At 67.2% G+C, this 230,686-nt stretch carries 146 protein-coding genes and 1 pseudogene (2 of these 147 running past the window's edge); 74 read left to right on the forward strand and 73 right to left on the reverse strand.

The window, feature by feature from the left end:
- The 12 genes from nuoL to ACIA75_RS16100 form a co-directional block, all read right to left on the reverse strand.
- On the reverse strand, positions 1-999 hold the 5' portion of the coding sequence (gene nuoL / locus ACIA75_RS16045) for an NADH-quinone oxidoreductase subunit L (protein ID WP_397104390.1). It extends 888 nt beyond the left edge of the window; only the first 999 of its 1,887 coding nucleotides appear in the window; it begins with the start codon at positions 997-999; its stop codon lies off the left edge, out of view.
- Position 1,000: 1 nt separating this feature from the next.
- The gene (nuoK, locus tag ACIA75_RS16050; protein ID WP_357427962.1) at positions 1,001-1,300 is read right to left on the reverse strand and encodes an NADH-quinone oxidoreductase subunit NuoK; all 300 of its coding nucleotides are present in this window, start codon (positions 1,298-1,300) and stop codon (positions 1,001-1,003) included.
- Positions 1,297-2,199: an NADH-quinone oxidoreductase subunit J gene (locus tag ACIA75_RS16055; protein ID WP_397104393.1), complete on the reverse strand. Its 903-nt coding sequence runs from the start codon at positions 2,197-2,199 to the stop codon at positions 1,297-1,299. The genes nuoK and ACIA75_RS16055 overlap by 4 nt, the downstream gene beginning before the upstream one ends.
- Positions 2,196-4,007: an NADH-quinone oxidoreductase subunit NuoH gene (gene nuoH, locus ACIA75_RS16060; protein WP_397104395.1), complete on the reverse strand. Its 1,812-nt coding sequence runs from the start codon at positions 4,005-4,007 to the stop codon at positions 2,196-2,198. The genes ACIA75_RS16055 and nuoH overlap by 4 nt, the downstream gene beginning before the upstream one ends.
- Positions 4,000-6,474 carry an NADH-quinone oxidoreductase subunit G gene (locus ACIA75_RS16065; RefSeq protein ID WP_397104397.1) on the reverse strand — a complete coding sequence of 825 codons (2,475 nt, stop codon included), beginning with the start codon at positions 6,472-6,474 and terminating at the stop codon, positions 4,000-4,002. Before ACIA75_RS16065 ends, nuoH begins: the two co-directional genes overlap by 8 nt.
- Positions 6,471-7,799, reverse strand: coding sequence for an NADH-quinone oxidoreductase subunit NuoF (gene nuoF, locus ACIA75_RS16070; RefSeq protein WP_397104399.1), 1,329 nt, complete (start codon positions 7,797-7,799; stop codon positions 6,471-6,473). The genes ACIA75_RS16065 and nuoF overlap by 4 nt, the downstream gene beginning before the upstream one ends.
- Positions 7,796-8,512: an NADH-quinone oxidoreductase subunit NuoE gene (gene nuoE / locus ACIA75_RS16075; protein ID WP_397104401.1), complete on the reverse strand. Its 717-nt coding sequence runs from the start codon at positions 8,510-8,512 to the stop codon at positions 7,796-7,798. The genes nuoF and nuoE overlap by 4 nt, the downstream gene beginning before the upstream one ends.
- Positions 8,509-9,888, reverse strand: a complete 1,380-nt coding sequence (gene nuoD, locus ACIA75_RS16080) for an NADH dehydrogenase (quinone) subunit D (protein WP_397104403.1) — start codon at positions 9,886-9,888, stop codon at positions 8,509-8,511. The genes nuoE and nuoD overlap by 4 nt, the downstream gene beginning before the upstream one ends.
- On the reverse strand, positions 9,888-10,613 hold the full coding sequence (locus ACIA75_RS16085; protein WP_397104405.1) for an NADH-quinone oxidoreductase subunit C: 726 nt from the start codon (positions 10,611-10,613) through the stop codon (positions 9,888-9,890). The genes nuoD and ACIA75_RS16085 overlap by 1 nt, the downstream gene beginning before the upstream one ends.
- Complete coding sequence (locus ACIA75_RS16090; protein WP_397104407.1) at positions 10,610-11,164, reverse strand: NuoB/complex I 20 kDa subunit family protein; 555 nt, start codon at positions 11,162-11,164, stop codon at positions 10,610-10,612. The genes ACIA75_RS16085 and ACIA75_RS16090 overlap by 4 nt, the downstream gene beginning before the upstream one ends.
- Before the next feature lie 69 nt (positions 11,165-11,233).
- A complete protein-coding gene (locus tag ACIA75_RS16095; RefSeq protein ID WP_397104409.1) occupies positions 11,234-11,614 on the reverse strand; it encodes an NADH-quinone oxidoreductase subunit A in 381 nt (126 codons plus the stop codon).
- Positions 11,615-12,048: 434 nt separating this feature from the next.
- Positions 12,049-12,384: a hypothetical protein gene (locus ACIA75_RS16100; protein ID WP_397105348.1), complete on the reverse strand. Its 336-nt coding sequence runs from the start codon at positions 12,382-12,384 to the stop codon at positions 12,049-12,051.
- Between the two features lie 195 nt (positions 12,385-12,579).
- Between ACIA75_RS16100 and ACIA75_RS16105 the strand changes: the two genes are divergently transcribed.
- Positions 12,580-12,984: an NUDIX domain-containing protein gene (locus ACIA75_RS16105; RefSeq protein WP_397104411.1), complete on the forward strand. Its 405-nt coding sequence runs from the start codon at positions 12,580-12,582 to the stop codon at positions 12,982-12,984.
- Between the two features lie 37 nt (positions 12,985-13,021).
- Here ACIA75_RS16105 and ACIA75_RS16110 read toward each other — a convergent pair whose 3' ends face one another.
- The 6 genes from ACIA75_RS16110 to ACIA75_RS16135 all read right to left on the reverse strand — a co-directional run bounded on the left by ACIA75_RS16110 (position 13,022) and on the right by ACIA75_RS16135 (position 18,049).
- The gene (locus ACIA75_RS16110) at positions 13,022-13,642 is read right to left on the reverse strand and encodes a GTP-binding protein (protein ID WP_397104413.1); all 621 of its coding nucleotides are present in this window, start codon (positions 13,640-13,642) and stop codon (positions 13,022-13,024) included.
- Positions 13,623-13,997, reverse strand: a complete 375-nt coding sequence (locus tag ACIA75_RS16115) for a DUF742 domain-containing protein (protein ID WP_397104415.1) — start codon at positions 13,995-13,997, stop codon at positions 13,623-13,625. Before ACIA75_RS16115 ends, ACIA75_RS16110 begins: the two co-directional genes overlap by 20 nt.
- Before the next feature lie 16 nt (positions 13,998-14,013).
- Positions 14,014-14,433: a roadblock/LC7 domain-containing protein gene (locus ACIA75_RS16120; protein ID WP_397104417.1), complete on the reverse strand. Its 420-nt coding sequence runs from the start codon at positions 14,431-14,433 to the stop codon at positions 14,014-14,016.
- 6 nt (positions 14,434-14,439) lie between these two features.
- Positions 14,440-16,806 carry a nitrate- and nitrite sensing domain-containing protein gene (locus ACIA75_RS16125; RefSeq protein ID WP_397104419.1) on the reverse strand — a complete coding sequence of 789 codons (2,367 nt, stop codon included), beginning with the start codon at positions 16,804-16,806 and terminating at the stop codon, positions 14,440-14,442.
- 228 nt (positions 16,807-17,034) lie between these two features.
- Positions 17,035-17,439, reverse strand: coding sequence for a DUF779 domain-containing protein (locus ACIA75_RS16130; RefSeq protein ID WP_397104421.1), 405 nt, complete (start codon positions 17,437-17,439; stop codon positions 17,035-17,037).
- 301 nt (positions 17,440-17,740) lie between these two features.
- Complete coding sequence (locus ACIA75_RS16135; RefSeq protein WP_397104423.1) at positions 17,741-18,049, reverse strand: hypothetical protein; 309 nt, start codon at positions 18,047-18,049, stop codon at positions 17,741-17,743.
- Positions 18,050-18,171: 122 nt separating this feature from the next.
- Between ACIA75_RS16135 and ACIA75_RS16140 the strand changes: the two genes are divergently transcribed.
- A complete protein-coding gene (locus tag ACIA75_RS16140) occupies positions 18,172-19,053 on the forward strand; it encodes a TIGR03621 family F420-dependent LLM class oxidoreductase (protein WP_397104425.1) in 882 nt (293 codons plus the stop codon).
- Positions 19,054-19,123: 70 nt separating this feature from the next.
- Here ACIA75_RS16140 and ACIA75_RS16145 read toward each other — a convergent pair whose 3' ends face one another.
- The gene (locus ACIA75_RS16145; protein WP_397104427.1) at positions 19,124-19,738 is read right to left on the reverse strand and encodes a TetR/AcrR family transcriptional regulator; all 615 of its coding nucleotides are present in this window, start codon (positions 19,736-19,738) and stop codon (positions 19,124-19,126) included.
- 122 nt (positions 19,739-19,860) lie between these two features.
- On the opposite strand from ACIA75_RS16145, the gene ACIA75_RS16150 reads away from it, so the two are divergent.
- The 11 genes from ACIA75_RS16150 (at position 19,861) to thpD (ending at position 31,362) form a co-directional block, all read left to right on the forward strand.
- Positions 19,861-20,934 (forward strand): SDR family oxidoreductase, encoded by a 1,074-nt coding sequence (locus ACIA75_RS16150; protein ID WP_397104429.1) that lies wholly within the window; start codon positions 19,861-19,863, stop codon positions 20,932-20,934.
- A gap of 330 nt (positions 20,935-21,264) precedes the next feature.
- Positions 21,265-22,806 (forward strand): flavin-containing monooxygenase, encoded by a 1,542-nt coding sequence (locus tag ACIA75_RS16155; protein WP_397104431.1) that lies wholly within the window; start codon positions 21,265-21,267, stop codon positions 22,804-22,806.
- A 165-nt stretch (positions 22,807-22,971) separates the two neighbouring features.
- On the forward strand, positions 22,972-24,345 hold the full coding sequence (locus tag ACIA75_RS16160) for an FAD-dependent oxidoreductase (RefSeq protein ID WP_397104433.1): 1,374 nt from the start codon (positions 22,972-22,974) through the stop codon (positions 24,343-24,345).
- A 187-nt stretch (positions 24,346-24,532) separates the two neighbouring features.
- Positions 24,533-25,588 carry a PP2C family protein-serine/threonine phosphatase gene (locus ACIA75_RS16165; RefSeq protein ID WP_397104435.1) on the forward strand — a complete coding sequence of 352 codons (1,056 nt, stop codon included), beginning with the start codon at positions 24,533-24,535 and terminating at the stop codon, positions 25,586-25,588.
- A 212-nt stretch (positions 25,589-25,800) separates the two neighbouring features.
- Positions 25,801-26,106, forward strand: a complete 306-nt coding sequence (locus ACIA75_RS16170) for a hypothetical protein (protein ID WP_397104437.1) — start codon at positions 25,801-25,803, stop codon at positions 26,104-26,106.
- 182 nt (positions 26,107-26,288) lie between these two features.
- The gene (locus ACIA75_RS16175; protein ID WP_397104439.1) at positions 26,289-26,999 is read left to right on the forward strand and encodes a response regulator transcription factor; all 711 of its coding nucleotides are present in this window, start codon (positions 26,289-26,291) and stop codon (positions 26,997-26,999) included.
- Between the two features lie 3 nt (positions 27,000-27,002).
- A complete protein-coding gene (locus ACIA75_RS16180) occupies positions 27,003-28,097 on the forward strand; it encodes a sensor histidine kinase (protein WP_397104441.1) in 1,095 nt (364 codons plus the stop codon).
- Between the two features lie 72 nt (positions 28,098-28,169).
- The gene (ectA, locus tag ACIA75_RS16185; RefSeq protein ID WP_397104443.1) at positions 28,170-28,808 is read left to right on the forward strand and encodes a diaminobutyrate acetyltransferase; all 639 of its coding nucleotides are present in this window, start codon (positions 28,170-28,172) and stop codon (positions 28,806-28,808) included.
- Positions 28,805-30,064: a diaminobutyrate--2-oxoglutarate transaminase gene (ectB, locus tag ACIA75_RS16190; RefSeq protein ID WP_397104445.1), complete on the forward strand. Its 1,260-nt coding sequence runs from the start codon at positions 28,805-28,807 to the stop codon at positions 30,062-30,064. The genes ectA and ectB overlap by 4 nt, the downstream gene beginning before the upstream one ends.
- 14 nt (positions 30,065-30,078) lie before the next feature.
- Complete coding sequence (locus ACIA75_RS16195; protein WP_397104447.1) at positions 30,079-30,474, forward strand: ectoine synthase; 396 nt, start codon at positions 30,079-30,081, stop codon at positions 30,472-30,474.
- A gap of 18 nt (positions 30,475-30,492) precedes the next feature.
- Positions 30,493-31,362, forward strand: coding sequence for an ectoine hydroxylase (gene thpD, locus ACIA75_RS16200; RefSeq protein ID WP_397104449.1), 870 nt, complete (start codon positions 30,493-30,495; stop codon positions 31,360-31,362).
- A 90-nt stretch (positions 31,363-31,452) separates the two neighbouring features.
- Here the strand turns inward: thpD and erm are convergent, their stop codons facing one another.
- From erm to ACIA75_RS16225, 5 genes are all read right to left on the reverse strand, one after another.
- Positions 31,453-32,274: a 23S ribosomal RNA methyltransferase Erm gene (erm, locus tag ACIA75_RS16205; RefSeq protein ID WP_397104451.1), complete on the reverse strand. Its 822-nt coding sequence runs from the start codon at positions 32,272-32,274 to the stop codon at positions 31,453-31,455.
- Positions 32,275-32,731: 457 nt separating this feature from the next.
- Positions 32,732-34,270 carry an MFS transporter gene (locus tag ACIA75_RS16210; RefSeq protein ID WP_397104453.1) on the reverse strand — a complete coding sequence of 513 codons (1,539 nt, stop codon included), beginning with the start codon at positions 34,268-34,270 and terminating at the stop codon, positions 32,732-32,734.
- Between the two features lie 334 nt (positions 34,271-34,604).
- On the reverse strand, positions 34,605-36,347 hold the full coding sequence (locus ACIA75_RS16215) for a hypothetical protein (RefSeq protein ID WP_397104455.1): 1,743 nt from the start codon (positions 36,345-36,347) through the stop codon (positions 34,605-34,607).
- 52 nt (positions 36,348-36,399) lie between these two features.
- Entirely contained in the window at positions 36,400-36,843 is a 444-nt protein-coding gene (locus ACIA75_RS16220) for a hypothetical protein (RefSeq protein ID WP_397104457.1), read from the reverse strand.
- Positions 36,844-36,961: 118 nt separating this feature from the next.
- Positions 36,962-37,210 carry a hypothetical protein gene (locus ACIA75_RS16225; RefSeq protein WP_397104459.1) on the reverse strand — a complete coding sequence of 83 codons (249 nt, stop codon included), beginning with the start codon at positions 37,208-37,210 and terminating at the stop codon, positions 36,962-36,964.
- 55 nt (positions 37,211-37,265) lie between these two features.
- Between ACIA75_RS16225 and ACIA75_RS16230 the strand changes: the two genes are divergently transcribed.
- Entirely contained in the window at positions 37,266-38,882 is a 1,617-nt protein-coding gene (locus tag ACIA75_RS16230; RefSeq protein WP_397105350.1) for an alkaline phosphatase D family protein, read from the forward strand.
- 115 nt (positions 38,883-38,997) lie between these two features.
- Here ACIA75_RS16230 and ACIA75_RS16235 read toward each other — a convergent pair whose 3' ends face one another.
- On the reverse strand, positions 38,998-40,302 hold the full coding sequence (locus ACIA75_RS16235) for a PucR family transcriptional regulator (RefSeq protein ID WP_397104461.1): 1,305 nt from the start codon (positions 40,300-40,302) through the stop codon (positions 38,998-39,000).
- Positions 40,303-40,532: 230 nt separating this feature from the next.
- Here ACIA75_RS16235 and ACIA75_RS16240 point away from each other — a divergent pair, with 230 nt between their 5' ends.
- From ACIA75_RS16240 to ACIA75_RS16265, 6 genes are all read left to right on the forward strand, one after another.
- Positions 40,533-41,291, forward strand: a complete 759-nt coding sequence (locus ACIA75_RS16240) for an ABC transporter ATP-binding protein (RefSeq protein WP_397104463.1) — start codon at positions 40,533-40,535, stop codon at positions 41,289-41,291.
- A 262-nt stretch (positions 41,292-41,553) separates the two neighbouring features.
- On the forward strand, positions 41,554-42,279 hold the full coding sequence (locus ACIA75_RS16245; RefSeq protein WP_397104467.1) for an ABC transporter ATP-binding protein: 726 nt from the start codon (positions 41,554-41,556) through the stop codon (positions 42,277-42,279).
- Positions 42,276-43,163 carry a branched-chain amino acid ABC transporter permease gene (locus tag ACIA75_RS16250; protein WP_397104469.1) on the forward strand — a complete coding sequence of 296 codons (888 nt, stop codon included), beginning with the start codon at positions 42,276-42,278 and terminating at the stop codon, positions 43,161-43,163. Before ACIA75_RS16245 ends, ACIA75_RS16250 begins: the two co-directional genes overlap by 4 nt.
- An 80-nt stretch (positions 43,164-43,243) precedes the next feature.
- Complete coding sequence (locus tag ACIA75_RS16255) at positions 43,244-44,293, forward strand: branched-chain amino acid ABC transporter permease (RefSeq protein WP_397104471.1); 1,050 nt, start codon at positions 43,244-43,246, stop codon at positions 44,291-44,293.
- Positions 44,283-45,536 carry an ABC transporter substrate-binding protein gene (locus ACIA75_RS16260; RefSeq protein WP_397104473.1) on the forward strand — a complete coding sequence of 418 codons (1,254 nt, stop codon included), beginning with the start codon at positions 44,283-44,285 and terminating at the stop codon, positions 45,534-45,536. The genes ACIA75_RS16255 and ACIA75_RS16260 overlap by 11 nt, the downstream gene beginning before the upstream one ends.
- A 75-nt stretch (positions 45,537-45,611) precedes the next feature.
- Positions 45,612-46,346 carry a hypothetical protein gene (locus ACIA75_RS16265; protein WP_397104475.1) on the forward strand — a complete coding sequence of 245 codons (735 nt, stop codon included), beginning with the start codon at positions 45,612-45,614 and terminating at the stop codon, positions 46,344-46,346.
- A gap of 129 nt (positions 46,347-46,475) precedes the next feature.
- On the opposite strand, the gene ACIA75_RS16270 is transcribed toward ACIA75_RS16265, so the two are convergent.
- Positions 46,476-47,540, reverse strand: a complete 1,065-nt coding sequence (locus ACIA75_RS16270; RefSeq protein WP_397104477.1) for a YeiH family protein — start codon at positions 47,538-47,540, stop codon at positions 46,476-46,478.
- Between the two features lie 58 nt (positions 47,541-47,598).
- On the opposite strand from ACIA75_RS16270, the gene ACIA75_RS16275 reads away from it, so the two are divergent.
- The 3 genes from ACIA75_RS16275 to ACIA75_RS16285 all read left to right on the forward strand — a co-directional run bounded on the left by ACIA75_RS16275 (position 47,599) and on the right by ACIA75_RS16285 (position 50,555).
- Complete coding sequence (locus tag ACIA75_RS16275) at positions 47,599-48,504, forward strand: LysR family transcriptional regulator (RefSeq protein WP_397104479.1); 906 nt, start codon at positions 47,599-47,601, stop codon at positions 48,502-48,504.
- Between the two features lie 25 nt (positions 48,505-48,529).
- Positions 48,530-49,381, forward strand: a complete 852-nt coding sequence (locus ACIA75_RS16280; protein WP_397104481.1) for a crotonase/enoyl-CoA hydratase family protein — start codon at positions 48,530-48,532, stop codon at positions 49,379-49,381.
- A gap of 124 nt (positions 49,382-49,505) precedes the next feature.
- Positions 49,506-50,555 (forward strand): homogentisate 1,2-dioxygenase, encoded by a 1,050-nt coding sequence (locus ACIA75_RS16285; protein ID WP_397104483.1) that lies wholly within the window; start codon positions 49,506-49,508, stop codon positions 50,553-50,555.
- An 80-nt stretch (positions 50,556-50,635) separates the two neighbouring features.
- On the opposite strand, the gene ACIA75_RS16290 is transcribed toward ACIA75_RS16285, so the two are convergent.
- Entirely contained in the window at positions 50,636-51,475 is an 840-nt protein-coding gene (locus tag ACIA75_RS16290; protein ID WP_397104485.1) for an alpha/beta hydrolase, read from the reverse strand.
- Between the two features lie 561 nt (positions 51,476-52,036).
- On the opposite strand from ACIA75_RS16290, the gene ACIA75_RS16295 reads away from it, so the two are divergent.
- From ACIA75_RS16295 to ACIA75_RS16310, 4 genes are all read left to right on the forward strand, one after another.
- Positions 52,037-53,170, forward strand: coding sequence for an MFS transporter (locus tag ACIA75_RS16295; protein WP_397105352.1), 1,134 nt, complete (start codon positions 52,037-52,039; stop codon positions 53,168-53,170).
- Between the two features lie 172 nt (positions 53,171-53,342).
- Positions 53,343-55,727, forward strand: coding sequence for a hypothetical protein (locus ACIA75_RS16300; RefSeq protein WP_397104487.1), 2,385 nt, complete (start codon positions 53,343-53,345; stop codon positions 55,725-55,727).
- 175 nt (positions 55,728-55,902) lie between these two features.
- Positions 55,903-57,342, forward strand: a complete 1,440-nt coding sequence (locus ACIA75_RS16305; protein WP_397104489.1) for a basic amino acid/polyamine antiporter — start codon at positions 55,903-55,905, stop codon at positions 57,340-57,342.
- A gap of 33 nt (positions 57,343-57,375) precedes the next feature.
- Positions 57,376-58,629, forward strand: a complete 1,254-nt coding sequence (locus ACIA75_RS16310; RefSeq protein WP_397104491.1) for an arginine deiminase — start codon at positions 57,376-57,378, stop codon at positions 58,627-58,629.
- A gap of 135 nt (positions 58,630-58,764) precedes the next feature.
- Here the strand turns inward: ACIA75_RS16310 and ACIA75_RS16315 are convergent, their stop codons facing one another.
- Positions 58,765-60,123 (reverse strand): FAD-dependent oxidoreductase, encoded by a 1,359-nt coding sequence (locus ACIA75_RS16315; protein WP_397104494.1) that lies wholly within the window; start codon positions 60,121-60,123, stop codon positions 58,765-58,767.
- 172 nt (positions 60,124-60,295) lie between these two features.
- Positions 60,296-62,257 (reverse strand): FAD-dependent oxidoreductase, encoded by a 1,962-nt coding sequence (locus tag ACIA75_RS16320; protein WP_397104496.1) that lies wholly within the window; start codon positions 62,255-62,257, stop codon positions 60,296-60,298.
- A gap of 121 nt (positions 62,258-62,378) precedes the next feature.
- Here ACIA75_RS16320 and ACIA75_RS16325 point away from each other — a divergent pair, with 121 nt between their 5' ends.
- Genes ACIA75_RS16325 through ACIA75_RS16345 form a run of 5 tightly spaced genes read left to right on the forward strand, consistent with a single transcriptional unit; the run spans position 62,379 to position 67,914 of the window.
- Positions 62,379-63,416, forward strand: coding sequence for an ABC transporter substrate-binding protein (locus ACIA75_RS16325; RefSeq protein WP_397105354.1), 1,038 nt, complete (start codon positions 62,379-62,381; stop codon positions 63,414-63,416).
- A 41-nt stretch (positions 63,417-63,457) separates the two neighbouring features.
- On the forward strand, positions 63,458-64,240 hold the full coding sequence (locus ACIA75_RS16330) for an SDR family oxidoreductase (protein ID WP_397104498.1): 783 nt from the start codon (positions 63,458-63,460) through the stop codon (positions 64,238-64,240).
- Position 64,241: 1 nt separating this feature from the next.
- On the forward strand, positions 64,242-65,405 hold the full coding sequence (locus ACIA75_RS16335; RefSeq protein WP_397104500.1) for an ABC transporter ATP-binding protein: 1,164 nt from the start codon (positions 64,242-64,244) through the stop codon (positions 65,403-65,405).
- Positions 65,405-67,102, forward strand: coding sequence for an ABC transporter permease (locus ACIA75_RS16340; protein ID WP_397104502.1), 1,698 nt, complete (start codon positions 65,405-65,407; stop codon positions 67,100-67,102). The genes ACIA75_RS16335 and ACIA75_RS16340 overlap by 1 nt, the downstream gene beginning before the upstream one ends.
- 47 nt (positions 67,103-67,149) lie before the next feature.
- Positions 67,150-67,914: an SDR family NAD(P)-dependent oxidoreductase gene (locus ACIA75_RS16345; protein WP_397104505.1), complete on the forward strand. Its 765-nt coding sequence runs from the start codon at positions 67,150-67,152 to the stop codon at positions 67,912-67,914.
- 76 nt (positions 67,915-67,990) lie between these two features.
- Here the strand turns inward: ACIA75_RS16345 and ACIA75_RS16350 are convergent, their stop codons facing one another.
- The 15 genes from ACIA75_RS16350 to ACIA75_RS16420 all read right to left on the reverse strand — a co-directional run bounded on the left by ACIA75_RS16350 (position 67,991) and on the right by ACIA75_RS16420 (position 81,813).
- Positions 67,991-68,425 carry a nuclear transport factor 2 family protein gene (locus ACIA75_RS16350; protein WP_397104507.1) on the reverse strand — a complete coding sequence of 145 codons (435 nt, stop codon included), beginning with the start codon at positions 68,423-68,425 and terminating at the stop codon, positions 67,991-67,993.
- 74 nt (positions 68,426-68,499) lie between these two features.
- Positions 68,500-69,519, reverse strand: a complete 1,020-nt coding sequence (locus ACIA75_RS16355; protein WP_397104509.1) for an MBL fold metallo-hydrolase — start codon at positions 69,517-69,519, stop codon at positions 68,500-68,502.
- The gene (locus tag ACIA75_RS16360; protein WP_357231829.1) at positions 69,516-69,851 is read right to left on the reverse strand and encodes an EthD family reductase; all 336 of its coding nucleotides are present in this window, start codon (positions 69,849-69,851) and stop codon (positions 69,516-69,518) included. Before ACIA75_RS16360 ends, ACIA75_RS16355 begins: the two co-directional genes overlap by 4 nt.
- Before the next feature lie 138 nt (positions 69,852-69,989).
- On the reverse strand, positions 69,990-70,613 hold the full coding sequence (locus ACIA75_RS16365; RefSeq protein ID WP_397104511.1) for a TetR/AcrR family transcriptional regulator: 624 nt from the start codon (positions 70,611-70,613) through the stop codon (positions 69,990-69,992).
- 46 nt (positions 70,614-70,659) lie between these two features.
- Entirely contained in the window at positions 70,660-72,174 is a 1,515-nt protein-coding gene (locus ACIA75_RS16370; protein ID WP_397104513.1) for a class I adenylate-forming enzyme family protein, read from the reverse strand.
- A 70-nt stretch (positions 72,175-72,244) separates the two neighbouring features.
- The gene (locus tag ACIA75_RS16375; RefSeq protein WP_397104515.1) at positions 72,245-73,285 is read right to left on the reverse strand and encodes an NAD(P)-dependent alcohol dehydrogenase; all 1,041 of its coding nucleotides are present in this window, start codon (positions 73,283-73,285) and stop codon (positions 72,245-72,247) included.
- The gene (locus ACIA75_RS16380) at positions 73,285-74,055 is read right to left on the reverse strand and encodes an SDR family NAD(P)-dependent oxidoreductase (RefSeq protein WP_397104517.1); all 771 of its coding nucleotides are present in this window, start codon (positions 74,053-74,055) and stop codon (positions 73,285-73,287) included. Before ACIA75_RS16380 ends, ACIA75_RS16375 begins: the two co-directional genes overlap by 1 nt.
- Positions 74,056-74,067: 12 nt before the next feature.
- Positions 74,068-74,823, reverse strand: a complete 756-nt coding sequence (locus ACIA75_RS16385) for an SDR family NAD(P)-dependent oxidoreductase (RefSeq protein ID WP_397104519.1) — start codon at positions 74,821-74,823, stop codon at positions 74,068-74,070.
- A complete protein-coding gene (locus ACIA75_RS16390) occupies positions 74,820-76,022 on the reverse strand; it encodes an acyl-CoA dehydrogenase family protein (RefSeq protein ID WP_397104521.1) in 1,203 nt (400 codons plus the stop codon). Before ACIA75_RS16390 ends, ACIA75_RS16385 begins: the two co-directional genes overlap by 4 nt.
- Positions 76,023-76,052: 30 nt before the next feature.
- The gene (locus tag ACIA75_RS16395) at positions 76,053-77,003 is read right to left on the reverse strand and encodes a phosphotransferase family protein (protein ID WP_397104523.1); all 951 of its coding nucleotides are present in this window, start codon (positions 77,001-77,003) and stop codon (positions 76,053-76,055) included.
- On the reverse strand, positions 77,000-78,208 hold the full coding sequence (locus tag ACIA75_RS16400; RefSeq protein ID WP_397104525.1) for an acyl-CoA dehydrogenase family protein: 1,209 nt from the start codon (positions 78,206-78,208) through the stop codon (positions 77,000-77,002). The genes ACIA75_RS16395 and ACIA75_RS16400 overlap by 4 nt, the downstream gene beginning before the upstream one ends.
- A 16-nt stretch (positions 78,209-78,224) precedes the next feature.
- Positions 78,225-79,376, reverse strand: coding sequence for a thiolase family protein (locus ACIA75_RS16405; RefSeq protein ID WP_397104527.1), 1,152 nt, complete (start codon positions 79,374-79,376; stop codon positions 78,225-78,227).
- On the reverse strand, positions 79,373-79,747 hold the full coding sequence (locus tag ACIA75_RS16410) for an OB-fold domain-containing protein (RefSeq protein WP_357231859.1): 375 nt from the start codon (positions 79,745-79,747) through the stop codon (positions 79,373-79,375). Before ACIA75_RS16410 ends, ACIA75_RS16405 begins: the two co-directional genes overlap by 4 nt.
- Before the next feature lie 36 nt (positions 79,748-79,783).
- Positions 79,784-80,572: an enoyl-CoA hydratase/isomerase family protein gene (locus tag ACIA75_RS16415; protein ID WP_397104530.1), complete on the reverse strand. Its 789-nt coding sequence runs from the start codon at positions 80,570-80,572 to the stop codon at positions 79,784-79,786.
- A 98-nt stretch (positions 80,573-80,670) separates the two neighbouring features.
- The gene (locus ACIA75_RS16420) at positions 80,671-81,813 is read right to left on the reverse strand and encodes an acyl-CoA dehydrogenase family protein (RefSeq protein ID WP_397104532.1); all 1,143 of its coding nucleotides are present in this window, start codon (positions 81,811-81,813) and stop codon (positions 80,671-80,673) included.
- A 92-nt stretch (positions 81,814-81,905) separates the two neighbouring features.
- Here ACIA75_RS16420 and ACIA75_RS16425 point away from each other — a divergent pair, with 92 nt between their 5' ends.
- From ACIA75_RS16425 to ACIA75_RS16435, 3 genes are read left to right on the forward strand one after another with little or no spacing between them, the layout of a single operon-like run.
- Positions 81,906-82,289, forward strand: a complete 384-nt coding sequence (locus ACIA75_RS16425; RefSeq protein WP_397104534.1) for a nuclear transport factor 2 family protein — start codon at positions 81,906-81,908, stop codon at positions 82,287-82,289.
- Entirely contained in the window at positions 82,286-82,654 is a 369-nt protein-coding gene (locus ACIA75_RS16430) for a hypothetical protein (protein WP_397104536.1), read from the forward strand. Before ACIA75_RS16425 ends, ACIA75_RS16430 begins: the two co-directional genes overlap by 4 nt.
- Positions 82,655-82,686: 32 nt before the next feature.
- Positions 82,687-83,712: an NADP-dependent oxidoreductase gene (locus ACIA75_RS16435; RefSeq protein WP_397105356.1), complete on the forward strand. Its 1,026-nt coding sequence runs from the start codon at positions 82,687-82,689 to the stop codon at positions 83,710-83,712.
- Positions 83,713-83,799: 87 nt separating this feature from the next.
- Here the strand turns inward: ACIA75_RS16435 and ACIA75_RS16440 are convergent, their stop codons facing one another.
- From ACIA75_RS16440 to ACIA75_RS16460, 5 genes are all read right to left on the reverse strand, one after another.
- On the reverse strand, positions 83,800-84,573 hold the full coding sequence (locus ACIA75_RS16440; RefSeq protein WP_397104538.1) for a MerR family transcriptional regulator: 774 nt from the start codon (positions 84,571-84,573) through the stop codon (positions 83,800-83,802).
- A 70-nt stretch (positions 84,574-84,643) separates the two neighbouring features.
- The gene (locus tag ACIA75_RS16445) at positions 84,644-86,152 is read right to left on the reverse strand and encodes a flavin-containing monooxygenase (RefSeq protein WP_397104540.1); all 1,509 of its coding nucleotides are present in this window, start codon (positions 86,150-86,152) and stop codon (positions 84,644-84,646) included.
- Positions 86,153-86,163: 11 nt separating this feature from the next.
- Positions 86,164-87,087 (reverse strand): ferritin-like domain-containing protein, encoded by a 924-nt coding sequence (locus ACIA75_RS16450; protein WP_397104542.1) that lies wholly within the window; start codon positions 87,085-87,087, stop codon positions 86,164-86,166.
- 1 nt (position 87,088) lies between these two features.
- Complete coding sequence (locus tag ACIA75_RS16455; protein WP_397104544.1) at positions 87,089-87,982, reverse strand: SDR family NAD(P)-dependent oxidoreductase; 894 nt, start codon at positions 87,980-87,982, stop codon at positions 87,089-87,091.
- Between the two features lie 611 nt (positions 87,983-88,593).
- The gene (locus ACIA75_RS16460; RefSeq protein ID WP_397104546.1) at positions 88,594-89,622 is read right to left on the reverse strand and encodes an NADP-dependent oxidoreductase; all 1,029 of its coding nucleotides are present in this window, start codon (positions 89,620-89,622) and stop codon (positions 88,594-88,596) included.
- A 286-nt stretch (positions 89,623-89,908) separates the two neighbouring features.
- Between ACIA75_RS16460 and ACIA75_RS16465 the strand changes: the two genes are divergently transcribed.
- The 3 genes from ACIA75_RS16465 to ACIA75_RS16475 all read left to right on the forward strand — a co-directional run bounded on the left by ACIA75_RS16465 (position 89,909) and on the right by ACIA75_RS16475 (position 92,538).
- Positions 89,909-90,391 carry a nuclear transport factor 2 family protein gene (locus tag ACIA75_RS16465; RefSeq protein ID WP_397104548.1) on the forward strand — a complete coding sequence of 161 codons (483 nt, stop codon included), beginning with the start codon at positions 89,909-89,911 and terminating at the stop codon, positions 90,389-90,391.
- On the forward strand, positions 90,388-90,849 hold the full coding sequence (locus tag ACIA75_RS16470) for a DUF3237 domain-containing protein (protein WP_397104550.1): 462 nt from the start codon (positions 90,388-90,390) through the stop codon (positions 90,847-90,849). Before ACIA75_RS16465 ends, ACIA75_RS16470 begins: the two co-directional genes overlap by 4 nt.
- 192 nt (positions 90,850-91,041) lie before the next feature.
- A complete protein-coding gene (locus tag ACIA75_RS16475) occupies positions 91,042-92,538 on the forward strand; it encodes a long-chain fatty acid--CoA ligase (protein WP_397104552.1) in 1,497 nt (498 codons plus the stop codon).
- A gap of 274 nt (positions 92,539-92,812) precedes the next feature.
- Here the strand turns inward: ACIA75_RS16475 and ACIA75_RS16480 are convergent, their stop codons facing one another.
- Positions 92,813-93,424 carry a TetR/AcrR family transcriptional regulator gene (locus ACIA75_RS16480; RefSeq protein WP_397104554.1) on the reverse strand — a complete coding sequence of 204 codons (612 nt, stop codon included), beginning with the start codon at positions 93,422-93,424 and terminating at the stop codon, positions 92,813-92,815.
- A gap of 94 nt (positions 93,425-93,518) precedes the next feature.
- Here ACIA75_RS16480 and ACIA75_RS16485 point away from each other — a divergent pair, with 94 nt between their 5' ends.
- From ACIA75_RS16485 to ACIA75_RS16565, 17 genes and pseudogenes are all read left to right on the forward strand, one after another.
- A complete protein-coding gene (locus ACIA75_RS16485) occupies positions 93,519-94,112 on the forward strand; it encodes a pyridoxamine 5'-phosphate oxidase family protein (protein ID WP_397104556.1) in 594 nt (197 codons plus the stop codon).
- Entirely contained in the window at positions 94,102-96,885 is a 2,784-nt protein-coding gene (locus ACIA75_RS16490) for an amino acid permease (RefSeq protein WP_397104558.1), read from the forward strand. Before ACIA75_RS16485 ends, ACIA75_RS16490 begins: the two co-directional genes overlap by 11 nt.
- A complete protein-coding gene (locus ACIA75_RS16495) occupies positions 96,882-97,325 on the forward strand; it encodes a nuclear transport factor 2 family protein (protein WP_397104560.1) in 444 nt (147 codons plus the stop codon). Before ACIA75_RS16490 ends, ACIA75_RS16495 begins: the two co-directional genes overlap by 4 nt.
- Complete coding sequence (locus ACIA75_RS16500) at positions 97,322-98,200, forward strand: NAD-dependent epimerase/dehydratase family protein (protein WP_397104562.1); 879 nt, start codon at positions 97,322-97,324, stop codon at positions 98,198-98,200. Before ACIA75_RS16495 ends, ACIA75_RS16500 begins: the two co-directional genes overlap by 4 nt.
- A gap of 3 nt (positions 98,201-98,203) precedes the next feature.
- Positions 98,204-100,006 carry an acyl-CoA dehydrogenase gene (locus ACIA75_RS16505; RefSeq protein ID WP_397104564.1) on the forward strand — a complete coding sequence of 601 codons (1,803 nt, stop codon included), beginning with the start codon at positions 98,204-98,206 and terminating at the stop codon, positions 100,004-100,006.
- A 64-nt stretch (positions 100,007-100,070) separates the two neighbouring features.
- Positions 100,071-101,609: a class I adenylate-forming enzyme family protein gene (locus ACIA75_RS16510; RefSeq protein WP_397104566.1), complete on the forward strand. Its 1,539-nt coding sequence runs from the start codon at positions 100,071-100,073 to the stop codon at positions 101,607-101,609.
- Positions 101,606-102,559 carry an NADP-dependent oxidoreductase gene (locus ACIA75_RS16515; protein WP_397104568.1) on the forward strand — a complete coding sequence of 318 codons (954 nt, stop codon included), beginning with the start codon at positions 101,606-101,608 and terminating at the stop codon, positions 102,557-102,559. Before ACIA75_RS16510 ends, ACIA75_RS16515 begins: the two co-directional genes overlap by 4 nt.
- A gap of 71 nt (positions 102,560-102,630) precedes the next feature.
- Entirely contained in the window at positions 102,631-103,392 is a 762-nt protein-coding gene (locus ACIA75_RS16520) for an SDR family NAD(P)-dependent oxidoreductase (RefSeq protein WP_397104570.1), read from the forward strand.
- A complete protein-coding gene (locus ACIA75_RS16525; protein ID WP_397104572.1) occupies positions 103,389-104,393 on the forward strand; it encodes a phosphotransferase in 1,005 nt (334 codons plus the stop codon). Before ACIA75_RS16520 ends, ACIA75_RS16525 begins: the two co-directional genes overlap by 4 nt.
- Positions 104,394-104,427: 34 nt before the next feature.
- The gene (locus ACIA75_RS16530; protein ID WP_397104574.1) at positions 104,428-105,801 is read left to right on the forward strand and encodes an aspartate aminotransferase family protein; all 1,374 of its coding nucleotides are present in this window, start codon (positions 104,428-104,430) and stop codon (positions 105,799-105,801) included.
- 3 nt (positions 105,802-105,804) lie between these two features.
- Complete coding sequence (locus ACIA75_RS16535) at positions 105,805-106,566, forward strand: LamB/YcsF family protein (RefSeq protein ID WP_397104576.1); 762 nt, start codon at positions 105,805-105,807, stop codon at positions 106,564-106,566.
- Between the two features lie 19 nt (positions 106,567-106,585).
- Positions 106,586-107,473 (forward strand): allophanate hydrolase subunit 1, encoded by an 888-nt coding sequence (locus tag ACIA75_RS16540; protein ID WP_397104578.1) that lies wholly within the window; start codon positions 106,586-106,588, stop codon positions 107,471-107,473.
- The gene (locus ACIA75_RS16545; protein WP_397104580.1) at positions 107,470-108,456 is read left to right on the forward strand and encodes a biotin-dependent carboxyltransferase family protein; all 987 of its coding nucleotides are present in this window, start codon (positions 107,470-107,472) and stop codon (positions 108,454-108,456) included. The genes ACIA75_RS16540 and ACIA75_RS16545 overlap by 4 nt, the downstream gene beginning before the upstream one ends.
- A gap of 30 nt (positions 108,457-108,486) precedes the next feature.
- The gene (locus ACIA75_RS16550) at positions 108,487-109,887 is read left to right on the forward strand and encodes an NAD-dependent succinate-semialdehyde dehydrogenase (RefSeq protein WP_397104582.1); all 1,401 of its coding nucleotides are present in this window, start codon (positions 108,487-108,489) and stop codon (positions 109,885-109,887) included.
- 55 nt (positions 109,888-109,942) lie between these two features.
- Entirely contained in the window at positions 109,943-110,692 is a 750-nt protein-coding gene (locus tag ACIA75_RS16555) for an SDR family NAD(P)-dependent oxidoreductase (RefSeq protein WP_397104584.1), read from the forward strand.
- A gap of 32 nt (positions 110,693-110,724) precedes the next feature.
- Positions 110,725-111,102, forward strand: a pseudogene (locus ACIA75_RS16560) (beta-ketoacyl synthase N-terminal-like domain-containing protein); the annotation flags it as partial.
- A 7-nt stretch (positions 111,103-111,109) separates the two neighbouring features.
- A complete protein-coding gene (locus ACIA75_RS16565; RefSeq protein WP_397104586.1) occupies positions 111,110-111,220 on the forward strand; it encodes a hypothetical protein in 111 nt (36 codons plus the stop codon).
- Positions 111,221-111,427: 207 nt separating this feature from the next.
- Here the strand turns inward: ACIA75_RS16565 and ACIA75_RS16570 are convergent, their stop codons facing one another.
- Complete coding sequence (locus ACIA75_RS16570) at positions 111,428-112,318, reverse strand: LysR substrate-binding domain-containing protein (RefSeq protein ID WP_397104588.1); 891 nt, start codon at positions 112,316-112,318, stop codon at positions 111,428-111,430.
- A 113-nt stretch (positions 112,319-112,431) separates the two neighbouring features.
- Between ACIA75_RS16570 and ACIA75_RS16575 the strand changes: the two genes are divergently transcribed.
- Together ACIA75_RS16575 and ACIA75_RS16580 are read left to right on the forward strand one after the other, a co-directional pair.
- A complete protein-coding gene (locus ACIA75_RS16575; protein ID WP_397104590.1) occupies positions 112,432-113,472 on the forward strand; it encodes a zinc-binding dehydrogenase in 1,041 nt (346 codons plus the stop codon).
- Positions 113,473-113,541: 69 nt separating this feature from the next.
- A complete protein-coding gene (locus ACIA75_RS16580) occupies positions 113,542-113,694 on the forward strand; it encodes a hypothetical protein (RefSeq protein ID WP_397104592.1) in 153 nt (50 codons plus the stop codon).
- Between the two features lie 118 nt (positions 113,695-113,812).
- Here the strand turns inward: ACIA75_RS16580 and ACIA75_RS16585 are convergent, their stop codons facing one another.
- Positions 113,813-114,724 (reverse strand): helix-turn-helix domain-containing protein, encoded by a 912-nt coding sequence (locus ACIA75_RS16585; RefSeq protein ID WP_397104594.1) that lies wholly within the window; start codon positions 114,722-114,724, stop codon positions 113,813-113,815.
- Between the two features lie 138 nt (positions 114,725-114,862).
- Here ACIA75_RS16585 and ACIA75_RS16590 point away from each other — a divergent pair, with 138 nt between their 5' ends.
- Together ACIA75_RS16590 and ACIA75_RS16595 are read left to right on the forward strand one after the other, a co-directional pair.
- The gene (locus ACIA75_RS16590) at positions 114,863-115,768 is read left to right on the forward strand and encodes an MBL fold metallo-hydrolase (protein WP_397104596.1); all 906 of its coding nucleotides are present in this window, start codon (positions 114,863-114,865) and stop codon (positions 115,766-115,768) included.
- Positions 115,769-115,820: 52 nt separating this feature from the next.
- The gene (locus ACIA75_RS16595) at positions 115,821-117,260 is read left to right on the forward strand and encodes a carboxylesterase/lipase family protein (RefSeq protein ID WP_397104598.1); all 1,440 of its coding nucleotides are present in this window, start codon (positions 115,821-115,823) and stop codon (positions 117,258-117,260) included.
- A 16-nt stretch (positions 117,261-117,276) separates the two neighbouring features.
- Here ACIA75_RS16595 and ACIA75_RS16600 read toward each other — a convergent pair whose 3' ends face one another.
- From ACIA75_RS16600 to ACIA75_RS16615, 4 genes are all read right to left on the reverse strand, one after another.
- Entirely contained in the window at positions 117,277-118,473 is a 1,197-nt protein-coding gene (locus tag ACIA75_RS16600) for an FAD-dependent monooxygenase (protein ID WP_397104600.1), read from the reverse strand.
- Between the two features lie 5 nt (positions 118,474-118,478).
- The gene (locus tag ACIA75_RS16605; RefSeq protein ID WP_397104602.1) at positions 118,479-119,696 is read right to left on the reverse strand and encodes an FAD-dependent monooxygenase; all 1,218 of its coding nucleotides are present in this window, start codon (positions 119,694-119,696) and stop codon (positions 118,479-118,481) included.
- A gap of 40 nt (positions 119,697-119,736) precedes the next feature.
- Positions 119,737-120,060, reverse strand: coding sequence for a hypothetical protein (locus ACIA75_RS16610; RefSeq protein ID WP_397104604.1), 324 nt, complete (start codon positions 120,058-120,060; stop codon positions 119,737-119,739).
- Positions 120,061-120,140: 80 nt separating this feature from the next.
- Positions 120,141-120,308 (reverse strand): hypothetical protein, encoded by a 168-nt coding sequence (locus ACIA75_RS16615; protein ID WP_397104606.1) that lies wholly within the window; start codon positions 120,306-120,308, stop codon positions 120,141-120,143.
- A 92-nt stretch (positions 120,309-120,400) separates the two neighbouring features.
- Here ACIA75_RS16615 and ACIA75_RS16620 point away from each other — a divergent pair, with 92 nt between their 5' ends.
- Together ACIA75_RS16620 and ACIA75_RS16625 are read left to right on the forward strand one after the other, a co-directional pair.
- A complete protein-coding gene (locus ACIA75_RS16620; protein ID WP_397104608.1) occupies positions 120,401-120,583 on the forward strand; it encodes a hypothetical protein in 183 nt (60 codons plus the stop codon).
- A 147-nt stretch (positions 120,584-120,730) separates the two neighbouring features.
- On the forward strand, positions 120,731-121,405 hold the full coding sequence (locus tag ACIA75_RS16625; RefSeq protein WP_397104610.1) for a TetR/AcrR family transcriptional regulator: 675 nt from the start codon (positions 120,731-120,733) through the stop codon (positions 121,403-121,405).
- A gap of 515 nt (positions 121,406-121,920) precedes the next feature.
- On the opposite strand, the gene ACIA75_RS16630 is transcribed toward ACIA75_RS16625, so the two are convergent.
- On the reverse strand, positions 121,921-122,559 hold the full coding sequence (locus tag ACIA75_RS16630) for a GntR family transcriptional regulator (RefSeq protein WP_397104612.1): 639 nt from the start codon (positions 122,557-122,559) through the stop codon (positions 121,921-121,923).
- 69 nt (positions 122,560-122,628) lie between these two features.
- Between ACIA75_RS16630 and ACIA75_RS16635 the strand changes: the two genes are divergently transcribed.
- The 4 genes from ACIA75_RS16635 to ACIA75_RS16650 all read left to right on the forward strand — a co-directional run bounded on the left by ACIA75_RS16635 (position 122,629) and on the right by ACIA75_RS16650 (position 127,583).
- Positions 122,629-124,008, forward strand: a complete 1,380-nt coding sequence (locus ACIA75_RS16635; RefSeq protein ID WP_397104614.1) for an FAD-dependent oxidoreductase — start codon at positions 122,629-122,631, stop codon at positions 124,006-124,008.
- Positions 124,005-125,669: a dihydroxy-acid dehydratase gene (locus tag ACIA75_RS16640; protein WP_397104616.1), complete on the forward strand. Its 1,665-nt coding sequence runs from the start codon at positions 124,005-124,007 to the stop codon at positions 125,667-125,669. Before ACIA75_RS16635 ends, ACIA75_RS16640 begins: the two co-directional genes overlap by 4 nt.
- Positions 125,670-125,701: 32 nt before the next feature.
- Complete coding sequence (locus tag ACIA75_RS16645) at positions 125,702-127,009, forward strand: MFS transporter (RefSeq protein ID WP_397104618.1); 1,308 nt, start codon at positions 125,702-125,704, stop codon at positions 127,007-127,009.
- Between the two features lie 316 nt (positions 127,010-127,325).
- Positions 127,326-127,583, forward strand: coding sequence for a hypothetical protein (locus tag ACIA75_RS16650; protein WP_397104620.1), 258 nt, complete (start codon positions 127,326-127,328; stop codon positions 127,581-127,583).
- 292 nt (positions 127,584-127,875) lie between these two features.
- On the opposite strand, the gene ACIA75_RS16655 is transcribed toward ACIA75_RS16650, so the two are convergent.
- From ACIA75_RS16655 to ACIA75_RS16690, 8 genes are all read right to left on the reverse strand, one after another.
- Positions 127,876-128,766: an NmrA/HSCARG family protein gene (locus ACIA75_RS16655; RefSeq protein ID WP_397104622.1), complete on the reverse strand. Its 891-nt coding sequence runs from the start codon at positions 128,764-128,766 to the stop codon at positions 127,876-127,878.
- Between the two features lie 119 nt (positions 128,767-128,885).
- The gene (locus ACIA75_RS16660; protein ID WP_397104624.1) at positions 128,886-129,311 is read right to left on the reverse strand and encodes a MarR family winged helix-turn-helix transcriptional regulator; all 426 of its coding nucleotides are present in this window, start codon (positions 129,309-129,311) and stop codon (positions 128,886-128,888) included.
- A 330-nt stretch (positions 129,312-129,641) separates the two neighbouring features.
- Positions 129,642-130,481, reverse strand: a complete 840-nt coding sequence (locus ACIA75_RS16665; RefSeq protein ID WP_397104625.1) for an alpha/beta hydrolase fold domain-containing protein — start codon at positions 130,479-130,481, stop codon at positions 129,642-129,644.
- A gap of 73 nt (positions 130,482-130,554) precedes the next feature.
- The gene (locus ACIA75_RS16670; RefSeq protein WP_397104627.1) at positions 130,555-131,481 is read right to left on the reverse strand and encodes a VOC family protein; all 927 of its coding nucleotides are present in this window, start codon (positions 131,479-131,481) and stop codon (positions 130,555-130,557) included.
- Between the two features lie 18 nt (positions 131,482-131,499).
- A complete protein-coding gene (locus ACIA75_RS16675) occupies positions 131,500-132,375 on the reverse strand; it encodes a fumarylacetoacetate hydrolase family protein (RefSeq protein ID WP_397104629.1) in 876 nt (291 codons plus the stop codon).
- A 103-nt stretch (positions 132,376-132,478) separates the two neighbouring features.
- Positions 132,479-133,066, reverse strand: a complete 588-nt coding sequence (locus ACIA75_RS16680; RefSeq protein WP_397104631.1) for a carboxymuconolactone decarboxylase family protein — start codon at positions 133,064-133,066, stop codon at positions 132,479-132,481.
- Positions 133,063-134,571, reverse strand: coding sequence for an FAD-dependent oxidoreductase (locus ACIA75_RS16685; RefSeq protein ID WP_397104633.1), 1,509 nt, complete (start codon positions 134,569-134,571; stop codon positions 133,063-133,065). Before ACIA75_RS16685 ends, ACIA75_RS16680 begins: the two co-directional genes overlap by 4 nt.
- Before the next feature lie 264 nt (positions 134,572-134,835).
- Positions 134,836-135,807, reverse strand: coding sequence for a LysR family transcriptional regulator (locus tag ACIA75_RS16690; protein WP_397104635.1), 972 nt, complete (start codon positions 135,805-135,807; stop codon positions 134,836-134,838).
- 151 nt (positions 135,808-135,958) lie between these two features.
- On the opposite strand from ACIA75_RS16690, the gene ACIA75_RS16695 reads away from it, so the two are divergent.
- The 4 genes from ACIA75_RS16695 to ACIA75_RS16710 all read left to right on the forward strand — a co-directional run bounded on the left by ACIA75_RS16695 (position 135,959) and on the right by ACIA75_RS16710 (position 142,785).
- Positions 135,959-137,350 (forward strand): amidohydrolase family protein, encoded by a 1,392-nt coding sequence (locus ACIA75_RS16695; RefSeq protein ID WP_397104637.1) that lies wholly within the window; start codon positions 135,959-135,961, stop codon positions 137,348-137,350.
- Positions 137,351-137,502: 152 nt separating this feature from the next.
- Positions 137,503-138,798, forward strand: a complete 1,296-nt coding sequence (locus ACIA75_RS16700; RefSeq protein ID WP_397104639.1) for a CynX/NimT family MFS transporter — start codon at positions 137,503-137,505, stop codon at positions 138,796-138,798.
- Positions 138,799-139,595: 797 nt separating this feature from the next.
- Positions 139,596-141,350 (forward strand): acyltransferase domain-containing protein, encoded by a 1,755-nt coding sequence (locus ACIA75_RS16705; RefSeq protein ID WP_397104641.1) that lies wholly within the window; start codon positions 139,596-139,598, stop codon positions 141,348-141,350.
- Positions 141,295-142,785, forward strand: a complete 1,491-nt coding sequence (locus ACIA75_RS16710) for a type I polyketide synthase (protein WP_397104643.1) — start codon at positions 141,295-141,297, stop codon at positions 142,783-142,785. Before ACIA75_RS16705 ends, ACIA75_RS16710 begins: the two co-directional genes overlap by 56 nt.
- 189 nt (positions 142,786-142,974) lie before the next feature.
- Here the strand turns inward: ACIA75_RS16710 and ACIA75_RS16715 are convergent, their stop codons facing one another.
- The 8 genes from ACIA75_RS16715 to ACIA75_RS16750 form a co-directional block, all read right to left on the reverse strand.
- Positions 142,975-143,307, reverse strand: coding sequence for a type VII secretion protein EsxR (locus tag ACIA75_RS16715; RefSeq protein WP_397104645.1), 333 nt, complete (start codon positions 143,305-143,307; stop codon positions 142,975-142,977).
- Between the two features lie 51 nt (positions 143,308-143,358).
- The gene (locus ACIA75_RS16720) at positions 143,359-143,667 is read right to left on the reverse strand and encodes a WXG100 family type VII secretion target (protein WP_397104647.1); all 309 of its coding nucleotides are present in this window, start codon (positions 143,665-143,667) and stop codon (positions 143,359-143,361) included.
- 66 nt (positions 143,668-143,733) lie between these two features.
- On the reverse strand, positions 143,734-144,522 hold the full coding sequence (locus ACIA75_RS16725) for an ESX secretion-associated protein EspG (protein WP_397104649.1): 789 nt from the start codon (positions 144,520-144,522) through the stop codon (positions 143,734-143,736).
- Between the two features lie 25 nt (positions 144,523-144,547).
- Positions 144,548-145,510, reverse strand: a complete 963-nt coding sequence (locus tag ACIA75_RS16730) for a PPE domain-containing protein (protein ID WP_397104651.1) — start codon at positions 145,508-145,510, stop codon at positions 144,548-144,550.
- Between the two features lie 15 nt (positions 145,511-145,525).
- Complete coding sequence (locus tag ACIA75_RS16735) at positions 145,526-145,822, reverse strand: PE family protein (RefSeq protein ID WP_397104653.1); 297 nt, start codon at positions 145,820-145,822, stop codon at positions 145,526-145,528.
- Between the two features lie 12 nt (positions 145,823-145,834).
- The gene (locus ACIA75_RS16740; RefSeq protein ID WP_397104655.1) at positions 145,835-147,094 is read right to left on the reverse strand and encodes a hypothetical protein; all 1,260 of its coding nucleotides are present in this window, start codon (positions 147,092-147,094) and stop codon (positions 145,835-145,837) included.
- Entirely contained in the window at positions 147,091-147,408 is a 318-nt protein-coding gene (locus tag ACIA75_RS16745) for a hypothetical protein (RefSeq protein ID WP_397104657.1), read from the reverse strand. Before ACIA75_RS16745 ends, ACIA75_RS16740 begins: the two co-directional genes overlap by 4 nt.
- Before the next feature lie 126 nt (positions 147,409-147,534).
- Positions 147,535-147,861 carry a YbaB/EbfC family nucleoid-associated protein gene (locus tag ACIA75_RS16750; protein WP_397104659.1) on the reverse strand — a complete coding sequence of 109 codons (327 nt, stop codon included), beginning with the start codon at positions 147,859-147,861 and terminating at the stop codon, positions 147,535-147,537.
- A gap of 272 nt (positions 147,862-148,133) precedes the next feature.
- On the opposite strand from ACIA75_RS16750, the gene ACIA75_RS16755 reads away from it, so the two are divergent.
- The 5 genes from ACIA75_RS16755 to ACIA75_RS16775 all read left to right on the forward strand — a co-directional run.
- Complete coding sequence (locus tag ACIA75_RS16755; RefSeq protein ID WP_397104661.1) at positions 148,134-149,663, forward strand: hypothetical protein; 1,530 nt, start codon at positions 148,134-148,136, stop codon at positions 149,661-149,663.
- 41 nt (positions 149,664-149,704) lie between these two features.
- Positions 149,705-150,031 carry a hypothetical protein gene (locus tag ACIA75_RS16760; RefSeq protein WP_397104663.1) on the forward strand — a complete coding sequence of 109 codons (327 nt, stop codon included), beginning with the start codon at positions 149,705-149,707 and terminating at the stop codon, positions 150,029-150,031.
- A 2-nt stretch (positions 150,032-150,033) separates the two neighbouring features.
- Positions 150,034-150,558, forward strand: coding sequence for a YbaB/EbfC family nucleoid-associated protein (locus ACIA75_RS16765; RefSeq protein ID WP_397105358.1), 525 nt, complete (start codon positions 150,034-150,036; stop codon positions 150,556-150,558).
- A 5-nt stretch (positions 150,559-150,563) separates the two neighbouring features.
- A complete protein-coding gene (locus ACIA75_RS16770) occupies positions 150,564-214,898 on the forward strand; it encodes an FHA domain-containing protein (RefSeq protein ID WP_397104665.1) in 64,335 nt (21,444 codons plus the stop codon).
- Between the two features lie 447 nt (positions 214,899-215,345).
- Positions 215,346-230,686, forward strand: partial view of a glycosyltransferase gene (locus ACIA75_RS16775; protein WP_397104668.1) — the 5' end (the start) only. 20,887 nt of this gene lie beyond the right edge of the window; 15,341 of the gene's 36,228 nt are visible here — the first part of the coding sequence; it begins with the start codon at positions 215,346-215,348; its stop codon lies off the right edge, out of view.

A 230,686-nucleotide genomic window follows, 5' to 3' on the forward strand; every position in this document is an offset into this window, starting at 1 on the left:
GGCCACCGCGTAACCAGCGGGTCCGAGGCCGACGGCCAGCACCATATAGCCGATCTGGCTCATGGTGGACGCGGCGAGCGCTTTCTTGATGTCGTCCTTGGCGCAGCCGATGATCGCGCCGAACAGCAGGGTCACCGCGCCGACCAGCACGACCGCGACCTGCGCGGTCGGTGCGAGGTTGTAGATCGGGTTCGACCGGGCGATCAGGTACACACCCGCCGTGACCATGGTGGCTGCGTGGATGAGCGCCGACACCGGCGTGGGGCCTTCCATCGCATCCCCGAGCCAGGATTGCAGCGGCACCTGGGCGGACTTACCGCATGCCGCCAGCAGCAGGAAAAGCCCTATCGCGGTGAGTGTCCCGTCGCTCGCGCCGGACGCCGCCCCGAAGACGGCGGTGAAGTCGAGGGAGCCGAAGGTGGCGAACATGACCATCATGGCCAGCGCCAGCCCCATATCGCCGACCCGGTTCACCACGAAGGCTTTCTTGGCCGCCGTCGCCGCGGTGGGTTTGTGGTACCAGAACCCGATCAGCAGATACGAGGCCAGGCCGACACCCTCCCAGCCCAGGTACAGCACGAGGTAGTTGTTCGCCAGCACCAGCAGCAACATGGCGGCCAGGAACAAATTCAGGTAGGCGAAGAAGCGGCGGCGACCGGGGTCCTCGCTCATATACCCGATCGAGTAGATGTGGATGAGGGATCCGACACCGGTGATGAGCAGGGCGAAGCAGATCGACAGCTGGTCCAGTGCCAGCCCGAAGTCCACCTGCAGGCCCGCCACCGGAACCCAGCTGAACAGATCGGCGGCGATCGCGCGGTCGGCGTCGGCGCGGCCCAGCATCCCGAGAAAAGCCACCACGGCGACGACGAACGAGGCCAGCGCGGTGAGGGTCGCGAGCAGATGACCCCAGGCGTCCGCCCGGCGCCCGGTGAGCAGCAGCACGCCGGCGCCGGCGAGGGGCAGGGCGGGCAGCAGCCACAGCGTTGCGGTTTCCACGTTAGAACCTCAGCAGGTTGGCGTCGTCGACCGAGGTCGAACGGCGGGCGCGGAAGATGGTGATGATGATGGCCAGACCGACCACGACCTCGGCCGCGGCAACCACCATCGTGAAAAACGCGAAGACCTGACCGTCGAGGTTCGCGTGCATCCGGGCGAAGGTCACGAACGCGAGGTTGACCGCGTTGAGCATGAGCTCGATGCACATGAACACGATGATCGCGTTACGCCGCAACAGGACTCCCGCGGCGCCGATGGTGAACAGCAGCGCGGACAGGAACAAATAGTTCTCGGGATTCACCGGGGACCTTCCTCATCGGCCGGGCGAATGGTGTGGCTGCCGCCGGTGCCACCCGTGCCGGGCGCGGTGGCGTGACTGCCGGGTGCCGGGGTGCCGTTGGCGGCGGACGCCGGGGTCGTGCCGACCGAGAGGACGGCGGCGTCGGTGAGCGCCTGCGTGCGGCGGTGCCGCAGGATGGTCGAGACCGACAGTTCCTCGAACGAGCCGTCCGGGAGCCGGGCCGGGATATCGACGGCATTGTGCCGGGCGTAGACGCCGGGTGTGGGCAGTGGAGTCGGCCGGTGTCCCGTATCGCGGAACCGGCGCCGGGACAGTTCCCGCTGGCCCAGTTTCGGTCCGAAATGTTCGCGGTGCGCCAGCAGCATGGCGCCGATGGTGGCGGCGATGAGCAGGGCCCCGGTCAGCTCGAATGCCCACACGTAACGTACGAAGATCAACTCCGCCAGCGCGCCGATCACGTCCTGGCCGGGGAACCCGGTGGCGGGGAAGGCGATATCGGAGCGCCGGATTCCGTGCGCGATCCCGGTGCACAGCAGGATCCCGAACCCGGTACCCACCACGACCGCGGCGATCCGCTGCCCGCGCAGGGTTTCCCGCAGCGATTCCGCCGAATCGACACCGACCAGCATGAGAACGAACAGGAACAGCATCATGACCGCGCCGGTGTACACGACGATCTGCACCACGCCGAGGAACAGTGCGTCCTGGGCGATATAGAACACCGCCAGCGTGATCATGGTGGCGGCCAGGCAGATCGCCGAATGTACGGCTTTGGCCGCGAAAACCATTCCCAGCGCGCCGATCACCGCCAGCGGGGCCAGGATCCAGAACTGTACGGCTTCACCTGTGCCGGTGTCGGTGAGGGGAGCGGCTGCCAGAACAGCGGTCACGGGGCTCATCGGGTACCTCCCGGGGCCGTTCCCGCGGTGGGCCGTTCGGTATCGCCGGTTACCCGTCCGAGGTAGTAGTCGGCCTCGGTCGTACCCGGTTGCATGGCGTGCGGTGGTGCCTGCATTTCGGGGGCCAGTGGGGCGAGCAGCCGATCCTTCTCGTAGATGAGGTCCGCGCGGTTGTCGTCGGTGAGTTCGTAGTCGTTGGTCATCGTCAGGGCCCGGGTGGGGCAGGCCTCGATACACAGGCCGCACCCGATACAGCGCAGATAGTTGATCTGGTAGACCCGGCCGTACCGTTCACCCGGGGAGAACCGTTCGTCCTCCGTGTTGTCGGCGCCCTCCACGTAGATGGCGTCGGCGGGGCAGGCCCAGGCACACAGTTCGCAGCCGATGCACTTCTCCAGCCCGTCGGGGTGCCGGTTGAGCTGGTGGCGGCCGTGGTACCGCGGTGCGGTGGGGACCTTTTCCTCGGGATAGAACTCGGTATTGGGCTTCTTGAACATGGTGGCCGCGGTGACCGCGAAACCTGCCAGCGGTTCGAACAGGCCGGGAGAAGAGGTGATCGTGGAGGTTCGCTCCGGAAGCGGCGGGGTGGGGAAACCGAGGAAGACCTCGGTGCCGCCCGACTGTCCCGAGGCCGGGACCGGAATATCGTCCTCCGGCGCGAATTCGGGAGCGAGGGCCGGGGCGCGGCCGGCCCGCAGAAACAATCCGATCAGCAGGCCGGTGAGCAGCAGACCACCGACCACCAGGATCGGGGTACCCACCGAATAGCCCTCGAGATCGAGCACCCGGGCGGTGGCCACCACCATCACCCAGGCCAGGGAGGTCGGGATGAGCAGTTTCCAGCCGAGGTTCATGAACTGGTCGTAGCGCAGCCGCGGCAGGGTGCCGCGCAACCAGATGAACACGAACAGGAACATCCACACCTTGGCGGTGAACCACAGCACCGGCCACCAGCCGGAGTTCGCGCCCTCCCAGAGGCTGATCGGGAACGGGGCGCGCCAGCCGCCCAGGAACATGGTGGTCGCCAGCGCGGAGACCGTCGCCATGTTCACGTACTCCGCGAGCATGAACATCGCGAACTTCAGCGACGAGTACTCGGTATGGAAACCGCCGACCAGTTCACCCTCGGCCTCGGGGAGGTCGAACGGTGCGCGATTGGTCTCGCCGACCATGGAGATGCAATAGATCAGGAACGACGGCAGCAGCAGGAACACGTACCAGGTGGGTTGCTGGGCGGCGATGATGCCCGAGGTCGCCATGGTGCCGCCGAGCAGGAAGACCGCCGCGAAACACAGCGCCATGGCGATCTCGTAGGAAATCACCTGCGCGGTGGAGCGCAGACCACCGAGCAGCGGATAGGTGGACCCCGAGGCCCAGCCCGCCAGGACGATGCCGTACACCCCGATCGAGGTGATCGCGAGAATGTAGAGCACGCCCACGGGCAGGTCGGTGAGCTGCAGGGCGGTGTTGTACCCGAGGATCGAGACCTGCGGCCCGAACGGGATGACCGCGAAGGCCATCACCGCGGCGACCACCGAGATGATCGGGGCGAGAACGAAAATGGGTTTGTCGACGATCGCGGGGACGATGTCCTCTTTGAACGCCATCTTCACGCCGTCGGCCGCGCTCTGCAGCAGGCCTTTGGGCCCGACCCGGTTGGGGCCCACCCGCATCTGCATCCAGGCGACCACTTTGCGTTCGATCAGCACACCGAACAAGACGGTCAGGAGCAGGAATACGAAGATGATGACGGCTTTGGCGGCGACCAGCCAGAGCGGGTCGTGACCGAAGAGGGACAGATCAGTCATGGTCGGATGCCTCCGTCCGTTCGGCGCGCCGCACGGTCACGACGCTGCCCGGGCCGGCGCCCAGATCACTGTGGATCGAGCAGCCGGGTGAATTCATCGGCAGCCACACGACCCGGTCGGGCATCTCGGTGACGGCCAGTGGGAGGGTGACGCTGCCCTGTGCGGTACCGATGGTGACCGGATCGCCTTCGGCCGCACCGGCTTCCGCGGCGGTCGCGGCGGAGAGCCGGGCCACCGCGGGCCGGGCGATACCGGCCAGGTTCGGTTCGCCGTCCTGCATCCGGCCGCGATCCAGCAGCATGCGCCAGCCGGCCAGGATCGCGGTCCCCGGCCCGGTCGCGGCGGGGGCGGCCGCCGGATACTCCGGCGGCGCAACGGTGGATCCGGTCCAGCCGGCGAAGCGATCGAGTTCGGCGCGTGCCGCGGCGGCATCCGGCAGGCCGAGCGATACGCCCAGCTCCGCGGCGAGGCTGTGCAGCACCCGGAGGTCGGACAGCGGTGCGGCGGTGCGGCGCACGGTGCTCTCGGTCAGCGCCGCCGCGAACGGCCGCGGCCGGCCCTCCCAGGTCCGGAAGGTGCCGGACTTCTCCATTGCCGTGGCCACCGGGAACACCACATCGGCGAGAGCGGTGACCGCACTGTGGCGTTGTTCGAGGGAGATGACGAAATCGGCGGCGTGCAGTGTCGCGCGGGCCGCGGCGGGGTCGGGAAGATCGGCGAGTTCGACACCGCCGACGATCAGGGCGCCGCCCGTGCCCGTTCCGTCGAGCACGGACCCGGTATCACGTCCGGGAGTGGCGGGTAGGTCGGTGATATTCCATATCCGGCAGGCCTCGTGCCGGGCCTCGGGATCGGTGAGCGGCCGGCCACCCGGCAGCAGTCCCGGTAGCGCGCCCGCTTCCACCGCCCCGCGTTCGCCGGCCCGGCGTGGTACCCAGGCGAGGGCGGCCCCGGTCTCGGCGGCCAGCCGCACTGTCGCCGACAACGCGCCCGGGATCGCGGCCAGCCGTTCACCCGCCAGGATCACCGCTCCGGGCTCGCGCAGCAGCCGCGCGACCGCCGCTGAATCGGACTCCGATACAGAGTGAACCGGCGTCTCGTACAACGCGCCGAGGACGTCCGGTTCGGTACCCGGAACTGTCTGGAGCAATGTGCCCGACATCCGCTCCAGACCGCGGGAGGCATAGGCGGCGACGGAGTAGATCGGCATACCACGGGTGCGCGCTGCCTTGCGCAGCCGCAAATAGACGATGGGCGACTCTTCCTCCGGTTCGAAACCCGCGAGCAGCACCACCGGCGCGGTCGTCAGTGTGTCGTAGGTGACGGAGTCGGCATGCCCGGCTACCCACGCGCCGAGGAACTCGGCCTCCTCCGCGGAATGGGCGCGGGCACGGAAGTCGATATCGTTGGTGCCCAGCACCACCCGGGCGAATTTGGCGTAGGCGTACGCTTCCTCTTCGGTGATCCGGCCGCCGGTCAGCACAGCCGCGTTCCCCACCCCGGCGCGGAGACCGCGTGCGGCGGCAGACAGTGCCTCGGACCATGAGCACGGTGCCAGTTCGCCGTCGGATCCGCGCAGCAGCGGGGTGGTGATCCGGTCCCGTTCGGTGGCGTAGGTGAACGCCCAGCGGCCCTTGTCGCAGTTCCATTCCTCATTGACCTGCGGGTCATCGCCGGCCAGCCGGCGCATCACCTTCCCGCGCCGGTGGTCGGTGCGCTGGGCGCACCCGGAGGCGCAGTGTTCGCAGACACTGGGGCTGGACACCAGATCGAAGGGGCGGGCGCGGAACCGATAACTGGTACCGGTGAGCGCGCCGACCGGGCAGATCTGCACGGTGTTCCCGGAGAAATACGAGTCCAGCGGTTCGTGTTCGGCGGTCCCGACCTGCTGCAGTGCGCCGCGGTCGAGCAGTTCGATGAACGGATCGCCGGCGATCTGCTGGGAGAAGCGGGTGCAGCGGGCACACAGCACGCAGCGTTCGCGGTCCAGCAGGACCGCGCTGGACAGCGGAATCGGCTTGGGGAATGTGCGTTTGACACCCTCGAAGCGGGTCTCCACGCGACCGGTGGACATGGCCTGGTTCTGTAGCGGGCATTCGCCGCCCTTATCGCATACCGGGCAGTCCAGCGGATGGTTGATCAGCAGCAGTTCCATCACGCCCCGCTGCGCTTTCTCCGCGCCCGGTGAACTCAGCTGGGTGCGGGCGACCATCCCTTCGGCGACCGCCATGGTGCAGGAGGCGACCGGTTTGCGCTGGCCCTCCACTTCCACCAGGCACTGCCGGCAGGCGCCGACCGGGGCCAGTAGCGGGTGATCGCAGAATCGCGGGATCTGGACGCCGATCAGTTCCGCCGCCCGGATGAGCAGGGTGCCGGCCGGAACGCTGACCGTGGTGCCGTCGATGGTGAGCGTGACCAGATCGGCGGGCTGCAGATCGGCGGAATCGGAGCGGACGGTGGCTGTCATCGGATTACCTCTCCGGCCGCGGTCGGAGCCCAGGCGGTGGCGCGCGCCGGGTCGAAGGGGCAGCCACCCTGTTCCAGATGGGCGATGTACTCGTCGCGGAAGAACTTGACCGACGACACGATCGGGCTGGCAGCGCCGTCACCGAGCGCGCAGAACGATTTACCGTTGATGGTGTCGGCGATATCCAGGAGTTTGTCCAGATCGGCGGGAGTGCCGAGGCCCGCTTCCAGCCGGGTGAGCAGCTGGACCAGCCAGTATGTTCCTTCCCGGCACGGCGTGCATTTGCCACAGGATTCGTGTGCGTAGAACTCGGTCCACCGCAGGACTGCCCGCACCACACAGGTGGTGTCGTCGAAGATCTGCAGCGCCTTGGTACCGAGCATGGACCCGTGCGCCATCACATTCTCGTAGTCCAGGGGTACGTCGAGATGTTCGGCGGTGAACAGCGGTGTGGAGGACCCGCCCGGTGTCCAGAACTTCAGGTCGTGCCCGGCGCGCACACCACCGGCGTAGCCCAGCAGCTCCCGCAGCGTCACCCCGAGCGGCGCCTCGTACTGGCCTGGGCGGGCAATATGCCCTGACAGCGAATACAGCGTGAAACCCGGCGATTTCTCACTGCCCATGGAACGGAACCAGGTGGGACCGTGCCGGAGAATCGGTGGGACGCTGGCGATCGACTCGACATTGTTGACCACGGTCGGGCACGCGTACAGGCCGGCGACCGCGGGAAACGGTGGCCGCAAACGGGGTTGACCGCGCCGTCCCTCCAGCGAATCCAGCAGCGCGGTCTCCTCACCGCAGATGTAGGCCCCGGCCCCGGCGTGCACGGTGAGTTCGAGATCGTATCCCGAACCCAGGATGTCGCGTCCGAGCAACCCGGCGGCATAGGCCTCCGCGACGGCGGCCTGCAGCCGCCGCAGTACCGGCACCACCTCACCACGCACATAGATGAACGCATGTGCGGCGCGGATGGCGTACGCGGCGATGATCACCCCCTCGATCAGGGAGTGCGGTGCGGCGAGCATGAGCGGGATGTCCTTACAGGTCCCCGGTTCGGACTCGTCGGCGTTGACCACCAGATAATGCGGTTTCACGCTGCCGTCGGGTTCTGGCCCCTGCGGGATGAAACCCCATTTCATCCCGGTCGGGAACCCGGCCCCGCCGCGGCCGCGCAACCCGGCGTCCTTGACGGTGGTGATGACTTCGTCCGGCGTCATGGCGAAGGCGATCGGGAGCGCGTCGTATCCCTGGTGGGCGCGGTACGTGTCCAGAGTCCAGGAATTCGGCAGATTCCAGTACCTGCTCAGGACCGGTGTCAGGGTCATTGCGCGCCGCCTTCGCTGTCCGTCGCCGCGGGTGCCCGCATCGCGTTCTCCCGCGCGATATCGAGGCCCGCGAGGGTCGGCCCGCCCGGATCGCCGTCGAGAACGCCGGGCCGCTGGTCCGGGAAGCCGGCCAGTACGCGCGCGGTCTCCCGGAAGGTGCACAGCGGGGCGCCGCGGGTGGGCGTGACGGGTTGCCCGGCGAGGAGGTCCGCCACCAGCGCCCGGACCGATTCCGGGGTCTGGTTGTCGAAGAACTCCCAGTTCACCATGACGACGGGCGCGTAATCACAGGCCGCGTTGCATTCGATGTGTTCGAGGGTGATCGTGCCGTCGGCGGTGGTCTCGCCGTGCGCGATGCCGAGCTGTTCGCGCAGCGTGGCAAGGATGGCGTCACCGCCGAGTACCGCGCAGAGGGTATTGGTGCACACGCCCACGTGGTAATCACCGGTCGGTGTGCGCCGGTACATCGAGTAGAACGTGGCGACCGCGGTCACCTCGGCGCCGGTGAGCCCCAGCATCTCGGCACAGAATTCGATCCCGGTACTGCTGACATAGCTCTCTTCCGACTGCACCAGATGCAACAACGGCAGCAGCGCCGACCGCGGCTGCGGATAGCGCCCGATGATCTCCTTGGCGTCCGGTTCCAGGCGCGCCCGGACATCCTCCGGAAACGGCTCCGGCCGGCTGCTGAGCCGCAACAGAATCTCGCTCAACGGTCCACACCACCCATCACGGGGTCGATACTGGCGACGGAAGCGATCACATCGGCGACCATGCCGCCCTCGCACATCGCGGCCACCGCCTGCAGATTGGTGAAGGAGGGGTCGCGGTAGTGCACGCGATACGGCCGGGTGCCACCGTCGCTGACCATATGCACCCCCAGTTCGCCGCGCGGTGATTCCACCGCTTCGTAGACCTGGCCCGGCGGCACCCGGATGCCCTCGGTGACGAGTTTGAAATGGTGGATCAGCCCCTCCATGGAGGTGCCCATGATCTTGCCGATATGCCGCGGCGAGTTCCCGAGCCCGTCCTCGCCCAGGGTCAGATCGGCAGGCCAGGCAATTTTCTTGTCCGCCACCATCACCGGACCCGGCCGCAGCCGGTCCAGGCACTGTTCCACGATCTTCAGCGACTCCTTCATCTCCTCGATCCGGATGAGGTAGCGGCCGTAACAATCACAGGTGTCGGTGGTCGGGACGTCGAATTCGTAGGTCTCGTAACCGCAGTACGGCTGGGCCTTGCGCAGATCGTGCGGCAGGCCGGTCGAGCGGAGCACCGGGCCGGTGATCCCGAGCGCGATACATCCGGTGAGATCGAGATAGCCGATGTTCTGGGTGCGGGCCTTGAAGATCGGGTTGTGGGTGAGCAGATGCTCCATATCGCGCAGGCGTTTCGGCATCAGTTCCAGCAGTTCCCGCACCAGGGTGACCCCGTTGTCCGGGAGATCCTGGGCGATTCCGCCGGGACGGATATACGCATGGTTCATCCGCAGCCCGGTGATGGCCTCGAACACGTCCAGGATCAGTTCGCGTTCCCGGAAACCGAAGAGCATCGGGGTGAGCGCGCCCAGTTCCATACCGCCGGTGGCCAGCGCCACCAGATGCGAGGAGATGCGGTTGAGTTCCATCAGCAGGACCCGGATCACGGTGGCGCGCTCCGGAATATCGTCGGTGATTCCGAGCAGGCGCTCCACGCCGAGGCAGAAGGCTGTCTCGTTGTAGAACGGGGACAGATAGTCCATCCGGGTGACGAAGGTGACCCCTTGGGCCCAGTTGCGGAATTCGAGGTTCTTCTCGATCCCGGTGTGCAGGTAGCCGATTCCGCAGCGCGCCTCCACCACGGTCTCGCCCTCGATTTCCAGGATGAGCCGCAGGACGCCGTGGGTGGATGGGTGCTGCGGGCCCATATTGACGACGATGCGTTCCTCGCCGGCACCGCGTAACGTGTCGGCGACCTCGTCCCAGTCCTGGCCCGCGACCGTGATCACCGGATCGCCGGTACTGCCCGTCCCGGGCGGGGGAGTGCCGGTTGCGGATTCGTCGTGGTCCGGACCGCCGGAAACGCCGGGCCGGATATCGATCTCGCTCATCAGCTGTACGCCCTCCGCTCATCGGGCGGCGGTATGCGCGCGCCCTTGTATTCGACCGGTATCCCGCCGAGCGGGTAGTCCTTGCGCTGCGGGTGACCGCGCCAGTCGTCGGGCATGGTGATGCGAGTCAGCGAGGGATGCCCGTCGAATCGGATGCCGAAGAAGTCGTAGGTTTCCCGTTCGTGCCAGTCGCAGGTCGGGTACACGCGGTACAGGGACGGAATATGGGGATCGGAATCGGGCGCGGCCACCTCGAGGCGTAGCCGGCGTCCGTGCGTGATCGAGTTCAGGTGGTAGACGGCGCGCAGCTCGCGCCCGGTCTCGTCGGGGTAGTGCACCCCGCTCACGCCGAGACACAGCTCGAAACGCAGTGCCGGGTCGTCGCGTAACGCCCGGGCGACCGGCACGAGATGGTCGCGGTGGATATGCAGGGTGAGTTCGCCGCGATCCACCACCACTTTCTCGATCGCCGCGTCGAAACCGGGGCCGCCGGCCAGCGCCGTGCGCAGGAGTTCGACGACGGTGTCGAAGTAGCCGCCGTAGGGCGGGGGACTGCCGCCGGGAAGGGCGACTTCGTGGACGAGACGCCCGTACCCGGAAGTGTCACCGCTCCCGGAGATCCCGAACATGCCCCGGCGGCTCGCGATCACCTCGTCGCGCGGGCCGATCGGCTGTTCCGGTTCGACGGCGCGGCTGTCGGTGGATTCGGGTCGGTCGGTGGTCATCGCAGCAACCCCTCCATCCGGATCGTCGGGGTCGCGGCCAGAGCCGCCTGCTCGGCCGCGCGAATCGCCTCGACGCGATTCACCCCCATCGGGGTCTCCTGGATCTTGGTGTGCAGGGCGATGATCGCGTTGAGCAGCATCTCCGGGCGCGGCGGGCAGCCCGGTAGATAGATATCGACGGGGACCACGTGGTCGACGCCCTGCACGATCGCGTAGTTGTTGAACATCCCGCCCGACGATGCGCAAACACCCATGGCCAGCACCCATTTCGGCTCGGTCATCTGGTCGTAGACCTGGCGCAGCACCGGTGCCATCTTCTGGCTGACCCGGCCGGCGACGATCATCAGATCGGCCTGGCGCGGGGAGGCGCGGAACACCTCCATTCCGAACCGCGCCGAATCGAAACGTCCGCCGCCGGTGGCCATCATCTCGATCGCGCAGCAGGCCAGGCCGAAGGTGGCCGGCCATACCGACCCTTTCCGCATATATCCCGCCATCGCTTCGACCGTGCTGAGGACGAAACCACTGGGCAGTTTCTCTTCCAAACCCATGTCCGACTACTCCCTGGGGCTCTGTGCCCGCGCCGGTGCGCGGGCTGCGGCTGTTCGGAGGTTCGCGGCTCAGTCCCAGCTGAGGCCGCCGCGCCGCCATTCGTAGGCGTAGGCGACCGAGACATTGACGATGAACAATGCCATCGCGACCAGGCCGAACACTCCGAGCGCATCGATATGGACCGCCCACGGGTAGAGGAACACGATCTCGATATCGAAAATGATGAACAGCATCGCGGTGAGGTAGTACTTCACCGGAAAGCGTTGTCCGGTAGTGCCTTCCACACCTCCGGCGACCGCGTGCGGTGTCGGCTCGATACCGCATTCGTAGGCCTGTAGTTTGGCGCGGTTGTAGCGTTTCGGGCCGATGAGGCCGGCGATCAGGACCGAGATGACCGCGAACGCGGCGGCGACCGCGCCGAGGACCAGTATCGGCAGTTCGGTGTTCACGACTGCGCTTCCCCTCCTTGCGAACTGGGACCCGGCGGTGGTGCCACCGGGTCCCGCGAACGGGGTCGGGCGGTCGATGGGTACGGCCCGCGCCGTCGGATCGGTCCCCGGATTCGAGAGGTGGGCTGGGGGAAGAATTCGGCGGCGCGGGTTATATGTCATCTCCCGCGCTCATGTGAGCTACAGCACAGCCTACAACTGTTACGCCAGCACGAACGCGGATTCACGGACCGGTTTGATCGAATTCGGGACTGAGATTTATGAGTAAAAGAACCTAATCGCGCGCAGGCTGTCTCTGATGTGGCGCGAGCGCGAGCCCGCGTGGTGACGCTTCACTACCGCCTTCGGGCCTGACGCGCTCAGGCTGTGTCCTTTGTGCCTGAGCGCGAGCCCTGCGTGGTGACGCTCCGCTACCGCCTCCGGGCCTGACGCGCTCAGGCGGCCGAGCGCCGGCGCAGCAGGTCGACCACGATCTCGGTGAGCCGCAGCGGATCGATCGGATGGGACGCGACCGCCTCGGCACGCGACCAGTTCGCCAGCCACGCATCATCGGCGCGGCCGGTGAGCACGATCAGCGGTGGGCAGTTGTCGATCTCGTCCTTGAGTTGCTTCGCCACACCCATCCCGCCCACCGGGGCGGACTCGCCGTCCAGGATCGCCAGATCGGCCGCGCCGGCATCCATCCGCTGCAGAACCACCGGGGCGGTGGCCACCTCGAGATAATCGAGGGGCGGTAGGTCGGGACGCGGACGGCGCCCGAGCGCCAGCATCACCTGACTCCGGGTGTCGGCGTCGTTGCTGTAGACCAGGACCCGCAGCACGGCGGGAGAATTCGCATCGGCCACGTCCGCATGGTACGTCCGCAGCTATGCAGTTCGGGGCACCTTGGCCGAGATGGGTCGGTGACGCCGCGGCGGGACGGTGGTTCCGGGGTGCGCCTCCGGAAGTACGCCTAAGCTGCCGGCGTGACGGAAGAACTGGTCGGCGAACTCATCGATACGGTCGCCTGGGTGCTGATCGTGGACGGGCGGATCCTGTGCGCCCGCCCACGTGGCAAGGAGATCTTCTACATCCCCGGCGGAAAGCGCGAGGCGGGCGAATCCGATGAGCAGACTCTGGTGCGCGAGATCGCCGAGGAACTCACGGTCGCGCTGGACACCGAAACCGTCGTACCGGTGGGGGTCTACGAGGCCGACGACGGCGGTGTGCGGGTCCGGATGAGCTGCTACCGCGCCGGCTATCGGGGGGAACTGACCGCGAGCAGTGAGATCGCCGAACTCGCCTGGTTCGGCTACCACGACCGGCCCCACGTTCCGCCGGTCGACCAGCTGCTGTTCGACGAACTGCACGCCGCGGGTTCGCTGCACTGACCGCGTGGCGGAGCCGGCGACCGGCTCCGCCACGCGGTCACCCCTGATTGGTCGTGAGATCGGGGCGGGTGGCCCGGTCGATGAGATGCTCGATCAAGCTGAGCAGCGTATTCTTCGCCGACACCCGGTCCCGGGCGTCGCAGAGCATCACCGGAATCGACCCGTCGAGGTCGAGAGCATCCCGGACCTCGTCGATGGTGTAGCGCGGAGCGCCGTCGAAACAGTTGACCGCGACCAGGAACGGCAGGCCGCGGCGTTCGAAATAGTCGATAGCGGCGAAGGAATTGCCGAGCCGCCTGGTATCGGCCAGCACCACCGCCCCGAGCGCGCCCCGGGCGAGTTCGTCCCACAGGAACCAGAATCGGTCCTGGCCGGGCGTACCGAACAGGTACAGGACCAGGTCCTTGTCGATGGTGATACGGCCGAAGTCCAGTGCCACCGTGGTGGTGGTCTTGGATTCCACACCGGACAGATCGTCGATCCCCGTACTGAGTTCGGTGATCATCTCCTCGGTCCGCAGCGGCGGTATCTCACTGATGGAGGCCACCATGGTGGTCTTGCCGACGCCGAAGCCGCCGGCGATGAGGACCTTGACCGAGGCGGCCAGAGCCGGCGCCGCGGGGTCGATCCGGGCAGGGTCAAATTTTTCGGATTCCATCCAGTACCGCTCGCAATATGTTGAAGTCGCCGGGACCGGACTCCATCTGCACTGGAGCCCGGAAGATCAGATGGCCGTCACCGATCAGATCTCCGACGAGAATCTTGGTCACCGCCAGCGGCAGTTTCAAGGCGGCTGCCACCTCCGCCACTGTCTGTGGTTCCGTGCACAACTGCACGATATCGAGGTATTCGGGTTCAGGTCTGCGCAGTGGCGGGGCTCCACGGGCTTTCACCACGACTGTGAGCATATCCAGATCGTGTCCGGCGCCGACGGTCCGGCCCCGGGTGATCGCATACGGCCGCACCAGCGGTCCGGCATCGTCGTCGAACCAGGAGTCCCGGGTACCGGTCATCGCCGAGTCACTGTTCTCACGGTTGCTGTGGTTCGACCCCGGTTCCGCTGCGGGAACTGGTCGAGAGATGGCTACCGACGCGCTGCACGGTCAGATTCATCTCATAGGCCACCATGCCGAGATTGGCATCGGCGGACGCCTGTACCGCGATGCAGGCGTTGGCGCCGGCCGAGGTCACGAACAGGACCGCGCGGTCCAGTTCGATCACCGCCTGCCGGACTCCGCCACCGTCGAAACGGGCGCCCGCGCTACGGGCCAGGCCGTGCAGGGTGGACGACATCGCCGCGAAATGCTCGGCTTCGGTGCGGTCCATTTTCGTGGAGTGACCGAGCAGCATGCCGTCGGTGGACAGGACGACCGCCAGCCGGACCCCCGCGAGTCGCTCGACGAGGTCGTCGAGCAGCCAGTTCAGATCACCTTGAGTGGAAGTGGACACTGACACTTAGCCTTCCTGTTCATCCGGGGATGCGCCGTCCGGCGCCGGGTTCGCGGCGCCGGAATCCGTGGCGGGCATAGGCTTGCGGCCCTGCCGGGTGCCGTTCTCGATCGCCGCCATCAGGTCTCGGGCCTGTTCGGCCGAGCGCGGCCGCGCCGTTGCGGCCTGCTGGGCGCCCGAATCTTCCGGCCGCGGTGCGACTTTAGCCTGCCTGCTGCGGCGCGGTAAAGCTGGACGGCCGTCGGGGAGGACCTCCGGCACGACGGGAGTCGTGAGGGCTTCCGACGTGGCGGCGTCCGGCGGGGCGGGCGCCGGGCGGGCCTCGGTGTGTGGCCGGTCCTCGAGCAGGGTCGCCGTACCGGACGGCGCCGGGGTGGTTTCGGCGCGCTCCTCGGTTGTCACGTCCGGTGCAAGTGATGCCTGCCGCGGCAGGGGGGTCAGCGGGGTGGTTTCCTCCGCGGGGTCGGTGAGCAGGGCCGATGGGATGATGACCACCGCGCGCACCCCGCCGTATTCGGACTCCCACAGGCGGACCGAGATACCGTGCCGCGCGGCCAGCTGCGCGACCACGAAGATCCCCAGCCGCGAATCGCGCTGCAGCGAGGCGACCTCGAAGTTCGGCGGTGTCTGCAGGATCTCGTTGAGCCGGTCGCGGCTGTCGGCGGTGATCCCCATGCCCTGATCGGTGATCTCCACGGCCACACCCTTGCCGATGATCGACCCGGTGACCTGCACCCGTGACTGCGGCGGCGAGAACGAGGTCGCGTTGTCGACGAGTTCGGCGAGCAGATGGATGAGATCACCGACGGCACCGCCGGAGACGCGCAGTTCCGGCAATCTGGCCAGCCGCACGCGGGGATAGTCCTGGGTTTCGCCGACCGCGCTGCGCACCAGATCCACCAGCGGGACCGGCGCACGCCATTGGCGGCCCGGTTTCCCGCCGCCGAGAACGATGAGGTTCTCGGCATTGCGGCGTTCCCGGGTGGCCAGGTGGTCGAGTTTGAACAGGACATCCAGCATCGCCGGGTCCTCTTCGCGCCGTTCGGCCTCGTCCAGGATCTCCAGCTGTTTGTGGACGACGATCTGGCTGCGGTGCGCAATGTTCAGGAAGATAGATTTCACGCCTTCCTGGGTGCGTGCCTCGGTGACCGCGGCGGTGACGGCCACCGCGTGGGCGTGTTCGAACGCGGTGGCCACGGCGCCGAGTTCGTCGTGTCCGAAGTCGAGGTCCGCCGCCGCCTCGGACTCGTCGATTTCCTCCCCGGCGCGTAGCCGGTCGAGCATATCCGGCAACCGTTCGTCGGCCAGGGCCAGCGTATGGTCGCGCAGCCGCACCAGCCGGTGGATGAAGCGGTTGGCCAGGACCAGGGAGATGCCGAACCCGGCCGCCGAGATCAGCAGCACGGCGAGGCCGATCAGCAGTGACTGCGTCGTGGTGCGTGCTGCCGCGTCCAGCGAGGTCTGCTGCATGACCAGGTTCTGCTCGTCCCATAGTTCGAGCATTTCGTGACCGACGTGATCGGCGGCCGCCTGCCAGGCGGCGAGCTGCGCCGGCGGCAGGCCACCGGATTCGTTGCCGGTGTCCGCGCCCGGGAGGCTCCGGGCGATGAGGCTGCTCTCGGTACGGGTGAGCAGCTGCCATTGCGGGCTGCTGAGCACAGTGTTCAGCCGCTCCCCGAGCTCCGGCTCGAGCTCGGCGGCCAGCAGCGCGGCTTCGGTGTGGTAGAAGCCGGTCTGCTGGATGTACTCCTCCGGCAGGGCGACCGGGCGGCCGGTACGCAGCGCGGCCCCGGCCATGGCGTGGCTGCGGGAGGTGGCTTCGAGCATGTGCATGATGCGCGTGGTGAGCGTGAGCTGGGTGGCCGACGGCGCGTCCGGTGCGAAGGATTGCGAGAGTTGCGCACCGGACGCGAGCGCGTCCAGCAGTCGTGCGTAGAAGGTGTAGGCGTCCCCGGCGGACACCGCGCGGTTGTCGACGGCGCCGCGGATGTTGGTCAGCTGCTGGACGAGCGTGGCGAACGACCCGATCTCGTCGCCGATCTCGTCGGGCTGCAGATCGCGCAGCCGTGCGGAGGCGGTGACGAGGTCGCGAAGCGCCTGCTCGCTGTTGGGTCGGACGGCGGCCAGGGCATCGGCCGCGGCCGGGTCGCCGGCCAGGTAGGTGAGGGTCAGCCGGCGTTCGTTCTGGACGATGTCGTAGACCGTGCGGGTGGGACCGGAGGCTGCACGCATCGCCTCGGTCACTTCGCGGTCGTGCTGACCCTGGTCGATCAGATAGCCGGTCGCGCCCACGCCGGCCACCAGCAGGGTGAGACTCGGGATGAGCGCGATGGCCAGGATCCGGGCGCGGACACCGAGCCTCGCTCTGAACATCGCCACAAAGTAACCTTTCGTCCCCCGTACAGCACATCGAATCCCATTGAACAGGACTCGCTTTGACACCGCTTCTGGTGTGTGGCGCGCCCTCGGCACAACGGCGGAGATGCTACCCGAATTCGGATCGGCCGCCACCCGTCGCGCGGGCGCCGGGGCGGCGGATGCCGATGACCAGCGTGCGGCCCGCGGCTCCGGCCCGGCCGGTGGACCGCGACAGGCCCGGTATCAGTCCCGGCTGCGTTTACGGGATTCGAGTGCGGCGGCCTCCGCCGCACTGAGGCGGCGGGCGCGGAGCAGGAATATCGCCGTGTCCGCGGGTGGTCCGTCGTCGCTCGGTTCGCCGCCGGGGGCGGGACCGGCGTCGGTGGGCACATCCACGGTGAGGTGGTCGCGTTCGAAATGCGTGTAGGCCTGCGCGCTCATCCACAACTCCGTGTGCCAGGCCAGCCGCCCGAAGAGGGTATCTCCCTCGGCCGCACGGAAATCGCGGATGGGGAGCCAGTCCGGCGCCGGTTCGTCGGTGATGTGGTCGGGCAGATAGAGCAGGATGGGACCGTGCTGTTCGATCAATTCGCGGAGGGCGTTGCGGGCCCGATCGGTCACCGCGACCCGGTCGCTGCGATACGCCATCAGGAACTCCGTGCCGCGCCGCGACACCGCGCCGCTACCGAATGGATCCGATGAAACATGTCGCTCCTCGCACAGGGTCTCCGGCACCGGCCGGGCACACCGATTTCGGTGTGCCGCAGCCCGGTAGCCGGATCGCGTCTTCGCCGGCACTATTGCGAACACATTCTTGCGTATCGCGATGCGGCGGGTGCGGGGGAGTCGGTTGCCCAGCGAAATATGTTGTGGTATAGGAATGTCCGGCGACGGCCGGATCGGAAGGCCGCCGGCCCGTCCGGCGGGCCTCGAAAGTGCAGGTGTTCGGCTATTTCCGGATAAAGATGCCCGCGATATCGGCCCGCTCGATTGGTGTGTCGGCATTGGCCTGAACGGTGCACAATCCGTCGACAGCGGCCATGGACACGTCCACATTCGTTCCGGTCGGTTCCTGTCCGAGCTGCTCCTCTAGGAACTTGGTGATGGTGACGCGTTTGGTTTTCTGGTCCTGTCCGACGTATTCGCGGCAGGGTGTATCGCCGCCCTTGTTGAGCGCCTGTTCGATCTCGGTACAACCCGACAGGACGATCGCGGCGGCCGCGATCATGAGGCCGAACCGGGCTTTCGTGGCGTACATCGACAAATCCTCCTGGTCGGCTCGGGCGGGCGCCGCGCCTGCCCGAGGCATACCCACCCTAATTCCGGTGACTCGCCGACGGTCATGCGGCGTACGCGACGGTGTCCGGGTATGCAGGAGGGATGAATTCACCGACGGAATTCCGTTTCGGCGTGAATATGGGGGTGCCGGAGTCGCGTGACGACTGGGTGCGCAAATGCCGCCGGGCCGAAGAACTCGGCTACGACGTCATCGGCGTGGCCGACCACCTCGGCCTGGCGCCGCCGTTCCCGGCCCTGGTCCTGGCGGCCGAGAACACCGAACGGGTGCGGTTGAACACGTTCGTACTCAACGCGCCCTTCTACAATCCCGTCCTGCTGGCCCGGGACGTCGCCGGAACCGACCGGTTCGTGCGGGGACGGCTGGAACTGGGACTGGGCGCCGGCTATGTGCGCGACGAATTCGACACCGCCGGTATCCCGTTCGGGTCGGGTGCGAGCCGGGTCGCGCAGCTGGAGCGGACCGTGCGCGCCCTGCGCGAGTTGTTCGCCGACCCCGGGTATCAGCCGCAACCGGCGCAACCGGGAGGGCCGCCGCTGCTCATCGGCGGCTGGGGCGACCGCATGCTGCGTCTCGCCGCCCGGTACGCCGGCGTCGTGGCGCTGACCGGTGCCTCGACCACCGCCGCCGGGCCGCTGCGGCTGGCCGGCCCCGCCGAAATCGACGAGCGAGTCGGGTTCGTCCGTGCCGCGCTGGGGGAGCGCGCCCCGGAGGTGGAATTGAACATCCTGGTCCAGGCTGTGGCGCCCGCCGCGCGGCGGGCCGAGGTGCTCGACAAATATCGGCCGGTTCTTGCTCCCGAGGTACTTGCCGCCGTGGACGAGCTGCCCACCATCCTGGTCGGTGGCCCGGCGGAGCTCGCGGAGCGGCTGCGGGTGAACCGTGAGCGATTCGGCTTCGGTTATGTCACCGTGCTGGAACCGGATCTGGAGGCTTTCGCCGAGGTGATCGCCGAACTGAGGTAATCGATGCCGGTGTGACGGACGGCGCCGCAGGGTCCGGCGGCCGGTCGGTGATTCGATGCCGGCGCGGGAGTCAGGGCTGTGTGGAGAGGAAGCCGTCGATCTCGGCCAGCACCGAGTCGACCAGGGCGGACGGCGACGCGCCGAGCAGGACACCGCGTTTGTCGAGCTGACCGTCGAGCCACAGCGAGGCCAGCCCGTGCCCCAGTGCCCAGAGCGTGAGGACCGTCGTCTCGGCGCGTTCCGGGGCGAGCTCACCCGCGGCGACGCAGTCGCCGACGGCCTCGACGAGCACACCGAATGCCGCCTCACCGGCCGCCCGGGTGTCCGGGTGTTTTTCCGGCTGGGACAGTTCGGGACGGAACATCAGGCGGAAGTAGGCGGTCTCTTCCCGGGCGAACCGGACATAACTCTGCTCCAGCGCGACGAGCGCGGCGGTCGGTGAATCCGCCGTCGTCCGCGCTTCGGCGAGTCGGTCGGCGAGCAGCCGGAATCCGCGGGTGGCCAGGTCGGCCAGGAGTGCGGCCCGGTCCGCGAAGTGGTGGTAAGGCGCTCCGGAGCTGACCCCGGCTTCCCGGGCGACCCGGCGCAGGCTGACCGCGCCGATGCCCTCGGTCTCGATGAGCCGGAGGCATGCGGTGAGCAGGGCATCGCGCAGCGCGCCGTGGTGGTAGGAGGTCCGGGGCACCTACCGAGGGTATGCGAGTTCGGACCGGGATCGAAACTGGGTGTGGACAGGTTATCTATGCAATGCTTAGATTATCTGAGCGGCGTTTAGATGGGCGCCGCACCGATACAGGGCAGGTGCAGATGAACACACGGGTACTGGTTACCGGCGCGACAGGATTCGTGGCCGGGCACGTCATAGTGGAGCTGCTCGAGCACGGTTACGCCGTGCGTGCGACTGTCCGCGATCTCGCCGATACGAAGAAGAGGGCGCATCTCGTCGACTACGCCGCCCGAACCGGCGCCGAACTGGATTTCGTCGCCGTCGATCTGACCGCCGACGACGGCTGGGCGCAGGCGGTCTCGGGTTGCGCCCAGGTGCTGCATATCGCCTCGCCTTTTCCCGCTACGCCGCCGGCGGACGAGGAAGGGCTGATCCGCACTGCGGTCGACGGAACTCTGCGGGTGTTGCGGGCCTGCGCGGAGGAGCCCGGTGTGGGACGGGTCGTGGTGACCTCCTCGATCGCCGCGATCACCCACGGCCACCGCGAGAGTGCGCTGCGCACCGAAGCGGACTGGACCGTCGTCGAACGCAGTCCCGCGTATCAGCGGAGCAAGACCTTGGCGGAGCGGGCCGCGTGGGAATTCGTCGGCGCGCTACCCGCCGAACGCGACCTCGAGCTCGTCGTCGTGAATCCCGGAATGGTGCTCGGGCCGCTGCTGTCGCCGGACCCGAGTACCTCGCACGAACCGGTCCGCCGGCTGCTGTCCGGTGCGGTGCCCGGGCTACCGCGGGTCGGCTGGTCGGTGGTGGATGTGCGGGATCTCGCCGCGGCGCACCGGTTGGCGCTGGAACGGCCACAGGCTGCCGGGAAGCGTTTCATCTGCGCGGGTGAGCATCTGTGGATGCGGGATATGGCCCGGACGCTGTCGGAGGATTTCGGTCCCCGTGGCTTCCGTGTCCCCACCAGGTCGCTGCCCGACCGGCTGATACGCGCCGCGGCGGTGTTCGACCGAGGACTGCGGCTGACGGTACCGACGCTGGGGCAAGTCGAGCGGGTGAGTGCCGATCGGGCGATCCACGAGCTGGGGTGGTCGATGCGCCCCGTCCGGGAAACCCTCCGGGACACCGCGGACAGCCTGGTGCGGCACGGTGTCGTACGCGCACCACGGCGCGCCGCTTCCGGGGTCGGTCGTGCTGTTCGCGCCGAGGTGTGAGGCCGGGGGTCGATGTGCTCGTTGCGACTGTTGTGATAGCCCTCGGCGCGCTGGGACGCCGGATCAGGGGCCGCGGGCGCCGTACCGGTTGCTCGGAACAGGAGATGCCGCCCAGTGGGTGCTCGGTGGATTACCGCGAGTGGGTCCGGCGTGGGGCACCTGCGGTGGCGGGTCTGGTGACGCTGGGGTCCGGTGCGGTGGTCTCCGTGGCCGCCTTCTGCTGATCGTGCCGGGGGTGGGGGCCGCCGAAGTATCGAGTACTCTGAGTTACATGTAAAAGGTGTCTGTCATGATCGATGGCGACCCCGGCACGAACAGACGAGGAACGCAATGACGCGGCATGTCGACGTACTGATCATCGGAGCCGGATTGTCCGGTATCGATGTGGCCTGTCACCTGGAGAAGGAGAACACCGGGCGTAACTACGCGATCCTGGAACGGCGGACGGCTATCGGCGGGACCTGGGACCTGTTCCGGTACCCCGGGATCCGGTCCGACTCCGATATGTACTCCTTCGGCTACGGATTCCGCCCCTGGCGAGGAACGAAAATGCTCGCCGACGGCGCCGGTATCCGCCGCTACATCGAGGAGACGGCCGACGAGTACGGCGTCACCCGGCATATCCGATTCGGTCGTAAGGTCGTCTCGGCGAGCTGGGCCGGTTCGGACAACCGGTGGACCGTCCGCGCGACCGATGAAGCGACCGGTGCCGAGGAACTCTGGACCAGCAACTTTCTCGTCGGGTGCACCGGTTACTACGACTACGACAACGGCCACCGGCCGTCCTTCCCGGGGGAGGAGACCTTCACCGGGCAGATCGTGCATCCTCAGCACTGGCCCGAGGATCTGGACTACCGCGGGAAGAAAGTCGTGGTGATCGGCAGCGGTGCCACCGCCATCACCCTGGTGCCCTCCATGGTCGACGACGCCGAGCATGTGACGATGTTGCAGCGTTCTCCCACGTATATCGCGTCGATCCCGGCCGAGGATCCGGTGGCGGTCGGGCTGACGAAGGTCAAATCCCCGGCCGAACTCACCTATCAGGTGGGCCGCGCACGCAATATCGCGGTCCAGCAGGCCAGCTATCAGCTGTCTCGGAAACAACCGGCACTGGCCCGGAAGCTGTTCCTGAACTGGGTTCGGATGGCGGTGGGCCCCGGGGTGGACATGCGGCATTTCAGCCCGGACTACGCGCCGTGGGACCAGCGGCTGTGCGTGGTGCCCAACGGTGACCTGTTCAAGGCACTGCGTCGTGGACAGGCATCGATCGTCACCGACACCATCGACACGTTCACCGAAACCGGTATCCGTGTCGGTTCCGGGGAGGAGATCGAGGCCGATATCGTCATCACCGCGACCGGGCTGACCATTCAGATCCTGGGTGGCGCCACGCTCGAGGTGGACGGTGAACCGGTGGTGACCCGCGACCGCGTCATGTACAAGGGCTCCCTGCTCGACGGGGTGCCGAACGCCCTGATGGTCCTCGGCTACACCAACGCCTCATGGACCCTCAAGGCCGATCTGGCCGCGGAGTACTTCAGCCGGGTGCTGAACCGGATGCGGGACCACGGCTACACCCGGTTCGTGGTCGAGGCGCAAGACAGCGATCGCTCCGAGGTCTCGGTGATGGGCGGTGCGCTCAGTTCGGGCTATATCCAGCGCGGTGACGCCGTCATGCCGCGACAGGGCACCGGGGGACCCTGGAAGGTGGTCAACAGCTACTTCCGGGACCGGGCCTATCTGCGGAAGAGCCCGATCGAGGACGGCATCCTGACATTCACCGACCGGAACGGCGCACCGACCACCGGTTCGCGGCGGCCGGTGCGGACCGCGATGAGCCGGCTGCCGCTGATCGGTTCCCGCTCGGCCTGAGCGAACCCGGGAATCGCGGCCGCGCCGGTCGTCCGGCGTGGAGTCCCGGCGCGGCATGCGGACCGCGTGCGATCGTGCACGCGCGATGCCGGGCCGAAGATGCGTGTGCGGCCCCGGGCGGGTCGTGCCGGCCGATCATCGGCGCCGGCTGGGTAGTTTGATCGTATGACCGAGCGATTGGTGATCGTCGGCGGCGACGCGACCGGTATGTCCGCGGCCGCGCAGGCGCGCCGGTACCGGAACGCGGACGACCTCGAGATCGTGGTGTTCGAACGAGGCCATTTCACGTCGTATTCGGCCTGCGGTATTCCCTACTGGGTCGGTGGTCATGTGCACGACAGAGATCAGCTGATCGCGCGCACGCCTGCGGAACACCGGGCCCGGCAGATCGACGTACGGTTGCGCAGCGAGGTGGTCGAACTCGATATCCGCGGCGCCCGGGTCCGGTCCCGGGATCTGGCGACCGGCACCGAAACCTGGACCGGTTACGACGAACTCGTACTCGCCACCGGAGCCCGCCCGGTCCGGCCCGCGATACCCGGTATCGATGCGCCCGGGGTGCACGGTGTGCAGACCTTGGACGACGGTGAATCGCTCATCGCGACCGTGGCCGCCACCACCGGGCGCCGCGCGGTGGTGGTCGGTGCGGGCTATATCGGGGTCGAGATGGCGGAGGCATTGATCCGCCGGGGTTTCGACGTCACCATCGTGTACCGGGGAACGGAGCCGATGTCGACACTGGACCCCGATATGGGTGGGCTGGTACGGGAGGCGCTGGGCGGCCTGGGCGTCACGGTGGCCGGCGACAGCGAGGTCACCGAGATCCGGACCGGCGACGACGGCCGGGCGTCCGCGGTGGTGGCCGGTGACCGCGAGTATCCGGCCGATGTGGTGGTGCTCGGCATCGGAGTCACTCCGGAGACCGGCCTGGCGCACGCGGCCGGTTTGCCGATCGGCGGACACGGTGGGCTCCTGACCGATTCGGCCATGCGCGTAGCCGGCCACGACAACATCTGGGCAGGGGGCGACTGTGTGGAGGTGCTCGACCTGGTCTCCGGTATGCGCCGCCATATCGCACTCGGCACCCACGCCAACAAGCACGGTCAGATCATCGGCGCCAATATCGGCGGCGGCTACGCCACCTTTCCCGGTGTGGTCGGCACCGCGGTCAGCAAGGTGTGCGATCTGGAGGTCGCCCGAACCGGATTGCGGGAGAAGGATGCCCGGATCGCCGGATTGCAATACGTCACTGCGACGATCGAATCCACCAGCCGCGCCGGGTATTACCCCGATGCGGCACCGATGACGGTCAAGATGCTGGCCGAACGGCTCACCGGGCGCCTGCTGGGTGTGCAGATCGTGGGCCGGGAGGGTGCGGGAAAGCGGGTCGATATCGCGGCGGTCGCGCTGACCGCGGGAATGACCGTGGACCGGATGACCACACTCGATCTCGGCTATGCACCGCCGTTCTCCCCGGTCTGGGATCCGGTGCTGGTGGCAGCGCGCAAAGCGGTGCGGGCAGTAGAGGAGCGCGGATGAACGCGCCCGCCCGGTCACCGCGTACTATCGTCGATCGTCAGTATGGAACGGGTCGAATGAAGGGGGGCGGTGTGCGGACTCGCGGTATCCGGGTCGGGGGGCGCCGGAATCTACTCGTGAATGTGGCGGCCGGATGAATCCAGATCCGAACACCGGAGGCACGGAGCCCGGTGACATTCTCGATGCGGTGACCGAACCCATGCCGGCGGTCCGGGACACCATCGATACCCGGCGCCGGGCGGCGGCCGCGGAGCGGACCGTTCCGCGGCAATCGGTGGCACCGGGTATCCATCGGGTGGCGCTACCGGACGAGGGTCTCGCCGAGGTCGTGTGCGTGCACTGCGGTACCCAGAGCCACGGTCCGCGCTGCCCGGTCTGCGATCACCCGCATCGTGTCCAGGATCGGTTCGAGGCCGATCTCGGACTGGTGAGTCTGGTCACCGATCGCGGAATCCTGCACGCGCGCAACGAGGACGCGGTGGCCGCCGCCGTGGTTCCCGACGACAGTGGACAACCGGAGACCATCATCCTGGTGGTCTGTGACGGTGTCTCGTCCTCGCCGGATCCCCAGGCCGCCTCCGGGACCGCTGTCCGGACCGGGGTGGATGCCTGCCTGGCGGCGCTGGCCGGTGACCGGACGCCCGAGGAAGCGACCGCCGCGGGGATGGCGGCCGCATCGGAGGCGGTGCGCAATCTGGTCGGGCCGGACGGGGATGCGCCCTCCTGCACCTATGTGTCGGCGATCGTGCGCACCGAATCCGGCGGCCGCATCTCGCTCACCGTGTCGAATATCGGCGACAGCCGCGCCTACTGGCTGGCAGCAGGCGAGACCGCCACCGGGCAGCCGGCCCGCCCCGGGCACCCCGGACCTTTGACCGGCCCGCAGAAACTCACCGTGGACGACTCCTGGGCGCAGACGCTCATCGAGGCGGGCGCCATGGACGAGCAGGCCGCCATGGCCGACCCACGCGCTCATACCCTGATGCGCTGGCTGGGTGCCGACGCCGGACAGCAGCCCTGGTCGGGTGACAGTATCCGGACCTATTTCGTGGAAGGTCCGGGTGCGCTGCTGCTGTGCACCGACGGATTGTGGAATTACCTGCCCAAGCCGGTCGACCTGACGGGCCGGGCGCTCGGGGTGCCGACCGCGGAGGGTGCTCGCGCGCTCGTCGACTACGCGGTCGTCTGTGGTGGCAGCGATAACATCACGGTGGCTCTGGTCCCGATTTCCGGCGGTCGATGACCCGTCGCCCGGTTTCGGCAAATTCCGGGCAAATGCGGAATCGGCCCGTCGATTGCCTCGGCATCGTCCGGTGGGCGGCCCGGACACTGTGGACATCTGCGTGTCCGCGGTGTTTGCAAAAGTGCGAAGGCGGGTACAAGTCCCGAAAGCCGGTGTGGCCACCGAGGGTCACGCGGGTGAGGACGCACGCACCTACCGCAAGGAGGTTCGTCATGAAGGGTGGCCTGTCCGCCGCTCCCGGAACAACCATGGTCACCACGAATCATGAGGTCATCCGCCAGTGGGCTCAGCGGCGGGGTGCGAACCCGGCGACCACGCCCGGCAGCCAGTACGACGGCGAGGTCGGGGTCCTGCGCCTGGACTTCCCGCACTACGGCGGTGCGGTACTCCAGCCGGTCAGCTGGGCCGACTGGTTCGCAACATTCGACGCGCGCAAATTGAGCTTCCGCTACCAGGAACTCCGCGCCGACGGTACCCCGAGCAACTTCTTCCGCTTGGAGCCTGCGCGCGATATGTGACGGTCATACGCACAATATTTGACAGTGAGGCATTTCACTCCGGGGGTTTACTTCGCGGGCGTTGCGGCTATCCGTATAACCGGAAGGTTGCTCGAGTAAACTGAGTAGCGGGCTGTCGCGTCGGTTTGGGGATGCGAAACCCGCGTCGCGGCACGCCACGTGCGTCTGCAAGGGATTGAATATTGAGCGCGAACCTGATGATCGTGGAAGACGACGACCGGGTCCGGGGCGCTTTGCGCCTGGCCATGGAGGACGAGGGCTACGACGTCGCCGAGGCCGAGGAAGCCGAGGCCGCGCTCACGCATCTGCGGACGATCGGCGTGCCCGATGTGATGATCGTCGACCTGATGCTCGGCGGTATGGACGGGTTCACCTGTATCCGGGAGATCCGTCGCGACCACGACGTCCCGATCATTGTGGTGAGCGCCCGCGACGATACCCATGACGTGGTGGCCGCCCTGGAGGCCGGCGCCGACGATTTCGTCACCAAACCCTTCGAGATCAAGGAGATCACCGCGCGGATGCGCGCCCTGCGCCGCCGCGCCCGGCTGTCGGTGGAACGCGAGGCGCCGATCGAGGTCGTCCTGGACGCCGACCCGGTCGAACCGCTGATCCTGTCCCCAGAAGGCGGAGCTGTCCGCCGAGGCGACGAGGAGATCAATTTGACCATCACCGAATTCCGGCTGCTGTGTGAGCTGGCCGATGCCCCGGGCCGGGTGCTGAGCCGCGATGTGCTGCTCGAGCGGGTCTGGGACCGGGGTTTCTTCGGGGACGAACGAATCGTCGATGTCCATATGCGCCGCCTGCGCACCAAAATCGAACGCGACCCCTCGGATCCGCAGATCGTGGTCACCGTCCGTGGCCTCGGTTACCGGCTGGACGTGCAGCGCTGACCGATGATCACTGTAGCGAGTACGGCCCGGGTCGAACGCGATCCGGGGCGCTGGAGCCTGCGTAGCCGGGTGACGACCGCGTTCGCGGCCTCATCCGGTCTGATGGCGCTGGTTCTAGTGCTGGCGGTATTCGCCGTGGTCAGTGACGAGAATCGGACATTCAGCGATCGGTTGAACCATCGCCCGGCGCTGCTGGTGGTGTGTGCGCTCGCGGCGGCACTGGTCGGCGCGGCGGTCGGGGTCTGGGTGAGCCGGCGGATGCTCAAACCGCTTCGTGATGTCGCCGAGGCCGCCGCCCTCATCGCCTCCGGTGAGCTGGGGACCCGTCTGCCGGACAGCAACGATCAGGACCTCGCCAGTACGGTGGCGTCGTTCAACCGGATGGTCGATTCGCTGCAGCGCCGGATCGACCGGGAACATCGGCTCTTCGGTGATGTGAGTCATGAACTACGCACCCCGCTGACCACGCTCACCACCGCGGTGGGTGTACTGGGCCGGTACCGTGACGATCTCCCGCCGCGTTCGCGCCAAGCGCTGGACCTGGTGATCGCCGAGGTGGAACATCTACGCCGCCTGCTCGACGATCTGCTCGCGCTGGCCCGGGTGGAGGCTGGTATGCACCATGGTGACGCCGATCCGGTTTCGGTGGGCGATCTGCTGGCACATACCCTGCACGACAGCCATCGCCCGGCCGAACTGCTCACTGTCGCCGACGAGGTGACCGTGCTGGGCCGTAAACTCGAACTCGAACGTGCCGTCGTGAACCTGCTGAAAAATGCGGACCGGCACGGCGGGGGAGCCGTCGCGGTGACTGTGCGGCGGGACGGCGTGGACGCGGTCATCGAGGTGGACGACGCCGGTCCCGGGGTCGCCGCGGCCGACCGCGACCGCATTTTCGAACGTTTCGCGACCTCACGTGCCGGTCGCCGTGCCACCACCGGTGGGACGGGTATCGGGCTCGCGCTGGTCGCCGAGACCGTGGCCACCCATCGCGGCCGGGTCGAATGTACGGAACGCCCCGGTGGGGGCGCCCGGTTCGTCATCCGGCTTCCACTCATCGATCGAGAGGGGCGTCATCAGCTCGTAACGCAATTGTAAAGAACTCGACCAGGCCACCTCAAAGTTCGTTCGTGAGCCTGGGAAAGTACTGCAAGCAGACATCGGAGTTGTATGTCTTTACACACTGAGTCACCGCAGGTTGCCGGTTCGACCGGCACGCAGACTGCCGGCCCGACCGGCACCGGATCGACCTCTTCGTCCGCCGCGACCGATGCGGAGCCCGCCAGTACCGGCGTGACGCTGCGCGCGCCGCGGATCACGGATGCCGCGCGATTGTGGCAGATCGCCGACGATTCGCAGGTCCTGGATGTCAATTCGAGTTACGCCTACCTTCTGTGGTGCCGTGATTTCGCCGCCACGTCGGTGGTCGCCGAGAGCGACGGCCGTGTCGTCGGCTTCATCACCGGCTATCTGAGACCCGAGGCGCCCGGCACCCTGTTCGTCTGGCAGGTCGCCGTGGACGCCGACCAGCGTGGCCGCGGTACCGGGGTCGCCATGCTGGATTGGCTGGTCGCCACCGTGACCGCCCCCGGCCATCCGGCCGGCGGTGCCGTGGACGCGCTGGAGACCACCGTGTCCCCCGATAATCCCGCCTCGATCGCCATGTTCGCCTCGCTGGCCCGCCGCCGCGGCGCCGACATGGTGCGCAGCGAACTGTTCGAACCGGATGTGTTCCCGGACAGTCACGCCGCCGAGGACCTCTACACCATCTCCCCGATCGCCCGTAAAAACGAAAGGGATCACTCATGATTACCCCTGAAACGACGATCTTCGACGACCTGGAATCGAACGTCCGGGGTTACTGCCGCTCCTGGCCGGCGGTGTTCGACACCGCCCAGGGGTCCTGGCTCCGCGACGAGAACGGCCGGGATTTCCTCGATTTCTTCGCCGGCGCGGGCGCATTGAACTACGGCCACAACAACCCGCTGCTGAAATCGGCGCTGGTGGATTACATCGCCGGTGACGGCATCACTCATGGTCTGGACATGTCCACTGTCGCCAAGCGCAAACTGCTGGAGACCGTGCGCGATACTCTGCTGGCGCCGCGCGGCCTGGATTACAAGGTGCAGTTCCCCGGCCCGACCGGCGCCAACGCGGTCGAGGCGGCGCTGAAGCTGGCCCGCAAGGTGACCGGTCGACAGACCATCCTGAGCTTCACCAACGCGTTCCACGGAATGACCCTCGGCGCGCTGTCGGTCACCGGTAACGCGATGAAGCGGGCCGGCGCCGGCGTCCCGCTCAACCATGCCACGCCGATGCCCTACGACGGCTACTTCGACGGCACCACCGCCGATTTCCAGTGGATGGAGCGGGTGCTCGACGACTCCTCGTCCGGCCTGGACCGGCCGGCCGCCGTGATCGTGGAAACGGTGCAGGGTGAAGGCGGAGTCAACCTCGCCCGTCCCGAATGGCTGCGGCACCTGGCCTCGCTGTGCTCGGCACGCGGGATCCTGCTCATCGTCGATGATGTCCAGATGGGTTGCGGGCGCACCGGCCCGTTCTTCTCCTTCGAAACGGCCGGGATCACCCCCGATATCGTCACCCTGTCCAAGTCGATCGGTGGTTACGGCCTGCCGATGGCGCTGGTGCTGTTCAAGCCCGAGCACGATGTGTGGTCACCGGGCGAGCACAACGGCACCTTCCGTGGTAACAATCCGTCTTTCGTGACGGCACAGGTGGCGCTCGAGCATTATTGGTCCGATGATGTTCTGGAGAAGTCCACCGTCGCCAAGGGTAAGCGGGTGGCCGCGGCGCTGAACGATATCGCCGTGGCCGTTCCGGGAACGTCCACTCGGGGCCGCGGCCTGGTGCACGGTCTGGTCTTCGACGACGCCTCACAGGCCAACAAGGTCTGCCAGGTCGCATTCGAACGCGGCCTGCTGGCCGAGACCTCGGGAGCGTCGGACGAAGTTGTCAAACTGCTGCCGCCGTTGACCGTGACCGACGAAGAACTCGACCACGGACTGCGCATCCTGACCGATGCCGTCGAAACTGTTTGCAGCTGAAAGGAAACATCAGAATGATCGTGCGCACCACCGAGGAGATCACCGGCACCGACCGCGATATCGTTGCCGATGGGTGGCGGAGCAAGCGAATCGTGCTGGGCGGTGATCTGGTCGGGTTCTCGTTCCACGAGACCACCATCGATGCCGGCACCACTCACGTCTTCCACTATCAGAACCATGTGGAAGCGGTCTGGTTGGTCGAGGGTGAAGGCACCCTCACCGATCTGGACAACGACCGCACCTACCCCCTCGGCCCGGGCAGTATGTACCTGCTGAACGGGCACGAGAAGCACCAAGTGCAGGCGCGGACACAGATGCGCATGTTGTGCGTCTTCAACCCTCCGGTCGTGGGACAGGAGGTTCACGACGAGAACGGCGTTTATCCGTTGATCGCCGTTCCGGCCACCTGAGAGGAAGGACGAACGACGTTGGTAGACAATCGGATCGATCGCTATCCGACCAGAACCGCCGAGCGCGCGCCGCAGCAGGAGCGGCATGACGCTACTGTGTGGGGCCGGATCGGCAACGCGGAGCTGGCTGCGTTCGATGCCGACGGTTACGCAATTCTGGAGCGCTTGCTCAGCCCCGAGGAGGTGGCCGAATTCGCCGCCGAGATCGATCGGCTGGCAAGCGATCCGGATTTGCGGGGAGACGACCGGCTCATCGTGGAGAAATCGTCGCAGCAGGTGCGCTCGGTATTCGAGGTGCACAAGCTGAGTCCGGCGGTCGCGGAGCTGGTGAGTGAATCGCGGGTGGTGGACCTGGCCCGTCAGGTTCTGGGTTCGGATGTGTACATCCACCAGAGCCGGGTCAACTATCTGCCCGGATTCGGCACCGGTTTCTATTGGCATTCCGATTTCGAGACCTGGCACGCCGAAGACGGTATGCCCGCGCCACGGGCGGTGAGTCTGTCGATCGCGTTGACGGACAATTACCCGTACAACGGCAGTCTGATGGTGATGCCGGGCTCGCACTGGTCGTTTGTGCCCTGCCAGGGCGAAACGCCGGCGGACAACTATCGGGAGTCACTGCGTGAGCAGGAAATCGGGGTACCGAGCGAAGCCGATATCACCGAAATGGCCCATAAGTACGGGATAACGCAGTTCACCGGCCCGGCCGGTTCGGCGCTGCTGTTCGACTCGAACATCATGCACGCGTCGGCGAACAACATCACTCCGTTCCCGCGGTCGAATATCTTCCTGGTGTTCAACAGTGTGGAGAACACCCTGGTAGAACCGTTCGCCGCACCTGCCCGGCGGCCGGAATATATCGCCGCCCGCGAGTACACACCGGTGTAGACGGAGCAGTCGCCCAGGGCGACGGGGACGAATCCAGTGCGGGTTCGTCCCCGTCGTCGTGTCCGGGTCAGCGGCGGCGACCCGGCCCTGTCACGCGCTGTCCCCGGGGTATCGGGACTGGTGTAGCCGGTGGAAGAGGGTGAGCCAGGCATCGGGCGGGACCAGCCCTACCGGGAGGTCGGTCGCGATACCGGCCGCCGCGCAGGCCGCGCCCACAGCACGCGCGGAGTGTGCCCGCCGCAGGGATGCGGCGAGTGATCCGCCGAGTCCCGAAAAGCCCAGTTCCACCATTCTGCGGTAGTCGGCGCGGGCACCGGCCGGGAGCAACGGGTCCGGGCGGCGGACGATCTGCAATACCGCGCCGTCGACGCGGGGCACCGGGAAGAATGCCCGGCGACCGACCCGTTCGCCCAGTATCGGTACCGAATCCGGCCAGTGGACGATCGTCAATTTGGTCCAGCGTCCGTAATCGCCGCTGTGCTTCCGGGCGAATTCGTACTGGGTGAGCAGGGTGGCCGTGGTGAGCCGTGGCGCGGTCAGGCACCAGCGCAGAATATCCGTGCTCGCGGCGAACGGAATGTTGGCGACGATCGCAAACGGTTCCGCCGGTGGGTCGACAGCGCGGAAGTCCTTGTGCACGACACGGAGCCGATCATCGCCGGAGTATCGAGTGGCGATCCGCCGGGCATAGTGCAGGTCCTTTTCGTACGCCACCACCCGGCCGCTGCGACGGACGAGATATCGGGTGAGCATTCCGTCACCCGGGCCGATCTCGAGGACGAGATCGCCGGGGCCGATACCGGACGCCGCGACGATTCGGCGGGCGGTTGCGGGTGCGGTCAGGAAATTCTGCGACAGTCTTTTTCGTGTCGCGGCGTTGCGGGCAGGCGAGTATCCGGTGGGGCGGGACATGGGGTCCTCCGAGGAAGCGGGCCGAATCGAGGTGTGCTGATTCGCCCGGACCCATGCCGGTGCTGTGCGCGGCGCCGAAGCGCCGAGTGATCGCGACGAAATACCGGCCGGATGGACCGGTATCGCTCACGACCGGGACGTCCCGTCGGTGGGACGACCCGGCCGGGTCAGCGGAGTGTGGGGTGCGCCGGCAGAGTCCGAGCTGCCGTGCGCAGGCGGAGGTAGTACGCAACGCCCGCGCACACTCCGCTGGTGCACAAAGTTCCCATGGCGGCCACCCTAGGGCGGCTCGCGATTTCCGTCCAAGGGTTTTCGGTCCCTGGCGACTCGGGGCACTCGCGGCAGCTCATCGCGGCGGGGATGCAGTGGGCGGGGCGGTGAAGCGCTCGAGCTATTCGACATCCGCCCCGGCACCACCGCCGTCTACCTGATCCTCGATTCGACGATCCCGACCGCGTCAGTGCGTCGTGGCGGGCTCGTGACCCGGTGCGCCGCACCGGTCGCCCGGTACCAGTTCGACGAGTGCGGTGTCGAGATCGGTGCCGGGTAGGTCTTCCCGCTGCTCACCGTTGCCGCCGCGCGCGGTGTCGCCGGCGCCGATGGTGCCGGGATTCGGCGTCGCCTGGTCGGTCGACCCGACGCGGTAGCTGCGGCTGAGGTTGCGGTAGTGCTTGCTGCCGAGAGCGTAGCCGGTGAAGAGCAGGCCGAGGATTCCGAGCAGTACGAAGACCAGTGCCATACCGCGCGCTTCGCCGGTGCCGAACCAGTCGCCGATCCACCGGGCACCCGACCCGTCGGTCATGAACGGGATGAAGAAGAACTGGGCCAGTGGACTGATCAGGAAGGCGGTGAGCGGTGACGCGGCCTGTTCGACACTCTGCGCGAATCCGAAGACCCGGCCCTGGCGCTGATATGGGACGACCTTCTGCAATACGGTCTGCTCGGCGGCTTCGGCGAACGGCATGAGGACCATGAACACGGCCATACCGCCCACCAGCAGCAGCACCGAATCCTGGAGCGGGAACACCAGCATCACGGCCCACAACGCCAGGTTGATCAGCAGGATCAGCCGCACCGGATTCGACGACGTACCGGCCCTGGCCACGAGGAGACCGCCGACGATCATCACTGCGCTGAGCCCGCCCCAGATGATGCCCCAGGCCTGCACCGACATCATCGACAAGGCGTACGGATCCATCAGCGCCATCAGTCCGCCGAACAGCAGGTTGTTCAACGCCGCGAACGCGATGAGCGGGATCATTCCCGGAATTCCGTGAATTATCCGGACGGTTCCGCGCAGGTCCACCCGTTTGGATTCACCCTCGGCGGCGGCATGGGCCAGCGTGTCCGGAAGGGTGAGGCGCTGCAGATGCAGGACCGTGCCGGTGAGGACGACAACGGCCATCACCAAGACGCCCAGCATCCCGTTCCAGCCCACGAGCAGGGCACTGGCGACCGAGGTCGCCAGCTGCGATATCCCGGTCGTCGTACCGACCAAGCCGTTGGCCCGGTCCCGGACCCGTGCGTCGAACATCGCGGTGACCACGGTCGGCAGGGCGATCGTGCGCAGACCGCCGGCGATCACGCCGCTCATCAGCAGCACGATGAGCACCCACAGGCGCACACTCGCCGGATCCCGCCATTCCTCGGCGGGTGTGATCAGGTAGAACGCCAGCGCCACCGTGTAGATCGCCAGAGAGGTGAGCGCGGAGGCCTGCATCACCGCTTTCTTGCGGTGATGGTCGACGATACTGCCGAACCACACCCCGGTGCCGGCCATGGCGACCAGGAAGATCCCGGCGATCATGCCGGTCGCGAAAACCGAACGGGTCTGCAGGTAGACGAAGAATGTGATGGCGAACCACACGGTGAAGTTGATGAACGATACGAGCAGGACGTTCACCAGCAGTTGCGCGAATGTCCGGACAGTGGGATCCGCGGGGTCGAGGCGGGTCGCGGCCTCGGAGGCAGAGCGGTTCGGGGCATCCATACTCATGAACTCAACAACCTCGACATTGGTTTAGGTCAAGGGCTGACCTGGCGGACACATCACCACCTTGGACTCCCGCCGTCCCCGAAACTCATCGGAACGAGCGCAGTCGCCGATGCCGGACGAACGGCGACCGGACCGTCACGCCGGATCGTCAGGTCGACGACCGGCACCGGACACGAGTTCGCCCGGCGCTGCCCACCGAACGAACGGACCGGTCACGCGGCAGTCGGCGGTAGCGGATCGACCCGGGGTAAGCGGTCGAATCCCTGGCGATGGGGAATATCCTCACTGGGCCCCATGTCGGTGTCCAGCGATTTTCCGGTCCCGAACCGCCCCGTCAGAGCAGCGACGCCGTGCGGGTTTCGCGGGGGGACGGGCGCGTGGCAGTGGCGATGACCTCTTCGGCGACGGCTTGGGTACGCCACATCCGTGCCTCCGCGACGGCGCCGCGCTCCTCCAGCAGCACCGCCAGATTCGCCATGGCGGGAATCAGCCGACGCGCGGCCGCGGCCCGCCACCAGCGTTCGGCGGCTGCGGGTTCGTCCCGGTGCAGATACAGCACGCCGAGATCGTAGGTGGCCCACAGGTGCCCGGCCCGGGCCGCCCGCATCCACAGCAGGCATGCCTGGTCATCGTCGCCCTGGGCGTGGGCCGCCGTGCCCAGGGTGTGCAGCCGATCGGGGTCGAGTTCGTCCGCCGGTGATGAATCGTTTCCGGGCAGAATCGGTGCGAGCGAATCGTCGGCGAGGGTGTCGATCAGCGAGCGATCGCCATCGTCCGGTACGGGCACCGGAATCGCCTCGCGACCGGAGAGCAGCGCGGCGGTGGCCGGATACGGCTCGGGGTCGGCGCCGGCGGACCGGGGTGGTTCCGGGCCGTAGTCCGTGAGCCCCGCGTCGCGGATCACCGGGACCAAGCCCGTCAGCTCCGGGCTTTCCACCCAGGCGTGCCGGCCCGCCGGTGGATACGCTTCCGGGGCCGGGTCGGCCGGGAAGACGAGCGCCACAGCCGGTCCGGCGAGCGGGTCGTCATAGCCGGCGATATCGGCGCCGATACCCGGCACCGACCGGTCCGCGTAACCCTCGTCCGGCCCCGTCGGCTCCGGGTAGGCGGTGTGCAGCGGCGACCACTCCGGGGAGCCGCCGTCGGAGTCCGCCGACTCCGGTGTCCCGGCATCGTCCGATCCGATACCGGCCTGCTGAGTCACGACGATATCGGCGAAACTGCAGGGATAGCCCTCTATTTCGATTTCGGCTATCTCGATTTCGTCGACCGCTGGTTCATAGTGCGCGGCCCACGGGTCGGGGTCACCATCGTCCGGAGTGACGGGGCCCTCCCGGCCGGACCGAAGGGTGTCGGTGTTCCGGGCCGGGCTCGCCGGGGTGGACACGGCCGGGATGGATCCGGGCATGAACAGTTGCGGATACGGGTCCAGCGGCGTGCTCCGGACCTCGATCACGAGATCGGCGAAATGGGGTGGTCCCTCGCCCATACTGCACCACAGCACGGTACGACCTGTTTCCGTGCGCTCGACGACGATGCCGTAATTGCCCGACCACGATTGGGGTTCTCCGGCCGTATTCGACCAGACCGGGGTCAGTGCGAACAGGGCATCCGCCGTATACGCGGACAGGTCGAAGGTGATTCCACGCTCCAAGGCGTCGCGCCAGATATCCACTCCGGCCACATGGCGGTGGTCGAGGTCGATCGAGCCGTCGACCACGGACAGTCCGATACCGACGCTGCCCAGCCCGGCGGGCGGGGTGGCCGAGAGCAGTGTCATGGTCAGTGCCGATGTGGGGGTCGGCAGCTGTTCGCTGTACATCGGGTAGACCAGCGCGCCGTCGAAGTCGATCGGATCGGCGCTGAGGTAGCGAGCGGCCAGTGTTTCCTGCTGCGGCGCGGTGTCCGGATCGCGCTCCGGTGCGGAATCCGCCCGGGTGCCGTCGGTCAGCAACGGCTTGGCATAATGCCGGCCGCCTCTCAGGTACCGGGGTAGCTGACCGGCCCCCGCCACCGGTCCGGGCCTATCGGCCTGCGACGGAATGAATCCGGTCACCGACGATACCGGATCGTGCATACCCTGCCCCGCCTTTCCCACCGCTCCGACTCACCCCGCAGCAATGCGGTGGCTATACCGTACTAGCCGGATCCGCCGCGCGGGGCGCGTTTCCGTGGGTGATCACACGTTCGAGGGTCGCCATATCGCGTTCCAGTGTCCGGAAGAGCAGGTACACCGCCGCGAAGGCCAGTGCGCTGCCGAGCAACAGCACACGTAACGGCGTGAGAAGCTGCGCGAATTCGGCGACCGGTAGGAAGGTGGCACCGGCCGCCCCGAGCAGTGGGATCGCCGCGGCGACGAGCAGGAAATAGGTGCTGCGCCGATCCAGTGCCCGGAGCCGGCCGATATCGGCGCCGACCGGACCACCCAGCGGCAGGAATGTCGGATACAGCGAGCGCACCGTGTAACAACTGACCAGGAAGTACGGGTAGGCCATGGCCATCGCGCGGCAGACGATCCGGGTGCCGAAAAAGTGTGCGGAGGCCGCCGGCCCGAGGGGGCTACCGGAGGCCATCGAGATTTATGTGCAACCGTTAGTTACACATAAATCTCGGGGGTCCGAAGAATGACGCCGATTGAGTCAGCGTTCGGCGTCAGCATACACCAGGTGATCTTGCCCCGCGCCGGCGCGCCTACATGATGATCGCGCAGCCTCCACCGGACGACAGTGAGCACATCACCTGGCTCAACGCCATGATCAGAGCTTGAACAGGGTTGGCCGGGACAACGGCAGGGACGACCATCGGGAGCCTCCGGAGTCGGGACGGGAAACCGGTATCCGGGTAATCGGCACCGCGGTGCCGGCTGTTAGCGGCGAGTGCGGGCCGTGCCGCGTCCGAGGCGGCCGGCGTCGCGACCGGCAACGCTCGTCCGATGGTCATCGGGGTGTCATCCAGGGGCCATGGGGTCGTCAGCCTGGTGCGGGATTCCTTGACGATGGACACCACCCGCAGGCGATTCCTCCGGCAGGGCGCCGCGGCAGCCGCCGTATTACTCGCAGGGACCGGCGCGGCGGGTGCCGCGCGGTTCCGGTCGCCGCGGTTTCTGGGCAACCCCTTCACGCTGGGGGTCGCATCCGGTGACCCCACCTCGGACGGGGTGGTGCTGTGGACCAGGTTGGCACCGGATCCGCTCGCGCCCGACGGTTCCGGCGGGATGGACCGCAACCCGGTGACGGTCGAGTACGAGGTGGCGCACGACGAGGGTTTCCGCAAGGTGGTGCATCGCGGCGAGGTAGTCGCGGATCGTGCGCTCGGGCATTCGGTCCATCCGGAAGTGCACGGCCTGGAACCGGGACACTGGTATTTCTACCGTTTCCGGGCGGGCGCGGCGATCTCGCCGACGGGCCGGACCCGCACGTCCCCCGCGGCCGGCCGCCCGGTCGACCGGTTGCGGTTCGCGTTTGCTTCCTGTCAGGAATGGAACGACGGGTGGTACACCGCCTACGACCATATGTCGGACGAGGAACTGGACCTGGTCGTTCACCTGGGTGACTACCTGTACGAATATCCGATCACCGGGGCGGTGCGCGGCCTGCGGGTGGAATCCGCGCTCCGGCACGAGCCACGCGACCTCAGCGGATACCGGGTGCACTACGGCTGGTACAAGTCCGATCCGGCATTACAGCGGGCGCACGCGTCGTTTCCGTGGCTGGTCACCATGGACGATCACGAACTGGCCGACGATTGGGCCGGGGACCGTCCGGGCGCCCGGGCCGACCTGGACAGCGTGGCGCCGGTTTTCCGGGCCCGGCGGGCGGCGGCCTTCCGGGCCCTGTACGAACATCAGCCGTTGCGCCTGGCGCAGCTCCCGTCGGGGCCGCAGATGCGGTTGCACCGGCGCTACCGGTTCGGTGATCTCGCGGATATCACCATGCTCGATACCCGGCAGTACCGTAGCGGTGGTTCGATTCTGGGTGCGCGGCAACGGGACTGGCTGGTGGACGGGTTCGCGGCCTCGCCGGCGCGCTGGCAGATCATCGGGAATCAGGTGGTGCTCGGGCGAACCGATCACGACGCCGGGCCCGGCGCGGTGCTGTCCGGTGATGCCTGGGACGGCTTCCCCGCCGAACGTGCCGCTGTGCTGTCTGCCGCTGCCGCGCGGTCGGTGCCCAACCTTGTGGTGATCACCGGTGACCGGCACGAAAATTACGCGGCCGACCTGCGTGCCGATCCGGCGGACCCACGCACTCCGGTGGTGGCGGCGGAATTCACCGGAACCTCCATCACCAGCGGCGGCGACGGCGTGGACACCTACGCCCGCGGCGCCGAACTACTCGCCGCCAACCCGGATCTGAAATTCTTCAACGCGCAGCGCGGCTATGTCCGGGTCGAGGTGGACGAACAGCTCTGGCGCACCGATTTCCGAGTACTGCCCTATGTGAGCCGCCCGGGTGCCCCGGTGTACACCCGCGCCTCGTATGTGATCGCCCACGGCATACCCGGCGTGGCTCCGGCCGGGGAGAATCGTGGGGAGAACACCGCGGCGCTTCAGCCGGCGGTAGCGGCAGGCCGGGGCTCCGGAGGTCAGGACGATCGGGATGATGCGCGTTGAACCCATCCGGCATGTTCGTGGTGGTCCACGCTGTGCCGGCAACGGTACTGTCCCGGATTTCGTCCGGGTCCTTCCGTGTGCGGCTCGAGCGTTCGGCCGGGGCGAACGGGGTCGGTCAGTGGTCGTGCCGGACAGCGCGCGGGGCGTGCCGGAGCTCGATGGCGACCAGCAGGTCCACCAGATCGGTCACCGTGCGGATATTGCGGCCGGTGAGCTGCTGGATGCGGCGCAGTCGATATTTGGCGGTGTTGTGGTGGATACGCAGTGCGTCGGCCGCCTCGCGCAGATTCATATCGGCGGCGACGAACGCCCGGATGGTGTCGGCGAGGACCGCGCCCTTGGCCTGGTCCTCGGCGAGGGTACGGGCGATTCGCGGGTCGACGAGGTTGCGCACGGTATCGTCCGAGCTCAGCATCAGGTAGCGGAACGGAGTCAGCTCGGGGAGGGCCATGACGCCGCCGCTGTCGGGGAGGAGGTCCAGCGCCGAGCGCGCTTCCTGCCAGCCGCGCGGAATCTGTTCGATACCGGTGATCACGGTGCTGACGCCGAGGGCCGCGGTGATCCCCTCCGCGACGAGAGTGTCGCGGGTGCGCCGTAGCCGCGCGCACAGCTCGTCGACGCCGGCGCGGCCCAGCCCGGCGATGGCGACGATATCGGTATCGCGGGCCACCGCCAGTGTGCGGTGGCCGTTGACCCCGGCGCGGGCCAGAGCGGCCGAAACAATATGGGGGGCTTCGGTATCGGAACGCGCGGCCGTGCCGCGTTCGTGGCAGGTCAGGACGGTCGCCGCGATCACGACCAGGTGTTCGTTGTGTGCGGTGCCGATCCCGTGCGCGGCCGCGGCGGCCGGGAGTGGGCCGCGTTCCGGCAGCGCACCACCCAGTAGGGATTCGACGAGGTCGCGGCCGTCCCGGCCGGCTTCGGCGGCCTGATGCTGCTGGAACTCCAGATAGGCGTGGGTGGCCTGGGTGCTGATCAGATCGCAGTAGCGGGTGAGCGGCAGCACCATCGACAGTGTCGCCTCGCGGGCGGCCGGTGAATCGCCGGCGTGGGCGACCAGGGTCTTCCAGAATGCCTGCTGGCCCAACCGGAATGCGGTGATGTAATCGGTGAGCGGGAGGCCGGATTGGGCTCGCCGCACCGCGGCCCGGCGGGTGTACGCCAGATCCGCCGCGGTGACCCGCCGGTGGTCCAGTAGCGCCCCGAGTCCGGTGCGGCACAGCCGGGCGACCTGGTCGTGGACATCGGCGCGGAATTCGGTGTCGCGGCCGGTGTAGCCCGGGACCTGGGCGAGGATCGCGCTGCTACCACGTTCGGCGATCTCGTCGGCGCAGTCGTAGATGGTGCCGACGATCCGGGTGCGCGCGAGCTGTACCGGTTCGGGAAGCGACGCGGCGACCGTATGTGATCCAGCTGACATAGTCGGATGGTCCCCGGCCCCGCCGAGAATGTCAACATTCCGCGGCGAATGTATCAAATTATGCCCAGCTCGTTTGTCCGCAGCGGACAAACGTCCTCTGAATAATTGGGACGCACAGGCTGATGTGTTTCATTCTGGCCGCTCTTACGCTGGCCTGACCCATAGCCGGTCCGGCGGACTGTGCGCTGCCCCACAGGATTTCGACCGCGACCACGCGACCCGGAGGACCCATGCTCGAGATATCCGGCCTGACCGTCCGATTCGGCGGAATCACGGCCCTCGACGATGTCGGATTCGCTGTGGCGACCGGCGAAATGGTCGGTCTCATCGGCCCCAACGGCGCGGGCAAGACCACCCTGTTCAATTGCCTCACCAGGCGTTGTGCGCCGACAGCCGGCACCCTGCGCTACCTCGGGACGGACCTGTCGAAAGTACGGCCGGACCTCATGGCCCGGCTGGGCATCGCCCGGACATTCCAGAACCTCGGCCTCTTCACCCGTATGTCCGTGCGGGACAACGTGCTGGTCGGTGCTCACCACCGGGCGCGGGCCGGCTTCCTCGGGGCGGGCTTGTTCCTGCCCCCGGTCCGCGCCGAGGAACGCCGGCTGCGCGCCCAGGTCGACGGCCTGCTCGATCGCCTCGACCTGGCCGATGTCGCCGACCACCCGGCCACCGGTCTCCCGTTCGGCACGCTCAAACGGATCGAACTGGCCCGGGCACTCGCCGCGGGACCCCGCCTGCTGCTGCTGGACGAGCCGGTCAACGGGCTCAGCCACGGGGAGGTCGACGAGTTCGCCGAACTTCTCGCGGGCCTGCGCCTGGATTTCGATCTGACGGTTGTCGTGGTCGAACACCACATGGGTTTCGTCATGGGCATCTGCGACCGAGTCGTATGCCTCGAGTTCGGCCGCGTCATCGCCGACGGGCCACCCGAAGACGTGCAACGCGACCCCGCCGTGATCGAGGCCTACCTGGGGACCGCGGCATGAGCGGGTCAGGCCCGGAGGCGGTAGCGCAGCGTCACCACGCAGGGCCCTCGCGCATGCCCCATCGGCACAGCATGAGCGAGTCAGGCCCGGAGGCGGTAGCGCAGCGTCACCACGCAGGGCCCTCGCGCATGCCCCATCGGCACAGCATGAGCGGGTCAGGCCCGGAGGCGGTAGCGCAGCGTCACCACGCAGGGCCCTCGCCGGTTCCGCATGAGTCCCGTATGAGGGTGGGCGTCCATCCTGCCGACCGAGAGGACAGTGAATGAGCAACGAGCCCTTTCTGACCGTTTCCGGCCTCACCGCCGGATACGGGGCCGGCGAGGTACTGCACGGTATCGAGTTCTCCGTCGCCGCCGGCGAGGTGTGCGCGGTGCTCGGTCCCAACGGTGCCGGTAAGACGACCCTGCTGCGTGCGCTCAGCGGAATGGTGCGGGTGCGCGGGTCGGTACGGCTGGACGGGGCCGAAATCGCGGGGCGCGCACCGGAGAAGGTCGCCCGGATGGGGGTGGCGCATGTCCCCGAGGGACGCGGGACCTTCGCGCCGCTGACCGTCGAGGAGAACCTGCGCCTGGGCGCGTTCTCCCGCCGTTCCCGCGGCAGTATCGAGGCCGATCTGCGCCGGGTGTACGACTACTTCCCGGTCCTGCGCGAGAAACTGCGCGAAACGGCCGGCCAATTGTCCGGCGGCCAGCAGCAGATGCTGGCACTCGGCCGCGCCCTCATATCGCGGCCCCGGCTCCTGCTCCTGGACGAACCGTCACTCGGGCTCGCGCCACTGGTGACCCAGGAACTCTTCCGCATTGTGCAGACCATCAACACAGAGGAACGCACCACCGTGATCGTCGTCGAGCAGAACGCTCATCTGGCGCTGCGCGCAGCGCATCAGGCTCATGTATTGGAAAGCGGGCAGATCGTGCTGTCCGGGACCGCGGCCGATATCGCCGCCGATGAGCAGGTCGCGCAGTCCTACCTCGGATACCGGGTGTGATCGTGACCGGATTCGCGCAGCAGATCATCGAGGGCCTGAGTGCCGGGGCCCTCTACGCCGGGATGGCCCTCGCCCTGGTTCTCATCTATCGGTTCACCGGGATCGTCAATTTCGCCCAGGGCGAGCTGGCTATGTTCTCGGCCTTCCTGGCCTGGCAGCTGGTCCAGAGCGGCACCCCGTTCTGGCTGGCCCTGCCGGTCACCATCGCCATTTCCTTCGCCGGCGGGATGCTGATCGAACGGATCATCATCCGGCCGGTCGAAGGCGCTCCGGAGCTCACCTTGGTGATCGTCACGGTGGGGTTGTTCTTCTTCGTCAACGCCGCGGCCGGCTGGATCTGGTCGTATCAGCTGAAATCCTTCCCCAACCCCTTCCCGGAGGGAGCGCTGCGGGCGGGCGGTGTCACGGCCGGCTACGGCAATCTCGGCATCCTCGCGGTGGTCGCGGTGGTGATGGTGCTGCTGTACCTGCTCTTCCGTTACACCAGAACGGGTTTGGCGATGCGCGCGGTGGCCGCGAACCCGCAGTCGGCGCGGCTGGTGGGTATCGGTGTCGGCACCGTCCTCGCGCTCGGCTGGGGGCTGGCCGCCGCCGTCGGGGCGGTATCCGGGGTGCTGTCGGCGCCGCTGCTCTTCCTGGAGCCCAACATGATGGGCGGCGTCCTCATCTACGCCTTCGCGGCCGCCACCCTCGGTGGCTTCGACAGCCCCGTCGGGGCGGTGGCCGGCGGACTCATCGTCGGAGTCGCGGAAACCCTGGCCGGCGCCTATCTCGACTTCATCGGCACCGAACTGAAAATCGGTGTGCCACTGGTGATCATCCTCGGCGTCCTGCTGGTCCGGCCGCAAGGCCTGTTCGGCACTCCCGCGGTGGAGCGGGTATGAGCGAGTCAGGCCCGGGGGCGGCAGCGGAGCGTAACCACGCAGGGCCCTCGTCCATGCCCCATAGATACAGCAGGAGCGATATGGGAATCCCGAACACCACGGTGGCACCGGAGCACGGACCGCCCCTACCCGAGCCGGTCCGCTCACGGACCCGGACCCGCCGGATCAACTGGTCGTGGCTGGTGGTGGCGGTGCTGCTGGTGCTGGCCTGCTGGGCGCCGTTCGAACTGGCGCCGTTCCGCACCTTCCAGCTGGCGCTGGCCATGATCTACGCGGTCGCGCTGCTCGGATTGAACCTGCTGGTGGGGCACACCGGGCAGATATCGCTCGGGCACGGCGCGTTCTTCGCGGTCGGGGCGTACACCACAGCGATCATGATGGACCGCTGGGACACACCGTATCCGCTGACACTGCCCGCGGCCGCGGCAGTTGCGTTCGTACTCGGAATCGGCCTCGGCATTCCCGCGCTGCGGCTGCGTGGACTGTATCTGGCGCTGGTCACCCTGGCCATCGCGATATTCCTGGTGCCCCTGCTCAAACGCTTCGAATCGGTCACCGGCGGCTCCATGGGCCTGACCCTGGACAAACCACAGCCACCGGCGTGGAGCGGGCTGGCCGAGGACCAGTGGCTGTATTTCCTGGCACTGGCGGTGACCGCGGTCAGCTATCTGCTGGTCGCCGGACTGCTGCGCTCGCGGGTGGGACGGGCGCTGCACGCGATCCGGGACAACGAGATCGCCGCCGAGGTGACCGGTGTGCGGCCCGCCTTCTACAAAACGCTGGCATTCGCCTGGGGCGCGATGCTCGCCGGCGCCGCCGGATGCGTCTACATCTGGGTGATCGGTTACGTCTCACCGGATTCCTTCACTCTCACCCTGTCCATCACGTTGCTGGCCGGCCTGGTCGTCGGGGGTCTGGGCGGGCAGTGGGGGCCACTCCTGGGTGGCCTGTTCGTCATGTATGTGCCGAGCTTCGCCCAGGACGTCAATCAAGCCGCGCCGGGAGTCATCTTCGGGCTCCTGATCATCGCGGTCATGTACCTCGCGCCGAATGGATTGGCCGGACTCGTCGGCCGGGCGGCGCATTGGCTCGGTCGCCGAGCCCGGAAAGGAAGAACCGATGCGCACTAGAGCGATACAGGCGGCGATCGCCGCCGCCGCTGTCGTACTCGCCGTCGGCGGCTGCGGGGGCCGCGACGACGCGGACGATGCCGTCGCCTCCGGCGACTGCCAAGGTCAGCAGACGACAGGACTCACCGATACCAGTATGAAACTGGGCGGCATATTCCCGCTGTCCGGGCCGGCCTCCGCCTACGCCGAACTCCCGAAGGGGATGCAGGCCTATTTCGAATACGTCAACAACGAGCAGGGTGGTATCGACGGCCGCAAGGTCGAGTATCTGTTGCGCGACGACGGTTACCAGCCCCCGAAGACCGTCGAGGAGACCCGCCGGCTGGTCGAGCAGGACCAGGTGTTCGCGGTGCTGTCCACGCTCGGTACGCCCACGTCGGCGGCGGTGTGGGACTACCTGAACCAGCGCGAGGTACCGCAGATCTTCGTCGCCGGCGGGGCCACCCAGTGGGGTCTCGGCGACGGGCATCCGTGGACCATCGGCTGGCAGCCCAGCTACCAGGCCGAGGGGCAGGTGTTCGCCGGCTACGTCAAGGAGCAGAAACCCGACGCCACCGTCGCCGTCCTCTACCAGAACGACGACTTCGGCAAGGATCTGCTGGCCAGTTTCACCGAGGCCACCGCGGGCAGCGGGGTGCGGGTGATCGCCGAACAGAGCTACGAGGTCACCGATCCCACGGTCGACCCCCAGCTGCGCAATCTGGCGAATTCGAAGGCCGATGTCATGCTGAACTTCGCGACCCCGAAGTTCGCGGCGCAGACCCTGGCCGCCGACGCGCGCAACCCCGAATGGAATCCGCTGCATATTCTTTCGCAGGTCTCGAGCACCATGAGCGTGCTGGCTCCGGTCGGATTCCCGAATGTGCAGAACGTCGTCACCTCGGTCTTCGTGAAGGATCCCGCTGATCCCCAGTGGACCGACGATCCCGGGATGAAGCTCTACCGCGACAAGCTCGCCCAGTACGTCCCCGGCGCCGACCCGACCGACGGCTACACCCTGGTCGGCTGGGCCATGGCGCAGAGCTTCCACAAGACCTTCGACGCGGCGGCGTGCAAGACCCGGGAAGGGCTGCGCGACGCGATGCGGTCGCTCGACAACGTCGAGATCGATCTGCTGCTGCCCGGGATCACCCTGCAGACCGGTGCCGGCGACGGCTATCCCATGGAGGCCATGCAGATTCAGCGGTTCGAAGGCGAGCGCTGGGTGCTCGCCGGCGATCTCGTCGACACATCCGGCCGCTGACCGGACCCCCCGAAAACGTCCGCGGCGCACACCGGCGCCGACGGCCGCCTCGATATCAACCGATGAGGAACAATGATGAAACTCAGAACCAGCGCAGTCACCGCCGCGATAGCGGTGGCGGCCCTCGGGGCGACTGTCGCCCCCGCCGCCGCGGAACCCGCCGCCGCGCCGAAGGAACTCACCTACGAGATCACTCGTGCGGGAGATACCGCGGTCGTGGAAACGAACGGTCAATGGCAGGTCGCGGGTGACCAGCTCATCCTGAAATCGATCGACAACACCCCGCTCAGCACGGTTCCGCTCACCTACCGCAAGGACAATATGGCCTTCCCGATCGCCGCGGCGATCGACGGAGGCACCGCGGTACTGACCCCGCAGCGCGAAGGCGGTGTCCCGGTGGCCCCGGTGAGCGCACCGGTGATCACCCCGGAACAGGCGGGTAAGGAGATCGCCGAACAGTTCACCCCGCGCGATATGCAGGCCCTGGGTGTCTTCACCCAGCGGGCGACGATGAGTGCGGCGATCGCGGGTGCGGTCGGTGCGGTGATCGGCGGCAGTGTCGGCTGTGTGCTCGGCGCCGCGACGGGTGCGCTGATCTCCAGCCCGATCGCCCTGCTGCTGGTTCCGTTCGTCGGTGCCACGATCGGCGGCTGTGTCGCGGGCGCCGCGACGCTGGGTGCCGCGGGCGGCATCATCGGCGCTTTCCTGATCGGCGGCCCGGTCGCGGTTTTCGCGGCCTTCCAGTACTTCTCGACCATCCTGTCGCCGTGCCCGCCGGAGCACCCGGCCTGCCGGCCGACGACCCCGTAGTCACCACTGTTCGTCACAGCCCGTCCTGGACGTCCGGGGCGGGCTGTGTTTTCGGCGCCGCCTCCGGCCGCATATCCGGGGCCGGGTCTCCCGGCTCCGGCCGTGGTCCGGTTGTGTGCTTCCGATCGGTCATCGCCAACCTGTGAGCAACTGCAGGCACAGCGCCGAGAATGCGAGGACCACCGCGAGTACCCCACCGAACAGCAGCGGTCGTGATCCGGCCGCGCGCAGCCGTCGCCAGGTGAGCTGGGTGCCGATCGCGGCGAGCACGGCGGCGACGAGCCATGAGCTGAGCGCGCTCAGGTGCGTGGTCCACGACGGAGACAGGACGCCGGTTCCGGCGACGACCGAGGCGGCGACGAAGAGGACGACGAACAGTGGGATCGTCTGCCACAGCGGAGTCTGCGCGAGCGGTTCGGTGGCCGTGCGCCGGCGGGTGAGGTGCAGGCCCACACAGAGCGGGACGATCATCAGGCTGCGAACCAGTTTCACGATCACCGCGAAACTCGCGGCTACCGGCCCGAACGCCACACCCGCCGCGAGGACCGACGAGGTGTCGTTGATGGCGGTACCGGCCCACAGCCCGAACGCCTCCTCGGACATCCCGAACGCCCGGCCCAGCGGGGGATAGGCGAGTACCGCGGCGACGTTGAAAACGAAAATGGTGCCGAGCGCGTAGGCGACCCGTTCGCGATCGGGCTTCATCACCGCGGTGGCGGCGGCGATGGCCGAGGCGCCGCAGATCGTGGTCCCGGCGGCGATCAGGATCATCGATTCGCGGTGCAACCCCAGCAGCCGGCCGACGAACACCGCGGTGACCGCCCCGACGCCCACCGTACCGAGCAGGACGACGGCGGTCTCCCGTCCGACCGTGAACACCGCGTGCATGGGCAGCCCGAGCCCGAGCAGGACGATCGCCGCGCCCAGCAGATGCTGCCGCGCCCAGGCCAATCCCGGCCCGAACCGGCCCGATTCCGCCATCTGTCCCTCGGCGCGCATACCGGCCGCGGCTCCGGCGACCAGAGCAAGGACCGGGGCGCCCGCGACCGGCGCGACCGTCGCGAGCAGCGACGCCGCCGTCGCGAGGGCGGCGGCGAGGCCGAGGCCCGGAATTCTGCGATACACCTCGTTCACCACTCCGACCTTGGCGAACACGGGCCGGTGCCGGTAGCCGGTGAATTCGCAGGAGGTCATAAGCGGAGCTGATGGGGTGGTGCGCGGCCGTTCAGCCGAACGCCCATAATCGACACTTGTGACCCTGCCACCCGGAACCCCCGACCTCGCGGTCCTGGACCTGCTGGTCTCGGTCGCGGATACGGGAAGTCTGGGTGCCGCCGCCCGCCGGCACGGGATGAGCCAGCCGGCGGCGAGTATGCGGATCAGCGCGCTCGAACGGCGGTTGCGATTGCGGCTGCTCGACCGCGGACCCACCGGCTCCACCCTCACCGACGCCGGCGGCGCCGTAGTCGCCGCGGCGCGAACCGTCCTCGACGCGGCGCTGTCGTTCAACACCACCGTGTCGGCGCTGCACAGCGCCGATGCTCCACGGCTGCGCATCGCGGCCTCGAAAACCATCGCCGACCACCGGATTCCGCAGTGGCTCGCGGCGCTGCGCGGCCTGCGGCCGGATATCGCGGTATCGCTGGAAGTGGACAATACCGCGCAGGTGGAGGCCATGGTCCGGGCCGGCGAGGCCGATCTCGGTTTCGTGGAGGGCCCGCATCCGCCCCCGGATCTCGGTGGCCGGGTCCTCGGTGCCGACGAACTCCTACTGGTGGTGGGAACCACCCATCCCTGGGCCACGAGAACCGATCCGGTGACCGTGCGGGAGCTCGCCGCGACACCGCTGCTGTGGCGCGAATCCGGTTCCGGCACCCGCGATACGGTCTGGGAGATCCTCGGCGCCCATGGCCCGCCGGCCCCACCGGCGGCCGAGCTCGGTTCCGCGGTCGCCATCGTCGCGGCCGCCCGGGCCGGTGTGGCCCCGGCCGTGCTCAGCAGCCTCGTCGCCGCGCCCGAGCTGGCCGCCGGGACGCTGCACCGGGTGGCCCTGTCGGATTCGGTGGTGCTGAACCGGCAGTTCCGGGTCATCTGGCGGCGCGGCACACCGCCCACGGGACCGGCGGAACTGCTCGTCCGATGCGCGACGCACAGCTGACAGCCACAGTGGCATGCTGTCCGCTATGGCCGATATTCGCCTGGACGTCTCCGACTCCATTGCCACCATCACCCTGAACCGTCCCGCTCAGCTCAATGCGTTCACCACCGCGATGGGCCAGGAGCTGATCGACGCGTTCGACACCTGCGACCGTGACGAATCGGTGCGCGCGATCGTCCTCACCGGCGCCGGACGTGCCTTCTGCGCCGGAGCCGATCTCTCCGCCGGCGCGGAAACATTCGTCGCGCCCGCGGACGGGGAGCCGGAATCGTTCCGGGACGGTGGTGGGGAAGTGGTGCTGCGGATGTTCGACTCGCGCAAACCCATTATCGCCGCCATCAACGGACCTGCCGTCGGGGTCGGGATCACCATGACCCTTGCCGCCGATTTCCGGCTGGCGGTCGAGGGTGCCCGGATCGGGTTCGTGTTCAATCGGCGCGGGATCGTCCCGGAGTCGTGTTCCAGCTGGTTCCTGCCGCGGCTGGTCTCCATGCAGAAGGCGCTGGACTGGGTGTATTCCGGCCGGCTCGTCGAGTCGGCCGAAGCGTACGAGGCGGGACTCTTCTACGGGCTGTACTCGCCGGAAACCCTGCTGGACGAGGCCGAGGCGCTGGCGCGCCGGATCACCGAGCATTCCGCTCCGGTCTCGGTCGCGCTGTCGCGGCAGATGCTCTGGCGCGGGCTGGGCGCCGATCATCCGATGATCGCGCATCGGGTGGAGTCGCGGGGCATCCGCAGCCGCGGTGCCAGCGCCGATGCGGCGGAAGGTGTTTCGTCGTTCCTCGAGAAACGGCCGGCGCGTTTCCCGGACACCGTAGTGCGGGATCTGCCGGAAATATTCGGAACGGATCTGCCGGTACCGCCGTTCCGGGACTGACCGGATCCGCCACGGGAGTGTACTTTCGGTGACACTTACCTGGGCAAAGATGAGTTCGCAAAAGTGCGCGCGACCGAGTTATCGTGTCTAGGATCTGTGGCACAACGATTTTCGGAGGTGCTGCATGCCGGACGAAGTCCTGGCGCCCAATATCGAGCTCTTCTCCCGTAATGGTTTCGCCGGCCCGAACACATCCATCGTCCGGGCCCAGTACCGGCCCCGGTTCCTACGGGCCCGCGGTGAATACGTGCCGCGGCGGTTCCACACCTGGGACCTACCGGCTGAGGTGTTCGCCGAGCCGAAAGCCCTCGCGGTGCCGATTCTCGAGGGCGACGGCATCAGTCTCGAACTGAACCGCCGCGCCGCCGCCATGGGCTTCGCGTACGTCAACGTCTGGGCCGACGAGCTGCACTACATCGTGTCCGGGCGGGGCGAACTCGATACCGAGGTCGGCACCCTCGAGGTCCGCACCGGCGATTTCGTCCTCATCCCGCGCGCGGTGTGCTACCGCTGGGGTGCGATCGCCGAGGAGATCAACGAGTTCATCGTGGCGACGGCGAGCGAGTTGCACCTCGATCCCGAGGGTGCGCCCGGAACCTTCAACCCCGACCTCCATCTCGACCGGCCGATCCCGCACGGCCGGCCCGGCCAACCGGTGGACGGCGAGTACGAGCTCGTCGTACGCACCGGCGACAGGTTCACCTCCTACTTCTACGATGTCGATCCGATCCCGTGCCTGGATGTGCTCGGGGCCCCGCTCGTCGTCCGGTTCAATATCGAGAACGTGCAAGGACTCGGTGTCGCCGAAGGCGGGCTGGCGCCCGCGCGATTGATGAGCAGTACCTCGGGCAACGATTTCGTCTTCGGCGTCGGAAGCCGGCACAGCACCCGGCCCCCGATCCATCACAATGCCGACTTCGACGAGGTCATCTGCTACGGCATGGGTCCTTCGCCGTGGGGTTCGGTCGATACCCCCGGCACCGTCACCTGGACCCCGAAAGGCCTCCTCCATCAGGGCCCGGAGGAGAACGTCCAGCCGGGGTACCGCGCCTGGCTGCTGGAAACCCGGTCCTCGCTGACGATGACCCCGGCGGGCCGGGATATCGCCCATCTGATGGAAACCGACCAATACGGTGTGCACCCGGCCGAAGGGCAACCGGCTACCGCGCGCTGATTCGGAGCCGGCCGTGATACCCGAGGTGCGCGACCGGCCGAGGCGGTGTCGTGGCGGCGGCAGCCCTCGCCCGGGCGGTGCTAGCGGTGGCGCGCCGTCCGGTCGAGCCAGCCGAGCAGTGCGTCGCTCCCCTCGCGGAAGCCCCGGGAGCCGGGACGGTTGAGGAACCCGTGGCGAGTGCGGGCGACAATACGATGGTCGGTGTCGACCCCGGCTTCGGTGAGTTCCCCGGCGAAAGCGGTGCTCGACGCGCTCAGTGTGTCGTGGGCGGCATCGAGCAGCAGGACCGGCGGCAGTCCGGCGAGTTTGCCGCCACCCGGGAACACCTCCGGATCCGCGAGGAGCCGCTGCGAGCCCACATAGTTGAGATTCATCCGGCGGATCACCTGCGGGGTGTAGGTGCCGATCCGGTGCCTGCCCCGCACCCGCGCCCGGACGGCGTCCGGCAGCGGCGGCAGTTGGGCGTGCAGGGTGGCGTAGGCGAGAACCAGTCCGACCGGCACGTTCGCGGACCGGTCGCGCAGTCGCAGCGCCGCCGAAGCGGTCAGGCAGGCGCCCGCACTGGCGCCACCGATGACGATCCGCGGGGCGTCCGCCATGAGGTCGGTGGCCGCGGACAGGACGTCGTCCAGCGGCGCCGGGTAACGGTTGTCCGACGGGCGCAGTTTCGGCGGCCCCCAGACCCGGAACCGCGGAACCAGGGCGTAGTCGACGGTGCGGACCCGGCGGCCGCTCGCGGCCACCCGGAGCGCTACCGCATGCGATTCGGGCTGGTCGAGACCGCCGGAGACGAACGCACCACCGTGGATCCACAGCAGCGGCGCCGCCGCCGGATCGGGAACGGCCGGCAGATACTCCCGGATCCGGACCGGGCCGCGGAGGCCGTCGATATCCCGGTCCCGGACCTGCGGGTCGTTCATCCGCCCTCCTCCCTGTGTCGTGACGCTCGACGATTCGGCCGGTTCGGGCCGCTGGAGATATGCGTAGTCGCCGGTGGCTGCCGATCTCTTCCGGAGGCTCCCCGCGATCGTATCTGCCGGTCCGTTCGTCCTCTGCCGCCGCACCGGTGCCCGCCCCGGATACCGGGCCGGCCGCACAGGCACCCGGAACCGGGCCGTACTCCTGCCGGACTCGGGCCGTACTCCGGGACGGGCAGAGTCGGGGCCCGACATCGGCTCACCGGCGGTCCGGGAGGCTCCGTGTGCCACCTCGGAAAAATGCCGGGCGCGGCCGGCGCCTGGCATTTTCGAGCACGTCGCGAGCGTGCGCCGGGTCGCACTCACGGATACCGCGCCGTGCCGGTTCGCGCGGTGATGGTCCGGCCGGACGCCTGCCGCTATCCGTCCGCGGTGGGCGAACTCACAGCCGGGGATGGAACCCCCTCCGGCCGTCGCCTGTTACACGGGAGCGTGACTTCTACCGCCACCGGCACGGCCACGACCCCCGCCGCCCCGGCCCGCACCAGCTGGCATATCCCGGCCATGCTGGCGCTGGCGCTCGGCGGGTTCGGGATCGGCACCACGGAATTCGTCACGATGGGGCTGCTCCCCGATATCGCGGACGCGTTCACCGTCTCCGAGCCGACCGCGGGGCATGCCGTCTCCGCGTATGCCCTCGGGGTGGTGGTCGGTGCGCCGGTGATCGCCGCGGCGTGTGCTTCGGTCGCGCGGAAACGCCTGCTGATCGTGCTCATGGTGGCGTTCACGGTCGGCAACCTGGCCTCGGCCTTCGCCCCCAACTTCGGCACGCTGGTGGCGGCGCGTTTCGTGGCGGGCCTACCGCACGGCGCCTATTTCGGCGTCGCGTCGCTGGCCGCCGCGACGCTGGCGCCGCCACGGCAGCGTGCCAAGGCGGTGGCGGCCGTGATGCTCGGGCTCAGTATCGCCAACGTGCTCGGTGTCCCGGTCGCGACCTGGCTCGGGCAGCACCTCGGCTGGCGCAGCGCCTTCGTCCTGGTCGGGGTGATCGGCGTCGCCACTGTCGCGGCACTGTGGCGTTTCGTGCCGCCGCTGACCGGCATAGCCATCACGAACCCGCTCACCGAACTGGGCGCGCTGCGCCGCCCGCAGGTATTGCTCACTCTGGCGGTGGGCGCGATCGGGTTCGGTGGCATGTTCGCGGTCTACACGTATGTGAGCACGACGCTCACCGATGTTTCCGGGTTGCGGGCCGGCCTGGTGCCGGTGGTCCTGATGCTCTTCGGCGTCGGCATGGTGCTGGGCAATATCGTCGGCGGCATACTCGCCGACCGCGGCGTGGACCGGTCGGTCTTCATCGCCATGGGCGCCATGATGGTGATTCTGCTGGTGTTCGTGGCGGCGGCTCAGCACCCGATCACCGCGGGCATCGGTGCCTTGCTGGTGGGTGCTGCAGGCGCCGCGCTCGCACCGGGCCTGCAGACCCGGCTGATGGATGTGGCCGCCGACGCGCAGACCCTGGCTGCTGCGCTCAACCACGCCGCTCTGAATATCGCGAACGCGGCGGGCGCCTGGCTCGGCGGACTGGTGATCGCCGCGGGCTACGGCTACACGGCCCCGGCGGTCGTCGGCGCCGGCCTCGCCCTGCTCGGTGTCCTGCTCTTCACCGTCACGGTGTGGGCGGCCCGGCGCGCGTAACCCTCACCGGGGAGTTTGTTCCCGTCCACGAGGAACGCACGGCGCGCTGATCCGGCTTAGTGTGGCCGCGAACAACCTGTCGGTGGAGCTTCGCCGGTTCGCGGAGCGGTCGCGGATATCCGTGCAGCACGATGCGCCGGCCGGTTCGGGGACGACTGCAGGAGACCGGCATATGCCCACGCCAGACGAGACAACCGCCCGTCGGCATTTCGCGCTCGAATTCTTCGACTACCTGATGGCCGCCGGCGTGAAGGACGGCCGCTACGACGCCGAACGATTCTGTATCCGATTCGACCACGGCCGGCGCATGCTGGACCTGGTGCCCATCCATCGCCTGCTCCGGGACCGCGCACCCGAGGAGCGAAGAAAATGGGCCGCCGACGAGTTACCGGCCATGGTTTCCGGTGGTCCTCGCCTCTCGGAATGGGACCGGATCCGTCCGCTGCTGCGGCCCGTATTGCGGCGGTGGACCGGCCGGCTCGCCGATCCGGAACCCCGGATCCGGCGCCCTCTGCAGCCGCCTCTGGACGAAGTCGTGGTCGCTGACCTCGGTGATGGCAGGATCGACTATCCCGCGCCGGACCGCCTGGAACAGTGGGGTGTCACCGAGGACGAAGTATTCGCGATCGCCCGGCAGAATCTGGCGGCAACGGTGGTACTCACCGAACCCGCCGTGGGCGCGGATTCGTCGATCGTGCTGACCGGTGACTACTTCCCGGTGTGTCCCGTCCTCACGGACTGGTTCGCCTACATGACACGCGATTTCGAGCACCGGCCGATGGTGTTCGTGCCCGACACGCGCACACTGATCCTGGTCGACAGCGCCGAGGACCAGCTCGCCGAACACTACCGGCGGGCCGGACAGATATACCGCGACAGTACGGATCCGTTGTCGCCGCAGGGTTACGCCCCCGACGCTCAGGGCCGGCTCGTCCAGCATGCCGAGCTCGCGCGCTCTTTCGCCCCGGCCCACCGGGCTCGCCGGACGATGATCTCCGCGGAATACCGGGTATTGGGCCGGTGGCTGGGGCAGCAGTCAGCCCCTGAGCTGGCGCGCCTCGGGACCGTCGAGCCCATCCTGCCGCTGTTCCACCGCCTGGGCCGGCACGGACTGTCGGTGGCCTGGCCCGAGGGCAGAGCCGCGGTACTCCCGGAGGCGGACTATGTGTCCTTCGAATACCCCGACGGCCGGACCATGGTGCTGCCGTTCACCCTCACCGCCGAGCTCACCGGCCTCACACCGGTCCCCGATATTCTGCCGCATGTGTACCCGACGGACGGGCGGCCCGGTCCCGAGGTCATGGCCACACTCGAGCGCATCCACGAGAACATGGAGCTCTTCGAGCGGATCGGCTCGCAGCGCGCGTATTCCGGTGCCGAATGGTCACAGCATATGCGGGAAATGGCGGGGGTGATTCGTGGCCTGCCGCCCGCGGAAGCCCGGTCGATGGTGCTGGCCGAACTGGACCGGGACCCGGCACCCCGGGCCGATCGTATCGACGAGGTCATCCGGGCCACCGCGGATCGGATCGGTCACGCCGATGCCGTGCGTCTGCAGGTCGGGCACACCACGCGGATCGGCGGTGTCTCCGCGGAGTTCACGATCACCTGGAACGGGTACGCCGCGGGCACGCTCACCGACCGCGACCGCCCCGGGAAGGCGGAGTTCGTGGCGGCGCCGGGTTTTTTCGCTGTTCTCGGGAACCAGCACTGGTGGGCCTGCCGTGCGTCGGCCGATCACGCCGCCCTGGCGGACCGGTGGATCCGGCTCGGAGCCGGCGCGGATTGGCCGTCCTCGGTGCAGGCGAGGGCGTTCGGCGTATCGATCGCCGAGGCATTCCAGCCGAGCGCCCTCGCCGACCTGATCCGGCTGGTGGGCGTCGACCCGGCGACGGGCCCTGCGGAGATCGGGGTGAATTCGGCCGGCGAGATGGAGGTGGGTGGGGCGAGCGACTGGGCATTGCGCCTGGACGGCCGGCCCCCGCACGACCTGACCATGGTCTTTGCCCCGGTCCGTGGCGGCCGTGTGCTCGATCCGCGAGATTCCGCCGCCGCGTTCGCCGAACCCGGGCGCTATCGGGAACCGCTGTGGGGAGGCGGGCGGTCGTTGTATGTGGCGATACGCATCGTTGCCACCTCCGTCGACGGATCGGAGCTGCCCCGGATGGTCGAGGGCATCCGTGCTCGGGCGGCGGTCGCCACGGTGGGTGCCATGCCGCTCCGCGCGCAGTTCGGCGTGACCGAGCCCACCCGCCGCAGCGGGCACGTTCTGCTGGATTCGATCCAGGCCCTCGACGACACCGCCGACGGGGCGCGCAACGCCCAGCGGGTGGGTGCCGCCATGGCCCGGATGCAGGAGATCGGTGCGATCGTCCATACACACCATGAGGACGGCCGGATCAATGTCGATCTGAGCGCACCGATGAATTCCGCGCTGTTCCTGATCAACGTTCTCACCCAGCAGGTCGCGGAGCTGACCGACCACACCGCGGATGAGGTGATCGACGACCTGCGGGCCGCACTGGACGAAACCACGACGCCGAGCGCGGTCGACTGACCGGCACGAGCGGCGGCCTGCCCGGAGGAAACCTACCCCGGACCCGTCGCGGCGCGCCCGGCCCGAACTGTTCGCTTGATCCGCGAGCCCGCACCGATGAGGCATCATCGGTGACGAGCGTCGACGAATGATCTGCGGTGGTACTCGGTAGCGGGCGAGCAGAGAGGTCGTAGGGATGGCCCAGCAGCAGGCGCCGGAGCGGGCGGCGAAGGTCACGGCTCTCACGCTCACGGCGATGGTTGTCGGGTCGATGGTGGGCGCGGGTGTTTTCTCGCTGCCGCGGCGATTCGCGCAGGAAACCGGTGTCGGCGGTGCGCTCATCGCCTGGGCGATCGCCGGTACCGGCATGCTGATGCTCGCACTGGTGTTCCAGCGGCTGGCCGTGCGCAAACCCGATCTGGACGCCGGTGTCTATGCCTATGCCAAAGCCGGATTCGGCGAATTCACCGGCTTCTTCTCTGCCGCCGGGTACTGGGCGAGCGCCTGTGTGGGCAACGTGACCTATTGGGTGCTCATCACGTCCACCCTCGGCGAGTGGATTCCGGCGCTCGGCTCGGGGGATACGCTGATCGCGGTGGCTCTTTCCTCGGTGGGCCTGTGGGCGTTCTTCCTGCTGATCCGGCGGGGCACCAAAGAAGCCGCGGCGATCAACAAGATCGTCACGGTCGCGAAGGTCGTGCCGATCATCGTGTTCGTGCTGCTCGCCGTCTTCCTGCTGGATCCGGCGGTCTTCGCGGACAATTTCCGCGGCGCGGACTATTCGGGTTCGCTGTTCCAGCAGGTGAGCGACACCATGCTGGTGACCGTTTTCGTCTTCCTCGGGGTCGAGGGTGCGAGCGTGTACTCCCGGCATGCCGAGCGCCGGGAGGATGTCGGGCGGGCCACCCTCCTCGGATTCGTCAGCGTGCTCGCGATCTTCGCCTCCGTGACGGTGGTGTCGTACGGGATCATGCCCATGAGCCAGATCGCCGAATTGCGCCAGCCGTCGATGGCCGGTGTGCTGGAAGCGGCCGTCGGTTCGTGGGGTACCGCCTTCGTCAGCGCGGGACTGATCATCTCGGTGCTGGGCGCCTATCTGGCCTGGGCGCTGATGGCCGCGGAGGTGTTGTTCGTCGCGGCGAAGGACGACGATATGCCGGCCTTCCTGGGACGCGCCACCGAGAGCGACGTCCCGATCAACGCCCTGCTGTTGAGTACCGCGCTCTCGCAGACGGTCCTGATCGTCACCATGTTCTCGCAGGACGCCTTCGATTTCGCTCTCGACCTGACCGCCGCCCTCACCCTGATCCCGTTCCTGCTCGCCGCGATCTATGCGCTGAAACTCTGCCTGACCCGCGAAACCTATGCCGGCGCCCGGCCCGCGACCTGGCGCGGCGACCTGACCGTCGCCGTTCTCGCCACCGTCTACACCGCGTTCCTGCTGTATGCGGCGGGCCTGAAGTTCGTGCTGGTCTCGCTGATCTTCTATGCGCCCGCGACCGCCCTGTTCGTCCTCGCCCGCCGCGAGCAGGGGCGCCGGGTTTTCTCGCCCCGTGAGGCCGCGGGGTTCGCTCTGGTGGTGGTGGGCGCGGTGATCGGTGTCATCGCTCTCGTGGCGGGCTGGGTCACCCTGTGACAGACCCCGGTTCCGACGACGAAAGGTAGCGCTATGACCGTGAACTCGACCGGCATCCGGCCCGGCGTCCACTCGGAGGTCGGCCGGTTGCGCAAGGTGCTCGTCTGCGCGCCCGGTCTGGCGCACGAACGGCTCACTCCCACCAATTCCGACGAGCTGCTGTTCGACGATGTGATGTGGGTGGAATCCGCCCAGCGCGACCACCTCGATTTCGTCAACAAATTGACCAATCGCGGGGTGGAGGTCGTCGAACTGCACGATCTGCTGACCGAAACCATGGCGATCCCCGAGGCCCGCGCCTGGCTGCTCGACCGCAAGATCGTCGCGAACCGGGTCGGACTGGGCCTGCTCGACGCCAGCCGGTCCTATCTCGATTCCCTGACCCCGCGTGAATTGTCCCGGTACCTCATCGGCGGATTGTCGACCGCGGACCTGCCCGCCGACTACCGCACCCCCTATATCGCGCTGGCCCGCGAATCCCTCGGCACACCCGAATATCTGCTACCGCCGCTGCCCAACACCCTCTACACCCGCGACACCACCTGCTGGATCTATGGCGGCCTGACCCTCAACCCCCTGTACTGGCCCGCCCGGCACGACGAAACCCTGTTGATGAAGGCGATCTACCGATTCCACGCCGACTACGCCGATTCGACCGTGTGGTGGGGAGACCCCGAAAACGATTGGGGGCAGGCCACTCTCGAAGGCGGCGATGTCATGCCGGTCGGTAACCGCACGGTCCTGGTAGGAATGAGCGAACGCACCTCCCGGCAGGCGATCACCCAGCTGGCGAAGGCCCTGTTCGACGCCCAGGCCGCGGATACCGTCATCGTGGCCGGAATGCCGAAACTCCGGGCCGCGATGCACCTGGACACCGTGTTGACCTTCGCCGACCGCGACCTCGTCACCGTGCACCCCCGGATCGTCGACGGAATCCACCCGTTCACCCTGCGCCCCTCCGATAAAGCACCGGGCGTGGACATCACCGACGAGCAGGGCACCCCGTTCGTGGACGTCGTGGCGCATGCGCTCGGCTTCCCTGCCCTCCGGATCGTCGAGACCGCCGGCGATCTGTACGCCTCCGAACGCCAGCAATGGGATTCCGGCAACAATGCGGTGGCCCTGGCCCCGGGTGTGGTGTTCACCTATGACCGCAACACCCAGACCAATGCGGCGCTGCGCCGGGCCGGGGTCGAGGTCATCACGATCGTCGGCGCCGAACTCGGCCGGGGCCGCGGCGGGGGCCACTGTATGACCTGCCCGATCGCCCGCGACCCGATCGACTGAGCGCCGGGCTGTCCCGGGTCGGTACTCGGCGATGAGAAGCCGTCGTGGACGGCGGCGCGTCCAGGACCATAGGCGCCGGCGAACCCGGCCACGTCAGCAGATCGCGGATCCGTTCGATACCGGCCGCACCATCGGCTATGTCGATGCGGCTGCCGGTGCGGTTCCGTCATGCGGCGAAGGCAGTGCCGCGGCGGCATCGGCGGCGGCCAGGCCGAATACGAGCGCGGGGGCGATCCCGCCGGCGTAGGCGTGGTGATAGAGACCGCCGGCGTCGGAACCTGCCGCGAAGAGGCCGGGAATCGTGCCGCCGCCGGCGGAGAGCACCCGTGCGGTGGCGTCGATACGGATGCCGTGGAACGGGAAGGTCAGGGCGGGGCAGGTTTCGATGATGTAGTACGGGCCGGTATCCAGCGGTGCGATGTCGTGGGCCCGAGCGGGGCGGACCGCGGTGCCGGCGGCGTTCACCTGCCGGATCTGCTCGGCGACGGCCGCCCCGTCGTACCCCCACTCGGGCGGCAGATAGGCGAAATCCTCCAGGGTTTCGGCGATACCGCAGCGCCCGCCGCGCCGCTGGGTGAGTTCGAACTTGTCCACGGCGACAGCGCCCTCGACATAGCTGCCGAGCACCCATTCCCGGTACACCCGTTCGTCGGCGACCAGCAGTCCGCGAGCCTCCGGCTGGTCCAGCAGTCGCATGGCGGTGAGGTGATCGCCCAGGGTTTCGTCCGTGAACCGCCGATTGCCGAGGTTGAACAGCAGCGCGTGCTCGCTGTAGTACAGCGACAGTGCCACGAAATCGGACGGATCGCGGAACGGGACCCGCGTCGGCACCAGATGCCCGTAGAAACCGGAACGCGACATCCCCGTGGCGGCACCCACGTTTTCGGCCAGGCGCAGACCGGCTCCCGCGCTCACCGGATTGGAGCGCACCTGCATCTCGCCGGCGCGGGGGTGGATGTGCTCGGCGACGAGCTCGCCGTCGGCTTGAAACCCACCGGTGGCGAGAACTACTGCGGTGCTGACTATCTCGATTTCTGTGCCGTCCGGCCGCCGTACCCGGGCCCCGGTCACGGCGCCGTCTTCGGTACGCAGGGCCAGGGTTTCGGTGCCGGTGAACAATTGTCCGCCGGTGCTCACCCGGCGCCGGCATTCGTCGATGTACTGGTTGGTGTCGAACCGGTGGCCGCGGCCGTAGCGCAGGACCGGCACCGAATCGGCGCAGTGGACACCGAGCGCCCGGATCCAGGCGATACCGTCGGCGAATCCGTCGACCAGCGCATTACGCAGTACCGGGTCTCCGTCCGGGTTCACCTCGTCCATCACCGCCCGGCCGGGCGCGGTCCAGGCGTATCCGGCAAACCGCGCCGACCCCCCGACGGTGTCCGACTTTTCGACCACAACGACCGAAGTGCCCAGGTCGAGCGCGCGGGCCGCGGCGGTGAGACCGGCCATACCCGCGCCGATCACCAAGACATCCGTTTCGATCCTCTGCATTCGTGCTCCCTTATTGCTCGATCCGGCGATTCGGACGGTGCACCGGCCGCCGTTGCTCCTCTGTCGTGGCGTAGCCGCGTGCCGCGCCTTCGGACATGGCCGCCCGCAGATGCGGCGGAGTGCGGGCACACTGGCCGGGTCGTTCGGCGATCACTTCGGTACCCGGCTCAGTTCAGTCGGGTGTCCCGGGTCCGATCTGCGCGGACGCTCGCCGCACACCGTGGACAATCGTTTCCGCCGCCGCGTACCCCTCGGCGACGGCGTGCGAGACGCGACGTGGGACGAGGGCATCGCCGATGACCTGCACTCTCGCCCGGGTGAGTCGCTCCGGGAAGGATCGCCATTCGGCAGCGATCCGCTCACCCGCGACGACCACCCGGTCGCAGGTCAGCTCGCTCACCGTGCCGGACAGGATATGTCGGTAGCGCACGACGGTGCCCGTCCCCTGGCGACCGATATCGACAGGCACGGCCTGGACGACGAAATCCACCGGGCAGCCCGCGAGGCGCCGCAGCAACTGCACCCGGCTCTCCGCCGGGATACCCGCCGCGATCGCCGCCCCCGGGGTCAGCACGGTGACCCGGCCGGCGCCGCCGGTCAGTGCCGCCTCCACGGCACCGAGCGCGGGCCAGTAACCGAACCCGTCGTCGACCACCACCACGCGGTTGCCGGGCCAGATCTGCCGCGGATCGGTCAGCACCGAGGTGGCCGTCATCGCGCCGGGAGTTTCGGTTTCGGTGGCGCCGGTCGCCACGATGATCTCGTCGAAATCGGCGAGGTCCGCGGGTACCACCCGGTGCCCGAGCTCGGTCCGGACGCCGCCGATATTGTCCTGATAGAAGCGCAGCAGCGCCGACCAGCCCGTCCTGTTCGGCGCCTGCGCGGCGGTGCGCAGCTGGCCGCCGATCCAGCGGTTGGCGTCGAAGAGGGTGACGTCATGGTTCGGGGTGAGCCGTAGGGCGGCTTCCAGGCCGCCGGGTCCGGCGCCGACGATCGCGACCCGTCCCGGCCGGCTCGGCGGTGGGCCGAAGCGCAGAGGTCGCGCCGGGCGGGCCGAGTGGCCGGGCGGGGCCAGGGCCGGATTCACCGAGCACAGCAGGACCGGGGTGAAGGAACGGCAGTCCTCGTTACAGGACACGCACGGCCGGATCCGGGTGTCCGCCCCGCGCAGTAGTTTCGCCGCGATATCCGGGTCGGCGATGAAGGGTCGCGCCATCCCGACGAGGTCCGCGCCGGCGGCGAGGGCGCCTTCGATCTCCGGCCGCGTCCGGAACGCCTGCGAGACCAGCAGCGGACGGGTGGTCGCGGCGCGTAGCCGGCTCAGCAGCGGTAGCAGCGGAGGCTCGGCGGTCGCCATATCGCGCACGTAGGTGGTGCGCACCCCTGCCGTGACGTTGATGTAGTCGAACATGTTCAGCAGCGGCAGCAGTTCACACAGGCCGTCGGCATCCAGCCCCGCTTCCTCCGCACCGTCGATCGACACACGCACGCCGACAGCGAGTCCCGGGCACGCAGCGGTGATCGCGACATGCAACCTGTGCAGGATCGCGACCCGGCCGGCCGGGGTCCCGGCGTCCCGCCGTGTGTTCGAGCCGGGGGAGAGGAACTGCGCCAGGAGGTATCCGTGGGCGGCATGCAGTTCCACGGCGGGGAAACCCGCCTCGGCGGCGTGGCGGGAACTGAGCACGAAATCGGCGATCACCCGATCGATATCGGCATCCGACATCACCCGGGCCCGTACCGGTTCACGGGGCGACCGGATGGCCGACGGGGCGATCGGATGCTCCCAGATCTCGGCGCCGAGGGTCTCTCGCCCCAGATGGACGAGCTGGCAGACCGGTACGGCACCACCGTCGGTGATCGCCCGGGCGCGTCGCCGCAGGCCGGGCACCGCGTCGGGTCGGGACGCGTCGGTGATGTTGCCTGTCCGGTTGCCGGAGTCCGATCCGACCACCGTGCCGCCCGCGACGACCATGGCTGCGCCCCCGGCCGCGCAGCGCCGCCAGTAGTCGTCGTCGCCGGGCTGGGCCGCGCCCGCGCTGACCACACCGGAACCGTGGGCGGTCGCGACCAGGCGATTGCGCAACTCCAGCGAGCCGATCCGCAGTGGAGACGACAGAAGCGGGGAGACCAACGTTCCTCCTTGAACTGGATTCACTTCATATTATTGCCACAAGGTGATTGACACCACAATGGGTATGGCATAGTTTCAAACTGACATCAGTTCAGTTCTGTGGGATGTGGGTATTCGCACCATGAAGATGCTGTTCCAGGCCACGGCGGCCGTCGCGGCCCTCGCTGTCACCTCTGTACTCACCGCCTGTGGGGCAAACCCGGGGACCACGGCCCCGGTGTCGGGTACCTGGGACGACGTGGTCGCCGCCGCCGAAAACGAGGGCAGCGTACTGCTCTATTCGAGCCAGAAGCCCGCCAACCTCGAAAGGCTGGAAACAGCATTCGAATCGGCACACCCGCGCATCGACCTGGAGTTCGTCCGGGGTACCGACGCCGATATCAATCCGCGGGTGGAAACCGAGAACCGGACCGGTCGCGGCACCGCGGATGTCCATATGCTCACCGACCCGACCTGGGTTACGAATGCGGCCCAATCCGGCAGCTATTCGACCGAACTGGTCGGCCCGAATCTGCGGGCACCGGAATACCGGCCGGAGGCCAGTGTGCTGGAAAATCGTTTCGCACTCAGCAGTGCGGCGGTTTTCGCGCTCGGCTGGAATACCGACGCGGTGCCCGGCGGACTGACTTCACCCCGTGACATTCTCGACCCGAAATTCACCGGCAAGATCGGCATCGTCAATCCCACCGGTATCGCCTCGTATGTCGATCTCTACCGCTATTACGCCGATACCTACGGCGCGGACTATTGGGAGCGGCTGGCCGAGCTGAAACCGCGGATATATCCGAGCGCGCTCGGGATCGCCCAGGCGCTCACCTCGGGCGAGATCGCTGTCACCCCCTCGGTGCAACCGCTGGTGACCGAGGTGGCCGCGGGGGCACCGGTCGACTGGTCGCTCCCGCCGCACCCGTGGGGAACACCCTGGTACAGCCACGTCGTAAGTGTCGCGCCGCATCCTAACGCCGCCCAGGTACTGGCCGACTTCATGGCCACCCGGGAAGGGCAGACCGCGCTCAACGACGGCTACGCCGCGGCGCTGCCCGATATTCCGGGCGCCGTCGTCCAAGCGCAGGACATCGCCGCGCCGGACACCCGCGACCTCACGCCGGACAAGGTCGCGCAGTACTCCCAGGAATGGGCCCGGCGTTTCCAGAGCTGATCACGCTCCACAGTTCCCGAAGAGATCGACGAAGGACAGGCATGGACGATATGGCCGAGCCCTGGCACGGCACCCACGTACTGGTGACCGGGGCATCCGGGGGGATAGGCGGGGCAGCCGCCGAACTGTTCGTTGCGAAGGGCGCAACGGTCTATCTCACCGATATCGACGATATCGCCGGGCGGAAACGGGCGTTGGAGCTGGGATCGCGCGCCCACTACCGCCGCCTCGACGTGACCGACGAGGCCGGCTGGCAGGCGGTGACCGCCGAGATGGAACAGGCCGGCCACCCGATGAATGTACTGGTCAACAGTGCCGGTACCGCGGTGAAAGCACCGCTGGCAGACACCACGCTCGATCAGTTCCGTCGCATGATCGACCAGCATCTGGTCGGGACCTTCCTCGGCCTGCGGGCGGCCGCCGCCGCGATGACCTCCGGCGGTTCCGTCGTGAACATCTCGTCGTTGCGCGGGGTGCTCGCCACCGCCGAACTCGGCGCCTACGGGGCGGCGAAGTTCGGGGTGCGCGCGCTGACCAGAGTCGCCGCACTGGAATTGGCCGAACAGGGCATCCGGGTGAATTCGGTATGTCCCGGCAGTATCACCACCGAGATCACCGCGGCACCCGGTTTCGCGGCCGACGATGTGCAGGCCTACGTCCGGAGTATTCCGATGCAGCGCCGCGGTGCCCCGGCGGAAGTGGCGTCGGTGATCGCATTTCTGGCGGGCGCCGACAGCAGTTATGTCACCGGAACCGATCTTCTCGTCGACGGCGGCACCGCCGCCGGCGTGCGCACTCCGAAACTCCCGACCCAGAAGGCATGAGATGACGTCGCAATTCACCGTTTCCGGCCTCACCAAAACCTATGGCAGCAACGTCGTCGTCGACCAACTCGACCTCACCATCGAGGAGGGGGAGTTCCTGGTTCTCCTCGGACCGAGCGGTTGCGGGAAAACGACGACTCTGCGCTGTCTCGCGGGGCTGGAAACACCACAGGGCGGGGCGATCACATTCAAGGACCGGTCCGTATTCGATGCGAACGCACGCCTGGATGTTCCCGCGCACAAACGCAATATCGGGATGGTTTTCCAGTCGTACGCGCTGTGGCCGCATATGACCGTTCGCAACAATATCCGCTATCCGCTGAAGGTGCGGAAGATGAAAGAAGCCGTCGCCGAGGGGGCGGTGGAGGCCGCGGCCGAGATGGTCGATTGCGGACAGTTGCTCGACCGGTATCCCTCGCAGCTCAGCGGCGGGCAGCAGCAGCGGGTGGCCGTCGCCCGCGGTCTGGTCGCCCGGCCGGATCTGGTGCTGTTCGACGAACCGCTGAGCAATCTCGACGCCCGCCTGCGCGATCAGGTGCGCACCCAGATCCACCAGCTGCACCAGCAGCTCGGATTCACGGCCGTATTCGTCACCCACGACCAGTCCGAGGCCTTCGCCCTGGGCGACCGGCTCGCCATCATGAAGGCGGGCAAGATCGAACAGTACGACGCGCCCGAGCGGGTCTTCGAGAACCCGGTATCGGATTATGTCGCCGCCTTCATCGGGATGAGCAACCGGTTGTCGCTGCGCCGTGGGCACGACGGCTGGTCGACCGCCGCAGGTGACTCGATCGACCTCACTCATGCGGTGGTGCAGGACTCCGCCGATCGGCACAACACCGCGGTGGCCCGGCTGCGCCCCGACGATGTGCTGTTGCACGCCACCGCCGACGATGTGCCGCTGGGCAATGTCGCCCTGCCCGCCGAACTGGTGACCTACGAATACGGCGGACGGTACTTCGATGTCACCGTCGAAACCGGCGGTGAACAGCTGATCCTGCGGGCGCCGGCCGCCCAGCACAGTGCGGCGCTGCGCGGCAGTCGTCCCGGGGCGCCGCTGGTCGTCAGTTTCTCACCGGCGAGCCTGCGGGTCTTCGCGGCTCCGGGTACGGAGCGCGCCGAAACCCCGGAACCGGTCGCCGTGAGCGCGGGAGGGCACGCCTGATGGCCACCGCGACCACCGCCGTGAGTCGTCCCTTCGCGCTGCCCGCGCACTGGCGGGCCCGGGCCGGCTATCTGGCGCTGCTGGCCGTTCTCGCGTATCTCGTGGTGCTACCGATGATCCGGTTGCAGTCGCTGGCATTCGAAGACGGTGCCCGCGGCTACCGGGCGCAGTACACCCGCTTCGATATCGCCGAAACCATCGGGACCACCGTCGCGCTCGCGCTGGGTTCGCTGGTGATCGCCATGGTGCTCGGTACCCTGCTGGCCTTCGCGGCGAGCCGGCTGCCGGACCGTCTGGGGTTCCTGCGGATCATCCCGATCCTGCCGATCGTGATGCCCGCGGTCGCCAATATCGTGGGCTGGGCGTTCCTGCTCTCACCGGGGCCGGGCTACCTGAATGTCCTGCTGCGGAAGCTGCCCTGGTGGAGCGGTTCGGATTCCGGGCCGATCGATGTGTACACGGTGCCCTGGATCATCATCCTCACCGGCTTCGGGCTGACATCGTTCGTGTACCTGTTCGTCAGCGCCGGAATGCAGAACATCGGCGCCGAACATCTGGAGGCTGCGCAGATCAGCGGCTCCTCCACCGTCGGGGTGTTCTTCCGGGTGGTGCTGCCGCTGCTGCGGCCGTCGCTCATCTACGGCGGCGGTATCGCACTGCTGCTGGGGCTCGGCCAGTTCACCGGCCCGCTGCTGCTCGGACAGAACTACGGCGTGAAGGTACTGACGACCGAGATGTATCGCCGAGTGTCGGAATCGCCGTCGGATTTCGCCGCGGCGGCCGCCGCCGGATCGCCGCTGGTGATCTTCGGCCTGGTGCTGGTGCTGATCCAGAAAGGTCTGCTGGGCAATCAGTCCCGCTTCGTCACCCACGGCGGCAAGGCCTTCGCGCCGGCGGCGGGGCGTTCACTGTGGGCCACGGTGACGATTGTCGTCTACGCCCTGTTCGCGCTGATCATCCCCATGCTCGGGCTGATCATCGTCTCGCTGACCCCGTACTGGTCCGGCTCGCTGTCCTGGGATCTGCTCACCTTGGACAGCTTCCGTGCCCTGGCCGCCGACAGCGCCATCGTGGATTCGGTGCTCACCAGTGTGTCGACCTCGCTGGCCGCCGTGGTGATCTGTGTTCCGCTGGGCTATCTGATGGCCACGCTGCTGGTGCGCGGCCGGCAGTTCAAGATCATGGCGTTGCTCGCCGATCTGATCACCGCACTGCCCCTGGGCATTCCGGCGGTCATCTTCGGTGTCGGCTTCCTGCTCACCTATACGGAGCCACCGCTGATCCTGTACGGGACCAAGACCGTGATCATCCTGGTCTACATCGTGTTGATGCTGCCGTACGCGACCCGCATGCAGATGACCGCCATGCTCTCGCTCGGCAACACCTACAGCGAGGCGTCGGCAACCAGCGGCGCGTCCCCGCTGGTGACGAATCTGCGGGTGATGTTGCCGCTGATGCGGCCCACCATTCTCAGCGCCGTCGCCCTGATGTTCATCCTGCTCACCCACGAATTCGCCGCATCACTACTCGTGCGTGCCTCGACGACCCAGGTGATGGGCACCCTGCTGTTCGATCTGTGGCAGAACGGTTCCTACCCGCTGGTCGCGGCGATGGCGCTGCTGATGACCGCCGTGACGACCGCCGGAGTGGGGGTCGCGATGCTGATCGGTGGCCGGAATGTGCTGAACAAGCTGTGAGCCGCGATCTGCTCACGGTATCTCCGTCGAAACACGAAAGGTCTGCCATGCCAACGGGTCCCTCGAGGCTGAACGACAAGGTTGTCCTGGTGACCGGCTCGACCGGCGGTATCGGCGTGGAGATCGTGCGCCGGCTCGCCGCGGAAGGCGCCACGCTCGTGGTGACCGACCTCGGCGAGGCGGCCTGTACCGAACTCGTGGGCACTCTCGACGGGCCGGACCGGCATCTGGCCCGGCCCCTCGATATCGCGGGCGAGGACGACTGGCGTGCGGTGGTGTCCGCAGTGGACGACCGGCACGGGCGTTTGGACGCACTGGTCAACAATGCCGCGATCGGCAGCCTGGCCTCGGTGGTCGACGAAGACCTGGACCGCTACAACCGGGTGGTCGAGGTGAGCCAGACCGGAACTTGGCTGGGTATGAAGCACGCGGGCACGCTGATCGAGCGGAGTGGCGGCGGCGCGATCGTCAACCTCTGCTCGATTCTGGGCACCGTGGGCGGCTTGGGGAACAGCCTCGCCTACGCGGCCGCCAAGGGTGCGGTGCGGACGATGACGAAGAACGCCGCCCTGCACTGGGCCACGAAAGGTGTGCGGGTGAACTCGATCCACCCCGGGTTCATCGAAACCGAGCAGCTGCTCGCGCGCTACGAAGGCAGCGAACGGCATCGCGCCATGCTCGCGCACACCCCGATGGGGCGCCTCGGCCGGGCCGACGAGGTGGCCGCCGCGGTCGCGTTCCTGGCCGGTGACGATTCGACCTTCGTCACCGGTACCGAGCTCTATGTGGACGGTGGCTGGACCTGCGCCTGAGTACCGGTGCGATCCGGCGTGGATGTCTCCACCGGATGAGGGTCGAGACATCCACGCCGGTGCATCTCGCCGGCTGTCACGCGTCGAACGCCCGGGCGACCGCGAGGCTGTCCTCGTATACATGATGGCGGGTGATCAGGCCGTCGGCGACTGTGAGGTGCAGCGCGAAGCGGGAGCGATAGGGTCGCCCGGTGGAGCGCGCGGTCTGCCGGATTTCGCCCAGTATCACCGCCTCCGGGCCGTCGACCAGAATGCGTTCTATGACCGTGCCGGCTTCGTCGGGTACGTGGTGGCGGGCGAGTTCGCGATAGTGTGCGGCGGCGTCGGCACGAGTCGCGCGATGCCGTATCCACGGTGTCGCGATACGGCCGTGCTCGTCATCGGGCCAGTCCAGTTTCCAATCGATATCCGGTGCGTAGAGGGCGGCGATCGAGTCGGGATCGCCCACACCGATGCGGCGGAGCAGCTCTTCGGCGACCGTGCGGGTGGCGCTCGTGGCAATATCGTTCACGACCCCGATCTTGGCGGGGCCGGTACGATTCGTCGATTACCTCGAAGGTAATGCTCTGGGCTACCCGGCCCGGTTCACCGGCAGAGCGTGAAGAAATCGACTCCGTCGTGGTCCTCGGCAGCCAGACAGCTCCGCGCAACCAGCACATCGAGGTGCGCGAGGGTCTCGCATGTCGCCACCATCTGGTTGAAGGTGTCCAGGGACGAGAACGCCCGCTCGCGGCGGGTCCAGGTCAATGCCCGGGCAACGTCGAATCCCGTACAGGGCGCGAGATCGATGACCGCGGAGCGGATCTGGTCGAATCGGCGCTCGTGGTGGGCCAATAATTCACGCGCTCGTCCGCCGGCGCTACCACCGTCGGGGCCGTGCGCGGGCAGCATGGTCTGCTCGTCGGCATCGCCGAGCAGAGTGAGTGACCGCAGGAAATTGTCCAGCGGTAGTTCCCAGGTGCCGAGTTCGAAGCCGATGGACGGGGTGATGGTGGGGAGCAGATGGTCTCCGGTGAACAGCAAGCGGCGTGCCGGATCGCGGAATACCAAGTGTCCCTTGGTGTGGCCGGGGGTGGGCAGGATTTCCAGAGTGTGGCCGCCGAGTGTCAGTGCTCCCGGGCGCAGCCAGCGGTCCGGAGCTTCCCAGTCGGTGGGATCGAACGGCTCGTCGATGCTGTCGGCGTGGACCCGGTCGGCGAGCCCGGCGGCCCCTGCACGGCGGAGTTCGCGTAGCGAACTGTCCGGCACATTGTTGCCCAGTTCCCGGATCGCGTGCAGGCCCGCGGATTCACCGGCGCCGAGGTGCACCCGGCTGCCGTGGCGCCGCCGCAGTTCCACCGCGAAGGTGTAGTGGTCGCGGTGGATATGGGTGACCAGCACATCGTGGATATCGGCGGGGGAGTGGCCGATCAGCGCGAGCCCGGCGGCGAGTTCTCGATAGGTGTCCGGGCGGTGCCAGCCGCCGTCGATCAGGACGAGCCCGGTGCTGGTTTCCAGGGCGTAGACGTTCACCGCGCGCAATCCGTCCTGCGGTAACTGCAGCGGGATGCGGTGGATACCGTCGGCGACCGGATAGCAGCCGGGCTCGGCCCAGTGCGTGCTCATTCGCCGCTGCCGGCCAGGGGCACCATGGTCTGCTCTTCGCCGAACCAGATCATCCGGCGGCCGCGCATGGCGCCGACATGCTGTACGGCGGCCTTCCATTCGGGGCTGGCCAGCGCGGCATCGAGCGCCTCGCGCGATTCGAAGCTGAGAATCGACAGGCCGTCCCAGCCGGCCGATTTCTCGTCGGCGGTGTCGAGGAGTTCGGTGTGCTGCCAGCGCAGCAGCCCGGGCAGTGGATAGGTCACCTCGGCGTGTTCGCCACGCCACCATTCGATGAATCGGTCGTGCGACCAATCGCTGGGCCGGGAGGCCAGCACGATGAGGTTGTACATCGGTTCTCCTAACTGAATTCTGTTCTGGTTGAGTGGACAGGCGGCACCGCTGTTCAGCTGTCGGTGTCCGGCGTCGGGTTACCCACGTCGCCGCTCCGGGTGTATCACCGGTGGCGAGACGCCGCTAGGCCGCACCTGTCAGGCGTGGACCATTCGTACCGCCGTATCGGTGACGGTCTCGGTGATCTCGGCCAGGGTCAGCGTGCCGTCGGGGCGATACCACCGCCAGACACTGATCACCACGGCCAGGACCATCCGGCCCAGAATCTTGGGATCGCCGCCGGTGAATACGCCCGCCTCGATCCCACGGGCGATCAGTTCGGTCCAGTTCTGCTCGATCTCCTGGACCAGTTCACGCGACCGCAGCCGTTCGGCTTCCTCTTTCGCGGATTGGCGCGGCTGGGCCAGCAGGTCCATATGGTTCTGCAGAATGCGGCGCTGCAACGCATCGATCGGCTCGGCCCGCAGGGCGGCGGCCACCGCGGCCCGCAGGGCCTTTTCGGGATCGGCTTCGTTCTCGGTCGCCGAGACGAAACGGTCGACCGAATCGGCCAGTTCCAGGCGCATGATCGTGAGCAGGCAGTGCGCCTTCGACTCGAAGTAGTGGTACAGGGCGGTCTGGCCGATCCCGACCTCGTCGGCGATGGAGGCCCACTTCGTATGCTCGTAGCCGATACGCCCGAACTGCTCGATAGCGGCCGTCAGGATATTGCTGCGTTTGGACCGCGGGCTTTCCCGGCGGGCCCCGGTGTCAACGGTCATGAGTGGAGTGTCCCCCAATTATCGACTGTGCGCGGATTCGTCAACTCTACCCCACCTGATATGAATTCGAATCGGCTGCCGCGAGTCGCGTGGCGAGCTGGATCGCATCGGGCCGGGACAGTTTCCCCACCCGGTTCTGTGGCAGGTCCGCGACACTGAACAGGTATTCCGGCCATTTGAATTTGGGAAAGTCCGCCGCCGCGAGCTGGTCGGTGATCGTGGCCAGCGTCGGCTGTGCACCGTCGGCGACAACCAGTGCCGCGGCGCGTTCGCCCAGTAGTTCGTCGGGCACCGGGACCACGCAGACCTGCACGATTCCGGGCAGTGCCGCGATCGCCGACTCCATTTCGTTGATATCGATATTGCGCCCACCCCGGATGATGATCTGTTTCTGCCGGCCCATCACCCGGATGGAACCGTCCGCGGCCACCTCCACCAGATCGCCGGTGGGCAGGAATCCGTCCGCGGTCAGGTCGGGCGGGACCGGGACGCCACCGCGGGCATAGCCCACGAACAGCGAGGGCCCCTTCACTTGGGCGTCACCGATCGCACCGGCGGGCAGCGGCGTTGCCGATTCGCCGACCGCGCGGACGACGGTGCCCGAGAAGGGGCGCCCGTCGCGGCCCAGCCGGATTTCGGGGGGATCGTCCAGTCGTGGGGTCGTGTGGCCCAGGCATTCCGACATCCCGAACACCCGGAGAAAGGTGGTGCCCAGCTTCGTTTCGGCCTCGGCCAGGGCCCGCTGGTTCATCGGACCGCCGCCCACGGTCATTGCGCGCAGACCCGCCAGCCGTCCGGCACTGTTATCGGTGACCGAGAGCTGCAGGGCCATGGTCGGTACCAGCATTGTCCACGCGACCCGGTGCTCGGCCATGGTCTCGAGCGCCGCCTCCGGAGACCACCTGCCGAGGGTGACCATGGTGCCGCCCAGGAAGGCCGGGAGATACATACCGAAGCAGAACGCCGCCACCGACGACAAGGGCACGAACGCGCCCACCGATTCGCCCGGGCGCAGGCCGACGGTGTCGATGGTGCTGCGGCAGGCGTAACGGATGGCGTCCTCGGATTGGACGACGCATTTGGGCCGGCCGGTGGATCCGGAGGTCATCGCGATAGCGCTGCCGCCGCGCCACCGCTGCACCGGGCCGAACGGCGCGGCGCGCGCCCGCAGCAGATGATCGCCGAAGGCGGTGACCGCGGACGGGAACTCTGTTTCGGGCACGTCCCAGTGCCGCAGGGCCGCGGCGTCGCCGACCACCAGATCGGGGTCGATATCCGCGAGCGCGAGCCGGAATTCCGATTCGGTGGCGTGCGGGCTGAACACGGCCACGACCCCGCCCCGCAGGCCCACGGCCAGGGCCGCGGCGAGCGTGCGCCAGGTGTTGTCGGCCTGGATGATCACCGTCGGCCCGCGGTGGTCGACGGCTGCGATGCGGTCGGCGAGCGCGGTCGCCGTCGCCATGATCTCGCCCACGGTGTGCTGTCCGAACTCGTCGATCACGGCGATCTCCGCCGGAGCCCGCCGGGCTTGCTCGACCATCTCCTGCGCCAGTGCTTTCATGTACCGTTCCTCGTGCCGCTGTGCTCTCTGTTTACTCGCTGCGGGGTCGCCGTGGGGCGGTTCGGCCCGCTCACGGCGGCGGGACCAGCACGGCGCGGCCGGTGATCGCTCCGGACCGCAGCTGCCGGTAGACCTCGACCGCCGCGGTGAGCGGATAGGTCTGCGCGGTGACGTGCAGCGCCCCCCGTCGCGCCATATCGACCACGGCCGCCAGATCCTCGCGTGGTCCCCAGAACGGCGCGGTGATTCCCCAGCCTGCCGCCAGCCCCACGTCTTTACCGGCCTCGAGACGTCCGCCCGCACTGCCGACCACCGATAATCGCCCGCCGGGCGCCAGCGCGGCGGCGGCCGGGGCGACCGTGTCCGGTGCGCCGGCGAAATCCAGAATCAGATCCGCGCCCTCGCCCAGTGCGCCGGCCGCGGAACCGAGATCGCCGAACACTGCGTCCGCTCCCAGCCGGTGAGCCATATCCCGCGCGTCCGGGCGGGTGTCCACCGCGACGATGCGGCCGGCACCGAAATCGCGCAGTACCTGAAGGGCGAGATGACCGAGGCCGCCGACACCGATCACCACGCATACACTCTGCGAGTCGACGAGATCGCGGTGTTCGCGGACCGCGTGATAGGCGGTGAGACCGGCGTCCGCGAGCGGTGCGCAGAGCACCGGATCGACACCGGCCGAGCGCACCAGGAAGCGGGATGCGGGAACGAGCACCGCTTCGGCCAGGCCGCCCGGATAGCCGAGCCCGTTGCCGATCGGTGCCCCGCGACCTTCCCGCGGGCGCAGGCGCAGACAGTAGTTCTCCCGGCCCCGCAGACAGTTGCGGCAGCCGCCGCAACCCCAGATACCGTGCACGACAACCTGTTCCCCGAGCCAGCCTGCCTCGGCCGACGGTCCGGCATCCACGACGGTCCCCGCCACCTCATGACCGAGCGTGAGCGGCAGCGGATAGTCGAAACTACCCGCGGCGGCATCCATGACGTGCAGATCGGAGCGGCACAGCCCGGCCGCCGTCACCCGGACGAGCAGTTCTTCGCCCCGGGGCCGCGGCGTGGGGATTTCCCGGAGTTCCGGTTCGGCGCCCCACGCGGTGAGTTGAACGGCCAGCATCAGCGCGCGGTCCAGCCGCCGTCGACGACGAGCGCCTGCCCGGTCATATACGAGGAGGCGTCCGAGGCGAGGAACACCACGGCCCCGTCCACCTCACCGGTGCGGCCGCCCCGCCCGAGCATGGTGTTGCGGCGGACCCAGCCCGCCGATTTGTCATTGCTGAACAGCCCGTCGGTCATCTCGGTATCGAACCAGCCGGGCACCACCGCGTTCACCCGGATACCCCGGCGGCCCCACTGACCTGCCAGCTCACGGGTGAGCCCCAGTACTCCGGCTTTCGACGCGGCATAGCTCGCGCCACCGATCGGTGCGGTCGAGACCAGGCCGATCACCGAGGAGATGTTGATATACGACGCGCGTTCCCCCTCGGGGAGCCGGCCCGCCGCGTAGGTGGCCAGGTGGAATCCGGCGAGCAGGTTCAGCTCGAGGATGGCGCGGAATTCCGCGTCGGTCTCCTGCTCCGCATTCGGCGGCCCGGGCCGGCCCGCGTTGTTGACCAGGATGTCCAGGCGGCCGGATAGCTCGTAACAGCGGTCGACCAGTGCGGCGCGGTCGGTGGGGTCCGTGACATCGCAGCGCACCGGGACAATCCGCGGGTCGGCTGCGGCGAGTTCCTGTATCCGGTCCATCCGGCGGGCGGCCGCGTAGACGGTGGCTCCCGCCCCGGCGAGCGCCCGCGCGAAACCGGCGCCGAGGCCGGAGGACGCTCCGGTGACGACGGCGACCCGGCCGTCCAGTCCGAACAGGTCGTGCAATGCCGGTGTATTCATCTGTGCCGCCTCTCAGTACACCGCGGTACGGCCGCCGTCGACCGGGATCAGCGCACCGGTTGTATATCCGGCGGCATCGCTCGCGAGATGGGTCACCAGCCCGGCGATCTCGGCCGGATCGCCGAGCCGTCCGGCGGGCAGCCGGTCGACGATCTTGCCGATGAACTCGTCGTCCCAGTGCTCGGACATATCGGTGGCGAATCCGCCCGGCATCACACAGTTCACTCGCACCGCCGGTGCGTACTCCTGGGCGAAGGCCATGGTGAGCGCGTTGAGTCCGTTCTTGGCCGCGGCGTACATCGCTTCCGGCGGGCTCGGCCGCACCGCGCCGATACTCGAGATATTGATGATCGAACCCCCGCCGGCGGCGGCCATCCGGGCCCCGGCGACCGCCATGAGGCGGAACGGGCCCTTCAGATTCACTTCGATGGTCTTGTCCCACAGGCCTTCGGTGACCGACGCCAGATTTTCGGCGAGCGGGGCGATTCCGGCGTTGTTGACCAGGATGTCGAGGCTGCCGAAGCGCTCGATGATCCCGTCGACGGCGGTTTCCAGGGTGTCCCACCGGCCCACGTGCAATTCCAGTGGGTACGCGCTGCCCGGCCCGTCGCCGAGCGCGGCGACCGCGGTTTCACAGGCCGCGAGTTTGCGGCTGGAGACGATCACGGTGGCGCCTGCATCGCGTAGTCCGCGGGCAATGGCCAGGCCCAGTCCGCGGCTGGCGCCGGTCACCAGCGCCACCTTCCCGCTCAGATCGGTTGTGCTCATCGGTACTTCTTCACCTCGAGACGCGCGATGGTGCGCAGATGGACTTCGTTGGGGCCATCGGCGATCTGCAGGGCGCGGGTGATGGCGTGCATCCGCGCGAGGACGGTGTCGTTGCTGACCCCCGCCGCACCGTATGTCTGCACCGCCCGATCGACGACGGTATGCGCGACCTCCATGGCCGCGACCTTGATCGCCGCGACCTCCGAGCGCGCCGCGGCGTTCCCCTGCGTGTCCATCAGCCAGGATGCCTGCAGGGTGAGCAGCCGGATCTGGTCGATCTCCATCCGGCTGCGCGCGATCCACTCCCGCACGACCCCGCGGTCGGACAGTGGCCCGCCGAAAGCGGTTCGTTCCAGTGCCCGCCGGCACATGAGATCCAGGGCGCGTTCCGCCATTCCGATGGCCCGCATGGCGTAATGCATCCGTCCGGGACCGAGCCGGCCCTGGGCGATCGCGAAACCGTCGCCCTCGGCGCCGAGCATGTTCTCCGCCGGGACCCGCACATCGGTGAACTGCACCTCGCCGTGGCCGAGTCGGTCGTGGAACCCGAACATCGGCAGATCCCGCAGCACCTCGATACCCGGTGCGTCGGCCGGTACCAGGATCATGCTCTGCCGACGGTAGGCGGGGGCGTCCGGATCGGATTTACCCATGAAGATGATCAGTTTGCAGTCCGGATCCAGGATTCCGGAGATGTACCATTTGCGGCCGTTGAGCACGTAGTGGTCACCGTCGCGTTGGATGGTCGAGGTGATATTGGTGGCGTCGGAACTGGCGACGGCCGGTTCGGTCATGGCGAAGGCCGAGCGGATCTCGCAGTCCAGCAGCGGTTTCAACCACTGCGCTTTCTGCTGTTCGGTCCCGAACATGGCCAGAATCTCCATATTGCCGGTATCCGGGGCCGAACAGTTGATCGTCTCGTTTCCGATGATGGACCGGCCCACCATTTCGGCCAGCGGGGCGTATTCGAGATTGGTGAGCCCGGCGCCGAGGCCGTCGTGGGTCATGAACAGATTCCACAGGCCCTGCCGCCGGGCCTCGGCCTGTAGTTCCCGCATGATCGGCGGCTGGTCGTGCGGGTTGTCCGCGGCGGCGACCTGTTCGTCGTAGACCCGTTCGGCGGGGTAGACGTACTGCTCCATGAAGTGTTCGAGCCGGTCGAGCAGCTCTCGAGTGCGGGCGGAGTAGGAGAAATCCACGGTGCGGCTCCTGAATCGGGGGAGTGGACCTCAACCGGCGAGGAGCGCGGTGCCGGTCTCGATGAGGCGGGTGATGGTGGCGGGCAGCTTTTCCTGATCCGGGTCGTGGTGCCGGCCTTCCCGGTGCCGCCGCAGATTGTGTCCCATGATGGCGGCCATCTTGAGCCGCCCGAGCGCGTCGAACCAGGGCAGATCGGTCAGTTCCGGGCCGCCCGCGCGGTAGCGGTCCACCAGTTCGGCGGAGTCGGGCAGGCCCGGGACCGTGCGGCCCACTTCCGGGAAATTCGTGCCGTCGGCGAAGACCAGGAACCAGCCGAGTTCCACCCGTGGATCGCCCGCGCTCCAGATCTCCCAGTCGATCAGGGCGATCGGTTCGGTGCCGGCGGCGATGATATTGCCGAGCCGGTAATCGCCGTGCACGAGCGTGGGAGGTACCGGGTCGGGGATCCGGCGGCCCAGCAGGTCCAGCAGCCGATCGGCGCCCGCGACCAGTTCGGGCGGCACCGCACGGAGGGTGCGCGCCCAGCGGGCGAGTTCGTCGGCCGGTGTCAGCGCGGCTTCGACGCCGGGGATCGAGTTCGGATCGATCGCATGCAGCCGGGGTAGCACCTCGGCCGCCCGCCGCATCCGTGCCGCCGCGAGGGCGGGTTCGACGGCCGGATCGTCCAGGACCGGCTCGAGCGATTCCCCGGCCACGAATTCCATGGCGAACCAGGCGGGTTCGCTCTCGTCGACGGCCACGATCCGGGGCACCGGTACATCGGTCCCGGCGAGCGCGCCCATCACCCGGGCCTGCCGCAACATATCGTGGCGGCCTATCGGCTTGCGGCCCTCCGGTACCGCCTTCACCACGAATGTGGGGCCGGTCGTGGTGATCCGATAGGTGAGACCCGAGTGGCCGCCGGGCAGCGTCTCGAAACCGGTGACCTCGATATCCAGGTCGGTGCGCAGCCGGTCGCGCACCCGCTGTTCCAGCGTCATGGCCGCGGCTCCTTGGGTAGGCCGAGTACCCGCTCGGCGATGATGTTGTGCTGGATCTCGTCGGTGCCGCCGGCGATCCGGTAGCCGGGTGCGCCCAGCACATGTTCGGTCCACGCGTAGGTGCCCCAGCGCCCGGAATCCGCGGCCAGCTCCCGGCCGAGCAGCAGCCGCGCCACCTCGGAGGTCCTGGCCATGGTGTCGGTGGCGAGCAGTTTGCCCACCGACGCCTCCGGTCCGGGATCGGAACCCGCGACCACCGCCGCGGCGACCCGCATCCCCGCGATCCGCTGCACATAGCTGCGCGTCACCAGATCCGCGACCCTGTCGCGTTCCAGTTCCGTCAGCTCACGGCCCAGATTGCGCGCCAGCGCCACTGCCCGGTCCGCGTTCGCGAGGCCGAGACCGGCGCCGTCGAGCCGTTCGGCGGCGAGCACGGTGAGTGCCACCGGCCAGCCTTTGCCGGCCGGTCCGAGCCGCATCCCGTCGTCGAGTACCACGCCGTCGAGGTAGACCTCGTTGAACGAGCTACCGCCGGTCATCTGCCGGATCGGCCGGACGGTGACCCCTGGGGCGTCCATCGGGACGAGGAAAACGGTGAGTCCCGCGTGTTTGGCCGCCGCGGGATCGGTGCGGCATACCGCGACCCCGAGGTCGGCGACCCGCGCCCCGGAGGTCCACACTTTGTGCCCGTCGAGGGTCCAGGTGCCGTCGGCATTGCGGGCGGCACGGGTCCGCACCGCTGCCAGATCCGATCCGGCCTCGGTTTCGGAGAAGAGCTGGCAGGCGATGACGTCGGTGCGCAGCATCGCCCGCACATAGCGGGCCCGCTGCTCCTCGGTACCCCACTGCTCGATTGCCGGCGCCACCAATTGCTGGGTGACCGAGAACATTTCGGTTCTGCGCGGCACATCGAATTCTTCCTCCGCGCGCCGGAACGCCAGCGCATAGGACATCGGCAGCCCCCGGCCGCCGTATTCCGCGGGCCAGGTCAGCGCGCCCCATCCGGCATCGAACTTGGCTTGCTCATAGGCGCGGATGGTGTCGGTGTGCCGTCGTTCCTCCGCTGCGGTCCAGTTCTCGAAGACCGCCACCGAATCGTCACCGGCACCCCAGGCGGATTCGATACGCGGCGCGGCCGTCTCGCGGAGCCAGGCGCGGGCCTGCTCGGTGAATTCGGCGAGGTCGGGAGGTTGCTGTGTGCTCACTGTGCTCACTTCGCTCTCAGACCGACAGAACGGTGCAGGCGCTGATACCCGGAGCGCCGTAGACATGGGTGAATCCGGTTTTCGGCGCGCCGGGCACCTGCCGATCACCCGCTTCGCCGCGCAACTGGGTGACGATCTCGTGCACCTGCCGCAGCCCCGAGGCGCCGATGGGTTCGCCGTTGGCGATACACCCGCCGTCGGTATTGATCGGCAGCCGGCCGTCGATCTCGGTGGCGCCCGCCGCGATCATCTCCTCCTGCGCCCCGGGAGCGCAGAAACCGCATTCGGCCATATGCATGATCTCCGCGCCGCTCTCGGTGTCCTGGAGTTGCGCGACGCCGATCTCGTCCGGCCCGATCCCGGCCTGCTCGAACGCCGCGGCCGCGGCATCCGCGCTGACACTGGTCGGTTCGCCGGTGCCCTGGACGGCGGGACTGAACACTTCGAAGGATCCGAACCGGCGGGTGCGATGGCTGATGGCACGCAACCGCACCGGCCGTCCACCTAGGCGGCGGACGGCGGCTTCCCCCGCGACAACGACAGCCGCCCCGCCCTCGCCCGGCGAACAGAACATGAACTTGGTGAGCGGATCGTTGACCATCTCCGCGGCCAGGATCTGCTCGGACGACACCGGTTCGCGCCGCCAGGCATTCGGGTTGCGGCTACCGTTGCGATACGCCTTCTCGGCGACCTTTGCCAGCGTCGCCGCGGATATACCGTGTTCGCGCATATAGCGGCCGATCTTGGCGCCGAAGAACTGCGTCGTCACCATGAGTCCGGCCGAACCGTACCCCTCGGGCAGCCCCCAGTCGGCGGGGTCCGGATCGAATGCGCCACGCGGGTGCTTGTCGAAACCGACGGCCAGGGCGATCTCGGCGGCGCCGGAGCGGACGGCGTTGACGGCGGAGAACAGCGCGCTACCACCCGTTGCGCACCCGTTTTTGACATTGGTGAACGGGATCCCGGTGAAGCCGAGTTCGGCCACCAGGGTGTCGGCCAATCCGGACCCGTCGCTGCCGCCGTACGCGACCTGGATATCGGGCCAGGTCAGACCGGCGTCGGCCAGTGCGTTGCCGATCGCCTGGACGGCGAGTTGGCGTCCGGTGACCCCGGGCTGACGGCCGAAGCGGGACAGCCCGCTGCCGATGATCGAAACCTGCTGGGTCACCGGACCTCGCTCTGCTGAAGGGATATGGTGGCGAACCGCGGCACCGGCGTCACGGCGACGAGACGCACCGGTGCCCGGTCCAGGCCGGCGAAATCGTCGCAGTCGAGAATCGCCTCGACCTTGATTCCTTCGGGGAGTTCGACATAGCCGACCGCGTACGGTGTGAAGCCCTCGGCGGGAACGACATACGGCGGCGATTTCGGTGCGAACCGCTGCACGGTGTGCGCCCACACCACGCCTTCGGTACTCAGCTCCAGCGGTTCGGCCGTGGGTGCGGCGCAGCGCGCACAGTTCGCACTCGCCGGATAACCCACCGTGCCGCATACCGCGCACCTACTGCCCTCGAGTACCGGACTCACCTGCTCACCCATGTCGTCCCTTCCGATTCGTGGCTGCCTATCCGGAATTCAGCGACCGACCCACTTCGGTTCACGCTTCTCCAGGAAGGCATTCACACCCTCGCGCGCATCTTCGGACTGCAGGGCATTGCCTACGGCGAGGTGTTCCATCACCATCAGCGACTGGATATCGGCATCCAGGCCGCGGTCGATGGTCATCTTGGTGAGCTTCATGGCGAACGGGCTCTTGTCCACGATCGGGGCGATGAAATCGGCGACGAGCTGGTCGAGTTCCGCCGCGGGCGCGAATGCGTTGATCAGGTCGAACTCGGCGGCTTCCCGGCCGCTGAGCAGTTTGCCGGTGAGCATCAGTTCCTTGGTTTTGCGGATACCGATCATCCGGGGCAGCCGGTATATCGGGCCCGCCCCGCCGAACAGGGCACGCCGGATGTGGAAGTCGCCGATCTTGGCGTCCTCGGCGGCGACCGCGAAATCGCAGGAGATCATCAGCTCGAAACCGCCCGCGGTGACATGGCCCTCGAGCACCGCGACCGACGGGGTGTTCATCGAGTACAGCCGGTCGCAGACCTTCGCGGAGAGCACCGCGACATCCATGGCATTGGTCTTGCCGACATAGTTCTCGCGTAGTTCGTCGAGGTCGAAACCGGAGCAGAACGTGTTGTTCCGGCCGCGCAGCACCAGCACCTTCAACTCGGGATCGTTATCGACCTCGACGATGATCTCGTCGAGGCGGTGCAGCAGCTCCACCGTCACCGCGTTCTTCTTGTGCGGGCGGTTGAGCCAGACCCGGGCGATATCGCCGTCTTTCTCCAGGACGATGTGGTCGGTGTCGATCATCGGAGCCTCTTTCGCTGTTTCCTGAACTGGATTCACTTCAGTTGTACTGGACGGCGGGGACGGCGTCAATACGGATTTCCGGGGGAGGTTGCGGCTGGTCACACGCCGATCAGTGCGGCGATACGGGCCCGATGGGTGCGTGCATCACCCTGCGCCGCTTCGTTTCCCAGCACCCGGCGGAAGTAGGAGTGCGCGGCATGCTCCCAGGTGAACCCGACTCCGCCGTGCAGTTGGACGGCTTCGCCCGCCGCGTGCACAGCGGCGTCGGTGCACACCGCGCCCGCCACCGCCACCGCCAGCCGGGCCGAATCGGGATCTTCCGCATAGAGCGCGGCCGCGTACCGCGATGCCGATCGTGCGCGTTCGAGCGATACCAGCAGATCGGCCAGCCGGTGTTTGACCGCCTGGAACGATCCGATGGGCCGGCCGAATTGCTGCCGGGTGCCGGCGTACTCCACGGTCAGTTCGAGCAGGCGATCGATGATTCCGGTGTTCTCGCAGGCGAGGGCGAGGGTTGCCAGGTCGTGCAGACGCCTGCGGACCGCCGCGGTGGTGTCGGGTGCGGTGAGTGCCACGGCTGGGCACTCGTGCACGGTCAGATCGGCCTGACGTCTGGTCGGATCGAGGACTCGGCGTTCCCGGCGCTCGGCATTCTCCGCAGGTCGTAGCGCGAACAGCCGGAGGCCGTCGGCGGCCGCGGCCGAAGCGACGACGATATCGGCGCTCCCGCCGCCGATCAGGTGGGTAACCGTGCCATCGACCAGCCAACCGCGCGGGCCCGGTACGGCGCGGAGATCATCCGTTGTCGAGTCCAGGGCGCTCACCGTGGCGAGGAGATCCCCGGCGAGTACCTCCGGAAGCGGATTGCCCTCGGCGTCCGGGGCTGCCAGCAGTGCCTGGGTGCCGAGGACAGCTGAGCTGTACACGGGCTCGCAGACCAGCCCTCGTCCACATTCTTCGAGGACGACCGCCAGCTCCGCGGTGCCGTATCCGAGTCCGCCGTAGGGCTCCGGTACTGCCAGGCTGGTCACCGACATTTCGTCGACGAGTGTTCGCCACAGGTCCGGTGAGTAGCCGGGGCCGGTGGCCGTAACTACGCGGACCTGGTCGATGTCGCTGTGTTTTCCGAGTAGCCCTCGCAGTGATTCCCGCAGCTGGATCTGCTCGGAATCGGGGGTGAGGCCCGGTGGCTCCGAGCGTGGCCAGGGGCTTTCGACGACGGCTGCCGAGGTCGGAGACATATACTCCCCTTGAGTTGAGTTCAATTCGGTAGCGCTGAGCCTAGCGGCCGAACCCCTCGACAAAAAGAGGTCGGCTGAACTAAGTTCATTTCATGACCTACGTGATCGAGGACTACTACGCGACGGTCGACAGCGGCAACCTACGAGACGCGACGGCGCTGCTGGCCGAGGATGTCGAATTCGCGATGGTCCTGCCCACGGGCACCAACCGGGACCGCGGTCGCGCGGCAATGTTCGACTACCTCGACGGCAGGCCGCAGGTGAACCGCAAGCATCAGCTGTTTCGCGTTGCCGCCGACGGCGATCTGCAGTTCGCATACGGTGCGGTCACCGAGAACGACTCCGTCACCACCGGCTGGTTCGTCGCCGCCATGCATATCGGCGCCGACGGCCGTATCGACCGGTACCAGGTTTCGTTCAGTCCGGATTTCGCGCTGCTGCCGGCACAGACCTCGAGCGAAGGAGCGCGGGCATGACGACGGTACCGGTGCTGACCCGGTGGTTCGGCTATATGGATTCCGACGACCCGGACCGGGTGCTCGGGATGATCTCCGATGATTTCACGATGTCCGTGCAGTTCTCCAAGGGTGCCGGACTCAGTGCCGAATTCGTCGGTGACCGTGACGGATTGGTCGCCTATCTGGCCCAGCGGGAAAAGAGCACGCTGATCCACCACATCGACGTCGGCGCGGTGGTCGGCGAACACGAACTCGTTCTCGGCCGCACCACCCGTGGTGGCGAGTTCGAGGCCTCGTTCAACGCGTCCGCCCAGCTCGACACGGCCGGTGCGGTCCGCCGCCTGCTCATCGCCCGGACCCCCGAGGTCGCCTTCGCGCGCTGAACTCGCGCCGCCGACCGAAAGCGAAGGATCCACTGTTGAATCGTCACGTGCGGCTGGTCCGCCGCCCGGCCGGGAAACTGAGCGCCGCCGACCTGGAGCTGGTCGAGGGGCCGATTCCGGAACCCGGCCCCGGAGAAGTGCTCGTCCGCAACACCTGGTTGTCGATCGACCCATCGATCCGCATCCGGCTCGCCGAGACCACCCCGAACGGGTACCTGCCACCGCTGCGGCCGGGCGATGACCTGACCGGGCTGGCCCTCGGGACGGTCGTCGAGTCCCGCGACCCAGATTTCGCGGTCGGTGACCTGGTATCCCACACGCTCGGCTATCGGGAATACGCGCTCGTCGGAAGCCGGGTGCAGACCATCGGCGGCTACGGCGCCCCGGCCCGGATCGACGCCGGTGAGCTACCGCCGCAGTGGTTCCTCGGTCCACTCGGCAGCGCCGGACTCACCGCCTATGTGGGATTGTTCGAGATCCTGGAGCTCGATCCGGGTGACACGCTGTGGGTCTCGTCCGCCGCAGGCGCTGTGGGTGCGCTGGCCGCGCAACTCGCGAAGATCCGTGGCGCCACGGTGATCGGTTCCGCGGGCAGCGCGGCGAAAATTGGGTTTCTGCGGGACGAACTCGGGATCCCTTCCTTCGACTACCACGACGGCCCGCTGCCGGAATCGCTGGCCGCGCTCGCACCCGGCGGTATCGACGCCTATTTCGACAATGTCGGCGGCGACCACCTGACCGCCGCCCTGGACGCCCTCCGCTACGCCGGCCGGATCGCGCTCTGCGGAGCGGTCTCCGGTTACGACGGCGCCGCACCGCAGGGCCCGCCGAACCTGTTCACCATGGTGTCGAAAGGGCTGCGTATGCGCGGGTTCCGGGCCGGCTCTTTCACCCATCTCGAGGAACCGATGCGCCGGGAGGTGTCCGGGTACCTCGCGGACGGCCGGTTGACCTATCGGGAATCGGTGTTCAACGGAATCGAGGAAGCTCCGGCCGCCCTGCCGGCGATGTTGTCGGGCGCAACCGTCGGCAAGACGCTCTGCCGCCTCGGCGCGTAACCGGCACGGGCCGAGGCGGCAGATCGGGCAGCGGCGCACCGTCGGACAGTCCGCTGTCCCCGCGGTCGAGGGCCGTACGCCGAGCGGTCAGCGGCCGCGTTCGGCCCGTCCTGCTTTGCGTTCGCGTTCCCGTTCGGCCGCGGCGGCGAGGTAGTCGCCGAGTTCACGGGCGAGGGTGGCGTCCAGGGAACGGGCCAGGCTGGTGTGTACGGCGGCGACACCGAGTTCGCGCATCGTGTTCAGCATCCGGGTGGTTTCGGCGATCTCCTCGTTTGTGTCGGGTAGCCAGCCCGGGCCGTGCTCGTCGACGATATGTTTTTTCGCGGCGCGGATCAGAATGCCGCTGATATCGTCGATCCGGGTCGCCACCTCGGCGTATACGGAGATGAGCGTGCCCAGGTCGATTCCGTACTCGTGGAGTTCGGTGAACGAGGTGAGCAGCTGGGTATCGGTGATCACCACGGTGTCGCCGTCGATCCGCACCAGATCCATCCGGCGCAGTTTCTCCACCAGCTCGTCGGATTGCCCGCCGAGGATGGTGGCGAGCAGTTCCCGGGAGACCTCGAACGGCTCCTCCTGGGACCAGTTCGCGGTGACCGCGTGCTGCAGACCGAGGACCTCGGTGAGGTCTTTGCCCGTCTCCCAGCTGGTGATGAAATCGGAGATATGCGCGGTGGTGAACCCGCGCTGCAACAGCGCGTCGATGAGTCGCAACCGCTCGAGGTGCGAATCGTCGTAGATACTGGCGCGGCCGTCCTTGGCCGCTGGCGGCGGGAGCAAGCCGCGTTCCTGGTAGGCGCGGACATTGCGGGAGGTGGTGCCCGCGGCGCGGGCGAGATCGTCGATCCGGTACCTCGGCATATTCTCCGCACCTCCTCGCCCGCCTGCCGCCCGGTTGCCCCCGGCTCGAGAGAACGAGTCTAGCCGCCGGTCAGGACGCGGGGACCGACCTCAGCGGAATACTCGAGCCGGCCGTCGCCACCGTGTAGTCGTCGAGGTCGACCTCGCGCAGCTGGTGGCGGTACTGGGTGGCGAATCCCGGGTACATGGTCGGGTTGAAACCGTCCTCGGTGAGATACCAGCTCCGGCAGCCCGAATTCCAGGTGGTCGCCCCGAGCCGGCGTTGGATGGTTGCGTTGTAACGCTCCTGGCGGTCCGGGCGGACATCGAGCATTCTCAGGTCGCGGTCCAGGATGATCCGAATGGCGCGTACCAGATAGTCGATCTGCGATTCCATATAAACCAGTGCCGAATTGTGGCCGGGCCCGGAATTGGGACCGAAGGTGAGGAACAGATTCGGGTACCCCGACACCGTGACACTGCGATACGCGAAGGCGCCGCGTTGCCATTCGTCGGCGAGTACCCGGCCGTCCCGTCCGGTGATCGGGATCGGTGTGCCTTGTTTGGAGACATCGAAACCGGTGGCGAATACGAGGCAGTCGGCCCGGTGCTCGATACCCTCGGCCGTCCGGATACCGTCCGGGGCTATTCGCGCGATCGGCCAGGTGATCAGCTTGCAGTTGTCCCGCTGCAGGGCAGGGTAGTAGTCGTCGGACATGAGCAGGCGTTTACAGCCGGCCCGGAAATCCGGCGTGAGCTGGCGGCGCAGCCACGGATCTTTCACCTGGCGGCGTAACTGCGCCCGGCCGACCATTTCGACCACCCGCGTGAGCGGTGTATTCCACACGACGCCGAGCGCCACCGATTCGTGGCCGTAGAACCAGGCCTGCCGCACCAGAGCTTCCGCGCCCGGCACCTGACGGTAGATCTCCTTCGCCAGCGTGCCCGTGCGGCGGTTGCCCCGCGGCAGGACCCAGCCCGGCGTGCGCTGGAAAACCTTGACCGACTGAGCTTTCCGCACCAACTGGGGGATGATCTGGACCGCGCTGGCGCCGGTGCCGATCACCGCCACCCGCTTACCGGAGAAGTCGTAATCGTGATCCCACCGCGCGCTGTGGATTCTGTGGCCGGCGAAGGTGTCGATGCCCGGGATGTCGGGAAAGCCGGGTTCGGTGAGCGGTCCGGAAGCCAGCACCACCGCCCGGGCTCGGACAGGTGCCCGGCCCTCGAACCCGATATCCCACATTCCGGCGTTCTCGTCGAACGACATGCCGGTCACATTGTGCCGCAGGCGAATATGCGGTGTCACGCCCGCCTTCGCCGCGATCGAATCGATATAGCCGAGGATTTCCGAGCTACCGGAGTAAGTGTGTGACCAGTCAGGGTTCGGCGCGAAACTGTAGGAGTACAGCCGGGACGGAATATCGCAGGCGGCACCGGGGTAGGTGTTGTCGCGCCAGGTGCCGCCGATCGCGGAACCGCGTTCGAATACGGCAAAATTACCGATACCGTTCTGGCGCAGTCGGATTGCGGCACCGATACCGGCGAATCCCGCACCGATCACCGCGACGTCGAGCGGCGCCGCACTGGTTGTGGTCATGGTGTTCCTCGTCATGCGGCGGGGGTGTAGGTCAGTTCCTTCGACCAGGTCGGGTCCTTGCGCAGCAGCTGCCGCGGGATCGCCCCGGTGATCTTCACCAGCGCGTCGGCGAGCAGATGGTAGGGGTGACCGCGATCGACGACCCAGTTCGCCTGCAGCTTGACGATCTGATACATCGGCAGCCGGCGCACGAATTCGCTACGCTCGCCCACCTTGCGGTAGCGCTCCATGGCCGTGTAGAGCTTCTGCTCGTCCACGCCCATCGCGACGATATTGTCGCGCATCTTGTTCAGCAGCGGCACATAGCTGAGCACGCCGATGAGGAAGGTCGGTTTCACCCAGCCGCCGACCAGTTCGATGAGCAGTTTGCGTAGCTCCGCGTGGCCCAGCACATCCATCACCGCGAAATCGACGGCGAGATGGCGGGATTCGTCGGCATTGATACGACGGAATGTCTCCTGGCAGACCGGGTCGTCGATCTCGTCCATGATGAATTTGACCAGGGCGCCGTCCAAGGCGACCTCGAGCATCGGGATGACGGTGCCCAGGAACGACAGCGACATATCGTCGGAGTATTTGTCCAGGAAGTCGATCACCAATTTCACGTTGATATTCGGCTGCGGAATTTCGTCGCCGTCCAGCATTCCCCAGCGCCGCATCAAGGCGAGTTCGGCATTGGCGTGCCGTTGTTCTTCGGCGTGGAACCAGCGGTAGATCTCCCGCAGGGTCTCGGTGGGTGCTTTTTTCGCCATTGCGGCGAAACCGCGCGCGCCCACGTTCTCGATCCACATCAGATCTGCCATGAACGGTTTCAGCCGCTCGTGCTGTTCGGGCGTGAGGGTTTCGGCACCCGGGGCGTCCCAGTCGATATCGGCCAGCGCCCACTGCCGATCCTTGATCTTGCCGAGCATATCGTCGAAGTCCATGGTCGCCATCTCAGACTCCTGTTCTTTCCGGGGTGGGGGACGCTGCCGCTTCCTCGTCGGGCAGCAGTCGCGCGAGCAGACCGGCCACGGCCGTGTACTGGCCGGGGAACAGCCGTTTCAGCAACCAGAGGACTTGCGCGTCGGGTTGCGGGACGACGTGTAACCGGCCGCTGTCATGGGCGTCGAGGGTGGTGCGGGCGACGCGTTCGGGGGAGAACCCGGTCCACCGCATCAGGGTGTCGGCGATTTCGCGTGCCCCCGCGGCGACCGGTGCATCCTGTGCGATATTCGTGCGGACGAAGGTGGGGCACAGAACCGTCACCGCGATATCGGTACCGGCGAACTCCGCGGCCATTGTTTCCGACAGTGCGAGCACCCCGGCCTTGCCGGTGTTGTAGGCGCCCATTCGCGGTGCGGTACCGAACGCGGCAGCCGAGGCCACATTGATGATGCCGCCGTGACCGGCAGCGCGCAGTCGCGGCGCGAAGATCTCACAGCCGTAGATGACGCCCCACAGATTGATACCGAGGGTGCGCTCCCATTCCGCGAGACCGATATCGCCGACCTGCGCTCCGCCCGACCCGACCCCGGCATTGTTGATCACCAGGCTGGGGGGACCGTCGAAGACGGACTCCGCGTAGCGGGCGAGGACCTCGACGTCGTCGCGCCGCGCCACATCGCAGCGGAACGCATAGGCGACACCCGGGTGCTGTCGCTCGATCGAGGCCACTGTTTCTGCGGCGCGCTCTTCGTCGATATCGGCGCAGACGACCCGGCCGCCGCGGGCGGCCAGTTCGCGAGCGAAGGCCCGGCCGATCCCGCTTCCCGCGCCGGTGACGACGGCGCGGGCGCCGCGGGAGCGCGGTGGGCTGCCGAACGGCCAGAGGTTATCGAGTCCCAGCATGTCAGCGCACCTTTCGTGGTGGGGATTGCCGCGACGCCGAGCCGGCGGAATCAGCGACCCGGTGCACCGTCGCGGGGTGCTCTACGAGCACGGATCCCATGCTATGGCTGAGCCGGCGCGGCCGGTCTCCCACGCGGCCGGCCCCAGCCCACGGTGGCGGGGCCGGTGATACCGGCGGTGAGGTCTTCGTCGACCTGTTCATACCCGTAAGAATCATTCAGAAATGTGCCATTTGTCAATGGCGAATAGAAACCCAGTCGAATCCCCTGGTCCGCGGCATGCGTGATGTCTGGGCGTACCGCCTATCGCCACGGTGTCGTGTCACCTGTATGCCTCGTTCCAGCTGTACTGCCCAGGCAGGTTGGACGAGGGTTTGTGACGACGCTGTAGATGATCGTTGATCGGCGAAGGTCTCCGTCGTGGAGTGGGAGTTGCTGAGACAACCACTCGAACCGACAGGAGCCCTTCGTGGTCCACGCCGACGCAGTCCTGACTCCGAGAATCGATCGCTACTGGCCCGGCGCATTGGGGAGGACGGCCGGCCGATCGCTCGGGAAGACGCGCTGCGGCCCGTAATGCATGAACTCGGCCGCAGCGCGTGGTCGCGAGGATCAGACGACTTTAACGACGACTTTCCCTCTGTTCTCACCTGCGATACTACGATTGAGAGTGTGTCGCGCATTCTCCAGGCCATCGACCACAGTTTCGTCGGCCTGCAGTGCGCCTGCGCTGAGGTCCTGGGACAGCTGCTCGATGATCTCGCCGTACCGATCCACGTGATCGAAAACGATGAAGCCCCGCAGAGTGGCCCGCTGCATCAACAGCTGGCTGAGATTACGTAGCCCGCGCTGGGTGCCGGCGGTGTTGTAATCGTTGTATTCAGAAATAAGACCGCACAGCGTGATGCGCGCACCGATATTGAGTCGATCGAGTACATGATCCATGATCTCGCCGCCGACGTTCTCGAAATCCACGTCGATTCCTTCAGGTGTTGCCCGGTCGAGTTGCGCCTTCCAGTCGTCGGCATGCCGATCGACGCAGGCGTCGAAGCCGAGCTCCTCGACGAGGTACCGACATTTCTCGGCACCGCCGGCGATCCCGACCACTCGGGCTCCCCGTCTCTTCGCGAGTTGGCCCGCAACCGCCCCCACTGCTCCGGCCGCGCCCGAGACGAAGAACGTCTCGCCCGGCCGAGGATCCCCGAACTCAACGCCCAGGTACGCCGATATTCCGGTGTGGCCGAGCACGCCGACGAACGTGGGGAGCGGCGCCGGCAACGGATCGGGCAGGACCGTGAACGGCATATCCGCACTCGCCGCATCGGCCACGCAGTAATCCTGCCAACCCGTCAACCCCACGACATGTGCGCCGACAGGAAGATCCTCGCGCTTGCTGGCCACCACCTGGCCTACACCTGCCCCCCGCATGACCGCGTTCAGTTCGACCGGGGGTATGTAGGAACGCATCGCGCTCATCCATACCCGATTCGTCGGGTCCACGGACAAATAATGCGTGCGGATAAGTGCCTGTCCTTCGGAAATCTCGGGAACCGGCTCTTCGGACCATTCTAGATTCGCGGCCGTTACTTCCCCCTCCGGTCGACTCCGCAATCGATAGAGCCTATTGGTAAGTGTGCTCATGACGTCTCCTGAAAGGGCAAGTAAAGGGTTGATGCGCGGACTGACGACACCGCCGGAAACCCATGTCCGTAGATGATTTCGGGCGGCTCACGGGTCAAACCAGACCCTGAGAATAGACTGTGAGTTGATTATGGTCAACACCATGTCGATCCGACCCCGGTGCACGGGGCTCGCACTCGATCTTGACTCTCGACACACTGTTGACTATCGCCGACAGTTCGGGCATTCTCTCACGTTACGACGACTGGAACATCAGTCGTCGCCAGGCCGCAACGAGGAGGCGACTGTGAGTACCCAAGCGGAAAATCGCAAGGTAGTGGACCATTTTTGGAGCGATCTCGATGGCGGGCCGCCGACCGGAGCGAAGCTGGAGGAGTGGAAGGACTGGTTCGCGGATGAGGCTGTCTGGGAAATGCCGTTTGCCCCAGAGCCGCTCGCGAAGGCAGTCCCCGGCCGCGCGCTCATCGGCCACTTCGTCGACTGGTTCTTCGGATCCGTGCCGGATCTGGTGATCGATTCGCTGGTGGTCCACGACACGACAGACCCCGAGCTTTTTGTTCTCGAACTTCATGGTCGGGCGACTGTCGCGCAGAACGGGAATATCTATGCGAATACCTATTGCACGCACATGCGTGTCAGGGACGGCAAGGTAACTTTGATTCGCGAGTACTTCGATCCGAACGTCGTCGTCGGAGCTTTCGGAGTCGAACTCATCGGTGAAGGCATGGCCACAGTAATGGCTGCCGCGGGCCTGGAGGTTTCCCAGTGAAGCTCATTCCAGAGTTCTCGTACACCGCGGAGTTGGGTGCGCCGCAAATTGTCGGCCCCGGGCCGTACGGTTTACGGCAAGTGCTCCCGGTCACCGGCGGTACGGTGACGGGCGACCGGCTCAGCGGTCAGGCGGCCATCGGCGGCGGCGACTGGCTCCTCGCCGGTGAGGACGGCTTCGGGCGGTTGGATGTGCGCGCGCAGTTCGATACCGACGACGGTGCCGTCATCTACATGAGCTACCAGGGGCTGGTCGAGGTCACGGACGCGGCGGCAGCCGCTTTGGCAGGAGGGGATTCGGGCACAGAGTTCGGCGATCACTATTTCGTCACCACTCCGCGGCTCGAGTCCGGCGACCCCAGGTACAACTGGGTCAACCAGACAATTTTCGTGGGGCAGGGGCGCGTCACACCGGGGCCGGTGATCGAGTTCCAGGTCTTTCGGGTAGCCCTTCGATAGCGCCGACCGGGCACGACAAGTGGGCCGCGCATTCGTACGCAGTGACGACGTGCGGCCCACGCTTCCATGCGGCCGTGGTTCACACTGTCGCTGGCTCGAGCCGCTGTCGACGAGGTCGAGTTGCCTCGTGACGCCGCTCGGATCAAATAGGAGTACTCCCTTATGTCTTCCACCATGTCTTCGAGGTTTTCCATGTCGTCGAATCTCGCGAACAATCTCATCGACACTGCTCGTGACCTGGGTGATCGGCCGGCGATCAGACTCGAAACCACCACGCTGAACTATTCCCAACTCGGGCGCGCGGCAGCGGCCGTGGCGGGCGATCTGCAAGCCAGGGGAATCCGCCCCGGCGACCGCGTCGGTATCGTGCTGCCGAACGTGCCGGCGTTTCCGATCCTCTTCTACGGGATCCTGATGGCGGGTGCCGTCGCGGTCCCGATGAATCCCCTGCTGAAGGCACGGGAGGTTACGTATTACGTGGAAGATTCCGGGATGTCACTCGTCTACGGCTCGCTGACAGCGGGGGACGTGGTGCCGGAAGCAGCACGCGCGGCGGGCATTCCGGCATTTCTCGTTACGGAGTTGGGGCCGGCCGAAGCGGATCTGCTCGGTTTCCCGGTCGAGGAACCTGTGTGGCGCGGTCGGGATGACACCGCGGTGCTGCTCTACACCTCCGGCACCACGGGCAACCCCAAAGGCGCTGAACTCACGCATGACAACATGTCGACAAACGCTTCCACCACCGTCGATACGCTCATCCAGACAACCCCCGATGACATTATTCTGGGGTGCTTGCCACTCTTTCACGTATTCGGTCTCACGTGCGGTTTGAACGCCGCCGTGAAGTCGGGTGCTCTGCTCACCCTGATTCCCAGATTCGACGCCGAAACAGCCCTTCGTGTTCTCGTGCGGGACAACGTCACGGTTCTCGAGGGCGTTCCCACCATGTACTCCGCCCTGCTGAATTCCGCCGATGCCGATTCCGTGGAACTATCGCATCTTCGCTGCTGCATCGTAGGAGGCGCACCGATGCCCGTCGAAGTATTGAAGGCATTCGAGGAAAAATTCGCGTGCGAGATATACGAAGGATATGGGCTCTCGGAAACCGCTCCCATCGCTTGTTTCAATCAGCAGGGAACGCCGCGTAAAGCTGGAACGATCGGAATTCCGGTTCGCGGCTGCCTGCTTCGCCTGGTCGATGACAACGGCAACGAACTGCACGGCTCCGATGAGCCAGGGGAGATTCAGATCAAAGGTGAGAACGTCATGAAGGGGTACTGGGGCCGCCCAGCGGCAACCGAGGAGGCCATAGTGGACGGCTGGTTCAGTACCGGGGACATCGCAACCCGGGACCGCGAAGGCTATTACAGCATTGTGGACCGGAAGAAGGACATCATCATCAGGGGTGGATACAACGTGTATCCCCGCGAAGTGGAGGAGGTGCTGTACGAGCACCCCGCCGTGGCCGAGGCGGCAGTAGTCGGGATCGAAGACGGATATCTCGGCGAACAAATCGGCGCTGCCGTGGCACTCAAGCCAGGAGCCCACGCCGAGCCCGCCGGAATAATCGACTTCGTGCGGGAACGGCTGGCGGACTACAAGTATCCCCGCCGAATCTGGTTCGTGCCCAGCTTACCGAAAGGCCCTACGGGCAAGATTCTGCGCAGGAGCGTTGAACCACCGGTCTGATAACGCACAGATACGCGGTGGAATCATCTCGATGGTGCCCCGGTTATCGGTGCCGTGCCATTGAACGCTCCAATGTGGGCAGACTCGGAAACCCGCTCCGCAGTTGACACGGAGTGGGATGCGAGTAGGGGGAGCCCGAGTTCTGCCGCGGCTCGCAACGCTGGTTCCATCGCGGCTCGGGCAGGAACTCGTCGTTCACATGCGCGACGCGGTGGTCGGGACGAGGTCCCCGGTACTCGCTGCCTCGGTGATCGGGACTCTTCGCGGGTGTCGGTCAGGCTTCTCGCATTTTCGTGCCGGTGGCGCCCAGGGCGCGCAGGGCGGTGTCGGTCACATGGTCGAGGTAGCGTGGCTCGGCCGGTGCCTGCCGTACGACCATGCGCCAGTAGATGAGTGCGGCCACGAGGTCCTGGGCCATTTCCATATCGGTGTCCGCTGGGAGATCGCCCCGGTCGATTGCTCGCGTCAGGAGTGAGCGCAGATGGGCGCGCCGCGGCTTCGCCAACGAAACGGAGATTGCCTCGGCGAGCGCGGGTGTCCGGTGTGCTTCGGCAATCAGATCCGGGATGATCTTGGCGTAGGGCTCCGAGGCGAGCCACGCTGCCATCGACTCCGCGGCGGCGCGCATGTCTCGGCGGAGGTCGCCGGTCTCGGTGACGTCTGCCATGGGGACGCTGATGTCGGCGAGCACTGCGAGCACCATGTCCTGTTTGGTGGGCCAGCGGCGGTACAGGGCGCTTTTGCTGGTGCCCGCTCTTTTGGCGACGCCTTCCATCGACAGCCGGGCGTAGCTGCGCTCGACGAGCTCGGCGACGACGGCCTTGACGATCGCCGCGGTGACGTCTGGCTTGAGAACGGCCGCTCCGGACGGTGCGCGCTGGGTCATATTGATCACCCTAACCTATGGACGGAACGGTACCGGCCGCTCTAGGGTGCATGGACGGGACGCAACCGTCTCGTCCGTTCCATTGGAGAAGCTCATGACGTTCAGCTCCCCAGCATCCCCCCGAGCCGTGGGCGATGGTTCGCTCGCGGCCCGTCTGGCCCGGTCGGACGGGCTCCACCCGCCCCGTGCGCTCTCCGGTATCGACCGGGAGCGGTTTCTGGCCGAGGCGCATATCGCCGTACTGTCCGTCGGCGCCGGCCCGGGCCGGCCTCCGGTGAGCGTCCCGCTCTGGTACGCCTACGACCCGGGCGGTGACATCGTGATCAACACCTCGGTCTCGAGTCGGAAGGCCCGACTCATCCGCGCCGCGGGCGCCGCCACGCTCACGGTGCAGCGCGCGGCCCCGCCGTACCGGTACGTCGTCGTCGAGGGCCGGGTTGTCGACGACATCCATCCGGCACCGATAGCGGTTCGGCGGGATATCGCTCGGCGCTATCTCAGTGTGGAAGGCGCGGATGCGGCGGTCGACCGGTACGACCCCGACGACCAGGTGTTGTTCGTTATCCGGCCGCAGCGTTGGTACTCGGCCGACTTTTCGGGCGCATCCGCCCCCGCGGCCGACGGTCAGCCGGGGCCGGCCGGTCCCGCACGTCCCGTCCACGACACCGGAGTCCGTCATGGCCAGTGATGCCCTTTCCGATCAGAGTCCCATCGACGCCGATACGCCACGCCTCCGGCGTGGAACGGTCACCACAGCGGGGATGATCTTCCTGGTGGTGGCGGCCACGGCGCCGCTCACCGCGCTGAGCTCCAATGTCTCCATCAGTATCGGTCTCGGCGCGGGCACCGAGACAGTGGGCTATCTGGTCGTCGTGGGCGCGCTGCTGGCACTCTTCGCCGTCGGTTACCTGGTGCTGGCCCGGTACGTCGTCGAACCGAGCGCGTTCGCGGCATTCGTGACGTTCGGTCTCGGTAGGCGGCTCGGCTCCGCTGCCGCCTTCGTCGCGGCGCTCGCGTACGGCCTCGCGTCGACGGCGATGGTCGCGGCCACGGGGTACTTCGCCGAGCTGGCGCTGGCCTCGTACCTCGGCTCCTCGCCCCCCTGGTTCGTCCTGTCGGCGGTGGCGCTGGGTGTCGTCGCGGTCCTCGGCGTGCGCGGGCTCGATATCGCCCAGTGGGTGACGGCTCTGCTCTGCACGGCGCAGTTCGTCATCATCGTCGTGCTGTTCGTGGCCGTGCTGGTCCAGCGACCGGCATCTGCGTGGTCGCCCGCTGGGCTGCTCCCGACCGATCCCTTCTCGGGCGCTGCCTCGCTGACGCTGGTGTTCTGCTTGGTCTGTTTCGGTGGCTACGAGGCCACCGCCGTGTACGGCGAGGAGGCGCAGGCCCCGCGGCAGAGTATTCGCCGGGCGACGTTCGGTGCGCTGGGACTGCTGCTGGTCGTCTTCGCGATCGGGACCTGGACGTTGCAGGCCGCCCACGATGATGTTGTCGGAGTGGCAGCCGCGGACGCCGGAGCGCTGGTTCCGGCAAGTGCGGAGTCCTACCTCGGTGGATGGGCCGGCCCGGTCCTGAGTGTGATGGTGGCCTTCGGCTTTCTCGGGGCGGCCATCGCGCTGCACAACATGGGCAGCCGCTACCTGTTCGCGATGGGACGCGCCGGGCGCCTGCCCGATGTCCTCGCGCGGGTGCACCCCCGGCACGGCACTCCGGTGATCGGCACGGCGGTTCTGATCGTGCTCACGGCCGGCATTCTGATCGTGTTCACGGCAGCGGGAGCGGATCCGCTCACCAACCTCTTTCCGGCGGTCTCCGGGATCACGTCTCTTTCGTTGGTGACGCTCATGCTCGGCTGCTGCGTCAGTGTGATCGTGGCGCGACTGCGTGGCCAGGTGACCGAGGGGCCTTGGCGGACCATCGTTGCGCCTGTTCTCGCGGGTGCGGGGTTTGTCGTCGTGCTGGGGGCGATCGCGGGCAACTACGCGACCGTCACCGGCAGTGAGCACTGGGTGGTGGCGTGGATGCCCCTGGTGCCGTTTCTGGTCGCCGTCTACGGCTGGTTCCACCCGGGGCGCGCCAGTGGAGCGGGGGTTGCGACCGTCGCGACGGTACGGTACCGTACCGACGTGACTTCTTCCGCCCCGTTGTTATTCGCGGACCATCCCCAGTACTGGTTCGAGACCGCGCGCGTGCTCGGCCACTCGGCCTACGGTGGCTCGGAAATCGGTGAAGTGCTCGCCACATCGGCGAGTATCACCGCGGGCGACCACGACAGCTGGTACGACGCATGGCTGCAGAGGGCCGATCGCGTCGCGGAGGCTGCCCGTGCGGACGCTGCTCGAGGCCGGTCGGTGAGCGCGCGCGAAGGTTTCCTCCGGGCCGCGAACTACTACCGCAACGCCGACTTCTTCCTGCACGCCGACCCGCGCGATCGGCGTGTGGCGTACTCCTACCGCCTCGGCGTGCACTGTTTCGAGGCGGCGATTGCCATCCCCCGACCCTTCGAGGACGCGAAGGCGCCGAGTATCACCCCGGTCCGGATCCCCTATGAAGGCCGGACGCTACGCGGCTATCTCTACCGGGCGGCGACCGGCTACGGCGAGAAGCGTCCGACCATCGTCATGCACAACGGATTCGACGGCAGCGCGGAGGAGATGCACTTCTTCGGCGCCGAGGCCGCCGTGGAGCGCGGCTTCCACGTGCTCACCTTCGACGGGCCGGGGCAGCCGGGCGCCGTGCACGACCACGGTCTGACGTTCCGTCCGGATTGGGAGAATGTCGTGGGGCCCGTTCTCGACTTCCTCCTCGCTGAGCACGGCGATATCGTCGACGCTGATCGCATCGCGCTCTTCGGCGTGAGCTTGGGCGGTGTGCTCGCCCCCCGCGCTGCCGCGTTCGAGCCACGTATCGCGGCGGTCGTCTGCAATGACGGCGTATACGACGCCCTGGGCGCGGTCGAGGCACTTCTCGGTCTGACCCGCGCCCAGCTGGAGGCGCGCTGGCATGATCCTGCGTTCGGCGACGAGGTCGAGGCGGCGGCCGCGAAACAGCCCACGCTGCGCTGGGCCCTCGATCACGGGCTCTGGGTCATGGGTGCTGCCGACCCGGCCGAGTTCGTGCGGACCTACGCGCAGTACAACCTGCTCGACGGCGTGGCCGAACGGATCAGCTGCCCGGTCCTGGTCTGCGAGGCGGCCGACGACCTGTTCTTCGCGGGCGACGAGACCTCGCTATCGCAGCCTCGACAGCTGATGGCGCACCTGTCGGCCCCCGCCACGCTGATGCCCTTCACCAGCGACGAAGGAGCCGACGCCCATTGCCACGTCGGTGCCCAGCGGCTGGCTTCGGGCCGCATGCTCGACTGGCTTGCCGAAACCTTCGCCGCCGACCCGGCGGACCGCGCGCGAGCCGAGCAGCCGGCGCACCCGATCTCCGCACTCGAGCGAGGAGGACAGCAGTGACACCCCAGCAGACCCCGGTCAGCAGCCCCGCGCACGCGGTTCTGCTGCAGTCGATCGAGCTTCTTGCCGCCATGGATCTCGACGGCTACGTCGACCTCTTCGCCGAGGACGCCGTCATCGAGTTCCCCTTCGCGCCACCCGGTCGACCCGCTCGGCTGGACGATCCGTCGTCCGTGCGGGACTACGTGATGGCGATCGGAGCTGCGGTCAGGATCGAATCGTTCCCGAGTCTCGTCGTTCACCATCTGACCGACCCGAACACGATCGTGGCCGAGGTCGCGCTGCACGGCACCGTCGTGGGGACCGGTGCGCCCTACGATGTTCGGTACGTCTGGATCCTCGAGCAGCGAGACGGCCGGATCGTCCGCTTCCGCGACTACTGGAATCCCACGCAGACCTCGGCGACGACCGGGCCTGCCGCCGGAGAGGTCGCATCATGAGCTCGATCGGAACCGTGCTCGTCACGGGCGGTACGGGGCAGACCGGGCGGGTCGTCACCGACCTCCTGCGCCGGCGCGGTGTGGACGTGGTCGTCGCGAGCCGGCACTACCCGCAGGAGCGGCCCGCTCCTGGGGTGCGGCACGTCCGGTTCGACTGGGCCGATGCGACGACGTACGGCGAGGCGCTGCGCGACGTCAGCAGCATCTACCTGCTGCCGCCGCCGCTCGACGCCGACCCGGCGGACGTCGTCGGGGGCTTCCTGCGCAGGGCCCGGGACGCCGGCGTCAGGCGGGCGGTGCTGCTCAACTCGTCTGCCTTCCCGCTGCGGACACCCGGCCTGCACGCAGTACGGCTCACCGTCGGGCAGATGCCGGAGTGGTCGGTCCTGCTGGCCTCGGGGTTCATGCAGAATTTCCTCGGTAGCCACCCCACCGCCGTCGCGGTCCGCGAACGCCACGAGATCGTCGCGGCCGCCGGCGACGGCCGGATGGGGTGGATCGATGCGGCGGATGTGGCCGCGGTCGCGGCCGAACTGCTGACGCGCGCCGACCACGACAGTCGTGAACACGTGCTCACCGGGCCGCAGGCCCTGTCCTACCACGATCTGGCGGCCACCCTCGCCGCCGAATGGGATCTCCCCGTCCGCTACCGGCCGGTCACACCCGCCGAGCGCACCGCCCAACTCGTCGACGCCGGGGTCCCGCAGACGTTCGCCGACGCGCTCGTCGGCGCGGACGTGCTGACCGCGAGCGGCGCGGAGGACCGCGTGACCAGGGAGGTTGCCCAGCTCGCGGGCCGGAACGCCACCTCGTTCGCAGAGTTTCTCCGGCGTCACCCACTACGCCCGGCGATGACGACGACCCCGGAGAAATGAGCCATGTCAGTCTCCACCGACCTCCTTTCCCGTGCCGACCTCGACTTCCTGCTCCACGACTGGCTCCGGGTCGGGGATCTCACCGAACGGCCGCGTTTCGCGGAGCACTCCAGGTCGACCTTCGACGAGATCCTGGACCTCTGTGCCGACCTGGCCCAGAGCCGCTTCGCTCCGCACAACCGGCGCAGTGACGCGGACGAGCCGCGGCTCGTCCAGGGCCGGGTCCGCCTGCACCCGGAGATCCGTCCGGCTCTCGACGCGCTGGCGGAGACCGGTTTCCTCGGCGTGACCGCGGATCACCGCGTGGGCGGGCTTCAGCTGCCGCGCGTCGTTCACCTGGCATGCGCCGCATGGTTCGCGGCGGCCAACGTGAGCACATACGGATATGCCATGCTCACCGTGGCCAACGCTCATCTCATCTGCGCACACGGTTCTCCGGAGCAGATCGCCCGGTTCGTGACGCCTATGTTCGAGGGCCGCTTCCACGGCACGATGTGCCTGTCCGAACCTCAGGCAGGTTCCTCGCTCGCCGACACCATGACACGAGCGCACCCGGCCGATGACGGGACCTACCGCATCACCGGCACCAAGATGTGGATCTCCGGGGGAGACCACGAACTGGGCGAGAATATCGTGCACCTCGTGCTGGCCCGCACCGGCACCGGCGAATCCGGCGTCCGGGGTCTGTCGCTGTTCATCGTCCCCAAGTTCCTGGTCGGGGACGACGGCAGCATCGGCGAGCGCAACGACGTGTCGCTGATCGGGCTCAACCACAAGATGGGATTCCGGGGCACGGTCAATACCGTGTTGCGCTTCGGCGATGGAACCCATCGGCCCGGCGGGTCCGCCGGTGCCGTCGGCTACTTGGTCGGGGCGCCGGGGGAGGGGCTCGCCCAGATGTTCCACATGATGAACGCGGTCCGTCTCGAGGTAGGTGTGTGCGCCGCGGCCCTCGGCTACACCGCCTACCTCGAGTCGCTGGCCTACGCGCGGACACGTCCGCAAGGACGCAGGCCGGATGCGAAAGCCGCGCATCTGCCGCAGGTGCCGCTCGTGGATCATGCGGACATCCGCCGGATGCTGCTGGCCCAGAAGTCCTACGCCGAGGGAGCGCTCGGGCTGACGCTGTACTGCGCCCGGCTGCTGGACGAACGTGAGACTGCACCCGAACGTGCCGAGCGCGATCGCGCGGCGCTGCTGCTCGACATCCTCACACCCATCGCGAAGAGCTGGCCCGCGCAGTGGTGCCTGCGCGGAACCTCACTGGCCATACAGGTGCACGGCGGATACGGCTACACGCGCGACTATGACGTCGAGCAGCACTACCGGGACAGCCGGCTCAACCCGATCCACGAGGGCACACACGGTATTCAGGCGATCGATCTGCTGGGCCGCAAGACGTCGATACACGACGGGGCAGGTTTGCAAGTGCTGGACGAAGAGATACGGCGAGCCGTCGCGGCCGCCTCGCGGCTGGGGCCCGAGACTGCGGCCCACGCGGCCGATCTGGACCTCGCCCGAGCGCGCCTCGTGGAGGTGACGAAGCTGCTCCATGCACACCCCGAGCCGGTCACCCGGCTCGCCAATGCCTCGATCTACTTGGAGGCCGCCGGACATATCGTCCTCGCCTGGATCTGGCTGGAGCAGCTCGTAGCGCTCGGTGACCGAGACGACGCGTTCGCCCGCGGTAAACGCGCGGCGGCGCGCTACTTCCGATCGTATGAGCTCCCGGGGGTCGTATCTCGGCTCGATCTGCTCGCCTCGCTCGACCGCACAACCGTCGACCTCGACCCGGCCTGGCTCTGAGCAGGCACGACGAGCCGGTCCGAACGAGTTCCGCCCCCGCCCTCATCTTTGTCAGGAGATATCCATGCCTACGCTCGGCCAGTTGGTGGCCCGACAAGCCCACCGAGCTCCGACCCGCGACGCGCTCGTCTACAACGGCAGGCGGATCACCTGGGCGGCGCTCGACAGTGCGGTCAACCGTGCCGCCGCGGTGCTCCGACGCCGCGGCATGGTCAAGGGCGAGCGGCTCGCGGTGATGAGCACGAACTCCGACAACTTCGTCGTCGTCCTGTATGCCGCGGCAAAGCTCGGCCTTCTCGTCGTCCCGGTCAATCCCCGGATGGCGGCGCCGGAGGTCACCTGGCTGCTCGACGACAGCGGCGCAACCGGCTTCGTCTTCCACCCGAGTCTCGCGACCGTCGCGGACACGGCACGAGCCGCGGCGTCCACACCACCGCGGACCCACCTCCCGCTCGGCCCGCTGCCGGGCCGCCCCGACGACCTCGAAAGCCTCATGGTCGACGCTCCGGACCACGAGCCGGCGATATCGCTCGCCGAGTCCGACGACGCCGAAATCCTCTACACCTCGGGTACCACGGGCCGGCCCAAAGGTGTCCTGCTCGACCACCACCGGGTGATCTGGGCGGGGCTCAACGTGAGCCTGACCGCCGGGCTGGCGGATGGTGAACGGATCCTGCAGGTCGCTCCGCTCTACCATTCCGCGGGCCTCAACCTCTTCCTGCACGGGGGCACAGCGGTGGGAGCCACCCATGTTCTCCTCGATACGTTCGACCCGGCCGTCGTCCTGGACCTCATGGAGTCCGAGCGGATCACGACCTTCTTCGGCGTCCCCACGATGTACCGGATGCTCCTGGACAGCCCGGACTTCGCCGGACGGGACCTGTCGAGCTGGCGTATCGGATTGTTCGGTGCGGCTCCCATGCCGCCGACCACGATCGAACTACTCCGGCAGGCGGCACCGGGTGTGCGGCTTTTCAACCTCTGCGGGCCGACCGAGGCCGGCCCGGGCGGCGTCGGACTCGGGCCCGACCACATCGCACAGCGCCCGGGTGCCAACGGGTGGGCCATCCTCAACACCGAGGCCAGGGTCGTGGACAGCGAGGGACGCGACGTCGCCGCCGGCAGCACCGGCGAGGTGATCCTGCGGGGCGAATCCGTGATGAAGGGCTACTGGAACAACCCGGAGGCCACGGCGCAGGCCCTGCGCGACGGCTGGTTGCACACCGGCGACGTGGCGCGCGTCGACGACGACGGCTGCATCACACTCGTCGACCGTATGAAGGACATGATCATCACCGGCGGTATGAACGTGTACTCGGTCGAGGTCGAGAACGCGCTGGCCGCCCACCCCGGCGTGGCGGACTGTGCGGTAGTCGGGGCCCCCCATCCGGTTTACGGCGAGAGCGTGGTGGCCGTCGTGACGCCCCGCGAGGGCTACGCGATCACGCTCGAGGACGTACGGGCGCATGTATCGACACTCATTGCCGACTACAAGGCCCCGCACCGCCTGGTTCTCGGGGAGATTCCGCGCAACCCCTCGGGAAAGATCGTGAAGCACGTCCTTCGCGGGCGGGTACGGAGCGACGAGGGAGCCTCGTCGTGACAGGGCCGAAAGAGACGATGGTGGCGGTCCGCCAGGATGTCCTCGGTGGTCCCGAGGTCCTGTATCAGGCCGAGGTCGCGCGTCCGCGGGCCACACCCAACCAGGTCCTGGTACGGGTGGGTGCCGCCGGTCTCAACCCGACGGACCTCAAGCACAGATCGCGGCGGGTCTTTCTCGGTCCCCCGCCTTTCGTGCTCGGGTGGGACGTGTCCGGGGTCGTGGCGGAGATCGGCTTCGGAGTCGCCGATTTCCGCCCCGGCGACGAGGTCTTCGGGATGCTGCCCTACCCCCGCGGGCACGGCGCACACGCCGAACTCGTGCTCGCCCCCGCTCGGGCACTCGTGCACAAGCCTGCCGGACTCGATCACGTGCAGGCCGGAGCTCTCCCGCTCGCCTCGCTCACCGCGTGGCAGGCACTGGTGGAGCGCGCGCAGATCCGGGCCGGGCAGCGGGTGCTCATCCACGGCGCCGCGGGCGGTGTCGGTCACCTCGCCGTGCAAATCGCCCGCGACCGGGGCGCAGTGGTGATCGGCACCGCGAGCGCCGCCAAGCACGACTACCTCCGCGAGATCGGTGCCCACGAGCTTCTCGACTACCGCACGACCGCTTTCGAGGCCGAGCTCTCGGACGTGGACGTCGTACTCGACACGGTCGGTGGCGAGGTCACGAACCGCTCGCTCACGGTGCTCCGGCCGGGCGGCACGCTTGTCACTCTCATGCCCACCGGACGCGAGGTTTTGGTGGATGAGGCCCGCCGGCACGGAATCCGGGTGGTCGGCATGCTCGCGGACGCCGATCGTGCCGGCATGCAGGCAGTGTCGGACATGGTGCGGCGGGGCGTACTGCGGCCCGAGCTCGACCGAGTCTTTCCGATGAGTGCGGCAGCGCAGGCCCATACCCGGGCCGAGTCGGGACACGCCTTCGGCAAGGTCGTGCTCGTCCCGGACTGACCTGCGTCGCTGTGTCGCCCGCCCCCACCTCGCCTCACGACCGACCACATATCCGAGAGGAAGTACTGTCCATGAGTCCTGTCAATCCCGAGACCCTGTCCGGCAAGGTTGCCGTCGTCACCGGCGCCAGCTCCGGAATCGGCGCCGAGATCGCCCGCGAGATGCACCGAGCCGGCGCCGAGGTCCTCCTGGTGGGCCGGAACGAGGAGCGGCTGGCCGCCAGCGCTGCGCGCCTGGGGGCGAATGGCGACCGGGCCGAGACCCTGAGCGTGGACCTCACCGACGAGGCCGCACCGGACGCCGTCGTACGACGTGCACTGGATCGGTTCGGCCGGGTCGACATCCTCGTCAACGCCGCCGGTGTTTTCACCCCGGCACCGTTCCTCGAGACAACCGACCAGAACCTCGACGATCAGTGGGATGCCAACGTGCGGGCGCCGTTCCGGCTCGCCCGCGCTGCCACCGGCCACCTCGGCGAAGGCTCGTCGATCATCTTCGTCTCCTCCATCTGCGGCTACGCCGGATTCCCCAATTCGACGGCCTACTGCGCCACCAAGGGCGCGGTCGAGCTCCTGGTCAAGGCGCTCACTGCCGAACTCGCTCCGCGCGGCATCCGCGTCAATGCCGTCGCACCCGGCAACATCCGGACCAGTATCAACGAGCACCTGCTCGCCGACCCGGACTACGAGAGGCAGATGCTCGCGGCCACCCCCGCCGGGCGCATCGGGGCGGTCGGCGATATCGCACCCGCGGTCGTCTTCCTCGCCTCATCGGCCGCGTCCTACATCCACGGGTCGTCCCTGCTGATCGACGGCGGATGGATCGCCAGTTGACCGAGCCACCAGGAGTGCTCGAGCACGAGCTCGCAGAGTACCTGCGTGAGCACTACGCCATCGATGTCGCGCTCACCCGCCTCGGCTCCGAGCGCGACGAGACCTACCGTGCGTCCGGCACGTCGGCCGCAGACCTGATCGTCAAGGTCTGCGCTCCCGGCGAGCCGCGTGCGATCGTCGAGCTCCAGCTCGCAGTGACCGATTACCTCACCCGAGTCACGACGGTCCCGGTGCCGGTCGCCGTGCCGACCCCAGCGGGCGAGACGATCACCCGGTGGGAACGACCGGGCGGCGGGCCCGACCGTCTGGTCTACGTCATCTCCTGCCTGCCGGGCACCGGCCTCGCTGAGCAGCGGCTGAGCCCTGAGCGGGCGCAGCGAGTGGGCACCGTCCACGGCGAGGTCACTGCGGCGCTCGCCGGCTTCCGGCACCCCGCCGCCGCCCGCCGGCTCCTCTGGGATCTGTCCGGGCTGCCCGAACTCGCCGGCAGCATCACGCCCCCGCGGGCACAGGCCCGGCTGGCCACCCAGGTTGTCGGCCTTTTCACGAGAGTCGTCCGTCCCGTGGCCGAGGGCGGAGCGCGACAGGTCGTGCACGGCGACTACAGCGTGCACAACGTACTGGCGAACCCGGCCGCTCCAGGCTTCGTCACCGGCGTCATCGACTTCGGTGACGTGCATATCGCGCCGGTGCTCTACGACCTCGCGGTCGCGGTGTCCAACCTCCTCGACCACCGTCTCGCAGACCCGTGGACGTTGGCGTCCGCGCATATGCGAGGTTTCCTCGGCGTATACGACGTCGCACCGACCCAGCTCCGCACCCTCGCCGCGGCCGCCGCCGCCCGCTGTGTGCAACGGGCCTTGATCTCGCAGTGGCGCGCCACCGTCGACCCCACCCGCGCCGCCTATGCCGAGCAGCACTCGCGCCACGACTGGGTTCGCGCCGAGGCCGCGATCCAGACCCTCGACACCGGCACCGAGCACTTCCTCGCAGCCGCCTGACCACCCACCCCTCACGAGTCAAGGGATCACGTCCGTGTCATCACCGCCACCTCGCGCAGCCGTCGGCCCCGTCGGCATGGTCAACGGCTTCGACGTCGCCGACCTCGCGTCCCAGCCCGCGGATATCGCCTCGATGATCGAGCGGCGTAACGGGCTCCTGGGTCCGGGATACCAGCTCTTCTACGCCGATCCGATCGAGGTCACCGGCGCCCGGGGGGTGTACCTCTACGGCCGCGACGGGACCGAGTACCTCGACGCCTACAACAACGTGGCGCAGATCGGGCACTGCCACCCGCGTGTGGTCGAGGCGGTCTCCCGCCAACTGTCGACGCTGAACACCAATACCCGCTACCTCCAGAAGCCACTGCTCGACCTGGCCGAGCAGCTTCTCGCCCATTTCCCGGCACCGCTCGATCGGGTGACGCTGACGTGCACCGGGTCGGAAGCGAACGATCTGGCGACCAGGATCGCCCAGCACCACACCGGTGCCAGCGGCATCATCGTCACCGCCAATGCCTACCACGGGGTCACGAGCAGCGTGGCGGCGTACTCGCCCTCCCTCGGTCCCGGCGCGCCCCTGGGACCGCATGTGCGCACCATCGCCGCGCCGGACCCGGCGGCCTTCCCCGACGAGGTCGCACTGACCGCCGCGGTGCGAGACGATGTCCGCCGTGCCGCCGACGACCTGACCCGAGCCGGGTACGGGGTGAGTGCCTGTCTCCTCGACACTGTCTTCTCCTCCGACGGAGTCTTCACCCACCCGCCAGGTGTCCTGCGGGCGCTCGCGGACGAAATCCGTTCCTACGGCGCGGTGCTGATCGCCGACGAGGTCCAGGCCGGCTTCGGCCGTACCGGCGACGCTTGGTGGGGTTTCACCCGCCATGGATTCGTCCCGGACATCGTCACGATGGGCAAGCCGATGGGCAACGGCTACCCGGTCGCTGCGGTCGTGCTCCGTGCCGAGATCGGCCGTGCCTTCGAGACGGCGGTCCGCTACTTCAACACCTTCGGCGGCAGTACGACCGCCGCCGTGGCGGCACAGGCCGTCGTAACGGTCATCGAGGAAGAGGACCTGGTCGCCCGTGCCCGGCAGGTCGGCGTGTCGCTCGGGGACGCCCTGCGCGACCTGGCCCGCGGGACCGACCTCATCGGCGCGGTCCGCGGCGTCGGGATGTTCTACGGCGTCGAACTGTCCGCCGGCGGCAGCAGTGGCGACAACGCACGGATCGCCCGCGATGTCGTCAACCGGATGCGCCGGGCGGGCGTGCTGATCTCGGCCTCCGGACCCCAGGGCAATGTGCTGAAGATCCGCCCGCCGCTCACCTTCGACCAGACCCATGTCGACCGGCTGGCCGAGACCCTCGCCGCGGCCATCCGATCGGTCGACCGCACCGTACGGGAGGTATGAGCCATGGTGCCCACATCGATAGACGTCAACGCCGACGCCGGCGAGAGCTTCGGCCGCTGGCGGCTGGGCGACGAGGCCGGCCTGTTCGCGTTCGTCTCCAGCACCAATATCGCCTGCGGCCACCACGCCGGCGACCCCTCCACCATCCGGGCGGCCGTCCGGCACGCGCGCGACGCCGGCGTCGCGGTCGGTGCGCACCCCGGATACGACGACAAGGCCGGATTCGGGCGCCGCGCCCTCGCGATGTCGATCTCCGAGACCGTCGACTCTGTTGTGTACCAGGTCGGCGCACTGGCCGCGATCGCCGCGAGCGAGGACGTCCGGCTCCGGCACGTCAAGCCGCACGGGGCGCTGATGGGGGCGATCTGCCGCGACCCCGAGCTCGCTGTCGAGGTCGCGGCGGGTCTGCGCAGCGCCGGATTCGAACTGCCCCTGATGATGGCGCCCACCACCGCCCTCACCGCGGTACGGACGGCGGGCCACCCGGTCATCCCCGAGAACGCCGTCGACCTCGACTTCACCGACGACGGCATCAATGTCATCGAGCCGCGACCCATGGCCAAGGACCCTGATCGAATCGCCGAGACCGCCGTGACAGTGGCACGCGGCCGAGCGGTCACCGTATCGGGTCGCAGTATCGAGATGCCGGTGCGCTCGGTATGTATCCACGGCGACCGGCCCAATGCCGTACCCATCGCCGCGGCGGTCAACCGCGCCCTCACCGCCGCCGGCTTCGCCCTCCGCCCGGCCGAGCCGTGGGTGTGACGCCGTGCGGGACCTGACCATGTACACAACGCTCTCCGATGGGAGCCGCGCCAGTTTCGGCGGCGACGAGTACGTCTTCGTCGAGCTCGACGAGGCGATGAGTCTCGGCGCTGCGCTCCAGGTCCAGTCGATCACGGCACGCATCGCCGACCTGGAGCTGCCGGGGGTTCTCGATATCGCGCCCGCCAACAGCAGCTACCTGATCCGCGTCGACCCCGACACCCTCGACCCCCGCCGGGCACTCGGCGCGATCGCCGACGTGCACAAGGCCGGGCAGGCCACCGCGACGACGATCTCCACCGAAATCCTCGATGTGCCCGTCCTCTACGACGACCCGTGGTCGGCCGAGGTCTGCAGGCGATTCCGCGGCGGGCACCAGTCCGCCACCGAGAGCGATATCGAGTACACCGCACGGATCAACGGCTTCGCCTCCGTCGACGAACTGGTCGACGCTCATTCGAGCGCGCCGTTCATCGTGACCTTTCCCTGCTTCAAGCCCGGCAACGCCGAGTCCTACCAGCTGGTGCCGCGCGAGCGGCAGCTCCAGGCGCCCAAATACCTCACGCCGCGCACCGAGACGCCCGCCCGGGCCGTCGCCCACGGTGGCGCCTTCACGGTCATCTACCCCTCGAGCGGGGTAGGCGGTTACCAGCTGCTCGGACGCAGCGCGATCCCGGTCGTCGACCTCGGCCAGGCCACCCGTGAGTTCCGCCGCTCGCCGGTGCTGACCCCGATCTCGACCCTGCTGCGGTTCCGCCCGGTCGACCGGGCGGAGTACGACGAGATACGCCGTCTCGTTGCCGTTGACCAGCACGTCGTTCGCCGCGCGCCCGCCGAGTTCTCACTCGCCGACTTCGAAGAGGACCCGGTGGAATACGCGCACGAGCTCGCGGCGCTCCTGTCATGATCTCGATCCTCGTCCCCGGCCCGCATACGACGATCCAGGACGTCGGCCGCCCCGGCCACTACGCCATGGGACTGCCACCCTCGGGTGCACTGGACCAGTACGCGCACCGGTGCGCCAACCTGCTGGTCGGCAACGCCGAGTCGGCCGCCACCCTCGAATCGACCATGGCCGGACCCACCCTCGAGTTCGAAGAGGACGCCCTCGTCGCGATCACCGGCGCCGACGTGGCCGTCACCGTCGACGGCCGTCACGTGCAGACCTGGGCTGCGCACCCGATCCATGCCGGTCAGCAGTTGACGATCGGCCCGGCCCGAGCCGGCGCCAGATGCTACCTGGCGGTGCGCGGTGGCATCGACTGCCCGCCGTTCCTCGGCAGCCGCTCGACCTACACCGCCGCCGGTATCGGCGGCCTCGCCGGCAAACTCCTCGCCGCAGGGGACACCCTGCAGGTCGGTTCCGAGACCGCGGCACCACCGCGGCCGGGGGCACACCTCGACTCCCGCCTCCGCGGCCGGCCCGGAAACCAGGTGACGGTCCGGGTCGTCCCGGGGCTGTGCAGCTACCGCTTCACAGCCGAGTCGCTGGAGCAGTTCTTCACCAGCACCTACACCATGACCACGCGCTCCGACCGTATCGGTTGCCGCCTCGACGGCCCGAGGCTGACATTCGTGGAGCGCGAGCAGCCGTTCGGCGCCGGCGACAACCCGAGCAACGTCGTCGATCTCGGCTACCCCGTCGGGTCGGTCCAAGTCCCCAACGGCGCCGAGCCGATCTGCCTGCTCCGCGACGCCGTCACCGGCGGTGGTTACGCGACGCTCGGAACGGTGATCAGCGCCGACCTCGATCTGCTGGCTCAGGCACGAGCGCCCGACACCCTACGTTTCGAGCCGGTCTCGGTCGACGACGCACTGGTCGCTCGAGCCGAGTATCGAGCGCGCCTGCGCGATGCGCGCACCACCCTCAACCTGCTCAGCCTGTTCTGAGTGGTCTCACTCCTACCGAGAGCAGCCACCATGATCGATCAGATCACCACGCCGACCTTCGCAGTGGAGGATCCGGCCACCCTCGAGGTCGTCGGGCACGTCCGCGACCTCGGTCCGGCCCACGCCAGAGCCGCGGTCGACCGTGCTGCGGCCGCGTTCCCGAGCTGGTCCCGCGCCGCCCCGCGCCGCCGTGCCGACATCCTGCGCCGCGCGTACGAGCTGATGCTGCGCGACCGAGATGAGCTGGCCACGCTGATCTCGCGCGAGAACGGGAAATCTGTCTTGGACGCGACCGGCGAGGTGGTCTACGCCGCCGAGTTCTTCCGCTGGTATTCCGAGGAGGCGGTGCGCGCCGACGGTGAGTACGGCATCTCACCGGCGGGGGAGGCCCGCACGATCGTGACGCGCAGACCCGTCGGGGTCGCAGCGCTGGTCACTCCGTGGAACTTCCCCGCGGCGATGGCCACCCGCAAGATCGGACCCGCGCTGGCCGCGGGTTGTACGGCGGTCGTCAAACCGGCAGCTCTCACTCCGCTCACCATGCTCGCGATTGCCGAGATTCTCGGCGAGGCCGGTCTCCCCGAGGGAGTCCTCGAGGTGGTGACCACACGGAGCTCCGGCGCGGTGGTCTCGGCCTGGATGGCGGACGACCGCGTCCGCAAGATCTCGTTCACCGGCTCCACCGAGGTCGGGCGCACGCTGCTGCACCAGGCCGCGGACCGGATCGTCAACGCGTCGATGGAGCTGGGCGGCAACGCACCCGTAATCGTGACCGAAGACGCGGACGTGGCAGCGGCCGTCGAGGGCACGCTGGTGGCCAAGTTCCGCAACGGCGGACAGGCGTGCACGGCAGCCAACCGCGTCTACGTCCACGCCGATATCGCCCGACCGTTCCTGGACGCGTTCGTCGCCGCGGTCGACAAGCTGACGGTCGGCCCGGCGCTCGACGGTGCCGTGATCGGCCCACTGGTGAGCGCGAACGAGCGGCAACGCGTCAGCGACGCTGTGGAGCTCGCCGTCCGTAACGGAGCGCGGGTGGCCTATGCGGCGGAGCTGCCCGCGGCGCCCGGCCACTTCTACCCACCGACCGTCCTCGTCGGCGTCGCACGCGACTCCACGATCGTGAGCGAAGAAATCTTCGGACCCGTCGCCCCGATCCTCGAATGGACCGACGAGGACGACCTCCTCGACCACCTCAACGACTCCGAGCTCGGTCTGGCGGCCTACGTGTTCGCCGGCGACCTGGCCCGCGCCATCCGCATCGCCGAGCGGCTCGAGGTCGGCATGGTGGGGATCAACCGCGGCATGGTCTCCGACCCGTCGGCGCCATTCGGCGGCGTGAAGCAGAGCGGCCTGGGGCGCGAGGGATCGCGCGACGGGCTGCGCGAATACCAAGAAACGCAGTACCTCAGCGTGGACTGGCCCACATGACCAGTGACCTCGTACGAACTGATCACCAGCCATCGACCGACACGGAATGAGAGTCATGCAGATCGACAATGTCGCGGCCGTCGTCACCGGCGCCACATCCGGGCTCGGCAACGCGACCGCCGCGGCACTCGCGGCCAAGGGCGCCCGCGTCTTCGGGCTCGACCTCGATATCGCCACCGCCCCGCGGATCGACGGCGTCACCTACATCGAGGCCGACGTCACCAGCGAAGACCGAGTACGGGCCGCGGTCGCGCACGCCGCCGAGCAAGGTCCGCTGCGAATCGTCGTCAACTGCGCCGGTATCGGAACACCCGCCCGCATCCTGGGCAAGGCCGGCGTCCACGACCTGGCCCACTACGCAAAGATTGTCGAAGTCAACCTGATCGGCACATTCACCGTGCTCGCACTCGCCGCCGAAGCGATCGCGAAAACCGACCCACTCGACCACGCCCAACGTGGTGTCATCGTCAACACCGCATCGGTCGCGGCGTTCGAAGGCCAGATCGGCCAGGCGGCCTACTCGTCCTCGAAGGGCGGCGTGGTCGGCCTCACCCTCCCGGCCGCCCGCGACCTCGCCCAGCACGGCATACGCGTGAACACCGTGGCCCCGGGAATCGTCGACACACCTATGCTCGCCACCCTCAGCGAGGAAGTCCGGGAGAGCCTTGCCGCGGGTGTGCCGTTCCCCAAGCGCCTCGCGCGGCCATCCGAGTACGCCGACCTGGTCGCGTTCATCATCGAGCACGACTACCTCAACGGCGAGACCATCCGCATGGACGGGGCCCTGCGACTGGCGCCTCGCTGATCCTCGACACTGTCCGGAAGGAAGCCACCACCATGAACTCAGCTGTCATCGTCGATATCGTCCGGACCGCCTCCGGGAAGGGCAAACCGGGCGGTGCCCTCTCCGAGGTCCACCCGGTCGACCTGCTCGCAGCCCTGCTCACCTCGCCCGCCGAGCGCAACGACCTCGATCCGGCCGTTGTCGACGACGTGATCGCCGGCTGTGTCACCCAGGCAGGCGACCAAGCCCTCAACATCGCCCGCAACGCTGTCCTGGTCGCAGGTTTCCCGATCGAGGTGCCCGGCACCAGCATCGACCGGCAATGCGGTTCCTCGCAGGAGGCGGCACACTTTGCCGCCCAGGGCATTATCGCCGGCGCGTACGACATCGTGATCGCCGGCGGCGTCGAATCGATGAGCCGCGCCCCGATGTTCTCTGATGGCGACAATGGTCAACTATCTCGAGGACACCGGCGGCCGCTACGGCCTCCAGACCATGTGCGAAGGCGGCGGTATGGCCAACGCGACCATCATCGAACGCCTCGGCTGACACCGTAACGGCCAACGGGCCGGCGAGCCGGCCACTCGGCCCCGCCGCGCCCGGCCCGGGCATATCTCTCACGAGTCCCGGATGCCGGCGGCCGGGCCACAGTGGGCCCGCGTCGAGCAATTTTTCTGTGTCCCCGTAACTTCCCATGCCGGCCCCGCGTGCACCGTGCCTCACTGTCGACCACGGACCACACCGACCTCGACCGGGTCACCGCAGATGCTGTTCGACCAAGCGCTCGAAGGCTCGGGCCGCCGCGCTCGGGGCGCGGCTGCTGGGTGTGGCCAGGGAGATCGGCCAGTTGAGGTCCGCTCCGGTAACAGGCAGCGAGACGAGGTCGGTGTCGTGCCCGGTGCTGCCCCGGGGCAGCAAGGCGATACCCATGCCATGGCGGACGAAATCAGCACCGGCCCCGATGGCGGTGATCTCGATGGTGACATGGCGTCGAAGCCCGGCCCTGGTGAACGCGCGATCCGTCACGGCGCGGTTGCCGTATCCGGAAGGGAAGTCGATGAACGCCTCATCGGCCAGCTCTCCGAGCGCCACCCTGCTCCGGCCTGCCAGCCGGTGGCCAGCGGGCACGACGAGGTCCAATGGTGTGGCGGTGAGGTTTCGCCACTGCGCGCCGGGCGGCGGTGAGCCGGGAATCGATACGAACGCGAGGTCGAGCCTGCCCTCGGCGAGCGCATCGAGGAGCCCGGGTGAGCCGCCGTCGGACGCTGCGGTGACCAGGCGCACGGAGACAGCGGGATGCTCGCGGTGGAAGCGACCCAGCAACGCCGGCAGATCGAGCACCCCGAGAGAACTCAGCGTTCCGACGCGCAGGGTGCCGCGGACGACACCGTTGACCTCGTCGACGGCATCACGCGCGTCTCGGACGGCATCGAGGGCAGCCCGAGCCTTCGGCAGTAACGCCCGTCCCGCGGCCGAGAGGCTGACCCTCCTGGACGTGCGCTCCAGCAATCTGGTGTGCAGCTCCCCTTCCAGGGTCGCGATCGTCGCCGACACAGCCGACTGCACGACGTGCAGCCGGGCGGCGGCCCGCGTGAAGCTCGACTCCTCGGCTACCGCGACAAAGCACTCCAACTGGCGCAGTTCCATCTCCATACCATCTCTCGAGGTGATAGCTGCAAGCAAAATCATTCGTTGGACGTGATCTATCGGGGGAGGGAGTGTGGGAGCGTACGCGCCCACTTCTTCAGGAGTCGACCACCATGACCACCGCACTGTCCGAGCGCCGCCACGCCCCTCGCACCCACCGCGAGATTCGGCTGGCGGCCCGCCCTGCGCCGGGGGCACCGCTCACCGACGACCTCTTCGAGATAGTCGAGGTCGCGACCCCTTCCCCTGAGCCCGGCCAACTCCTCGTACGCACCGGGGTGATGAGCGTGGCCGCCGTGATGCGGACGCTCATGGACGAGACAACCGACGTGCCCATGCGCCCCTTCGCACTCGGTGAGCCGCTGTACGGCCCCGCGATCGGCGAGGTCGTGTCCGCTCCGGGCGCCGGTTTCGCCCCCGGCGACCTCGTGCAACACGATCTGGGCTGGCGCGAGTTCGCCCTTCTGGATGTCACCGCCGCACAGCGCGTCGAACCCGGTCTGCTGCCCGACCCGGCCGCTCACCTGTCCCAGGGCCCCACCGCCTGGATGGGCGTCACCCTCGGGGCCGAGGTTCGCCCGGGGGACACGGTCTTCGTCAGCGGCGCCGCGGGCGGTGTGGGGTCCCTCGCCGGACAGATCGCCCGGCTCCGCGGGGCCAGGCGGGTCATCGGCAGCGCCGGCTCGCAGCGCAAGGCGGACATCTTGCGCGAGGAACTCGGTTACGACGCCGTGGTCCTGCGTGGTGCGGGACAGATCGAGGAGCAACTCCGCGCCGCAGCTCCGCGGGGCGTCGACGCGGTGGTCGACACCGTCGGCGGCGAGCAACTCCAGGCATCGATCGCCGTGGCCAACCGGGGTGCCCGCATCGGCCTCGTCGGGGCACTCGGCGCCCAGCTCACGGGCTCCATCACCCCGATGACGGCCATCGACACTTTCGGTTTGCTGACCCGTGGCATCACGCTGCGCGGCAACGTCCTGCACGCCGACCACCTCGACCTGATCCCGGAGTGGCACGACCAGTTCGGCGCCGGGCTCCGCGAGGGCACACTCACCTTCCCGCACGCCCGGCTGCACGGCCTCGACAACGCCCCCAGGGCCCTGCGCGAACTGATCGAAGGTCGCCACGTGGGAGCGGTCCTGGTGGAGTTGTGAGAGCTCGGCCCCAACCACCCCGGCTATCTCGGCCCGCTATCGCACCCGTATGGCGTGGTGTAGCCGCCTATGGTTTTTCGTGCAGCTCGTCCGTTGATCAACGGCGAAGTCGAGTACGACGCCCCGTCCGTCCCGCAGCAGATCGCCGAGGCGGGTGCCGTCACGGAAGCGGGAGTCCGGGCCGTGCGGCCGACGAGCGGTTGGTCGCTGCCCAGGGCGTAGCGGTGGGACCCGCCGGACGTGGCGCGGAAGACATGGGTGGTGCCTCGCCGGGTGTCCTCGGGAAGGTCGTGGAGCAGCTGCCGCAAGGCCGGTGCGTTGGGGCCGGACTACGAGGTGGTCACCGTGCGGCGGGGGAGCGGTCGGGCAGGGCCGGTCCACCGCTCCGGCCGGACCGCTCCACCGCACTCGCCTGCCGCAGCAGGGCCATGGCCGCCTCCGCCGGTGACCCGGCGGGCGTCGTGCACACCACGACGGATTGCCCCGGCGAACGCGCCAGGACGAGGGTCTGCTGGGTGACCGTCACCGTGCCGACGACAGGATGGCGCAGCTCGTAGGTGGCGGCGTCGCACGGTGTCACCCGGTGGTCACCCCACAACGCCACGAATTCCGGGCTCTTCATCGTCAGCTCGCCGATCAGCTCGGCGAGCAGCCGGTCCTCCGGATAACGGCCGACGGCGATCCTCAGATTGCCCACGACCGCGCGCACCTTGCGCCGCCAGTCCCCGTATAGCTCTCGGCAGTGCGGGTCCAGGAACAGCATCCGGCTCATGTTCGGCCGGCGCGCGGGGTCCTCCGGGCTCAGCGGGTCGACGTGACCGGCGAGCAGGGCGTGGCCGAGCGGGTTCCACGCCAGCACGTCCGTGCGCCGGCCGAGGACGAGCGCCGGGACACCATCGAAGGAGCGCAGCAGGTCCCGCGTCTCGTCGGCGAGCTTCTCGGGGCGGGGCCTTCGCGCCTGCGGTACCCGGCGGGAGGCCCCGGCGAGGCGTTCCAGGTGGTCCCGTTCATGGTCGTCGAGCAGCAGGGCGCCGGCGATCGCCGCGAGCACCTCCGCCGACGCGCCACGGGACAGGCCCTGTTCGAGCCGGGTGTAGTAGGACACGCTGACCCCTGCCAGCTGCGCCAGCTCCTCCCGGCGCAGACCCGCCACCCGTCGGCGTGGGCCGAGGTCGTGCAGACCCACGTCTTCCGGGCGCAGCCTGGCCCGCCGTGCCTGCAGGAAGTCGCCGAGCGGGCCTGGTCCGTCCATCACTCCACTATCCACGCCGACGGCACCGCTCAGCCACACCCTGTGGGGGGTAGGACAAGGCGGGGCTGGTTGCCGCGCGCGGACACGATCAGGCTCGACCTGGCCAGGGCAGCCGCCCCCGATTCACGAGGAGTGATCATGGATCAGATCGAGCTGGGTGACGTGACCGTCACCCGTGTCAAGGAGTACTACGGCTCCGTCGAGATGGGCCCCACGGACTTCTTCCCCGACAGTCCCGACGGCGCCTGGGACGAGCACCGGAGCTGGCTCGCCCCGGACTTCCTGGACACCGGCACCGGCGAATGCCTCTCGGCCATCCAGACCTGGCTGCTGCGCAGCGAAGGCCGCACCATCCTCGTCGACACCGGGGTCGGCAACCACAAGGACCGCCCCTACGCGCCCGTCTGGAACCGGCTGGACACGAACTTCCTGGACAACCTCGCCGCCGCCGGTGTCCGGCCCGAAGACGTCGACATCGTCATCAACACCCACCTGCACATCGACCACGTGGGCTGGAACACCTACCTCGACGGCCGGACCTGGGTGCCGACCTTCCCGAACGCGACGTACCTGATCACGCGGCAGGACTTCGACTTCTGGAATCCGGCCAACAACCACGAACCGTTGCTGGGTCGCGGCAACCAGAACGTCTTCGAGGACAGCGTCGCTCCGGTGCACGAGGCCGGTCTGATCCACCTGTGGGACGGCTCGTACCGGATCGACCGGAACCTCCGGCTGGATCTCGCGCCCGGCCACACCCCCGGGTCGTCGGTACTGACCTTGGAGTCGGGCGGCGACCGCGCGCTGTTCGTCGGCGATCTGGTGCACACCCCGTTACAGCTCGTGGAGCCGGAGACCAACTCCTGCTTCTGCGAGGACCCGGCCGAGGCCCGGGCAACCCGCCACAAGCTCCTCGGCCGCGCGGCCGAGGACAACGCGCTGGTCTTCCCCGCGCACCTCGGCGGCCAGGGCGGCGCCGAGGTCGAGCGCGACGGGGCGAAGTTTGCCATCAAGGAGTGGGCGGGCTTCTCCCGCATCGCCTGAGCCCGGTGAGGCCGGCCCCTGCCACGCAGTAACCCGAGAGGAAGCGTTTCCCGTGTCCCAGCAAGCAAATCCGATCGTCGAGACGCCGGCGGGCGCCGTGCGCGGTGTTCGTGACCGCTTCGGCGAGTTCTACCGGGCCGTCCCGTACGCGGCGGCACCCAGGGGCGCCGGCCGGTTCGCGCCACCGGCGTCCCACCCGGGCTGGTCCGGTGTCCGGGACGCCACCGCACCGTCGCCGACCGCGCCGCAGCCGGCCCGGGACTTCGGGCGGCTCGATATGATCCCCTACTTCGGCCCGGGCTGGGTGCGTGGCGAGGAATACCTGACTGTCGACGTCCGCACGCCCGGCGCGGACGGCGGGAAGCGGCCGGTGATGGTCTTCGTGCACGGCGGCGGGTTCGTCACCGGATCCACCCGCGCCGCGCTCTACGACGGCCGGGCATTCGCCCGCGACGGCGTGGTGCTGGTGACGGTGAACTACCGCGTCGGCATCCCCGGCTTCCTCGACCTGGACGGCGCCCCCGCCAACCGCGGGCTGCTCGACGTTCTCGCCGCGCTCGGCTGGGTGCGGGACACGATCGCTGCGTTCGGTGGCGATCCCGCGAACGTCACGCTGTTCGGCCAGTCCGCGGGTGCCACCATCACCGGAGCCCTGCTGGCGACGCCGGAAGCCAAGGGGCTGTTCCGGCGCGCGATCATCCAGAGCGGCAGCGGCACCGGCGCCTTCACCCCCGAGCAGGCGCACCGGGTCACCGCGGCGGCTGCTCGGGCGCTGGGCGTGCCGCCCACCGCGGAGGCCTTCGCCGAGATCCCGGACGAGAGGTTTCTCGAGATCCTGCCGGATCTCGCGGGGATCGACCTGCGGACCGCGACGGCCACGGACCCACTCGTCGAGCTGAGCCCGTTCTCCCTGGTCCTGCCCGTGCAGCCGGCCGACGCCCTGGCGGAGGGGCCGGCGGGCGAGGTCGGCCTGCTCATCGGCACCAACACCGAGGAGGGCCATCTCTACCTGGTACCGCAGGGCAAGCTGGAGTCGTCCACGGACGACGATGTGCTCGCTGTCGCGGCGAAGGTCGGCGCGGACCCCGCCGCCGTCGTCGCGGCCCATCGGGCGGCCCGGCCGGGGGCGACCCCGGGCGAGCTGCGCTCCGCGGTGCTGGGCGAAGGCCTCTTCGGGGCCGGCACTGCTCGGATGATCGAGGCCCACACCCGGCTGTGCGCCGGCCGCACCCACGTGTACTCGTTCGGCTACCGCTCGACGGCTTTGGACGGTCGGCTGGGCGCCACCCACACGGTCGAGCTGCCCTTCGTGTTCGACATCGCCGAGGAACCGTGGCTGCACGGCGACGCCGGTCTGCTCGGTCCCGACCCGGCGCCCGCCGGGCTCGCGGCCCGCGTGCACGGCGCCTGGGTCGCCTTCGCGGCCCACGGCGACCCCGGCTGGGCCGCGTACGACCCACGGTGGCCGCAGGCGGAAGTCCTGGGTGGCTGAACGATCCCCATCGTTCTCACCGCGACGTGCCGGACAGCGCCCGGGCCCGCGGACCGCCCGTCTCCGTCGCCGGCCGGCGCCCGCGGATTCTGCGGACCAGACCGAGGAGGACCGACCGCAGCGCCTCGGCCCGACGGCTGGACGGGACGAACATCTGCTGCTTGAGCCGCGCGGTGCGCTGGTGCTTGGTGATGAACGGACGCAGGCCGGTCTCCCATGCGTCCAGCGCGGCGGCGAGGTCGTCGGGGTGTTCCAGCAGGGCCGCGCTCAGTGCGGCGCCGCCGCGCAGCGAGGACGTGGCACCCATGCCCGAGTAGAGGTTCATGCACCACGCCGCATCTCCCACCAGCACGACTCGACCCTTGCTCCACCGCGGCATCCGCACCTGGTGCACCGAGTCGAACAGGTGGTCAGGGGCCTCTTCCAGGGAGTCCAGGACGTGCCGCACCACGGGATCGTCGATTCCGGAGAAGACCGAGCGCAGCCGCTGGACCCGTGACCCACTGAACTGCTCCTGGATGTCTGTCGTCCGGTACGTCAGCAGCGCGGTGGGCGCGTGGTCGGCGAGCCCGAACACCCACACCGCCCGCTTCGCGCGCGCAATGATGATGCTGTCACTCGCCTCGTACGACGGCACCTGCTCCTTCAGCTGGAAGGCGCAGATCATCGCGTTCCACGTGGTCAGGTAGTCCTCGTCCGGACCGAACACGATCCGGCGCACGCTCGAGCGCATCCCATCCGCGCCGACGACCATGTCGAAGCTCTCGCGGTACTGCGCACCGGTGCCGGCCTTCTCGAGCAGGACCTGAACCTCGGCAGGACCCTCGGTGATCGCGACCGGAGTGGTCCCGAACCGCACCTCGACGCCGGTGATGTTCTGCCACAGCGCGGCCTCGATGTCCCCGCGCAGTACCGCTGCCGGCTCCCCGGGCTGATCCAGGAATCCCAGAGCCGGCCTGCGCCCGCCCCGGCGATCCACCGACCACGAATTCGCGCGGGCCGTCCGTTGCGGGTTGCGGGTGTGCAGGTGGTCGGCGATGCCCAGATCGACCGCGGCCTGCCGACCCTCCGGGAACAGCCCGACGAAGTAGCCTCCGGTACGCCGCTCGGGCGCCCGTTCGACGATCACCGGCGTCCAACCGGCCCGGCGCAGCCCGATGGCCGCGGACATCCCCGCGATCCCGAGCCCGACCACCAACGCCCTCTTCCGCATGGCCGTCACCGCGTCGCGCCGGACTGGGCAGCGGCCGCCGCCGCGGTGAACTCCACTGTCAGCCGGCGGTGGACGACCCTGCGGACCAGATCGAGAACAACCGAAACCAGCACCTGGACCGGGCGGCTGGACGGGACGAACCGCTGTTGTTTGATCCGTGCGGAGCGCCGCTGGCTGGTGATGTAGGGACGCAGGCCGGTCTCCCAGGCGTCCAGCGCGGCGGCGAGGTCGTCGGGGTGCCCCCGCAGGGCCACGCCCAGTGCGGCGCCGCCGCGCAGCGAGGACGAGGAGCCCATGGCCGAGTAGGTGTTCATGCACCAGGCCGCGTCCCCCACCAGCACGACCCGCCCCGTGCTCCACCGGGGCATCCTCACCTGGTGGATCGAGTCGAACACGTGGTCGGGGGCCTGCTCCAGGGAGTCCAGGATGTGGCGCACCACGGGGTCGTCGTCCATCCCGGAGAAAGCCGCGCGCACCTGCTCGATCGACGGCCCGGCGAACCGGTCCGGAATATCCTCGGTGCGGTAGGTCAGCCATGCGCAGGGCGCGTGGTCGGCGAGTCCGAACACCCACATCGCACGTTTGGGGCGCGAGACGATGATGCTGTCGCTCGCCTCGTAGGAGGGCACTTGCTCCTTCATCTGGAACGCGCAGATCATCGCCTTCCAGTTCGCCAGGTAGTCCTCGTCCGGACCGAACACCATCCGGCGCACGCTGGAGCGCATCCCGTCCGCGCCGACCACGAGATCGAAGTCCTCGCGGTACTGCTTCCCGGTGCCGGCGTCCTCGAGCAGGACCTGCACCCCGCCGGCGCCCTCGGTGATGTCGACCGGAGTGGTCGCGAACCGCACCTCGACCGCGTCCTCGGTCCCGTTGCCGGTAATGCCCTGCCACAACGCGGCCTCGATGTCGCCGCGCAGCACCGCTGCCAGCCCGCCGGGCGCGTCCAGCAATCCCAGAGCCGGCTTCCGCCTGCCCCGGCGATCCACCGACCACGAGTTCCCGCCCGGTCGCCATTCCGGGTTGCGGGTGTGCAGGTGGTCGACGATCCCCAGGTCGGCCGCGGCCTGCACACCCTCCGGGAACATGAAGATGTAGTAGCCCCCCGTCCGACGCTCGGCCGCTCGTTCGACGATCACCGGCGTCCAACCGGCCCGGCGCAACCCGATGGCCGCGGACATCCCCGCGATCCCGAGCCCCACCACTAGTGCCCTCTTCTGCATGGCTTTCCTCTTTCCGATCACGTTCTGCTGGATGGACGGCTCAATCCGGCACGATGACGGCGCGGCTGCGGCCGGTGTGTGCCCACGCCTCGCCGATCCGGCTCAACGGGAACACGGTGTAGGGCAGCTGCAGGGACCCGTCGGCGAAGCGGGCCATGACCTCGGGCACCTCGGCGAGCATCTCCTCGGCGGACCGCGATCCGACGCCGCTCCCGGTGATCCGGATCCGCCTGCTGCGCAGCAGGTCTGCGGGCAGCGACGCCGCCAAGCCTGCGAGCGAGCCGTGACCGGGTGGGACCGTCGGCTCGGGGAAGTCACTGCAGACAGGTGACGTATCGGGGGCGGTGACAACCTCAGCACGCATCAGATTCTCCTTAACTAAGTTCAACGCTGTAGTCAGCGTTCCTTAACAAAGTTAAGTTGTCAATATGACCAAGGGCCTCGTCACTCGGGAGCGGGATCATCACGGCCCTCGATATGGCCACCGCGTTCGTCGTCGGCTTCGTCATCGAGGAGCAGGAGCAGGAGCAGGAGCAGCGCCGGACGGCCGGGCTGCGCCCGGTGGACGATCCGGACGTCCTCACCGGGCGTGACGGTCGTCGTGGTCGACACCGGCGTGGACGCGCACACGTCGCAGCTCGCCGGGCAAGGCGCAGCGCGGGGTCGACATCGCAGCACCGGCCCGTGGGGCCCATGACGTGCTGATGGTGGCGTCCGCCGCGAACAGCACGCAGCAGGGCGACCCGGTGATCTACCCGGCCGCCTTTCCCGGCGTGATCGCGCGCTCGGCTCGCGGGCCGGGTCGTATTCTGCTGTTCCAGCTCCCGGATCCGCCGTCCGGCGGCGGGCAGTTCCGTGTGCTCGGCGCAGGTCGGTCCCGCCCCTGACCAAGTATCGGTCAGCTCTTGGCGGCGCCAGTCGTAGATTTCCGGCAATCCCGGGGTGCAACAACTCACCAATCGAATTCCGATGACAACGATCCGACTCTGAAGGTGCGTTGTCGCGTTACCGGGGCCTGTCACTACGATAGGGGCATGGCGGCTTCGTTCTCAAATGGTCTCAACGGTACCGAGCCCCGGGCCGGTAGGCGGAATCTCAAGGGCGACATGCGAGAGCAAGCGATCCTCAAGGGGGCTTATGAAATACTGCGCACCGAGTCGATGCGTACGGTCTCGATCGATGATCTCACCAAGAGCGCAGGATTGTCGCGATCCTCCTTCTATTTCTATTTCGAATCCAAGTGGCAGGTGCTTTCGGCGCTTCTGTCGAGCGTTACCGACGACGTTTTCAAAGCATCCTCAATGATTTTCGATCGGCCGGCCGGAGTTTCGCCCGAGGTTGCGATAGAGCATGCGGTCTCCGAAGTTGTAGATGTATGGGAGCGGCACGGTCACATTCTTCGCGAAGTCGGTGATGCCGCGGCGGCGGAACCTGCTTTACAGGCGCAGTGGGACAAAATCTTGGGTGGATTCATCGATGCTGCCGCCGCCGCTATCGAGCGCGACAGAGCCGCAGGTGTGGCTATCGACGGGCCGCCGGCCCGCTCCCTGGCGGCAGCGCTCATGTGGATGGGGGAGAGAAACCTCGGTCTCATGAGCATGCGCAGCGCAAACGCGATCCGCATGGAAGATATGGTCGAGACGGTGACGACCGTGTGGCTGAGAACAGTGTTCGGCCTCGAATACGCGGGAACCTCGAAAAATACCTGAGCGGACTTTTCAACTCCTGGTAACGCCGTCCCATTCCGCGTGCCGCTCCGGTCACCAGGGCAATTTTTCCATCCATTCTTACACTTATATTCTCTTCTTTGAGTGAAAATTTTCGTAAACTGCCTCTGCTGTGCAGGGTTGCCATAACCCAGTGCGCTGAAGAGCGGGAACTGCGCTTTGGGTCCGATAGCCGAATCTCATGAAAGCCTCGAAATCGTCATTGACTTCCGGCGGCAACAAAATGCGGTGCAACACCCTGGTGACGTTCGGTCCGACATACGGCGAACACCGGCTAGCTGTACTGACCGGTGAACAAAACTCCGCAACCACACCCGGGCCCGTAGTCGGTCGGGCCGGCAGGTGACCGGTTATCACACTGCACTCGACGATCGCTGCCGCACTCGGCACGGTGGTACGCAAACGAACCCGCTCCTACAGGCCGCCGGTCCGGCTCGGCGGCGGACATGCCTGCCATGGAGCGTGATCGTCCTCGCCTGGCCGCATCGGCCACGTACTCACTGGTTCCGCAGGGTCCGGTAGGTGAAGTCGGTCAGGTAGTCGTTGAGCCTGAGCGAGGCCTCGGACGCCTTGGTCTGGTCGCCGTGGCAGATGGCACGCAGGATGTCCCCGTGGAGGTCGGCCGCTTCGGCCAGCTCCATCTTCGGATCGCGCAGGTGGGCGAACCAGAACCGGCGCGAGAGGCCCTGCAATGGGGCCATAGCCACCGAGAGGTACTCGTTGTGCGCGGCCTCGACGATCAGGGTGTGGGTCTGCTTGAGCAGTTCACCGAACCGTTTGGAGTCGTCGCCGTCGAACTTGCCGAGTACCTCGGCCAGCCTCAAGATGCGCTCGCGCTGCTCCGTCGTGGCGCGGAGGGCGGCGAGGCGGACCGCGAGCTCTTCCATGGAGCGGCGTAGTTCGAGCACCTTGAGCTGGGCCTCGATCGATGTCGGGGCGACGAACACCCCCTGGCTCGGATGAATATCCACCATGCGCTCCCGCGCGAGCCGTTGCAGCGCCTCACGCACCGGGGTGCGGCCGAGCCCGGTCAGCTCCATCAGCCGGGACTCCGACAACAACGACCCCGGTGGGAGCTCCTGGAACGTGATCATGCGTTCCAGCATGTCGTAGGCCTGGTCGGCCTTGTTCGCCACGGACGGTCCTCCTTCGCACTCCACTACTGGGTCTGGACAGTACCGTGCGTCGCGATGTACAACCGGTACATGACCAATATATCGGACTGGTCGCTGACCGGTGGACCGCTCGACCGCGGACTCGAGGTGCTGGCCGAGGTCGACGTTCTCGTGGTCGGGGCCGGAGCGGCCGGGGTCGCGGCGGCGGTCGTCGCGGCCGAGGCAGGCAAGTCGGTGCTCGTCGTCGAGAAGTACGGCTTCGCCGGTGGCGCGGCGGTCGCAGGCATGTCCGGCACGATCTGCGGGATGTACCTCGCGTCGGACACCGACCGGGAGCCGCGGCAGGTCGTCGCGGGGTTCACCGAGCGATTTCGACGGGAGCTGGCAACCCGCGGCGGTCTCACCGCACCGCAGGTCTACGGCAAGACCTGGACCGCAGCGCACGACCCGCTCATGTGGCGCGAGGTCGCGGACGACCTCCTCGAAGCCGCAGGTGTCACTGTCCTGTACCACACCGCGGTCACCGCCGTCGTTCTCGACGGCGATACCCACCGCGGGGTCGTGGTCGAATCGAACGCGGGCCGGGCAGTGGTGCTGGCCGCCAGGACGATCGACGCCTCGGGGGACGCGGCGGTGATCGCCCGCGCCGGGTACCGCTACACCTTCGGCGACCACGGCACGATTCAGAACCCGACCATGTTCTTCCGTCTCGGCAACGTCGACGTCGAGCGGTTCCTGGAGTTCTACGGCGAGGATACGATCTGCCCGCCGTACGTCAGCGAGGAGATTCTCCGGGCGCGGGACGCGGGCCTGGACCTGCCGCGCCAGAAGATCTGGATTTTCACCACTCCCAGACGCGGCGAGCTGCTCGTCAACGCGACCCGGCTGGCGGGCCGCGACGGGCGGATGCTCAATGTGATCGACCCAGCGGATTTCACCGAGGCCGAGATCCGGGGACGGCGGCAGGTCCGTTCGTATGCGCGGTTCCTGGCCGAACGGATCCCCGGTTGCGAAACGGCTTTCGTGGTGGACACCGGGGTGGAGGCAGGGATCCGGCAGACGCGCACGATCGCCGGTATCGAGCGGCTGTCCAACGAGGACGTCCTCGCGGCACGCAAGCGCGAGGACGGGATCTGCCGGGTGCCGTGGCCGATCGAGCTGCACGTCGGTGACCGGCCGAAACTGACCTGGCTGCTCGACGACTACTACGAGGTGCCCTACGGCACGCTCGTGCCCGAACGCGGCGAGGGCATCATCGTCGCGGGCCGTTGCCTGAGCGCCGAGCACGAGGCGCTCGCCTCGGCGCGGGTCACCGCGCAGTGCTTCGAGTACGGCCACGCCGCCGCCGTCGCGACGCTGATGTCGCTCGACAACAGCCGCCCGTACCGGGAGCTCGACGGCCGCGAGGTCCGGTCCGCGATGGCCGCCAACGGAAGCGCACTTTCCCGTACCGACAGGAGAACAGCATGAATGAGTTGCGGAGCAACTTCGAGCCGGGCACCACCCGTTGGGCCGTGCGCCGCGCCCAGTGGAGCGCGATGGGAATCAGCGCCGAGGATCAGCGCAAGCCCAAGATCGCGATCGTCAACACGTCGTCGAAGCTGTCGGTGTGCTTCGCGCACCTCGACGACGTGGCGAAGGTCGTCGAGAACGCGGTCCGCGAGGCAGGAGGGCTGCCACTGGAGATCCGCACGACCGCGCCGTCCGATTTCGTCACCAGCGCGGGCCGCAAGGGGCGGTATCTGATGCCGACCCGGGACCTGATCGTCAACGACGTCGAAGCCGCCGTCGAAGGTGCCCAGCTCGACGGCATGGTGCTGTTGTCGAGCTGCGACAAGACGACACCGGCCCACCTGATGGCCGCCGCCCGGCTCGACCTGCCTTCGGTCATCGTCGTCGGCGGTTACCAGCGAGGAGGCACCTTCTCCGGATGCTCGGTCGACATCGACTCGGTGTACGAGTCGGTGGGTGCCGTAGCGTCCGGGAAGCTGGGCGTGGAGGAGCTCGGCGAGCTGGCCGACCGCGCGATCGAGGGACCCGGCGTGTGCGCGGGCCTGGCGACAGCGAACACGATGCATGTGCTCGCCGAGGCGCTCGGCATGGCGATGCCCGGTTCCGCGCCGGCGCGCGCGAACTCCGCGCCGATGCTCGAACGCGCCGCGGCCGCGGGACGCCGTGCCGTCGAGCTGGTCCGGGAAGGGCTCACCGCACGGAAGGTGCTGACCCGCGACGCCATCGAGAACGCGGTAGAGGTGGCGCTGGCGCTGGGCGGTTCGGTCAACTGCGTCCGGCACCTCACGGCCGTGGCCGCGGAGGCCGACCTCGACCTCGACGTCGTTGCGTTGTTCGAGCAGAAGGGTCGCGGCGCCAAGCAGCTCGCTGCGATCCGTCCGAACGGGACACACCAGGTGTGGGACCTCGACCGGGTAGGCGGGGTCCGCACCGTGCTGCGTGCGCTGGCCCCGCGGCTGCACACCCACGCGCTGACCGTGTCCGGCAGCACCGTTGCCGAGCTGGTCGCCGACGCACCTGGGCCCGACGGCGATGTGGTGCACCCGCTGGAGAAACCCGTCGCCGACGAGCCGGGCCTGCTGATCCTGCGTGGGTCGCTGGCCCCGGACGGCGCAATCGTCAAAGTTGCCGGAGTGGGCTCGGCGCGTCGCCAGTTCTCCGGGCTCGCCAAGGTTTTCGCGGGTGAGGACGAGGCCATTGCCGCGCTCGGCCAGGGCGGGATCGAGCCCGGACAGGTGATCGTGCTGCGCGGGTTGGGCCCGAGGGGCGGGCCCGGCACAGTGTTCGCCGCGAGCTTCGTAGCCGCCCTCAACGGCGCCGGCCTCGGTGGCCAGGTCGCCGTGGTCACGGATGGCGAATTGTCCGGGCTGAACCACGGTCTCGTCGTGGGCCAGGTCATGCCCGAAGCGGCCGACGGCGGCCCACTCGCCGGGGTCCAGGACGGGGACAGCATCTCGATCGACCTCGACGCACGGCTGATCGACGCCGACCCGGTGCGCGACGGCAAGCCCATCACCGCCGGGGACCCGGGCGCCGAGCGCGGCTGGCTGGGCCAGTACGCGGCACTGGTCGGACCGATCCAGCGGGGTGCGGTCCTGCGCCGTCCCGCCCGCCACTGAAGTTTCTCCGGCCTCCGAAGGAGTTGGCTTACATGACCGAATCGCAACGGCGCGCCCGCAAAGCCGGTATCGCCGCCCTCGTCGGCACCACGCTCGAGTGGTACGACTTTCTGATCTACGGCACGGCTGCCGCGCTGATCCTGAACAAGCTGTTCTTTCCCACGATCAGTCCGGTCGCGGGCACATTGGCCACCTTCGCCACCTACGCCGTCGGTTTCCTCGCCCGACCGCTGGGCGGCATCGTGCTGGGCAACCTCGGTGACCGGCTCGGCCGCAAGACGATGCTGGTGCTCACCCTCGTGTTGATGGGCGTCGCGACCACGCTGATCGGCGTGCTGCCCACCTACGATCAGATCGGCGCGTGGGCGCCGGTCCTGCTGATCCTGTTGCGTCTCGTGCAGGGCTTCGGCGCCGGAGGCGAGTACGCCGGCGCCGTGGTGCTGTCCGTCGAGCACGGCGACCAGCGACGGCGCGGACTGGCCGGTGCGTGGGCCCCGGCCGGTTTCGCGCTCGCCACCCTGCTCGCGACTGGGATCTTCCAACTGTTCCTGCTGCTTCCCGACGAGCAGTTCCGACAGTGGGGCTGGCGAGTACCGTTCCTGCTGGGGCTCGTCATGCTCGTGATCGGCTACTTCATCCGCAGTGGCGTGGACGAGACTCCCGCGTTCGAGAAGGCGAAGCAGGCCGAGGAAACCGAACCGGGGCTGTTCGCCGCGCTGCGGTACCAGCCGAAGAGTTTCCTGGTCGTCATCGGTGCCCGTTTCGCCGAGAACGGCTTCGCCTATCTGTTCCCCGTGTTCGCGGTAGCTTTCCTGACCAAGCAGCTGGGCCTGTCCGAGTCGCTCGCGCTGACTGCGGTGATCATCGCGTCGGCCGTACAAGTGGGCGGAGTGCCGCTGTTCGCCTGGCTGTCCGACAGGTGGGGACGGCGGCCTGTCTACGCGGCCGGCGCTGTCGCGTCGGCGCTGTGGACCGTACCGTTCTTCCTCCTGCTGGAAACCCGCGAGCCGGTAGCCGTCGTCGTCGGGTTCGTGGTGGGGCTCGGCATCTGCTACCCGGCGATGCTGGCGCCGCAGGCGGCGTGGTTCGCGGAGCTGTTCGAGACCAAGACCAGGCTCGCCGGATTCGCGTTCGCCCGTGAGATCGGTTCTGTGCTGGCGGGCGGTTTCCTGCCGCTGATCGCTACCGCGCTGCTCGCATGGTCCGGCCACTGGTGGCCGGTCGCCGCGTACCTGGGGCTGCTGACGGTGCTCACCCTCATCGCGCTCGCCGTCGGCCCAGAAACCCGGCGCCACGACATCGAGTCCGCCGGTACGCGCGAGGTAGTCCTGACGGGGTAGCCCAGGGATCGCCGGGGACGAGGCGGGTGTTGCGGCCCACCTCGTCGGCGATCCGGTCGCACCTCGGCCGCCGCAACACGATCCCGCGGTCCACAATGGAGGCCATGAGAGCGCCTTGTGGACCGTGATGGCACGCTGATTCGTTCCCTGTCCCAGGCAGCAGGTCCAAGGCGGAGTTCGTCGAGCACATCAAACGTTTCGCCAGGCGATACCGAGTGGGATTCGAATTACCGTCACCGGGGTAACCGCCGAGGCCGCCAGGGGGCCGTCGAAGCGGAGTCGACCGCCACATTGCCGAACGGCAGACATTCTCAATGTGTTCTACCACTTCCTCTTCGAGATCGAGGACCGGGGTGGCGAAGCGCACCATGGTGGTGACGATCCCGCGCACCTGCTGGGTGAAGGCGATGGCCTTGGCCCGCTGGGCGGCCTTGGTCGAGCGCAAACTGCGGAAATGCGCGCCTGCTTCGTCGAGCTGGGCCAGGGGCCGGCCCGCGGCGAAGAACTCGACGGGGACGTCGAGGACCTCGGCCGCCCGGCTCGAATGGTCCGGGCGCGGCGGGGAAGTGCGTGACTCCCACTGACTCTCCGCCGCACCCGAAACCCCCGATCTGCACGGCCAGGGGCGCCCAACAGTTCTTCCGGGGCAGGTCGGCCAGCAGTCCGACCGGGGGCTGGGCGGCGCGGCGGCGAGTCTCGATCCGACCGAACCTGGTGGCGATCAAGGCGAGCAGCCTGTCGGTCTCGGCTCGCCAGGGGTCAGGTTCTACTGTGTGGCCCACTCTGATGTCGAGGAGGATCAACGCGGTGGCCGCGCCATGTCCGGGACCACCACGCCGGCAAGATCACGGCCTACGGCTGGAGTATCAGGAACGGACCCGGTCCGCGGGTGCGGTCCAGCCCGTGGAGCGGATCCACTCGGCCAGGTCCCAGGTGGCCGGTTCGATCGCCTTCACTGCTGCGAGGTCCGACGGGCATTCGGACGCCTTGGCGAACTCGCGGAACATCGCCTTGTCGAGGTCGTTACCGAGGACGCTCAATGGCAGGGCCTCGTAGCGTGACGGTAGCCCGGCGCGCGCGCCGAACGCGGCGGCGATCTGGGGGCCCGTTGGCTCGTCGCCGATGACCTCGATGGCTCCGCCGGGCACGTCCGCGGTGCCGAGCAGTATCGCGGCGGCGACCTGGCCGATGTCCTTGATCGAGATCATCTTCAGGGCGATGTTGTTCGGCAGCGGCAGCCTCACCACGATCATTCCGTCCTCCAGGCTCGGCGCCATCACGGTCGCGAAGTTCTCCATGAAGGCGGCCGGGCGAACCATCGTGGCCCTCAGACCGGAAAGCTTCAGGTATTCCTCGATCCGGTGCTTCGAGTCGTGGTGCGGCACGCCCGTTTCGCGATCCGCTCCGAAGGCCGAGTTGAACACGACGTGTGGCACGCGCGCTGCGGCAGCCGCATCGACGAGGGCGGTGCCCACTCGGACCTCCTCCTCGACCTCCTCGAGGCTGTTCGCCTCCGGGGTCATGAAGTAGAACGCGTCGACCGCCTCCAGTGCGGCGACCGTTGACGCCGGGTCGTCGATCCGGACGGTCGCCAGCTCGACGCCTCGCGCGGCCAGCGCCTGCGCTCGATCGGACTCGGGGGCGCGGACGAGGGCCCGCACCCGCGCTCCTCGGGCCAGGAGCGCGTCGACGACCGCCCCGCCCTGCTGCCCCGTCGCACCGAAGACCGCGATCGCACCGTTTTCCCGCGTGACCATGTCGTCACCTCTCGCTAGGGCATAGCATGAACCCCGACTAGTTCATGGCATGAACAATATTAGTTCATGCCATGAACTGTCGCAAGGCGTGAGGGTGCCCAGGAGGACTGCGCGGTGTGTCAGGACGAGGTGGACGCCGAGACGCCCGACGCGTCCACGATGGCGGTGGCCAGGCGTTCGAAGTCGCGCTGGTCGTCGGCGTCGAGGTTCTCCACGACGTCGGGCAGGCGCTTGGTGGTCTCCGCGAACACCGCCTCGGCGAGCACCTTTCCCGTGGGCGTCACGCTGAGCATGATGACCCGCCGGTCCTGCTCCGAACTCGCTCGGCTGACCAGGTGGCGCCGCTCGATGCGGTCGACGAGCTGGCTCAGCGCGTTCTTGGTCATGCCGAGCGAGGTGGCGAGGTACGCCATCTGCCGCGGCTCGTCCTTGACCGCGCACAGCAGCGTGGCCTGTAAGGAAGTCAGCTCGTACTCGGCGCAGATCTGCGCGTACCTCCGCTGGATCAGGACCGAGAGCCAGAAGAGCTTGTCGCCATAGTCCACGCCCGTCGCCCCTCGTCTGGTGCCGAACGCCCAGTATACCGACGCCGACCGGCTTGCCCGACCGTCCAGCTGCCAGTGAAATGCGCCTTGCCCGGCCTGGAGCCCCGCGACCCCGCCGCGAAGTCGTTGGCGCCTGGCAAATCCGGCCGGACTCGACGAGCACCAAGTCCGCCGCTGGAAGAGGGGAATTGCCGGTACCTAGATATGCGCATTAGACGATGAAATCGCTTCGACGGGAGGGTGACCATCTTCCTCTACGAAGGAGGCAGCCCCCAGTTCGTGACGGCTCGTAGGAACTGATCCACAGTGCCGGGTGAGCGGTAGTTGCGGTTACAGATCGCTGCTTGTCGGGGCCAACTGTGCCTTCAGCCAAGCTGCCGTGATCCCCAGGTTGGGTTCGGCGTCGAACCGGGGATCTTCGTGGCCGGCGCCTCCGATCATGCAGTAGGTGACATCGACCAGGTGCCGAGCGAGTGCCGTGAACAAGTCGTGGCTGTCGGAGTCCGGAACGATGCGGTCGAGATTCCCGTGGGCGATCAGAAAAGGTGGGGCTGCAGAGTGGACATTCTCGATCGGGCCGGCTGAGCGGAGTTCGGCGTCGTGGGATTCGAAGTCGTCACGGCCGAATAGGGCAGAGACCGACGGAGGGCGATTCAGGATGAGAGTTTCGAGCCAGGTGCGCCGGGCGCTGCTGAGCAGATCGGTGGGTGAGAACCAATTGACCACCGCGTGCGCTGCGCTGGAATGGGCGAGGTGGGTGCCGACATTCCCTTCGAGTGTGGCATTTCCGGCGGTGAGTCCGACCATGGCGGCGAGGTATCCGCCCGCTGAGGCGCCCCAGATTCCCAGTCGTTCGGTGTGTAGGCCGTGGTCGCTGCCCATTGCACGCAGCCATCGCACGGCTGCTTTGGCATCGTGCAGTGGAGCGGGGTAGTGCCCGGCAGGTGACAGTCGATAGTTGGCCGAGGCCACAGCCACACCCAGCTCGGCGAGTGGCTGCAACCGTGTGTCGGCGTCGTCGCTTTTGTCTCCCGTTGCCCATCCTCCCCCGTGGAGGTAGAGCACCGTCGGGGCGGGTTCAATTGTGCTGGGACGATAGATGTCCAGAGCCAAGGGGCCTGCCGGTGTAACGGCGTATTCGAGGTCTTTGACAATGCTGACATCGTGCATGGCACCGGCTGCCCTTTCCGGGGTGTTCTGAAGGAGAAACTGCGATTCGGAGCGGGGACCCGCCGGGACTCGGTCATGATTTGCTGGAGTGTGCTCCGATCATCAGCGCCGCCAGGTCGTCCGGTTCGAGGAACGACGGTGGGGGTGGTGGGCCCCAGGCGTAGAGGCCTTGCAGGCCGTGGAGGACTTCCGGGGACCACAGTTCGTCTTCGGGGATAGTGTCCATATCGCTGTAGTATTCGGAGAAGTTGCCGGCCGGGTCCTTGAGGTACCAGAAGAAGTTGGCGCCGGCGTAGTGTCGGCCCAGCCCCCAGATGTGTCGCTCCGGATTGTTCTCGAGCATGGCGTGGGCCCCGCGGCCGACCTCATCGATATCGTCGACCTGCCAGCTGGTGTGGTGCAGGAAGTTCACCGGCGCGGCCATGACCAGGACATTATGATGTTCGACCGAGCAGCGTAGGAACGCGGCCTTGTCGCCCATGAAGTCGCTGACCTCGAATCCGAGCCCTTCGGTGAAGAATTTCATGGTGGTGTCGAGGTCGGTGGAGCCGAGCACGGCGTGTCCGAGTTTGCGGGGTCGCACCGGCTGCGTGCGGGCGATGAAGGGGGCGCGGCCCCATCGGTCGATGCGGCCGGGCCCGTTGTATGCGGTGGCGGCAACGGCGGGGGTGATGACGATGCGTGCCCGGATTTGCACGCGTATACGTGTCCCGGTGACCGGCTCGGCTGTACGCAACGAGTTCTCGTCGTTCTCGAAGGGAAGCCCCAGCTTGTGCAGCCGGGAGGAGATGGCCGCGATGTCGTCGGCGTCGTCGGCTGCGATTGTCATCTCGACCAGGCGCCGGCGGGCCGCGTGGATGATCTCGAGTTGTTCACCGCCGTTGGCGGTGGCGAACAGACCATTTCCGCGGTGGTCGAGCCCGAATTCGTTGTAGTAGGCGATGGTGCGTTCGACGTCGGGAACGCCGAGGGTGACCTTGCCCAGTCCGTGAAGTGGCATAACAGGTCCTTCAAGTGCTCATTTGTTCTGGGAGGCGGCAACGAAATGCTGCCGCAGCTCGCCGATACCTTCGATCCAGCTGTTCAGGTTCTCGCCGGGCCGGAGGAATCGCTGCGGGTCGCGGCCGACCCCGACTCCGGCGGGGGTGCCGGTGAAGATGACATCGCCTGGGTAGAGGGTCACGGTGCGGGAGAGAGCGGCGACGAGTGTGGAGACAGGAAAGATCAACTCGCGGGTCCTGCCTTTCTGGACTTCTTCACCGTCGATCGCGCAGCCGAGTTCTAGATCGTCCCGGTCGGCGAACTCGTCCGGTGTGACCAGCCACGGACCTTGCGGGGAGAAACCGGCGAAGGACTTGCCCAGGCCGAATTGCGGTGCCTGACCGCGTAGTTGGGACACCCGCTCGGAGATATCCTGCCCCACTGTCAGCCCGGCGACGTGCGACCATGCGTCGGCCTCGTCGATATTGCGGGCTCGACGGCCGATGACCGCGACAAGTTCGACCTCCCAGTCGACGTTGCCGTCGGTGGGAATGGTGACCTCTGTGTCCGGACCGGTGAAGGAAGAAACGTATTTGGTGAACACCGGCGGCAGATGCACCGGTGATTCGAATCCTGATTCGGCGGCGTGGGCGTGATAGTTCAGCCCCACCGCGAACACCTGCCGCGGCGCGGGGGACGGCGCGCCCAGAAGGGCACGATCGATCACGGTGGCGGCGATGCTGTCTGCCGGCACCTCGGCCGCCCAGGATCGAAGCTCGTTCCACTGTTGGTATACGGCGGGCAGATCGGGGCCGAAACGACCGTCGGACACAGTAGCGATATCGACGGCACGTTCGGCGCCGGGTTCGCCGAGGATGAGCACAGCGCGATTGTCGAGGTTGGCAAGACGCATGAGATTTTCGCTTTCCAAAGGGGTATCGAAGCTGGGTTGTCGCGGTCTCGGGAGTGCGACCGGATGTCGATCGGCGTGACGTCGTCGCGTGCGCGGGTGGACGCTAGCCGGGAAGTGAGGTCGGCGGGGGAGGGGGTGTTTGCGCCATGTTCATCACCATGGCCAGCGTCGTGTAGTAGCCGGCGGTGACTACCACGTCGATGACGGCCTGAGGACCGAACGCCTCGACACCACGATCGAAAGTACTGTCGGAGACGGCTCGGTCGGTGAGCAGTTCGATGACAATGTCGTATGCCGATTGCTCAGCGGCTGTGAGCTCGGGTGGAACCGACCGCTGCGAAAGGGCGTCGATCGTTTCGTCCGACAGTCCCGCCGCGCGCGCGAGCGGGAGGTGATAGGTCCATTCGAAGTCCTGATCCCATTCCCGGGCTACCAGCAGGACGAGCATCTCGAAAATAATTCTGGGCAGCGGACTTTCGAACCGAAGGTAGGCGCCGAGTTGCTGTAGGTGCTCCATCGCTTGTGGACTGCGCAGCAGTGGGACGAAGGGCCCGAACACCGCGCCGCGCGGTCCGGTGGCGATGCGGCGTGCTGCGGCCTGCTGCTCGGCGGAGAGCTCATCGGGCGGTGGCATGGGCATCCGGTCATTGCTGTCGGACCCGGGCACTGTGCGCGGAGTTGCGTCGTTCATCGGACGATGCTCAGGGCGTGTTTCAGTGCGAGCTGGGCATGTTCGAGTGCCGGCGATTCCGTACTCGCCCAGGCGATGTACCCGTCGGGTCGGATCAACAGACTTCGCACCCCGTGTAATTCGGGTGGAGTAGGCACCAGATGTCCCGAATATGTCCGCAGCAACGGAACTGTCTCCTCCATGGCTGCGTATGTCTGCGCGCCGGTGCAGTCGATGAGTACACATGCCTGTTGCCGGAGCAGCTCTCCCATCCGGTGCAAACCGGCGTCGGTCTGCAGGTCCAGATCGGGGCAGCGATGCCCGGTCATCGAATGGCTGTCCGGCGAACTGGGATACGGAAAGGCCAGCCCGTTGAGGTCCAGGGCCAGTTGCCGGTTGACCTCGGGGATCGGAAGGAGCGTGCGCTGGAACCATCGTTTGAGGGCGACGCCCTCGGCGGTGAAATCGAATTGGACGGCGCACTGTGCCTGCACGCTGTGCAGCAAGGCTTCGGTTACGGGGCGCCGTTCCGACTCATAGGTGGCGAGCAGATCATCGCCGGCGTGTCCCTGGATCACGGCGGCGAGCTTCCATCCCAGGTTGAACGCATCTTGTATGCAGAAGTTCATGCCGACCCCACTGGCGGGGTAGTGGATGCGGGCGGATTCCCCGACCAGGAAGGCGTTGCCCTGGTGGAACGACGCGGCGAGCTTCATCGTGTCGGTGTATCGCGAGCCCCATGTCAACTCGTCGAACGGGACGTCCACACCGAGTATGTCGGTGATGCATCGGCTCACCTCCGCCGCGGTGACCGGTTCGGACTGCGCCGCCTGTCGGCGCTCGGCGTGGACGATATTGAACCGTGTGAGGGTCTGCTTCTCTCCGAACGGGAAGGAACTGATCCATCCCTTCTCGTTGTCGACCATACGACGGACCTCGGGCCACGGGCGGTCCATTCGTAGGTCGGCGACGATCCCGGTGAACGTCGGTCCGTGGCCGTCGAAGGTGATGCCGAGTGCCGACCGCACCGCGCTGCGTGCACCGTCGGCGCCGATCGAGTAGCCGGCCGAGAACTTCTCGGTCCTGCCGGTAACCGTCGAGGTTGCGGTCACTGCCACGGTGTCTTCGTGCTGCACGAGGGTGTCGACGTGCATGCCGGCTCGCACGTCGACGCCCAGGCGGCGAGCCTCTTCGAGCAGTAGCTCCTCGGTGTCGTTCTGCGGCAGGATGAGACGGAATCCGAAGCGGGAGTGGAGATGGTGCCACTCGACCGGCTGCATTCCGCCCCAGATATGGGTGGGCATCAATGGGTTGGGCCGGATGCTCTCGGCACGCTCGATGAACTTCTCGGCCAGACCGCGTGCGTCGAGGAGTTCGAGGACGCGCGGGAGTATGGTGCCCGCGCGCGATTTCACCGGTTCGGTCCGCTGTTCGAGGACGACTACATCAATGCCTGCGCGGGCTAATTCTGTGGCGACGGTCAGTCCTGACGGACCGCCACCAACGACAACAACTTGCGGAGACATGCGCATCGCCTTTCGGGTCGCACGGCGCCGATGACGGTCCGAAGAACGTTTGCGCCGGTGCGGTGTGCAACGAGTGATCTATGCCCTCGACCATGCCCGACAGTGAGATATATGGGAAGCGGATGTTCCTGATGTCGGATATCCATGCGGCGGATAGAGTGTGGCCCGCACCCCTCCGCAGATCGACATGTTCGGCTCCTCGGGCGCGAATCCCGGCATTTCCCTACCTGGGCGTCGGTCCAGGCCATGGTCACGACCCCGGAGCTATTCGGTGACGCCGCTCTTCTCACCGGATGCGTAGGCGTCGACCGTCGACCGGGCTGCTTCGACCACTGTGGTCCGCAGCCAGAGGAACTCGGGATCGGAGTTGTACATCGGATGCCACCACAGGGCCTGCCGCAGCGGTGCCAATGTCAACGGAGTGCGGACGATGCGCATCCCGCCCGCACGGACAAAATTCTGAGCCAGCAGGTGCGGTGCCAGCGCGACCCGAAGGGTTCCCGTCAGCAAGTAGGGCAAAGCCAGGTAGTTGTCGCCGATGACTTGGACGCGCGGTTCGACGCCCTGGGCCTTGACCTGGTGCAAAGGGGTATTGGGAGATTGCGGGTCGATCTGGAAGACGGCCCATGGACTACGACCGAGCTGTTCCAGCGTGATGGTGTCGTCGATATCGGAATTCTCCTCGGCGACCAGGCATACCCAGTGATCGGTGTAGAGATCGACGGAAGGTAGCTCGGTGACGAATCCCCGCGGGACGATCGCGAGGTCCGCGGTGCGCAGCCGGTCGGACATACGATCGACGAGTTCCGGCCGCAGATCGACAAAGTTGATGGTGGCGCGCGGTGCCTGCGCCAGAAGGTGGTCGGAGATTGCCCGCCCCATCGTCGCGAGCACGTATCCGGACACGATCATGGTGAATTCGCGTGTGGTTCTCTCCATGTCGAGCTTCGGCACGGTCTCCAGTACCCGATCGACTGCCGATATCGCTACCGTTGTGCGCTCTACCAGGCGTTGTGCCAAGGGGGTGAGCTGATAACCGTTGCCGACCCGGGCGAGCAGGGGGTCCCCGAAGTACCGGCGTAACCGGGCCAGCGCCGCGCTCATGGCCGGCTGGCTCAGCCCCACCTCGGTGGCGGCGCGACTGACACTGCGCTCCCGCAGCAGCGCTTCGAGCGCCACGATGAGGTTGAGATCCAGCTTGGCGCGCCGGCTTCTCGGCTGTCCTATCGGGCTCATGAATACGCACTATACGGAACCCCGTATTCGCAAATAACGCCATGAGAACCACACTGAATGACGTCAGCATCCGTCTGCGGCAGCGGATGGCTGTGTGAGAGTGCACGGCTCCCGCGGGGCCGTCGTTCCCGTTACCCGAGGAGTTCGAAGAATGACTGTGGATAGTGGCTTCGTGAGGCATCCCGGCAGCACGGATGCGCCGAGAGGCCCTCGAACCCTCTTGCGGGGCGCGGCGGTGGTCACCCTCGATAATGAACTCGGCGACTTCGAGCAGGCCGACATACTCATCGACGGCGACACCATCTCGATGGTCGCGCCGAAGCTCGAGGTGCATGACGCGAGGGTGGTCGATGCCACTGACATGATCGCGATCCCCGGCTTCGTCGACACCCACCGCCATACGTGGCAGAGCGCCATGCGTCACGGCTATGCGGAGATGAACCCGCTGCAGTACTTCGCCGACGTGCTGCAAGGTATCGGGGCCGCTTACACGCCGGAGGATGTGCACATCGGCACGCTGCTGGGTGCCGCGTCCGCGCTCAATGCCGGCACCACCACCCTCGTCGACTGGTCACATATCCAGAACTCACCCGAGCACTCCGACGCGGCAATCTCCGCACTGGTCGAATCGGGGATCAGGGCGGTATTCGCGCACGGCTGGCCACTCACCACCGACGACCGCTGGACCAAGGACAGCGCGTTGCCGCATCCCACCGATATCGAACGGCTGAACAAGCAGTACTTCGCCGGAGACAATCCACTCCTGACCTTGGCCATGGCCGCTCGCGGCCCGGAGATGACGCTGCCCACGGTCTGGCGTGCCGACCTCGAACTCGCCCGCGCACTCGGTATCCGCACATCCGTACACGTCGGCGCCTATCCCCACAACGCAGTCCACCATGCCGTCGACCAGTACGGCCGCGCGGGTCTGCTCGGCGCCGATATGACGTTCGTGCACTGCTGCGGGTGCACCGACGCCGAACTGGCGATGATCGCCGCCGCGGGAGCATCCGTCTCCCTGGGAGTCCACTGCGAGATGAATTCCCAAGGAATAGGCGACATACCACTCGACCGGCTGCTGTCGATCGGGCTACGTCCCAGTCTCAGCGGAGATACCGAGACGAAGTGCACGGGGGATATGTTCACCCAGATGCGGCTGCTCTATGCCTACTACCGCTCGTGGCGCGGCGGTGGGCATTCCACCGTGTCGACTCCGCCGGACCTCATGCTCCGCGACGTACTCGAGTTCGCCACCATCGAAGGTGCGCGCGCGGCGGGACTCGACCATTGCGTCGGTACGATCACTCCCGGCAAACAGGCCGATCTCGTCCTGATTCGTGCCACGGACGTCAACCTTGCTCCGGTCCTCGACCCTGTGGCAGCGGTAGTTCTATCAGCCCACGAAGGCAACGTCGACTCGGTCCTCGTGGCCGGTGATTTCGTGAAGGCCAACGGCCATCCGGTACGCCTGGATCACCACGCTGTGATTCGGAAGGCGAAGATCTCGCAGAAGCGAGTGCTCGGTCACCCCGTCAACAGGTGAGCAGGTATCCACGATACGAATACTGTTTATCGCAGATTTCGTCTTCCTGAATACCCGCCCCGCAAGACAGGGTGATAGTGCTCACAGTCGAGGTCAGGCTGTTCGAGCAGAATCAGTCAGCGAGCATGTACGAAGGAGTACGAGCTTTGTCTATGTCACGAGCCTCCGAATTCCGGAGCGGCTGGCCCAGCCTGGCAGCTGCCACCCTGGGCGTCGGGTTGGGTGTCTCCGGACTCGCGATCTACTCCGCCGGCCTGTTCGTCAACGATCTCGGTCGCGAGCTGGGTCTCACCGCCACCACATACGGGTTGGCGTTCTCCCTGATGACGCTGGGAATGGCGGCGGCGGTGCCGGTCGTCGGTTACGCCGTCGACCGGTACGGCGTCAAGATCCCGACGTTCATCAGCGCGTTGGGCCTCGCCACGGGCTTCGTCGCGCTCGGAACAATCGTCCATTCGGTTCCCGCATACCTGGCCGCAATGGCCGTGATGGGCTTCCTCGGTGCGGGATCGGGCCCGATTTCCTTCACCCGAGCAGTCAGCAGCTGGTTCGACCGCGCCCGCGGGCTCGCGCTGGGCATCACGATGATGGGCATGGGCTTGGCCGGCGCGATCGTCCCTGTCGTGACCAGCTCCCTCATCGCCGTCCACGGTTGGCAGCCCGCTTACCTCGCGCTCGCGGGTGCGGCTGTGGCGGGCGCGCTGCCCACGTTGCTGTTCCTTCGTGAAAAACCGCACCGGGAACTCACCGCGGCACCGGCCTCACCCGCAGCCGGGAATCACGATGCTCCCGCGCCCGCCCCGAGCTTCGCAGTGATCCGCCGTACTCGACTCTTCTGGCAGCTCATCGCCACCTTCGGGTTGATGTCGGTCGCCTTCACCGGCCTCGTTCCACACCTCGTCCCGATGTTGCGGGAATCCGGGATGAGTGCCGGCGGGGCCGCATCGATCGCCGCGCTGCTGGGTATCGCCGTCATCGTCAGCAGGTTGGTGGTCGGCTTCCTGTTCGATGTGCTCCGTCCGCCCGTGGTAGCCGCTACTCTGTGCGCCATCTGCACTCTCGGTGTTCTCGCCTTCGCGTTCGGCGGCGTAGCACTGGCGCCGGTCGCGGCGATCGCGGTGGGGTGCATGCTCGGCGCCGAACTCGACATGCTCGGGTTCTTCACATCCCGATACTTCGGACTCGCCGCTTTCGGCCGCGCCTACGCGGGCCCCTACACCGCTTTCGTGGTCGGCGGAGCGATCGCTCCGTTGTGGGTCGGCGCCGTCGCCGACCAAGCAGGCAGCTACCGGCCCGCCCTCGTCATCGTCGCGGTCCTGACCCTGGTGGTCACCGGCAGTTTTCTTGCGCTGCCGAACCCGAACGTTCGACTCGCAGAACCGGACACCAGCGCAACTCCAGCGTCATCACCGCAGCCGGTTCCCGCCGCAATCCCAGCCGACACGTAACGCCGGCCGCCGTCGTACCTGAAAGGTCCGAGAACGAAGGACCGCCAACCCCTATCGGCAAGAGTTCCGTGCGCGGGCCGTGCGTGTGGCCCGTGTCGGGGAGGCTCGAATCCTGTCGGCCCGACCATGGAAAAGAATTTCTTCCCAACTGCGGGTCAACACCGGCAGTTTTCGCATCCGCATCCGCATCCGCATCCGGGCCGGCAGCCCGCCCTCGCCGACCGGCTGCCGCCCGTCAGGGCGGACTTCGGCAGCCCACCGCCGGAGGAGGCAATCGGAAGGTGTCTCGAAACCTTGGTCTCGAGACGGGGATCGGTCGCGTGCGCGAGGTCCACCGTGCTGCTGGATCTGGAGCGCCGCTCAAACCATGCTGAACAGTCGGTTTGAGTCGCGGAGGGGGAAGGTGAACCCCCGTCGTCGAAGATCGTTGTCCGGAAAATTTAACTGTCCGTTCACTGGTGGGAGACGTTTCCGGTTGCGCCGGAGACCGGCGCCGGTTTCACTGGGCGCGTGAGCGCACACAAAAGTGCCTCGTCCGCCCGGTGTTCGGATGGTCGGGTTATCTACAGGCAACCATTGCCGATCCGAGGTGCGCTCGGGCGAACTGGTTCGATACGACGGAACGCCCATCACCCGGTCGAGGGCCGGCCGCATATCTCGTCCTGTGCGCGGACAGTGGCATCGCCAGAAGGATCCGGCTCCGCCGAACCCCCGACGTCTCCGCCCGGTCAGTGGACGGATCGTCGTGGTTGTCCGGCTGATTCGATTGTCAGCGTTCTATCGAAGGAATTGGCAGCGTGGCAGGTAACGCGTTTCTCGGAAATTCTGAATCGGCGAATTCGGACCTGCTGACCTGGGTGATACCCGGGCACGACGCGGATGCGGTGCGTCGCCGGGCTGCTCGATTGCGGGAGTGGGCCGCCGGGCAGGCGGCGGGTGATCTGCCGGGAATCGGTATCTCGTTGCTGCGTACCCGGGACGCGGGGTGGCGGGGTGCGGTGGTGGGCAGCGGTCCGGAGGAACTGTCGGCCGGATTGGCGGCATTGACCGATCCGCTGATGGAGGCCGCCGGGGGAGTGGTGGCTCCGGGCCGGGTGGCGCGTCGCCGGGTGGTTTTCGTCTGTCCCGCTCAGGGCGGTCAGTGGACAGGTATGGCCGGGGAGCTCCTGGCGGCAGGGGGTGTGTTCGCGGAGGCGATCGCCGACTGCGAGGCAGCATTGGCGCCTTTCGTGGATTGGTCGCTGTCCGAGGTGTTGCGTGGTGAATCCGATGCCGCTTCGCTGGAGCGGGTCGATGTGGTGCAGCCGGTTCTTTTCGCGGTCACGGTGTCCTTGGCGCGGTTGTGGCGGTCGTATGGGGTGGAGCCGGACGCGGTCGTGGGCCATTCGATCGGTGAGATCGCCGCGGCGGTGGTCGCGGGCGGGCTGTCCCTGCCGGACGGGGCGCGGGTGATGGCTTCGCGGGCGCGCATCGTGGCGGAGACGTTGTCCGGTTCCGGGGCGATGGTCTCGGTGGGGCTGTCGGACGAGGAGACGCGGGACCGGCTGGCGGATTTCGGCGGCCGGTTGTTCCTGGCAGCGGTCAACGGGCCGCGGCAGACCGTGATCACCGGTGGTACCGACGCCGCGGCCGAGTTCGTGGCCCGATGCGAGAACGAGGGGGTGTGGGCCAAACGGATCGTGGTGGATTACGCCTCGCATTCGCCGGCGATCGAGGAGATCCGGGATCGGGTACTGGCAGACTTGGCGCCGATCCGGCCGCGGTCGGGTGATATCCCGTTGTGCTCGGCGGTGACCGGTGAGTTCCTCGATACCGCGGGGATGGACGCGGGGTACTGGTATCGGCAGGAGCGCAGTCCGGTGCGTTTCGCCGCGGCGATCGAATGCCTTCTGGACGCGGAGATGAACGCGTTCATCGAGCTGAGCCCGCATCCGGCTTTCCTGTCCTCGATCGAGTCGATCGCGGATTCGCTGGGGCGGGCGGATCGGATCGCCACCGTGGAAACCCTGCGCTTCGGCCGGGGTGGACCGGGCCAATTCGCGACAGCCCTGGCCCGGGCCTATTGCGTGGGAGTCGACCTCCCTGCGGAGGCCTTGACCCCGGCCGCGGCTCCGGTGACGTTGCCGGACTCGCTGTTCGATCTCTACGGGGAAACCGAGGGGGAACCCGACACGGACTCGAGGCAATCATCGGCGACAGGACCGTTCGTCACGCGACTGCTCGCCGCTCCAGAGTGGGATCGTGACGCGCTGGTGCTGGGGCCATTACGCGGATCTCGGGAAACTCGTCGCTGCCGAGACCACGCCCGACGTGATCGTCTGGTTCCCCGGTGCGGATACCACTTCGGCGCGCGATGCCGTTCATGTCACGTGGCACGGGCTACGGTCATGGTTGGCAGAGGAACGTCTGGCCGATACCCGTTTGGTGATCGCGACCCGGCGAGCGAGCGGCCGTCACGGAGAACCGGCGGACCCGTCCGCCGCCGCAATCGCGGGGATGGCGCACAGTGCCGCGGCGGAGTCTCCCGGCCGGGTCGTCGTCCTGGACCATGACGGGGAACTCCACGCCGATCTGGTGCACGGCCTGCTCGCGTCGAATCAGCCGCGTGTCATGGTGCGTAATTCCCAGGTTTTCGTGCCGCGACTTGTCCACGGCACCCCTGAGAGGTCACGTCCGGCGCCGGTCGGTGCGCTCGGCGCCGGTACCGTGCTCATCACGGGCGGCACCGCGGGGCTGGGGGCGGTTCTGGCCCGGCATCTGGTCCGGGCGCATGGGGTCGGACATCTGCTGCTGGTTTCCCGGCGTGGCGCGGCCGCGGACGGTGTCACCGAACTGGTCGCCGAATTGGCTGCGCTGGGAGCCGACACTCGTGTCGTGGCCTGTGATGTCGCGGACCGGGCCGCCGTCGCCGCGCTGCTCGCCACGATCGGAGACGACCATCCCCTGACCGCCGTGATCCACGCTGCCGGAGTGCTCGACGACGCCACGATCGCGGCCCTGACCCCCGACAAGATCGACCGCGTCCTCGCGCCCAAGGTCGCCGGTGCCCAGAACCTCCACGAACTCACCCGGGGGCACGGCCTGTCGGCGTTCATTCTGTTCTCCTCCGTGGCCGCGACTCTCGGCTCCCCCGGACAGGGCAACTACTCGGCGGCCAACGCGTTCCTGGATGCCCTCGCCCACACCCGGTATGCCGAAGGTCTGCCGGCGCTCTCCCTCGCCTGGGGGCCCTGGAGCCAGGACGCCGGGATGACCGGCGACCTGGATCAGGCCGCGATCAGCCGGGTAGAACGGATGGGGATGCGGATGCTCGACGAGCATTCCGGATCGGCCCTCTTCGACGCCGCACTCGGTTTCGCCGAACCCGTGGTCATCGCTGCCGAGTTCGAGACCAGGACCCTGATGGCGCGGGCGGGCGACGGGGTGCTCCCCGATCTGCTCGCCGAACTGGTGCCCACCCGAACCCGCCGGGCGCCTGCGGAGTCGACCGGTGGCCGGCTGCTGGCCGAACTCGCTGCCACCGCCGAGGACAAGCGGGAGATCCTGGCGCTCACCCGGACCCGGGAACATATCGCGGCAGTCCTGGGGCTGCCCACGGGCGGCGCGCTCCATGCCGAGGCGGCGTTCAGCGAATTGGGTATCGATTCCCTCAGCGCCATCGAACTCCGCAACCGCCTCTCCGCCGCGACCGGTATGCGACTGCCCGCCACCCTGGTCTTCGACTATCCGACCGCCGCCGCACTGGCCGGATTCCTGCTGTCGAAGGTCACCGTCACCTCGGTGGTCGACGAGCAATTGGCCGCTCTCCGGGCGTTCCTGGCGGCGCCGCCCTCAGGCGCCGAGCGGGATCGGCTCACCGCGGGGCTGCACGAGCTCCTGGCCGAGGCGCGGGTGGCCGCGGTACCCGCCGTTACTCAGGAGGAGGTCGAGGACGCGAGTCTGGAGGACCTCTTCAAGATCATCGACCAGCAGCACGAGGGCCCGTAGCGGCGGGCGGCGGTGGCGGACTTGTCCGACGTGCTGGCCGACGCGGCGGCAGCCGAGGGATACGACGCAATTCGGACTGGCGATGTGGTCCGGCCCGCGGAAGAGGCGGATAAGCGGCGGTCATGCGAAACGGCCGGCTGGATCCCCGTCTGATCCGGCCGGCCGTTTCGGCGGATGTTCGACCGGCCGTCAGGCGAAAGCCGCGAACCCGTCGCCGATCTTCTTATCGGTTTCCAGCGCGCGGTGCAGCGCGTTCTCGACCGCAATGGCGAGCTGATCGAGCTTGTGGAGGGTGTCTTCGAGCTCGGTGTTCACCTTGCTGTGAGCCGCGATGAACCCGTCCTGCGCGCCCTGGCTGGCCATGGCGGCGAGGAAGTGGTCCTTGGCGGTTCCGAGGGCCTCTATCTCACCCTGGATCTTGCTGCCCTCGGTCTTCAGCCCGTCGAACAGCGCCTCCATCGTGTCCTTGTCATACAAAATCTGAGCATTATCATCTTTCCGATCATAAATAATGTCGCTCATTGTCCCATTCCTTCTCAGTCGAGCAGATAGGTGAAAAGCCGCCGGGGCGGATCAGAGGCTGGTGTAGCCGCCGCCGGGGATGAAGGAGTCCTCGTCCATGCCCAGGATCGACTGGGTGGCATCCTCGGTGGCCTTGGTCAGCTCGTCCAGCGTCTGGTTGAGCTTGTCGGACTCATCGCTCCACGCCTGCGAGGTGGTGACGAACGAGGCGTTCGCGTCACCCTTCCAGCCCGCGCGCGCCGCATCGCCGGCCGAGTCCACGGCCCGCACCGACAGCCGCAGATTCTCGATGGCCTGGTACATCTCGCCCGTGGCCTTCTTGACCATTTCGAGATCGAGATCAACACCCTGAGTTGTCATTATCGGGTTCCTTTCGTGAGGTTGTATACATGCAGAGATCCAACGATCTCGAGCTGAGCTGGTGGTCTAGGCCATCCACCCTCCTACCGGTAGCGAGTGGACGAGGGCGGACACCGCCTCGGCGATCCGATGATCGGAACCCGGGGTGAAGGTCGACCAGAGCTGCTGGTCCGGCGAGGTCCCGGGGCAGGCAACCAGCCGGCCGCGCTCGGTGTCGTACACCACGACCGCTCCTATAGATCGGTGGGTGACACCCTCGCCATGGGCGTAGGCGACGATTTCGGAATACGCAGTACAGGTGGACAGGGCGAGACCGAACTCGATCGCGGTACGTTCCTCGACACCCAGGTCGTACAGCGCCTGGGTGTACCCACGGGAGTCCGCGGCGCCGTCGAGGCGCTCCCGCAGCGTCTCCGCCGGCGCACTGAAGCTCGTTGCCGCCGCGGGCGGGCAGGTGCCGAGCACATCCAGCAGTGGGCGCGCCAACATCGCGCCCGTCGCATCGGCCCACGTCGTTCGCACGTCCAAGACGTCATCGACTCGGGTGGCCACCGCATGCCGATCGCCGCGGCGGGCCAGGCACGCCCGCCGGACTCCCGCCCCGGTGTGGATCCGCGCCACCAGTTCACGGTCCGGCTGCGCCAGCACATGCAGGGCCGCGGCAAGATCGGTGTCGACGTCGTCGTAGCCGTCCACCAGGCCCGACCTGCGCAGTCCGGCCAGCGCCTCGTTCTGCGCGGCGGTCCAGGCAGCCGCGGAATCCTGCTGGGGCCCCACCGCGAGCACCAGTGGAAGAGTTTGCACATTCAGCAGGCCCGCTACGGCCAGCAGACCGTCATTGGTCAGTATCGTCATCGCGCCCCCCTCGGCAAGGGCTGCGTCACGACGCCCCCGTTCCCGGGACCGGATGGCAGGACGGCTCGGCGGCGCCCAGCACCGGTGGAGCCGCCTGGGCGCCGGCATCGATCTCCATCTCCACACCGGCCTCGTCGTCGATGACGCCGGCCCGGACGGTGCGATCGGCGCCGGCCAGGGCGGACGATGGGCCCATTCCAGCGGGGACCATCGGGCCGGCCCCCGACTGTGCGGCCGCGGGTGAGGACTGCGCCGGTACCGCCGCCGGTGTGGCAGCCGTGAATGCCCTTGCCCGGTAGGGGGAGAGGGACCGGGGCACCCGGGGCATACCGAAACCCGCACCCATGGTCGCGGCCGGCAGCGCACCGGATACCGGCACGGCATCGGATACCGGCGCCGCACTACGCTCGGCCTCCCATGCCGCACTCGAGACGATTTCCGGTGGCTGCGCCTGCTGCCACGGCACGGCCAACGATGCGGACGCCGATTCGTAGCCGTGCATGACACGGGCCGCGCTCGCCTTGGCGAGATCCTGCTCCGCGGCGATATCGGCAACTGTTGCGACGAGCGGCGCGCCGAGCGCGGCCCCCACCTGTTCGAGACTGCTCGCCGCCGCTGTCAGAGCCGCGATATCGTCCATATGCGGCATTGCCAGACTGGCCACCTCGTACGCGATTACCTGTCCACCGGCCAGCGAGGCGTTCCGGGCGGCGGCCGCGGCGGTATCCGCCAGCCAGGTCCGCAGCGTCGCGAATCGGTCGATCGCGGGACCGCTCTCGGTCGATCGCCACGAATCCCGCAGCCGGGCCACGATCCGGTCGTATTCGATCACTGCCGCGCCGAATTCCGCGGCCAGCCGCGACCATGCGGCGGCGGCCTCGGCCATGGGCCGCACACCGGGACCGGTGGTCAGATCGTGCGCGAGTTTTTCCGCGGGGCGGGCCGCCCAGATCACACCGGTGAAACCGGGTATCGGCGGTTCGATCATCTCTGTGCTCCGCCGCTAGCCGGCTGTCCCGAAGCGGCCGGCATTGTCCTCGTCCATCCGGACCAGCTGATCGGTCTGCGAACGCAGTGTCGCAGCCAGTTTCCTGATCTCGTGGACACCACGGGTGGTGGCATCGTCGTACGAGGTGGCCACTACCCGGAGGGTGTCCGCGGCGCGGAGCGAAACCTCGTCCACGCCGGCCGGTTCGACAGCCACTGCGGGCAGATTCACCCGCAGTGCGTTCTCCAACCGTGCGGCCAGGTCGTCCAGTTCCGTGCCTGCCCGCCGGACCTGAGGTGGATCGAATTCCATGCCGGTCTCCTGTCAGAGGTTCAGGGGCTTGTCCGGCGAGTCGCCACTGACCGGTACGGACACCCGCTCGGCCGTGCCGACGACGGGCAGTGACGCTCCTTCGATAGCGCCGACGACGTCGTTGCCGTGCGCTGCGTTGACCAGATAGTCGCGCGTGCCCTCCGCCGTCGAGGACTCACCGCCCCGGGGCAGTCCGGCAGCGCCCAGACCCCCGCCCATCGGGATGGCTCCCCCCTCGTGGGTGCGGATCGCGCTACTGGCCGTCACGGGATCCGTCGAGCCGCCGGGACTTCCGGCGCCCGCGCCGGGATTACCAACGGTGACTCGCGCCCCCGGCCACGGTGCCAACTGTTTCGCAGGGGTCCCGGCGATTGCACCACCGCCCACGAGAACGGCCCCGGGCACGCCTGCACCACCGATCCGGGCCGCCGAATCCGCAGCGTCCCCGTCGGTGACCGGTTTCACCGGGCGCAGAGTTTCCTGCAGCTGGGCGACGGATTGCGCCCCGGTGGACACCGCACCTACGACCGTCGGCACGATCTGCATCAGCTGCGAGACGATCTGCAGCGGATCCACACCGACCGGTGCGTTCGTGACCGGCACCTTCTCTCCGGTCGCCATCATCCGCGCGCTCTCCACACCCAATTCGGTGCGGGTCTTCGCGGTCACCAGGGTGGCTTCCGTCAGGGTTTCGGTGGTGGCCGCCAGCAAGAACACCTGCCCGGCACCGGTCATCAGGAACGGACCGGCGGCGGCGACGGAGGCCAGGTAGCGTGCCATGATCGCCGCCATCGTGGTGGCGCCCGTGAAGACCGATGTCGTCGCCGTCGCTGTGCCGGCCGCGGTCCCGGCGCTCTGACCTGCTATCGCCGCGCCGTCGTGCTGTGCTCGGGTGGCCTTGTTCGCTGCCTCTGTCGCGGCCATGCCCTGCCACAACGCCATTGCGGTCTGCGCCGCGGACGCGCCCAGCTGTAGCGTGGTCTGCAGGACGGCGGAGACTTGCGAGAACACCTGGGACGGATCATGTTCCGCCCCGCCGGGGAACTGTCCGGTGCCGAAACTGCCGGCCAGATCGGTGATCGGTTTCGCGATCAGCGAGAGGTCCAGGGCCGGGAGCGGCGGTAGTTCCGGCAGCGGAATCTGCGCGGGCAGCTGCGGCAGCGGCCCGAGGCCCATATCCGCGAGAACAGCGTTGACCGGCCGGTCCAGCGCGGGGCCGGCCGCGCTCTTGCGCAGCAGCTCCAGCACGGTCTCGTCGAGCGGTTCGCTCATACCGTTCTGCCGATCGCTCCGAGTTCGGTGACCGAGGCATCTTCGGTCAGATCGTAGGCGGCAGCGCCCTCATAGGAGGTCAACGCCGTCGCGGCATGCACGGCGGCCAGCTCGTTGACCGACAGTAGGTTGTTGGCCTGCGCATACGCGAGAGCCGCCAGGAAATCCTGACCGATCAGGCCGAACACCGGGATCGCGGCCGCGATGAGTGCGGCCTGGTTCACAGCTCCGGCCGTTGCCGTCTCCGCTGCCATAGAAGCCGAAGCGTCGCCGAATACACGCACGGCATGGGATTCCGCCACAAGATCAGTCATCTGAACGCCTAGGGGCCGGGAAACTTACATTTGCCTGAGTTAAGGTAGCCAGACCCGATAATTGTTGATAGTCGGGAACTTGCCTCTGATGGGAAGTCTCGCGCCGCGGTCGGGATCGCGACCCGGTCAGTGGCCGGAGTCGTTCCCCGGCATCGACTCGGCGAGTTCGGTGTTGAAAGCGTCGACCAGCTCGCCGCGCCGGGCGATCGCGAGATGAGCGGCCCGCCCGGCGGTCGCCACCACCACCGCATCGAAGGCACTCGGCGACATTTTCGAGACAGCCGGTGAGAGAACCAGATCGCACAGTGCGCCGTTGCCGTCGACCTCGGCGGTCACGGTGCCGTCGGGTGAGGTTTCCCGCACCCGGATCCCGGCGAGCCGGTCCGCCAGGTCGTGCATCAGGTTCAACTGACGGTGCACCCGCGCCTCCAGCGCATCCATTGCGTCGCTCATATCGACCTCAGCCAGCTCTGCGGTTCGAATCGTGTTCCGATTCCCGGTCACTCGTCGTAGACGCGCATAATAGGCGGCCCGGAGCCCGACCTGACTCACTGTTGCCATCGGTGGGAACGGCGAAGTCTTTTCCCGGGTAAATCCGAGTTGGTTCCGCCATTTTTCGTGATTCGTTCCCGCTTCTGGGAAATCCGCTCTCGGGGGGTGCTGGAAGTATTTTGCGTACCCGGTGGGTGGTGACGCGGTCGGTAGGCAGGTCGAGCGGTGAGCGAGTGGGCAACGTGAGCGACAAGGAATCGGAACAGCGGGAGAGCGCAGACGAGCAGGCGCCGGATATCGGATTCCGGCTCGCCTTGCCCGATGCGGGTTCGGCCGGCACCCCGCCCGGCGATACCGCCCACGTCGAATCCGGCGCCGGTGCCCCCCCCGACCGTGTCGCTGCCCGTGAAATTGCTACGGCACTCCGCGATTCCGGCCCGTCCGGCTGGCATGAGCTGGACGCCGTGTTCGCGCTGACGACCACGGCGGTGTTCGCGGAGGTGCGGTATTCCGACGACACACGTTCTGTTCGGGTTCAGCCGGCGCCGGAGGTGCTCGAGCAGGTGCGCAGCCAGCGCGCCATGGTCGCCGAATCCGCCGATGAACCCTGGTGGCGGTTGCTGGTGCGCGCGGATTCCGGCGGCGGACTCGATATCGACTACGACTTCGGTGACGAGCCATTTCCGGAGGGGCAGCTTTTCGAACCCGAGGCGTATCGGCTGGATCTCGACGAGTATCCGCGGGAGTCGTTACCGGTCTGGCTGGCCGCCTATATCTCGCATGATGACCGGCAGTCGCGGACCCCGCAGCAGGCGGCCCGGGCCGCCCGCGCCGACCGGGAAGCCGGAGTCTGGCCGGATGTAGCCGCCGGTGAATTCCCGGCCTTTCCCCAGATGTGGGCGCGCTGGGCGTGTCTGGCGGCGGGTTTCGTGGCGGCCCGATCGGAGTGGGGGCCGCGGGTCATGCCCGCGATGGGCTGGTTCGAGAGTTCACGCCGTGGCGGGTCGACGCTGTATTCGCTGCCCGGTGGCCGGGCGGTGCTCTCCGGCGGGGTCTGGGAGGCACCGGCGCTGGACGCCGCCTACAACGAGGATGCCCCGATGCCGGAATTCTTCGCCGGCGCTCCCGACTGGGTGGCCAATCCGGTGTTGAATCCGCGCGCCGGGACCGGGCTGCTGTCGTTCGTCTACTGGTGGGAGGCCGGTCGCTGGTATCGCGGGGAGTCCCCGGATGCCGAGGCCTGCGCCACGGCGGTGCCCGGGGTCTGGACCGCGGATACCGTGGCGGGGCTCCTGGCCGGGTTGGCGGCGACACCGCCCACGGCGAAGAGCCGGGCCGCGGCGGCGGCACTTGTCGAGGCGGCCGAACTCGGACTGGCCACGCGTGACACCGTGACCGCCCTGTTCGACGAGGACACCTTCGATATCGACGGAGCGGTCTATCAGCTGAACACCGCCGGTGTGCTGACCTCGCTGCCGGTGGAGATGCCGGAGAGCGAAGCGGTGCACCGGGTGCGGACCTATATCCAGAGCCGGGGCCTGGATACCACCGGATACCCCCTGGACGAGCTGGCCGGGGAACGGATCAGCTGCGGATGGATGGTCTATGCACCGGTACCGCAGGGGGAGATGGCGATCGGGCGGGCGATCTTCTACGTAGCCGACGACGGGGTGCTCGAACACTCTTCCTCGTCGGTGGCGCCGGCGGTATTCGCGAGCGGATTCGAACAGCGTTTTCATGAGCGGCGGAAAGTTTCGGTGTGAGTGCACGGATAGTCGTGCTCGGGCAACGGTGAGGATCGATGATGGCGAAGAGAGTTGAGGTCGACCCGGCGTTGCTGGGTGATGCGGCGAAGTTGGTTGCCGAGATCGGTGAGGGTCTGGCGGCTGCCCGCGACAAGGCGAACAGAATTATGGAACACACCGGAACAGCGTGCGGGAACGATCGTTTCGGTCAGGAGTTCGCCGGCGGTGCTCGGGGGTTCCGGAGTCAGGGGGAGGCGGTCGAGGAGAAGACGGGCCGGATGTCGGAGCTCGTTTCCGGGATGGCCGAGGATATGGGGACCGGTCTCGGCGCGGCGCAGGCGCTTCGGGACATGGACGAATCGTCGAGTAATACGTTCGGGCGGTAGTGGTGATAACCGGCGACTATGCGGAGGAAGCCGCCGCGGCGTATGAGAGCCTGCAGCGACAGATGGCTCAGATTGCCGAGGCCCAGCGGCAGCGGGTGAAGTTGATCGCGTCGGCCTCGGTGCGGGACGGCCGGGTGACGGCCACCGTCAATGCCGATGGATTGCTGATCGAAACGGTTTTCGCCGACGATATCGACGAGCTGAGTTATGCGGAGATCGCGACGGCGGTGACCGAGGCGACCCAGCTGGCGGCGGCCGAAACCGCGCGCAAGAGTGCCGAATTGGTCGATGCGTTGCGCGGTGAGCGGGAGCGGCGGCCGAAGCTGTCGGAGTTGTTTCCCGGGCTGGCTGATGTGGATGCGATGATGCCGGTGGAGCCGCCGGTGCCGACTGCTGTTCCGGATCCGGAGGATGCCGAGGAAGAGGTGGCTGCTGATCCGATCCTGGAGTTCGACAATGTGGAAGAGGTAGATCGGGCCGCGGGCCGTGGTCGGAGTGGTCCTCCGATTCTCGGTTCCGACTGGTGATATAGATGGCCATTCCCTTTCCGCCGGCGGAATTGGCGGGTCTGCTGGGGTGGGTGGGTGGTAGCCAGATCCCGGTGGCGAACGAGGATTTCACCGAGTTCATGCGGGAGGGCTTCGACGAGCTGAAACGGCAGCTCCTCGAGGAGGAGCTGGCGCGGATCGACGAGGCGATCGCCGCGGTGCAGGCGGCCTATCCGGAGGGTGAGGGTAGCGCGGCGATACTCGGTGAACTGCGCAGTGTGCGTGAGGATACCGAGCGGACGGGGAGGGATTTCGGTCGTCTGGCCGACAGTATTCACGAGTTCGGTGGGGAGGTCGTTGCTGCCAAGCTGAACGGGATTTTCGGGCTCACCTGGTTGGCTGGGGAGCTGATCTGGGCAGCGACGCTGGGGCCGGGGGCACCGTGCGCCCAGATGGCGGCTATTGCGGCGACTCGGTATTTGTTCCGGATGCTCGGTTTGCGGCTCTCGGCGGCGATTCGGCGGCAGCTGTCGAGCCTGGTCATCAACCGGGGATTGCGGACGATGTCGTCGCACTTTCTGTACGAGGCGATCCAGGAAGGGTTGATAGAGGTCGCGCAGGGGACCGTCCAGGAGGTGGTGGTTCAGAACGTATTGATGGACCAGGGCTACCAGGAGGGCTACGACTGGGATGAGCTCCGAACGAATGCGGTGGTGTCGCTCGGGGCCGGTGCGGCGGCGGGTCTGGGTGGTCATTTCTTGTATCGGGGGGCGGCGCGGTTGCCGTGGGGGCCGGATCGGTGGGGTGGGCTGGCTCGCGGTGCACTCGTTGGTTCGGGAGCGGGGCTGGTGGGGGCGACCGCGGCGTGGGCGATTCAGGGACGGCTGACCGGCAACTGGGAGATGGATCCCCGATCGTTGACCGGTGGTGTGATCGGCGGGGCCGGCCCCGGCATGATCTATGGCTGGCAGGGCGGTTCGGACTATTCGGGTAAGCCGATCACGGTTGACGATTATCGGCGGATCCGGGTCGGGGACCGGGGGGCGGGCGATGCGGGTGCGGAGGGTGGTCCGGAGGGGCAGGCCGGAGGGTCGAGCGGGGCCGTTGGTTCCTCGGGGGTGGGTGGACGGGGTTCGTCCGCCGCGAGCGGGTCGGGGCTGTTCGCCGGATCGGAAGTCGGGGGGCGGGGAACGCCGGGTGCCGGTGCGGTGGGGACGCCGATCGGTACTGGTGTCGCCGAGGGTGCTGCCGATGCCGATTCGAATGTTGTCGCGAGCCGGGACGGCTCCGAGGCCGGTGGCCGCCGGTCCGGGCCGGTATCCGAGAGTGAGGCGCCGGTTGCGGGGAATTCCGATACCGGTGCGCAGCAGGTTTCCCGGGATGCCGATATCCGGGCGCGGGACGGTGCGCACCCGGCGGAATCCGGTTCGCCGACGGGCGATTCTGGATCGCCGACGCGCGACTCTGGATCGCGCCCAGGTGATTCTGGTTCATCGACGGGCGAATTCGGTCTCGGTGCGGACACGAATGGCAGCGGATCCGGTGTGGTGGCCGGGGAGACGGCCGCCGGAGCCGGTGACCATGGTGAGCGGGTGCCGGACGGAGGCGATTCGGAGACGGTGGGCTCCGGGCGGGAGACCGGTGCGGAATCCACGGCGGATCGTGACATCGCCGGTGACGAGGCAGGTGGTGACCGGGGTGGTGCCGGGTTGCCGCCGGGCGATACCGGTGCGGTTCCTGTTTCCGGCGGTCGTGGGCCCGTGGATGTGATTGCGGCACTGTCGAATACGCTTGCGGCACGGCATCCGGGTGGGTTGATCCAGCGGCCCGGGCGGGTGGATGCGGCCGGTGTGGATATGCGGGCGCTGGAGCAGGTGTTCGACGGGAATTTCGTTCGTGCCGGAACCGAGCGGGGGGCGACGCCGCGGCAGGAACGGTTCCGGTTGCGGGTGCTGGCGTGGGAGGAAGAGCGCCGGTTGGCGCATATCGGGTACAGCACGGCCCGGGATGCGAAAAAGCACGCGCGGCGGCGTGATGAACTTGTGCGGGCCGAGGTCGACGATATGAGCGAGGTGCGGGCCGGACTGGCGGCGGGGCGGAATCCTGGTGTGCGGATCGAGGCTGGACTGGCGGATACCGCACGCTCCCGGGGTCTCGATACGAGCGGTATGCACACCATCGACCGATGGACGGCGTACGCCGACATGCTGGGCGAACAGATCGAGGAGAAGCAGTCGGCCCGGGGGCGGGCCCGTAAAGCGGAATTGGCCGCGGCGGCGAAGGCGGTCGAGGACTACACGACGCGGGCCGCAGGGGAGAAAGCTCGGCTCCTGCAACTGGGCGCCGAGCGCAAGCGTATTCGGACGAAGGAGTGGCGGCGGCGGTCGACCCCGGATCATCTGCGGGAGTCGCTGGAGGAACTCGGGCCCGGTGGCACGCTGGTGGTGGTCGAGGAGTTCGGGAGTTCCGATGCGAACGGGGTGAACGCGCGACCGTATGTGCTGTATCTCGACGGGGATACGGTGATGGTCGACGACTGGGTATCGGGAGGGCCGGCGCCGTTCGATTTCGCCGAGCGGGCCGGTGTCGAGCGGACCTTCGTCGGCGGAATCCGCGGCGACGGTACCCCCTCGCGCCCGGCTCCGGCCTCCGGTTCCCCACGACCGGGTCCCGCACCCGGTGCACCTGCTCCGGCAGGATCGAATCCCACTGTCGTACAGGGGGGTACAGTTGCCGGTACCGAGGGTGACGCGCCATCGGCGGCGGGGCGTCCAGATCAGGTGGGAGACGGAACGGCCCGCTACCAGGCGGACCCGCAGTTCCCGGAGCAGGTCGAGGTGGGGGCGCGAGAGGCAGCCGCCCCGGCTCTCGCGGCCGAGACCGGTGATCAGTCCGGCGCCGCGCCTGCGGTGGACCTGGCGAAATCCCAGGTGGAGGCGTGGGAGCTGGTCCGTGCGGTGGCGCGGTCGGCTCCGGAGGTCTTCGAGCGGGCGCTGCGGGTACTGCAACCGAAACATCGTGCGGTGGTGCAGGATCTGATCGGCGGGGAATCGGATGCCCTCGGTGCCGCGCCGGTTCTGGCGAAGTCTCTGCCGGAGGTCCTCGCCGGGACACCCGGCGGTACGACTCCGCGGCAGGTACTCGGTGCGGTCGGCCCGCCGGCACACACCCCGGAACCTGCCGAGACCTCACCCTCGCCGAACGCGCAGCAGGTACTCGGTGCAGTCGGCGCGCTGGCACACACCCTCGCGCGCGGCGTTCCCACACCGGAGGAGCAGTGGCTCATCGTCCGCGAATCGTGGGCGCGCGATGACAGTACATTCGATGCCGCTCTCGCCGCCGCCGTCGAGGAGCGGACGGCGGCAGGCACCGAGACCGACCCGGCGGCAGTGCGTGAGCTGCTGGACCGGATCGTGGTGCGCCCCGCTGAGGGCACGGTGGCCGAATGGGCTGTGTCGCCGGGCGAGCTCAGGAAGGCGCAGAACCCCTTCTACGAAGAACGCAAGGCGATATCGCGGTGGCTCACGTCCCATACGGAGGTGGACACGGCGGCGGTACTCGGCCATGTCCGGAAGATCGCCGGCGCGGAAACCGTCGATCGGTGGCTGGAGTCGCAAGACCCGGGAACGCGCAGGTTGGTGACGGAGAACCTGTCGGCTCGCGACGCGGGGGAGCTGGCGGGCGGCGATGCCGACGAGGCGAAATTCCGGCGTTACCGCGCGGTCCGGGAACTCCTCGAGCTGGCCGAGGCAGTCGACCGGCCGGCGGACCCGGGGCGCTCCGTTGCGCTGGAGCCCGCCGCGTTGGGGGACGAGGCGGAGCCGGTCGGGCAGTTGCGGGCCGACCTCGCGGGGTTGCCGTCGCCGGATCCGGATACGAACCTCGATCTGGGCCGGGAGGCGGGGGAGCGGTTCACGGCTGCGGCGGAGAAGATGCTGGCCGTGTTCGACGCTCGACGTGCGGAATTGCTGGGTGAGTCGTGGCAGCGGCGCCGGGAGGTGATGGAGGGCCCGGACGAGACCGAGGCGCTGCTGCGGTATGTGGCGGCGGTCCGGGCGGAGACGGGTTTTTCGCCGCGGGCGAATCAGATCAAGGCGTTCCTGCTCGGGCGGCAGGGATATATGCGTCAGATGGGGACCGGTCAGGGCAAGACACTGGTGGGGTGGCTGGATTCGCTGCACCAGCTCTCCCGCGGTGAACCGGTGGAGCTCGCCGACGGGGAGATGCGGCGAGTACATCATGTGCTGACCACCACCGAGCTGCTGGCCGATGACGGAATCCGGGAGAGCGCGGGAATGTTCCGCAAGCTCGGATACGAGGTGTCCCGCTGGGATCCCGATAATCCGGCGGAGTTGGCGAAATCGACGGTCGTCTACCTGACCTACGACGAGCGCGCCACCGCCGAGTTGAAGGATTCCGTGCCGCCGGGCCGCACCGCGACGATCGACGAGGCGGATGCGGTGCTGATCCACAACCAGACCGAGCACCATCTCTCCGATGGTGAGCGCGCACCGGTGGAAGAGGCCGAGAAGGTCCATGTGTGGGCGGTGCGTGATCATCTCAAGCAGATGCTGGCCAAACGCGTGCTGACCCATGCGGATTACCGTGCCGATTCCGAACCCGCGGTGCGCCGGGCGAGCGAGTTGTGGGAGGAGAAGACCGGGCTGCCGTTCACGGAGCGGGAGTCCGAGATGGCGCGCGCGTTCTTCGATCTGAAGGCGGGGCAGAAGGGCGGGCGATTGGTGCAGGACTGGCACTTCCAGGTCTTCGACGGGAAGGTCCAGATCCTGGACGAGAACGGAAAGCCGATGAGCGATCCGAAGGTCAATACCGACAGCCGCTGGTTCGGTGGCCGGCACCAGATGGTGGAGGCGATCTACGACCTCGACGTGTATTCCGACGGGGAGGGCTCCAAGCGGGTCGGTGTCACGGATGTACTGAGCAGATACGACCGGCTGAGTTTGATGTCGGGCACGCTGGAGCGGACCGCGGCGGAGATCAAGCAGAATTTCCCGGTCCACGGTGGTCTGGGCCGGGTCGAGGATCATCAGGAGTCTCGGCTGGTGGCCGAGGAGGACCGGATCTTCCTCACCCAGCCGGAAATGCTGAAAGACGCGGTGGCGAAGGTCCGCACACTGCAGGATCAGGGCCGGCCGGTCGCGATTATCGCGCGCCCGGATCTGGCGGTGAAGTTCTCCCGCGTGCTTACGCACAATGGCATCGACCATGAAGCGATTCACGGTAGATGGTTCGCCGAGCACCGGGACAACAATCTTGCGCAGGAGAATCTCGGGGGCGTGAAAACCCGGGCCGGTCAGGCGAGCCGAGTCACCGTAGGCGTCGACGGAATGCTCGGCCGGGGCTGGGATCCGACGGTCGGCGAACAGGTAAACGAGGCGGGCGGGCTGCATGTGCAGAAGCTGGGCCGCTCGGACAATCCCGATACCGATGCCCAGGCTGCCGCGCGCGCCGGGCGTAACGGCCAGAACGGTAGTTACGGCTTCAGTGATTCGCTCGACGGTGGACTGGCCAATGGTGCGCGGAACAGGGACTACAAGATCGCGGTAACGCACTACCGGAACGGTCGCGCCGAGCAGGCCACCGCGACCAGAGAATACGCCGAGGCTGTGCGCGCCGCCGAGACGAACGCATCTGCCGCTGCGGCGGAGGTCGGGGCGCGCGTGCGTTCCGCGCAAGAGAGAGTCGAAGCCTCCGAGAACACCATCGCCGCAGCGGAACGGAGGATTCGCCGGCTCATCCCGCTGGTACAGGACGAGGCGGCCGAGCGGGCGCGCATCGCGCGTGAGTCGCGGCGGATGAACCAGCCCCACGCGCCGCCGATACCGTCCGCACCGCAACACAACGCCGGCTTCGAGGATGTGGGCGTCTCCGATTCCGATGCAGATGCTGATACCGGCGGGCTCGACGGCACGAGCGGCGAGGACGACCTTGTCCCGGACAGCGAGGCGCTTCCCGGCCCCATCCGTGAGTTCAGGGTCGACGACCTGAACCGCATATCGGACCAAGAGGCGCCGGGTTCACCGCTGAAACACGTGATCTCCGCGGCGAACACCGATCCCGAGCACCTGCCTGACCGGTCCGGTGGCCGGCTGTTCGAGCCGGGTGAACCGGTTCGCGGTGCGGTTGCCCGTATCCGGCAGTTGGACGCGGAGATCCAGGAGTTGGATTCGGCGATCCGCGAGCGTGCGGACGAGATCCGGAGTCAGGGCACCGTGCCGTCCGGTTCCGACCTGCCGAGCTGGGTTCTGCGGGTTCCCCAGTTCCGGCTGCGTGAGCTCTGGCGCGAGCGGGATGCGCTCACCGACAGCCTTATCGCCCACGTCGCCCAGACTGCTTCGGGGGCACGGGCCGTCCAGGACGAGCTGGTGCGGACGCTGCACGAGACCCGGGAACGGGCCGAGGCGGCGTATGCTCGGCTGCGGGCGATCGCGACCGAGTACAAGGTCGATCGCGGGGTCACCGATGTGGGGGAACTCCTCGTCGCGATCGGTGACCGGATGGACGTTGCCGATCGGCGTGATATCGGTCCTTCTCGCCGGATCGAGGGTGGTTTGACCGATGCCGAATTCCTGGTCGAGCAGCGTGCGGCTCTTTTCCGCTCCCGGGCGGATGCGTATGAGGCCGCCATCGAATACCAGTCGTGTCAGGAACGTTTGGTGCGTGCCGGGGTGCGGCCGGCGGCGGTTGGTGAGGCCGGGAGCTCGGAATTCCATAGCAGGGAGTTGGCTGACGTGCGCCGGGCGGCCGAGGCGTCGGTGGCCCATCGGCGTCGGCGGATCGCGACCGATCTGCGTGAGCTCACCGTTTATGCCGGGTTGGACTTCGAAGGCGAGATTCGGAGACGGAACGCCGAGATCCGGATACGGAATGCCGAGAGCGGGATACAGAAAGCCGAGATCCGGAAACACAATGCCCAGAAATCGAATCGGAACGCCGAGGTCAGGAACCAGAAACGCCTGATCCGGAGTCTGGAAGCCGAGATCCGGGACCAGGAAGACGCGATTCGGAAACTGAAGGACGGGGATTTCGAGGCGATACCCGTCGCCGAGGCCGCGCTCGAGAACCCCCGCCACCTCGACGGCCGCCTCACGACATGGATAGCGGACGAACGTCGCGATATCGCGCTCGCCGCCGAGGACGCCGAAGTAGCCGCAGGCGCCCCGCACCGGCGCCGGATCGCCCATGCCGACCGTGTCGAACGTGCGTTGCTGCGGTTGCGGCGCGCCGATCTCATCGCCCGGGCCACCCTGTGGAAGCTGACCGATCAGGACGACGCGGCCCGCACCTGTATGGCCGATCAGGAATCGAGCTGGTCAGCAGCCCATCTCAACGCCCGCGAAGCCCTGCACGCCGCGAACCTCCGTATGCGAGAAATCGCCGGACTGTTCCCGAGCGGTGAATCAGCGAGACCGGGAGAGGAATTCCGGAAGAGTCTGAAGGACCGCGAGGCCACGGTGCGGGCCGGTCTGGAGGAAGCGGCCGAAGCCGCGGGCAGTGCGGGCCAGTGGCGCAGGCAGGGTCGCCTCGATGACCCTACCGGGGGCCGCGGAGCGCCTCGCGTGCTCCAGATGCAGCTGGACGAGATCGAGTGGACCCGCCGGCTCTTTGCCCAGGCGGAATACGAAGTGCATTGTGCCGAGGTCGATCTCGCGCTGCTGGAGGCGGAGCTGCCGGGTTCGGTGAACAAGGTCTGGGATCCGCAGTTCGGGGGAATAGAGGCCGGCGGCACACCTCTGGAGCAAGCCCTGGGGCGGGCAGACAGTGCCCGCAGGGAGGTGTACCGGACGGTCATCGACCGGCGGTCGCAGGCGCCTCGACGATTGGCGGAAATCGCCACCGCCATCGGATACCCCGATGAACTCCCCACCGATTTCGTCAGCGCGGACACGATGCGGGTCATCCCTGCCGTGCATCTCATCGTGTGGTTCCGAAAGCATGTCAAAGACCGCACAACTACGAACGAATACACGGCTAGCGGGGAGCATGCGCGCCAATGGGCGCTGAGCTTGGAGGCGTACCGGATCGAACGGGCGATCCTGTGGACCGCCTATGATTTCATGCGAGCGATGGCCGATAGCGACATCCTCGCGAATGTGGAGATCGGACCGATCGGCAAACAGGCCGAGGCCGAGGCCGAGGCCGATCAACTGCGGGCCGAACTCGAGCAGCTGATGGAATCGCAGTGGTTCCCCGACAACCTGGAATTTCTTGCCCGGGTTTCCAAGATCGACGATATCTCGGAATTCGGCGACCCGGTCGCCCTGGCCGAGAAGATCGGCGAGTACGCCGATGCGCACGAGGCGAAGGAACGGCACCGTCATGCCGATCAGGTCGCGATCAACGCGATACACGTACTGATAGATCAGGCCCAGCTGAACGGCGATATCGAGAAGCTCGAAGAACTCGAGGCTCTGGTCGAAAAGGCCTATCTGGCGGCCGAGCAGGAGGCCCGGCAACGCCTGGCGACAGCAGAGACAGCAGAATCCGAAGCCGAACGGCAGGCAGCCCTCGACGATCTCCGGCGGGTCGGGGCCGCGGATCAGGTCGATGCGAGCCGATGGCCGTTCGAGTACTTCGGCCCCCGCTTCACCGTCGAGGACGGCGCATCCGCCACCGTCCCGGACGGCCAGGGTTCGCAGCAGACCGCCCCGAACGTTGTGGACGGTCTCGGCCACCAGCCCCGCGAAATCGTCTGGCTCGACCTGACCCCGGAAAGCGGGGAGCTTCTCGGCCCCGTCCCTGAGTCCGGGATCGACACCCCGAACCGCACATCGGGCCAGGAATCGCCGGATCCGCCGCAGGAGCCGGCGCCGATCGCTCCCGAAGATGCTGATACCGGCGGGCTCGACGGGACGGCGGAGGTGCCCGCCGAAGGGGTGGACACTGTCGAGGACGGTCCGGACGCTTTGCGGGGACATTGTGCGGTGCTGCAATGGGAGCGGGTCAACAGGGGCCGGGTCGATGACAAGCTGGTCTCGGAGTTCGACGAGTCGGATGAGTTGCCGGGCCAGAGCGAGATTGCTGTGCAGCGGTCGTATCAGGCTGTACTGCGCGAGTACGGGACGGGCGAGAACACCGTGCCGGCCCTCGGCGAGATCCGGACGTTGCTGGGGGACGGACAGCATCGGGCGGAATCCGCTGTGGTGGTGGTACGACGCGAGACCGAAGACGCGGAGGGCTACGGCGGACACGTCTTCGGCCTGGTCCTCGACGAGTACGGTCGTGTGGTTGTCGATGATCCGGCCGACCCGGCAATCCACGGCCGCCGTGTCGACGAACTGATCTCCGCGGGGCTGATCGCCGACCGCTTCCCGGATGTGAATGGTGTTTTCGCGATTCTGCACGACGGCGTGGGCCAGGCGGTCGATCCGGACGGTAACCCGGCGGAGTTGGCGGAGCCGGAGCTTTCCGAGCAGATCGCGCGGTTGGGCGCCGACGGTGCGGAAATTCGGCTCGGTGCGATGGAAATCCCGATCGGTAGTCGGGGGATGGTGCGGGACCGTGTGGTGCGTGACCGGACACCGCTGGGTGAGATCGCCGTGTGGGCGAGACAGCTGGGGATCGACCTGCCCGTGCCACACCATGATCCGGGCGCAGACGGTCTCGAGAATGCCGTCGCGGCCGCCTTCGGCGCCGAGTTCGTCCGATGCGGTGAGGCGAGAGGCGGATTCCGTGACGCGTACCGTGAGCTCGGTGAGAAGCTCCGGCACCACAATGCCGCGGCGGTGGTGTTCGACCGGTCGCGCACCAGCTCGGACGATCAGGGGAATCTCCGCATCCATCTGGTGCAGAACGTGCGCGGCATATTCCAGGTCGAGGAGATTACGGCGGGCCGGAACGGCTCGGGGATGCCACTGCACGATGTCATCCCCGTCGACACCTGGAAGTACATCGATGTCCGCGCCTTGATCGTGCCGGAAGTGGCGGGTGGCACGGAAATTTCTAAATCTCCGGTCGGTGCGGGAACGTCCGACGACCAAGATCAGGCGGTGGACTTCTCAGACGAGGACGCCTTCCTGGAAGCGTTGGACGTCGACGAATCCGGCCGGGATGTCCTCGAACTGCTCGGTCTCCTCGACATCACGATCGTGCACGATCTGCTGGATACGCCCGGCTATCGCGTCGAGGAGATCGACGATCCGCGGGAGCCGTCGGGTTATGGGCAGCAGAAGCAGATCGTGCTGGATGCCAGTCTGGAGCTCCCGGAGCAGATTTCCGCGCTGACCGGCTACTTGACCGATGCCCTCGCGGATTCCGGCCTGGATGACGCTGCGGTCGAGACCTGGACCATGCGGCTGACAGGCGGTCCGCTCCTGGACGCGTTGCGCCACCACGTATCGGGCCGGACGATGCTCGAGCTTCTCGACAGGTTCGATATCTCGATCGTGTACCGAGATGCGTTGTACACGGGAATCGACTTCGATTACATCCGGGATCCGGAGAGCCGAGCTCTCGGCCGGCAACGGTGGACGATCGCGCTGGACGGCGGCCGGGCGGTTCCGGATCAGATCGTCGAGCTCGCCGAGCGATTGATCGAAGCTGTCGAAAGCTTCGATTTGGCCGCCGCGGACGTGAATACGCTGACCGCGCCGTTACGAGACTTCCTCGAGACCGTCTCACAAGACGTGGTGTCCCGCCTCACTGCGCCGTTGCCGGCCGGGGTGGCGTCCTCCCGGGCCACGGTCGAGGCGGAGGCCGAGCGGGCGTATCAGGCGGCCATCGAGACGGGCGTCCCGGAGGAAGTAGATCTGGTTGAACCATACATGTGGCGAGCGGATCTCGGTCCGCGCTACCACCTGTGGGTTTCCGGCACTTCGGCCCGGATCACTGCCCTGCGTGAGCAGCTGACCGGATTCGACAGAGGAAGAGGGGAATTCGACCAGCGCGAGACCGCTGCCGGTGTCGCGACATTGGCCATACCTTTCGAGAATCCGGTGGCACTGGGTAGGACGCTGCGGGCGGTCACCGAGTTCCAGGCGGCCCAGCCGGATGGGTTCTCGCCCGAGGTTCCGGTGGGTGTTCAGCCGGTGCCGGGTTGCCCCGGGGTGGGGTTCTCGGCGATACCAGGGGTGGATATCAGGCGGCAGCTGGGGGAGCTCGAGCTACTCCAATTACCTTACGGCGCAGAGGTTGTCGACCTCCTTCGATCGCTGGCCGATATTCCGGGTGGACCCGAGCGGGCGGCGGGCGAGCGCGATGTGGTCCTGCGGGCAAGGGATCTCGACCTGCCCGCGACGGGTGGACCGGAGATCGTGCAGGCACTTCGGGATCTGCGCACAGTAGATGAGTACAACAAGGCCGAGGTCGACCTCGGCCTTGGAGAGGTGTATCGCTGGAGCCGTCCCAGACGGGTGAACGGACCGCAGTCGATCGCGGCGACAACAAGCTACACATTGCAACGATATCTGGCCGAAACAGATCCCGAAGACCGGAATTTCGGCGATTTCCTGGCCATGCTGCGAGATAGCCTGTGGTTCGCCGGTATCGACCCGGCGCGGCCTCATCTCGAACTGGGTGATGCGGCGTTCGGTGCTGCCGAGGGTGACGCGGTTCCGCCGCACCACCACACCAGTCTCTCGGTCGACGAACAGGCCGAGCAGGTAGTGGCACGAGTCCGGGAGCTCTACTCCGATATCGATATGGAACTTCCGGCCGGGGAATTCGGGCCGGAGCGTGTTGATCGTGGGCTGGCGCGGGCGTTCCGTGGTTCGCTGCACCGGTTCGGCACATCGGACCAGGGATATCGCGATGCGTACACCGAACTCGGCCGGGAACTGCTCGATCTAGGACCCGGCTCGACGGCCGTGGTGTCAGAACCCGCGGACAGGGTCTATGTGGTTCGAAATATCCACGGCCAGTTGTGGACCGAAGAGCCAGAAGGGAGAGTGCGCGGCACCGCGTACACCTTCGATGCGGCAGCTCGATCGGCGGGCGAGGTGCGGGCCATCCTGCTGGACGACGCCGGCTGCCCGGTGGAGCCCGGCCGTGCCCGGCAGCTCGCCGAAGCACTCGCGAATCCCGCCGGCCACCGCGACGCGATCGAGCGGGAAACGAACCGGCTGCAAGCCGAATTCGAACGGCTGCGAGCACATTGGGCGCCCGGAGTTTCGAGCAGGTTCACCGAGCGCAGGTTCCGGGACCTCCTCGACGGAGATCCCCATGAACTCGTAGTCGCGCTCGAGCGGGTCATCCGTCGCGATCTCGGGTACCAGTTCGCAGGAGACCAGCGCCCGCTGCACCTGCTCCGGATAGCCCGGCGGCTCGAGACGGTGCGGCCGGCCTCCGACGAGCAGTCCGAGGCTGAGGTGAGGCAGTCGGCGGCCCTAGAGATCCCGGAGATCGACTCATCGAGTATCGCTCGTTCCTCGGAATCCGTCGGAACAAATCTGGGTACGACGGCTCAGGAGCTCGTGGCGGGCGGATTCGAGGCTGTCGAGGCACTCCTGCGGTCGAGGTGGCCGGGGCTGAGATTTACCACCGACCGGGGGCCTGCCTACTGGCATCGGCTGAGCAGACTCTTCAACGAAGACGGCACCTCTGTCATCGTCACGCTGGACCACCAGCTCACTGACGGTCCTGTCGTCCTGGACGCCGAGGAATTCAGCCCGCTCATCCGGGCTGTTTTCGACAACGGTGCCAATGCTGTGTTGCTGCACAGCGGTCACGCTGGACGGTTCGATCGGAGACCCTCGGACGGAGTGATCCTGCATGTGACGGTTGGGCCCGTCGTCGGCGAGGATCCGGACGGCGACGGACTGCCCCGCGCCGACCGGAACGAGAAGCTGCAACCCGACGATGTCGACAGCATCGTCAAGGAGGCGCGTCGGCTGCGCGTGGATGCGGTGAGTGTCCATGTGAATGTCGGGTCACTCGGCAACGGGGAGCAGATCAAGGCGGTCGGGAGGCTCCGGAGGGCATTGGACGAGGCCGATATTCCGCTGCTCATTATGAGTTACCCCCGCGGGTCGGGCATGTCGGAGAACAACGTCGACCACGCCCGCACGGCGGTGGCTCAGGCGGTGAACCTGCGCGCGGGTATCGTGAAAACCAGTATCCCGAGATGGCCTGACGGCGCGAAAGACAGCGACGAAATGCCCATCGGCGGCACCCCGAATCTCGACGCGATGCGGGAGATCGTCGCCTCTTCGTTTGTCCCGGTGGTGTTCGCGGGCGGACAAGGCTGGTCTATACCGGTGGAGCAGTTGGTCGAGTCCGTCCAGGAATCCGGCGCTGCCGGGTTGGCGGTGGGCAGGATGGTGTTCCACAATCCGGATGGCCACTCCCCGGGCGTCGCGATGCAGCGCGTGGACGGTGCGCTACGCGATGGTTCAGCCGCGCTGCAAGGCGATACGCTTCGTCGCCTGTTGGACAAGGGGCCGGATCCGTCGACCTGGGAATCCTGGGCGGAGACGTGCTATGAGGCGACGCGCGCGGACGATACCGATGTGGCGCGGATCGCCGGGTATCTCACCCGGATGGCGGCGGATCCCGCAGCGCTCGGACTCTCGCCCGACGATGTCGCTCGAATCCTGGAAGTGGCTGATGTAGACGTCCTGCGGAACGTCAAGAACCATATCTACTTCACCAAGCACAATTACTACGATGACAGGCTCGAGCAGCGTGTCATCGCAAAGTTCCGGGCCAATCACCTGATGGCCGAAGCGTGGCGTGATGTCACCCACGGCTATCCCCTGCGCCGTGACACCTTGATGAGCCATGTGGGGCTGCTCAGGCACGAGGCGGCCGAACAGCGGTTCGAGGCACAGTGGGACCTGGAACACGACGGTGAGCTGCCTCCGTTCGAGACCATGCATCGGAAGGCGGAGGAAGAATCCTCTTGGCAAGGCCAGTTGAAGCGTTTGCTTCCCATGGCGAACACCGACTCCAGATACCTGCCCACCGCCTCGGGCGGCCAGCTGATCGAGCCGGACGAAGCGGACCGCGGTGCGGGCGCCGGACCGAGTCACATCACCCGCATCCGGGAGCTGGACGCGGAGATCCAGGAGCGCGAGGCCGAGATCCGGAGGCAGGGCACCCTGTCGTCCGGGTCCGACCTGGCGAGCTGGGTCCTGCGGGTTCCCCGGTATCGGCTGCGCGAGCTCTGGCGCGAGCGTAATCAGATCACCGATGGCCTTATCGCCGAAGTGGCACTGATGGAGCGTGGTTCGGAGGAAATCGAAGCCGTCCGGGGCGTGCTGGTGGCAACGCTCGACAAGACTCGGGAGCGGGCCGAGGCCGCGTACGAGCGACTGCGGGCGATCGCGGGCGAGTACAAGGTCGATCCGGAGATCATCGATGTGCAGGAGCTCCTGGCCGAGATCGGTGACCGGATGGCGGCTGCTGATCGCAGCGATATCGACCACGGCGAGGATCGCAAGGCCAAGGGTGGCTTGACCGATGTCGAGTACCTGGTCGAACGCCGCGCCGCCCGCTTCCGCACCGCAGCGGATATGTACGAGACCGCCCTCGAATACCACTCGAGCCAGGAGCGTTTGGTGCGCGCCGGAGTGCGGCCCGCAGCCGTCGATGCGGCCGGGAGCGCGGAATTTCACAGCGATCGGATAGCTGACGTACGCCGGGCGGTCGAGGCTGTCGTGGCCGAGCGTCGGCAGCGGATCGTGGCCGATCTGCGGGGCCTGACGGTCTACGCCGGGCTTGACCTGGAGGGGGAAATCCGGGCTCGGACCGAGGGGGATCCCGAGGCGATGCGCGTGGCGCTGGCCGCGCTCGACGATCCCCGCCACCTCGACGGCCGCCTCATCACATGGATAGCGACCGAACGCCGCGCTATCGCACTCGCCGGAAACGGTGCCGCCGGAGCCGCCGGTGCCCCGCATCGACGCAGGATCGCTCATGTCGACCGCGTCGAACGTGCCCTGCTGCGGTTGCGGCGCGGTGATCTCACCGCCCAGATCAGCGCATTCGAGCTGTCCGATCAGGACCACGCCGCCCGCCTCCGCACCGCCGACTACAAAACGGAATGGTCGACGGCCTACCTGAACGCCCGCACGGCCCTGCACACCGCGAACGTCCGTATGCGCAAGATCGCCGGGCGGGACCCGCTCGATGAATCGGATGGTCTGGCGGAGGAGTTCCGGCAGGAGCTGAAGCTCCGGGAGGCCGGCCTGCGAGCCGAGGTGGGGGCCGAACTGAGCGTAGGTCCCGATACCGCGGGCAGCGTGGGCAGCGAGAGCGCCCTGACCGGAACCCGCGCGACGCGCCGTTTGCTCTGGGCGCAACTCGACGAGCACGACCGGACCCGCAAAGACTTCGCCCAGGCGGAGTACGCAGTGCATTGCGCCGAGGTTGAGCTGGCTCTGCTGGAAGCAGAACTGCCGGGTTCGGTCAATATCGTCCGGGATCCGGGTTTCTGGCCGGAGCCCGGCGGAACACCGCTGGACAAGGCCGTGCGGGCGGCCTGGGATGCACGCTATCCCGTGCGGGCGAACGCCGAGCACCGGCAGCGGCAGACGGCGCGCCGGCGATTCGCGGATATCGCGGCCGCGATCGGATACCCCGATGAGCTCCCCGCAGATCTCACCGGCGCAGACCCGGTGTCGGTGATCGATGCTGCCGGGGTACTCACCGAGTGGTTCCGGACGCATTACGAAAAGCGCCGGGGTAGCGGTGAATTCCGTGATCTGGAGCCGGCGCGGTTCTGGGCGCTGCGGGCGGAGGCCTACCGGATCGAGCGGGCGATCCGGTGGACCGCCTACGACTATGTGCGGGGGCTGGCCGACCTCGACAGCCTCGAAAATGTGACGATCACACCGCGCGGCACGGCGGCCGAGGCCGCCGCCGATCGGCTGCGGGCCGAGCTCGAGCGGTTCATGGAATCGCAGCCGGACCTCGGCGAACTCCATGTGCTGGCCATGATGAACGATATCCTCGAGTTCGGTGATCCGGTCGTCCTGGCCGATGACATCGGCAAAATGGCCGATTTGCGGGGCGCGAAACGCGAGCACCGTCAGGCCGATCAGCTCTTGATCAACGCGCTGCTCGTGCAACTGGATCTGGCCCATCTCCACGGCGATATCGACAAGCTCGCCGAGCTCGAAGTCGTGGCCGACAGCGCATTTGCGGCGGCCGAGCAAGAGGCCCGGCGGCGCCTGGATGCGGCCGGGTCCGCGGACGAACGGCAGGCCGCCGTCGACGATCTCCGGCGAGTCGGGGCCGGGGACCAGGTCGGTGCGACCCCATGGCTACTCGAGTACTTCGGCCCTCGCTTCACCCAGGAGGCCGGCGGGTCCGGGGCTGCCCCGAACGGCGCGGCCGCGCGGCAGCCGACCGCCCCGGACGCGCTGGATGGTCACGGCCGGGGCCGCGAAACCGTCTGGGCCACCCTCTCCCCGGACGGTGTGGCTCGTCTCGGGCCCAACCACGAGCCCCGAACCTACGCCTACGCCTGGTCCCCCACACCGGACCAGGAATCGCCGAGCTCGCCGCAGGAACCGGCGCCGATCGCTCCCGAAGATCCCGTCGCCGAGTCCGGTGTCGCGGGCCGGCGTGCGGAGGCATCCGACGATCGGATCAGGGGCATGGCCGGGCTCGATGAATGCATCCGGTGGGGCCGGGAATGGTCGCGGGTATGGGAGGACCTGAAGGACGGGCGTAGTCATATCGAGCGGTATGCGCCGCGGTTCGGCTACGACGCGCAAGACCTGCTGTCTGCGGACACGTGGCGGAGGATGATTCCGCCCTCCTCCGCGGATTCCTCCGATGACCCGGCTCTCGAGGAACTTCGCCGGGTCACCCGGGGCTATCACCGCCAGGCGGAGGTTCTGCAGGCCCTGAACAACGACCTCCCCACTGCAAGCGCCCGCACCGCGCGGCTGTACCTGGAAAACCATTCCGAGGCAATCGATACCGAGGGGGCGCAACACCTGGTCGCGAAGCTCACCCAGCTCCAATTTGCGACACTGACCTGGGATGTTGTGGGCCGTCGGCGGCCGGAAGCCGCGCAAACAGGGCAACCGGCCGAGACCGGATCGCAGTCGCCCGCCGCACGGTCCGCGGAACTGGCCGGCGAGTTGCGTCGCTCGAGCAATCTGACCACGGCATTGGCCGGGCGGGAATACCTGCGATCCCAGGGCGCGCGCGTGGTGTCACCACGCGCCGGCATCATCGAAGCCGAACGGCCGACTCTGATCATTCTGGTCGAACCGGCCATGGACGGCCGGATCGTCGATACAGAACTGGCGGCCCGCCCGGAGCTGTTGACGATATCGAAGCAGCCCGGTGTCGAGACAAGGTTTGTCCTTCTGACGCTGGATCAGGAGGGGCGGGCGCAGGCCACGCTGGTTCCCGCCGGCTTGCTCGACAGCGAATTACCCATGGACCGGCAGATTTCCGGCGCGAAAAACCTGCGATCCCGGATCGTGCGTTCCGGCCCCGATGAGGCACTGAACGGAGCCATCGAGCGATTCATTGCCGGCTCGTCCGATTGGAACGGTGCCGACAGCTGCTATATCCGTGAAGTCCGTAACGGCGAAGGACAGCTGACCGGCCATGTAATGATGGGCTCGGACACCTTCCTCGGGCCGATCGCGCCGGACGGATCTCGTGGGAACGAGATCGTGAACAACAGTTTCCTGTTCATGGGTATCGACGGAAATTTCCAGATGATATCCCCGGTGGGAACCGATGGCCGTCCGGCTCCTCTGGTGGCCGGAGAGAATTACATCTACTACTGGATGGGTGGTTCGCATATCACCCACCGGAACACACTCGACATCATATTCCTCGGGATGCACGCCGCGTGGAGCGATGGCCGAGAGGGTGAGGTCGCGTTCGGTGACGCGATAGATTTCGGCAAATTGCGGGTCGACAATGTGGATCGACTGCTCGTCCGCTTCGATCCCGGCACGTTGGAGAAGCTGGACACGACTCCGCTGCCGTGCGCGACGGATGTGCATTGGGGATCCTGGGTGGAACCCGATGTCGACGGATACACCTACGTATACGGCGCCAAAGAAGACGGTACGCGGAAAACGATGCATATCGCCCGTGTCGAGGGCGATGATCTGCGGCAAACCTGGGAATTCTACGACGGCCAGGGCTGGTCGGCCGATGAAGCGAATGCCGTGGAAGTCATGGAAGGCGTGGCCAACGAGTACAGCGTTACGCGCTTGGATGATGAGAACTATCTGCTTGTCACGTTCGATACGAGAACTGTCTTCAGCCCTGACATCGTGGGTTATCTGAGTAAGTCTCCGACCGGACCGTTCATTGAACCGACGTTACTGTATCGAACCACGGAGGGCGGTGCGGTCGGTAAATTCAAATCCGCACAGGTCAGCACCTACAATGCTCATTTGATTCCGGATCTCAGCTCCGACGGAGTACTTCGAGTTGTTTACAGTACGAACAGCTCGATGCTCGATGAAACCCTCCGCGTTTCCGGCATCTATCGGCCGCGATCGGTCGAGATCGAACTGCCGTGGCCGGGGCTGAATATGGCCGACAGAGAACCGCCCGGATGGGTCCGCGGTGATGGTTCCGCTCATCGAGAATGGGCCCCGGCTCTCGAACCCGCCGACGCCGGCACCGGCCCGGCCGGATTTGCTGCCGGATCTCGATCGGCTGCCGTGCCGAGCTGGGAACCGGTAGGTGACGGATCTGTCGCTCCGCGCGAGGGGAGAGCGGGACTCCCCGAGGATCCGAAAACCCTGGCGCGAGGTACTGGGCTGCTCTATACAGACGGCCGGCCCGGCGGGTTCGCCACGCAGTACTCGGAGGCGGATGGTTCGGTGCGTCGGACGTTCGCGGTCCGGAATGCCGATGTGGGGGATGCCCCCGATGGCAGCGCGCCGGTGCCGGCCGGCGGGGTGGATGGCAGCGGGCCGGATCTGGAGGTGGAGCCGGGGGGCTGTGCCGAGTGGGTCGCGGAGGAGGTCGACAAGATCCGGCCCGAGGGGGACAAGCTTCCGGATTGGACCGACGAGCGGGACGAGCAGGGGCGGAAGTTATACGGGCACAGCGACCTCGGTGTGCAGCGGAAGTTCGAGGCCGAGCTCCGGCTGTACGGCCGGAGGCTGGAGGATCTCGGGCCCAGGGAAGCGTTCGGGCCGGAGAAAGAAGGGGCGGGCGAGCACGGCCGGCTGCGGGCTTATCAGGAGGCGGGTGAGTACCGGAACAGCCTGTCGGCGATTCATGACGCGGTGGAGTCGCTGGGCGACGGCTGTTCGGCGGTGGTGGTCGAACGGTACGCGCAGGAGGACGAGCTCGGTCTCGGCGCGCATGCCTACCGATTCCGGAACGAGAACGGCACGGTGCTGGTCGATGACCCGGCCGGAGATTTCCACGGTGTGCCGTTTGCGATAGACGGTGAACTGAATCCGTTGATCGCGGCGGAGCTGATCGGATATCGGAGTGGGGAGGTCACCGGCGTCTGGGCGATCCTGACCGACGCCCAGGGACAGCCGGTGGATGCCGAGGGGAACCCGGCCCGCTTGACATCCGGCGAACTCGAGGCCCTCGAACCGATCAGTGAGCACGGGGAGAGCATCCATATCGGTACCACTCCGGCCGAGGGCTCCGGCTTCTCCGGCGGCGAGGTCGGACCGGCATCCACCGCGCACGAAACGGAAGCCGCCGAGAGTGGCTACGAATGGCTTCGGCGGAACTTCGCCGAGGTTTGCACGGGCATCTTCGAGAACAACCGGGAATTCTTCTACGACAACTTCTTCTCCGAGGCCGGGCCCGCGGAGGGCGTCGCGCCGAAACCCTTCCTACGCATCCAGATCGGCCAAATTCTCGACTACCTCATCACAGACGAACATTGGCTGCTCGACGATACGTCCACTCAACCGGTCCGGCGTCGGTTCACCCCCAGTCCGGCCGTGTACGAGGCCGTCCGCCGCCTGATGGCAGGCGACTACGACGGTCCCTACGGGACGAAACAGCATGCCCTGGACCTGATGCTGTTCGCTCGTGAGGTGGTCGAAGAATCCCTCATGGAAGACGATCTTTTCGCACGGGAGATCGCTCTGCGCTGGGATAACGGCGACCTCCCGTACTTCGGTGCGCACGCCGCGGCGGACAAGGTCGCCGACTGGCAGGCAGCCCGGGACGCATTCGAGAACGACCCGGATTCCTGGGAGCCGTTCGAGAACGACCCGGATTCCTTGTGGCCGGAGCGGCTGTTGCCGAACCTCACGAATGCGGCGATCGAAGCCGTGCGGAATCGGCAGCAGCGCAGTTTCGACATCATGCGCGAGATCGCCGACGCTCTCGCAATTCCCGCCGACATCACGGATATCGTCCGGCTCGACGAACTTGTCCGACAACGGATAGAGGCCGCGCTGGCCGGCGAGGAGGCTCCGTACGAGCAACCGCTTGTCGACCCTGAGGAGTCCCGGATCCGTGTGGGACAGCGACGCATTCATGACGGACTCATCGCATCAGCACACCGGTCCGTGGCGGCTTCCTTTGCCTACTCCATCGCCCACATCGAAGAAATGCGCCTGCGCGGTCGCACTCCCGATCCTGACGTGGCGCAGCTCGACGAGATGTCCCCCGGCACAACCGAGCTCGAGAAGCGCCTCGAGGACATCGGGGGAAGGTTTCTGCTCCGCGACAGGCTGATACCGGATGATGTCAAGGCCGCCATCGACGAGAGCTTCGAGAGAATGGAGCGATGGCCGGTAAGTGAGGTGCGCGAACCCTATACGATCGATAGCGACTGGTTCAACCGCTTCCTCGACGATCTGGTGTTCGCGCGAAAGAATTCCAGGGTCGCCACAGACTCACTCCACTGGAAGCCGCACGATCAGTGGGAGGAGCGAGACCGGTACCGGCACGGGATTTGGCGCGCCACCTATGAGCTGTGGAGTGCCTTGGAGGGCACGGATCTCTCCCGCGAACTCGACGCCCGGGAGACTGAGCGCGCCGACTCGGGGCTGGCAAAGCTGCGACGAACCGCTTCCGGCCTGGGGCTGATCCCGGACGAGATCGTTGCGCCGGGCACCGACCTCCGCGAGATCAGCCGCCGGGTGCCGGATCTGGTGAATCTCATCGAAACATGGCAAGCCGGCGAGACGAAGGCCATTGTCGAGGACGCGAGTAGCGGTTCCGAATCGCGGCGACGGCTGGCCCGGTTGCGGGCCTACCGGCGTTACCGAGTACGCCGGGACAGTCTGTGGGGGCAACTCCGAATCCATTCCGCCCGTGCGGAATCGGCTCGGATGCGCGGCGACTACGCGGGATTCGATCAGGCCATGGACGACGTCGCCCCGGTGTGGTCGCAGGCCGTCGAATTGATCGACGAATACTGCGAATCACTCGATCCGCGACCAACCCCAGGTCCCCATGACACGGAACCCGCCACCGGCCTGTCCCCCTACTATGACCACGCCCGTTTCAACGCCGAATACGCGAGCTTCCGAGCCGCGGGCGCCCGCATCGACCTCGGTCAGATGCGGTTGGAATTGCCCGCCGCCGGATTCGACGGTCAACCGGTGGGCGACGGTGTTCGTCTATATGCCGCCGTGAAAGATGCCGAGCCGCAGTGCCTGGGCGCGGTGTCGACGATACGCTTGGGTGGCAGTCAGGCCAAGGCCGCCGTGGACGCGATAGCGGTGACACTCGGCCTGCGTCGACCCGGAACGATACTGCCCGAATTGGGGGCATCCGACCACGAGGCTCGCACCGAACTGCGAAACAGCCAGTCGGCGGAGTCGATGCCGCCGCCGGAGCGTGTGCTCTTCGAAGAAACCGTCACCGAACTGCGGAGCAGGCTAGAGGAACAGCACGATCCCGATATCGGCCCCGCGCGCCGGGCGATGCTCCGCGAGATCGCCCGCTCCCTCGAGCGGGCGGTTCACGACATTTATGTCGTGATGGCCGACACCGCAGCCATCACCGACTATCCCGGCCTCCACATGGACCTCACCCGTCCCGGCGATATCCACGATCACCGCCTCGGCGAGCACACCGGCTCAGTCGAGTCGGCGCTGATGGTCGAGGCGGAAAAGGTGGCACGACGTGCGGAATCGGCCGCCCTCGAACACGCGACACCCCATGCCGCCGATCTGGAGCGAATCACGCAGCGCCTCGCGGATCTCGAAGCCGGACTGGAGCTCCGAACCTCCGATGAGGACGTAACAGGGTCGTGGCATATCGATACCTGGGAATCCGATGTCATGCGGCGGCTGGACGCGGCAGCCGAGCGTCCGGGCGCTCCGGCCGGGGTTGTCGCCGATATCCGCCGTGACACGTACTACATACTCCTGGGCTGCTACCAGGCCCGGCGCGAGATGGCGACTTCCGCCGGTATCGAGTCCGACCTGGAAATGGCCACCGCACAGGTGAATCAGGTGCTGGCGGTTCTGTACAGATCCGCGGTGGAGAGACGTGGTGCCGCATTGGTGGACATGCGGTCGGGGAAGGTCGCCGAGTCGGTGACAAACGCGCTCACCGCCGCCGAGAACGAACTGTCGCTGCTGTCTGTGCTGGCGGATCCCCGGCAGAAGGACGGTCATATCCTCGGGACCGCCGATACCGGGTGGGTCCCGAAAGGCCCTGCATATGAGCAGGATATTGCCGCGGCGATAGGCGAGGTGATCGGACAGCTCACCGGCGATGTCGAAGCCGTCGCGGAAACGATCGCCGGTTTCGCGGCCGCCGAACTCCGGCGCGCGGACGGGAGCGCGATCGGATTCGTGCCCGACGATTTGCGCGAGATCAAGAGATACCTGTTCGGCACCACCACCGGCCTGGGAACGGTGACCACCTGGCTGCGACTGGCGGCCGATGATTACCCGGATGACCGGCAGCGGCTGTCCGATATCGAGTTCCTCGACGGGGTCCTGGCCGAAATGCGGTCCATGGCCGTCCACACCGCGAACGGTGGCACGTACACGCCGGTACACACGGTCATGGATTGGCGGCCCGGGCACGATCCGGCCGCCGGCCATTCAGCGGTGGAGGGTGGCCTCCGGGGTGCGGAATCGGCGGTAGCGCGGTACCTCGGCCTCGGCGAAGACCTGAGCTCATCAGCTGTGGCGCAGGCATTCCGGGAATGGGCGCTGGCGAGCCTAGAGCTGGACGAACCCGTCACGATCAGTGAGGCCGACTTCGAGAACCGTGATTTCGGCGACCCCGACGAGCGCGACAAGTTCGTCACCGGGGTGCGAGAGCGTACTGAGAAAGTTGCTGTCGGCCGGGCACCGGTCGTCCGTGCGACACGGGACTACTATCGCGCCCTCGCCCGAGACACGCGCCGCGCCGGCGACGACCGAGCCTCCGAGGTCGCGGTGGAAGAGACCTTCCGCCTGTTCGGGCATGCGCTGCTGAACGATCGTGCCTATTCGGCACTGCGCCGCGTGTGGACGCTGGCGGCGAGACTTTCCGGCAGGTTCCTCGACATACGCAGCGGCCACGGCGCCTTGCGGGAGGACCCCGCCGAGCTACTCGGCCGCATACGCGCCTGGTCCGGGATACCCGCAAGCCAGTGGGTGAATGAGAGCCTTTGGCGGACAAGCGAGTTCGCCATAGCCGAAATGCGGCATTCGGATCTCTCCGTGGTGGAGCAGGTATCGGCGCGGCGCGAGCTGTGGCACCGTGCACTGCGCGTCACGTTGTGGTTGCTGCGTGAGCATTACCGGGCGTTGTCCGAGATCTACGATCACTGGCGCGTATGGTCGCCGACGATCGTGGGCCCACACCCACTCGCGCGTGCGGTCGACGGGAGAATGGCTCGCGAAATGGTGGGTCGACTGTCCGGTGAATTGGCGGAACTGACCGATACACGCCGGGCAGGTGCCGTCGGCGATATGAGGGCGCTGATGCGCCGCATCGACAAGGCAGTTCGCAGCGAGAAAGCCGGTCACACCGCGGGAACCCGGGGGCGCGGAGTGGCCGACAAAGCCGCCGCGTACCGAAAGCTGCTGGACGAGCAGACCGAAAAGATCAAGTCGGCGGCGTCGAGCGCGCAGAGTGTCGGCCCGCTGCCCTGGGACGATCTCCAGGACTGGCGGAGTGCCTCCCAGCTGTACTGGCTACGTCGTGAGCTCGATCAGCTGATACTCCGAGCCTTCTGCGCACGAGCCGAATCGGAGCTGCTCGCCGGAAAACCGGAGCAGGCTGCCAAATTCCTGGCCGAGGCTCAGGTCGCTTGGAAGGACTTCGTGACAGCGGTCGACATCCGACGAGCGAAGCTACGGGATGTGCTGGTCACTGCCGCGACCGAGGTGCTCGGGGAAGACGCCGTACGTGAGCGCGAATTGGACGACAGGGAGATTCGTGACCTGTACTGGCTGATCTCGAAAGAAGTCAAACACAAGATCTACATCGCCACAACGAAATTGAAGGCAGAGGGTGCTATCGAGAACAGCCGGGGAGCGGGGTGGTTCGATATCGCGCAGCAGGATGCCAATCGCCTGGGGGGTGGGCGTTTCGCCCGGCGCACGCTGACCCGGAGAGTTACCCGGCTGGCCGAGCTCGGTTTCGAGGCGGCGGTGGCGCACAACGAGAACTGGCGTATCGAGGCCGATCTCGACCGGTTCCGGGGAGATCTGCCCTACGCCAGGGGTACGGACCACCTGCGGGAGCCGATCGCCGCCCTGATAGCTTCCCAGGATTCGGTCGACTCCTGGTCCTATATTCGGCTGGCCGCCGCCGTCCGCAACCGGGGTTGGTTGCAAGACCATGACACGGACCTTCCCGAAGCCCAGTCCGGGCCGCGTTATGACTTGGTCGTTGCCGGGAGGTCGTCATTTCTCTACCAGGTCGGCAATACCGTCAAGGAGCTCACGACCCTCGCGGACCGTGGGCGCCGGAACTTGGAGGAGGCGATACGGGCCGATGTCCAGCCTGTTCGCCGGCACCTTCTGCACGAGCTGTCGCATCGGGCCGAACACGCGGCGGGGCAGGCGAAATTCGCCCTCCAATGGTCGGAAGTGGATCGGGTAGCGCGCCAACCCAATCCGAATGCCGAGAACACGGTCGTGTCGGTGGAATCCCTCGAAGAGCTGGGGAGCGGCCGGTTGTTGCCCCTCTCCGATCTACGGCCGAGCCAGGTGATGGCCGGTGCCGTCGATAGCTGGCATCACATCCAAGGGCTCACCACGTCGAACCTGACCTATATCGATCAGGAATTGGAGCGCATCGAGGAGGAACTCGGGCTACCTCGTGCCGGCGATATCGTCGAACGGGCACAGGCATGCGCGGACCGGCTCGATGCCGAACTCGGGAAACTCGAGGCCGAGCTGGAGAAATCCGCGAGCAACGCCGCGAACCCGATCGGGATGATCGCGTACCGCCAGACGTACTCGGATCGGCACCAACTCCGGCGGGAAGCGAAATATCTATTGCGCCACGCGAATCTGGCGTTTGCGGACAGACATGCGGATATCGTCGGTGTGGATTCCCAGGAGAGCCCGGCGGATTCCTATGAGCGGGCGGCGAGCGAACTCTGGGATGTGCTGCGCACGGATGCGGAGAACCGGCGCGCAAGTGCGTGGGAAGATATCCGCGCCGTGCAGCGAACATTGGCATTGCCGGAGGCCGGTGCGACGGTGCGTGTCGCCGCGGCCACCGTGTCGAGGTGGATCCGTGAGCGGAGAGCCCAAGGGGAATCCACTATTTCGGGCGGGCCGGATCCGGATTTCGTGCGCGGCGTAGTCGTCGGGATACTGAACGAACACTCCGACGCGGCCTGGGAACTGGGCATCCTGCACGCCGACGACCCCGAGCAACCGGACTCCACGGAGCTGCGGCTGCCCATTTTCGGCGCGCTCCGCGACTTCCCGATGGATGCCGAGGTACAAGCGGAAGCCGATGCCGAATTCGAACGCATCAGGAACGATCCCCACGATATCGCCGCCATCGCCCGCACTATCCGCGAGGCGCGTGATGAGCGAGGCAAGCGGATCTTCCCGGAAACGGATACCGCCGAGATCCTCGACAACCTCGGAGACATCAAGAACCACATCTTTGTGAACGAGTATCGGCGGCTCGATCCCGATACCGGGCGCCCGGAAGACGTGCCCCGCGTGGCACAGGGCCATCCGGAAATGGTCACCGTCTGGGACCGGCTCGTCCGGAATACCTATGGGACGGACGAATGGGGTGTCGACCTGACCCCCGCCGAGCAGATCGCGCAGCGACGGTCCGATGTCGGATTCCTCCGTCACGAATTCTATGAATGGCTGGGCCTCTTCGCGGGATGGGACCTGGAGCGCGCCCACGACGAGGCCGACCGGCTGGCACCCTGGCAGGAAACCCGCTTCGACGCCGAACGCGCCCGAGCGCGACCCGTGCTCGCCGAGCGTGGCCTACCGCCTGCCGAAGGGCTGCCGGGGGCGGTCGACCGCACCCTGGAGCTGCTGCGGCAACTGCCCGCGGGCCAGGATCTGTACCGCAGGATTCGCAAGGGCGAACACGGATACTCCGACGATATTGTCGAGCGGGCTGTCGAGGGCAATGAGGCGGTCGGTGGCTACCCCGGCCCGATCACATCCCTGGCCGTCGACGGCAATGTATCGGCGGATGCGGAGGCTGTCGAGCGGCTGGCCGAATTGGCAGCCGCGGAGGATGTGGCGGCCTCGGGACAGGCGGCGGCTTCCCGGGTGCACGAGATGCCGCCGTTGGCGAATCTGCGGGCGCGAGCCGGGGATCAGGCTCGTATCTGGGGTGCCCGGTTCCGGATCGCGGCTGAGGCCCGCGAGTTCGGAGTGCCTGACGCGCGCCCGGCCGAAGATTCCGGTCCGGATATCGACGCACTCCGCGAGAGTGGGAACACCGGTCCCGAGGCGCGTATGCGCGCGGCCGAGCGGAAGTACCACGAGCTCTTCGATCGTGCTCTTTCCGAACCGGATAGCGACTCGATCACGCAGCTCGGCACCGAGCCGCGCGCTCGCGCACACGACACAGCCGTAGCGGAACTGGGCGAGTACCTGTACCCGATTGCCCTCGACGAGCTGTGCGATCCGCTCCGCGATCACCCGACCTTCGCCGACTGCATACGCGCGCACCTTGTTCCATACGAGCTCGGCGACGAGGGGATCGGAGCCCTGGTCGGTGAGCTCGTGCGGACCCTTCAGAACCCGGTGCCCGATCACCTGGGCTATCCGGCGAGATCCACGACGGAACTGCGGCAGTGGCTGGCACAGGAGTTGCGCGACGGCCACCCCGCCGACACGGCTGCCTCCGGCCGGCATCGCTACGTTCCGGAAGATCCTTCTTCCCGCGAGACCATTCGATCGAGCGCGTGGCAACGAGCTGTGATCCGTCGAAACTCCGAGACCTGCGCGAAAGCCTTCGCCGAGGCCGTCGCGGACCTGACCGGAATCGACTTCGACCCGACGTTGCCGGCGAGCGCCGACCAACGGAACGCACTCCGCGCGCAGCTGACGGCGGCACAGCAGCGGGTGATGGCCGACATCGCCGGGTACGACAGGGACACCGGTCAGCCGGAACTGGCACGTTTGCGACGCGAGGAACTTGATCTGCGTCGCGCCCGCGATCTGCTCGCCGACTATGAGGCCGCCGCGGCCGCCGCGGACAGCCGGTACGACGATGAAGTCCGGAGCGTGGCGAGAAGGCTACTCACCGAGTGGACCGGCGATATCGAAGGCGCCGGCGTGTCCCGGGATCAGGTGGCAGTGGTACCCGGTGAACCAGGAGAAGTGTGGATTGTCGCGAAGCCCGGTGATCACGAATGGCTCCGGGGGACGGTGGATGACCCACCGGCGGGAGCTCGAACCCGGTACTGGCAATTGGATATCAATGGTGGCGGAGAGGTCTTCTACTGGGAGATCGACGATCCCAGACCCAGCGATGACTGGCCGTCCCTGTCCGGCTGGCATCCGCAAGCAGTCGATGAATACACCACAGCCCGGGTGGCCGGACTGCGGAGTCAGCTGCCGCCCGATGATCCGCGCGAGGAGATCCTCACGCACCGGAAGATCCGCTTCGGATCTCGGCCGAGCCATTACGAACCATTCCGTGACCTGGTCGTTCTCGACGCCGGGCGGACCGATTCCCAGCTGCTGGAGGATCTGACCGCGGCGGGTATCGCGGCCGCCCGTGCCCAGCAACTGGTGAGTCTGGGCATTCTGCGACGCATCTGTAAGGAACTCGGGATCAAGCCTGAGACGAATGATGTAGCCGAACTCGAAAGTGCTGTCCAGCAGCCGATCACGGACGTTCTCGAGACGCTCGAGGCCGGTGAACGTCCTGTCATAGATCCCGAACAATCCCTGGTTCGGTCCCGGCAACAGCGGATCAGGGATCGTGCCGAGGCCCTCCTTCGGGAGGCCGAGCAGGCTGTCGGCGAGCACCATTCGGCTCGTGGTTTCGAAGCGCAACTCCGCGGTGAGGTCGCGGGTTCCGACCCGGTGACGGGACTCGAGGATACTCCCGAGAAGCATACGGGGGACCAGCCTGACCTCATCGAGCAACGGATGCGGGCTATCGCCATACAAAATGGCGTCTTCAGGAAGCAATCGTCCGAGCGTGAAGTTACCACGACGCAACCGTCCAAAATCGCGGCGGCAATCTGGAACAGGCTGGAGATTGCGCGTCCACCCGAGTCACAGCGATCGAGTCGCCGTGACGATGTACGCCCGCTGCTGTTGAGGGGTTACCTGAGCGACTCCGTATCCATCGGTGACAACTATCGCCGCTTCGACACCGACGATCGGGCCGCCGACCGGGCCGAGTTCTGGCACACGGTATACCGGGAAATCCTGTATCTGTGGCGCGCCCACCCCACCGGCCGAGCCGGCGAAGAAGAATCGGACGAGGCCCGCAAAGAAGAACCGGACGAGCGGAGCGCCAGACCCTCGCCGAGGCTCAAAGCGCTGGATCTCCAACGGCGAAATGCTGCGGTGCACACAGTGCAGCGGATCGCCCGCGAGTTGTCGCTGCCTCCCGGCACACCGGGCGTCGAAGGCCAGGCACTGTCGCATCCGGTGAGCCAGATCGAGGAGTGGTCCCTCGCGGAGGCCGAGGAGATCGCGCATGACACGGCGAGCGAATCCGGGTGGACGCGCCGTCGTGCCCGGGTGCGCGACGAACGCCGCTACCTCGTACAGCGCGATGTATTGTGGGCGCGTCTTCGAATCTATTGCGCCGAAGCCGAATTGGCGCGAGTCGATGGCGACTATCCGGCCTTCGAGCGCGCCGTCCAGGATATCGGGACGATATGGACCGCTGTCGAGGAATTCACAGCCCACCGCTCCGCCTTCCTGGCAGGACAGCGGCGCCCCGGGCTGGACGAATTCATGATTCGCTTCCTGGATTTCAGGATCGATCGGGTCGGGGTCGATCTGGAGCGTATGCGAGCCGAGCTACCGTACGCGGGCCACACCGGAACGTTCTCCGAGGATGACAGCCTGCTGAAACAGGCGCTGGGAGAATCCGAGAAATCGGGGACCGCCGCACTCGCCGTCGCCATCGGCCGCGGGCGGGTGGCGTACACCGCGCTGGAAAACATGGCCATCAGGAGCGGTCTGCGCGAACAGAAGACCCCGCCGGGACCCAAGACGCTGGAGAACTTCCTCGATATGGAGCGGGAGTTGCGGCGCCGGTCGGCCGATCGGCCGGCTTCCGGGAGTACCGCGGAACTGGACGAGATCAACCGCCTCGCCCACGCCTTCTTCAGTGCAGCAGCGGACTTCGCGGCCATCCGCGAACTTCCGTATCTGGCCATGAATATGGACGACCCCGCCGAACTGGACGACTACACCCCGGAGGGCTATCCGGGGCCGCTCGAACTGTCCATGGCATTCGAGGCCGAACGAGTGGGCTCGGGCCACAGCCCGGAAAGAAGCCTGGGAAAGGGTGATTCCGGTGCCACCGCTGCTGTTCTTCCGCAAGATTCAGGCATAGCCGAGGTCGATGGTCCGGATGGCCGAGGGCAACCGCGGACCGTGCCCGGTGGATGTGTGCGGCAGTCCGGCGGAGCGATCAACACCTGGTACTCCCCCCACCGCGAGGGCCGGCCGCCGGTCGTTCACAACCACCCCGAAGACCCGGTCGCCGCCCCGCTGCTGCCCGGGCACGATATCGACGACGTGGTCCCGGTACAGGTGATATCCCAGATGGCCGGGGGGCACAATCTTTTCCGTGGCCGACTCCGCTCGGGACTACAGGTCGTCGCCGACATACTGACCCGCCCGATCGAGGGGGACACTTCCGCCGCGGGCCGCGCCGGTCACGGCCGCGGCATGTGGGTCACCACAACACCCCACAACAGCGACACCGCCCACGCGTTCTTCGTCGTCAACGAACACGGCACCCTCCGCCTCATCGACCCGACCTTCGACACCGATACCGAATTCGATCCCACCACGTACGAACCCGTCCCCTGGCTCGTCCACGGCATAGAATTCGGCCCCCAGGGCGACCCGGTCGCTCCCGTGGTCTACGACTACGACACTCCCCTCGAATCCCCACCGAAAACTCGCGCCCCCCGCCCGGGCCCGGATGTCAGCGGTAGTGTTTCCGATTCGGCCATGAGTCCGGACGAGGGGGACCGTGCACGACACGGCAGCCCGGATCCTGGGACAAGTGAGAAGCGAGGAGACCTGGCCGGAGAACGGGGTAATTCAAGCGTAGCGCCCACACGGGACGCTGCTGAGGACGAAGGAGAGACTGATGGCACTGCTGGTGTACTACGGCCTGGTTCAGGATGGTCCGGAGGAGATCGAGTATCGGTTCGGGGGGACCGAGGCGATGGACCAGCGCCTGACCATCGACAAGGGGACAAAGCACTTCGAGGACCAGAACGGGGCCTCACACGGGATGGTGGCCTCGACAGCGGCCCGGATCATGGGCCGGCATCGGACCGACGGGGAGTGGCCGGAGAAGGGGATGATCCAGGCCTAGCCGAGGTCGCTTCGGGGGTGCCCGAGCCGGCCCTTGCCCCCGATCTCCTACGCCGCGCCCGAGGTGGCGGCAGCGAGTTCGCGATTGCCGCGGGCGAACTGCGTCGCATACTCGGCCCCGGCATCCACGAGAGGGTGCTGGCCGAACTGGGTCGGCTACGCGCGACGCGCCCGTGGTTCGGGCCGGTGGAGAGCGATTCCTGGGTTGCGCACACAATTGCCGCGGAGGCCCTGGCTCATGCCCAGCAAACCTGGCGCAATACCCCTGAGCTGCCTGAGCATGATGGACAGCAGGTCGGCCGCTTTCGCAACATCCTGGACAAGGCCACGACGGATGCCTTCACCGGTCACGTCATCATCAGGCCGCAACTGCTGGCTCATGCCGAGTCGCTACCTCATCTGCACGGGTTGGTCGATCGTACGCGGGCGCCGTCTCTGGCCGGGGTCGTCGAGGAGCTCGCGCGCAGCGGGCCTGAAGATCGGCGCGCGTATTTCCGCGCGCTCACCACACCGTCGAACGCGGCTACCCTCGAGAAGCTTCGTCTGGACGAGGGGCCGTCGGGATTTTTCGACGTCTCGACCCCCAGTACCCTACTGAGGGCACTGTCGGGCCCGACAACTCTGCGCAACCCGGTCCGCCGCCTCGACGACTACCACGACATAGCGAGCCTGGTCCTCGACCTTCGATTGGTCGCCGGGTTCACCAGTGCTCATCAACTCGATATAGCCGCGGGCCTCACCAAAGAAACAATCCGGAGGATCGAGAAACACGGCAGTAAGGCTAATCCGGAGAATTGGAAGAAGATCTTCGAGGTGCTCCACCTTCCGCCGGAGTTGGCCGACGAGATAGTTCGGCGATTTCTTCCCGACCAGCTGAGCGTTTTCCGGTTGCATATTTCCGGTGCTGTTGTCAATACCCGCGGACGGATTCTCGATTGCCTCACACAAGGAACGTTCACCGCGCGGCAGTTGGAGGAGTTGCTCGGGCTATCCAGCGTAACGGTGGATCGAACACTTACGGAATTGCGAGACAGCGGTGCCGTACAGGTGAACAACGATACCGTTTGGCCTTACGTCTATAGCTTGGCTCAGGATCGGCTCGGGGACGTGGCCGACGCACCTCTGACCGATGAATGGGACAACGTATCCGGTACATCGAACAAGGCAATGCCCGAGCCCGACCATGAGGTAGGGCAGGGTGCCGAGCCGTGGATTGCTTCCCTTAAAGCGGCTGTGCGAGGGGATAATATTCATCTCACGAACAATTTCGACCAACAGTTGCGACAGTTCGACGAGACCGTCCGTGCGCGCGTTCACATGCATGTGAAATCGCATGACGAGAGCGTCATCGAAAGCCTGCGATCGGAGATTCGCGCTCGGGTCCTGGATGCCCCGGACGATGTTCCGCTACAAGAGTGGCTCTTTGCCGTCATCGATCTGCGATTCACGGGGCATCCCGGCCGATGGCTGAAATTCTACCGCGAGACCACTGGGATGAATGTGCCGCGACTCGCCGCAGACGCCCAGGTCGGTCACAACTCGATTCGCCGGGCAGAGCACGGTGGGCGTGGCACCTCGCCGGAGATATGGTGGAAATTGTTCGGGGGACTCGGTGTTCCGGGTTGGTATCGGGATCTCTTTGCGCAAGAGTTCCTCGAGGGATTGGATTCGTTCAGCACACAACCGAAGAAGCATCGTTCCCTGAATAGCTACCTTGCTGCCCATCGTGTCATCAAGGGACTGTCTCAGATTGAGCTCGCGAGTATCGCCGAAGTTTCTGATGGGACCTTGTCGAGAGCGGAGACCGGTTTTTCGTGGCGAGAACGTATCCGTGACAGCCTGTTCAAACTGGTGGCCGGCCTCGACATTGACAGCGAAGAGTCGAATTATGCTGCTCTGATATTTTTGGCGGGACGGCTCGATTCGTTCGATATCGATCCTGCGAAGCATTCCAGAATCTTCAGTGTCCTCACTGCAGGTTGTCATCGTATGGGGCTCACATGGCGAGGTTTCGCCAAGCGTTTCGGTATTTCCCGTCGCGCGCTCGTGGCGATCAGAGCCGATGTGGAAGTGCCGACTGCCGCATTCCTGCAGAAATTTTACGACCATCCCGATCTCGATTTCACCGAAGCTCAGGTTGTAGCGGCGGATGCGTTGGTTAGGGATGGATCAGCCGTGGAGCTTGTTAAAACGGCTGCACAAGTAGGTAATACAGTCCTTCTGAACCAGCAATTGCGACGCTTCGAAGGTGATGTTCGCGACCGTCTCACTGGTTCTCGAGCAGACGTCGAGCAGGCTTGGGCAGTAATACATTTCACCGCGTACACCCGCATTTACGAGGCCCCGGAAGGTATTCGGATGCGGCAGTGGCTCGAAGGCCTTGCCGATTCGGTGCTGTCCGGTGAGATCGAAACCGGCTACGAGCTGAGGGCACCGGCGGAGATAGACCGGCGCGATGAGTGGGCGAACACCCTGTACGACGTCGTCCGCAGGGAGTTGGAGCGCGACCCGCGCGGTATGGCCGAGGCCATCGGGCACACCCTGTCCAGGACTGAACGGGAATGGGGCCGTGTCGGGTTCGATGTCGAGTCCGAACTCGTTCCGATGCTGCGTTACTTGTTCGTGGATGAGCATGATCTGACCGATGAGACCACCGGCGAGATCACCCGACGTCGTTTCGATGCCGATTTCCAGATCATGGAGGCGATCCTTCGCCTGGTCACGGGTGAATGGATCTCGGATGAGGTGCGTGCCAGTGATATCTGCCTGATAGAACACGATTTGGTGGAGCGGGGTGGACGGGGTGATCATAAGTCTCGCCACAACGCCGCGAAGGCGCGATTCGACTGGGACGGTCGCCTTCCTGCCGATATGGCGGCACAACGGCTCGAAGCCGATGAGGCACGTGGCTACCGACTGCAGTCCGGCGCAGGCGGCGGAGAGGCTTCGGAGTCCGAGCCGGGGCCGGAGTCGGACGACGTCACCGGCCCGGTCGAGCCCGATGATCCCGAAAGCCCGGATATCCCACTCGCCGCCGAACATGATCTGCTGGATGCCCTCAAACTGTTCCTGGAGCGGAACCGGCAGCGATACGCCGTGCAGGTACTGGACGATGCCGCGGATTTCCTCGGAATAGACTTCCGGGGCGCCGAGGACGGGCTCGCCGACCCGACCGGCGCGGCACAGCGTCTGCTTGCGGAGTTCGATCTGCGGATCAGAGAGTGGCGTGATGAGCTCGCGGCCCCGATGCCGGACATCGATATCTCCACGGTCGCCGATGACGGCTTCGACACGGTAGATGGCTGGGTACACCGAAAGGTCCGCGGCGACCTGTACGACACGCTGCGGTGGCGCCGCAGGACCATCGAGGCGATGGCGGCGTACTACTCCGCCGAACTACAGCTGGAGATCTGGGACGGTGCTACCCGCGAGCAGGCCGCCGACACCGGATTCCGCCATTGGCAGCGGCTATGGCAGGACGCGGCCAGGGATCGGGCCCGGGCCGGTGTGGAACGGCTCTGCGCACTCGTCGGCCGGCTGCGGGAAGGGGAGGCAGATCCACAGGGCTCCGAGGTGGGCGCGGAAACACCGACCCCGGTCGACGCGGCCATGGAACTGCTGTCCTCGGATGGTGATCAGGACCGACTGCGGCTGATCGGCGAGCAGCTGGTCGATGCGGCCAAGGCGCAGCTGGAGCGGCGCGATCTGGCGGGCACCGCGCCGGATGCCAGGGCCCACCTGTGGGAGCTGTTCGATGCGGCGATCGAATATCACAGCGGATGTGTCGATTTCCACCGCGCTGTCGAGGGCCTGCCCGGCCTCGACCGGGATAGGTCGGGGTTCGTCGATACCCCGCACGATCCCCTCGGCGCGACGGTGGACGATCTGCGAGAGGAGCTGGAACAGGCTGCCGCCCTCGCCGCAACAGTGGCCGAGTCCGATCTTCGTGAGATCCACCGGAAGGTGGAGGACGGCAGTCTCGGTCCGGACAATTTCGACGAGCTGATGGGGGTGCTGCTCGGCACGATCGAAGGACCGCCCGCCGATGCGGACCCGATCGACGACGAAAGCGCCACCGACGAACCGATACACCCGGCTGATTTCCCCGAGGTCGGGGACTTCATCGCTGCGATTCGGGGCGGGGAGCGGCTACCGGCGGATGATGTGCCGGGGGATGAATCCGATTCGTCCGCAGCCGAATTCGCTGATGATGACAGCATTCCGCACCTACCCGCGTGGGAAAAACGCACAACGCTGTTCTACACCGCCCAGGAAGATGAGCTGCAGCAGCGCATCAGGGAGGCGTACCGCCGTTATCTGCTGGCGCAGGCCGATACGGCGTGGGCCCACTTGCGTGAGCACGACCCCGACGACCAAGCGGAACAGGACCCGAATCACCCTGCTGAGCTCGACGTGAAACAGACACGCCGTGGTGTGCTGCACCAGTGGCACGGTGTGATGCGGGACTACTCCGCGACCTGGGCCGAGTCGCGGACGCTGATGCAGTCTCGGCGGAATGCGGCGCAGAAAGTCCTGCGCGATCACGCGGCCGATGCCGGACTGACGTCGACTGCTGACCTCGGCGATATCGACCGGGTACGAATCCGTACCTCCGAGATCCTGGAGGTGCTCGACACCGAGGCTCGCCGCCTGCGCGCAACCCTCACCGGTGGATCCGGCGATCCGGACGAGACCTGGCGGATCGCGGAACTGGCCGGCACTCGCGCTGCCCATCGCACGGAGCAGGCGGAACTGGACCGGGTCCTGAACCGCCGCCTGGAAGTCCTCGTCCAGTTCTCCGAATACACTGCCGCCACCGAGACCTCGAACCGTCTCACCGCCGAGCTGGCCGCCGCTCGCAACCCCGACGCTGCCCAGTCGGCTGCGGGCGACTCCGCGGTATCCGGCCACCGGGAATGGGTCGACGGGCAGATCCAGATCGCGGCCACCGAACGTGCGGCCGCCGTCGTCCGCGCGCTCAACACTCTCGCGGTGAGTATCGGTTACCCGGCAGGTCACCTACCCGAACCGGAGGCCGAGGCGGAGGAAGTACATGCGGCGGTCGCCCGGATCCGGAACTGGTTCGGGGTGCGCCGCGACAACCTGCTCGACGGGGTACGCCGGGACGAGTCCGGGGCGCTGGATGCGGACACGCTCGACGAGGAACTGGAGCGGATCGGCTGGGCTCTGGACCGGGTCCTCGTCGATCATGCCTGGGCCCGCGTCGGTGCGCAGGTGACCGACACCGAATACCCCGAACCAGGTACGCATTCGCCCTTCGAAGCGGCGATGGCCCAGGTCCGCCGGGGCACGGCCGCTGCGAAGGACGCTGCCGAGTCCCGTCGGAGCGCTGTGCGTGAACAACTGCTGCGGCTCGGTGGGAGGCTCGGTGTCGAATTCGGCACCGTCGCGCGCGAGGAATGGCTACGGCTGGGTGACCGGCACGGCATAGATGTCGACTACATGCTGTGGGATCTCGACAACCTCGCGGAGGCCGACCTGGTCGATGATATCCGCCACTGGCTGATATCGAATCCGGACGATCAGGCCCAGCGCCTGCTGGATCGACTCGAGGTCCGCGATCAACTCGTCCAATCGGATGTGGCTCAGCTGCGTGGCGATTCCACCGCGGCGCGACAGGTTCCGGATGACGAGGAACAGCATGGGGGCGCCGCGGCGAGCTCGCTCGCTTCCGGGCAACCGTGGCGGTTCTTCGCACCCGCCGTCGAACACGAAGCCACCGGTATGCCCCGCACCGCCGAGGCCGCTCTGTTCCGCACCGCCTGGTTCGGGCCCTATCGGATCGAATTCCCGTTCGGCGCGATGGAATTATTGCACCGCACCCGCTCCGGCCGGGAGATCCTGGAGTTCTTCGAAGCGCACGGAATGCCGCACAATGTCACCGCTGTACCCGACCCGGTCGAATGGGTGCTGGAGATCGCCGGTGAGATCCAGCGGACCACGATCGCTCTCGACCTGCACACGCCGACGGTCGACCCGGACGACTACGCGGACCGCGACGAATATGTGGCGACGGCCCTACTGCAGGAGGCCACGGTAGCGGCGGCCCGCTACCGGCTGGAGGAGGAGCTCCGCGCACTCGGCTACCGGCATTTCACACCGGACCCCGATCGAGACCTGTATCGGATCTCGTTCACCCGCGCCCTCACGGCGCTGGGTGCGCAGGAGCCGGATTCTGCTCGGCACGAAGCACATCGGATCGCGGTAGAACACCTGGCCACACGGCTGGGTCGCGCCGAGGATCTCGGCCGGACCGGCAGTCAGCGGCACGGCGAGTACTGGAACTCGGTGCGGTCGGTCCGCACGGGTACCTACTATGTCCCGGCGGACGAGAAGGTCGCCGGGCACTTCCGGGCCGCGGCGGCCCGCCTGCGCGCCGCCGGAGCGCAGCAGCGCACCCACGCTGCGGAGTTGACTCGAGCCACCCAAGCATTGCTGGCCTATGTAGCGGAATTGGCCGGGGGATCGCTGCCGGACCCGGAGCGGAATGCCGTGGCCGCCCGATTCGAACTGTCTGCGCGCTGGACCGAAACGACCACCGCCCTCACCGGGGAAGAGCTCACGCCGGAGGGGCGGGAATCGCTGGACGGCCGGGAGTTCGATCTCACGGTGGCGATGGCGCTACTGGATATGTATCACGGGGATCCGGGCTGGAATCGGTGGCGGAAGCCGATCAACGGTCTGCTGAGTATTGTCGGCACCGAACTCCGGAAGGGCGAAAACGACTGGCATACCGCTTCCTCAGGCCATGTGGTGTCATTGCGGCGGCTGGAGCACGACCTGCGGCGCATCGGTGATCTCCTCGACCAGGAGACCAATTCCGCGGCGCGGGTCTGGACACTGTGGTCGGAACTGGACGTCGCGGCGGCCAGGCAATTCCGCGCCGATCTCATCGCCGGCGAATCCGGCCCGGTCCGGCTGTTCGGGGATCGGATCGCGGTCCTGGAAGACAACGAGATTCTGGTGGTGGCCGCGCCGGGCGAGCACGAACAAATAGTGCGTTCGACCCCTGGCCTGGCCGAGATCCTGAACCATTCCGGTGCGCGGGTCCGGCATTTCACCGTCACCGTATCCGAAGACGGTGTGATCGAGCGCCGGGCCGGTGAATTCGACCTCGCCCGGCCGACTCGGGTCAACGGCGTCCAACCACAGAATTTGGTGCCCGAGGCCGTCGAATCCCGGGTTTCGGTGATCGAGACGCTGCTGGAGCTGACCGACTCCGGTAGCCGGGCACTGGCCACCCTGCGGGAACGGGGTGTGTGGATTGTCGTGGACTCCGAGCCGGGAGTGCGTTTCGACCCCGGCCTGAACCGGATCGTCGTGGATGCCGGCGCCGGGTATATCGAAGCGGCGGCGCGTGTCGCGGGCTGCGCCGTTCATGCCGAACGAGCAGGTGATCGCGCCAAGGCCGGCGGCCCGCTGAATCAGGATCGGGATCGCTATCGTGGTGCGGGCGGCCGCGCCCGGTACAACGCCGCGATGCTCGATATCGATGGATGGGCGCTTCACCGGGAGATCACCGTCCTGGCCGAACTGCGGCAGGCGGCGAGGATCGGTCAGTTGCCCGGCCCGCCACCATCGATGACCCCGCAGGAATCCCGGGTCCGGGAGTACGCGGAATGGTTCGAACGGGAGACCGTACGGATGAATCCGGAGCTCGCCGGCCCCGGTGCGGATCCGCGGGCACTGCCACGACGGCGTGACGGCGCCGCCCATGCGCTGATCATGCAGTTCATCGCCGGTCACCGGCCGGTGCAGGGTGGACACACTCACGAAGAACTGCACGGCGCCGAATGGGACGCCTCTCACGGCCCGGCGCGGAGAATCGAATCCGGGCGCGGGCCCGGAATACCATCGGTGTACGTCAACAATTACGGCGATGATGCCAGGTACGGCATCTTCGGCGAGGTGAGTCGGAACGGCGAGTTGTCGCTCCAGATGCTGGCCGGGGAGCACACCCCCAGCGACCGGGTGATGTTCGCCGATCTCATGCGGGCGCTGGGCGACCAGGTGGTTGTGGTGCGCGGGCAGTGGACGGCCGACAGCGGTTCGTTCGACAACCTGGACACTTTCAACGCCGCGGTACAGGACGGCTTCTCCGAGGCGGAGGCCGCGGCCATGACCGCCACCGGACGGATTGTCGCCGAGTACGGGTTCACCGAGGTGCGCGTTTCCGATGTCCGGCCCGAATACGCCGCGGGCGAACGAACCTACGCCGAGGTGTATTTCCGCCGCCCCGCGAACTATGCGCCGGAGGCCGGAGCGACTGTCGAATCGGGTGATGCGGTCGCCGGTGCCGCGATCGGTGAAACCGGTGGCACCGTCGATCCCGCGGCGGAACCGAATTCCCGTGCCGACGATGCGTCCGCAGCGGTAACCGCGGCGGACGAGGAAATCCAGAACGCCCATCGGCAGGGAGGACTGGACACTTACCGTGCGAGCGTGCGCCGGGCCCGGGAACTGGGAGTCGAGCACGACTCAGCCGAATCGTCCGAGGTGGAAAGCTTCGTTGACGAGGTGAGCCGGCATATCGACTACTGCGAGGCTTGGGTAGTCGAGGAACTGCGCGACCTGGCTGATCCCGAGGTGGACATCCCCACCGGATCGATCGAACTGCGGACCCATCGCAGGCTCGCCGATCTGCGCCGGGTACGCCGGACGGCCATCGCTTCGGCACTCGAATCCGCGACAGCCGAGGCGGAATCGGCCAGGTTGCGCGGTGACGGTGCGGCGCTCGTCGCGGCCGAGGCCGCGCTGGGCGAGATGCGCGAGCTCGCCCGCCAGGTGGCCTGGCAACGGCTCGAGGGTGCCCGTCGCCACCTGCTGCGGACAGCCGAGCATATGCAACGCCTGGATCTGATGCATCCAGAGCGGGACCAGCCGGAATCTCTGCGCGACAATATGATTGTCCTCCGGGCGGAGATCGAGAAAGCCCTGGACGACTCGGCGGCCACGTTCCACGGGGACTACTCTCTGCGCGGGCCCGCGGTGCTGTATGCGATCCGCCAGGTGATGCTCGATGCTGCGATCGAATACCACCGAGGCTGGGCCGATCTCGCCCGCCCGATGGCCGAGGGTTCCGAGGGCGATCTTCCCCAGCCAGATGCGGAGTGGAGCCTGGATCGGCTGGTGTTGCGCTCTTCGCTCGACGAGGTGGAGTCCTTGGAGCAGGAGGCGGTCGCGGTTGCCGCCCTGCGTCGCGGCCTGGCACTCGGCGATCTGCGGGGTATCGCCGCGGATCTCACGCTGGACGACTCGGGCACCCTATCCGAGCTGATGTCGCGGCTGGCGGACTGGCGAGCGATCCGGCCACTGCGCGGAGAGGCGGACGACAGCCCGGACGAGGGAACCCCACCCGACTGGACCGCTCGCACCGAACAGTACCGACGCGCACTGAGCGACGAGGTCGGCCGCCGGGCCGCCCGCGCCGAGCGCGACTACCGTCTCGCCGAAGCGGCCGAACTCGGGCGGCTGGCCCGCGATCCCGGACAGGCGATGGACAAGTTCCGCTCTGCCTGGCTCGACGCGTTCGCGGCGGCCGAGTCCCGGAAGGCAGCGGCGGAGGAGACGTTGCGTCGGATCGCCGGCGAAACGGGAGCGAAGCACGGGGGACAGCAGGGTATTCAAGCCCTGGCGGGGGTCATCCAGCAGCACTTGACCGGCGAGGCCGACCGTCTCGGTAGCGGACTCGCCGACCGCCTGATGGGCGATCGGATAGCGAAGTATCGGATCGACACCGCCCACGCCCACTTCGAGTATCTCGCCGCCTCACAGGAGATGCTGCGGCTGCGCGCCGAGGTGATCCTGGCCGGAGGGGATTTCGGCACGCTCGTGGACATGCCGGGCATCGAACCCGGTAGCCTGACCGACGACGTGGCGGGCGCGGTGTCGGAATTCACCACCACCCGTATGAACGAGGCCCTGCACACGGTGCTGGACATCGGCGTGGAGATCCGAATCGGTGACGTCACCGAAAGCGCCGGTCGGGACCGGATCATAGATCCGCTCGTGAAAATTCTCGGCAAGCTGAATTTCGCGGCCGGAAAGGCCGAACAGTTCTGTGCCGATCCCGCGCGGGATCCGCTGGTATCGATTGCCCGGCGGCACAAGGTGTACGAGACCTATCAGCGTGCCTGCCGTGCCGGAATCGACTATCTGCTGGCCCTGGCCGACAGCCGCGTGAACGACAACCGGATCGGCCCCCGGCCGGGGGAGTCCCTCCGTGATCAGGCCGCGGCCACGGCGCGCGATATCCGGTCCAGCGCAGCGGACTCCGTGGCCGAGTATCGCCGCAGGCTGGCCGAAACCCACCTGACCGGTTCAGTCGAAACCGGTGCCCACTGGCTGTCCTGCTATTCCCTTCGAGCCCAGGCCGATGCAGCGTATCTCCGGGGAGATGCCGACGCGGTGCGAGCGGCCCAATCGGAACTGGCCGAACTGTTGTCCCGCCCCGGCGCCGCGCAACCGCCACAGCGGGGATGGCTCGAGCTCGCACTCGCCGACCGTGTGAAACCGGACGAGCCCTACCTGTGGCAGGCCTGGGCCGCACGGCAGTACGAGCTCATCCGCGCTCGGATGCGCGCAAACCCGGGCGACCGGACCGAGATCGACGCGATCGTAGGCACCCTCACCGAGGCCGGGGCCTTACGCTATGACGGCACCTCGTACACCCACGAGCAGATCTCGAGCATCCTCACCCACATATTCCTGTCGCAACACCTGCTACACGACGATGCCGGTGAACTCTACGAGGACCATCTCGACCCGGATTTCCAGCTCCTCGAAGCGTTGTACGAGCTCATCGCAGGGCGCTGGAGCCCGCACACGGGGGTATTGCTCGAGCACGAACTGTTCGAGATCGAGTCGGACCCACGCACAGACCAACTCGCGCCTCCCGTCGAGCCCTGGCGGGATATACACGTCCGCGCAGAGAAGAGGCTTCCGGACAACGGGTCGAATTGGATCGCCGGACTGTCTGTTCGGCAACGCGAGGACCGCGAGCTGGGTTTGGCCACCTTCGGCCCGATCCGTTCGGGCGCCGACAACTCCGGACCCGCCAGCGAAACGTCGGACCCGGGCGGGGCCGCATCGGGTCGGCCGGGGCAGCAGGGTGCCCCGCTCGACCTGCTGGTGACATCTACCGAGTGGGATCTGCTGGAGTTCTTGCGCCATGGACCGAGGAGCGTCGAAGACGCGGCGGTACAGGTCGGAGTGTCGGAGACCCAAGCTCTGAAAGCACTGCGACGATTGGAGACCCAGGGATTCGTCGATTACAGGAGGGGCGGGTCGTCGAGCGCATACGGCCTGTCCGAGCCGCCGCCCGGAGTTCGCGTAGTCGATTCCCTCGTTCCCAAGACTCGCAGTACGAAGGTGGCGGCGCACCATTCGCCCGGAGACGTCCTTGTCGCACTTCTCACCGCCAAGGGATTGTCCGGTAAAGACTTCGCCGACATGGTGCCCGACCCGGAAATTTCGGAAGCTCTCGTCGTAGCGGCGCAAATGAGCAGTCAGAAAATCACTGCTGGGCGCTGGCGGACAATGCTGCTTGCGCTGGATGTCCCGGAGTCGGATCGGAATCTTTTCGCACGTAGATTCATCGACGGGCTGGATTCCTTCAGTGCCACCCACGGCGCGCACAATACGCTCGGCAGTTACCTCCTTGCCTGCCGTCTCGACCGGGGAATCGCCCAGCATCAGGTCGCCGAGCTGATCGGCCGTCGGCCCCAGAAATTCGCACGTTCACTGACCAGGCAGACCTGGCGGCCGAGGGATCTCAAACCCTGGGTTGTGGACCTCGTCCGGGTGCTCGCGAAGCCCGAGGACCTCGCCGCGGTCAGCGCAAGATTCTTCCGGGAGCGACCGGACTTGTCCGATAGCCTTCTCCCGGCCGAGACCGGAGCGGGCGACAGTGCGGCGGCCGGGAGCGTAGTGGACAATGCCGCGTCGGCCGGCGACGGGGCGGCTGACGACAGAGCGGCCGACGACAGAGCGGCTGAGGAGCCCTGGGTGCCCGCGGGGTCCGACAATGTGGAGTGGACACCGAAAACCGCGCACCTGGTGAATCCGGGCGATATCGGCCGCCTTGCGGAGGTGATCAGCGAGAAACCTGCCGACCCGTCGCTGTGGTACGCCTGGTCCCAAGAGCAGTACCGGCTGATTCGCCTCTGGATGGCGGGTAGTCCGGAGGCCGAGCTCCAAGAAATCGTCGCGAACCTCGCCGGCGTGAAGCGTAAGGAGGGGCAGCCGCCGTTCACCCGTGCGGATATCAAACAGGTTCTGACGTATATTTTTGTGGACGGGCATTGGTTCGAGACCGCTGACGGAACCGCCTACTACGGTGATTTCGACTGCGATTTCCAGATCGTCGAGGCTATTTACCGGATGGTTCGCGGTGACTGGAACTCCGACGAAGTGGACCCCGCCGTACTGAAGACCAGCGATATACGGCTGCTCGAGCATGAAATCGGCGAAATCGCGTTCGCCGAACAGTATCCGGACGAGCCATGGGAACAGCGGCACAACCGCGCCAATTCGCGCCTGAAGAACGGTCATTCGGATTGGGAATACGGCCTGCAGACGGTAACCGGTCTGACGCCGCTGCGTGCTCAACGCGAGGAGTACGTAAGCCGATTCGGCCCGCTACGCTCGGGTGCGGGTAACAGCGACGGGCGGCCGGAGAACGACCCCGATATCCGGCCGGACCCACACGTGGCCGCTACCGCCCCCGGTCGGCTCGAGGTGGGCGAACTGGTGCGGGCGGCGCATCAGGGCGATGAGCTCGCCGTCGCGCGGCTGCGGACCCACTTCGTGCCGGAGGTCTACGGGAAGGTCGAGAGCAAGTACCCCGAAGGGGATCCGTGGCTCGCCTACGTCCTCACCATCGATGCCCTGCACAGCGCCCTCGATGCCGTTCGCGGCCGGGAGCTCGGTGTGGACCCGGAACGGGATTTCGAGGTCGCCCGGGCCGAGGCCATCCGCTCCGCTCCGGCGGCGGCCGCTCGGAAGGCGCGCCTGCTCCGCGATAACGGTGCGGCGCTGGCGGGCCGGCCAGATCTCCGCGAGCGCATCGAGAGCACGCCGCCCCATATCGTCGCGCCGGCTATCCGCAGGATCACCGACGACAGTGCCGTCAGCCTGGACGACGCCGAGCTCGACACGCTGCTCGAACGCATCCGAAGCTTCGGGTCCACACATCGGAGTCTCCGCACCGATCGACATTCCTACCCCGACTTGGGAACTCTCGCCGCCGACCTGCGTCGTGCCAACGGTTTCACCAGCCAGACCCAGATGGATCAGCTGGGTGGTTTCCGCACCAATGCAACCCACTCACTCGAGACCTCGAGTCGCGGTGCGATCGACGTTATCGGCGGAGTATTCGAGCTGGTGTCGTTGCCGCGACCACTGTGGAATCCGATCGTGGCGGAATTGGCCGATGGACAACCGGATTCGTTCAGCACGTCCGCCGCGGAGCACACCACCTTCCACAGCTATATCGCCGCCTGCCGCTGGGCGGCTCGGTCGCCCGGGGATAGTTCGCGACCGATGTCCGCGGAGGAACTCGCGAACGTTCTGGATGTCACCGTCACCGCGATCCGGTGGCTCGAGCGGGCCCGCAGTGGGCCCGCCGCCGACCCGGAGTTTCGCAAAGCCCTGTACCGGGCTCTCGGCATTCCGGAGACAGAGTGGGAAGCAGCGGAAAGGCTGTTCGAAGCCAGCCGGGATGTCGCCTCGGTGAAGGGGCATGCCGGACAGGATGCGACGGCGGTGAGCACCGACCGGCCGCTCACCGACATGCAGACGCGAATCGTCGCAGTCCTGGACGAGCGCGGAGAGTGTAGTGCCTCGCAGTTGGCGCACCTGACCGGCGCGGCGGACAAGCGAGTTCGCACAGCGATTCAAGCACTGCAGGGCCTGCGGATCGTGGAGCCGGTGCGGGACGGGGCACAAACCCGCTACCGCCTGCTGCCGGACGCTCGGAACAAGACACCGGTGGTCGCCGGTGCGCCGGCGTTGCCGATGGACGGACCCCTGACCTACCGCCAGGTGCGGGTCGCCCAGCTTCTGTTCGAGCGTCCGATGACCTCACCCGAACTCAGTTCGGCACTCGGTGTGCCGAACGAGTCGGTACGGTGGGACTTGCAGATTCTGGTCGATGAGGGCTTTGCGGAAGCCGCATCGCGACGCCGGCCGGTATTCTATCGCCTGGTCAGGGAGTTGCCCCCGGAAATGCGTCCGGTGCCTGGCGACACCCGGCAGCCCGGCGAGGACAGCGGCCCTGGGCGTTGGGCACGGCGGGCCGCCTGGCCCCTGTCGAACCGGCAGGTGCGGATTGCCCAGCTTCTGGCCGAGCGTCCGATGAGCGCGCCCGAACTCACCTCTGCGCTCGACATGCCGATTCATTCTGTCCGGCCGTACGAGTCTGTCCGACGGGAACTGAAGGAATTGGTCGGTGAGGGCTTCGTGGAAGTCGACTCGCAACGGAAGCCCTTCCTGTATCGCCTGGCCAGGGAACTGCCGCCGGAACTGCGGGCGGAAGTGCTTCCGGGGCCGGATGACACTCGAGACCCCGGCGACTCCGCTGAGGATGACCGGGGCGGTGCCGCAGGGACCATCGACGCCAACTGTGTGGCACGGTCGGCCGCCGCCACGAACGCCTGGTATTCCAGGCATGGTGTCGCCGAGCCGGTCATTCACAGTCATGTCACCACCGACGGCGAGCTGGACGACAACCTCCCCACACCGTTGTTCCACGATGTCATCGGCGACGAGGGTGTGCCCGTTCTGGCCATGTCATGGATGGTGCAGGGACACAACAGTTTCCAGGGATCCGGCCGCGACGGCCTGCTGTCCGTCGCCGAGGCGTTGACCGAGCCCATCGAGAATGACCCGACTGCCGACGGCCGCCGCGGCCACGGCCGCGGCATGTGGATCACGATCACCCCGCACCACACCCCCACCGGAGAACCCACCGCCCACGCCGCCTTCGTCGTCAACGACCATGGCACCCTGCGCCTCATCGATCCCGCCTCGGACCCCGAATTCGACCCCGCCGCCTACGAGCCCGAAGATTTCGATCCGTCCACCTATGAACCGGAGGCATTCGGCCCGCCCCGGTTCGACCCTGTGCACGACCTGATCCACGGTATCGAGATAAAACCCGACGGCCACCCCCTGCACCCCCTGTTCGACGATGGCGACGCCACCGACCCCTTCGACAACACACCCCACTCGGAGTCGCCAGAAGTACACCGGGCCCGCCGCCCCGGCCCCTACGTCCAGGGCGCCCGGCCTGAACCCGGCCCCGGTCCAGATACGCTCGCCCCCGGCCTTTTACGCCGTGCCCGCGGCCGCGCCTTCACCACCGCCGCAGGCGAACTGCACCGGAAACTCGGCCCCGGCATCCACGAGGAGATGCGGGCCGAACTGGCCTGGCTTCGTGAAAGGGGCTGGTGGAGAGGGCAAGTGGAGAACGATCCATGGGTGGCGCACATCATCACCGCGGCCGCGCTCGGCCGCGCCCAGCAAGCCTGGCGCGACGCCCATGGGGTACCCGAAGACGATGAGCAGCTGGTACGCCACTACCTCGAAGTGCTCGATCGTGCCAAGGCGGATGCCTTTATCGGGCACGTCATCATCAGGCCGCAACTCCTGGACCACACCGACTCGCTACCCCATCTGCACGGGGTGATCGATCGCGCACCCGCCCCGTTGCTGGCCCGGGTCATCGATGATCTCGGCAAAATCCAGCAAGGAGCCCGGGGCCGATATTTCCACGCGCTCCGGAAGCCGTCCGCCGCGGCCACCCAGCTCAAGGGTGTGCTGGGCGACCGGGGATTGGTGGTCTTCGACGATCCGACCATCAGCATTCTGATGAGCACACTGTCGGACGTGGATTCGACACCTCTGACCACCGTCGCCCACCGCCTCGACGACTATCCCAGCACCAGGGTCGGCTTCGCCCGCCTGCTCACCGACCTCGGGATGGCGGCAGGCTGGAGCGGCTTCGAAGAAGTCGCCAGTGCAGCCGGTGCTTCGAACGAGATGCACGCCGGGATCGAGGATGAGGCCGGGAACGAGTTCACCCCGGCGACCTGGAAGAAGCTGTTCGACGTACTCGTGCTCCCGAACCGGCTGCGCGATCAGATAGTCGATAAGTTCCAGCTGGGCGATCCGGAAGAGTTCAGAACCGTTCCGGCGCAGAAGCGAACGGACGATTCGAGCCGACGCACCGCAGAGAATGAGGCTCTGGAATCGCCGCGCACCGTCGAAGTGCACAACCGAGTACCACTGGATCGGGGTGCCGAGTCGGGGATCGCTTGGCTGAAAGTGGTCGCGCGAAACGATAATATCGATCTCACCGATCATTTCGACCAACAGCTGCACCCGTATGATGAGGCTCTTCGTGCACGTGTTGCCTTGCATGTGGAGTCGCCGGACGAGGGCGTCATCGAATCCCTGCGATCGGAGATTCGTGCCCGGATCCTCGACGCCCCCGATGGTGCGCCCGTGCAGGATTGGCTTTTCGCCATCGCCGATTTGCAACTCACGGCAGATCCTCGCGTATGGCTGAAGTTCTGCCGCGAGAACAAAAGGGTGACTCGGTGGCAACTCGCGGCAGAAGCCGATATCGCCGAAAAATCGATTCGGCTGGCGGAGGAAGGTAAGAGAGAACCTATTCCAATTAGATGGTGGAAATTGCTGGAGGCACTCGCCGTCCCGGATTGGCATCGAGATCTCTTTGCGCAAAAGTTCCTTGCCGAGTTCGATTCGTTCAGCACGGACCCCGTAAAACATCGTGGTCTCGGTAGTTTCTTTGCTGCTCGTCGTCTCGGCAAGGGTTTGCATCAGGAGGAGCTCGCGAGTATTGCCGGCGTTTCCCATCAGGCTGTGTCGGGAGTGGAGATTTCTCCGGGTCGAGAACGGCTCGATGGCAGCCTGTTCAAACTGGCTACCGGCCTCGATATTTCGGTCGAGCATTCGAGCGTCGCTGCACTGGCGTTTCTTCCTGGGCTGGTCGATTCGTTCGATATCGACCCGGCGGAGCATTCCAGATTCGGAAGTGTCGTCACAGCCTGTCGATATCATCTGGGATTCACCATGGAAGAGTTTGCCGAGAAGTTCTCTATTGTCGAGCGAACTCTCAGGCGGATCGAAGCCGATGAGAGGGTGCCCAGTACCTCGTTCGTGCAGAGACTGTACGATTGTCCAGGTATCGATTACACCGAAACTCAGCGTGTAGATGCGGATGCGTTGCTGGCGCACGGGTCGGCCGTGGGCCTGGTGAAGACCGCTGTGCGGGTGGGTAATAGGGACGTTCTGAACCAGCAGTTGCGACGCTTCGAACGTGATCTTCGCGATCGCCTCGCCGATACCGGAACCGATGTCGATCCTGAATTCGATGTCGATGTGGCTTGGTCGGCAATAAAATTCACGGCTCACACCCGCATTCTGGAGGCCACGGACGGTATCCGGATGGGGCAATGGCTCGAAGAAATCGCCGATCAGGCGGTGTTGGGTGAGATCGCGACCGGCTACGAGCTGGAGGCGCCGGCGGAGATGGACCGGCGGGATGAGTGGGCCGGCGGGCTGTACGACGTGGTCCGGGCGGAGTTGGCGCGTGACCCACGCGCCATGGCGAAGGCGATCGCCTGCACTTTGTGCAGGGTCGAAAGAAATTGGAGCCGGGTCGGTTTCGATGTCGAGTCCGAACTGGTGCCGATGCTGTGTTACTTGTTCGTCGATGATCATGATCTGCTCGATGAGGGTTCAGGAGAGGTAGTCCGTCGTCGTTTCGATGCCGATTTCCAGGTCATGGAGGCAATCCTTCGCCTTGTTACGGGAGAGCCGGCTGCGGGCGAGCGAACTCCGGATGAGCTGCGCGCGTCCGATATTCGCCTCGTAGAGCATGAATTACTGGAGCGGTTGCTGAGTAGGGAGGATGACTACAAGGCCTGCCATGATGCCGCGAATGCGCGATTCGACTGGGTCGGCGGCCTCCCGGCTGCCGCAGCGGCGCAAAGACGCGAAACCGACGATATACGCGGCCGGCAACTGTTGTCCGGCGCCGGCTCCGTGCACGCCGGCGAAGAGGACACACCGCCCCCGGACGATCGGAGCGATGGCTCGTCGGCTGAGCACGCGAGCCGCATGGCCGGCACGATTCTGTCGGGAGGGAAGGAAGCGGGCATCGCCGTCTGGGCGATCGAGACCCTCGAGCGATACGGTGTGGGGGTCGAGTTCCGCTCCGATCGTGACGCTCGGGTGGTGTATGCCGAGGGGCGCCGGATAGAGCAGGGGCCGGCGGCCGGCTACGACCCGGTGCGCAACACGGTCACCCTGGATGCCGAGGGCGATCCTGATCGGTACAGCGGGACCCTCATCGTCGCGGCACGGATGGCGGAGCAGCTTGCCGGTCGGCAATCCGCACCGGATCCGTCGAGTGTCGGCTCGGCCGACTCCGTGGAGCGGATGCGGGATCTCCTGGCCGACGCGTATGCACTGTCGTACCGTGCGGCTCTGATCACCGAGGCCGAAGGCCGGAGGCTCGGTGGTCCGCGATTCCGCACGGTCGAGGCGTCGGCCGACCCCCACGATCCGCTCTCGCGCGCTTACACCGAGGCATACGAACAAGCCTTCGATATCGCGTGGAGATCCTACGACCAGGTGAGTCACCATCGCCCGATGTATCACGCCGCTGCGCACCGGGCCGGCATGCGTGCGGTGCGGCTGTCGCTCGACACGCTGGGGCCGCGCGTCGACGGCCGTGATCTCAGCGCTCATATGGGCACACTTCGGGCGGGCGAAAACGGAAATTCCGCGGCCGAGTCCGAGACCCCGGAGCTGCGCGCCGACAGCCTGATCGCCGCAGTCCAGGGACCCCTCGCGTGGCGTGCCGAGCGGCTGGCCGAGATGATCGCCGGTCTGCGAGCCAAGCGTGCGCGCGGTGTATTCGTGGTCGAGAGCACGGTGGAGGAGATCTATACCGACGCGTATGCCGAGGCCGAGCGTGCACTACAGCAGAACCCCGACGCCACGACACCGGAGATCCACGCGTATCGCGAGGTGCTGGATTTCCTGAGGGAGGAGAGCTCGGAGCTCACGGAGTCCGAGCTTGCCGTGGTCCTGCTGGATGTGGCGGACGCTGTGGATCAGCTCGACGATCCCGCGTGGGGTGGGCCCCGTGCGCAGACCGTCGTGACCGCCCCCGGTTCCGAGGGGTCGGCGGCGGTGCGTGGCGCGGACGATCACCGGATCTGGCGTGCTGTCTGGGATCGCTTCCAGGAGATCGGCAACGACCTGGGGCCGGATGTGCGACCCGGCCGGACCGGCGGCGGTCCGGTTGTCCTCTCCGACAACGTCCTGGTGGAATACCATCGCCCGGATTCGCTGCCCTATCTGCGCGTCGTCGCGCGACCGGGCGAACACATGAACGTGCTGCGACAGCTGTCCTTGTCGAGCAGCGATTACGCCGATGTGCTCTGGGAACGGTCCCGGGACATCGGGTACTGGGAAGCCACCGTCGGTGCCCGCAACGAGCTGAACCTGCGGTCGTTGTCCGCGGCCGAGGCCGAGGGGCCGTACCGGGAGCCGACCGGGTTCGCCGCGGTCGACCGGCTCGTGGACCACTACCTGCGCCTGCGCCGGGAGCAGCGGACGGATCTCGGTTTCGGCGAGTGGCTGCACCAACTCGGACCGAAGGCGTTCCACACCGAGGAGCAGCGCCCGATCCCCGTGGGCACACTGCGCCGGGAGTTCGTCGAAACCGGTTTCACGCGGGCGCGCGGAGAGCAGACCCTGCGCGGCGAGGTATTCGACGACACCCATCCGGTGTCGGTGGCCTACGACCTGCACACCCGTAAGGTGCATATTCCGGTCGATCCGGCCGGGATACACCGCCCGGAACACCATCGCCTGGAAGTGTTCGCCGCCGGCCCGACCCATCTGTCGATTCACCTTGAACCCGACAGCGCCGGCGGCTGGCGGGTGCCCGCTCCGGTCGGTGCGGGAAGTCCGGCCGATATCGCCGATGCCGACAACGCGGTGGTCGAGGTCTACGAAAACCGGACGGGTCGTGAGTACCAGGGCCAGGCGATCGGCAACACCTCGGACACGCTCGCCGACCATTTCCAGGGCATGACGGCCTCGACCCCGGAGGAACTGACCGCGCGGATCGCGGCATTCCTCGAGGATCCGGGCGCAGGGCCGCTGACCGACTCGGCACAGCCCACCACGGATCCGGATACGGGACCGCCTGCGGTGGATGGGCCGGACGACACGGCCGGTAGTCGCACCCCGGACGACGATTCCACACGCGACGAGCGGAAACCGGCGGTACCCGGGATCGAAAGGTCATCCACTTCTACCCCAGCACACAGAGAGCATCACTCCGCCGATCCGGCCGGTGAAGCGGCGGAGTTCGAGGTGGTGTCGGCCGAGGTGGCCCACGACGGTTCCTCGTTCCGCATTATGAAGTACAAGGTTCGTATGCCCGATGGGACCGTCCATCCGCGTGATGTGCTGGATGTGCCCGCGACGGTGGCCGTGCTTCCGGTCGACCGGCAGGGCCGTGTTGTGCTCAGTCGCCGTTTTCGGGCGGCGGTCGATGATGTGGTCCTCGAATTGCCGAGCGGTGTCGTCACCGCCGACGGTGACCTGTCGGTGATCGCTCACCGTGTCCTCGCCGAGTACGGGCTGGAAGCCGGTGCGGACTTGTCGCTGGTCACGGACGCGGTCCGCAGCGGTGGCAGTTCGAACGCTGTCACCCGCGTCCTGGTGGCCCGGGACGTCGACGATATCGAGGGTGCCGAACCGCCCCCGGATATGCTGCGAATACCGCTGACGGAGGCTATTTCCCACCTCACGGGCACGGATCTCGTGGACACCGCGACAGCGGTGGGGGTCCTGGCCGCGGTGGGCGAGATATCGGGCGATATCCGATTGCGCCCGGCCACGGACCCGCCGCTGAATTCACCGCCCGCCCCGTCGGGCACGCCGCCGGTCGACAGCGCCCGCGTATTCGGTGCACAGCCGCTACGCCGCGGCGCCGAGGACACGGTGTGGTCCAGCCCGTTCAACGAGGTGCGCCGACGGGAACTCCACACACCGGACGGGGGTGTGGTTACCGGGGACATCATCACCCGCCATCCCACGGTTCTCGCGCTGCCGTGGGACGAACGTACCGACGAGGTCGTCCTGGTCCGCCAGTACCGGGCGCCGCTCGGCCGCTGGATCTACCAATTGCCCGCCGGCCTGCTCGACAAGGCCGGTGAGGACCCGCTGACGGGTGCCCGGCGGGAACTGGCCGAAGAGGCCGGGCTCGCCGCCCTGGACTGGAGCGAACTCCTCACCGCGGAACCACTGCCCGGGATCACCGACGAACACCATCGCATCTATCTGGTGCGCAACTTGTATGGGATCCCCCGCCTGGATGCGGGGGAATCCGACGAAGTCGGGATGGGGCAGGTACGGGTCCCGGTAGACGAAGCCCTCGCCATGGCACTGCGCGGCGAAATCGAAGACGGCCCAGCAGTTATCAGCCTCCTGGCGCTCGCCTCCGTACGGGCCGGCCGGTTGGCGCCCCGAGTTGTCGTCGAGGCGGGGCGGCGGAGCGCGACCGACGAGCGCCCGGAACAGGATATCCCCGGGAACAGTCCTTCTGGAAACGTCCGATCGGCGCCACCGTCAGCAGTACCCGATACCCACGTCGGTGCTGTGGGGCAGAATCCACAAGCACCGTCGGTACCAGGGCGCCAACCCGAAGAAAGCACCGGCCGCGGCGGTGGCTCGTCCGTTGGCGATGTGCTCGGCGGCGACGATGCGCGTGACCTGATGGCAGTGGTTCCGGACCCGGACAGTGCGAGGCCGGCGGCGGATGCCGGCCGGGAGTCGCGGGTCGCGGCGATGCCGGCCCTGCGCGGCGATGTGTTTGTGGCATGCCGCACAGTCGCCGATATCGGCACCGTGCTGCGGACCGAATTAGGTGCGCTGCCGGGCGGTGACGAGTATCAGCTGTCCGGATTCGACTCCGCCGGTGCGGAAATAGATGTCCCGGTGGTGCGGCAGTACGCGCAGGCACTGCTCGATATCTGTACTGTTTTTCCGGGTCAGTCGACGCGGCGGATCGCGCTCGGCACCCTGATGATCGATGATCACGTCCTCGGCTGGGCTACCGATTTCGCCTCCGGGGGAGTGGTTCACGGCTCGCTGGTTCTGGATCTCCGGTCGGACAAACAGGAATCGATGCGAGTGGACGCCGACCGGGAGGTCCCCTTGACCGGTGCTCGGTCCGGTGGCTCTCCGGAGCGGTCGGCGTATGCGCGGGCTGTCCGTGATCTCCTGCCTTACCTGGGCATTCCTGGCTGGGATATGGCGCAGGACCTCACCGAACCGACCGTGGCGGACTTCTACCGAAAGGCGGTGCTGGCCACCGGCCGACCGGTGGCCGGTCTGCGCGGGGATCATCGGGCAGCGGTCGAGGACTGGCTGGCGGCCGAAGGTTTCAGCCGGCACGGACTCGACAAACGGCAGGGGCGGGCCGGTGTGCTGCAGAACGGGGTCGCGGCGGTGTTCACCCGGGGCCGTGATACCGCCGAGGGACTTCCGGAGCGACTGTTCGACCTGCTGGCCGCGCAGGACGGAGTAGCGCCGCGGCCGGTGACCGGGGCCGCGGCGGTGCCCGCGCTGCGTCCGCCGACGAATGCCGAACTTCTCGGAGTCCCGGCGGATCTGGTCGACGAGTTCTCCGTGATCGGGCAGGACCGGGACACCGCCGACCCGGAAACCGCCCGGGAGGTCACGATCGAAATCGGCGCAGCACTACAGAAGGCCCTCCGGCGGGAATCGGAATCGGACCGGAGTGCCGCGACCGGAGTTGCCGCGACTCCCGGACCCGATTACGGCAGCATGAAACGTGGCGGGCAGATCACGCTTTTCGGTTTCGACACATCCGGGCTGGATCCTGATGCGGTGAAGGAGATGGCCCGCTGGCAGGCCCATGTGATCGATCTGGACCCGTACACGGTCAACTACGAAATCGGGTTCGCGGATCTCGGAGACGAGAAGAAATTCGCCCGGGTGATTCCCTCGCCACCGGATTTCAAGAGCGGTCTCTACACCAAACGGATCGAATACAACACGACCTGGTTTGCGTCCGCGAAGACCATCCGAAACCATATTGTGCATACGGTCGATTCCGGGGTGCATTTCCGGAGTCGCCTGATGCGCCCCGTGCTCGCGGTCGTGGCACACGAATACGGGCACTCGCTGGCCACGGCGGGTAGCTTGGACGCGGTAGTCGAGGCCGAGGACGTCCTGCGGAAGCTCCACACGGACAGTTCGCCGGGTTCGCGAACCGCCGAGGAATTCCTCGGCCTGTTGCGTGCGGAGTTCAGTGGATACAGCTTCGCGAACGGCCGGTTCAATCCCCTGGAAGCCACTGCGGAGTGTTACTCCCATGTGGTGACGACCCGCGAGATCCTCGGCGCGGAGGCCGCGATTGATCCCTTGGTCGAGGAGGTCTGTCAACGGGTTCGCGCGGCCGCCGTCCGCAATGCCGGGCACAATGCCTGGGATGCCGATTCCGATGTGGTGCGGTACGCGAACAATGCGTTGATCGTCGATCGGATGATTCGGACGGTAGGCGATTCGGACGTACGGGCCGGCCCGCCACCTCCCGACGACCGGGGCGGTGGCTCGTCCGCCGACCGCGCGCGCCGAACAGACCGGCCGATGAACGACCCAGGCTCGCGCTCTTTCGTCGTCACAGTCACCCTGCCCGAGGAACCAGGGGGAGGTTCCGACCTCCCCGAGGGTGGCTTGGTGCCGGATGCCGCCGGCCCGGCGGAGGGGGCAAGCCATAGCCGATCGATCGAGGAGGGCCACGACGACGACCGACCAGTGGTGTCGAATCCGGACGATACCCAGGACCCCGACGAGGGCGATGACCCAGACGAGGACGGCGACTCCGGTCCCGGCGGTCCCACGGTCGACCCCCCACCACCATCTCCGTCCGGTACGGGGCCGGATCACGATGCGGGAAAGTCCGAGGAATATCTGGAGTTCCTCCGCGAGGCATACGGTACGGATAGCGGCTATCCGCTCCTACCGCTGACCGATACCAGGGAGCCCGGTCCCGCGGACATGTACCGCCATCCGGACGGCCATGTGGATGTGCTGTTCCGTATCGCGGGCGGCGGCGAATACCCGTTGCGGCTGGTCCCGGACCGGATATGTGTACTGGGGGCCGGCGCGGGTGAATTATTCGACGGTGTCGAGGGCTTGGCGTCCGGGCACGCGTATATGAAGGTCGATCGGCTGGGCCGCGTCTTCCTCCGCAACGGTGTGGACAGTGGTGTCCTGGTGGATGGCAAGGCGGCCCCGGATTACGAGTGGGTGCATGTTTTCGATGATCAGGATCTGACTTTCGGTTCTTCGTTCCGGGCTCGGCTGGCCTTCCGGCCGCAGCTGATGAAGATCGAATTGGTCGATCCCGGTGACGAATCGGTTCTGATCTCCGCCGGAGCCTGGTGGGTTCGGCGTGGTCAGACCACGGATATCGGTATCGGTCAGCTTGCGGACGGCCCGGAAACGCCGACGGTCGCTCGTCGGCACGCTCGGGTCGAGGTCGACGACGACGGGCGACTGTGGATTACCGATGGTCCCGACGAGAACAGCCGCACCTGGGTCGGCGGTGAAGAACTCGAGGCGGATGCGCGGCGTGAGCTGGCGCCCGGCGACATACTCCGGCTAGGTAGCTTCTCGGGTCAGGTGCGATTCACACCCCTGGATGCCGGCCACGAAGGGCTGCCGCTGCATATCGGGCTGAGTAGTGATCCGGAGGGGGTCCGGGTGCGACTCGCTCCAGGGGAGATTGTTCCGGTGGGGACAGATGTCGCGTCCCCGTTCGCGGAAACCTTGCGCGGCTCGGCGGGAGTGCGGTCCGAGCACGCCGAATTGATGCTGGGCGATGACGGGCAGTTGCGAATGCGTCTGGTGGGGGATGTATCGAGTGCGGATGCCGGGACGTGGGTCGACGATATTCGGCTGGGGGCGGAGTGGGTGCCGGTGCGCCTGGGGTCGCTCCTCCGCCTGGGCGAGTGGACCGGTGCCGCCCACCTCGTGTACGGCGAATTCGGCCCCATCACCCGGCCGGCCGTGTCGATGCGACTGCTTCTCGACAGCCCCCAGGGAGACTCCGCGCTGGAACTGTTCCGTGGCAGTGATCCGGAGTCGGTCGGCCACAGAAACGGGGTGCTGCTGGGACTCGGGCTGGACCCGGGACTGGTCTCCGAGACACACGTGAGTATCGGCACGTACCGATCAGGGCGGCCATGGGTCTGCGATGAGGGATCGTCGCATGGCACCTTCGTCAACGGCGATCGGCTCGAACCGTACACCAGGGCCGCCGTCTATCCCGGCGACAGCATCGGACTGGGTTCACCGAGTAACGAATTCACGCTCTCATATGAGCCGCCGGACGGTAGCCCGTTCATCCACTTCCTCGATTCCGACCCGGAAACGAAGCAGGCGGCCCGCCAGCTGACGGCCGTACCTGCCGATCTCTCTCGGCGCGTCGCCGCGGAGAAGCCGATCCAGATCATCATCGGAAACCGGCCTCTCATGGAGATGCCGACTATGCGACGAATTGCCCGGCGAGCGCCCGAAGAGTGGAAGCAGAGTGTCGGCGAGGCCGTCGGCGCGTATTTGGCGGGCTTCGACGTCCTGCTGGCTGACTCACGAGCGGTGGCCCTCAGGGGGCGCTCGGTCCTGGGCCATGAATTCTCCCATTACATCGGTGATGTCCTGGGCCGATCCGCCTCACCTGCCGGTGGTCCGGATCGGCTGGGGGACAGCGAGGAATGGCAGGAACTGCATTCCTATATCGTGCGCGCGACCGGGGATCACCCGGGTCGACTCCGGCTTCTCAATGATGACCCGGGGGAGGATTTCGCCGACGCGCTCGCCGCATGGATGGATGGTCCGAAACAGCTGGAGGGCTTTGCTTGCGGTGACCATGACATCGTCCGGCAGCTGGAGGAGTACTTCTTTCAGGCTCTGGGGGCGCCCGCAGACCGGGCGGCGACGCACCCCTTGGACTCGGATCCGGGGCCGGAAATCGCTGTTCCGGGCGAAATCGATCTCGGTTCCCGCCTGAAGCCGGCTGATCCTTCGCTGTGGTACGACTGGGCCGAATGGCATTACGAACTGATGCGCGACCGTCTGCGTGATCTTCCGAGGTTCCGTGCCGATGCCGAGGCGATCGTTAACAATCTCGTTGCCGCGGGCGTTGTGCGGGCGACCGGGCAACCGTTGTTCAGCCCGGAACAGATCATGAGTATCCTGCGGTTCGTCTTCGTGCGGAAACATTGGATCGAGGGTTCCCCGCGCCGATTGTATGAAAGCCTTTTCGAGGCCGACCCTCATACTGTCGAAGCGTGCTATGAGCTGATCACCGGAACATGGGAATCACCGGAGAATCTCGCTGCCCACATTCGCTTCCTCGAATACGAGTGGGCGGCGATGGGGATGGAGTCGGTGTATGGGCGAGAGGCCTTCGCGGCCATACACGAAAGGGCGGCCCGGAACCTGGAGGACGGGGCGCCGGATTGGCCGCGCAATCTCCCCGGCGGTTCGATTGTTCCGGGTCACACCGAATATCCGGGCGGCGGTGCACGGTACGAACCCGCTCCGGGCCTGCGCCTCCTGCTCTCCGACGGTGCGTGGGAATTGCTGTCCCGCATCGACAGCCACGCCGAGATCCAGTGGTTGTGCACCGATCGGCGGTTACGCGGCATACGGCTCGATCTGCGGGAATACGCCGACCCGGTCGAGCAGGTAGGGCAGCTGATGTGTGAGCTGCCCCGCTGGCGCGCTCTGGTGACCGCGCGACCACTGGCCGATGCAGAGACGCATACGGCCAGGGTGACCGGACAGTCGCAAATACTGGCCGCTCGCCTGGCCGGATACCAGCGGCAGCTGACAGCGACCGCCGAGGGTCTGGCTGAGGATCCCGGTTTCGGCGAGCTGGGGCGCCGGATCCAGATTTCCGAGGTGGTGGAGCTGGAGCGGCAACTGCTGTCCTTCGCCGAAAGCCTGGGTGAGTCCGGCCGCGAAGCACGGGCCCTGCAATGGATCTCGCTGCGCACCAGTGCTTCCGGGCTACTCGATGAGGTGGAGGCCGCGCTGGGTGACCTGGACCCGGAGGGGCGGCGGCCGGAGGCGGCCGGGCCGCGCGGCCTCGCGCATCGGCTGCGGGTCATTGCGGAACTACTGAATGAATCGGGTGTCAGTACCCCGGCCGCCTGGGTGGCACCGAGCCCGGTTGCGGCCCATCATCGTGAACTCGTCACCGAACTTGCCGACAAGCTGGACGGCAGTGAGAGCGGAGAGCGGGTGCTCGCGACACTCGACGAATCGCCGGAAGGTGAACCGCCGGTGCGGATCCACTTCGATGACCTCAGATTCGAACGAACCGCGGGAACATCCTCGGCGCATCGCTGTAACCCGGCGATCGGCGAGATAGTCCTCGATGTCAGCGCACCGATCGACGACCACCTGGCCTTCCTGGCGGTGGCCGCCGAGCGGATCGAACAGGCCCGGCTCGCACGCCGGAACGGATCGGACCCGGACCGCGTCCGTCGCACGTCGCGGCCGATGAACGATTCCGGCGCGCGCCAGATTGTCACGATCACCCTGCCCGAGGATCCAGGGGGTGGGTCGGATTCCCGCCGGGAGGTCGGCGGTACTGTCCCCGACCTCCTACGCCACATCCGCGCCCGAGCCCCCGACCTCGACTTCGATACCGCGGCAGGCGAACTGCATCGCGAGTTCGGTCCTGGTATCCACCAGGAGATGCTGGCCGAGCTGAGGAGGCTGCGCAAGACGCGCGGGTGGCCCGAGCCGGTGGTGAACTATCCCTGGATTGCACACACCATCACCACGGCTGCCCTCGCTCGCGCCCAGCAGGACTGGTGCGATGCCGTCGAGGTACCCGAAGACGATGGACAGCTGGTCGGCCGTTATCTCGAAATCCTGGATCGTGCCGCGGCGGCTGCCTTTGTCGGGCACGTCATCATCAGGCCGCAACTGCTGGTCCATACCCGCTCGCTACCTCATCTGCACGGGCTGATCTATCACGCACCGGCCCCAATGCTGGCCCGCGTCATCAAAGCGCTCGGGCGAAGTGAGACCGGTTACCGGGGCGCATATTTCCGCGCGCTCACCGAACCGTCGAACGTGGCCACCGCCATCAAGCGTGAGCTGGACGAGAACAAATCGGAGATCTTCGGCTACTCGACCATCGGCATCCTGAAAAGCGCATTGTCGGACCCGGATTCCCCATCATTGGGCTACGGTGCCCGGCGCCTCGATGACTACCCGAGCACCAGAGCCGGCCTCGTCCAGCTGCTCACCGACCTCCAGAACGCGGTGGGCTTTGCCGGCACCCCACGACTCGCCGATGCGGCCGGCGTCTCGGAATATGCAATCATCAAGGCGAGGAGGAACATTACCCCGGCGGGCTGGAAGAAGGTGTTCGACGTATTCGTGCTCCCGAACCGACTGCGCGATCAGATCGTCGACAAATTTCAGTTGGGCGACCCGAAGGAATTCAGAACCGTTCTGGCTCCGCAGCGGCCGAAGGATTCAGGTCGGTACGGTGAGCCGAATGCGGCTCCGGAATTGCAGCGATCCGCTGAAGCGGACCAGAGGGCTTCGCTGAGCCGGGGTGCCGAGCCGGGGATCGCTTCGCTGAAAGCGGCGGTGCGATCGGATAAACTTCATTTCACCGACTACTTCGATCAACAGTTGCAACAGTTCGACGAATCTCTCCGTGCGCGTGTGGCCCTGCATGTGGAATCGCCTGACGAGAGGGCCGTCGAATCCCTGCGATCGGAGATTCGTGCTCGGGTCCTCGATGCTCCCGACGATGTTCCCGTTCAGGAGTGGCTGTTTGCCATCGTCGATCTGCGACTTACGGGAGATCCCGGTGTTTGGCTGAAGTTCTACCGTGAGATCAATGGGGTGACCCAGCAGAAACTCGTCGAAACCGCCCATATCGCTCGTATGTCGATTTACTGGGCGGAGCATGGTATACGTCGACCGATGCCAGATACATGGTGGAAATTGCTGGAGGCACTCGGTATCCCGGATTGGTATCGAGATCTCTTTGCGGGAGAGTTTCTCTCGGGATTCGATTCGTTCAGCACATCCCCCGAAAAGCATCGTGACCTCGATAGTTTCCTTGCTGCCCGTCGTGTGGTCATGGGTCTTTCTCAGCATGAGCTCGCGAGAATCTCCGACGTTTCCCAGTCAGTCGTTTCCAAGACGGAGACACGGTCTCCCGGGCGAGAGCTGCCCGGTCGTAACCTGTTCACACTGGTTGCCGCCCTCGAGATTGCCGGTGAAGATTCAACGGTGGCCGCACTGGCGTTTCTTCGGGGAGGGCTCGATGCGTTCGACATCGATCCTGCGGCGCATTCCGGAACCGGCAGCCTCGTCACTGCCTGTCGTTGCCGCCTAGGGCTCTCGGTGGAGGATTTCGCCAAGCGGTTCGGCATATCCGACGATGTTGTCACGTGGATCGAGGTCAGCGGCGGGAGGCCGTCTGACTCGTTCTTGGAGAGACTGTACGTCTATCCCGAACTCGGTTTCACCGAAGCTCAGGTTGTCGAGGCGGATGCGTTGCTGACGCATGGACCATCCGTTGCTCTGGTAAAAGCGGCTGCACGTGTCGGTAATAAAGAGATCCTGAACTCCCAACTGCGACGGTTCAAACGTGATCTCCGCCGCCGCTTCACCGGTACCGGAATAGATTTCGATGAGGCATGGGCGGCCATTCGATTCACGGCTCACACCCGCATTATGGAAGCGCCGGACGACGTCCGGATGCGGCAATGGCTCGAAGAGATCACCGACTCGGTGCTATCCGGTGAGATCGAGGCCGGCTATGAGCTGGTGGCACCGGCGGAGGTGGACCGGCGGGATGAGTGGGTCTACACCCTGTATGACGTCGTCCGTGCGGAGTTGGCACGTAACCCGCGTGGTATGGCCGAGGCGATCGCACGCACCCTGTTCAGATCCGAACGGGATTGGGGCCATCGGGGTTTCGATATCGAGTCCGAACTCGTCCCGATGCTGAGCTGGCTGTTCCTCGAGGATCATGACCTGATCGATGAGAGTTCCGGAGAGATCGTCCGCCGTCGTTTCGACGCCGATTCCCGGATCATGGAGGCAATCCTGCGCCTGATCCTGGGAGAGCGGGTCCCGAGTACGGGAGAGCGAGTCCGGGATACGGGACAGCGAGTACCGGATGAGGTGCGCGCCGCGGATTTCCGCCTTGTAGAACACGTATTGCTGGAGCGGGCGGGGAGCGGCCGGGGTGACCGAGTGTTCCGCCGCAATGCCGCGAACGCATGGTTCGACCGGGTCGGCGGCCTCCCCGCTGACGCGGCATCGCAGCGACGGGAAACCGACGAGGCGGGCCGCGACCAACTACCGTCTGGCGCCGGCTCCACGGACGACGACGGAGAGGACACGCCGCCGGGTGGGCTGGAGGAACTTGCCGGCGGACAGTCAGGGTCGGCTGTCGATGTGGGCGAACTGCTGCGGGCGGCACATCAGGGCGATCAGCTCGCTCTCGCGCGGCTGCGGACACATTTCGTCCCGGAGGTCTATGGGGAGTTCGAGCGCGAGTTCCCCGAGGGTGATCCGTGGCTCGCCTACGTCCTCACGATCGACACTCTGCACTGTGCCCTCGATGCCGTTCTCGGTCGAGAGCTCGGTACGGCCCCGGAGCGGGACTTCGAGGTCGCCCGCGCCGAGGCCATCCGTGCCACCCCGCCGGCGGCCGCGTTGAAGGCGCGTCTGCTGCGCGATAGCCGCGGGGCCCTCCGGGGCCGGGAAGATCTCCGGGAGCGCATCGAGAGCGCCCCGCACCATATCGTCGCGCAGGCCATCCGCTGGATTACCGACGACAGTCATGTCCGCCTGGATATCGCTGAGCTGGAAGCGCTGCTCGAGCGCATCCAGAGCTTCGGGTCGACGCACCGGCGCCTCCGCAATGATCGACTCACATACCCCGGCTTGGGAACTCTCGCCGCCGACCTGCGCCGGGCCATCGGTTTCACCACACAGGCCGAAGTGGATCGCCTGGCCGGTTTCCGCACGCATGCGACCCACACGCTCGAGACCACGAGTCGCAGTGCGATCGATGTTGTCGCCGGAATATTCGAGCTGGTGTCGTTGCCACGACCACTGTGGAATCCGATCGTGGCGGAATGGGCTGATGGACACCTGGATTCGTTCAGCACGTCCGCCGCGGCACACACTACGTTCCACAGCTATATCGCCGCCTGTCGCTGGGCGGCTCGGTCGCCCAGCGATAGTTCGCGACCGATGTCCCGGCGGGAACTCGCGGATCTGCTCGGTGTCAGAGTTATCACGATCCGGAGGCTGGAAACCGGTAGCCGTGGACCCGCCACCGACCCGGAGTTTCGTACAGCCCTGTACCGGGCCCTCGGTATGGCCGAAGCCGAATGGGAAGCGGCGGAATCACTGTTCGAATCCGGTCTGGATATCGCGGAGCTGAAAGCGTCTCTGCGACCGAATGATATCGGTCTCGCTGGTCCATTGGAGCAACGGCTGGCTCAATTCGATAAGGCCCTTCGTGTCCGGGCAGGCCTGCATGTGGAATCGCCCGACGAGAGTCTCATCGAATCACTGCGATCGGAGATTCGTGCCCGGATCCTCGATCCCCCCGACGATGTTGCTGTACAGGATTGGCTCTTCGCCATCATCGATCTGCGACTCACGGGAGATCCTGGCGTATGGCTGAAATTCTACAGTGCAGCCAGTCGGGTGAATCGGAATAGACTCGCCGCAGATGCCCGTATCGGTATATCCTCGGCGGAGCGCGGTGCGGATCTGACTTCGCCAGGGAAATGGTGGAGATTGTTCGAGGTGCTCGGTGTCCCGGATTGGTATCGAGACCTCTTTGCACAAGAGTTCCTCGACGGATTGGATTCATTCAGCACAGACCCCATGAAGCACCGTCGATTCGGTAGTTTCCTAACCGCCTGCCGTGCCGTCAAGGGCATGTCGCTCTCCGAGCGTGCCAGTGCTGCCGGCGTTGCCTCGGCGACCGTGTCGAAAGCTGAGAAGGGTCAAGTGTCGCAAGAGCGGCTCGGCAGCCTGTTCAAACTGGTTGCTGGCCTCGAAGTTTCTGCCGAGGATTCGAGTATCGCTGCGCTGGCGTTTCTACCGGGACGGCTGGATTCGTTCGGAATCGATCTTGCCTCGCATTCCAGAATCGGCAGTTACGTTATCGCCTGTCGGTACCATCTGGGGATCACAAGGGAAGAGTTCGCCGAGCGTCTCGGCTGTTACCGGAGCACCCTCGACAGGGTCGAATCCGATGAGATTGTGCCGAAGCGCACGTTCCTGCGCAGGTTGTTCGACTATCCCGATCTCGGTTTCACCGAAGACGGGCGCGTAGAGGCGAATGCGTTGCTTGCCGACGGAGCGACGGCGGGGCTGGTGAAAACGGCGGTCCTCGTAGGCAATACGGAAATTCTGAACCAGCAGCTGCGACGCTTCGAAGGTGATCTTCGTGATCGTCTCGCACGTGCCGGTGATCATATCGACATCGATGAAAGCTGGGCGGCGGTAGGATTCGCGGCCCATACTCGTATTCGGCATGCCCCGGATGGCATTCGGATGCGGCAGTGGCTCGAAGAGATCGCCGATTCGGTGCTGTCCGGTGAAATCGAGACCGGTTATGAGCTGATGGCACCGGCGGAGGTGGACCGGCGGGATGAATGGGCCGTCACTCTGTATGACGTCGTCCGTGCGGAGTTGGTACGTGACCCGCGTGGTGTGGCGGAGGCAATCGCGCGCACCCTGTACAGGTCCGGACGGGAGTGGGGGCGGACAGGTTTCGATGTCGAGTCCGAACTTGTTCCGATGCTGTGCTACTTGTTCCTCGACCATCATGATCTGATCGACGAGAGCTCCGGAGAGATCGTCCGCCGTCGTTTCGACGCGGATTTCCAGATCATGGAGGCTATCCTCCGCTTGATCACGGGAGAGCGAGTCTCCGATGAGGTGCGCGCCTCGGATATCCGCCTCGTTGAACACGAGTTGCTGGAGCGGTCACTGAGCAGGCACGGGGACCACAAGTCCCGGCACCAGGACGCGAACGTGCGATTCGACTGGGTCGGCCGCCTCCCCGCGGCCGCGGCGGCACAAAGGCACGAAACCGACGAGGCGCGTGGCCACCAGCTGTTGTCCGGCGCCGGATCCGCGCACGACGACCTCGCGGATCCGCGTCGGATCGAACTGGCGAGAGCGTCTGTCGAGGGCGACGACCTCAGCGGCGGTGTTCTCCCGGTCGACGACGGAGAGCTTCCCGATGACGATCGTTTCCTGACCGACCGGAACCGAGCCGTAACCAGGGCCTGCACCGAAGCCGAGGTCGAGGTCGAGACACCCGAGGGTATGCGGCAGTAGCCGATGCGTACACCCTTGCCTACCGCTACGGTTTGCAATGGTGAGACCACCGCCGAACTGGGGATTCCATTCGTCGTTCACCAGCAGGACCCCCCCGCCTTGTCCGCGGCTGTACGGATCGTGCATGCGGTGTAGCCGGTGACGGTGATCCCTTTCTCCACGACCGATAGCTGGTTCCCGTTCGTGGGAATTCGGTGGTCCCGGATGGGTGGAAGTATTTGCACCTGCGGTAAGTGGTGATCTGGCCGGTCGATAGGTCGAGCTGTGAACGGGTGGGCAAGGTGAGCGAAGAAGATCCGGAACGGCCCGGCGGCGTCGGCGGGCAGGTATCGGATCGTGGGTTCCGGAGCCGGGTGGGCGGGGACACGTCGAGCCGGGTTTCGGGGGTTGTCACCGGAATCGCCGGATGGCAGTGATCGCCGAGGCGCGGCGGGTCCGGTGATCTGAATGGCTATTCCTTCGATACCCGAGGAATGGGCAGGGGTGCTCGGCTGGGCGATCGGTGAGATCCCGCTCGCGGACGAGGATGTCGGCGCGCTGATGCGGGAGGGTTTCGCCGAGCTGAAGCGGCAGCTCGCCGAGGAGGAGTTGCCGCGGATCGATGCGGCGATCGCGCGGGTGGAGGCGGCGTATCCGCAGGGCAAGGGTGGTGAGGCGATTCGCGCCGAGCTGCGTCGGGTACGCGCGGATGTCGAGAGTACCGCGGAGGAAATCGGTCGGCTGGCCGAGACTATCCACGAGTTCGCGGGTGAAGTCGTCACCGCGAAGCTCAACGGGTGGATCGGGATCTACTGGCTGGGGGCGGAACTGGCCTACGCGATCATGCTGGGGCCGGGGGCGCCGTGGGCGCAGGCCTGGGCTATCGCGGCGACCCGGTATCTCTTCCGGATGATCGGCTTGCGGTTTTCGGCGTGGATTCGCCGGAATCTCGCGCGGGCCGGGATCGACGTGGTGCTGCGGACAACCGGTTCACGGCTGCTCTACGAAGCGTTCCAGGAAGGACTCATCGAGGTGGTGCAGGGCACCACCCAGGAAATCTACGTTCAACAGAAATTGATCGAGAAGGGTTACCGGAAAGGCTACGACTGGAAAAATTTCGGCACGAACGCGGCGGCGTCGTTCGCGGGCGGCTCGGCGGGCGGTATCGGCGGTAATGTGCTGCACCGGGGGGTCTCCCGGTTGCCGCTGGGGGCGGATAAAGTGGGTGGGGCCTTCGGTGGCGCGCTGGTCGGGTCGGGGGCGGGGCTGGTCGGTGCGACCGCGGCCTGGGCGGTCCAGGGGGGGATCACCGGCAACTGGAACGTGGACCCGCGAACGTTCACCAGCGGTGTGGTCAACGGCGCCCTGCCCAGTATGGTGTACGGCTGGCAGGGTGGTTCCGACTATTCCGGTAAACCGATTACCGCCGACGACTATCGGCACGTACGGGTCGGGAACCAGGGGCGGCGAGACGCTCCGAGTACGGGGGAGGGACCGGCGGGGAAGTCCGGGGCGGCCGGTGGGGCCGGTGAGTCCGCTGGTGCGGACGGGCGGGGAACGTCCGCCGCGCGGGTGTCCGGGTCGCCTGCCGGCCCGGAGACCGGGGGCAGGGGAGCATCAAGCGCGAACGAGGGCGGGGCGCCGCGGGGTGCGGGTGCCGTGGACGGTGCCGGCGAAACGAATATTGTCGCGGGCCGGGAGGGGTCCGAGGCCGATCACGGCGGTGGACGCCGGTCCGGCCCGGAAGGGGAGCGGTCGGTTACGGGGGCGCCCGATACCGGTGTGCGGGACGATGTGGCGGCGGGTGAACCGGGTTCACGGCCGGGCACAACCGGACCCGGTGCGGTGGATGGCGCCGGGCGCGGGGTAGCGGCGGAAAATACGGCCGCCGGAGCGGGTCCCGGCGACCGATGGGAGCAGGCGCCGGCTGAACCCGCTTCGGAGACAGTCAATTCCGGCGAGGATACCGGCGCGGGCGCTCCGGTGGATCTCGGTGCGGGTGAGCCCGGTGCCGGGGTCCCGGCAGCCGATACCGGCGCGGTGCCGGGTTCCGGCGGCCGCGAATCGGTGGGCGGAATCGCGGCGCTGGTGAATACGATCGCCGCGCGGCATCCCGGGGTGGGTATCGAGCCGATGGACTCGGTGGACGAGTCCGGTATAGATATGCGGGAGCTGGAGGAGAAATTCGGCGGGAACTTCGTCTGGGCCGGAACCGAGCGCGGCGCCACTCCCCGGCAGGAATCGTTGCGGCTCGAGCTGCTGGCCCGGGACGAGGAGCGCCGGTTGGCCGGTATCGGCCACAGTATGGCCCGGGCGGCGAAGAAGCAGACACAACAGCGCGATGAAGAAGTCGGCGCCGAGGTCGAACGGTTGCGCCGGGCGCGGGCGGGGCTGAAGAAAGGGAGCGATCCCGGCCTGGAGATCGCGGCGCCGCTGGCGGCTGCCGCGCGCCTGCGCGGAATCGATACGCAGAGTATGTCCGATACCGGCCGCCGGAAAGCCTACGCCGGGATACTGGGCGAACGAATCGCACAGAAGCTCTCCGACCGGAAGCGGGAACGCACGGCGGAACTGGCCGCGGCGGCGCGGGACGCCAAGGACTACCGGGAGCGGGGAGCCCGGGAGAAGGAGCGGCTGGAGTGGTTGGCCGGCGAGCGCCGCGGCATCCAGGGGGAGGAGTGGAAGGCGGCGTCCGTCCCGCGCCGGATGCGGGAATCGCTGGAGGAACTCGGGCCCGGCGGCACGCTGGTGGTGGTCGAAGAATCCGAGAGTTCCGACGCGCACGGGGTGAACGCGCGCGCCTATGTGCTGTACCTCGACGGGGATACCGTGATGGTCGAGGACGGGGTGTCGGACGGGCCGGCACCGTTCGACTTCGCCAATTGGAGCGCTGTCGAACGGACCTTCGTCTCCCGGATTCGCGGCGACGGTTCCCCGATGGGGCCGGGCCCGGCCACCACGGATGGTGTGCGGCCACGGCCGGGGGCGCCGGATCGTGGGGGTGACGGAACGGCACCCTATCTGCCGGAGTCCGTCGCTCCGGAAGCTCCGGCCTCCGGTGATTCGGCTCCGGGGAGACGACCGGGTCACTCCGGTACGCCGTGGGTCGCTCCGCCGGTGGCAGAGCAGCGGCCTGCCCTATCGGATTCCGGTGCGGTCGGTGGCGGGCCGATACCGGCGCCGGAAACCTCGGTGCCGTGGGGTGATCTGGACAAGGTCGGCGTTGCGGCGGTTGTCCCGGAGCTGGCGCGGCAACGGATTCGGTGGCGGATCGATAAGGTCGATCTGGAAAGGCGTGTGCGCCTGCAACTGAATGCCGATCGTGAAAACGATTTCATCCCCGAGGAGGTCCGCCGCCTTCTCGGCGAGACGATCACCGACGCGCTGAACGATCCGGATCCACGGATCCGCGGGTATCTGGACGACGAATACGACCGGTTGCGTGCGGAGATCAACCGGATTGCCGCCGACCTGCCCGCGGGGGTATTCGGGGCGACCACCGTGGCCATTCCGGAATCCTTGTCGGATTCAACCAGGATTGTGCAGGTTATCGGCGATCTGTGGTCGATGCCGGGCCGACCCGAAGTACTCACCCCGCTGCTGCGGAGATTCGCGGAATTGCACGATATCGTTGTGCAGCTCCGCGAAATCGGGCAGTACACCACCTGGATCGGTGCGATCGATGCGTTGGATTCCGCTATGCACCGCGAATTCGTCCATCCGGGCACAGGTGACCGGTCCTCCGCGGAATTACACGCCCACGCCCGGGAATTCGCTGCGCGGGCCGCCGAAGTGGCCACTGCTACCTCGGAATTGCAGCAAGCAGGACGGCCGCTGGACCAGGTGGCGGCGGCAGCGGACCTGTCGTTGCGCATACTGGATTCCCGCAGCCGTCATCCACTGCTCGGCCCGGCGACGGCGGTGCGTTTGCGGCAGGAAGCCGAGGAACTCGGGCGGCAGGCGGATGCGCTGGAGTACGGTCATCCGATCCGGTCGGAGGTAGTGGCGCGTCTCGGTTCGCTGAACGGGTTGTTACGCAATGCCGCCAACTTTCACGAGAAGACTGTTGCGCTCGAAGCGGGTCGTTTCGAACTGGACGTGCTCGCCGGTATCCGGAGTTCGGTCGAAGCCGGGTTGCCGCAGAACGGGGCGCTGGAGCGGGCGGCCGCACACGTGGTGCGCGAAGCGGATCCGCCGTCCATCGACTATTACCAACCCACCGACAATATTCCGTCCGACCGGCGGCGCCGGATGTGGCTCACCGGAATCGAGGCGTTGGACCGGGCCATCCGGCACGCGTGGACCGAACTGGAGTTCGCGAAGCGGGCCGGTAGTGACGATCCGGGCGGGACGCGTGCGATCGAACGGATGTATTGGCAGTGGCGGGTCGATCGGCTGTCGGGGCAGACGAGCTGGCTGACCGATATGATCGACTACCACGAGCGCTCGACCGCCGAGGTGCGGCGGCTGTGCAGCCAACTGGAACAGCTCGTCCACGCGACCGAATTCGACCGGGACACCGGGCTCGCGGCGGACTACGGAGATGAGCTGTCCGGTGCTGTGGCACTGCCGTTGTCACCCCAGCGACTGCGTGCGGTGGTGGCCGGTATCCGTGAGCAGCGGGTAGCGGAGCAACTCGCCCGGCTCGACGACGACTACGTGGTAGCCGGGGTCGAGGCGGCCGGCCGGGATGATCGGGTCGAGCGGATATTGCTCGACCTCGATAAGCGGGCCGGCGAGCTGGACCGGGTGATCCAGGATCTCGGTCTGGTCGAACGGCAACTGGACCGTCTCCTCGGGCCCGATTCCGCCTGGACGGTGCTGGACGATCTCGTTCCCGATGCCGGTGATGCGGTCGCTCCGCATCGGCGTCCCGATACCGAGGATGCGGGGTGGGGGCCGAATCGTTGTGGCGAGCGGATGCTGGGCAATGTCGCGCGGGTGTTCGACCGGGACGATCTGGGGGAACTGGAGGGTGCCGGTGATCTGAGCGGTGTGCTGGTCGGTCGGCTGGAGCAGGCACTCGCCGGTGATCAGGGGGCGGAACCGGTGGGTGCCGCGGGTCGTTCGGTGCGAATCCCCGATCTCGCCGAGCTCGCGATCGGGGTGGGCCGGTTGGTGGCTGCGGGGCAGGAACGGGGCGGGGTGGCGGTGTTCGACCCCATCGTGACCTCGGCCGCACCCGAGGAGCTGGGGCATACCTATCTGCTCGAATGGTCGGTCGACGCGCAGGGTGAACCCAGGTTCCGCCGCTACGACGATCAGCTGCGAGCCGATGCGGAAACCGGGTCGGTGGAGACCGGATCGGACGGCCCCGGAGTTGATTTCGCACTTCCCACCGCCGGATTCGGTGGTCCGGTGTTCGTGATGTTCCTCGATGCCGGCGGGCAGGTCCAGTCGCCGCCGGGGCGGCGGGGGTTCTCGCGGACGCGGCTGGACCACGAGGATTTCCCGGTCGGTGCCGGGGGCGACGATCTGGATCGGGCCGGCCTTGCCGCTCATGCTCCCGAGCTGGCCCAGCAGCGGTTGCGCTGGGCGAACCGGCGTGAAGTGTTGGTGGCGGATCTGCGTCGGTACCTGGCGCGAACCGAACAGGACGACGACGATGTAACGACTACGGCCCTCGAATTCGCTCAGCTCTCCGCTGATGAGGTGCTGAAACCCGATTCGCCGGATCGCGCGCGCGCCTTCGCCTACCGGGACCAGTTGCGCCGGGACATCAACGACACCATCCACCGAATACCGGAATTGGCGAAATACGGCCGTGACCTGGAGATCCCGGACTCACCCCCGCAATCGACGGACCTGCGACAGGCACTCGGTGATTTGTGGTCATGGAAGAACTGTCCGCCGGAGTTGGAGGATGCGATACGGCGTTTCGCGCTACTGGACGCCGTCGCCGGGTGCGTCCATGACATCGAACAGCTCGACGGCTGGAACCGTGCCATCGACGCGCTCGGCATCGCTGTGCATGTGGAATATGCAGGGCACGGAGCAGATATGTCCGGGTACGTGGATGTGCTCGCCCGGGTCGAGGAGTTCGACGCCACCGTTCGAGAGTTCGTCGATATCACCAACGAGGTTACGGCAGCCGAGTACCAATTCAGGTCTGCGTGGGCAGAGCACGATGTGCCTATGCGCACCCCCGAGGAGATCGTGCTCCTGGCGGGCCGGTCTGCTTCGGTGCGAATCAACTCGGAATTGTCAGACCTGGAGGAGAAGTACGCCGCTCTGTCCGGTGCGTCACGTGTCGACGAAAGCACTGTCGGCGAAGGCAACGAAAGAGCTGTCGACAGCGAAACGATCGCTGACGACATGGCCTCGCGGAAACTGCTGATCGACAGCGCCGCGGACCTCTTGGAAGTGAGTGAGCGCCGGGCAACCGCATGCCTCGCAATAGATCTCCTCGCCACGGACATCCGTGACACGCAACCGGTCGTCGCGAACCATTTCGCCCGGCTGAGGGAGGTCGGAGCGCAGCTTAACCGCGAACGAGATCTTGCTATCCGCCAGAGTAAGCTCCCACAGCAGTCTCCACACAAACCTACCGCCCTCGGACCCCCTGTACAGCGGGTGCAGAACTGGCTGGCCGGCTACTCGGCGCTGGACAACGCGATACAGCACGCGGACGCGCTCGTCCGTCTTGCGGATCTGCCGGGCGCCCCCGGTCGTGCACCCGAAACGCAACAGGCCGACGAGGATCTCCGCACCCGGCTGTCGGATACGGTGGAACGGTTGGCCGTGCTCGTCACCGATCGGCGTGCCGCGATCGAACGCCTGAACGTCCTGACCGGTGCGCTGTTGGGATCGGGGCATTCGCTACTGCTCTTGGCGCATCCGGAAATCACGGAAATGCGTGTGCGCGACTTGAATGACACGATCATGCCGCGCGTGGATACCGCTGCGGTGCGGACGTGGGTGGAGAATATCTGGCAAGGGTGGTTCCATGAACACCGCCTCGGCCTCGGGGACGCGGACAGCGGTGATGCGGGGCTCCATGAAATCGAGCGGGGGACCGGCGAGATTCCGGAGGGTTTCCTCCCGGTCGCCCAGGAACTGAAGAAACTCGAAGGGTTGGCCGACGAGTACGACGTCGTGCACCGCAACCTGGGTATCGCCGAACTGGACCTGGACAACCTCCTCGAACCCACCTCCACCCGGGCGATATTCGCCGCTCTGCCCCCCGGTGTCACCGATGCCGTCCTGCCTTTCACCCCGTCCGACACCGACGACCCCGCGGTCGGCGCCGGACCTGTCACAGGGCAAACCGATCCGGGCTCGGCCGAGCGGGACACCGCTCGTGCGGATTCCGCCGACCCGACCAATTCTTCCGGTCCCGAATCGTTGCCCGGACCCGATCGCTGCGGTGCGCACCTGCTGGCCAATATCGCGGCGGTCTTCGGCCGGGGCGATATGGGTGACCTCGGACCCTCCGGTGATCTCGACGGTGTGTTCGTCAGCCGGCTGGAAGCGGCAGTTGGCGATCCGGCGGTGGTAGCGACCCGGTTCGCCGAGCTGGCCGATGCGGTGGAGTTGCTGCGGTTCTTCGCGGTGGCCGCCGGCGATCGCCGGGTTCGGCACGTCGGGCTCGCCGTGTTCGATCCGACCCTCACGCCCACCACCGCCGGGGACCTGGGCCACACATATCTGATCGAATTGCGGGTCACCCCTCGGGGGACCGAGCATATGCTGCGCTTCGATGGGCTGGTCGGAGAGAACGGTCGCAGCCCCGGGCGCCCGTTCGAGCCGCCCGCTCGGGGTAGTGGCGATGCGGTATACGCGATGCTGCTCGACGAGAACGGGCGTCCGGTGCCGGTCCCGGGCGATATCCCGTTGCGTACCCGAGACTTCCGGGTCGGCGCCGATGAGGCCGTTCCGGAGAGCTCCGGAAATGACGGTCCGCCGGACGTGCACCGAGTTGTCCGGGCGGTGCTGGCACGTCATCAAGGTCTGGACACCGATCTCGAGCCGACCGGGCGGGACCCGCTCTCGCCCGCGTGGCTTGCCCGGCAGCGCGGGGGCGCGCTGGCCGCGCTCTGGTCGTGGGCCGGGGAGCACGATCAGGTGGGCGAACTGGTGCGGCACTATCCGGGTATCGGCCGCAGGCTCGCCGAAATCGGCTGTCTGGATGCGGTGACAGCACGGAAGTTGCTTCAGGACAGTTTCAATGAGCTGTCGGCTGCTGGACCGGAGCGCCGGGAGGAACGGGACCGTCTTCGGTGGGCCGAGGGATTGGTCGGCAATGTCACCGGACTGCTGGATATCCTCGCCCGGAACCACGGGTTCGCCACCGGGGCGCGGTTCCTCGCCGCGCGGTACCGGCCGGATACGTTCCAGGTGCCGGGCTGGACCTCGCGGGGGCAGGTGCAGATATCGTGGGCACTGGGTGAACCGGAATCCGCGGAGACGGTGATCTGGTATCGATCGCGCGTCGGCATCGGTGCCGAAGACAGTGAAATCGTCAGTGATATAAGGGAATATCTGCGCAGCGTCGAGCCGGACGACTCCGTCGCGATGATCGTCGTGCTGGATGGCGCCCCGTCGGAGGATCGTCTCGCACTCGACCTCCGCTACCGCGTCGACGCGGGACGGGCGCGGGCCGATGCCGACGATGCGGCCGAACGGATCATGCGGGCGGGTCTGGTCCGGCAGATGACGGAGTTCGGCGAACCCGGGGGCGGGCAACGGCCGCGGGTGCTGCTGGTCGGCCGGCGTGCGGCGGTGGACGCGGTCGAGGCCGTCGGCCTGTTGCCCGGGATGGGCGACCATATCGACGGTGATCCGGATATCGGGGATCCGCTGCGGGCGGCCACCTGGCGACCGGGCGGGTCGCTCGATATGGTCGCGCAGGCGTCCGTGGCGCGCGCCCGGGTGGAGTTCGAACAACTCGGCCCGGCCCCTGATACCGATGCGGTGCGGAAGCTGGTGCAGCGTTTCGGACAGCGGGTGCTCGTGCAGCTCGCCGATACCGACCCTTCCCTGATCGCCGGCCTCCCCGGTGTGCCCGCCGAAACTCGTCATCTCGCAAATATTGTGCTGTTGCAGAGGGACTCGAACCCCGGTCCGGAAGTTCGCTTCCCCGAAGCCGCCGCCGAGAAGAGCACCGAACTGCGGCGGCTGACCCGGGTGGCACAGGGGCTGCCCGGGGCTCCGGAGGTCACCGTGCTCTCCCTGGACCGGACCGGCCACGGGATGGACGGCGCCGATATCGTCGCGCTCGGTGATATCGAGAAGGCGGCGCGGATCCGCGTGGTCACTCGGCACACGCAGGCCGACCCGGCGGCGTTCACGGCGATGGCCGGGCGGGCCCTGCGTGAGCACCAGAAGTTGCTTGCCGGGCCCGGTCGCACCGAACCGGTCGCCACGCTGTTCTGGGTGGGGTCCGATCTCGAGGTGTGGCGTGCACAGCTGGCCGGGATTCTCGACGGCCGGGTCCATGCCGAGAGCGCCGGTGGCCCGAATATCCCGGAAATCGAGCATCCTCGATTCGATCCCCGGGAGTTCACCCGCGAGAAGCTGTCGCCGCTGCCGTGGGATCCCGGTGGTCACCTGGTCCGGTTGATTTCCGTCGGCCTCGAAAAGCGCATGAATGCCGCCTCTATCGCTGCTGGCTCGGGCCACATCCCGTACGACGGATTCCCGGACGGGATGGTGCGGATGCGGCAGGAATGGGCGGAGCTCTACCAGCGGGAGCTGCGACAGGTAGCCGAGCGGTTCGATATCGCCGAGGCCGATCTCGACGATCCGCTCCTGGAGAAACAGTGGCTCACCGATATCTCCGGCGAGACCGTCCTGCCCCCTGACCTAGAGGCTTTCAGGACGCTGCGAAATGTGTACCGGGCATTCGTCGAGTTCGATCAGTGGGGCACCCGGGTCTCTCAGGTGACTGGGCTGGGCGGTGCGCTCCGGCAGGCGTGGGGACATTTCGTCACCGGCACCGATATCCGGGCGGAGTTCGATCTGCTGTCCGGGCTGTCCCGGCGGCTCGACGGTTCGGTGGGGGAGTGGGCGCACCGTGCCCGGCAACTCGACTCCGGGATACCGGACCCCGGAATGGTTGCCGGCGAACCGATTTACCCGGAAGCGTTCGGTTTACGGCCGGGTGTTCGCCGCTGGACCAGCGGGGAGTTGGCCGCACTCGACTACCAGGCGGCCGAGACCAAGGCGCAGCTATCCTTCTACCTGGACGAACAGTCGGCAGCGTATTCGGATGCGGAACTGGAATTCCAGATCGGATTCCGTCTGCTGTTACGGCAGGGCATGGCCGACCCCGGCGATGCGGGGGCGGACAACCACTACATCAGGATCGCCCTCGACTATTTGGAAACGACCCGCCTGCGCGCGCTGGCCGACCGAGTCGACGCGAAGGACCTGCAACTTCAGCAACTCGGCGAGTTCATCGATGCGAGCCTGGCCGCGGCGGTCGCGTTAGCGACGGCGCGGCACTCGGCGCCGGTCCCGGTGCTGGGTTCGCAGCTGCGGCGGCTGCACCTGCGCATGCCCGATCCCGAGTCCGCGAATCAGGAACCACCGGAGCGGCTCGCCTCCGCCCCCCGGTTCGACCGGTTCCGCGGCCTGGAATGGGATATCCAGGAACACTGGGTGGCGGCCAAACAGCGTTACCTCGACGCCTGGACCGAACTGGCACGGGCTTATCCCGCCGAGGCCGAACGGGTGGGCCGATTGTCCGAACCTGCCGTGCTACGCGAACTGCGCCGCCCGGACGGTCTCGATGACACACGAAACCAACTGTTCGACAGGCTGATCGCGGCCGCCGACGAGTTCGGCCGGTACCGGGACCTGCGCCTCCGGATGAACGCGCGGGCCGCCGAGCTCGAGCCGTGGGCGCGCACCCGGGAAGAACTCGGGGACGCGCTGACCGCGCAGCGGGCGGTCGTCGAGCAACTGTGCGCCGAGGCCGGTGTGCCGTCCACGGGGCCACGCGGTCCGGGTGACTTGGCGGTGCTGTCCGGCAGGCTGCTGGCCGAGCGGGAACGGCAGGTACACGCCGTGCTACCGGACGTGCTCCCCGATGTGGTCACCAAGGAACGACTGGCCGTACTGGCACCGCGCCTGAAAAGTTTCCGCGCCGGCCGGGATTTCCTGGCCGCGCACCGGCTGGCGGAGGCCGTCACCGCGTTGGCCGATATCGGCGATCGGAGCGCCGCTGCCGACCGCTCCTTGGATCAGGGGCTGGGCGAACTCCTCGAGATGGCCGGTGATCAGGGTGGTGCCGAACCGCAACCGGCGGGGCCCACCGACGGAATAGCCGTGACCGCACCGCCACCGCCACCGACCGGTGAGGTTCCGGCGATCGGTGACGGTAGTGCCGCCCTCGAGCCTCCCACCGTGGCCTTCCCGAAGATCTGCGCGGTGGACGCGCAGTCCTTCATCGATCTGCTGCTGAACCGCGCCGATCCGACCCTGCCGTCGGTATTCGGCACCAGCACGGCGAGCCGCGATATCCGTGACAACGGCACCGACCCCCGCGATATCGCCGCGCGATACCGGGCGAATTGGAGCCCTGGCGGGTTCGCCGATATCGACGAGATGCGGGACCTGGCCGCCGGGGGTGCCGTGGTGCTGGGCGGGATCGATACCGATTCCGGTGCCCACGCGTTCGTGCTACATCGCTGGGCCGACGGCCGGGTTTGGGTGCACGTCATCGAGAACGGGGTCCGCGTCGATGTGCCGGTAGCCGAATGGACTGTGCCGCCGGGCGAGCTGTACGGGATCGTGCTGGATACCGAGGAGGGCCCGGACGGTGTGGTGTCCTATACGCCACGGCACCGGACCCTCGACGGTGAACAGCCTGCCGGTGCCGCCGGCGAGAATTACCCCCGGCATCGGTTGGGCGGGGAGTGGACCGGACGAGACCACGATGCAGGCAGCCGGGCTCGTCGCCGGCTGATCGACGAGGGGCTGGCCGCGGCGGGTCTCGAACTCGCGGACTTGTGGATGTCCCCGGACACCACCGATGCCGCCGAGGTCCGGAAGCAGATCCGGCGGACGGTCACGTTCCTCGACAGTGCGTCGACGCAGTTCTATGACGCCCTCCACACCGAATTCCCCGCAGTGTCAGGGCAATCCGATTTCGTGCCCGTGGACTCCCGCGACCTGTGCAATCGGCGCATCCTCACCCGGCAGCTGGCCGAGCTCCGGGCATTGTCTCTCGCCGCCGACGGGCGCGCGGAAATCGATGCGCACATCGCCGAATTGCTGACTGTCCGCGACCTGGTCCGCGACCTCGCCGATCCGCTCATGCGCAAATCGGGTTTCCGGGCGCGTCTGCTGGCCTTCCCGCAGCCCGGGTATCCCGGCCTGCTGGTGCTCGAACTCGGGGTCGCAGCCGATCTCGCCGCCGAACAGGTGGTCACCTACGTGCCCGGCCGGGTCGCCGACGCGGCAGCGGCGCGGCGTGCGGTGCGCGCGGCGGCGGCACTCACCGTCGAAACCAATGCCGGTGGGCGCCCGACCGCTGTCACGGTTGTCCTGCGTTCCGGTGCCGCCGAATCTGTCGTCGATCCGGTGGTGCACCGGATCGCCACCGTCGCCGCGGCGCGCGAGCTGCGGTCGCCGGAGCTGCCGCAGCCCCGGTTCGAGATCGTGCATCGGGGTGACGGACGTGAGATCGGGGTAGAGATCGCCCGCCGGTTCTCCGAACCCGCCGTGGTGATCCGGGCGGACGGCGAACCGAGTGCCGCGCCGGCACGCGAACTTTCGACACGACCCCGACCGGAGGAGTTTCGTCCGTTCGTTCGCAAGCCGGAATCGGTGGGGCGCACCGGTAGTCACGGCGGCCGGACGTTCGAACTCGAACTGAACTTCCTCCGGGACGCGGCCCTGGCCGCAGCCGCGACGCCGGGACCCGCGTCCGAGTACGAGAATCCCACGAGGACAGCCGAATTCGTGGCGGATCTGGACAAGATCGAGGCGCTGACCGCCGTGGCCAAGGCGCAAATGGAATATTGGGGCGGCCGGGCGGGCCAACTGGCCGACGATGCCGGTCTGATGCGCCGTGTCATCGAATTGGAGACGCTCGCCACGAGGATATTCGAGGCGGAGGCGGAAGCCCGGCGTGGGTACGATTCGACGGATCGGACCCCCGAGGTGGATCGGCTTCGCGACGAACTCGCGAGCCGGGCTCGCGAGACCGTGGAATGGGCCGCCGAACGCAAATATACCTGGCAAATCGGAGATTTCGCGCCGAGCCGGGTGCTGGGCCCGGCAACCCTGCGGCTCGCCCGGGAGTTCGCGCGCCAGCTCGCGGAGTTCGCGACCCCGCCGGACCTGCAGCCGGGCGGGTGGACACACCGGAACGTGGACGCACTCGCGGAGCGACAGCGGGAACTCCACCGGGATCGTGACCTCTGGGCCGCGCACCTCGGTGAGCTGATCGGCTATCCGCCGGCACTGCTCACACCGGAGCATGTCGAGGTGCTCGCCGAGCGGCTGAGTCGTCCGGCCGCCGCCGGGCATTCCGAAGCCGACCGATTGCGTCAGCTGGACCGTGAGCTGATCGCGGGTGCGGCGTTTCTGGCGGGCACGGCACGAGCCGAAGGTCTCGCGCTACTGCACGGTGCCACGGTCTGGACCCGGGCTCAGCTGGCTGTGCTGGACCAGGAATTCCGTAAATTAGCGCGCGGCGCACGCGAATTACGTGAAATAGCGCACGATGCACGGGAACTCGGTGACTACGACTTCACCCAGGAGCCGACCGAGCTGAACCGCCTGCGGGAACTACGCGGGCGACTGGATCGCCCGGCCCCTGACCTCGAGGAATTCGATCGGTCCCACATTTCGGCTGGACTCGATCTGCTGATCGACCTCGCCGAAACCCGGCAGCACCTGGCCACCCGCGAAACCGCCCTGGCAGAGCTCGCCGGGCAGGTGGAAGACCTGGCAGCGCAGTACTTCCAGGCACGCGAGGCCCTGGTTACCGGGTCGGACATCGGGGACGGCGCCGCCGGGCGAACGACCGAGATAGAAGCGGCCTTGGCGCACGCGCTCGGGCCGGTGCTCGAGGGCGTCCGCACCGCCCGGCAGCCGCTGAAGCCGTCCCCGGCCGCGCACCCCGAGAACACCGTACCTTCAACATCACCGGCAGCCGCCGTGCCGCAGGGCCCGGTATCGACCGGACCGGACCGCGCCGCCGGCGCGCAGGCTCGGCTCGGTGGCGATCCCGACGATCTTCCCCCGTCGGCGGAAAGTCCGCGGGACGCCTCGGATACCGAGCAGCCGGAGGCGCGTCCTGCGGCGGGTCTCGATCCTGCGAATCTCCGAGTATCCCTGGACACCATCGAGTCTGCCGCGGTCCGGAAGATCGATCACTGCGCCTGGCATCTGCTCGGCAATATCGCCGCGGTCTCCGGACGGGACGATCTCGGCGATCTGGGGCCCGTCGGTCTCGGCGGCGCACTGGTGAGCCGGGTGGAACCGGTGCTGGGGCCCGGTCCGGACGGAAAACCGATGCGGGCGGTGTGGATTCCGGAGCTCGCCGAGCTCGCGCCGGTGCTGCGGGATATGGTGCGGTCCGGCCGGTTTCGAGGTCTGGCGTCGGTATTCGATCCCACACTGACCCCGACCGTGGGCGGTCCGATGGGGCATACCTATCTGCTGGAATGGCAGGCCGACGGGCCGGACGGTATCCGTTTCACGCGGTACGACGGGCCCGCGGCCGCCCCGGATCAGACGCCTACCGGTGCGAAATCCGCCACCGGACGAGATTTCGCACTGCCCGCCGAAGGGACCGGAGATCGGGTTCTGGTGGCGTTCCTGGACCAGAACGGCCGGGTCGAAACACCTCGGCGACAGCCCGAAACCTGGCGGCCCAGAGGGGACGCCGAGGATTTCGTGGTCGGCGCCGACGACGCGGTGCCGCCGTCGGCGGACGACCCGGTGCCACCGGAAGCCGGACTTCGCGAGCCCGGCTGGCGGGTACGGCGGGTACGCGAAGAAGTCGAACTGGCGCGGGTGCTGTTTCACGATCCGGAGGTCAGGCAGGCCGCGGTGTCGGTGCTGCAGCACGTGCGTGCGGTGCTGATCGAGATGCATGCGCCGGACCGGACGCCGGAACAGATCGAGCGGGTCGAGGACGCGTTCTACGCGGTCGGGGGAACGAAGGGGCACGGGCAGGTGGCACGGTCGGTGTCACTGGACGAGTTGGTGGCGACCGGCAATGTCCGGGAACTGATGTGCGCCGTGCAGAATGCGATGTGGTACAGCGCGGAGACCGATCCACCGGCGGGAACGACGTTCGACGACGGTGTGACCGAGCTGCTGAACCGGGCGGACTGGGTGGAGACGGCTGCCCGGCTCGGACTCGATATCGAGGCGCTGGGTGTGCTGCGCGCGCGGATCGTCGGGGCAGATCCGTTGGGAACGGTGGAATGGCTCGATGTCTCCGAATCTCACAAATCGGCGCGCAACGACGAGGATCTGCCATTCCTGGCGGAGCGTGAGCTGAGCGAGGCGGACGAACGAATTCCCAGTGAGCGGTGGCAGAGACGCCGGGTATGGACGGTCCAGGATTGGCAGCTGCTGGGGATGCCGTTGTCGTCCAGAGAGTTCGCGGCGATCCCGGGCCCCTTGATCGCGCTCGAAGTAACTCGGCTGGAGCCGGGCGATCTGGAGTTGCCGCGAACTGCCGACGGGCGGGTCGACGAGGACGCGCTCGAGGATGCGTTGCGCGCCGAATTCGAAGCCCGCGGCGAGAAGTTCCGTTTCGCGCTACCGCTCTACGAGTTCGACGAGCAGACCGGTCGCCGGGTGCGGGATGCGAACGGGAACGCGGTGGTGGCCTTGGTGCG

Origin of the sequence: Nocardia sp. NPDC051750, assembly GCF_044453135.1 — a bacterium.
In the GTDB taxonomy this organism is placed as follows: Bacteria; Actinomycetota; Actinomycetes; order Mycobacteriales; family Mycobacteriaceae; genus Nocardia.

What these genes read in the sequence shown, in the direction of transcription:
- ACIA75_RS16760 (WP_397104663.1), top strand. Translation starts at nt 149,705, where the DNA reads ATGGCGAAGAGAGTTGAGGTCGACCCGGCGTTGCTGGGTGATGCGGCG.
- ACIA75_RS16440 (WP_397104538.1), bottom strand. Translation starts at nt 84,573, where the DNA reads ATGCCGAGGTACCGGATCGACGATCTCGCCCGCGCCGCGGGCACCACC.
- ACIA75_RS16480 (WP_397104554.1), bottom strand. Translation starts at nt 93,424, where the DNA reads ATGACCCAGCGCGCACCGTCCGGAGCGGCCGTTCTCAAGCCAGACGTC.
- ACIA75_RS16565 (WP_397104586.1), top strand. Translation starts at nt 111,110, where the DNA reads ATGGCGACAATGGTCAACTATCTCGAGGACACCGGCGGCCGCTACGGC.
- ACIA75_RS16160 (WP_397104433.1), top strand. Translation starts at nt 22,972, where the DNA reads ATGACCGAGCGATTGGTGATCGTCGGCGGCGACGCGACCGGTATGTCC.
- ACIA75_RS16425 (WP_397104534.1), top strand. Translation starts at nt 81,906, where the DNA reads ATGACCTACGTGATCGAGGACTACTACGCGACGGTCGACAGCGGCAAC.
- ACIA75_RS16490 (WP_397104558.1), top strand. Translation starts at nt 94,102, where the DNA reads ATGGCCAGTGATGCCCTTTCCGATCAGAGTCCCATCGACGCCGATACG.
- ACIA75_RS16450 (WP_397104542.1), bottom strand. Translation starts at nt 87,087, where the DNA reads ATGGCGACCATGGACTTCGACGATATGCTCGGCAAGATCAAGGATCGG.
- ACIA75_RS16360 (WP_357231829.1), bottom strand. Translation starts at nt 69,851, where the DNA reads ATGTACAACCTCATCGTGCTGGCCTCCCGGCCCAGCGATTGGTCGCAC.
- ACIA75_RS16240 (WP_397104463.1), top strand. Translation starts at nt 40,533, where the DNA reads ATGCTCGAGATATCCGGCCTGACCGTCCGATTCGGCGGAATCACGGCC.
- ACIA75_RS16555 (WP_397104584.1), top strand. Translation starts at nt 109,943, where the DNA reads ATGCAGATCGACAATGTCGCGGCCGTCGTCACCGGCGCCACATCCGGG.
- ACIA75_RS16255 (WP_397104471.1), top strand. Translation starts at nt 43,244, where the DNA reads ATGGGAATCCCGAACACCACGGTGGCACCGGAGCACGGACCGCCCCTA.
- ACIA75_RS16685 (WP_397104633.1), bottom strand. Translation starts at nt 134,571, where the DNA reads ATGTCTCCGCAAGTTGTTGTCGTTGGTGGCGGTCCGTCAGGACTGACC.
- ACIA75_RS16645 (WP_397104618.1), top strand. Translation starts at nt 125,702, where the DNA reads ATGACCGAATCGCAACGGCGCGCCCGCAAAGCCGGTATCGCCGCCCTC.
- ACIA75_RS16215 (WP_397104455.1), bottom strand. Translation starts at nt 36,347, where the DNA reads ATGCACGATCCGGTATCGTCGGTGACCGGATTCATTCCGTCGCAGGCC.
- ACIA75_RS16285 (WP_397104483.1), top strand. Translation starts at nt 49,506, where the DNA reads ATGCCGGACGAAGTCCTGGCGCCCAATATCGAGCTCTTCTCCCGTAAT.
- nuoD (WP_397104403.1), bottom strand. Translation starts at nt 9,888, where the DNA reads ATGAGCGAGATCGATATCCGGCCCGGCGTTTCCGGCGGTCCGGACCAC.
- ACIA75_RS16430 (WP_397104536.1), top strand. Translation starts at nt 82,286, where the DNA reads ATGACGACGGTACCGGTGCTGACCCGGTGGTTCGGCTATATGGATTCC.
- ACIA75_RS16110 (WP_397104413.1), bottom strand. Translation starts at nt 13,642, where the DNA reads ATGGAATCCGAAAAATTTGACCCTGCCCGGATCGACCCCGCGGCGCCG.
- ACIA75_RS16225 (WP_397104459.1), bottom strand. Translation starts at nt 37,210, where the DNA reads ATGACCATCGGACGAGCGTTGCCGGTCGCGACGCCGGCCGCCTCGGAC.
- ACIA75_RS16620 (WP_397104608.1), top strand. Translation starts at nt 120,401, where the DNA reads ATGGTGGCGTCCGCCGCGAACAGCACGCAGCAGGGCGACCCGGTGATC.
- ACIA75_RS16370 (WP_397104513.1), bottom strand. Translation starts at nt 72,174, where the DNA reads ATGAAAGCACTGGCGCAGGAGATGGTCGAGCAAGCCCGGCGGGCTCCG.
- nuoF (WP_397104399.1), bottom strand. Translation starts at nt 7,799, where the DNA reads ATGACCCTGACACCGGTCCTGAGCAGGTACTGGAATCTGCCGAATTCC.
- ACIA75_RS16635 (WP_397104614.1), top strand. Translation starts at nt 122,629, where the DNA reads ATGACCAATATATCGGACTGGTCGCTGACCGGTGGACCGCTCGACCGC.
- ACIA75_RS16475 (WP_397104552.1), top strand. Translation starts at nt 91,042, where the DNA reads ATGTCGTCGAATCTCGCGAACAATCTCATCGACACTGCTCGTGACCTG.
- ACIA75_RS16355 (WP_397104509.1), bottom strand. Translation starts at nt 69,519, where the DNA reads ATGAGCACGCACTGGGCCGAGCCCGGCTGCTATCCGGTCGCCGACGGT.
- ACIA75_RS16410 (WP_357231859.1), bottom strand. Translation starts at nt 79,747, where the DNA reads ATGGGTGAGCAGGTGAGTCCGGTACTCGAGGGCAGTAGGTGCGCGGTA.
- ACIA75_RS16550 (WP_397104582.1), top strand. Translation starts at nt 108,487, where the DNA reads ATGATCGATCAGATCACCACGCCGACCTTCGCAGTGGAGGATCCGGCC.
- ACIA75_RS16540 (WP_397104578.1), top strand. Translation starts at nt 106,586, where the DNA reads ATGTACACAACGCTCTCCGATGGGAGCCGCGCCAGTTTCGGCGGCGAC.
- ACIA75_RS16345 (WP_397104505.1), top strand. Translation starts at nt 67,150, where the DNA reads ATGCCAACGGGTCCCTCGAGGCTGAACGACAAGGTTGTCCTGGTGACC.
- ACIA75_RS16245 (WP_397104467.1), top strand. Translation starts at nt 41,554, where the DNA reads ATGAGCAACGAGCCCTTTCTGACCGTTTCCGGCCTCACCGCCGGATAC.
- ACIA75_RS16265 (WP_397104475.1), top strand. Translation starts at nt 45,612, where the DNA reads ATGAAACTCAGAACCAGCGCAGTCACCGCCGCGATAGCGGTGGCGGCC.
- ACIA75_RS16310 (WP_397104491.1), top strand. Translation starts at nt 57,376, where the DNA reads ATGACCGTGAACTCGACCGGCATCCGGCCCGGCGTCCACTCGGAGGTC.
- ACIA75_RS16085 (WP_397104405.1), bottom strand. Translation starts at nt 10,613, where the DNA reads ATGACCACCGACCGACCCGAATCCACCGACAGCCGCGCCGTCGAACCG.
- ACIA75_RS16155 (WP_397104431.1), top strand. Translation starts at nt 21,265, where the DNA reads ATGACGCGGCATGTCGACGTACTGATCATCGGAGCCGGATTGTCCGGT.
- ACIA75_RS16220 (WP_397104457.1), bottom strand. Translation starts at nt 36,843, where the DNA reads ATGGCCTCCGGTAGCCCCCTCGGGCCGGCGGCCTCCGCACACTTTTTC.
- ACIA75_RS16500 (WP_397104562.1), top strand. Translation starts at nt 97,322, where the DNA reads ATGAGCTCGATCGGAACCGTGCTCGTCACGGGCGGTACGGGGCAGACC.
- ACIA75_RS16585 (WP_397104594.1), bottom strand. Translation starts at nt 114,724, where the DNA reads ATGGACGGACCAGGCCCGCTCGGCGACTTCCTGCAGGCACGGCGGGCC.
- ACIA75_RS16330 (WP_397104498.1), top strand. Translation starts at nt 63,458, where the DNA reads ATGGACGATATGGCCGAGCCCTGGCACGGCACCCACGTACTGGTGACC.
- ACIA75_RS16745 (WP_397104657.1), bottom strand. Translation starts at nt 147,408, where the DNA reads ATGACTGATCTTGTGGCGGAATCCCATGCCGTGCGTGTATTCGGCGAC.
- ACIA75_RS16195 (WP_397104447.1), top strand. Translation starts at nt 30,079, where the DNA reads ATGATCGTGCGCACCACCGAGGAGATCACCGGCACCGACCGCGATATC.
- nuoH (WP_397104395.1), bottom strand. Translation starts at nt 4,007, where the DNA reads ATGACTGATCTGTCCCTCTTCGGTCACGACCCGCTCTGGCTGGTCGCC.
- ACIA75_RS16090 (WP_397104407.1), bottom strand. Translation starts at nt 11,164, where the DNA reads ATGGGTTTGGAAGAGAAACTGCCCAGTGGTTTCGTCCTCAGCACGGTC.
- ACIA75_RS16380 (WP_397104517.1), bottom strand. Translation starts at nt 74,055, where the DNA reads ATGAATACACCGGCATTGCACGACCTGTTCGGACTGGACGGCCGGGTC.
- ACIA75_RS16415 (WP_397104530.1), bottom strand. Translation starts at nt 80,572, where the DNA reads ATGATCGACACCGACCACATCGTCCTGGAGAAAGACGGCGATATCGCC.
- ACIA75_RS16725 (WP_397104649.1), bottom strand. Translation starts at nt 144,522, where the DNA reads ATGACGATACTGACCAATGACGGTCTGCTGGCCGTAGCGGGCCTGCTG.
- ACIA75_RS16100 (WP_397105348.1), bottom strand. Translation starts at nt 12,384, where the DNA reads ATGCTGGCGCTCGGGCGCCGTCCGCGTCCCGACCTACCGCCCCTCGAT.
- ACIA75_RS16675 (WP_397104629.1), bottom strand. Translation starts at nt 132,375, where the DNA reads ATGCGTCTTGCCAACCTCGACAATCGCGCTGTGCTCATCCTCGGCGAA.
- ACIA75_RS16170 (WP_397104437.1), top strand. Translation starts at nt 25,801, where the DNA reads ATGAAGGGTGGCCTGTCCGCCGCTCCCGGAACAACCATGGTCACCACG.
- ACIA75_RS16115 (WP_397104415.1), bottom strand. Translation starts at nt 13,997, where the DNA reads ATGACCGGTACCCGGGACTCCTGGTTCGACGACGATGCCGGACCGCTG.
- ACIA75_RS16580 (WP_397104592.1), top strand. Translation starts at nt 113,542, where the DNA reads ATGGTTTTTCGTGCAGCTCGTCCGTTGATCAACGGCGAAGTCGAGTAC.
- ACIA75_RS16150 (WP_397104429.1), top strand. Translation starts at nt 19,861, where the DNA reads ATGAACACACGGGTACTGGTTACCGGCGCGACAGGATTCGTGGCCGGG.
- ACIA75_RS16130 (WP_397104421.1), bottom strand. Translation starts at nt 17,439, where the DNA reads ATGGCGTATCGCAGCGACCGGGTCGCGGTGACCGATCGGGCCCGCAAC.
- ACIA75_RS16065 (WP_397104397.1), bottom strand. Translation starts at nt 6,474, where the DNA reads ATGACAGCCACCGTCCGCTCCGATTCCGCCGATCTGCAGCCCGCCGAT.
- ACIA75_RS16270 (WP_397104477.1), bottom strand. Translation starts at nt 47,540, where the DNA reads ATGACCTCCTGCGAATTCACCGGCTACCGGCACCGGCCCGTGTTCGCC.
- ACIA75_RS16735 (WP_397104653.1), bottom strand. Translation starts at nt 145,822, where the DNA reads ATGGAATTCGATCCACCTCAGGTCCGGCGGGCAGGCACGGAACTGGAC.
- ACIA75_RS16600 (WP_397104600.1), bottom strand. Translation starts at nt 118,473, where the DNA reads ATGCGGAAGAGGGCGTTGGTGGTCGGGCTCGGGATCGCGGGGATGTCC.
- ectB (WP_397104445.1), top strand. Translation starts at nt 28,805, where the DNA reads ATGATTACCCCTGAAACGACGATCTTCGACGACCTGGAATCGAACGTC.
- ACIA75_RS16140 (WP_397104425.1), top strand. Translation starts at nt 18,172, where the DNA reads ATGAATTCACCGACGGAATTCCGTTTCGGCGTGAATATGGGGGTGCCG.
- erm (WP_397104451.1), bottom strand. Translation starts at nt 32,274, where the DNA reads ATGTCCCGCCCCACCGGATACTCGCCTGCCCGCAACGCCGCGACACGA.
- ACIA75_RS16460 (WP_397104546.1), bottom strand. Translation starts at nt 89,622, where the DNA reads ATGAGCACACTTACCAATAGGCTCTATCGATTGCGGAGTCGACCGGAG.
- ACIA75_RS16750 (WP_397104659.1), bottom strand. Translation starts at nt 147,861, where the DNA reads ATGAGCGACGCAATGGATGCGCTGGAGGCGCGGGTGCACCGTCAGTTG.
- ACIA75_RS16770 (WP_397104665.1), top strand. Translation starts at nt 150,564, where the DNA reads ATGGCCATTCCCTTTCCGCCGGCGGAATTGGCGGGTCTGCTGGGGTGG.
- ACIA75_RS16730 (WP_397104651.1), bottom strand. Translation starts at nt 145,510, where the DNA reads ATGATCGAACCGCCGATACCCGGTTTCACCGGTGTGATCTGGGCGGCC.
- ACIA75_RS16315 (WP_397104494.1), bottom strand. Translation starts at nt 60,123, where the DNA reads ATGCAGAGGATCGAAACGGATGTCTTGGTGATCGGCGCGGGTATGGCC.
- ACIA75_RS16535 (WP_397104576.1), top strand. Translation starts at nt 105,805, where the DNA reads ATGGTGCCCACATCGATAGACGTCAACGCCGACGCCGGCGAGAGCTTC.
- ACIA75_RS16235 (WP_397104461.1), bottom strand. Translation starts at nt 40,302, where the DNA reads ATGTCAGCTGGATCACATACGGTCGCCGCGTCGCTTCCCGAACCGGTA.
- ACIA75_RS16610 (WP_397104604.1), bottom strand. Translation starts at nt 120,060, where the DNA reads ATGCGTGCTGAGGTTGTCACCGCCCCCGATACGTCACCTGTCTGCAGT.
- ACIA75_RS16280 (WP_397104481.1), top strand. Translation starts at nt 48,530, where the DNA reads ATGGCCGATATTCGCCTGGACGTCTCCGACTCCATTGCCACCATCACC.
- ACIA75_RS16695 (WP_397104637.1), top strand. Translation starts at nt 135,959, where the DNA reads ATGACTGTGGATAGTGGCTTCGTGAGGCATCCCGGCAGCACGGATGCG.
- ACIA75_RS16520 (WP_397104570.1), top strand. Translation starts at nt 102,631, where the DNA reads ATGAGTCCTGTCAATCCCGAGACCCTGTCCGGCAAGGTTGCCGTCGTC.
- ACIA75_RS16590 (WP_397104596.1), top strand. Translation starts at nt 114,863, where the DNA reads ATGGATCAGATCGAGCTGGGTGACGTGACCGTCACCCGTGTCAAGGAG.
- ACIA75_RS16625 (WP_397104610.1), top strand. Translation starts at nt 120,731, where the DNA reads ATGGCGGCTTCGTTCTCAAATGGTCTCAACGGTACCGAGCCCCGGGCC.
- ACIA75_RS16485 (WP_397104556.1), top strand. Translation starts at nt 93,519, where the DNA reads ATGACGTTCAGCTCCCCAGCATCCCCCCGAGCCGTGGGCGATGGTTCG.
- ACIA75_RS16720 (WP_397104647.1), bottom strand. Translation starts at nt 143,667, where the DNA reads ATGACAACTCAGGGTGTTGATCTCGATCTCGAAATGGTCAAGAAGGCC.
- ACIA75_RS16710 (WP_397104643.1), top strand. Translation starts at nt 141,295, where the DNA reads ATGGCGCACAGTGCCGCGGCGGAGTCTCCCGGCCGGGTCGTCGTCCTG.
- ACIA75_RS16385 (WP_397104519.1), bottom strand. Translation starts at nt 74,823, where the DNA reads ATGAGCACAACCGATCTGAGCGGGAAGGTGGCGCTGGTGACCGGCGCC.
- ACIA75_RS16640 (WP_397104616.1), top strand. Translation starts at nt 124,005, where the DNA reads ATGAATGAGTTGCGGAGCAACTTCGAGCCGGGCACCACCCGTTGGGCC.
- ACIA75_RS16325 (WP_397105354.1), top strand. Translation starts at nt 62,379, where the DNA reads ATGAAGATGCTGTTCCAGGCCACGGCGGCCGTCGCGGCCCTCGCTGTC.
- ACIA75_RS16305 (WP_397104489.1), top strand. Translation starts at nt 55,903, where the DNA reads ATGGCCCAGCAGCAGGCGCCGGAGCGGGCGGCGAAGGTCACGGCTCTC.
- ACIA75_RS16375 (WP_397104515.1), bottom strand. Translation starts at nt 73,285, where the DNA reads ATGCTGGCCGTTCAACTCACCGCGTGGGGCGCCGAACCGGAACTCCGG.
- ACIA75_RS16445 (WP_397104540.1), bottom strand. Translation starts at nt 86,152, where the DNA reads ATGACCACAACCAGTGCGGCGCCGCTCGACGTCGCGGTGATCGGTGCG.
- ACIA75_RS16420 (WP_397104532.1), bottom strand. Translation starts at nt 81,813, where the DNA reads ATGTCTCCGACCTCGGCAGCCGTCGTCGAAAGCCCCTGGCCACGCTCG.
- ACIA75_RS16230 (WP_397105350.1), top strand. Translation starts at nt 37,266, where the DNA reads ATGGACACCACCCGCAGGCGATTCCTCCGGCAGGGCGCCGCGGCAGCC.
- ACIA75_RS16700 (WP_397104639.1), top strand. Translation starts at nt 137,503, where the DNA reads ATGTCACGAGCCTCCGAATTCCGGAGCGGCTGGCCCAGCCTGGCAGCT.
- ACIA75_RS16210 (WP_397104453.1), bottom strand. Translation starts at nt 34,270, where the DNA reads ATGAGTATGGATGCCCCGAACCGCTCTGCCTCCGAGGCCGCGACCCGC.
- ACIA75_RS16135 (WP_397104423.1), bottom strand. Translation starts at nt 18,049, where the DNA reads ATGTACGCCACGAAAGCCCGGTTCGGCCTCATGATCGCGGCCGCCGCG.
- ACIA75_RS16340 (WP_397104502.1), top strand. Translation starts at nt 65,405, where the DNA reads ATGGCCACCGCGACCACCGCCGTGAGTCGTCCCTTCGCGCTGCCCGCG.
- ACIA75_RS16295 (WP_397105352.1), top strand. Translation starts at nt 52,037, where the DNA reads ATGCTGGCGCTGGCGCTCGGCGGGTTCGGGATCGGCACCACGGAATTC.
- ACIA75_RS16605 (WP_397104602.1), bottom strand. Translation starts at nt 119,696, where the DNA reads ATGCAGAAGAGGGCACTAGTGGTGGGGCTCGGGATCGCGGGGATGTCC.
- ACIA75_RS16395 (WP_397104523.1), bottom strand. Translation starts at nt 77,003, where the DNA reads ATGACGCTGGAACAGCGGGTGCGCGACCGGCTGCGCACCGACCTGGAT.
- ACIA75_RS16055 (WP_397104393.1), bottom strand. Translation starts at nt 2,199, where the DNA reads ATGAGCCCCGTGACCGCTGTTCTGGCAGCCGCTCCCCTCACCGACACC.
- ectA (WP_397104443.1), top strand. Translation starts at nt 28,170, where the DNA reads ATGTCTTTACACACTGAGTCACCGCAGGTTGCCGGTTCGACCGGCACG.
- ACIA75_RS16680 (WP_397104631.1), bottom strand. Translation starts at nt 133,066, where the DNA reads ATGAACGACGCAACTCCGCGCACAGTGCCCGGGTCCGACAGCAATGAC.
- ACIA75_RS16715 (WP_397104645.1), bottom strand. Translation starts at nt 143,307, where the DNA reads ATGAGCGACATTATTTATGATCGGAAAGATGATAATGCTCAGATTTTG.
- ACIA75_RS16300 (WP_397104487.1), top strand. Translation starts at nt 53,343, where the DNA reads ATGCCCACGCCAGACGAGACAACCGCCCGTCGGCATTTCGCGCTCGAA.
- ACIA75_RS16570 (WP_397104588.1), bottom strand. Translation starts at nt 112,318, where the DNA reads ATGGAACTGCGCCAGTTGGAGTGCTTTGTCGCGGTAGCCGAGGAGTCG.
- ACIA75_RS16655 (WP_397104622.1), bottom strand. Translation starts at nt 128,766, where the DNA reads ATGGTCACGCGGGAAAACGGTGCGATCGCGGTCTTCGGTGCGACGGGG.
- ACIA75_RS16670 (WP_397104627.1), bottom strand. Translation starts at nt 131,481, where the DNA reads ATGCCACTTCACGGACTGGGCAAGGTCACCCTCGGCGTTCCCGACGTC.
- ACIA75_RS16575 (WP_397104590.1), top strand. Translation starts at nt 112,432, where the DNA reads ATGACCACCGCACTGTCCGAGCGCCGCCACGCCCCTCGCACCCACCGC.
- ACIA75_RS16455 (WP_397104544.1), bottom strand. Translation starts at nt 87,982, where the DNA reads ATGCTGGGACTCGATAACCTCTGGCCGTTCGGCAGCCCACCGCGCTCC.
- ACIA75_RS16665 (WP_397104625.1), bottom strand. Translation starts at nt 130,481, where the DNA reads ATGCACGATGTCAGCATTGTCAAAGACCTCGAATACGCCGTTACACCG.
- ACIA75_RS16510 (WP_397104566.1), top strand. Translation starts at nt 100,071, where the DNA reads ATGCCTACGCTCGGCCAGTTGGTGGCCCGACAAGCCCACCGAGCTCCG.
- ACIA75_RS16690 (WP_397104635.1), bottom strand. Translation starts at nt 135,807, where the DNA reads ATGAGCCCGATAGGACAGCCGAGAAGCCGGCGCGCCAAGCTGGATCTC.
- ACIA75_RS16545 (WP_397104580.1), top strand. Translation starts at nt 107,470, where the DNA reads ATGATCTCGATCCTCGTCCCCGGCCCGCATACGACGATCCAGGACGTC.
- ACIA75_RS16505 (WP_397104564.1), top strand. Translation starts at nt 98,204, where the DNA reads ATGTCAGTCTCCACCGACCTCCTTTCCCGTGCCGACCTCGACTTCCTG.
- ACIA75_RS16125 (WP_397104419.1), bottom strand. Translation starts at nt 16,806, where the DNA reads ATGTTCAGAGCGAGGCTCGGTGTCCGCGCCCGGATCCTGGCCATCGCG.
- ACIA75_RS16290 (WP_397104485.1), bottom strand. Translation starts at nt 51,475, where the DNA reads ATGAACGACCCGCAGGTCCGGGACCGGGATATCGACGGCCTCCGCGGC.
- ACIA75_RS16365 (WP_397104511.1), bottom strand. Translation starts at nt 70,613, where the DNA reads ATGACCGTTGACACCGGGGCCCGCCGGGAAAGCCCGCGGTCCAAACGC.
- ACIA75_RS16335 (WP_397104500.1), top strand. Translation starts at nt 64,242, where the DNA reads ATGACGTCGCAATTCACCGTTTCCGGCCTCACCAAAACCTATGGCAGC.
- ACIA75_RS16260 (WP_397104473.1), top strand. Translation starts at nt 44,283, where the DNA reads ATGCGCACTAGAGCGATACAGGCGGCGATCGCCGCCGCCGCTGTCGTA.
- ACIA75_RS16740 (WP_397104655.1), bottom strand. Translation starts at nt 147,094, where the DNA reads ATGAGCGAACCGCTCGACGAGACCGTGCTGGAGCTGCTGCGCAAGAGC.
- ACIA75_RS16180 (WP_397104441.1), top strand. Translation starts at nt 27,003, where the DNA reads ATGATCACTGTAGCGAGTACGGCCCGGGTCGAACGCGATCCGGGGCGC.